This is a genomic window from Vibrio atlanticus, from assembly GCF_024347315.1.
In the GTDB taxonomy this organism is placed as follows: Bacteria; Pseudomonadota; Gammaproteobacteria; order Enterobacterales; family Vibrionaceae; genus Vibrio; species Vibrio atlanticus.
In genome coordinates this window covers 1,845,490-2,076,175 of record NZ_AP025460.1, presented here as the reverse complement: position 1 = coordinate 2,076,175, position 230,686 = coordinate 1,845,490, and the positions used below count along the sequence as shown (strand labels likewise).

The 230,686-nt window shown below is 43.1% G+C and carries 201 protein-coding genes, 1 tRNA gene and 2 pseudogenes (1 of these 204 cut by a window edge); 117 read left to right on the top strand and 87 right to left on the bottom strand.

The genetic code is table 11. The features are described from left to right. A protein-coding gene (locus OCV30_RS09225; protein WP_017096721.1) for an HDOD domain-containing protein crosses the window boundary here: on the bottom strand, window positions 1-692 show its 5' portion. It extends 229 nt beyond the left edge of the window; only the first 692 of its 921 coding nucleotides appear in the window; the start codon lies at window positions 690-692; its stop codon lies off the left edge, out of view. A 354-nt stretch (window positions 693-1,046) separates the two neighbouring features. On the opposite strand from OCV30_RS09225, the gene OCV30_RS09220 reads away from it, so the two are divergent. Further along, window positions 1,047-1,628, top strand: a complete 582-nt coding sequence (locus OCV30_RS09220; protein ID WP_065680228.1) for a TfoX/Sxy family DNA transformation protein — start codon at window positions 1,047-1,049, stop codon at window positions 1,626-1,628. A 126-nt stretch (window positions 1,629-1,754) separates the two neighbouring features. On the opposite strand, the gene OCV30_RS09215 is transcribed toward OCV30_RS09220, so the two are convergent. The 3 genes from OCV30_RS09215 to OCV30_RS09205 form a co-directional block, all read right to left on the bottom strand. After that, entirely contained in the window at window positions 1,755-2,309 is a 555-nt protein-coding gene (locus OCV30_RS09215) for a hypothetical protein (protein ID WP_009847060.1), read from the bottom strand. 357 nt (window positions 2,310-2,666) lie between these two features. After that, window positions 2,667-3,164 (bottom strand): response regulator, encoded by a 498-nt coding sequence (locus OCV30_RS09210; protein WP_065680229.1) that lies wholly within the window; start codon window positions 3,162-3,164, stop codon window positions 2,667-2,669. Continuing rightward, window positions 3,157-5,100 carry an ATP-binding protein gene (locus OCV30_RS09205; RefSeq protein WP_065680230.1) on the bottom strand — a complete coding sequence of 648 codons (1,944 nt, stop codon included), beginning with the start codon at window positions 5,098-5,100 and terminating at the stop codon, window positions 3,157-3,159. The genes OCV30_RS09210 and OCV30_RS09205 overlap by 8 nt, the downstream gene beginning before the upstream one ends. A gap of 183 nt (window positions 5,101-5,283) precedes the next feature. On the opposite strand from OCV30_RS09205, the gene OCV30_RS09200 reads away from it, so the two are divergent. From OCV30_RS09200 to OCV30_RS09185, 4 genes are all read left to right on the top strand, one after another. Further along, entirely contained in the window at window positions 5,284-6,546 is a 1,263-nt protein-coding gene (locus tag OCV30_RS09200; RefSeq protein ID WP_065680231.1) for a DUF945 family protein, read from the top strand. A gap of 163 nt (window positions 6,547-6,709) precedes the next feature. Next, window positions 6,710-7,804, top strand: a complete 1,095-nt coding sequence (gene serC / locus OCV30_RS09195; RefSeq protein ID WP_065680232.1) for a 3-phosphoserine/phosphohydroxythreonine transaminase — start codon at window positions 6,710-6,712, stop codon at window positions 7,802-7,804. Window positions 7,805-7,903: 99 nt separating this feature from the next. Continuing rightward, window positions 7,904-9,097, top strand: coding sequence for an ISL3 family transposase (locus tag OCV30_RS09190; protein WP_083994639.1), 1,194 nt, complete (start codon window positions 7,904-7,906; stop codon window positions 9,095-9,097). Between the two features lie 73 nt (window positions 9,098-9,170). After that, window positions 9,171-9,863 carry an MOSC domain-containing protein gene (locus OCV30_RS09185; RefSeq protein ID WP_065680233.1) on the top strand — a complete coding sequence of 231 codons (693 nt, stop codon included), beginning with the start codon at window positions 9,171-9,173 and terminating at the stop codon, window positions 9,861-9,863. Window positions 9,864-9,991: 128 nt separating this feature from the next. Here the strand turns inward: OCV30_RS09185 and OCV30_RS09180 are convergent, their stop codons facing one another. Continuing rightward, on the bottom strand, window positions 9,992-10,708 hold the full coding sequence (locus OCV30_RS09180; RefSeq protein WP_012604226.1) for a 3'-5' exonuclease: 717 nt from the start codon (window positions 10,706-10,708) through the stop codon (window positions 9,992-9,994). A 5-nt stretch (window positions 10,709-10,713) separates the two neighbouring features. After that, entirely contained in the window at window positions 10,714-12,603 is a 1,890-nt protein-coding gene (locus OCV30_RS09175) for a DUF294 nucleotidyltransferase-like domain-containing protein (RefSeq protein WP_065680234.1), read from the bottom strand. Window positions 12,604-12,753: 150 nt separating this feature from the next. Between OCV30_RS09175 and OCV30_RS09170 the strand changes: the two genes are divergently transcribed. Further along, window positions 12,754-13,395, top strand: a complete 642-nt coding sequence (locus tag OCV30_RS09170) for a TonB-dependent receptor (protein WP_065680235.1) — start codon at window positions 12,754-12,756, stop codon at window positions 13,393-13,395. A 98-nt stretch (window positions 13,396-13,493) separates the two neighbouring features. Here OCV30_RS09170 and OCV30_RS09165 read toward each other — a convergent pair whose 3' ends face one another. Then, complete coding sequence (locus OCV30_RS09165) at window positions 13,494-14,870, bottom strand: IS4 family transposase (RefSeq protein ID WP_261879028.1); 1,377 nt, start codon at window positions 14,868-14,870, stop codon at window positions 13,494-13,496. Between the two features lie 160 nt (window positions 14,871-15,030). Continuing rightward, window positions 15,031-16,221 (bottom strand): amino acid aminotransferase, encoded by a 1,191-nt coding sequence (locus OCV30_RS09160; protein WP_065679291.1) that lies wholly within the window; start codon window positions 16,219-16,221, stop codon window positions 15,031-15,033. A gap of 261 nt (window positions 16,222-16,482) precedes the next feature. On the opposite strand from OCV30_RS09160, the gene OCV30_RS09155 reads away from it, so the two are divergent. Both OCV30_RS09155 and OCV30_RS09150 read left to right on the top strand, forming a co-directional pair. Then, window positions 16,483-19,629 carry an Ig-like domain-containing protein gene (locus tag OCV30_RS09155; RefSeq protein ID WP_065679292.1) on the top strand — a complete coding sequence of 1,049 codons (3,147 nt, stop codon included), beginning with the start codon at window positions 16,483-16,485 and terminating at the stop codon, window positions 19,627-19,629. Window positions 19,630-19,814: 185 nt separating this feature from the next. Then, window positions 19,815-22,967, top strand: coding sequence for an Ig-like domain-containing protein (locus OCV30_RS09150; RefSeq protein WP_065679293.1), 3,153 nt, complete (start codon window positions 19,815-19,817; stop codon window positions 22,965-22,967). 222 nt (window positions 22,968-23,189) lie between these two features. Here OCV30_RS09150 and OCV30_RS09145 read toward each other — a convergent pair whose 3' ends face one another. Both OCV30_RS09145 and OCV30_RS09140 read right to left on the bottom strand, forming a co-directional pair. Further along, complete coding sequence (locus tag OCV30_RS09145; RefSeq protein ID WP_065679294.1) at window positions 23,190-24,716, bottom strand: HD-GYP domain-containing protein; 1,527 nt, start codon at window positions 24,714-24,716, stop codon at window positions 23,190-23,192. A gap of 298 nt (window positions 24,717-25,014) precedes the next feature. Beyond that, window positions 25,015-25,314, bottom strand: a complete 300-nt coding sequence (locus tag OCV30_RS09140; RefSeq protein WP_009847048.1) for a hypothetical protein — start codon at window positions 25,312-25,314, stop codon at window positions 25,015-25,017. Window positions 25,315-25,534: 220 nt separating this feature from the next. Between OCV30_RS09140 and OCV30_RS09135 the strand changes: the two genes are divergently transcribed. Then, window positions 25,535-26,938: an aminotransferase-like domain-containing protein gene (locus OCV30_RS09135; RefSeq protein WP_065679295.1), complete on the top strand. Its 1,404-nt coding sequence runs from the start codon at window positions 25,535-25,537 to the stop codon at window positions 26,936-26,938. A 192-nt stretch (window positions 26,939-27,130) separates the two neighbouring features. Further along, window positions 27,131-27,337 (top strand): hypothetical protein, encoded by a 207-nt coding sequence (locus OCV30_RS09130; protein ID WP_065679296.1) that lies wholly within the window; start codon window positions 27,131-27,133, stop codon window positions 27,335-27,337. An 89-nt stretch (window positions 27,338-27,426) separates the two neighbouring features. Here OCV30_RS09130 and OCV30_RS09125 read toward each other — a convergent pair whose 3' ends face one another. The 3 genes from OCV30_RS09125 to asnS all read right to left on the bottom strand — a co-directional run bounded on the left by OCV30_RS09125 (window position 27,427) and on the right by asnS (window position 31,394). Next, window positions 27,427-28,797 carry a COG3904 family protein gene (locus OCV30_RS09125; RefSeq protein WP_065679297.1) on the bottom strand — a complete coding sequence of 457 codons (1,371 nt, stop codon included), beginning with the start codon at window positions 28,795-28,797 and terminating at the stop codon, window positions 27,427-27,429. Between the two features lie 7 nt (window positions 28,798-28,804). Continuing rightward, entirely contained in the window at window positions 28,805-29,566 is a 762-nt protein-coding gene (locus tag OCV30_RS09120) for an IS5 family transposase (protein WP_102552608.1), read from the bottom strand. 427 nt (window positions 29,567-29,993) lie between these two features. Continuing rightward, window positions 29,994-31,394, bottom strand: a complete 1,401-nt coding sequence (gene asnS, locus OCV30_RS09115) for an asparagine--tRNA ligase (protein ID WP_065678729.1) — start codon at window positions 31,392-31,394, stop codon at window positions 29,994-29,996. A 684-nt stretch (window positions 31,395-32,078) separates the two neighbouring features. Here asnS and OCV30_RS09110 point away from each other — a divergent pair. After that, a complete protein-coding gene (locus tag OCV30_RS09110) occupies window positions 32,079-33,569 on the top strand; it encodes a SulP family inorganic anion transporter (RefSeq protein ID WP_065678728.1) in 1,491 nt (496 codons plus the stop codon). Window positions 33,570-33,723: 154 nt separating this feature from the next. Here OCV30_RS09110 and OCV30_RS09105 read toward each other — a convergent pair whose 3' ends face one another. Then, on the bottom strand, window positions 33,724-35,358 hold the full coding sequence (locus OCV30_RS09105) for a methyl-accepting chemotaxis protein (protein ID WP_065678731.1): 1,635 nt from the start codon (window positions 35,356-35,358) through the stop codon (window positions 33,724-33,726). Window positions 35,359-35,685: 327 nt separating this feature from the next. Between OCV30_RS09105 and queD the strand changes: the two genes are divergently transcribed. The 3 genes from queD to OCV30_RS09090 all read left to right on the top strand — a co-directional run bounded on the left by queD (window position 35,686) and on the right by OCV30_RS09090 (window position 37,912). Continuing rightward, entirely contained in the window at window positions 35,686-36,048 is a 363-nt protein-coding gene (gene queD / locus OCV30_RS09100; protein WP_065678727.1) for a 6-carboxytetrahydropterin synthase QueD, read from the top strand. A gap of 442 nt (window positions 36,049-36,490) precedes the next feature. Next, on the top strand, window positions 36,491-36,688 hold the full coding sequence (locus tag OCV30_RS09095; protein WP_048611631.1) for a hypothetical protein: 198 nt from the start codon (window positions 36,491-36,493) through the stop codon (window positions 36,686-36,688). Between the two features lie 81 nt (window positions 36,689-36,769). Continuing rightward, the gene (locus tag OCV30_RS09090) at window positions 36,770-37,912 is read left to right on the top strand and encodes an amino acid permease (RefSeq protein ID WP_141678280.1); all 1,143 of its coding nucleotides are present in this window, start codon (window positions 36,770-36,772) and stop codon (window positions 37,910-37,912) included. Between the two features lie 133 nt (window positions 37,913-38,045). Here OCV30_RS09090 and OCV30_RS09085 read toward each other — a convergent pair whose 3' ends face one another. From OCV30_RS09085 to OCV30_RS09075, 3 genes are all read right to left on the bottom strand, one after another. Next, window positions 38,046-39,407, bottom strand: a complete 1,362-nt coding sequence (locus OCV30_RS09085) for an L-serine ammonia-lyase (protein ID WP_009847036.1) — start codon at window positions 39,405-39,407, stop codon at window positions 38,046-38,048. A 120-nt stretch (window positions 39,408-39,527) separates the two neighbouring features. Continuing rightward, window positions 39,528-40,781, bottom strand: a complete 1,254-nt coding sequence (locus tag OCV30_RS09080; protein WP_009847035.1) for an aromatic amino acid transport family protein — start codon at window positions 40,779-40,781, stop codon at window positions 39,528-39,530. Window positions 40,782-41,090: 309 nt separating this feature from the next. Further along, window positions 41,091-41,690 (bottom strand): CoA pyrophosphatase, encoded by a 600-nt coding sequence (locus tag OCV30_RS09075; protein ID WP_065678725.1) that lies wholly within the window; start codon window positions 41,688-41,690, stop codon window positions 41,091-41,093. Window positions 41,691-42,013: 323 nt separating this feature from the next. Here OCV30_RS09075 and OCV30_RS09070 point away from each other — a divergent pair, with 323 nt between their 5' ends. The 3 genes from OCV30_RS09070 to OCV30_RS09060 all read left to right on the top strand — a co-directional run bounded on the left by OCV30_RS09070 (window position 42,014) and on the right by OCV30_RS09060 (window position 45,050). Beyond that, window positions 42,014-42,556 carry a heme NO-binding domain-containing protein gene (locus OCV30_RS09070; RefSeq protein ID WP_017096742.1) on the top strand — a complete coding sequence of 181 codons (543 nt, stop codon included), beginning with the start codon at window positions 42,014-42,016 and terminating at the stop codon, window positions 42,554-42,556. A gap of 1 nt (window position 42,557) precedes the next feature. Next, window positions 42,558-44,255 (top strand): ATP-binding protein, encoded by a 1,698-nt coding sequence (locus OCV30_RS09065; RefSeq protein ID WP_065678724.1) that lies wholly within the window; start codon window positions 42,558-42,560, stop codon window positions 44,253-44,255. Between the two features lie 177 nt (window positions 44,256-44,432). Next, window positions 44,433-45,050, top strand: coding sequence for a porin family protein (locus tag OCV30_RS09060; RefSeq protein WP_009847031.1), 618 nt, complete (start codon window positions 44,433-44,435; stop codon window positions 45,048-45,050). Between the two features lie 137 nt (window positions 45,051-45,187). Here OCV30_RS09060 and pabB read toward each other — a convergent pair whose 3' ends face one another. Further along, entirely contained in the window at window positions 45,188-46,576 is a 1,389-nt protein-coding gene (gene pabB / locus OCV30_RS09055; protein ID WP_065678723.1) for an aminodeoxychorismate synthase component I, read from the bottom strand. Between the two features lie 254 nt (window positions 46,577-46,830). On the opposite strand from pabB, the gene OCV30_RS09050 reads away from it, so the two are divergent. From OCV30_RS09050 to OCV30_RS09015, 8 genes are all read left to right on the top strand, one after another. Beyond that, window positions 46,831-48,348, top strand: coding sequence for a fumarate hydratase (locus OCV30_RS09050; protein WP_009847029.1), 1,518 nt, complete (start codon window positions 46,831-46,833; stop codon window positions 48,346-48,348). Window positions 48,349-48,512: 164 nt separating this feature from the next. Continuing rightward, entirely contained in the window at window positions 48,513-48,698 is a 186-nt protein-coding gene (locus OCV30_RS09045; RefSeq protein ID WP_004734731.1) for a hypothetical protein, read from the top strand. A gap of 223 nt (window positions 48,699-48,921) precedes the next feature. Next, window positions 48,922-50,295, top strand: a complete 1,374-nt coding sequence (locus OCV30_RS09040; protein WP_065678722.1) for a YcjX family GTP-binding protein — start codon at window positions 48,922-48,924, stop codon at window positions 50,293-50,295. Between the two features lie 14 nt (window positions 50,296-50,309). Beyond that, window positions 50,310-51,362: a YcjF family protein gene (locus OCV30_RS09035; RefSeq protein ID WP_065678721.1), complete on the top strand. Its 1,053-nt coding sequence runs from the start codon at window positions 50,310-50,312 to the stop codon at window positions 51,360-51,362. A gap of 187 nt (window positions 51,363-51,549) precedes the next feature. Further along, on the top strand, window positions 51,550-53,094 hold the full coding sequence (tyrR, locus tag OCV30_RS09030; RefSeq protein WP_017101490.1) for a transcriptional regulator TyrR: 1,545 nt from the start codon (window positions 51,550-51,552) through the stop codon (window positions 53,092-53,094). Window positions 53,095-53,167: 73 nt separating this feature from the next. After that, the gene (gene rimJ, locus OCV30_RS09025) at window positions 53,168-53,755 is read left to right on the top strand and encodes a ribosomal protein S5-alanine N-acetyltransferase (RefSeq protein ID WP_065678720.1); all 588 of its coding nucleotides are present in this window, start codon (window positions 53,168-53,170) and stop codon (window positions 53,753-53,755) included. A 120-nt stretch (window positions 53,756-53,875) separates the two neighbouring features. Next, entirely contained in the window at window positions 53,876-54,349 is a 474-nt protein-coding gene (locus OCV30_RS09020; protein ID WP_029223788.1) for a DUF2947 domain-containing protein, read from the top strand. Window positions 54,350-54,615: 266 nt separating this feature from the next. Beyond that, complete coding sequence (locus OCV30_RS09015; RefSeq protein WP_012604204.1) at window positions 54,616-54,831, top strand: hypothetical protein; 216 nt, start codon at window positions 54,616-54,618, stop codon at window positions 54,829-54,831. A gap of 172 nt (window positions 54,832-55,003) precedes the next feature. Here the strand turns inward: OCV30_RS09015 and OCV30_RS09010 are convergent, their stop codons facing one another. The 3 genes from OCV30_RS09010 to OCV30_RS09000 form a co-directional block, all read right to left on the bottom strand. After that, on the bottom strand, window positions 55,004-57,844 hold the full coding sequence (locus OCV30_RS09010) for an Hsp70 family protein (RefSeq protein ID WP_065678719.1): 2,841 nt from the start codon (window positions 57,842-57,844) through the stop codon (window positions 55,004-55,006). 138 nt (window positions 57,845-57,982) lie between these two features. Next, complete coding sequence (locus OCV30_RS09005; protein ID WP_065678718.1) at window positions 57,983-59,968, bottom strand: Hsp70 family protein; 1,986 nt, start codon at window positions 59,966-59,968, stop codon at window positions 57,983-57,985. Further along, window positions 59,968-60,600, bottom strand: coding sequence for a DUF2760 domain-containing protein (locus OCV30_RS09000; RefSeq protein WP_065678717.1), 633 nt, complete (start codon window positions 60,598-60,600; stop codon window positions 59,968-59,970). Before OCV30_RS09000 ends, OCV30_RS09005 begins: the two co-directional genes overlap by 1 nt. Before the next feature lie 348 nt (window positions 60,601-60,948). Between OCV30_RS09000 and OCV30_RS08995 the strand changes: the two genes are divergently transcribed. Both OCV30_RS08995 and OCV30_RS08990 read left to right on the top strand, forming a co-directional pair. Next, window positions 60,949-62,487 (top strand): sensor domain-containing diguanylate cyclase, encoded by a 1,539-nt coding sequence (locus OCV30_RS08995; RefSeq protein ID WP_065678716.1) that lies wholly within the window; start codon window positions 60,949-60,951, stop codon window positions 62,485-62,487. A gap of 87 nt (window positions 62,488-62,574) precedes the next feature. Further along, complete coding sequence (locus OCV30_RS08990) at window positions 62,575-63,105, top strand: 3'-5' exonuclease (protein WP_065678715.1); 531 nt, start codon at window positions 62,575-62,577, stop codon at window positions 63,103-63,105. A gap of 178 nt (window positions 63,106-63,283) precedes the next feature. Here OCV30_RS08990 and OCV30_RS08985 read toward each other — a convergent pair whose 3' ends face one another. The 3 genes from OCV30_RS08985 to OCV30_RS08975 form a co-directional block, all read right to left on the bottom strand. After that, the gene (locus OCV30_RS08985; RefSeq protein ID WP_065678714.1) at window positions 63,284-63,733 is read right to left on the bottom strand and encodes a tellurite resistance TerB family protein; all 450 of its coding nucleotides are present in this window, start codon (window positions 63,731-63,733) and stop codon (window positions 63,284-63,286) included. Between the two features lie 113 nt (window positions 63,734-63,846). Continuing rightward, window positions 63,847-65,856 carry a metallophosphoesterase family protein gene (locus OCV30_RS08980; RefSeq protein WP_065678713.1) on the bottom strand — a complete coding sequence of 670 codons (2,010 nt, stop codon included), beginning with the start codon at window positions 65,854-65,856 and terminating at the stop codon, window positions 63,847-63,849. Between the two features lie 24 nt (window positions 65,857-65,880). Continuing rightward, window positions 65,881-66,366, bottom strand: coding sequence for a VC1380 family protein (locus OCV30_RS08975; protein ID WP_083994590.1), 486 nt, complete (start codon window positions 66,364-66,366; stop codon window positions 65,881-65,883). A gap of 81 nt (window positions 66,367-66,447) precedes the next feature. On the opposite strand from OCV30_RS08975, the gene OCV30_RS08970 reads away from it, so the two are divergent. From OCV30_RS08970 to OCV30_RS08960, 3 genes are all read left to right on the top strand, one after another. Continuing rightward, entirely contained in the window at window positions 66,448-67,761 is a 1,314-nt protein-coding gene (locus tag OCV30_RS08970) for a MipA/OmpV family protein (protein ID WP_065678711.1), read from the top strand. 227 nt (window positions 67,762-67,988) lie between these two features. After that, window positions 67,989-72,071: an ATP-dependent RNA helicase HrpA gene (hrpA, locus tag OCV30_RS08965; protein ID WP_065678710.1), complete on the top strand. Its 4,083-nt coding sequence runs from the start codon at window positions 67,989-67,991 to the stop codon at window positions 72,069-72,071. Between the two features lie 143 nt (window positions 72,072-72,214). Beyond that, a complete protein-coding gene (locus OCV30_RS08960) occupies window positions 72,215-72,709 on the top strand; it encodes an outer membrane beta-barrel protein (protein ID WP_009847008.1) in 495 nt (164 codons plus the stop codon). Between the two features lie 327 nt (window positions 72,710-73,036). Here OCV30_RS08960 and OCV30_RS08955 read toward each other — a convergent pair whose 3' ends face one another. After that, window positions 73,037-73,813 carry a hypothetical protein gene (locus OCV30_RS08955; RefSeq protein WP_065678709.1) on the bottom strand — a complete coding sequence of 259 codons (777 nt, stop codon included), beginning with the start codon at window positions 73,811-73,813 and terminating at the stop codon, window positions 73,037-73,039. Then, window positions 73,734-74,531, bottom strand: coding sequence for a hypothetical protein (locus tag OCV30_RS08950; RefSeq protein ID WP_065678708.1), 798 nt, complete (start codon window positions 74,529-74,531; stop codon window positions 73,734-73,736). The genes OCV30_RS08955 and OCV30_RS08950 overlap by 80 nt, the downstream gene beginning before the upstream one ends. A gap of 208 nt (window positions 74,532-74,739) precedes the next feature. Here OCV30_RS08950 and OCV30_RS08945 point away from each other — a divergent pair, with 208 nt between their 5' ends. From OCV30_RS08945 to OCV30_RS08895, 11 genes are all read left to right on the top strand, one after another. Continuing rightward, on the top strand, window positions 74,740-74,958 hold the full coding sequence (locus OCV30_RS08945) for a hypothetical protein (protein ID WP_244499029.1): 219 nt from the start codon (window positions 74,740-74,742) through the stop codon (window positions 74,956-74,958). 222 nt (window positions 74,959-75,180) lie between these two features. Beyond that, complete coding sequence (locus OCV30_RS08940) at window positions 75,181-75,966, top strand: TetR/AcrR family transcriptional regulator (protein WP_017109714.1); 786 nt, start codon at window positions 75,181-75,183, stop codon at window positions 75,964-75,966. Between the two features lie 121 nt (window positions 75,967-76,087). Then, window positions 76,088-78,631 carry an efflux RND transporter permease subunit gene (locus tag OCV30_RS08935; protein ID WP_083994589.1) on the top strand — a complete coding sequence of 848 codons (2,544 nt, stop codon included), beginning with the start codon at window positions 76,088-76,090 and terminating at the stop codon, window positions 78,629-78,631. A 44-nt stretch (window positions 78,632-78,675) separates the two neighbouring features. Further along, window positions 78,676-79,497 carry an outer membrane lipoprotein-sorting protein gene (locus OCV30_RS08930; protein ID WP_065678705.1) on the top strand — a complete coding sequence of 274 codons (822 nt, stop codon included), beginning with the start codon at window positions 78,676-78,678 and terminating at the stop codon, window positions 79,495-79,497. 9 nt (window positions 79,498-79,506) lie between these two features. Further along, window positions 79,507-80,739, top strand: a complete 1,233-nt coding sequence (locus OCV30_RS08925) for a hypothetical protein (RefSeq protein WP_065678704.1) — start codon at window positions 79,507-79,509, stop codon at window positions 80,737-80,739. 236 nt (window positions 80,740-80,975) lie between these two features. Beyond that, entirely contained in the window at window positions 80,976-82,085 is a 1,110-nt protein-coding gene (locus OCV30_RS08920; protein WP_017109718.1) for a GGDEF domain-containing protein, read from the top strand. Window positions 82,086-82,396: 311 nt separating this feature from the next. Further along, complete coding sequence (gene pheS, locus OCV30_RS08915) at window positions 82,397-83,380, top strand: phenylalanine--tRNA ligase subunit alpha (protein WP_004734764.1); 984 nt, start codon at window positions 82,397-82,399, stop codon at window positions 83,378-83,380. 18 nt (window positions 83,381-83,398) lie between these two features. Then, on the top strand, window positions 83,399-85,840 hold the full coding sequence (pheT, locus tag OCV30_RS08910) for a phenylalanine--tRNA ligase subunit beta (RefSeq protein ID WP_065678703.1): 2,442 nt from the start codon (window positions 83,399-83,401) through the stop codon (window positions 85,838-85,840). Window positions 85,841-86,085: 245 nt separating this feature from the next. Further along, window positions 86,086-87,480 carry a 3'-5' exonuclease gene (locus OCV30_RS08905; RefSeq protein ID WP_065678702.1) on the top strand — a complete coding sequence of 465 codons (1,395 nt, stop codon included), beginning with the start codon at window positions 86,086-86,088 and terminating at the stop codon, window positions 87,478-87,480. Next, complete coding sequence (locus OCV30_RS08900) at window positions 87,477-88,118, top strand: DarT ssDNA thymidine ADP-ribosyltransferase family protein (protein WP_083994588.1); 642 nt, start codon at window positions 87,477-87,479, stop codon at window positions 88,116-88,118. Before OCV30_RS08905 ends, OCV30_RS08900 begins: the two co-directional genes overlap by 4 nt. After that, window positions 88,119-89,729, top strand: a complete 1,611-nt coding sequence (locus tag OCV30_RS08895) for an ADP-ribosylglycohydrolase family protein (RefSeq protein ID WP_065678700.1) — start codon at window positions 88,119-88,121, stop codon at window positions 89,727-89,729. Window positions 89,730-89,938: 209 nt separating this feature from the next. Here OCV30_RS08895 and OCV30_RS08890 read toward each other — a convergent pair whose 3' ends face one another. From OCV30_RS08890 to OCV30_RS08880, 3 genes are all read right to left on the bottom strand, one after another. Continuing rightward, on the bottom strand, window positions 89,939-90,838 hold the full coding sequence (locus OCV30_RS08890) for an HNH endonuclease (RefSeq protein ID WP_065678699.1): 900 nt from the start codon (window positions 90,836-90,838) through the stop codon (window positions 89,939-89,941). Window positions 90,839-91,154: 316 nt separating this feature from the next. Next, window positions 91,155-91,277 (bottom strand): hypothetical protein, encoded by a 123-nt coding sequence (locus tag OCV30_RS08885; protein WP_017109721.1) that lies wholly within the window; start codon window positions 91,275-91,277, stop codon window positions 91,155-91,157. Window positions 91,278-91,342: 65 nt separating this feature from the next. Then, window positions 91,343-91,600 carry a hypothetical protein gene (locus tag OCV30_RS08880; RefSeq protein WP_017107803.1) on the bottom strand — a complete coding sequence of 86 codons (258 nt, stop codon included), beginning with the start codon at window positions 91,598-91,600 and terminating at the stop codon, window positions 91,343-91,345. A 71-nt stretch (window positions 91,601-91,671) separates the two neighbouring features. Here OCV30_RS08880 and OCV30_RS22890 point away from each other — a divergent pair. Beyond that, a pseudogene (locus OCV30_RS22890) lies at window positions 91,672-91,808 on the top strand (alpha/beta fold hydrolase); the annotation flags it as partial. A gap of 299 nt (window positions 91,809-92,107) precedes the next feature. Further along, complete coding sequence (locus OCV30_RS08875; RefSeq protein ID WP_065678698.1) at window positions 92,108-93,034, top strand: hypothetical protein; 927 nt, start codon at window positions 92,108-92,110, stop codon at window positions 93,032-93,034. A 115-nt stretch (window positions 93,035-93,149) separates the two neighbouring features. On the opposite strand, the gene OCV30_RS08870 is transcribed toward OCV30_RS08875, so the two are convergent. Beyond that, window positions 93,150-94,658, bottom strand: a complete 1,509-nt coding sequence (locus tag OCV30_RS08870) for a DUF3360 domain-containing protein (protein WP_065678697.1) — start codon at window positions 94,656-94,658, stop codon at window positions 93,150-93,152. A 412-nt stretch (window positions 94,659-95,070) separates the two neighbouring features. Between OCV30_RS08870 and OCV30_RS08865 the strand changes: the two genes are divergently transcribed. The 3 genes from OCV30_RS08865 to OCV30_RS08855 all read left to right on the top strand — a co-directional run bounded on the left by OCV30_RS08865 (window position 95,071) and on the right by OCV30_RS08855 (window position 97,216). Continuing rightward, window positions 95,071-95,625, top strand: coding sequence for a hypothetical protein (locus OCV30_RS08865; RefSeq protein WP_065678696.1), 555 nt, complete (start codon window positions 95,071-95,073; stop codon window positions 95,623-95,625). A 334-nt stretch (window positions 95,626-95,959) separates the two neighbouring features. Next, complete coding sequence (locus tag OCV30_RS08860) at window positions 95,960-96,832, top strand: patatin-like phospholipase family protein (RefSeq protein WP_065678695.1); 873 nt, start codon at window positions 95,960-95,962, stop codon at window positions 96,830-96,832. Between the two features lie 15 nt (window positions 96,833-96,847). Further along, window positions 96,848-97,216 carry a hypothetical protein gene (locus OCV30_RS08855; protein WP_083994587.1) on the top strand — a complete coding sequence of 123 codons (369 nt, stop codon included), beginning with the start codon at window positions 96,848-96,850 and terminating at the stop codon, window positions 97,214-97,216. Between the two features lie 88 nt (window positions 97,217-97,304). On the opposite strand, the gene folM is transcribed toward OCV30_RS08855, so the two are convergent. The 4 genes from folM to folK all read right to left on the bottom strand — a co-directional run bounded on the left by folM (window position 97,305) and on the right by folK (window position 99,669). Next, complete coding sequence (gene folM / locus OCV30_RS08850; RefSeq protein ID WP_065678693.1) at window positions 97,305-98,021, bottom strand: dihydromonapterin reductase; 717 nt, start codon at window positions 98,019-98,021, stop codon at window positions 97,305-97,307. Then, window positions 98,018-98,656 carry a GTP cyclohydrolase I FolE gene (folE, locus tag OCV30_RS08845; RefSeq protein WP_017099742.1) on the bottom strand — a complete coding sequence of 213 codons (639 nt, stop codon included), beginning with the start codon at window positions 98,654-98,656 and terminating at the stop codon, window positions 98,018-98,020. Before folE ends, folM begins: the two co-directional genes overlap by 4 nt. A gap of 10 nt (window positions 98,657-98,666) precedes the next feature. After that, a complete protein-coding gene (gene folX / locus OCV30_RS08840) occupies window positions 98,667-99,044 on the bottom strand; it encodes a dihydroneopterin triphosphate 2'-epimerase (protein ID WP_017102704.1) in 378 nt (125 codons plus the stop codon). Between the two features lie 127 nt (window positions 99,045-99,171). Beyond that, complete coding sequence (folK, locus tag OCV30_RS08835; RefSeq protein WP_065678692.1) at window positions 99,172-99,669, bottom strand: 2-amino-4-hydroxy-6-hydroxymethyldihydropteridine diphosphokinase; 498 nt, start codon at window positions 99,667-99,669, stop codon at window positions 99,172-99,174. Between the two features lie 169 nt (window positions 99,670-99,838). Between folK and OCV30_RS08830 the strand changes: the two genes are divergently transcribed. The 3 genes from OCV30_RS08830 (at window position 99,839) to OCV30_RS08820 (ending at window position 102,643) form a co-directional block, all read left to right on the top strand. Continuing rightward, on the top strand, window positions 99,839-100,177 hold the full coding sequence (locus OCV30_RS08830) for a hypothetical protein (protein ID WP_009846986.1): 339 nt from the start codon (window positions 99,839-99,841) through the stop codon (window positions 100,175-100,177). A 350-nt stretch (window positions 100,178-100,527) separates the two neighbouring features. Then, on the top strand, window positions 100,528-101,127 hold the full coding sequence (locus tag OCV30_RS08825; protein ID WP_065678691.1) for a chromosome partitioning protein ParA: 600 nt from the start codon (window positions 100,528-100,530) through the stop codon (window positions 101,125-101,127). Continuing rightward, window positions 101,120-102,643, top strand: a complete 1,524-nt coding sequence (locus tag OCV30_RS08820; protein WP_209439694.1) for a hypothetical protein — start codon at window positions 101,120-101,122, stop codon at window positions 102,641-102,643. Before OCV30_RS08825 ends, OCV30_RS08820 begins: the two co-directional genes overlap by 8 nt. Before the next feature lie 248 nt (window positions 102,644-102,891). Here OCV30_RS08820 and OCV30_RS08815 read toward each other — a convergent pair whose 3' ends face one another. From OCV30_RS08815 to OCV30_RS08790, 6 genes are all read right to left on the bottom strand, one after another. Next, window positions 102,892-103,551, bottom strand: coding sequence for a GNAT family N-acetyltransferase (locus OCV30_RS08815; RefSeq protein ID WP_065678689.1), 660 nt, complete (start codon window positions 103,549-103,551; stop codon window positions 102,892-102,894). Between the two features lie 69 nt (window positions 103,552-103,620). Beyond that, window positions 103,621-105,036, bottom strand: a complete 1,416-nt coding sequence (locus OCV30_RS08810; RefSeq protein WP_065678688.1) for a flavin monoamine oxidase family protein — start codon at window positions 105,034-105,036, stop codon at window positions 103,621-103,623. An 86-nt stretch (window positions 105,037-105,122) separates the two neighbouring features. After that, window positions 105,123-106,385 (bottom strand): sensor histidine kinase, encoded by a 1,263-nt coding sequence (locus tag OCV30_RS08805; RefSeq protein WP_065678687.1) that lies wholly within the window; start codon window positions 106,383-106,385, stop codon window positions 105,123-105,125. A 1-nt stretch (window position 106,386) separates the two neighbouring features. Next, window positions 106,387-107,052 carry a response regulator transcription factor gene (locus OCV30_RS08800; RefSeq protein ID WP_065678686.1) on the bottom strand — a complete coding sequence of 222 codons (666 nt, stop codon included), beginning with the start codon at window positions 107,050-107,052 and terminating at the stop codon, window positions 106,387-106,389. A gap of 227 nt (window positions 107,053-107,279) precedes the next feature. Then, window positions 107,280-108,287 (bottom strand): tetratricopeptide repeat protein, encoded by a 1,008-nt coding sequence (locus OCV30_RS08795; protein WP_012604167.1) that lies wholly within the window; start codon window positions 108,285-108,287, stop codon window positions 107,280-107,282. 284 nt (window positions 108,288-108,571) lie between these two features. Further along, window positions 108,572-109,027 (bottom strand): Lrp/AsnC family transcriptional regulator, encoded by a 456-nt coding sequence (locus OCV30_RS08790; protein WP_009846980.1) that lies wholly within the window; start codon window positions 109,025-109,027, stop codon window positions 108,572-108,574. Window positions 109,028-109,169: 142 nt separating this feature from the next. Between OCV30_RS08790 and OCV30_RS08785 the strand changes: the two genes are divergently transcribed. After that, the gene (locus OCV30_RS08785) at window positions 109,170-110,981 is read left to right on the top strand and encodes a PLP-dependent transferase (RefSeq protein WP_065678685.1); all 1,812 of its coding nucleotides are present in this window, start codon (window positions 109,170-109,172) and stop codon (window positions 110,979-110,981) included. Window positions 110,982-111,131: 150 nt separating this feature from the next. Here the strand turns inward: OCV30_RS08785 and OCV30_RS08780 are convergent, their stop codons facing one another. Both OCV30_RS08780 and OCV30_RS08775 read right to left on the bottom strand, forming a co-directional pair. Continuing rightward, entirely contained in the window at window positions 111,132-111,635 is a 504-nt protein-coding gene (locus tag OCV30_RS08780) for a YcxB family protein (protein ID WP_065678684.1), read from the bottom strand. Between the two features lie 484 nt (window positions 111,636-112,119). Further along, complete coding sequence (locus OCV30_RS08775) at window positions 112,120-112,617, bottom strand: GlcG/HbpS family heme-binding protein (protein WP_009846975.1); 498 nt, start codon at window positions 112,615-112,617, stop codon at window positions 112,120-112,122. 244 nt (window positions 112,618-112,861) lie between these two features. Here OCV30_RS08775 and OCV30_RS08770 point away from each other — a divergent pair, with 244 nt between their 5' ends. The 4 genes from OCV30_RS08770 to nqrM all read left to right on the top strand — a co-directional run bounded on the left by OCV30_RS08770 (window position 112,862) and on the right by nqrM (window position 115,849). Next, window positions 112,862-113,536, top strand: a complete 675-nt coding sequence (locus OCV30_RS08770; protein ID WP_004734810.1) for a response regulator transcription factor — start codon at window positions 112,862-112,864, stop codon at window positions 113,534-113,536. Further along, window positions 113,520-114,929, top strand: a complete 1,410-nt coding sequence (locus OCV30_RS08765; RefSeq protein ID WP_065678682.1) for a sensor histidine kinase — start codon at window positions 113,520-113,522, stop codon at window positions 114,927-114,929. The genes OCV30_RS08770 and OCV30_RS08765 overlap by 17 nt, the downstream gene beginning before the upstream one ends. Window positions 114,930-115,208: 279 nt before the next feature. Beyond that, window positions 115,209-115,655 carry a NifB/NifX family molybdenum-iron cluster-binding protein gene (locus OCV30_RS08760; RefSeq protein WP_065678681.1) on the top strand — a complete coding sequence of 149 codons (447 nt, stop codon included), beginning with the start codon at window positions 115,209-115,211 and terminating at the stop codon, window positions 115,653-115,655. Next, a complete protein-coding gene (gene nqrM / locus OCV30_RS08755; protein ID WP_009846971.1) occupies window positions 115,652-115,849 on the top strand; it encodes a (Na+)-NQR maturation NqrM in 198 nt (65 codons plus the stop codon). The genes OCV30_RS08760 and nqrM overlap by 4 nt, the downstream gene beginning before the upstream one ends. 76 nt (window positions 115,850-115,925) lie before the next feature. Here the strand turns inward: nqrM and OCV30_RS08750 are convergent, their stop codons facing one another. Beyond that, window positions 115,926-116,204 (bottom strand): DUF134 domain-containing protein, encoded by a 279-nt coding sequence (locus OCV30_RS08750; RefSeq protein WP_065678680.1) that lies wholly within the window; start codon window positions 116,202-116,204, stop codon window positions 115,926-115,928. 44 nt (window positions 116,205-116,248) lie between these two features. Here OCV30_RS08750 and OCV30_RS08745 point away from each other — a divergent pair, with 44 nt between their 5' ends. Beyond that, complete coding sequence (locus OCV30_RS08745) at window positions 116,249-116,740, top strand: PaaI family thioesterase (RefSeq protein ID WP_065678679.1); 492 nt, start codon at window positions 116,249-116,251, stop codon at window positions 116,738-116,740. On the opposite strand, the gene OCV30_RS08740 is transcribed toward OCV30_RS08745, so the two are convergent. The 4 genes from OCV30_RS08740 to OCV30_RS08725 all read right to left on the bottom strand — a co-directional run bounded on the left by OCV30_RS08740 (window position 116,721) and on the right by OCV30_RS08725 (window position 118,779). Then, entirely contained in the window at window positions 116,721-116,924 is a 204-nt protein-coding gene (locus OCV30_RS08740; RefSeq protein WP_012604160.1) for a hypothetical protein, read from the bottom strand. The two genes, OCV30_RS08745 and OCV30_RS08740, sit on opposite strands and share 20 nt — an antisense overlap. A gap of 321 nt (window positions 116,925-117,245) precedes the next feature. Next, on the bottom strand, window positions 117,246-117,389 hold the full coding sequence (locus OCV30_RS08735; RefSeq protein WP_009846967.1) for a hypothetical protein: 144 nt from the start codon (window positions 117,387-117,389) through the stop codon (window positions 117,246-117,248). A 26-nt stretch (window positions 117,390-117,415) separates the two neighbouring features. Then, window positions 117,416-117,691, bottom strand: a complete 276-nt coding sequence (locus OCV30_RS08730; protein ID WP_009846966.1) for an HU family DNA-binding protein — start codon at window positions 117,689-117,691, stop codon at window positions 117,416-117,418. A 392-nt stretch (window positions 117,692-118,083) separates the two neighbouring features. After that, window positions 118,084-118,779 carry a VC0807 family protein gene (locus tag OCV30_RS08725; RefSeq protein WP_017096977.1) on the bottom strand — a complete coding sequence of 232 codons (696 nt, stop codon included), beginning with the start codon at window positions 118,777-118,779 and terminating at the stop codon, window positions 118,084-118,086. Window positions 118,780-119,214: 435 nt separating this feature from the next. Here OCV30_RS08725 and OCV30_RS08720 point away from each other — a divergent pair, with 435 nt between their 5' ends. Next, window positions 119,215-119,931, top strand: coding sequence for a DUF1826 domain-containing protein (locus OCV30_RS08720; protein ID WP_065678678.1), 717 nt, complete (start codon window positions 119,215-119,217; stop codon window positions 119,929-119,931). An 86-nt stretch (window positions 119,932-120,017) separates the two neighbouring features. Here the strand turns inward: OCV30_RS08720 and OCV30_RS08715 are convergent, their stop codons facing one another. Further along, window positions 120,018-120,641: a cytochrome b/b6 domain-containing protein gene (locus OCV30_RS08715; RefSeq protein ID WP_065678677.1), complete on the bottom strand. Its 624-nt coding sequence runs from the start codon at window positions 120,639-120,641 to the stop codon at window positions 120,018-120,020. A gap of 168 nt (window positions 120,642-120,809) precedes the next feature. Here OCV30_RS08715 and OCV30_RS08710 point away from each other — a divergent pair, with 168 nt between their 5' ends. The 3 genes from OCV30_RS08710 to OCV30_RS08700 all read left to right on the top strand — a co-directional run bounded on the left by OCV30_RS08710 (window position 120,810) and on the right by OCV30_RS08700 (window position 123,905). Continuing rightward, a complete protein-coding gene (locus tag OCV30_RS08710; protein WP_083994586.1) occupies window positions 120,810-121,325 on the top strand; it encodes a cytochrome c in 516 nt (171 codons plus the stop codon). 72 nt (window positions 121,326-121,397) lie between these two features. After that, complete coding sequence (locus OCV30_RS08705; protein ID WP_009846961.1) at window positions 121,398-121,541, top strand: hypothetical protein; 144 nt, start codon at window positions 121,398-121,400, stop codon at window positions 121,539-121,541. Window positions 121,542-122,018: 477 nt separating this feature from the next. After that, window positions 122,019-123,905 (top strand): methyl-accepting chemotaxis protein, encoded by a 1,887-nt coding sequence (locus OCV30_RS08700; RefSeq protein WP_029223812.1) that lies wholly within the window; start codon window positions 122,019-122,021, stop codon window positions 123,903-123,905. A gap of 106 nt (window positions 123,906-124,011) precedes the next feature. Here OCV30_RS08700 and OCV30_RS08695 read toward each other — a convergent pair whose 3' ends face one another. Further along, window positions 124,012-124,413: an ACT domain-containing protein gene (locus OCV30_RS08695; protein WP_065678676.1), complete on the bottom strand. Its 402-nt coding sequence runs from the start codon at window positions 124,411-124,413 to the stop codon at window positions 124,012-124,014. A 509-nt stretch (window positions 124,414-124,922) separates the two neighbouring features. Here OCV30_RS08695 and OCV30_RS08690 point away from each other — a divergent pair. Both OCV30_RS08690 and OCV30_RS08685 read left to right on the top strand, forming a co-directional pair. Continuing rightward, window positions 124,923-125,738: a TauD/TfdA dioxygenase family protein gene (locus OCV30_RS08690; RefSeq protein WP_065678675.1), complete on the top strand. Its 816-nt coding sequence runs from the start codon at window positions 124,923-124,925 to the stop codon at window positions 125,736-125,738. Window positions 125,739-126,009: 271 nt separating this feature from the next. Continuing rightward, window positions 126,010-128,058 carry an ATP-binding response regulator gene (locus tag OCV30_RS08685; protein ID WP_065678674.1) on the top strand — a complete coding sequence of 683 codons (2,049 nt, stop codon included), beginning with the start codon at window positions 126,010-126,012 and terminating at the stop codon, window positions 128,056-128,058. A gap of 177 nt (window positions 128,059-128,235) precedes the next feature. Here the strand turns inward: OCV30_RS08685 and cqsA are convergent, their stop codons facing one another. After that, the gene (cqsA, locus tag OCV30_RS08680) at window positions 128,236-129,417 is read right to left on the bottom strand and encodes an alpha-hydroxyketone-type quorum-sensing autoinducer synthase (RefSeq protein WP_065678673.1); all 1,182 of its coding nucleotides are present in this window, start codon (window positions 129,415-129,417) and stop codon (window positions 128,236-128,238) included. Window positions 129,418-129,732: 315 nt separating this feature from the next. Next, window positions 129,733-131,115 carry an aminotransferase-like domain-containing protein gene (locus tag OCV30_RS08675; protein ID WP_065678672.1) on the bottom strand — a complete coding sequence of 461 codons (1,383 nt, stop codon included), beginning with the start codon at window positions 131,113-131,115 and terminating at the stop codon, window positions 129,733-129,735. Window positions 131,116-131,218: 103 nt separating this feature from the next. On the opposite strand from OCV30_RS08675, the gene OCV30_RS08670 reads away from it, so the two are divergent. After that, on the top strand, window positions 131,219-132,112 hold the full coding sequence (locus OCV30_RS08670; protein ID WP_065678671.1) for an EamA family transporter: 894 nt from the start codon (window positions 131,219-131,221) through the stop codon (window positions 132,110-132,112). A gap of 468 nt (window positions 132,113-132,580) precedes the next feature. After that, window positions 132,581-132,877 carry an integration host factor subunit alpha gene (gene ihfA, locus OCV30_RS08665; RefSeq protein WP_004734853.1) on the top strand — a complete coding sequence of 99 codons (297 nt, stop codon included), beginning with the start codon at window positions 132,581-132,583 and terminating at the stop codon, window positions 132,875-132,877. Window positions 132,878-133,163: 286 nt separating this feature from the next. On the opposite strand, the gene OCV30_RS08660 is transcribed toward ihfA, so the two are convergent. Further along, a complete protein-coding gene (locus OCV30_RS08660; RefSeq protein WP_048611816.1) occupies window positions 133,164-133,940 on the bottom strand; it encodes a RelA/SpoT domain-containing protein in 777 nt (258 codons plus the stop codon). A 324-nt stretch (window positions 133,941-134,264) separates the two neighbouring features. Here OCV30_RS08660 and OCV30_RS08655 point away from each other — a divergent pair, with 324 nt between their 5' ends. Next, window positions 134,265-134,918, top strand: coding sequence for a thiopurine S-methyltransferase (locus OCV30_RS08655; protein ID WP_048658502.1), 654 nt, complete (start codon window positions 134,265-134,267; stop codon window positions 134,916-134,918). A 128-nt stretch (window positions 134,919-135,046) separates the two neighbouring features. On the opposite strand, the gene purT is transcribed toward OCV30_RS08655, so the two are convergent. The 7 genes from purT to OCV30_RS08620 form a co-directional block, all read right to left on the bottom strand. After that, the gene (gene purT / locus OCV30_RS08650) at window positions 135,047-136,222 is read right to left on the bottom strand and encodes a formate-dependent phosphoribosylglycinamide formyltransferase (RefSeq protein WP_065678670.1); all 1,176 of its coding nucleotides are present in this window, start codon (window positions 136,220-136,222) and stop codon (window positions 135,047-135,049) included. Between the two features lie 167 nt (window positions 136,223-136,389). Then, on the bottom strand, window positions 136,390-137,277 hold the full coding sequence (gene cdd / locus OCV30_RS08645; RefSeq protein WP_065678669.1) for a cytidine deaminase: 888 nt from the start codon (window positions 137,275-137,277) through the stop codon (window positions 136,390-136,392). Window positions 137,278-137,634: 357 nt separating this feature from the next. Continuing rightward, window positions 137,635-138,312, bottom strand: a complete 678-nt coding sequence (locus OCV30_RS08640; protein ID WP_017099721.1) for an LrgB family protein — start codon at window positions 138,310-138,312, stop codon at window positions 137,635-137,637. A gap of 2 nt (window positions 138,313-138,314) precedes the next feature. Continuing rightward, complete coding sequence (locus OCV30_RS08635; protein WP_065678668.1) at window positions 138,315-138,686, bottom strand: CidA/LrgA family protein; 372 nt, start codon at window positions 138,684-138,686, stop codon at window positions 138,315-138,317. Between the two features lie 25 nt (window positions 138,687-138,711). Then, window positions 138,712-140,136, bottom strand: a complete 1,425-nt coding sequence (sbcB, locus tag OCV30_RS08630) for an exodeoxyribonuclease I (protein WP_017091224.1) — start codon at window positions 140,134-140,136, stop codon at window positions 138,712-138,714. Between the two features lie 206 nt (window positions 140,137-140,342). Continuing rightward, window positions 140,343-141,191 (bottom strand): sterol desaturase family protein, encoded by an 849-nt coding sequence (locus OCV30_RS08625; protein ID WP_065678667.1) that lies wholly within the window; start codon window positions 141,189-141,191, stop codon window positions 140,343-140,345. Window positions 141,192-141,278: 87 nt separating this feature from the next. Beyond that, window positions 141,279-142,292, bottom strand: coding sequence for a DUF2804 domain-containing protein (locus OCV30_RS08620; protein ID WP_065678666.1), 1,014 nt, complete (start codon window positions 142,290-142,292; stop codon window positions 141,279-141,281). Between the two features lie 169 nt (window positions 142,293-142,461). On the opposite strand from OCV30_RS08620, the gene OCV30_RS08615 reads away from it, so the two are divergent. Next, the gene (locus OCV30_RS08615) at window positions 142,462-143,505 is read left to right on the top strand and encodes an AraC family transcriptional regulator (RefSeq protein WP_065678665.1); all 1,044 of its coding nucleotides are present in this window, start codon (window positions 142,462-142,464) and stop codon (window positions 143,503-143,505) included. A gap of 174 nt (window positions 143,506-143,679) precedes the next feature. Then, window positions 143,680-144,201 carry a DUF2058 domain-containing protein gene (locus OCV30_RS08610; protein ID WP_004734880.1) on the top strand — a complete coding sequence of 174 codons (522 nt, stop codon included), beginning with the start codon at window positions 143,680-143,682 and terminating at the stop codon, window positions 144,199-144,201. 148 nt (window positions 144,202-144,349) lie between these two features. On the opposite strand, the gene OCV30_RS08605 is transcribed toward OCV30_RS08610, so the two are convergent. The 3 genes from OCV30_RS08605 to OCV30_RS08595 all read right to left on the bottom strand — a co-directional run bounded on the left by OCV30_RS08605 (window position 144,350) and on the right by OCV30_RS08595 (window position 147,606). Next, a complete protein-coding gene (locus OCV30_RS08605) occupies window positions 144,350-145,111 on the bottom strand; it encodes a YdcF family protein (RefSeq protein ID WP_017102192.1) in 762 nt (253 codons plus the stop codon). A 240-nt stretch (window positions 145,112-145,351) separates the two neighbouring features. Continuing rightward, complete coding sequence (locus tag OCV30_RS08600) at window positions 145,352-146,725, bottom strand: L-cystine transporter (RefSeq protein ID WP_065678664.1); 1,374 nt, start codon at window positions 146,723-146,725, stop codon at window positions 145,352-145,354. A 185-nt stretch (window positions 146,726-146,910) separates the two neighbouring features. Continuing rightward, window positions 146,911-147,606, bottom strand: a complete 696-nt coding sequence (locus OCV30_RS08595; RefSeq protein WP_065678663.1) for an NAD-dependent epimerase/dehydratase family protein — start codon at window positions 147,604-147,606, stop codon at window positions 146,911-146,913. Between the two features lie 640 nt (window positions 147,607-148,246). Between OCV30_RS08595 and OCV30_RS08590 the strand changes: the two genes are divergently transcribed. From OCV30_RS08590 to OCV30_RS08500, 20 genes and pseudogenes are all read left to right on the top strand, one after another. After that, window positions 148,247-148,858: a flavin reductase family protein gene (locus tag OCV30_RS08590; protein WP_065678662.1), complete on the top strand. Its 612-nt coding sequence runs from the start codon at window positions 148,247-148,249 to the stop codon at window positions 148,856-148,858. Between the two features lie 43 nt (window positions 148,859-148,901). Further along, window positions 148,902-149,948: a nicotinate-nucleotide--dimethylbenzimidazole phosphoribosyltransferase gene (cobT, locus tag OCV30_RS08585; RefSeq protein WP_065678661.1), complete on the top strand. Its 1,047-nt coding sequence runs from the start codon at window positions 148,902-148,904 to the stop codon at window positions 149,946-149,948. After that, window positions 149,948-150,754, top strand: a complete 807-nt coding sequence (locus tag OCV30_RS08580) for an adenosylcobinamide-GDP ribazoletransferase (protein ID WP_065678660.1) — start codon at window positions 149,948-149,950, stop codon at window positions 150,752-150,754. Before cobT ends, OCV30_RS08580 begins: the two co-directional genes overlap by 1 nt. A gap of 9 nt (window positions 150,755-150,763) precedes the next feature. Next, window positions 150,764-151,372, top strand: a complete 609-nt coding sequence (gene cobU, locus OCV30_RS08575) for a bifunctional adenosylcobinamide kinase/adenosylcobinamide-phosphate guanylyltransferase (protein ID WP_065678659.1) — start codon at window positions 150,764-150,766, stop codon at window positions 151,370-151,372. A gap of 26 nt (window positions 151,373-151,398) precedes the next feature. Next, window positions 151,399-152,016 (top strand): alpha-ribazole phosphatase family protein, encoded by a 618-nt coding sequence (gene cobC, locus OCV30_RS08570; protein ID WP_065678658.1) that lies wholly within the window; start codon window positions 151,399-151,401, stop codon window positions 152,014-152,016. A gap of 169 nt (window positions 152,017-152,185) precedes the next feature. Beyond that, window positions 152,186-153,982, top strand: a complete 1,797-nt coding sequence (locus OCV30_RS08565; protein WP_065678657.1) for a M3 family oligoendopeptidase — start codon at window positions 152,186-152,188, stop codon at window positions 153,980-153,982. A gap of 268 nt (window positions 153,983-154,250) precedes the next feature. After that, window positions 154,251-155,279, top strand: a complete 1,029-nt coding sequence (locus OCV30_RS08560) for a succinylglutamate desuccinylase (protein WP_019824082.1) — start codon at window positions 154,251-154,253, stop codon at window positions 155,277-155,279. A 133-nt stretch (window positions 155,280-155,412) separates the two neighbouring features. Next, window positions 155,413-156,408 carry a vitamin B12 ABC transporter permease BtuC gene (gene btuC, locus OCV30_RS08555; protein ID WP_065678656.1) on the top strand — a complete coding sequence of 332 codons (996 nt, stop codon included), beginning with the start codon at window positions 155,413-155,415 and terminating at the stop codon, window positions 156,406-156,408. Continuing rightward, the gene (btuD, locus tag OCV30_RS08550; RefSeq protein WP_065678655.1) at window positions 156,395-157,153 is read left to right on the top strand and encodes a vitamin B12 ABC transporter ATP-binding protein BtuD; all 759 of its coding nucleotides are present in this window, start codon (window positions 156,395-156,397) and stop codon (window positions 157,151-157,153) included. Before btuC ends, btuD begins: the two co-directional genes overlap by 14 nt. A 29-nt stretch (window positions 157,154-157,182) precedes the next feature. Next, on the top strand, window positions 157,183-157,542 hold the full coding sequence (locus OCV30_RS08545) for a DUF6559 family protein (protein ID WP_065678654.1): 360 nt from the start codon (window positions 157,183-157,185) through the stop codon (window positions 157,540-157,542). A gap of 440 nt (window positions 157,543-157,982) precedes the next feature. Next, the gene (locus tag OCV30_RS08540; RefSeq protein WP_065678653.1) at window positions 157,983-158,870 is read left to right on the top strand and encodes a tyrosine-type recombinase/integrase; all 888 of its coding nucleotides are present in this window, start codon (window positions 157,983-157,985) and stop codon (window positions 158,868-158,870) included. Then, a complete protein-coding gene (locus OCV30_RS08535) occupies window positions 158,867-159,919 on the top strand; it encodes an IS91 family transposase (protein ID WP_261879027.1) in 1,053 nt (350 codons plus the stop codon). The genes OCV30_RS08540 and OCV30_RS08535 overlap by 4 nt, the downstream gene beginning before the upstream one ends. Before the next feature lie 418 nt (window positions 159,920-160,337). Then, entirely contained in the window at window positions 160,338-161,798 is a 1,461-nt protein-coding gene (locus OCV30_RS08530; RefSeq protein WP_476756269.1) for a lytic polysaccharide monooxygenase, read from the top strand. A 118-nt stretch (window positions 161,799-161,916) separates the two neighbouring features. Next, window positions 161,917-162,678: an IS5 family transposase gene (locus OCV30_RS08525; RefSeq protein WP_102552608.1), complete on the top strand. Its 762-nt coding sequence runs from the start codon at window positions 161,917-161,919 to the stop codon at window positions 162,676-162,678. A 213-nt stretch (window positions 162,679-162,891) separates the two neighbouring features. Next, window positions 162,892-164,310, top strand: coding sequence for an aminotransferase-like domain-containing protein (locus tag OCV30_RS08520; protein WP_065679039.1), 1,419 nt, complete (start codon window positions 162,892-162,894; stop codon window positions 164,308-164,310). A gap of 175 nt (window positions 164,311-164,485) precedes the next feature. Then, complete coding sequence (locus OCV30_RS08515) at window positions 164,486-166,072, top strand: cytochrome ubiquinol oxidase subunit I (protein WP_065679038.1); 1,587 nt, start codon at window positions 164,486-164,488, stop codon at window positions 166,070-166,072. A gap of 12 nt (window positions 166,073-166,084) precedes the next feature. After that, window positions 166,085-167,218: pseudogene (gene cydB, locus OCV30_RS08510) on the top strand (cytochrome d ubiquinol oxidase subunit II); the annotation flags it as partial. Window positions 167,219-167,231: 13 nt separating this feature from the next. Further along, a complete protein-coding gene (gene cydX, locus OCV30_RS22945; protein WP_004734907.1) occupies window positions 167,232-167,333 on the top strand; it encodes a cytochrome bd-I oxidase subunit CydX in 102 nt (33 codons plus the stop codon). A 223-nt stretch (window positions 167,334-167,556) separates the two neighbouring features. Next, entirely contained in the window at window positions 167,557-167,736 is a 180-nt protein-coding gene (locus OCV30_RS08505) for a hypothetical protein (RefSeq protein WP_065679037.1), read from the top strand. A gap of 161 nt (window positions 167,737-167,897) precedes the next feature. Further along, window positions 167,898-168,386, top strand: coding sequence for a GNAT family N-acetyltransferase (locus tag OCV30_RS08500; protein WP_065679036.1), 489 nt, complete (start codon window positions 167,898-167,900; stop codon window positions 168,384-168,386). A 163-nt stretch (window positions 168,387-168,549) separates the two neighbouring features. Here the strand turns inward: OCV30_RS08500 and OCV30_RS08495 are convergent, their stop codons facing one another. Next, window positions 168,550-169,125 carry a nucleoside triphosphate pyrophosphohydrolase family protein gene (locus OCV30_RS08495; RefSeq protein WP_017059167.1) on the bottom strand — a complete coding sequence of 192 codons (576 nt, stop codon included), beginning with the start codon at window positions 169,123-169,125 and terminating at the stop codon, window positions 168,550-168,552. Window positions 169,126-169,312: 187 nt separating this feature from the next. Between OCV30_RS08495 and OCV30_RS08490 the strand changes: the two genes are divergently transcribed. Further along, window positions 169,313-170,383, top strand: coding sequence for a sensor domain-containing diguanylate cyclase (locus tag OCV30_RS08490; RefSeq protein WP_065679035.1), 1,071 nt, complete (start codon window positions 169,313-169,315; stop codon window positions 170,381-170,383). Window positions 170,384-170,411: 28 nt separating this feature from the next. On the opposite strand, the gene OCV30_RS08485 is transcribed toward OCV30_RS08490, so the two are convergent. After that, window positions 170,412-170,978, bottom strand: coding sequence for a DUF1415 domain-containing protein (locus OCV30_RS08485; protein ID WP_009846920.1), 567 nt, complete (start codon window positions 170,976-170,978; stop codon window positions 170,412-170,414). A gap of 85 nt (window positions 170,979-171,063) precedes the next feature. Beyond that, window positions 171,064-172,263 (bottom strand): MFS transporter, encoded by a 1,200-nt coding sequence (locus OCV30_RS08480; protein ID WP_065679034.1) that lies wholly within the window; start codon window positions 172,261-172,263, stop codon window positions 171,064-171,066. Window positions 172,264-172,373: 110 nt separating this feature from the next. Here OCV30_RS08480 and OCV30_RS08475 point away from each other — a divergent pair, with 110 nt between their 5' ends. Further along, window positions 172,374-173,246 carry a LysR family transcriptional regulator gene (locus OCV30_RS08475; protein WP_065679033.1) on the top strand — a complete coding sequence of 291 codons (873 nt, stop codon included), beginning with the start codon at window positions 172,374-172,376 and terminating at the stop codon, window positions 173,244-173,246. An 88-nt stretch (window positions 173,247-173,334) separates the two neighbouring features. On the opposite strand, the gene OCV30_RS08470 is transcribed toward OCV30_RS08475, so the two are convergent. Then, window positions 173,335-173,571 (bottom strand): glutaredoxin family protein, encoded by a 237-nt coding sequence (locus OCV30_RS08470; RefSeq protein ID WP_012604109.1) that lies wholly within the window; start codon window positions 173,569-173,571, stop codon window positions 173,335-173,337. A 153-nt stretch (window positions 173,572-173,724) separates the two neighbouring features. Here OCV30_RS08470 and OCV30_RS08465 point away from each other — a divergent pair, with 153 nt between their 5' ends. Both OCV30_RS08465 and rlmF read left to right on the top strand, forming a co-directional pair. Continuing rightward, the gene (locus OCV30_RS08465; protein ID WP_004734935.1) at window positions 173,725-174,222 is read left to right on the top strand and encodes a YgjP-like metallopeptidase domain-containing protein; all 498 of its coding nucleotides are present in this window, start codon (window positions 173,725-173,727) and stop codon (window positions 174,220-174,222) included. Between the two features lie 4 nt (window positions 174,223-174,226). Further along, window positions 174,227-175,579, top strand: a complete 1,353-nt coding sequence (gene rlmF, locus OCV30_RS08460; protein WP_065679032.1) for a 23S rRNA (adenine(1618)-N(6))-methyltransferase RlmF — start codon at window positions 174,227-174,229, stop codon at window positions 175,577-175,579. Between the two features lie 89 nt (window positions 175,580-175,668). Here the strand turns inward: rlmF and pilW are convergent, their stop codons facing one another. Together pilW and metA are read right to left on the bottom strand one after the other, a co-directional pair. Further along, on the bottom strand, window positions 175,669-176,418 hold the full coding sequence (gene pilW, locus OCV30_RS08455) for a type IV pilus biogenesis/stability protein PilW (RefSeq protein ID WP_065679031.1): 750 nt from the start codon (window positions 176,416-176,418) through the stop codon (window positions 175,669-175,671). A gap of 251 nt (window positions 176,419-176,669) precedes the next feature. Then, window positions 176,670-177,611, bottom strand: coding sequence for a homoserine O-acetyltransferase MetA (gene metA, locus OCV30_RS08450; protein ID WP_012604106.1), 942 nt, complete (start codon window positions 177,609-177,611; stop codon window positions 176,670-176,672). A gap of 275 nt (window positions 177,612-177,886) precedes the next feature. On the opposite strand from metA, the gene OCV30_RS08445 reads away from it, so the two are divergent. After that, window positions 177,887-178,255 carry an ATP-binding protein gene (locus tag OCV30_RS08445; protein ID WP_017096943.1) on the top strand — a complete coding sequence of 123 codons (369 nt, stop codon included), beginning with the start codon at window positions 177,887-177,889 and terminating at the stop codon, window positions 178,253-178,255. A gap of 73 nt (window positions 178,256-178,328) precedes the next feature. Beyond that, window positions 178,329-178,751: a DUF3859 domain-containing protein gene (locus OCV30_RS08440; protein ID WP_012604104.1), complete on the top strand. Its 423-nt coding sequence runs from the start codon at window positions 178,329-178,331 to the stop codon at window positions 178,749-178,751. A gap of 155 nt (window positions 178,752-178,906) precedes the next feature. Here OCV30_RS08440 and OCV30_RS08435 read toward each other — a convergent pair whose 3' ends face one another. After that, on the bottom strand, window positions 178,907-180,013 hold the full coding sequence (locus OCV30_RS08435) for a M20/M25/M40 family metallo-hydrolase (RefSeq protein ID WP_065679030.1): 1,107 nt from the start codon (window positions 180,011-180,013) through the stop codon (window positions 178,907-178,909). A 258-nt stretch (window positions 180,014-180,271) separates the two neighbouring features. On the opposite strand from OCV30_RS08435, the gene OCV30_RS08430 reads away from it, so the two are divergent. Further along, a complete protein-coding gene (locus tag OCV30_RS08430; protein ID WP_012604103.1) occupies window positions 180,272-182,230 on the top strand; it encodes a tetratricopeptide repeat-containing diguanylate cyclase in 1,959 nt (652 codons plus the stop codon). Window positions 182,231-182,455: 225 nt separating this feature from the next. Here OCV30_RS08430 and OCV30_RS08425 read toward each other — a convergent pair whose 3' ends face one another. Then, window positions 182,456-182,641 (bottom strand): hypothetical protein, encoded by a 186-nt coding sequence (locus tag OCV30_RS08425; RefSeq protein ID WP_009846910.1) that lies wholly within the window; start codon window positions 182,639-182,641, stop codon window positions 182,456-182,458. Window positions 182,642-182,927: 286 nt separating this feature from the next. On the opposite strand from OCV30_RS08425, the gene OCV30_RS08420 reads away from it, so the two are divergent. The 4 genes from OCV30_RS08420 (at window position 182,928) to OCV30_RS08405 (ending at window position 185,729) form a co-directional block, all read left to right on the top strand. Next, window positions 182,928-183,596 (top strand): DUF2726 domain-containing protein, encoded by a 669-nt coding sequence (locus OCV30_RS08420; protein ID WP_009846909.1) that lies wholly within the window; start codon window positions 182,928-182,930, stop codon window positions 183,594-183,596. A gap of 265 nt (window positions 183,597-183,861) precedes the next feature. Next, window positions 183,862-183,938, top strand: a tRNA-Val gene (locus tag OCV30_RS08415). Between the two features lie 173 nt (window positions 183,939-184,111). After that, window positions 184,112-185,353, top strand: coding sequence for an integrase domain-containing protein (locus OCV30_RS08410; protein WP_065679029.1), 1,242 nt, complete (start codon window positions 184,112-184,114; stop codon window positions 185,351-185,353). A gap of 175 nt (window positions 185,354-185,528) precedes the next feature. Then, complete coding sequence (locus OCV30_RS08405) at window positions 185,529-185,729, top strand: helix-turn-helix transcriptional regulator (RefSeq protein WP_065103605.1); 201 nt, start codon at window positions 185,529-185,531, stop codon at window positions 185,727-185,729. Window positions 185,730-185,811: 82 nt separating this feature from the next. Here OCV30_RS08405 and OCV30_RS08400 read toward each other — a convergent pair whose 3' ends face one another. Then, window positions 185,812-186,405: a hypothetical protein gene (locus OCV30_RS08400; RefSeq protein WP_065679028.1), complete on the bottom strand. Its 594-nt coding sequence runs from the start codon at window positions 186,403-186,405 to the stop codon at window positions 185,812-185,814. A 124-nt stretch (window positions 186,406-186,529) separates the two neighbouring features. On the opposite strand from OCV30_RS08400, the gene OCV30_RS08395 reads away from it, so the two are divergent. Continuing rightward, a complete protein-coding gene (locus OCV30_RS08395) occupies window positions 186,530-186,865 on the top strand; it encodes a hypothetical protein (RefSeq protein WP_261879026.1) in 336 nt (111 codons plus the stop codon). Here OCV30_RS08395 and OCV30_RS08390 read toward each other — a convergent pair. Next, window positions 186,807-188,341 (bottom strand): IS3 family transposase gene (locus tag OCV30_RS08390; protein ID WP_370736707.1). Its coding sequence is split into 2 segments (ribosomal slippage): window positions 186,807-187,888 and window positions 187,888-188,341, totalling 1,536 coding nucleotides; the frame shifts between segments, so codons are not numbered across the junction. The genes OCV30_RS08395 and OCV30_RS08390 overlap by 59 nt on opposite strands. Window positions 188,342-188,473: 132 nt before the next feature. On the opposite strand from OCV30_RS08390, the gene OCV30_RS08385 reads away from it, so the two are divergent. Both OCV30_RS08385 and OCV30_RS08380 read left to right on the top strand, forming a co-directional pair. Beyond that, a complete protein-coding gene (locus OCV30_RS08385; RefSeq protein WP_065678391.1) occupies window positions 188,474-189,676 on the top strand; it encodes a hypothetical protein in 1,203 nt (400 codons plus the stop codon). A gap of 308 nt (window positions 189,677-189,984) precedes the next feature. Then, window positions 189,985-190,620, top strand: coding sequence for an inovirus Gp2 family protein (locus OCV30_RS08380; protein WP_083994577.1), 636 nt, complete (start codon window positions 189,985-189,987; stop codon window positions 190,618-190,620). 43 nt (window positions 190,621-190,663) lie between these two features. Here OCV30_RS08380 and OCV30_RS08375 read toward each other — a convergent pair whose 3' ends face one another. The 6 genes from OCV30_RS08375 to radC form a co-directional block, all read right to left on the bottom strand. Further along, window positions 190,664-192,010 (bottom strand): hypothetical protein, encoded by a 1,347-nt coding sequence (locus tag OCV30_RS08375; protein WP_065678389.1) that lies wholly within the window; start codon window positions 192,008-192,010, stop codon window positions 190,664-190,666. Continuing rightward, window positions 191,997-192,746 carry a hypothetical protein gene (locus tag OCV30_RS08370; protein ID WP_065678388.1) on the bottom strand — a complete coding sequence of 250 codons (750 nt, stop codon included), beginning with the start codon at window positions 192,744-192,746 and terminating at the stop codon, window positions 191,997-191,999. Before OCV30_RS08370 ends, OCV30_RS08375 begins: the two co-directional genes overlap by 14 nt. 107 nt (window positions 192,747-192,853) lie before the next feature. After that, window positions 192,854-193,189: a hypothetical protein gene (locus tag OCV30_RS08365; RefSeq protein WP_065678387.1), complete on the bottom strand. Its 336-nt coding sequence runs from the start codon at window positions 193,187-193,189 to the stop codon at window positions 192,854-192,856. Window positions 193,190-193,765: 576 nt separating this feature from the next. Further along, window positions 193,766-194,206 carry a DUF2787 domain-containing protein gene (locus tag OCV30_RS08360; protein ID WP_065678385.1) on the bottom strand — a complete coding sequence of 147 codons (441 nt, stop codon included), beginning with the start codon at window positions 194,204-194,206 and terminating at the stop codon, window positions 193,766-193,768. A 49-nt stretch (window positions 194,207-194,255) separates the two neighbouring features. After that, on the bottom strand, window positions 194,256-194,684 hold the full coding sequence (locus tag OCV30_RS08355; protein ID WP_065678384.1) for a DUF2787 domain-containing protein: 429 nt from the start codon (window positions 194,682-194,684) through the stop codon (window positions 194,256-194,258). Then, window positions 194,681-195,151 (bottom strand): RadC family protein, encoded by a 471-nt coding sequence (gene radC, locus OCV30_RS08350; RefSeq protein ID WP_009846898.1) that lies wholly within the window; start codon window positions 195,149-195,151, stop codon window positions 194,681-194,683. The genes OCV30_RS08355 and radC overlap by 4 nt, the downstream gene beginning before the upstream one ends. 148 nt (window positions 195,152-195,299) lie before the next feature. Between radC and OCV30_RS08345 the strand changes: the two genes are divergently transcribed. From OCV30_RS08345 to OCV30_RS08315, 7 genes are all read left to right on the top strand, one after another. Further along, window positions 195,300-195,485, top strand: a complete 186-nt coding sequence (locus OCV30_RS08345; protein ID WP_065103595.1) for an AlpA family transcriptional regulator — start codon at window positions 195,300-195,302, stop codon at window positions 195,483-195,485. Window positions 195,486-195,562: 77 nt separating this feature from the next. Beyond that, the gene (locus OCV30_RS08340) at window positions 195,563-196,003 is read left to right on the top strand and encodes an RNase H family protein (RefSeq protein ID WP_065678383.1); all 441 of its coding nucleotides are present in this window, start codon (window positions 195,563-195,565) and stop codon (window positions 196,001-196,003) included. A 212-nt stretch (window positions 196,004-196,215) separates the two neighbouring features. Beyond that, window positions 196,216-196,356, top strand: a complete 141-nt coding sequence (locus OCV30_RS08335) for a hypothetical protein (RefSeq protein ID WP_082957075.1) — start codon at window positions 196,216-196,218, stop codon at window positions 196,354-196,356. Between the two features lie 243 nt (window positions 196,357-196,599). Further along, window positions 196,600-197,334 carry a hypothetical protein gene (locus OCV30_RS08330; protein ID WP_065678382.1) on the top strand — a complete coding sequence of 245 codons (735 nt, stop codon included), beginning with the start codon at window positions 196,600-196,602 and terminating at the stop codon, window positions 197,332-197,334. Next, entirely contained in the window at window positions 197,331-198,806 is a 1,476-nt protein-coding gene (locus OCV30_RS08325) for an ankyrin repeat domain-containing protein (protein ID WP_065678381.1), read from the top strand. The genes OCV30_RS08330 and OCV30_RS08325 overlap by 4 nt, the downstream gene beginning before the upstream one ends. Window positions 198,807-198,884: 78 nt before the next feature. Further along, on the top strand, window positions 198,885-199,739 hold the full coding sequence (locus OCV30_RS08320; RefSeq protein ID WP_065678380.1) for an HNH endonuclease: 855 nt from the start codon (window positions 198,885-198,887) through the stop codon (window positions 199,737-199,739). 32 nt (window positions 199,740-199,771) lie between these two features. Then, the gene (locus OCV30_RS08315; RefSeq protein ID WP_244499021.1) at window positions 199,772-200,386 is read left to right on the top strand and encodes a hypothetical protein; all 615 of its coding nucleotides are present in this window, start codon (window positions 199,772-199,774) and stop codon (window positions 200,384-200,386) included. 57 nt (window positions 200,387-200,443) lie between these two features. Here the strand turns inward: OCV30_RS08315 and OCV30_RS08310 are convergent, their stop codons facing one another. Continuing rightward, complete coding sequence (locus OCV30_RS08310) at window positions 200,444-201,100, bottom strand: HEPN domain-containing protein (protein ID WP_065678378.1); 657 nt, start codon at window positions 201,098-201,100, stop codon at window positions 200,444-200,446. 188 nt (window positions 201,101-201,288) lie between these two features. On the opposite strand from OCV30_RS08310, the gene OCV30_RS08305 reads away from it, so the two are divergent. Further along, entirely contained in the window at window positions 201,289-203,325 is a 2,037-nt protein-coding gene (locus tag OCV30_RS08305) for a DNA phosphorothioation-associated putative methyltransferase (RefSeq protein WP_065678393.1), read from the top strand. Here the strand turns inward: OCV30_RS08305 and OCV30_RS08300 are convergent. Further along, window positions 203,312-204,307 (bottom strand): cysteine desulfurase family protein, encoded by a 996-nt coding sequence (locus OCV30_RS08300; RefSeq protein ID WP_244499022.1) that lies wholly within the window; start codon window positions 204,305-204,307, stop codon window positions 203,312-203,314. The genes OCV30_RS08305 and OCV30_RS08300 overlap by 14 nt on opposite strands. Before the next feature lie 435 nt (window positions 204,308-204,742). Between OCV30_RS08300 and OCV30_RS08295 the strand changes: the two genes are divergently transcribed. Genes OCV30_RS08295 through OCV30_RS08285 form a run of 3 tightly spaced genes read left to right on the top strand, consistent with a single transcriptional unit; the run spans window position 204,743 to window position 209,974 of the window. Further along, window positions 204,743-205,732, top strand: coding sequence for a DUF4007 family protein (locus OCV30_RS08295; protein WP_083994575.1), 990 nt, complete (start codon window positions 204,743-204,745; stop codon window positions 205,730-205,732). Then, window positions 205,719-209,060: a hypothetical protein gene (locus OCV30_RS08290; protein WP_065678376.1), complete on the top strand. Its 3,342-nt coding sequence runs from the start codon at window positions 205,719-205,721 to the stop codon at window positions 209,058-209,060. The genes OCV30_RS08295 and OCV30_RS08290 overlap by 14 nt, the downstream gene beginning before the upstream one ends. A 14-nt stretch (window positions 209,061-209,074) precedes the next feature. Continuing rightward, window positions 209,075-209,974 carry a phosphoadenosine phosphosulfate reductase domain-containing protein gene (locus tag OCV30_RS08285; RefSeq protein WP_065678375.1) on the top strand — a complete coding sequence of 300 codons (900 nt, stop codon included), beginning with the start codon at window positions 209,075-209,077 and terminating at the stop codon, window positions 209,972-209,974. A gap of 128 nt (window positions 209,975-210,102) precedes the next feature. On the opposite strand, the gene OCV30_RS08280 is transcribed toward OCV30_RS08285, so the two are convergent. From OCV30_RS08280 to OCV30_RS08250, 7 genes are all read right to left on the bottom strand, one after another. Then, window positions 210,103-210,525, bottom strand: a complete 423-nt coding sequence (locus OCV30_RS08280; protein WP_065678374.1) for a hypothetical protein — start codon at window positions 210,523-210,525, stop codon at window positions 210,103-210,105. Then, complete coding sequence (locus OCV30_RS08275) at window positions 210,525-212,654, bottom strand: AAA family ATPase (protein ID WP_065678373.1); 2,130 nt, start codon at window positions 212,652-212,654, stop codon at window positions 210,525-210,527. The genes OCV30_RS08280 and OCV30_RS08275 overlap by 1 nt, the downstream gene beginning before the upstream one ends. Further along, window positions 212,655-212,870, bottom strand: a complete 216-nt coding sequence (locus OCV30_RS08270) for a hypothetical protein (RefSeq protein ID WP_065678372.1) — start codon at window positions 212,868-212,870, stop codon at window positions 212,655-212,657. Window positions 212,871-212,873: 3 nt separating this feature from the next. Then, window positions 212,874-214,961, bottom strand: a complete 2,088-nt coding sequence (locus OCV30_RS08265) for a DEAD/DEAH box helicase family protein (protein WP_065678371.1) — start codon at window positions 214,959-214,961, stop codon at window positions 212,874-212,876. A gap of 106 nt (window positions 214,962-215,067) precedes the next feature. After that, complete coding sequence (locus OCV30_RS08260; protein ID WP_065678370.1) at window positions 215,068-215,994, bottom strand: phospholipase D-like domain-containing protein; 927 nt, start codon at window positions 215,992-215,994, stop codon at window positions 215,068-215,070. Then, a complete protein-coding gene (locus tag OCV30_RS08255) occupies window positions 215,994-217,802 on the bottom strand; it encodes an ATP-binding protein (RefSeq protein WP_065678369.1) in 1,809 nt (602 codons plus the stop codon). The genes OCV30_RS08260 and OCV30_RS08255 overlap by 1 nt, the downstream gene beginning before the upstream one ends. Continuing rightward, window positions 217,795-219,447, bottom strand: a complete 1,653-nt coding sequence (locus OCV30_RS08250; RefSeq protein WP_065678368.1) for a DEAD/DEAH box helicase — start codon at window positions 219,445-219,447, stop codon at window positions 217,795-217,797. Before OCV30_RS08250 ends, OCV30_RS08255 begins: the two co-directional genes overlap by 8 nt. A gap of 272 nt (window positions 219,448-219,719) precedes the next feature. Here OCV30_RS08250 and OCV30_RS08245 point away from each other — a divergent pair. From OCV30_RS08245 to OCV30_RS08220, 6 genes are all read left to right on the top strand, one after another. After that, a protein-coding gene (locus OCV30_RS08245; RefSeq protein WP_370736707.1) for an IS3 family transposase occupies window positions 219,720-221,254 on the top strand; the annotation gives its coding sequence in 2 pieces (ribosomal slippage) (window positions 219,720-220,173 and window positions 220,173-221,254; 1,536 coding nt in all). A gap of 659 nt (window positions 221,255-221,913) precedes the next feature. Beyond that, window positions 221,914-223,644, top strand: coding sequence for a DEAD/DEAH box helicase (locus OCV30_RS08240; RefSeq protein WP_065679646.1), 1,731 nt, complete (start codon window positions 221,914-221,916; stop codon window positions 223,642-223,644). Further along, a complete protein-coding gene (locus OCV30_RS08235; protein WP_065679647.1) occupies window positions 223,644-225,593 on the top strand; it encodes a 3'-5' exonuclease in 1,950 nt (649 codons plus the stop codon). Before OCV30_RS08240 ends, OCV30_RS08235 begins: the two co-directional genes overlap by 1 nt. A 123-nt stretch (window positions 225,594-225,716) precedes the next feature. Beyond that, complete coding sequence (locus OCV30_RS08230) at window positions 225,717-227,363, top strand: type I restriction-modification system subunit M (protein ID WP_065679648.1); 1,647 nt, start codon at window positions 225,717-225,719, stop codon at window positions 227,361-227,363. A gap of 68 nt (window positions 227,364-227,431) precedes the next feature. Further along, window positions 227,432-228,736, top strand: a complete 1,305-nt coding sequence (locus OCV30_RS08225; protein WP_065679649.1) for a restriction endonuclease subunit S — start codon at window positions 227,432-227,434, stop codon at window positions 228,734-228,736. A gap of 169 nt (window positions 228,737-228,905) precedes the next feature. Beyond that, complete coding sequence (locus OCV30_RS08220) at window positions 228,906-230,588, top strand: SWIM zinc finger family protein (protein WP_065679650.1); 1,683 nt, start codon at window positions 228,906-228,908, stop codon at window positions 230,586-230,588. Window positions 230,589-230,686: the final 98 nt, after the last annotated feature.

Genomic DNA, 230,686 nt, shown 5'->3' with positions numbered 1-230,686 from the left:
TCGATAAAGTCGCTGTCGAAACCCCAGCGTCTAAGGACCAACTTACTGGTTGCTGAACATTGGCCTTGGAATATTTGCAGTGCGATGTCGTGATCTAAATAGTTCCCGTTGTCTAGGTAGAGGTGATATTCACTAACCAAACAGAACAAGCCAATGTCTGCAAGTAACCCAACAAGTAGTGACTTTTCATGCTCTAGATAACGGTATTCGGTAGGGGATAGTTCTTTAAATAGGTTAGTGACTAACACCATAGTTGCGGCGAGTTCTTTTGATACAGAAGCGCTCTGAACCAATAGCTCGTTGCACTCTTTACTCAAATTGACGGAATGTTTAAGTTGTTCAATAGCCTGAGCCGTGACAATGTCACGCACTCTCAATATACCAAGACGCGATACGGCCGTCATAACATCGACACAAGTAATATTGCGTCTGTTGAAGACAACTGAGTTAGCAACTCTGATCACGATTGCTGTCAGCCCTGGGTCTTCAAGTAAGCACTCGGCAACTTCGGCGACGCCTGTTGGTTCAAGAGTACATAGCTTTTGAATTTTAAGTACAACCTCAGGAATCGGAGGAAGAGTTATTTTTCCCGCTGAGATGGAATGTCCAACAAGTTGGGCAAACTCGGATTCTAGGCCCTTAAGGAGAAGAGCTTTATTTTGTGGTAGCCAGAAAAATGATAAATGATTCATATTAAGAGTAAGAACATGTATGTCGTACCATTTTACAAGCCGCGATGCTGCGAGGCAATACTCATCGAACCACATAAGCTTTGATAACTTGAACGGGGGTATCACTAAGAATTAAATTCTTGGCGTGATTTGATAGTTTAATGTGATGTAAATCATTAAAAGCAAGGATATTCAACTGATTGATGTGAGCTGCGCCCTGACTTATTTTTCTTTTCGAAGTATCATTTATTTCAAAGGTGACAAACGAAACCATAATATTCACCTAAACATTAAATAGATTTAAAATTTTCGCATAAAAAGCTGCTTGTCTGGCGATCAACCTAATCGGGGTAATTTGATTAAGGATCAACGGATATGACCGAGACAGCATTTATTAATTACGTGAATCAATTTGGTGAACATCAAAAGCGCTCTATGTTTGGAGGTATTGGCCTCTTTCAAAATGACGCTATGTTCGCTTTGTTGAGTGAAGATTGTGTATTCATTCGAGGTGGGAAGTTATTAGATAAAAAGCTGACGGGGCTTGATTGTGAAAAGTATCGTCACGTAAAAAAGCAGACGACAGCAACCGTGAATTACTACGACATCACGGATCTCTTTACGTCTGAGCATCCTGAATTGGATAGTATTATTCGTACTTCAATCGATAATTCAATTCAGCAGCGTAGCTTCAAAAAATCATCTGCGAGCCTTAGATTAAGGGATTTGCCTAACATGCAACTGACGTTAGAACGCATGGTTAAAAAGGCTGGAGTGGATGATGTTTCAATGTTTATGCAGTTGGGTGCATCTGAAGTGTTTAATAAGGTTCGCGAAGCGTACGGAAACGATGTTGACCTAAAATTACTTTGGAAGTTTGCGGGTGCAATTGATGGTATTCACTGGAAACTATTACAAGAGCCACGCAAGCAGCAATTATTAAAGAGCTGCCACTAAAGATATCGCCTGTATATGCATAAGATTACTTTTTATATATAAAAACCGAGGGATTTCCTCGGTTTTTTTGTTTCTATCTAGCCCGTTTTAAAGGCTAAGCCCTTATTAAGAGCTTTCTCGTTTTACTTAAAGCTTGAAACGAGTCGTGAACATTAACTGATCACCGTAGAAATCATTTATACGAACTTCTGCACCTAGAGAGAATAGTTCTGTAGAGTGGAAACGCACGTAAGCAGAACCGATCCAATCATCTTTATCATCGATAGAAACGTAACCGCCTTTGCCGCCAACTTCTAGTTGTGGGCCAAGCCATTGACGAACACCAACGTTGAATTCCATACCAACATCAGGAGAGCTTTTCGCTGCTGGTTGAACTATACGAGCTAGCATTTCACCCGTTAGATCTGCCCAGTTGTTAATTGGAGCGTGGAAACCAAGACCTACAGCAGAGTCGTAATCGCCTTCAAATTCTGAATCGATACGCGCTACTGCGTGAGCATTCGGGTGGATTGACTTACTGAACGCACCACCAAATGTAATTGGGCTCGCACCGATACGAGCGTCAAAGTAATCGTAGCTAAAGTTGCTCATTACTTGTGCTTGTTCATTTGGTTGTCCATCGACAGCTAGTGCTTGGCTAGAAGCCAATAGCATAGCGGTAGTAAGTAAAATTTTGCGCATAACGACCGTAAACCTTTATTAGTGTTGATCCCTTTGGTTTGATAAAAAATAGCCAAACCATAAACATTGAGACAGTTTAATCTAACTCGCGGAAAAATAACCCATAAAAATGCAATTCATTTGTCATTTAGCTAAAAAATAAGCAAGTAAAGCACTGCTCTGTTACAGAGATCTCATGTTTTAGGACTATTTAACAAAATCTAGTATCCATTCACTTGTTATTGATAACTATTAGATACACTTAATTTACTCACTGTTATGCAAAATACACTTCGTGTTAAAACTGCAATAGCGATTAAATCGCTATTCATCATCTAATCACTATTCAGTAAACAATCTATATTTACCAACCTATCGCTATTCACCGAAACTAGTTCGCTTGTCCGACATTGATGTCAGTATTCGCTCAGTATCTAAAATGGAAGTCCAGTTTAACAACTGCTTGTCGTTTGCAATGACATAGTCTGTCAGTTGTTGAGTAATCGTGTCTCTAAGTTGATCGCCTTGCCAAGGTTTTGAAATATAAAAATCAAGCGCCGCGTTGTTAATTGCTGTGACGGTATCTTCTAGCCCAGCTTGCCCGGTGAGCAGCAGCTTGCGTGTTGGCTTTGTAGAATCGTGCTGGTTAAGTTCGATAAGAAAGTCGATCCCCGTTTTGTCAGGCATGATGTGGTCACACAAGATTAAGGCGAGCTTAATACCTTCCTGTCCCATTTCTTGAATGACTTGCTTAGCTTCATCGACCGATTCGGCACCTTCAACAATAAAGTTGTCTTCAAATGGTGCTAAATCTTGAAGGACACTATTGAGAACTTCAGGTTCATCATCGACACATAAAATTAGGTACTTATTCATGAGGTGCTCCTTCTTGTTTGAATGGAAGCCACACTTGCATGTGTGTATGGCTGCCTACCTCAGACTCCACCAAAATAAAACCTTGATGAGCCGAAACGATTTGTTGAGAAATGGATAACCCAATCCCTAAACCGAAGTTGCCTTCTTTTTTGGTCGTGAAGTTTGGGTTGAAAATAGTGTTGATGTCTTCTTTGGCGATACCGTGTCCAGTGTCCGATATTTGCACTACAAGAAACGTGTCGTCACCTTTAGTGTCTTGAGATGTGGTGATAGAGACTTTGCCTCGCTCTGAAAGAGCATCAAGTGCATTAGAGAGAAGGTTGGTCCACACTTGTTGCAGCGAGAGCGACTGGCACAATAGAGGCGGCAAGTCGGTGTCGTAATGCTTCTCTAGTTGGTGGTGTTTGAGCCTGTTTTCAAAGATCACTAAGGTATCTTCAAGTCCTTCGTGAACATCCGCGTAGTGGCGAACCTCTTCATCTTCTCGGGCATAGCTTTTTAGGCTTTTGACCATATCGGCAATACGTTTGCTGCAAACTTGAATTGAGCGGATAGAGTTTCCAACATAGTGATAATGCTCTAAGTCATTAAGTAGCTCTTTGCCTGCGACTGGGGAGCCTTTTAAGGTATCTAGAACCGCAGAGTCTTGGCTCAGGTTCAGTCTTACGGCTTTTTTAGCTAGCGCGCGGTCATCGATAGTAGAGGTGAGGTGTTTTACAAGTTGTCTTTCTTGAGCTGTTGATAGTGGCTTCGCCATTTTTGACTGTGCTAATACATCCGTCCCTTTATTGGATTCTGGGAGTGCCGAGTTCTCGAGTATTTGATCGAGATGTTCAGACAAGGTTTCAATGCTTCGCAAGATCGCTGCAATCGGGTTGTTCAACTCATGTGCAACACCCGCCACGAGTTGGCCGAGCATCGCCATTTTCTCTTTCTCTATCAATTGTTGATGTGCAGATTCCAACGATTCTAGCGTTTGCTGAAGCTGGATCTTATTGTTGATGCTTCTTTGTAATCGTCGGTTAAAGTGACGGAGTAGTAGATTGGTAAACAGCGGCAGCAGAGTGTTGTTTGAATGCATCACCTGAGCAAAGCTATCTTTATCCAGTTTGATGACTTGGGTCTGAGTCAGAGTAATCGCAGTAGAAAACGAAGGCTCACCCGTCACGAATGACATCCCTCCGACAATATTGCCCTTAGAGTGACGCACAACTTCGCGTTGCTGCCCCAGTTCATCTTTTTTATAGAGCGCCGCTTCACCTTCAATAATTAACCAAAGAAAGCGATTATCTTCGCCCTCAACCGTCAGCAGATGCTCTGGTGAATAATCACGAATGGCCTTGGTTTTATCATCTTTTGAAAAGACATCCTGCAGAGCACTGACGACACGCTCAGCAAGGGCATTGTCAGAAAGCTGGTGGTAATCGTGAATGAAACCCGATTGGAAAGAGTGAATCTTTTGTTCAATGTGCGCTCTGAGTAAGCGCTGTTGATCCAATGCATCGCTGTAAGAGAGCAGGTTTTCTGAGTCGTATTGGATGACAAAAGACGTTAGCTCTTTTTGCGCTGATTTGAATAGAACCTGATCTTGAACTGGCTTGGTTAGACAGTGGTTGAGCCTGCCTTCATTTACAGCGGTTAGAATGGATTGAATGTCTGACGAAGCGCTGACTAATATCGTTCTTGCGGTATTACTATGGGGCAGCTGTTCGAGTTCAATCAGAAATTGCACGCCATTAAATTCAGAATGATGATGAGTGATCACCAAGGCTACGGTTTGGTTGTGATCATGAATATCTTCTAATGCGTGATGCGCGTCTTCTATGTTCTCGGCAGTATAAATATCGAATACAGAAGCCAACGGAGCCAACTCCGAACGTATTCTTTCAATGCTAACCGGATTATTGTCCAAACAGATAACAGCGTATTGATTCACAGCTCAACCTTAATAGTAGCGACGTCTCTAGCCTAGCAAGAACCGCCGAATAAGGATGAGAGCTAGCCGTTAATTTATTGAGGCAATCGAAGTATCGAGCAATAGACTGATTTAACTCAATGTTTCTTGTTTGCTACTGATGGGTTAGACTAAAAAAAACAGACACGTGTAGAAAGAGAACTCATGGAACAGTTAAGAAAAATTGGTGCAATTGGCGGCGCAATCTCATTGGCACTTTGTTGGCCACTAGCGGTTGGCCAAATTGGACAAAATGCCATTACCGATGGCGTTGCAAAGCTTAACAATTCAAGCATTCAAGCGGAGATCGTGGAGTACGATAGAGGTTACCTGTCTTCTAACGTAACTACTCGCCTAACTGTGACCGATGAAAACCTGAAAGAACAACTCGCGATTGATGGGCTGCCGAGTGAGTTTGTCATCAATAGTGCGGTTAGCCACGGTTTGGTGAGCCTGAATGCACTGTCGACGTTTGATAATACTGGTATTCTGCCTCTAACTCTGACAACTAGCACTGAGCTAAACGGCAACACTGACTTTAACTTCGAGTTAAGCCAGTTCAATCATCAAGGTTCTGATGAGAATGGTACTTCGGTATCAATCACGAAATCGAATCTGTCTGGCCATGCCACTGTTTTAGGGCAAGTTGATTACGAGCTTTCAATCCCTTCAGTTCAAATTGATTTTGAAACCGGTGAAGAGGTAACACTGTCAAACCTAAAAGGTGTAGGTTCAGGTCAACAAGCGAAAGGCTACTGGTTAGGTTCTCAGAATTTTACTATCGATAGCTTCTTGGTTACAGACTCTGCCATGCAGCCTTTCATGACCATTGAAAACTCTAAGTACGATTTTGAATCACATCTAGATGAAGCGACTAAGCGTCTGCGCAGCAACCTTAAGCTGGATATCGCAAACATCGAGACCAGTGAAGGCCAGTTGAACAACCTAAACGTCGATTTCGAAATGTCGAAATTGGATAGCGAATCGTTTGAGAAAATCTTTGAGATTTACCAATCTAATCCAGTAATGACGCAAGAAGACGTTGCCGAGATCATTCCATTTATCGATATCCTGTTTGCTAAAGGCTTCGACCTTTCAATGAACAATATGTCGTTAGATCTAGGTAAGGGTCAATTCGAATCTAAGTGGTTAGTGAGCGTACCGGAAGGAACCGAAAACATCAGCAGTAATCCTTCGATGATTGTACCTGCATTAAAGGGTAACGTTCACTCTAGCTTCTCAAATGAGCTTGTTGAAGAGTACCCATTCATCCGTGAAGGTATTGATGAATTGCTTGTGATGGAAATGATCAAGGAAACAGAAAGTGGTTATGAAATCAGCGCTGACTTAGAAAATGGAAACCTAGTGTTCGAAAATGGACAAGAAATTCCATTAATCGCTCTACTTATGCCGGTTTTTGTTCAATAAACAGAACAGGCTTGAATACTGATAGGGTGATTTAGCAGGTTCAGCTTAAACATTTTATACGGTACAAAACAAAAGAGGTCTTAAGACCTCTTTTGTTGTTTTTATGTTGGGTAAAACATGGTATTACTTGCATAGTTATTATTTAGCAGGAGCAATCATCCCCATGGAACTTACATTAGATAACGTATTCAACTTCAGTGCTGGCCCAGCTGCACTGCCTAAACCGGTAATGAAACAAGCGCAGGCGGACTTTATTGATTGGAATGGTTTAGGGACTTCCGTGATGGAAATCAGCCATCGCAGCAAGGAATTTATTCAAGTTGCTGACGAGTCCGAACAGGACCTACGTGATCTTCTGAACATCCCAGACAACTACAAAGTTCTTTTCTGTCAGGGGGGCGCTCGTGCTCAATTCGCTGCTGTTCCTCTAAACCTTTTAGGTGACGCGACGAAAGCGACTTACATTGATGCGGGTTACTGGGCAGAAAGTGCAGTGACTGAAGCGAGCAAATATTGCGAAATCGATGTATTCAACGCCAAGGCGTCAATTGATGGCAAAGCAGCGGTTGTTCCAGCTAAAGATTGGAAAATCGACCCGGAAGCGGCGTATGTACATTTCTGTCCAAATGAGACCATCGATGGTATTGAAATCAGTGAGCTTCCTCAAACGGATAAGCCAATCGTAGCGGATATGTCATCTAACATTCTGTCTCGTAAGATCGATGTGTCTCAGTACGGTGTTATCTACGCTGGCGCTCAAAAGAATATAGGCCCTGCTGGTATTTGCATTGCTATCGTGCGTGATGATCTGCTAGAGCTAGCAAACGACGTATTGCCGAGCATTCTTAACTACAAAGTACTTGCTGAAAAAGACTCAATGTTCAACACACCGCCAACGTATGCTTGGTACCTATCAGGCCTCGTATTCAAGTGGTTGAAAGCTCAAGGTGGTGTTGAAGCGATGGAATTAGTGAACAAAGAGAAAGCTGCGCTGCTTTATAATGCGATTGATAGCTCAGCTTTCTACAGAAACGATGTTCATACAGTAAACCGTTCAAGAATGAACGTGCCATTCCAATTAGCGAAACCAGAGCTAGATGCTAAGTTTTTAGAGTTGGCTGATGCTGCTGGTCTGAAATCACTAAAAGGCCACAGAGCGGTAGGTGGGATGCGAGCATCACTTTACAACGCGATGTCTCTGGAAGGCGTGCAAGTATTAGTCAGCTTCATGAAAGACTTTGAAGAGAAATACGCTTAATTAAGGTTCATCGCGGATTAGCGGGAACTTAAAACAAAAACGGTAGTAAGTGATATGGTTTAGTCGCCAAACAAAAATCATACACAAACTACCGTTTCCATGCCGAATCATACTTTCCTATCTTCATTCTGGGAAGGCTTTCAAATAGTAAAGTCTCACCAGACAGCAACACTTATTACCCTGACTCTTAAACCTAACTCTGAAGCTAAATGCCTCTGTGGTCTTGAAGCCGAAGCTATCCATGAGTATCAATGGCGTCATGTAAAGGATGCCATGTTACTCGGTGTTCCAGTTGAACTTTCCGTTCAAACTCGAAGGATTAAGTGTCGCGACTGCGGCATAAAAACAGAGTCTCTATCTTGGTTAGAGCCTTATGCTCGCATAACGAAGCGCCTAAAAAGCTATATAGAACAACTATTACCTCTTCTCCCCATTAAGCATATCTCCCAGTTAACGAGCGTTCATTGGCACACTATTAAAGAGATAGATAAACGCCGGCTTAGACAAGTTGTACCGTCAATAAAATGGGAAGACCTAAGGCAACTCGTCATGGACGAGTTCGCCATCTTTAAAGGACATCGATATGCCACGGTCATCGCTGACGCTAAGACTCACCAAGTCATTTGGATAGGATTAGGTCGTAGCCGCAAAGACATACGACCGTTCTTCGAGCAACTAGGCGAGCATGGGATAAATATCGAAGCTGTCGCGATGGACATGAATACGGCTTTCGATCTTGAAGTTCAAGCGCATTGCCCGAACGCAAAAATCGTTTACGACTTATTCCATGTTGTCGCTAAGTTCGGTCGCGAGGTGATGGATAGAGTTAGAATCGACCAAGCCAACAAACTTAAGCAAGACAAAAAAGCGAGGCAATGGGTGAAGCGTTCACGTTGGGTACTGCTGAAAAATAGAGGCAACTTAAATACACGCCAAGATAGCTATCTTACTGAAATATTGAATATCAATAAGGACTTAATGACCACTTATATACTCGGAGCACAACTCAAAGAGCTTTGGTATTGTGAATCAGAAGGGCACGCAAAGGGGCTCTGGGACGCGTGGTGGGAACAAGTGCAAGAGAGTGGGATTAAGCCATTAAAAGAGTTCGCACGAAAACTCAGACCATATCTTCACGGGGTTATCGCATCGGCAAGTTACCCGTTAAATACCTGCACGCTTGAAGGGATAAACAACAAGATAAAGTTAATCAAGCGAATGGGATATGGTTATCGAGATACAGACTACTTCTTCTTGAAGATAAAAGCGGCTTTCCCCGGAAAGCCGCGATGAACCTTAATTAAGGCGTATTTCACAATAAGAGGAGCGAAAGCTCCTCTTTTTTTACTTGCTGAAAAGGAAGGGTATGAAGAAGTTAGGTACAGTAAACAGTGTTTTGGGCGGTAAGGTTGTTGCTTTTGCTCACGGTACACAGAGTGCTATCAATAAGCAGGTTTTATCTGAGCGCCAATACACCACTGAGCTTGGATTTATTAACGATGAGCAAGGCGACCCTCGCTTTCATGGTGGTATTCAGAAAGCCCTTCATATCTACCCAAGCGAGCACTACTTAATTTGGCAGGAGGAGTTGGGCGACAAAGCAATCTTCCAATCTGAAGGTGCATTTGGTGAGAACATAAGTTCAAGTGGGGTGACTGAAGCTTCCATTTGTTTAAAAGATAAGATTCGAATTGGTTCAACCTTGCTGGAAGTTTCACAAGGTCGTATGCCTTGTTGGAAGCTCAATGTACGATTCGATCAAAATGATATGGCGAAAAGGCTACAAGACACCCTTCGAACTGGCTGGTACTTCCGTGTTTTGGAAGAGGGTGATATCGGCTCCGGCGACGAGATTATCCTGTGTGAAAGACCTTACCCAGAATGGCCGTTAAGCCGGGTTATGGGTGCGGTGTTCACGGGTTGTTTGGATAAACAAGAGCTTAGAGAATTGGCGGAGCTGCCTCTAGTGGAATCTTGGGGCACGCTCGTAGAACGTCGACTTGAAACTGGCGAAGTTGAAGATTGGGAAATGAGATTGGTTGGCCCGACAGCCGAGTAGACTTTCTATTCATGCTTAAAAGACAATCATGCGCAAAACAAAACGCTCACTATCTAGAAGATGTGAGCGTTTTTAGTTCTGAGGTGAGCACTTATTAGTCAGTAACTAACAGCGACTAGTTTATCTAGCTATAACCAGAAATCTTTAACAGGCATATCAGGGCTAAAATGGTGCGCAATCTGTGCTTGTAGAAGCTCCGCTGTCGCAATCGCATCAGTTAACGCATGATGCGGAGTATAGTCAGGCAAGTGGTATCTACGACGGCTCTGACCAAGCCTTACTGACGCAGGCTTCTTACCTTTTAGCTTATTCCATAGACCGCCGGCCAGTTTGTTTTGGATTTGAGATTCAATCTCGAGCGTGTCGAGGACTGGAAACTCAATTCCTTCACCTAATCTGACCTTCAACGCGTTATCCAAGAAATCACGCTCGATGCGGCGATAATGAACGACTGGGATATGGCCGCCCATTGATTCTAAGATCTCATCTAATACTTCACTTAAGTCTGGCGCATCAATGATGTCGTTGTGAGTGATGCCATGGATAACAACCGAGTCTTCTTCCAATTTCTGCTTTGGTCTCAGGGTCCAGTGCTTGGCTTGTCTTAGGTAGATTCGATTTAGCGTAAACGGAACTAGACCAATGGTAATGATGCCATCTTTGTTTGGGTTTAAACCCGTTGTCTCAAAGTCGACAGCTAAGAAAGTCACTTCTGATAATGGCGTATCAGGTGCAGGAAGAGGCTGGCTATAAAATTGCTTCAAGCGTTCATCTCTCGCTCGTTCGAGCTTCTGAGCAAACTTAAATGGCCAATCAACCGCTGGGGATCTGAATAGTTTGTTCATAGCGCCTACTTAAACTTATTGCTGGCTTGATAACGGAACTTAAGAAAGTTCTGTGCATTGCTTAATATTTGGAATGCATCCTTTAGATTACGTCGCTCGAAGTCAGAAAGGTTCTCTGGTTCGATGTTGTTATCCGGTTCGATGTTGTTGTCGACATCGTGTGCTTGGTGGCGAATACGAACTAAAGAGATAAATTCCATCGCATCTTTCAAGTCTTGAGCTCGACCTTTTGGCAAAATACCTGCGTCGATAATGTCATCTAAACGTTCGAATGAGTTCTTAGAGCGAGATGCGACTGCTAAAGAGTGAACACGGATTAGATCGGCAAGTGGTGCGGTACCACGACGTTTAAGATTGATCGAGTTGTTATGACGACCATCTTTCTCCATTACGAAATCTTTAAAGAAACCCAGAGGCGGTGTTCGGTTGAGTGCGTTACGAGCAAGACACGCCAAGAAACGGTTGTTCTTACGCGCACGTCTTACAATAAAACTATTTAACTGTTCTGCCCATTTTAAGCGGCCATAAACACCATCTAAATCAAAGAAGATAGAGGCGTTCAGTAGTGCTTTCGGGTTTGGATCATCAATCCAATCAGCGAAGCATTCTTCCCATTGTCGACGTGTCATACGCCAAGTTGGGTTAGTGGCCATGATGTCACCGGTACAGTACACATAGCCACATTGGTCTAAGCCATCACAAATGAAGGTCGATAGTTCTTCAAAGTACTTACCGTGCTTTTTCTCGTCGTAGGTATCATCAAGAATAATTGCGTTATCTTGGTCAGTAACGAGCAGCTGCTCATCACGCCCCATCGAGCCGAGCGCTAGGAAGCAATAAGGGATCGGCGCTTTACCGAGTTTATCTTCAGCTAGTTCAATAATTCGTTGTTTAAAGCTACGGCCAATTACCGACATTGCGGTACCCACCATGTGGGCGTTGGCGTCTTCGTTAACCAAGCGCACAAAGCTGTCTTTTACTTGCTCAGAAAGGACTTTTAGGTCTTCGATACTTTGTTGCTGGAAGATGCTGCTTACCAATAACAGCGAGTTTTGAGACTCGTAACGTACAATATCGGTCGCTTCAATAATACCAATAGGCTTCTTGTCTTTTAGTACTGGTAGGTGATGCACGTTGTAGCGAAGCATGGTCATCATGGCTTCGTAGACATAGGCATTATGATCGAGCGAGATAACCTCTGCTGTCATTACACTTGATACTTCATCCGATGGATCGAGTCCTTCTGCTAAAACTCGGGTACACAGATCACGGTCGGTAATGATACCAATAACGGGCGTCGAATCGTCTTCATCATCTTCGACAATATCCGGGTCGATGATCAGCAAAGATGAAACATTATCTTGTGCCATCATGGTAGCAGCTTGTTGGATGGTTCGTGTTTTTTCGATCATTGGCGCTTCGCTAGTCAGCAGCGTCTTTACCTTTGACGTGGTTAGATCGTTAGCGTCGTTGCTGTCTGAGTTAGCCTGACGCAGTCGCGCATTATCTTCTACTTCGACAAAGTCAGCGAATGAATCATAGTTGTCGTAGAGTTCTTGGAAAATAGGTTCAGGGATACAGTAGAGTAGGGTGTCTTCTGTTGCTTTTACCGGGAAGCGAACTTTATTGTTGGTGAGTAGCCCCATTTGGCCAAATAAGTGTCCCTCATCCAGCCGGTTATAGAGCTCACCTTTACGACGATAGACTTCTACTTCGCCGCTTCGAACAATGTAAAGGTCGTTAATCTGATCACCAAAGTGAATGATAGGGGTATCTTGGCGGTAATAAGAAATTTCGACGCTACTGGTCACTTTCACCAACATCTCCTCTGGGAGTTCTGTGAAAGGGGGGTATTGTGCCAGAAAGTTTTGAATCTCTAATAACTCAGCATCCATAATGATCATCCATTGGTTTGTATGATTTCATGGTACAACATTTGATAATATTTTGCCGTCACAAATCAATCTGTGAGCTAAAACCTTTTTAAAGTCTAAGGGATAGACTAATCTTTCAAATAATAGGGTGATAGTTAAAGGATGATAGGAATGCCGAAGTGGAAACTTAGTTTAGTGTCTGCAATTTTTATGTTTTCTTCAAGTTCGTGGGCCGAAACTCACCGTGTGGATATTCTGGATTATGACCATATATACGCCACCGCTCATTCGGGAAGTTTGAATGAAGATGCAGGCAGCAATAACAATGCATCATCCTATGGATTAGGTATTAGCTATGCGATAACGGATGATTGGCTATTGTTGGGTGACTACAGTGCTCGTTTCATTCACCCAGATGAATCAACAACTCGAATGGATACCCTTATGCCGGGCATTGGGTACCGTTACAGTATTAAGCGAGATCTAGATATAGTGGCTTACTACCTGCTTGGTATTACTAAGGGGGAAGTCGAAGATAATGGAACTAACATTACTCGCTCGTCTGACACGGAGTTTATCCAAGGAATAAAAGCGGAACTCAACTATGGCTTTGCGAAACGTTGGATAGCGAACGGCAGTGTACAAGTGAATCGCAGTGACTTGTTTGACGAGGAAGTCTACCACCTAGGTTTACGCTATTTAATGACCAACAAATTTGCGATTGGTGGCTCTTACCAACACAGAAATGGCGAAGGTAAGATTCGTAGTGAACGCACTAACGAGCTAGGTGTAGAGTTCTTCCTAGAGTATTAGTTCGCGATATATAGACTAAGCGTCTTAAAAACTGACATATAAAGGAGACAGACACAAAAAAGCCAGCTTAATAGCCTGTCTCTTGATCACAAGTCTGGTTAATCAAGAGACTTAGCGAGTTCATACCCTTCAAGGATGGTTTGTAACCTAAGCCATCCTTGCCATAACGTCTTTATAGAAGCGCGACCTGTTCGCTTGGTATTCTTCCAACCACCTAACCGAGCAATACCGTTGTAAGCCCATGATATATTAGGCGCTTCTTTCGGTAGTTTTTTGCTCTCCAACTTGAGCCACATTAACTTCCACGCTTTGCCTTTTAATACCTGCTCACAACTGGTCTTAGATAACTCGTCTGATTCATTCATAAACCTCAATTGGAGTAACCGAGTCGCGATAAAAGCCAAAACGACGCTGAGCCTTTCTAAGTTATCCTTACTTTGCATTCTCAGTTGCTCAACTTCAGTCCCTTCACTTTTCCAGACTTTATGAAAATCTTCTATTAGCCAGCGCCGCTCATAATAACTGACGATTTTGAGTGCCTCTTCCTTGCTCGTTATCGGCTCTGAAGTCAGTAAGTGCCATGCGAGCTTATTACCACTCTCTCCTTGTTCTATACATCCCACGTAGTAAAGCGGAATGTTATCGAACTCTTTCTTGTTAGCAGGAGACTTGAGTGTCACGGGGGCATATTTGATATCTAAATGAGCCTTGCGAGCTTTACGACCGCCTTTTTGCGGTATTTCGAGCACTTTCTCTCCGGCTGATAACAGGGTAGAGGCATAGCTATAAAGACGATTATCATGCTCTTCAATACAGCGGCTTTGCATTGAGCGAACGAGGAACCTTTGTTGTTGCTCTCGCTTGTAAGTGAGGTATTCAAATAGGTCGGCTTCTCTATCGCACACAGAAATGACATCCGAAATTTTATCGCCAAGTCGCTCAGCGACATGGCGAGAGGCTTGTTCCCACTTATAACTTTCTTTCTCTTTGTATGGTCGAGTCGCATGCTGGTGCCTTTGACCTCGCTTTTCTATATCACGAGTCCAGCGCTGTTGTTCAATTAAACCAATAACAGATTGAGTGTCGGGAGCAAAAAGTAAGGTTGAGTGTACGAACATGGCGCGATGTCGATTACCTTGATTGGAGTGCCCGAGTTCATCTCGAATGCTGCGATGGGAGTAACTGAGAGAAGTGGTGTCTTCTAAGGCAAGAAGTGTCTGTTGCTCTAATGCTTCTTGTGCAGTGACATAAAAACCCGCTTCTGCGATATCTTCTGCTTTGATTTGCTCATTACGGATGAAGCGATAAGCCCCTTCCATTTCAGCAGGGGAGATAATGAGTTTCGAGACGGGTACGCCAGGTTGCTCGGCCAGTGAGGCTGCGAGAGCAACGAGTCTTTGAGTGCGTCTAGGGTCATTAAGGTGGGCTTGACCGAACTGTTTTTGTGCCCAAAGGGTTGGCTCTATATAGGTCATGATAATCATCCTTGTCATTGCTTAGATGATCAGATCATGAAACCTAAAAATAGTTCAAAAAAAATCCCCAAGCGTGGCTTAGGGATTTGTGTATAAGAGACAGGCTTAATAGCTGGCTTTTGCATATCTATTGGTCTGCAAGTGCAGGTTTCTTTTTCGATTAAAGAACCGCAGCGATACCTTTACATAGAGGACCCATATTTGACTTCGTCATGCCCGCTACGCTGATACGGCCAGAACCGACAATGTAGATAGCGAATTCGTCTTTCAGGCGAGTTACTTGCTCTTTGTTTAAACCAGAGAAAGAGAACATGCCGTTTTGGCGCTCGATGAATGTGAAGTCTCCATCAACACCTTCAGATTTCAGTGTCGTTACGAATAGCTCGCGCATCTCTTGGATACGGTCACGCATTTCTGCTACTTCTGCTTCCCATTCAGCACGTAGATCAGCATCACCAAGGATGTGAGTAACGACAGCACTGCCGTGCGCTGGTGGGTTAGAGTAGATAGAGCGGATGATGCTCTTAACTTGAGAGAACGCTGTTGTTGCTACGTCTGCAGATTCTGCAACCAGAGTGAATGCACCCACACGCTCGTTGTACAAGCCGAAGTTCTTAGAGAACGAGCTAGCAACAAGAATCTCTTTGTTGTATTGAGCAAAAATGCGCAGGCCAGCTGCATCTTCTTCAACACCTTTAGCAAAACCTTGGTAGGCAAAATCGAATAGAGGAAGCAGTTTCTTCTCAGCAACTAGCTTAGCAAGTACTTCCCACTCTTCAGTTGTTGGGTCGATGCCTGTTGGGTTATGACAGCAGCCGTGAAGAAGAACGATGTCGCCTTCAGAAGCTTTCTCTAGGTCAGCAACCATGCCTGCGAAGTCTTTGTCTTTGGTTTCAGCGTTGTAGTAGCTGTATTGAGCTGTTTCGATACCGGCAGCAGCGAAAACGCCGTTGTGGTTAGCCCAAGTTGGGTTACTGATCCAGATTTTCACGTCACCCAGTTGGCGCTTGATGAATTCACCCGCTACGCGAAGTGCACCTGTACCACCTGGAGCTTGTGCTGTTTTAGCGCGTTGAGACGTTACGATCTCTGCATCTGAACCGAAAAGCAGTTTCTGAACCGCTAGACCGTATTCAGCGGTACCTTCAATCGTTAGGTAAGATTTGGTTTTTTCGTTTTCAAGAAGTGCAGCTTCTGCTTTCTTTACTGTTTTAAGTACTGGCGTTTGACCTTCTTCATTTTTGTAGATGCCAACACCAAGGTTAATTTTCTCTGCACGAGAGTCTTTTTTAAATTCTTCAGTAAGGCCGAGAATAGGATCTGCGGGAGCTGCTAACACTTTTTCAAACATAATCTTCATCCATGTCAATTGAGAGGGAGGTAATAATAACTCCGGTATTTATACCTTTCATATAAGGTTGATACAACTCAAAATCTAGAATTTATTAAAACGATTTTTCACTAGCAGCGTTGAAAATTAAATTTAAGGAATTTTTCGGCATTTCAATGTCAAATAACTGTCCGCAGATAGCATTTTGTTTAACGCAATTTATTGCCAATCATGTTGTTTTTCTTCATGTTAAGAGAAGTTAACATGAGGAAGCTCTTTAGAATGAAGAAAACAATAGGTCTATTTTTCATGGCTCTGGCAGTCGTCACTGTTGGAGGTTGTAAAGATAGCAAAAACGAAGGCCATAAACCTATGGTCTACAAGCCAACGAAAGCCACACCGTCAGAGCTTTCTGTTGAGATTATGGTTAATGGAAAAAAGCGTACGCTAGAGCTGAACCGCTACTCTGTTCGTGAGCCCGATATGAAGGTTTATCTGTGGGATCAGCGTATTAACTCTAAAGCCCCTTCAAGTACGATAACTACGCCTGGGATTCGCGTTTACCGAGGCGTTGATACGAGTGATGAGAATACCCAAGTTATTGCAGCACTAACCACTAACAATAAACTATATGTGACTGCTTTTCGTGGTAGCCACCGAGTTTGGTCTATCAAGGATGCGGCGGTAACTGGTGGTAAATCAGCGGGTACTATCCAACCGCTGAAGTCTAGCTTTTCTTCTGTGTCTCGACAAAACAGTATATTAGATGCGGTTCAGAAGTCGATTAAGCCAATAGATAAAAGTCCGGACAACCCAGTTTCGGGTCTAGACAATATATTACCCACAAATATGTCAGACATTAAACTGAGTAAGATAAATGCATTTGTTCAAATTAGTTACCAGACTTTTAAAGAGCAAGCTGGCGGTAATTTTGATGATGCTATGGTTTTAGCGGATTACTACATAAACTTAGTCGATTATGTGTATAGTCGTGACGCGTTAATTCGATTCTCTATTCAAGATGTTCTAATTGAAACATGGGGCCATTTAAGGAGTCACTACAATAACTGTATAAAGAGTAGTAGCCACGATAGCTGTAAAGACTGGGGTTACCAAAATGAGAATACCCCAATTAAAGACGCAACACGACGTTGGGTGGATGAGCAAAGAAAAACGCGCCATTGGGATGTTCGTCATCGCATGATTGATTTGGTAGGCAGTGGAGTTGTTGGTGTGAACTGGGGCTCTTATGTTCGTTCCATGGGCCAACTGATTCAAGCTGATGGTGTTGTTCTACACGAAACGTCTCACTATTTAGGTACGGGGCACCATACTGGTGGTGAGGAAGAAACCTCACAAGGTGGTGAAGCGCACGTGGGAGATATTGGTTTTGTCGGTTACAGAAACCGTGTCGCTAGACGAGCGATTGTAGGCCCTGCAGATTACCCGCTACCACCGTCGGCTAAAATTGATCACTTTGGTGTATTGCGTGATACAGCGAAAACATTAGATGTGTTGAAAAATGACTTTGATGCAAATGGCGATGCGATATCGATAAATAAAGTGGACTCGCTTACCGTTCAAGGTGGTCAAGTCAAGATCGTCGGAGATAAGCTGGTCTATACCCCACCGAAAGGGTTTGTGGGTGAAGATTCGTTCTTCTATCAAATCACTGACTCAACTAAGCATCATGGAAAACAGTTGTATGATCGTGAAGAGGTTCACTTAAAAGTTACTAGCCCGGGTTTGTACGCTAGGTTCGGATTTGAAAGCGCGATTGAAGATTTTTGGATTCCTAATGAACAGACCGGACTAGCAAGTCAGCTTCATGTTAGTCGTGATTGGCGTTCAGGGAAGGATGTTTGGGTTGATTACTCAAAATCAGTCGTTAACGATTCTTACGGCAAAACTCTGACCCTAGGGGCACATGAAGCCGTTAAGTCAATCAGAAGTAAATATGATGTGCCAGAGTCATTTAAATACCATACCCACTATGGTCATGCATTTGATTTGGGTGATGATAGCTTTACGGTTTCATTAAAAGTTAAAGTTGGGACAAGACTTCCTCACGACATTAATTTGGTTAACCGAGGAATGGAGAGAGAAGGCTACCACTTACGACTACTTAAAGATGGAAAACTAAAGTGGTACATGAAGTCTCGTCAATACGCTATGTATAAAGGCGGTACTGATTTCCGTATTGTAACAATGACAACGGAGTCACCTTTACCTGCAGATAGCGCATGGCATGCAATAGCTGTACGTGTTGATCGTTCAACTAACAAAGCGAGCTTATGGGTTGATGGCGTTAAGCAGCCGCTTGTTGATAAGGCGTTAAATGATGTGGAACTGCCCAAGGGCTATGCAGGGCTCTGGGGAGGCGGTAGCCGAAGAGCATCAAGTGTTAGTGAAGGTTTAACTATCGGGCAAGCTTGGTGGGATACGGACGAGCTGCACAAACAGGAGTTACAAAAAAGCCAGAGCCGTTATTTACGCATTGATGACGTAGAACTAAGGTCATTTGCACTTACTGATAACCAGATTTCAACATTGGCCAACAACAGTTATGTGTACTCTTATGCACCGCGCCCATATAATGGTGAAGGTATTCCTTTCTCTGGAACTAAAACACTGACCTGGAAACTGTCTAAGTCGTCAGCGTATCAATTGATGCTAAGTAGTGACGGTAAATCTTGGTCTGCTGCGAAGAGTGGTAATGGTACATCTGGTTCACATACTGTAACGCTCAATGCCTCCGATGAGGCGCTTTACTGGCGTGTTGACGCTAATGGTTCAGCTGGTGAAGTGTGGTCAGTTCGAAACAATCTAATCAATGGTCGTCAAGAAGTTGCATTCAGTCACTCCGAAATTAATAACGGTGCAGCGATACCTGACTGTGAAGTCAAATCAGGTGTAACCTGCTTATTTGGTTGGCCATCAACGCAAAATAGCTATGACGACCCACATGGTAATACTTGGACAATTGACAACGGTGGTTTTACTAACTGGGAAGGTCATATATACCTCGGTGGTAAACAAAAAACGTTGAGCTTGCAAGTGGATATTCCTTCAGGCCAGTGGTCTGCTGTACGTTTCCGAGCTGCAGCTGCAGGCAAAGGTTGGACTGGCGCGGATGATTACCCACCAGGTACTCTAAAGTTATACGCTAACGGGAAAGAAGTTTGGAAGGCTCATAATATCGGTGACGAAGTATGGACTAAAGCCGGTATAGAGTGGGCGTCACTGCCTTCTATTGGTACTAATAGGGTAAGCGTACCTCGCAATCTAAAAACGGCTTTGTATGGCATTCACTTTATAAAGCTTCCCGCAAACGTCACACAGCTCAAGTGGCAATATGAAAGCTCACGCTTGGACAGCAAAGGTATGACTCCGGGGGCCGTGATAGGCGGCGTACAACTAATAAGGTAACACTGTCATTATTTAATTTGAATAGCCCGGCGCATTAGTACGCCGGGTTTTTTATGCCATCAACCTTACTCGTATCCCCCTTTTGAATGACTGTACATAGCTGTTGTTTTGTTCAACGTAAATCATTGCTATCAATATGGTTTTTATGCCAGTTTAGACTCGTCGACATAAAGGAACTATCTAGAATGAAGAAATTACTGAGTCTATTTTTTATAGTACTAGCGGTAGTGACAACCGGTGGGTGTAAAGATAGCAAAAACGAAGGCCATAAGCCCATGGTCTATAACCCTACCAAAGCATCCCCGCCCGATCTTTCTGTAGCCATTACTGTTAATGGTAAAAAGCGTACTTTAGAGCTCCGTCGATATTCGATCCGAGAGCCTGATATGAAAGTATATCTATGGGATCACCGTATCAATGGGAACGCTCCATCAAGCACTATTAATACTCCGGACATTCGTGTTTATCGTGGTGTTGATACCAGTGATGAGAATACACAAGTTATTGCTGCACTAACCACAAAGAATAAACTCTATGTCACGGCGTTCCGTGGTAGTCAAAGAGTGTGGACGATCGAGAAGGCAGACATCATAAGTGGTTTATCGGCTAACAAGTTGACCGCCACAGCTCAAGACTTACGTTCGGTTACTCCTCAATCTGTAATTTTAGATAATGTTCAAAAAGCAATTAAAACCATCGATGAAAGTCCGAGTGCGCCAACGTCAGGTTTAGATAATTTAATTGCTAAAGACAAAAGTAAAGTTCAGCTGCATAAAGTAAAAGTGGCGGTTCATGTCGCTTACCAAGCCTTTGTTCAGGAGGCGGATAGCAACTTAGATGACGCAATGGTCCTTGTCGATTACTACATCAATTTAGTTGACTATGTATTGAGTCGAGATGCTTTGTTGCGCTTCACTGTCAACGATGTACTGATCGAAACTTGGGGATATTTAGATGACCACTACCAAACGTGTTTGAAAAGCGCTTCTCATGACGCGTGTAAGAATTGGGGATATCAACATGAGAATGAACCCGTTCGTGTCGCCGCTATCAAATGGTGGGATCAGCAAAGAAAAATCCGAGGTTGGGATCTTAAACACAGAATGCTGTGGCTGAAAGGTAACTGGATCCTTGGCGTGAACTTCGGAAGCATTGTTCGCTCACCGGGTAACATGATAGGTGCAGATGGTGTGGTATTACATGAAACCGCACACTACTTAGGTACTGGTCATAGTACTTCAGCAGAAGGTCATGGTATTCAAGGTGGTGAAGCTCATGTTGACGATATCAATTTCAATATTTATAAAAATAACCGTTTAAGAAGAAGCTTGGTTGGCCCAGCCGATTACCCTTTACCGCCTTCGGCTAAGATAGACCACTTCAGCGTAAAGCGAGACAGTACGACGAGTCTAGATGTACTTAAAAATGATTTCGATGCCAACGGTGATTCGATTTCGCTCAGTAAAGTGGATGAATATTCAGCACAAGGTGGTGAACTTACTATCACGAGTGGCAAAATTACCTATAAAGCGCCGAAAGGTTTTATCGGTGAAGACGAATTCCATTATGTCATTACAGATGGAAAAAAACTGTTCGACCGTGACGTCGTTCATGTGAAAGTAACATCGCCTGATCTATATGCTCGTTTCGATTTTGAAGAGACTCCTGTTGATGACTTATGGATCGTGAATGCTCAAACGGGCTTACCTTCGCAGATTGCAGCCGTAAAGCAATCGACCAAACAGTCTATTTCTGAAGTTTGGGTTAACCAAGGCTACGCGAATTCGAAGACATTGAAACTCGGGGCCTTTGAATCTGTCAAATCCAACTTATTAGAGAATGACGTTCAAGAGTCTTTAAAATACAAATTTCATTATGGGCATGATTTCGACTTTGCGGAAGATGATTTTACGCTATCACTGAAAGTGAAGCCGAATGTAAAGCTAGAGTACCCAATTGACCTGGTTAGCAAAGGGATTTGGAGTGACGGTTTCCACCTTAAATTGACTAAAGAGGGGACTTTAGAGTGGTTCATGATTTCTCGTCAGTTAGCAACTTATGCGGGTGGAAATGATTTAAGAAAGGTATCAGTGACAACCAAAGAGGCACTTAACCTCAGTCAGTGGAATACCGTTGCTGTGCGTGTTGATCGTACTACTCAGAAAGTGTCTATTTGGTTGAATGGTAAGCAAGCGACGCTGGTCGACCATTATAATAGCGATGCAGAAGTCGATGACATCAAGCTGACTACGGGTTATGCCGGTGTTTGGGGAGCAGGGAGTCGTTTGTCTGCAGGGACAAGCCAAGGGTTGATTATTGCAAAGCCTTGGATGGACGCAGGTAAAGATGCAACGGCTAACCTAAAGTCTGAGCAAATGGCGGGTAACATCTTAGTTGATAATATTGAGATGCGTTCGTTTGCTTTGTCTGATGGTGATATGGCAGAACTTGCGAATGATAATCTGAAGTATGCGCACACACCGCGACCATATAATGGGCAGTCAATCCCCTTCAAAGGTATTCACAAGTTCACTTGGAAGTTTTCTAAATCAAGTGCATACAAAGTGTATACCAGCACTGACAATAGCACTTGGCAAGAAATTCAGTCGGGTACGGGTTCCGCGGGTTCAGGTTGGCAAGATGTTAATCTAAACTCTGCAAGTGATGTTTTATACTGGCGTATTGATGTTGATGGCAAAACTGGAAAAGTATGGTCTGTTCGTAACTCACTCAAAACGGGTATTCAGACTGTTTCTTTTAGCTACGCTGAAGTAAACGCTGGCGCTAAGTATCCACAATGTACGGTCAGCAAGAATGGCGACTGTTTATTTGGTTGGGGCGATGGAAATCAAACTGACCCATTTGCGCATACTTGGACTCAAACCCCATCTACCTATAATTGGGAAGGTCACCTTTATCTTGGTGGCGATGAGAAAAAATCAGAGGTTTCGGTTACAGCTGAAAGTGGTCAAAGTTGGAAAGTTATTCGTTTTAGAACGGCCGTTATCGGAAAAGGTTGGACGGGAGCTCAAGAAGTTCCAAAAGGTACCCTTAAGCTATTTGCTAATGGTTCTGAAATCTGGAAGGCTTACAGTGTCGGAGACAATATAGTTGATGGTGCATTAGCGAAGTCTGGTAACAACTGGTCTAGCTTGCCTTCCATCGGTTCTTCTTCAGTCAGTGTGCCTAGAGGTACTAAAGTCGGGCGCTACGGTATTCACCGCGTTGATTTACCAGATGATACCACGACCCTAAAATGGGTATATGAAGTAGAAAATCTGGATAGCAAAGGGAAGAACCCAGGTGTAGCTCTTGGTGGTGTACAACTACTAAGATAGTGTTTCTTCTAAACCAAAAAAAACCAGCATATATATGCTGGTTTTTTATAGAATCTTACTCAGTCACTATTCCTGTTTCGCTTAACTTAACATTCGAATGAAGCTGACTCAGAAAATCACTCTGCGATCTAACCTATATAACTATTGTAGCCTGTATAACACCCCATAACTTACTGTAACCTGTATAGTCGGAGCCTGTATAGTTAGTGGTTTTCGAAAAGACTAAGCAGGTTGAGCAACAAAGCTTTCTCGTTCAAGTTCACTTTGCATGTTTTTTCCATCCTTGTAGGTCGCGGCAATTGAAACGAATTCTTGTTCGACGGCCAGAAAAGCTTGGACAACTTGCGGGTCAAAATGGGTCCCATTACCTTCCAAGATAATCTGTTTCGCTTGCTCATGAGTAAAGGCTGGCTTGTAGACTCGCTTCGATATTAATGCGTCATAAACATCGGCCAATGCCATTAAGCGGCCGGACAGAGGAATATCTTCCCCAGACAGCTGGTTGGGATAACCGCTGCCGTTCCATTTCTCGTGGTGAGTGAGAGAAATCTCTTTCGCGACTCTTAAGAAAGAACTGCTTCCCAATTGCTTTTCTGCAATAGATAACGCTTCGGCGCCAATAGCAGGGTGACCTTTCATTATCTCAAACTCTTCATCCGTCAGTTTGCCCGGTTTTAGCAGCACACTGTCAGGTACTCCAACCTTACCTACATCATGCAGTGGGGCAGATTTATAAAGCAGCTCGATATAGTTGGGTGTTAATAAGATCGCGTGAGCTTCAGATTTGCTGAGCTCCAGTGCGAGTACCTTTACGTATTCTTGAGTTCGTAAAATATGGGCGCCAGTTTCATTGTCTCGAGATTCAGCTAGTGCAGATAAGCTAACAATCGCGACGTCACGTGTGGTTTTTACTTCGTCTTGAGCGTTTTCGAGGCTATCAAGCATGGTATTGGTCATAGATGCTATTGACCCAAGCTCGTTGTAGCTGAATATAGGTAAGCGAACGCCTGGCTCACCATTAGTTACTTTACTTAATGCGTGCTCTTGGCTTAGAAGAATACGTCTAATCAGCTGGCTCCATAGAGTCATGATGGTTATCGCGTATCCACCTAGTACAACCGCCAAATAAATGAACTCTTTGATCACGCTGATCTTGCCCGTACCATCTAGCAAACGGCCGGGGTTGTGTTCTAGCCAGAAGATGTCTTTGACGGCCACCATAGTCAGCATGGTGGTCAGTGTTACCAGAAGCACGATGACCAAACCAATCATTTGTTTAACCAGTGAACTTCTTTCACCTATCAGGTGGAAGTCAAATTGCCCAGTCATCTCCATTTCATCTATTTGGCTAAGCTTCGCTTTCAGTTGAATAATGGTACCGGTAAAGAAACCAAATAGGCTCATGCCGAACAGCACTTTCAAGTTACTGTCTATCGTGAAGTCGTAGCTTAGGTTGTAGTAGAGCGCGAAAGGAATACTCGCGGCAAAGAACAACATAGTATCGAGTTGTGCAAATCGACCTTGTTTGACTAAGGTGTGTTGCGATAGCAAATAATGACGCGCTAGCCACAATAAGATAAAGACACTACTGACTTGGGTGAAAATTTCTAACGTCGTTAAGCTTTCGAGCATCGGGCATACCCGACTGCCGTAGGTGCCAAATAGCACGCCAGCGATGACGTATAATTGAGTCGTTAGCGATTGATTGTAATTTGAAGTATCCATCGATAAGCCTTTGTTCATTTTCATCTTAAGGTCTCGCAACTATTCCTAAGTTTACGAATACGTATTTTGTGTATTAATTCACGAGGTTGGTAGGTATGTATGGCTAGTATAGCGAGTGTGAATAAGGTCGGGGATTCTATCGATAGCTTTTGTTGAATGATACAAAAAATTGGTTTGTGTTAGATAATTGTTAGCTAGATGGGTGTTATTACGGCAGTTTTTATGAAGACACTTGAATAGTCCCGGTTGAAATACGAGACTATTCAGTCGATATATTTGAGTGAAGTCGAGAGTGATTGACGACTACTTACCTCTAATCAAATTACTTTTTCAGATTGATTTCAGATTCAATTGAGTTGGTTTCAATGTCTGGGTGAGATGCTAGTTTGTCTGATGCCCATTGGTTTAGGTGTTTCAGAATAGCAGACACCGCGTGTTTCTCAGTTGGTGCTTGGTCTTGATCGACATCGATCTCCTGCTTTGGATGTGAGCCTGTTGCATCTTCAGCGATATGGAGCCAGTCTGGGTGCCAGTAATATGGCTGGCCACTCGGTGTTGTCCAACTATGAACACCGTTTGACTCTCCTTTATAACTTAACTGGTCTGCTTCTATTTTTTTCATTTTTATCTCGCATGTTTTTTGGATTACATCAAATTATAGAGGCGTAGAACGAACTTGGCTCTCGCCTTGGTTACAAACTTAGCAAAGCATACAAAGTTATCTGTGAACCAATTCACACTATTATAGAAATTAGGCTCAATCATATGGATAGCAGCAATAGTTGTTAACGTTAGTGATAAAATCTCATGCTTATTAGAATTTCTCTAGGTAGTACAATTAGATGGCGCGTTATGAAGAGCTTGCAAAGGATATTCGAACTCAGATAGCGAACAACACGTGGCGTTCAGGAGAAAAGATCCCTTCCGTCCGCATGAGTTGTCGCAATTACAGCGTCAGCAATAGTACTGTCTTACAAGCCTACCAATTGTTAGAAAGCGAAGGGTGGATCATCGCTAAGCCTCAGTCGGGCTACTTTGTTGCACCACGTGTGGACGGCGTTGATTATGAACTGCCGTTAGTACACAAAAAGAAAGCCATTAATGATCGCTTATTCGACTTTTTGAAATCGAGTTCGGCAGAGGGGGTTATTCCTTTTGGATCAGCATTCCCAGATCCTGACCTTTTCCCTTTGCCTACCTTGACTCGAAACCTCGCCAGTGCGGGAAGGAAGATGACAGGTGCTAGTGTGATCAATAATCTGCCACCGGGCAGTGAGTCCCTAAGAAGACAAATCGCTCAACGTTACCTGCAGCAAGGTATTACCGTCAACCATCAAGATATCGTGATTACTTCTGGTGCGATGGAAGCGCTTAACTTGAGCCTTCAAACTGTAACCAAGCCCGGTGACTACGTTGTGATTGAATCTCCTGCTTTCTATGGTGCTCTGCAAGCTGTCGAGAGGTTAGGACTCAACCCTATCGAAGTGGATGTTTGTCCAATCAATGGATTGAATATTGAGCAGTTTGAAAGCGCACTACAAAACCAGGATGTGAAAGCGTGTTGGCTGATGACGACGTTTCAAAACCCGACAGGGACAAGTTTGTCTGAAGATGCGAAGCGCCGAGTGGTTGAGGTTGCTGAACAACATGAAACCTACATTATTGAAGATGACGTGTATGGTGACCTGTATTATGAAGGGCATAAGCCGAAGCCACTAAAGGCTTTCGACAAGACAGACTCTGTATTGTTGTGTGGATCTTACTCCAAAAGCCTATGTCCGGGCTATCGAGTAGGTTGGGTTGTGAACACGCGTTTTAACGATGCGATCCAAAAGTTGCAGCTTCTTTCTACGCTGTCGAGTAGTGCTCCTGTGCAGCTTGGGGTCGCACACTTCCTCACTCATGAAAGCTATGATAATCACCTTCGCAAACTGCGTAAAAATCTCTTGGTCAGAAAAGAGCGGTTTATTAGCGCTATCAAGCAATACTTCCCCCAATCTATCGAGATTGAAGACCCTGCTGGTGGTTACTTCGTGTGGGTACGGTTCTCTCCTCATTTCGATAGCCAACAATTCCATCAACTCGCGATTGCTCAAGGTATTAGTGTCGCATCTGGCGATTTGTTTAGTGAGCAGGGCAGAGTAGACAACGCGATTCGGTTAAATTTTTCTTATGAACTCACAGCAGAGAAAGAGCAAGCGCTGATTCTACTTGGCAAACTCGCACATCAATTGATGCATTCTTAAAACAGATTCTCTAACGGCTTATCTCGTTTAACTGTTGAGAGAGCAAAAGTCTAAGTTGTTCACAAAACCTTAAGTCACTCATAAAAAAGACAATTATTTCAACTGTACGGGTTGTTTGTGGCGTAACTGTACGCCTAATTGATCAGAGAGTTGTGATTCAATAACGATAGACCAAATATTGGAGATACCGTTATGTTGAAAATGACTATGGGAAATGAAGTTAAGCTAATTATTGTCGCGATTGTGTGTGCACTTCTGTTAGTCCTCGGCCACGTACTGCTGGCAAAAGCATTCGCAAATATGCCATGGGCAGAATACACCACGGCGGCTATCCCGTTCGTTATGATGGCAATTTGCGGTCTCGCAATAAAGTACGCTAGCGACCAGGATGTTGATTAAGTTTCTCAGTACACGAAAATGATCTTCTGAAGCCCACCAAATTTGGTGGGCTTCTTTTTTACAATTCTCTCGTCCTGAAATGTGTAAAATTACTTAGTGACTAGCGTACTTTGCTTAGCATTGAATTCAAAATTTGAGCTTTTAACGGTAGCGTCGCTAATTGTTGGTGTACCGCCTGAGAGTGGGGTTTTAGATGTACGTTGGAAATGTACAAATTGCACATCACCACCCTTAAGTCGACTTTCTACACAGTTTGATATTTGCACCAGTACCAAAGATTTAATGGATGAGGTTTTTATCTTACACTCGGTTATTTGAGTGTTTGTCGGGCTTTTAACAAATGAGACTTTGTCATTTTCGATTGTTGCGTTGATCTTATTTTTTGCTAGTTCAATAACAACATCAGAAGTATGTACTTTGAGAATGTAATCCAAAATACCCATGTTCGTTTCAATTAAAGGCTTCGCTGGAATGCTATGTTTATCACTTGAGGAGTATGATGCACGTACCAAATCAAATGCTGCATAATACACCGTTTTGGGCTTATCTGATGTCGCTTTAAAGGTGTATGATTTAGCAGATGGATCTAACTTGCCATTGAGTTTTAAATAAGTAATTAGTTCATCTCGATTCGAGACATTAAATTGTTTAAACAGCAATGCAGTTATGTAATCGAGTGTGTAGGTGTTACTACGCGCATGGTTTTCAACTGATACAGCTTTTAAATTATCACTGATTACGTCTAATAGATCATTGTTCAAAATACTCTGTTTAGGGGTGTAATTCGCGCGGAGGTCTTTGCTGTAACTGGTGGTTACTGTGGCTAAACCATATTTAGCTACTTCACCTGGGGTCATATAATGCATACCGTTAGCTGGTGCTGCTTTTAGTGTAAACCAGTAGAAGCCACTCGGATCTGGTAGCCCCATCTTTTTATAATAATCAATGTAGGGTTTATGTTGGCTATGGCCGACAGGCAGCGAAGCCCCTTGCAAAGACCCTTGCGCCCATGAGTGAACGCCTAATAGGGCACCCGTTTCAATGGTTCTTTTCACACCCGCAGCGAAAAGGTCAGTGCCCCCTGATGCTACATGTCCCACAGAACTGATGTAAGTGTTTAATTTTTTTGCTCTTACTTGGTACGCCAGTTTGATGTTAGCGTCATCATTCATAGAGCCACCCATATCGATGAAGTTCAGCGTTTTTGTATTCGGATGAGCTTTCATCATGTCGTCAAATGCTTTCGGGCTACCACTACACGCGATACCTTCGACATTGGCTACCGTTTTAATTACTGTGAAAGTTAAGGCTTTATCACCACCTAACGGCTGCGAACATTTAGAGGTAAATACAGTCGGCTTTTGTGCTGGTTTTACTGCTGGCTTTTTAGCGGGAGTCGATGAGCCTCCACCGCCACACCCGGCCAAAGTGATTAGGGCGTGTTGATCTTTGCTGTACATTTTGTGTTCAACAATACATCGGTAGCCACATTAACATGAATGCCAGCGATAACATGCTGGCATAATTCCTTTCTAGCTTGTCATATCTACTTGAAATAGCTCGATAATGCTTAATTCTCCCAAAGGCATTTTCGACCAAGTGACGATACTTGTATAGACACCAATCCATACTGTCTTTGTCTATATCTTGTCCGTAATTGCGTTTAGCAATTACCGTTTCTCCGCCACGTTCCTTAACAAAAGTACGGAAAGGTTCGCTGTCATATCCTTTATCACAAACGATAGTATTAACTTCATCGAGTTGTTCAACTAAGCTTTCGGCATGCACTATATCGTGGCGTTGTCCTTCTGATAAATCAAAGCAAATCGGCAGACCACCACTATCTACGGCTAAGTGAATTTTGGTTGAGTTGCCCCCGCGACTTTTTCCTATTTGCTCTGAGCTTTCAGTAGCTGCACCTGTACTATGCTGATGCGCTCGAACTATAGAGCCATCAAGAAAGACCCATTCAAAATCAGCCATGCTAGATAAGCTTTTGAAAAGTTTATCTAAAATCCCTTTCTTTGACCAAAGATTAAATCGTCTGTAAACGGTACTCCACTCTCCGAACTCAGAGGGTAGATCTCGCCAAGGAATACCTGTTCTCATTCGATAAAGTATTCCTTCAAATGTCATTCGATGTTCAGTTTTATCGTAAATACGACCTGTACTTTTCATAACTTGGAGTAGCAGTTCCCAGCGAATATCAGTTAGCATTGTTCTTGGCATGGTATTGGTTATGGTTTTACTTTTGGCGAAGCAAATTATAACTCTTTACCATGCTGTTCAAAAAACACTCACGAAAGATCAACACGCCCTAGTAGAGCTGTAGATATAAAGGTCTTTTTCATAGGTGTCCCTTAAGGTTTCACATTCATAAATCAGTTGAGCCAAAGCTTAATGCATACGAATGATGAATGCTGTATGTCTTTGTCCTGTATCCAAATACATAAACTTACAATGATTAACTCTATGATTTATTGTTTTTTATCTTTGCGTCTAACTGATTTTGAATCGAGAATACACAGGAAAATTAGTGGATGGGACAGGGAGGCTGTGGGTAACGGAAATAATCTCGGGGAATAAAAAACCTCCGTATATACGGAGGTTTTAATTTATCTGATACTGACTTCTTTAAAGAAGAAGCAAGCCGATATTAGAAGTTAGCAGAGCGTGGTGTACGTGGGAACGGGATAACGTCACGAACGTTGCCCATACCTGTTACGTAAGATACTAGACGCTCGAAACCAAGACCGAAGCCAGCGTGCGGCACTGTGCCGTATTTACGTAGGTCGCGGTACCAGCTCATGTGCTCAGGGTCGATACCCATACCAATCATGCGCTCGTCTAGAATGTCTAGACGCTCTTCACGTTGTGCACCACCGATGATTTCACCGATGCCTGGTGCAAGTACGTCCATTGCTGCAACTGTCTTGCCGTCGTCGTTTAAGCGCATGTAGAAAGCTTTGATGTCTTTCGGGTAGTTCTTAACGATAACAGGTGCTTTGAAGTGCTCTTCAGCTAGGTAACGCTCATGCTCAGAAGACATGTCGATGCCCCACTCAACGTCGAATTCAAATTTCTTACCAGAGTCTAGTAGGATTTGGATTGCATCAGTGTAATCAACTTGTGCGAAATCAGCGTCTACGAATTGCTCTAGACGAGTGATTGCTTGCTTGTCGATGCGAGAAGCGAAGAACTCAAGGTCATCGCGGCGCTCTTCAAGAACAGCAGCGAAAACGTACTTAAGCATGTCTTCAGCCAGTTTCGCTACATCGTCAAGGTCTGCAAACGCAACTTCAGGCTCAACCATCCAGAACTCAGCTAGGTGACGGCTTGTGTTTGAGTTTTCAGCACGGAACGTAGGACCGAACGTGTAAACCTTGCTTAGTGCACAAGCGTAAGCTTCAGCATTAAGTTGGCCAGATACTGTAAGGAAAGTTTCTTTACCGAAGAAATCTTCGTTGAAGTCAACTTTGCCTTCGTCAGTGCGAGGTAGGTTTTCCATGTCTAGCGTAGATACGCGGAACATTTCACCAGCGCCTTCTGCATCAGATGCAGTGATAAGCGGAGCTGAAGTCCAGAAGAAACCTTGCTCGTGGTAGAAACGGTGAATCGCTTGAGATAGACAGTTACGTACACGTGCTACTGCGCCGATCACGTTTGTACGTGGGCGTAGATGAGCAACTTCACGAAGGTATTCGATAGAGTGACGTGTCTTAGCCATTGGGTAAGTGTCAGCATCTTCAACCCAGCCTACAACTTTAACGTCAGTTGCTGCTAGTTCGAAGTCTTGACCTTTCGCTGGAGACTCAACAATCTTACCTGTTACTTCAACAGAGCAGCCAGTTGTTAGCTTTAATACTTCGTCTTCGTAATTATTAAGATTATTAGGAACCACGGCCTGAATCGGGTCGAAACAAGAGCCGTCATAAATGGCAAGGAAAGAGATTCCAGCTTTGGAATCACGACGTGAACGGATCCAGCCGCGAACAGTTACTTCACTGTCTACCGCTAGCTTGCCGCCAAGTACGTCTGTTACAGGCGCGTAAGTCATGTTGATTTCATTCTCCATTGAGGGACAAATTCAACTCAAAGTCTCTGGCATTGCTGCAAATAAAATACATTTGCACAATAATTAGCCGAAACATTAAGTTGTATAAACTTTTTAAATTGATTGAACATATTACCTGTCATACCGACAGCTTCAACCTTTATTCTTGCTTGGTGAAAGAAATATTGTGTGTACTGACAATAAATGTGTTTGAGGGTGTGTTTTTTGTTCGATTTTTCCTTGTGCTTGGTGGCTTTAGAGATCAAGGGGAGTGGACTAGTGCGAATAGTTAAGGATTTTCATTACTTGTTGAGCTGCTGTAATTAGAGTAGTTCAAACCACGGGGCTGAAGGGCATAAGCAGTTTTGGTTTGTTTAGAAAGCGTCAATATATGAAACCTTTGTTTGCAAGATTGCTCGTGTGATTAAAGTGGTACTCACTCTATATTGTCAGCCATTCTGACCTGTGTAAGACAAACGCCACAAAAACAAAGCACAGGTGTTGACTTCGTTCTACTAAACAATCACCCACTAGAGGAGTTTAATGTTCACGTGTTAATTACGCCGCCTTAACCCCTGAATTCTCTCTACACCCGCACTTTTCGAGCGCTCGCTCATTCAAGAAAAACAGTTGATCAAATTATGTCTGAACAAGGCAGGACTGGCTGTATAAGTAAAAGAGAATTACATGCTTAATTATTTTAAAAAACATTGGTTATCAAACGTTAAAGGAGATTCATTATCTGGGATTGTCGTTGCTCTCGCATTAATCCCTGAAGCCATCGCATTTTCAATTATCGCAGGCGTCGACCCTAAAGTAGGGCTCTATGCCTCGTTCTGTATTTGTGTCGTCACGGCTTTGGTTGGCAGTCGTCCGGGGATGATCTCTGGGGCAACGGGCGCAATGGCACTGTTGATGGTCACCTTAGTGAGAGAGCACGGACTAGAATATCTGCTCGCTGCTTCATTTCTTGCAGGTGTTATTCAAATCGCAGCTGGGTATCTCAAGCTTGGTAATCTGATGAATTTTGTTTCCAAATCGGTGATTACTGGATTTGTTAACGCGCTCGCCATCCTTATTTTCATGGCCCAGATCCCTGAATTGATCAACGTCCCTTCGAGCGTTTACGTATTAGTCGCTTTGGGCTTGGCGATCATCTACTTGCTTCCATATTTTCCCAAGTTTGGTCGTGCAATACCTTCTCCATTGGTCGCTATTGTTGCCCTGACAATCATTAGTTTGTTATTTGGTTTAGATGTCAGAACGATTGGCGATATGGGCAAGCTTCCCGATTCACTGCCGGTATTCTTGATTCCTAATATCCCATTCACGTTCGATACGCTTGCAACCATCCTGCCATACTCTATCGCTCTATCTCTGGTTGGCTTACTGGAATCTTTGATGACAGCGACCATAGTCGATGATCTGACCGATACTGAAAGCAATAAAAACAATGAGTGTAAAGGGCAGGGAGTAGCGAACATCGTTGCCTCACTATTTGGTGGTATGGCGGGGTGTGCGATGATCGGTCAGTCGATCATTAACATCAAATCAGGTGGCTTAACCCGATTATCCAGTATGATCGCTGGGGTTGTTTTGTTGCTAATGGTGGTGTTTGTTTCTGATTGGTTGAAGCTGATACCGATGGCGGCTTTAGTATCTGTGATGATCATGGTTTCAATCGGCACGTTTTCATGGCGTTCTGTTGTTGAACTTAAAGATCACACGCTCCCTACTAATGTGACCATGCTAGCGACTGTAGCGGTGGTGGTGTTTACGCACAATCTCGCGATAGGTGTTGCAGTTGGCGTGGTGTTGTCAGCTTTGTTTTATGCGCATGCCAGCAAGTCGATGGTCTTTATATCTGATGAAGTGGTGACTAACCAACTGCACACCACCCATCGAGTAAAAGGCCATGTCTTTTTTGCTTCTTCAGATGCGTTTGTCGATCTATTTGACTATGACAAGGCCACGTCTTTAGTGACGATCGATATATCGGATGCATCGTTCCTAGATAACACGTCGGTTGAGGCGCTTGATAAGGTCGTGTTTAAGTTCCGAAAAAAGGGTGCTTATGTAGAGGTCGCAGGAATGGATACCGTGAGTGCGAATCTGATATTCAAGCACGCGATGTACCACAAGCATAAAGATTTAACCGCGGTTTCCATTACGCACTAATCGTGGTTTAAGGTGCTCTTAAAATCTTAAAATCTTAAAATCTTAAAATCTTAAAATCTTAAAATCTTAAAGCCCGAACTAGACATTGTTATGAAGATAAAGCGCTCATCTTTGAGCGCTTTTTTGTTGATGTCGCTAGGGGAGTTCTAACGGCCTATGACTGACCTTTATCGTTGGTATTTGAGTTCGATAAGGTGAATTGGTTGATAAGAGATTCAAGGTGATCCGACAGCTCTTCTAAATCATTACTGATTCCACGAGTTTCAGCTGCAGACTGCGATGTGTTGTCGGCGTGAGCAGTGATGGTTTCAACCTTTTGTTGAACATCTTGAGTCGCGTGTGTGGTGGATTGCGTCTGTTGCTGAATATTTTGTGCATGAGCCAACACTTGTTTCATTTCTTCAACGACACCGTTCATTTCAACGGACAGTGCGTCGATATCTGTCGAGCTTTGATGTGCTTGTTCGCAAACGCGGTCAGCAGAATTCAGCGATTCTTCACTGCCTTGTTGGAACTGATGAATGATAGACTCAATACTGCCAGTAGCCTCTGCCGTTCGTGATGCAAGATTACGAACTTCATCTGCCACTACCGCAAAGCCGCGACCTTGTTCTCCCGCTCGAGCCGCTTCAATCGCTGCATTCAAGGCTAGAAGGTTGGTTTGGTCGGCAATGCCACGAATCACACTCAATATTGAAGAGACTTCTCCAGTTTGCTCATTAAGTGTTTGTATCTTTTGTTTCACTTCTTCGATACTGCTCACTAGATTCTTAATCTCACTACTTGCATCATGTGCTTGGTTAGCACTCTTACAAGCCACATCTGAGGTGTGATTGATGAGTTCTGACGCGGTTAAAGTGGCTTGTTCTACATTGACCTGTTGTGCTTGTATTCCTTCGACATTGTTTTGCACTTCTGTGGTTTCGTTTTGTTGATCGCTGGCGGCTTGCTCGGTAATTTGAGCAACGCTAGTCAGTTGATTGGCTGACGCATTCAGTTTGTGCGAAGTATCTTGTACCTTTTCTAAGCTGTTAGAAACGGTTCCCATGAACGAGTTGATGGCGTTAGCCAGCGTGCCAATCTCATCTTTACTTTGTTCGGGCAAACGAGTGGACAGGTTTTTATCGCTGCTTACTTGGGTCATAAACCGAGAGGTTTGTTGAAGAGGGCGAACGATAATCTTACGAATCAATCCCATAGTAAGAACGAATCCGGCAAAGGAGATCACTGCCATGATACCGATCGCTGTCATCGTTTGAGTATTGATCAGCGAGTTGACATGGCTAAGGTTATATTCAAGTCGAATTGCACCTAATACTTCACCTTCTGGTGCCATATGACATGCCACACAATTGGTGCCGCGATAGTTCTCGCTCGACTTCATTGGCAGAGCAATAACCAAGCCTTTACCCCAATCGGCAGAAAAGGGTTCGATAACAGTTTCGCCTGCTAGCGCTCGTTTATCGATATCATCAATAGGTGTTTGGTTGTCATTGCCAGGTCCGTACAATTTGCTCACTGCATCGGCGCGCAGTACACGAACATTTTCAATGCCTTCTTGCGCTAACGCTTTCTGACGAAGGGTCTCTTTCTGTGCCATGGTTCCTGTTAGCATCATCATATTGAGGCTATCGAAATAGTTACTTGCCTTATCGTGAAGCTGCTCACTTAACACAGAGTTTACAAGTTGCTTTTGCTGCGAATATTGAAAGTAAGTCGATATTGCAAGCAAGAAAGTGAACACAACGGCGAGGGCTACTAGGATTTTAAAGGTGATTGTTGAGCGCATAAGGTGTTTGTTTTTATTAATTATAATGACACGCATACTTTACGTGTAAGCGGCCCTACCACCTATGGGGTATGATAAATTGTGTGACCACACTCCGGTTGTGGTTATGTTTCTGTGATGTAGCGGGTTTGTTTCTCGTTAGGTGGGAAGGTTAAGCGTATGGTGATTTTCAAGCCATCTTTATATGTGTTTTATTGTGACTCAAGTGAGTGGCTAGCAACAAGCTCCCCCCTTGCCGCTAATAAGGCCGTACAGTGGTGATAGAACTTGTAGTGTGTATTGGTTTTACGTAATATTGCGTGTCATTTTTTTAGCCTGAGAAACACAATGAGAACTGAGTTATACAAAGAGTTTATGTTTGAAGCAGCCCACCATCTTCCACACGTGCCAGAAGGGCATAAGTGCGGTCGTTTGCATGGTCACTCTTTTCTTGTTCGTTTGTACGTAGAAGGCGAAGTTGACCCGCATACAGGTTGGGTAATCGACTTTTCTGAAATTAAAGCTGTATTCAAACCAATTTACGACCGTTTAGACCACTACTACCTAAACGACATTGAAGGTTTAGAAAACCCGACAAGTGAAGTATTGGCTAAATGGATCTGGAATGAACTTAAACCAAGCTTGTCACTTTTGAGCAAGGTTGAGATTAAAGAAACATGCACAGCGGGTTGTATCTACCGCGGTGAATAAGGTTTCGATGCTGTAGTTTGTGATGCTAAAGTCTTCGATGCTGTAGATTTCAAAGATACAGTTATCAGGGCAACAGTCTTCAATACTATAGCTTTCAAGGTATAGTCTTAAAAGCTATAATCGAACGAAAGGCGCTTACAAGAGCGCCTTTTTTGTAGCTGTCATATATGTTTGGGTGCTCTTTATACAAGCTTTGTTGTTAATGGGGTGGGGGGGTATAGTTCCGCTTTTTATTAATAATGATTATTGTTTTACGCGGTTTGGTGGTCGATTTGTATCCAAATGGCTATTTTGTTCAATTTAATAGCAAAAAATGTGGTTATAGCGTTGTGTTTCAAAGCTCATTCGATAAGATGAAAATACCTCTAATGACAGAGGTAGGGCAGCAATGGATACGCTGCTTCAAATACTATGGAATGTGACTTAATTATTGGACACATACATGAAATTCAAGATTACATCGCCGATTATTGAACCTACGGAAGGTTCACCACATCAGTTAATGCTAACTCACGCTTCTCGTTTTACCTCTTTTAAGACAAGCTCCCCTTTGAACGCCCTGTTCGACAACGTCTCTGCACGCTTCTTTACCGCTTATCGCTCCTATTGTTATTCGTTTTATAACTTTATTTCTATCTGAACTCCTTTGTCATCCGCTCGATGAACGAAGACTCACATCTATAAAAACTAAACAAATAAGTTAAAAACAATGAATATTAAAATGATGGGTAGCTCCCTAATTATCGCTGGTACCGCTCTCGGTGCTGGTATGCTTGCGATCCCAATGGTATTAGCTCAATTCGGATTGCTTTACGGCACACTGCTGATGGTACTGATCTGCTTCGGTACGACTTATGCAGCATTACTACTTCTAGAAGCGACCATCAAAGCGGGTGGCGGTCTAGGATTAAACTCTATTGCCCGAAAAACCTTGGGCAAACAAGGGCAGTTGATTACCAACGGCCTACTTTACGCGTTATTGATTTGCCTATTGATGGCCTACATTCTGGGTGCGGGTGATTTGCTGAGTAAGTTACTGTCTAACTTAGGTGTAGACATTAGCGCAACGACGAGCCAAATCACGTTTACTTTACTTGCTGGTGCTGTAGTCGCAAGTGGCACCGGAGTGATTGATAAGCTCAACCGCGCATTGTTCTTTGTGATGCTAGCAAGCTTGTTTGCAACCATGGTGTTTTTGGCACCAAGTATGACGCAAGAAAACTTGATTCAGGTAACCAGCCACGACCACGTCGATCTAATCAAAACCAGTGCCATCCTGTTTACGAGCTTTGGCTTTATGGTTGTGATTCCAACCTTGGTTTCTTACAACCACGAAGCGACAGACAAACAGCTGCGCAACATGGTGATCGTCGGTTCTCTGATCCCATTAGTGTGTTACTTATGTTGGTTGTTTGCGGTAGTGGGTAACTTGAGCGAAGAGCAATTTAGAAGCTTCAAGAACGTATCAGATTTGATGGCGGCTTTTGAGGCTCAGTCTCCTTGGGTGGGTAACGTTCTGTCTACCTTCACCGGCTTGGCGTTGTTGACCTCTTTCTTTGGTGTAGCGATGTCTTTGTTCAACCAGAACAGAGACATGTTTAACCAAAACACAGCGGTCACTTACTGCATTAGTTTCATCTTGCCACTGGCGGGTTCACTGCTTGCTGCAGATAAGTTCCTACAAGTGTTGAACTATGCAGGCATCATCTTAGTGTTCTTGGCTGTTTTTGTTCCTCTGGTGATGGTTCATAAGCAACGCTTTATGAAAGTAGCGGAAGATAGATACAGCGTTGAAGGTGGCCGACCAATGATGCTTTTCTCATTGTTGTTTGGTTGCTTCTTGCTTATCTCGCAAGTGATTTAATCTGGCTATTTGGCGAGCTGAGTAAATACCTCGCCAAATTTCAGATACAAAAAAGGAACGCCTCGGCGTTCCTTTTTATTATCTGCTCATTAAAAGCAAATTGATTCGAAAACTATTAACAAACTAATGCTAATTAACAAACCACCTTAACTGCCAAACCACCTTGAGAAGTCTCACGGTATTTAGCGTTCATGTCTTTACCGGTTTCTAGCATTGTTTCGATAACTTTATCTAGAGAAACAGTAGGGGCAGAAGAGCGACGAAGTGCCATACGAGTTGAGTTGATTGCTTTAACTGCAGCAATACCGTTACGCTCAATACATGGAACTTGTACTTGGCCAGCAACTGGGTCACACGTTAGACCTAGGTTGTGCTCCATGCCGATTTCTGCAGCCATACATACTTGCTCTGGGCTACCACCCATAAGCTCAGCAAGACCAGCAGCAGCCATAGAACATGCCACGCCAACTTCACCCTGACAGCCAACTTCAGCACCAGAGATAGAAGCGTTACGCTTGTAAAGACCACCGATCGCGCCAGAAGCTGCGAAGTAACGGATGTAGTCTTTCTCTGTCACTGTTTGAATGAACTTATCGTAGTAAGCCAATACAGCAGGGATGATGCCACATGCGCCGTTTGTTGGTGCCGTTACTACACGACCGCCAGCTGCGTTCTCTTCGTTTACTGCGAAAGCAAACATGTTCACCCAGTCAACAACCGTCATTGGATCGTTAGTTGTTTTTTCTGACGTGATCAGTTGTTGGCGAAGTGCTGCTGCACGACGAGGTACACGCAGTGGACCAGGCAGGATACCTTCAGTATTCATACCGCGATCCATACACTCACGCATCGTTTTCCAGATGTTAGCGAAGTAAGTGCGAGACTCTTCGTCTGAGTGGAAAGCCGCTTGGTTTTTCATAACCAGTGTACTGATAGAAAGACCACTTTCTTTACACTGATTAACCAGCTCTTCCGCTGTTGTGAATTCGTAAGGTGCTTTAATTGGGTTTTCTTCTTCTTTGCCGAAGTTCTCTTCGTCAACGATGAAACCACCACCAATTGAGTAATACGTTTTTGAATATGCGACTTCGTCATCAACCCAAGCATGAATGCTCATGCCATTCTCGTGTAGAGAAAGGTTGCTAGTGTGGAAGTTCATTCCGCCGTCGCGAGGGAACGAAACAGTATGACAGTGCATACCGACAGGTAGACGTTCAGTTTCTTCTACTCGAGCAATGAAGCCTGCAATAGAATCGATATCAACACGCTCAGGAGTATTGCCAGCAAGACCCATGATGATTGCGATATCTGTGTGGTGACCTTTCCCTGTCAGTGATAGTGATCCATATACGTCCACGGTGATTTTAGTGATGTCGCGCAATTTTCCCATTGAACGTAGGTCATCAATAAATTCTTTACCCGCTTTCATTGGTCCAACTGTATGTGAGCTCGATGGACCAACACCGATTTTATAGATATCAAATACACTAATCATAGCGATTACCTCAAAAAGAGAGCCTCCCAAGGGGAGTAGGGAGGCTCATTTATTATCATTATATTTTTTGTCTAACCTCGCCATATAAGATGAATGTCATCTTATAAAAAGGGCTTGAGATTAAAGAGCGCCGTAGATTACAGAACTAATAGCCGCTAGACCACATAAAGCTGTAAAGATTTGCACAGGTGCTGAAGTTTTGTACTTAGCCATAGCTGGTACTTTGTTCATTGCGAATACAGGCATTAGGAACAGGATAGCTGCAATCATTGGAGCACCCATTGTTTCAATCATGCCTAGGATGCTTGGGTTAACTACCGCAACAATCCAAGTTGTAACAACGATGAACGCTAGAGAAGCTTTCTCAATCGTGCTGATTGAAGAACCAGAGCGAGACTTGATTAGACCAACAAGACCTTCATGAGCACCTAGGAAGTGACCGAAGTAGCTAGAAGTGATTGCTGCGAACGCTACTAGAGGACCCATGTAAGAGATAAGTGGAGACTCGTGAACGTTAGCTAGGTAAGAAAGTACAGAGATGTTTTGAGATTGCGCTGTTGCTAGTTGCTCTGGAGATAGAGAAAGTACTACAGAGAAAACGAAGAACATTACAAAACCCATCAGCATCATTGCTGCGCCACCAGTGATCGCGTCAGTTTTCTTAACCGCGTCTTCACCGTATACACGACGTTGCTCTTTAGAGAACTGTGAAATGATTGGGCTGTGGTTGAAAGAGAACACGATGATTGGAATCGCAAGCCAGATAATAGAAGGCATTGCTGACCATTCTGGGCTTGTTTCCATCATTGAAGTGTTCCAATCAGGAACTAGGTAGAAAGACAATGCTAGTAGGATGAATACTAGTGGGTAAACCATTGCTGAAGTTGCTTTAAGCATCAGCTCTTTACCGAATACAACACCTGCTGTCATAGCAAGGATAAGTGCACCAGAAAGAAGAGGACGAGGAATAGATTCCATGCCCATTTGGTTTACTAGGAAAGAGTCAACCGTGTTTGTGATACCAACACCGTAGATAAGAACGATTGGGTAGATAGCGAAAAAGTAAGCGAAAGTAATAAGGTTCGCGCCAGTCTTACCGAAGTGTTCTTCAACTGTGTCTGTAATATCTGCTTCAGGGTTCTTAGAAGACAGTACGAAACGAGCTAGAGATTTGTGTGCGAACCAAGTCATTGGTGCCGCGATTAAAGCTAGGATAACTAGTGGCCAAAAACCACCCGCACCAGCTTTGATTGGAAGGAATAGTACACCAGCGCCAACTGCTGTACCGAATAGTGATAGACACCAGGTAAAATCTTTATAGTTAAACTTGCTTGTATCTGTAACGGCATTTGCCGAAGAAGTTGTTGTGTTCATGTTAAATTACTCATTTTTTGGGAACAGGAAATAAGTCGGGGCTAATTCTGCAGAATTTTCTTCTACAAAAAATAGATCTAAATCATGTAATGAAACGGCGTGTCACATGATATGCGAAAAACGGATTTTTGATCACGAAAATAGCGTGCCACAGGTGATTTATGCTCATGCTTGCTATTAGTTTATCTTATGCGAAAGGCGGGGTTGTACAGAATTATACCAGGGAAACGTTTGCGTAAAATTGGATTAATAAATCTGTTCCATGGAAAAGGCTGTGTTTGTTAACAAGGATTAAACAAAACGTAGTTTCTATGTAATTTGTTGCACTACGTGTTGCTGCATTGATTGGATGATTTGAGCCGTAACGCCCCAAATTAGGTGCTCTTGGAAGGGCATGGCAAAAACACGATGCTTGATTTTTTTTAAGTTAACAGTGTGGCTGTGTAACTTGGCTTGGTCTAAAACATAGGTGGCGGGCACCTCAAAAATCGAAGCAACTTCGTTTTCATCGATGATGGGTTTATAGTCCGAATCGACCACTACAACAATCGGTGTAACTAAAAATTTACTAATGGTACTCAAAGTAGGCAATTGCCCAACAATTTTAACCTGATCCGATCGAATTCCGACCTCTTCGTGAAGTTCTCTAAGTGCGGTGAATTGCATAGAAGGATCGGAGAGTTCGTGTTTCCCTCCAGGAAAGCTGATTTGACCAGGGTGATGTTTTAAATGAGCGGCTCTTTTCGTAAAAATAACATGTAAACCATCCTCTCGTTCCACTAAGCCGACTACCACTGCTGCTTTACGCAATTGATCGTCATTGATATGTGAAACGCGCTCAACGGATTCTGGGTGATAGCCAACGGTAGAATTGAGCTGGAATTGTTGAAGGAAGTTATCTTTGTTCATATAAAGCCAATATATTGATTATTATGATTTTAAGTATAGTCATAACCGTGTGTTGATTACCAATTTCGAATTTGCCTTCACTTTCCTCCGTTAGTACAGGCAATAACTGGAAATAGAAGGGGCTGGGTAGCGGCGTTTTTCAAGGTAAATGTCCCCAATCTTCTAAGAGTGACGGATTTTGCTATATTTGAATGTGTGTACTTCTACTAGTAAGCGTTATCCATGTCATAAATTGGGTGATGAAACGTACATTTTCTGTTTAAGAATTTGATAACAATGACTTAGTGGACCATTCTAAAAAGAAATAGAAGAAAAGGTATGAAATGAAAGGAATCATATTCACCGAATTTTTAGAGCTTGTTGAAGACAAGTTTGGGTTAGAGCTTTTGGAAGAAGTTCTAGAGATGTCAGAAGATGAAGGGATCTACACATCAGTCGGAAGTTACGACCACAAAGATCTTGTTCGATTGATTATAAACTTAAGTAAGAAAACCGATATTGATGCAGCGAGCCTGCAACGTGTTTTTGGACAATCGGTTTTTAAGAACTTACTGGCCTCATTACCGAATAAAGCGAGCCTCGCTCATAGCAACACCACTTTTCAATTTATTCAGCACGTAGAGCGTTACATTCACGTAGAAGTGAAGAAGCTCTACCCAGATGCTGAGCCTCCACAATTTAGCTTTATCACCACGACCGAAGCGCAACTTGTTTTTGACTATAAAAGCGCACGATGCATGTCTCACGTTTGTTTGGGATTAATCGAGGGGTGTGCTGACTATCATGGTGAAACCATCGTGGTAGAAATGACACCTCAGAATGATGACCAAAGTGTGGTTAGGTTTAATCTCAAAGTAGAAAAGTGATATGGATCTGGCATCTGCCCAAGAGAAAAAACTTAAACGTCAAATAGCAGCACGGAAAGCGGCTGAAGCCTTGTTGGAGCAAAAGAGTCTCGAACTGTTTGAGGCCAATCAACAGCTTGAACTTGCGTTGCGCCAATTAGAAAAGCGTTCAAATGCGAATATTCGACGGATCGAATTCCAAGAACAAATCGACAACCTGTTGATTGATTTCGGACGCGCGTTTCTGAGGAGTGATCTCGATGACGTGATGTTGTCCCAATTGACGGCGAGTGTAACTAACAGTTATCTAATTGAAGCCAGTCGCTTGGTGTTACCCCCCAATCTAATCCCTCAGTTACAAACCCATGACTATGGTGATGAAACAGTCGAGGTAATAGAGAAAGACATTCAAGAACCTCATTGGCAAGGTTGCTTGCTTACCGTGCCATTAGAGGTCGAAAAAGTGATTGTGGGCGCGTTAATCGTTCAGGTCAGGTTGTTAGATCAAGACTACGAATTCATCCAAAGCCAACTGTTGTTGGTGACCGACCTCATCTGCAGTGCGTTAACTCATCAACTTGCGATTAACCGAAATATAGAATCACGTAAACGAGCGGAAGAGTCCGAAAGGGCAACGCGTGACTTTGTCGCCATGATTAACCATGAATTGAGAACCCCACTCAATGGTCTTCTTGGTAGTGCGGAGTTGATAAGCGACACCGAACTGAGCAGTTCTCAACGTGAGATCGTGAATAACTTGAGCCAATCCGGTGAGTTTCTTAGAACCATCATTAATGACCTTCTCGATTACAGTAAAATCAATGCGGGTATGCTGGAATTAATTCCCAAAACATTTGCACTCCAAGATTTGAAAAATACCATTGATAGTATTTTTACCAATCGAGCGATTGAAAAGCAGATCCAGTTTGATGTCAATGTAACCGATGGGGTACCCAGTCACTTCTACGGTGACTTAGAGCGTATTACTCAATTGTTCGTGAACTTAATCGGCAATGCAATTAAATTCACCGATCAAGGCCATGTGAGCGTAGAGATAAAATGGCTTAACGACCAATTTATTTTTTCTGTTGAGGATAGTGGCGTTGGTATTGCTCAATCTGCTATTAAGACACTGTTTGAACCTTTTACACAGGCCGATAACTCAAGTAGCCGAAATTACGAAGGGACAGGGCTTGGTTTAGCGATTTGTCGCAAGCTAGTTGCGTTAATGAGGGGAGACATTGAGGTGAGCAGTATTGTTGGTTCGGGTACGACATTTACCATTTCACTCCCTCTTCAAGTTGTCGATACACTGGCTGAGCGCGATAGTGTCGCCAAAGGTTTTGAGTCTGAGGTTGAATTGACATTGCTTAAAGTGCTGGTGGTTGATGATATTAAGATGAACCAGATCATCATCCAACAAATGCTACGCAAATACGAAATAGAGCCAGCGATTGCCGGTAATGGTATAGAAGGTTTGGAATTAGCGTCGAATAATGAGTATGACATTGTGTTTATGGATTGTCGGATGCCAGTCATGGATGGTTTTGAAGCGACGAAGAAACTGCGAAGTTCAGGGTATAGCCAACCAATTATTGCATTGACCGCTGGTACGACAAAAGAAGAGCGAGAGTTGTGTATTGAATCTGGTATGGACGATATATTGAGTAAACCCTATACCGCTAACGACTTAGTGATAATGCTGAATAAGTGGGGCTAATAAATATCATTGCCTTTGTAGTGAGTGAATATGCAACGTTATTGATTTGTCTCTAATGTCTTGAGTATATTGTCAATGTAACAAGTGAGCTGACAATGCTATACGTTCACTTACTTTATTGGTCGCTTTTATTAATTATATTAAGGAGGTTTGAAAAACTATAAAAATGGATTCGATATGAAAAAAATGATAGTGACGCTTGCTCTAATTGCACCTTTATCTGCAGTGGCTGCACAAAAAGACCCAAATGGTTTCTATATCGGAGTAGGAGCTGGTTCAACTGAACTTGATGATGGTGGTTTTGGTAAGGCCATAACTCGCAAAACCACAACAACTGAAACTGAATCACCTTCTTATAAACTCATTGCCGGTTATCAGATCAACCGTATTATTGGTATCGAAGGCCAATATACTAAATATGGAACGTCTACAACAAAAGTAGGCAGTTCAAAAGCATTCACAACAGATTTTAGTTCAATTAGCGTTGCTGCGAATGTTGGTTATACGTTCGATATTGGTCTTCGACCTTATGCACTTTTAGGTTATAGCTTTTTAAATTCAGAAATTGAAAACAGTGGTAATAATAAATACTTTGCGACTAAGTCATCAACCGTATCTGGTATAAAAATGGGGGTGGGCGTAGAGTACGCAATTCCTGCTGCACCAGCTCTAGCATTACGTGCAGGTATTGATTGGGAAGCGGCTGATATCAAAGTGAAAGATGAAAAGAACAAAGAGTTATCTAATGTTCATACACTAGGCTCATTCTATTTAGCGACGACATACACATTCTAAGCTAGTGTAAAAGAAGAAGCTGAGTGGGTTATAACTCACTTAGCTAATTAAAGCATATAGAATTAACGTCACCGTAATTCTATATGCTATTTCGATAACGCGATATCGTAGCTATATTGCCCGCAGCAAAGATTAAACTATTTAGTGGCTAATACCGGTAGGATACGGCTTAACTTATCCAGAGTCTCTTGATATTCAGATACGCAATCACTATCAAATACCACACCTCCTCCAGCCCAAGCATAAAGCGTATTGTTTTCTGCCACTAGGGTACGAATCGTAATGCTGGTGTCCATTCTGCCATTACGGCTGATATAACCGATACTGCCGCAATACGCCGAGCGACGATGAGGCTCTAGCTCCTCAATGATCTGCATCGCGCGAACTTTTGGAGCGCCGGTAATCGACCCCCCGGGAAAGCAAGCCCTTAATAGGTCATGTGCTGAATATTGGACATCAAGCTCTGCCCTTATCGTGCTCACTAAGTGGTGCACAGCAGGGAAACTCTCTATATCGAAGAGCTTGGGTACATGAACCGATCCCGGCTTAGCGACTCGACCTATGTCATTGCGCAGGAGGTCGACAATCATCAGGTTTTCTGCCTGATCTTTCTCAGCAGTTAACAGGTCTTGAGCATTAGCGTCATCAATCATGGAATCTTCAGAACGAGGACGTGTCCCTTTGATCGGCTTGGTTTCAATGGTGCCACTATTGAGCTCTAAAAAACGCTCAGGGGAGACACTGAGAATGGTGCAGCCTGCTAAACGGATAAAACCAGAGAATGGAGCTGAGTTGTACTGCTCTAACTTTTCATAAGCGAGCCATTCACTGCCTTGGTATTGGGCATTGAAGCGCTGAGCAAGGTTTATCTGATAACAGTCACCCGATAACAAGTACTCTTGAACGCTATCGAACTTATTGGCATAACTTTGTTCAGTCATATTGGATTGCCATGGGGTGGTTAATCCAAACTTCTGATGAGTTCGTTCTGCTTGTTGGCTTGGCGATTGTTGTTGAGTCAACCAATCCCAATGGATATCAATGTTTTGCCCAACAAGGAACGCAGCTTTAAGCTTATGATCAACAATCACAGCCCATTCATACAATCCAACCGCCATGTCTGGCGCAGAAATATCACGCTTAGCAAGAGAGGGCAGAGCTTCTACTCGTCGTCCCAAATCGTAGCTAAAATAGCCTAAAGCGCCACCAATGAAAGGCAGTTCAGGATGCTCACTGGTTGCGGGTAGTAATTGCTGTTGATATTGGTCGAGTAGTTCGAAAGGGTCTGACTCTGAAACCTCGCACGTCTCGTTAACATTAACGGTCGTTTTTAAACCGATCGTCTCAAAGGTGGCGATGGGTTGAGCAACCAAAATGTCGTATCGACTATCAACGTGGCTTTCTGAGGCCGACCGTAATAGCATTGCCCACGGCACGCTTTCAATATGAGAAAACAGCTGTTTAGCTAAAGTTGATTGATATTCAAGCGGCTTGATTTGGATAGAGCGAAATTCGTTGTTATTCATTTGTTTAATTTGTGACAAAGAGTTCGATCACTGCATGGCGTGTGAGAGGAAGCAAGAGTATCATAAATTGAAAATAAAATGGGTTCTTGATTAGAACGGAGTAATCCAAGTGGTTTAGTTTACAGCTATGCAAGCGATTGCTAAAGCAACTAAATACAGCTCAACACAATAAAAAGCTAAACCATCTAATCCGATTCGGCACACATAGCCAAACGATGAACCCACATGGAACCAGAACAATAAAGAGGCATGCAATGACGGTTATTCGTAAGCAAGATGTGATCAGCAGTGTCGCTGACGCACTTCAGTACATTTCTTATTATCACCCTTTAGACTTTGTCCAAGCCCTAGAAAAAGCGTACGAGAAAGAAGAGAGCCAAGCAGCAAAAGATGCAATCGCTCAGATTCTTATCAACTCGCGTATGTCTGCGGAAGGCCATCGTCCAATTTGTCAGGATACGGGTATTGTTACTTGTTTCGTGAACATCGGTATGGATGTTAGGTGGGAAACGGATCAAACAGTACAACAGATGGTTGATGAAGGCGTTCGTCAAGCTTACAACAACCCAGATAACCCATTGCGTGCATCTGTCCTAATGGACCCTGCAGGTAAGCGTATTAATACCAAAGACAACACACCAGCGGTTGTTCACATTAATATGGTTCCAGGCAACAAAGTTGAAATTCAAATCGCAGCAAAAGGCGGCGGTTCTGAGAACAAAACCAAGATGGTTATGCTGAACCCTTCTGATGATATTGCTGAGTGGGTAGAGAAGACGCTACCAACAATGGGTGCGGGCTGGTGTCCACCGGGCATGCTAGGCATAGGTATTGGCGGCACGGCAGAGAAAGCCGCGGTACTCGCTAAAGAATCTCTGATGGAACACATCGATATTCAAGAGTTGATCGACAAAGGCCCAGAGAACGCAGAAGAAGAGCTTCGTTTAGATATCTTCAACCGTGTAAACAAACTAGGCATTGGCGCACAAGGTCTTGGCGGTCTAACGACTGTGGTTGACGTGAAAATCAAAACAGCACCAACGCACGCAGCCTCTAAGCCTGTTTGCTTGATCCCGAACTGTGCAGCGACACGTCACGTACATTTCACATTAGACGGCAGCGGCCCAGCAGAGCTAACACCACCTAAGTTAGAAGAGTGGCCAGATATTACTTGGGAAGCAGGCGCGAATACACGCCGTGTTAACCTTGATGAAATTACTAAAGAAGATGTTCAAGAGTGGAAGACCGGCGAAACGGTTCTTCTATCAGGCAAGATCTTAACGGGTCGTGATGCAGCGCATAAGCGTATTCAAGGCATGCTTGAAAGTGGTGAAGGTTTACCAGAAGGCGTCGACCTGAAAGGTAAGTTCATTTACTACGTTGGCCCTGTTGATGCTGTGGGTGATGAAGCGGTAGGTCCTGCTGGCCCGACAACGTCTACTCGTATGGATAAGTTCACCGACATGATGCTAGAAGAAACTGGCATTATGGGCATGATTGGTAAAGCAGAACGTGGCCCTGCGACCGTTGAATCAATCAAACAACATAAGTCAGTTTACCTGATGGCGGTTGGCGGCGCCGCTTATCTTGTTGCAAAAGCAATTAAGAAAGCACGTGTGGTTGCGTTTGAAGATCTCGGTATGGAAGCGATCTACGAGTTTGAAGTTGAAGATATGCCGGTAACGGTTGCGGTTGACTCTAATGGCGTGAACGCGCACCAGATCGGCCCTGACACGTGGAAAGTGAAGATTGCTGAAGCTGAGAAAGCGTAATTAACCGACGCCAAAAAATCGTAATTGTCGCTAACTTCAGCGTTTGAATTGCAATTTTTGACAGAAAGTTAAAGACAAAAGTGCAGCATTCTCTGCACTTTTGTCTTATTATCAATGATATAGTGATAAACACATAGTTTGATATAAGAACATAGGAGAGAGGAATGCCTCGTTTTATTCAGATCCTACAGATTATCTTAGCAGTGGTGATTGGTGCTTTTGTTGGCTACGACCTGATCTTGAAAGGGATCAGTATCTTTGATAATAAATACGTGACGATTACATGTGCGCTTTGGCTAATTGCAGAGATTGCACTGTTTGTTATCTACAAGTTGATTGAAGACGATTAAACGTCGGATATCGTGCAAAAATTCTAAAGCCCCTGATTATGAATGTAGTCAGGGGCTTTTATTCATCTAGCATTAAGAATGGGTATTGCATACTCACCACTATTAGTAAAAGAACAAGCAAAAGAAAAAGAAAAAGCATACAAACAACCCTAATAGGGAAAGAACATAGGCTAGCCTATCTATTATCATAACCGGCTGGCCTAATTATCACGGAGTCGTTCAAATGAAACACCTAACTCAAGAAATGAGTGACTTTATAAGCAGAGGAACGGATTCTCACATTCGAGTAGCGGTCACGGGGCTTTCTCGTGCGGGTAAGACAGCATTCATTACTTCGCTGGTTAATCAGCTTCTTCATACGTCTACCCACAAAAATCTGCCTCTACTTGCATCGGCGAGAGATGGCAGAATTATTGGCGCAAAGCGCATCCCGCAACAAAACATGATGATCCCACGTTTCTCTTATGATGAAGCGATGGAGTCGTTGAATGCACAACCACCAGAATGGCCAGTGCCAACGCGAGATGTTAGTGAGATTCGTCTAGCAATTAAATATAAGCCAGCTAAAGGCGCAAAGAAGCTGCTGAGCAAAAACAGCACCCTTTATCTCGATATTGTTGATTATCCGGGCGAATGGCTGCTTGATTTACCTTTGTTGGACATGGATTTTGATACTTGGAGTCAATCTCAATTTGCCGCGTTGAAAGGCGATAGAGAAACCTATTCGCAACAGTGGAACACAATACGTGGCGACATTGACTTGCTAGCCGAAGCAGAAGAAAAGAAACTGGTCGCGATTGCCGATAGCTATACTCAGTACCTTCATACTTGTAAGGATAACGGATTGCACTGGGTACAACCGGGTCGATTCGTATTGCCGGGTGAGCTTGAAGGCGCGCCTGTGCTGCAATTTTTTCCGTGCGCTGCTCCCGAGGGTAAGTTCTCAAAAACCAGCAACTATGCGGTTTTAAAAGCGCGTTATGAAGAGTATCAACAGAAGGTCGTCAAAGCGTTCTACAAGAATCACTTTGCCACGTTCGACAGACAAATCGTGTTGGTGGATTGCTTACAACCACTTAACGCAGGCTATGACTCTTTCATGGACATGCGTGGTGCGTTAGAACAGTTATTGAAGAGCTTTAAGTACGGGCGAAGCAATATGCTAAGACGCTTGTTTGCGCCGAAGATTGACAAGATCTTGTTTGCTGCCACTAAGGCTGACCATGTGACACCGGATCAACATCCGAACTTGGTATCGCTGTTACAGCAGATGGTACACCCTGCTTGGCAACAGGCGGCGTTTGAACACATCGACATGAGTTGCATGAGCATTGCGTCTATTCAAGCGACCAGCGCGGGTTATATCTCGTCAGGCTCAGACAATGTTCCGGCGTTGCAAGGTGTGACTTTAGATAATGTCCCTCAAACCATGTATCCGGGAGAGGTGCCGCGTAAACTGCCAAACAAACAGTATTGGGAAACCAACCAGTTTGATTTTACGAGCTTTAGGCCGATGGAGCAGCACTCTGACGAGCCTTGTCAGCATCTAAGAATCGACAAGGTTTTAGAGTATCTCATTGGCGACAAGTTGAAGTAATTGAGGCAATTGAAATGAGTGAATTAAAAACGAAACAGGTCTTTGATGAACCGTTGAAGACCTCGTTCGATGAGCCGGATAAGAATGAAGTTACCCCAGATTTGGGTGCTCAAAAGCTATTCACGGAACAAGAGAAGTTTGTGCCCGTTGCACCACAAGTGGAAACCGACCTTGATGGTGACGCAGAGCAGCAACTGGAACAAGTGATTCGACCGAGTAAAAAGAAGAAGTGGTTTGGAACGGGCTTACTTGTCGCTTTCTCTGGCCTAGTCGGATGGCAGGCGATTGACTCTGTCATTACTGCTATTCAAACCGCTGACTGGCTAGCTTTAGGTTGGGCAGGTTTCATCGCTGCCATTGCTTCATTAGGTTTAGGCGCAATAGGCAAAGAGTTGTGGAGGCTGCGTTCGCTGAAAGATCATTTCAGTGTACAAGAGCAGAGTGAAGAGCTGTTACAAAGCCAGAGTGTTGGTAAAGGTAAAGCATTCTGTGAAAACATTGCCAAGCAGGGCGGTATTATCGCTGAATCACCCGCTTATGATAAGTGGCGAAACAGCATTAATCCTGCGCACAGCGATGCTGAAGTGTTGGATATGTACGATGCGTTGGTTGTTGCTCAGCAAGATAAAGTGGCGACTCAAATCGTCACTAAGTTCTCGACCGAATCGGCGGCCTTGGTTGCAGTGAGTCCATTGGCTGCTGCTGATATGTTGCTGGTGGCATGGCGTAATTTCACCATGATAGACAAGCTTGCCGACGTCTATGGTATTGAGCTTGGCTATTGGTCTCGCATTAAGTTGTTCAAGTTGGTGTTAATCAACATGGCCGCTGCAGGAGCCAGTGAACTCGCGATTGATGCGAGTATGGACTTAGTCTCGATGGATCTTGCGGGTAAAGTCTCAGCTCGTGCAGGGCAGGGGCTCGGTGTCGGCATCCTCACTGCGAGACTGGGCTTAAAAGCCATGACATTGCTGCGTCCTATGCCTTGGCATAATGAGCGAAAAGTAAAACTATCCGACCTTCGCAAAGCCGTCCTTTATGAAATAAAGCGCATTACCTTAAAGTAAAGCGAAGTGCTTAAAATTGAAATGTAGGAAATAAAGCGAATTACCTTCCTATAAAGTCTATATACACAAGGAAGTTGAGTGATTTGCGAGCGAAGAGTAAACATATGTTTACTCTTCTTCTTGACTGAACTTAGAGCTTAATTCACACTACTGTCAACTTATCCTGACACCTATAATAGGACTATTTGTGCGTCTTGAAGTATTGTGTGAAGACAGACTCGGCTTAACGCGTGAGTTGCTCGATATCTTGGCCTCAAAAAGCATTGATTTACGAGGAATCGAAATTGATGTTAAAGGTATTATTTACCTAAATTGCCCGGATATTAATTTTGATGCTTTTAGTGAACTTATGGCTGAAATTCGCCGAATTTCAGGTGTGAAGGATGTACGTAAAATCCAGTTTATGCCAAGCGAAAGGCATAACACAGAACTGATTGCCCTGCTGGCAAACCTACCTGATCCTGTGATTGCGATTGACCTTAAAGGCTCAGTCGACATGGCAAACCACGCTGCATTGAACCTCTTCAACAAACAAGAAGAAGAAGTGATCGGTGAGCCACTAGCGACGTTCGTTCCTAGCTTTAACTTCGCTCGTTGGATTGAAGGCGATGTAACGCGTCATCGTGAAGTCGTGGTACTAGATGGCCTAGATTTCTCTATTGAAATTCTGCCTATTTATCTAGGTGGTGATGTCAACGAAGCGGTACTGGCGAGTGCAGTAATGACGATTCGTTCTTGTAACCAAGAAATGAACGCGCCAGACGCCATCCCTGAACAGAATAACCTAGGTTTTGAACACTTTGTTGGTGTCTCTAATCGCCATAAAGCCTTGATCAGTCAAGCTAAGAAGCTGGCTATGCTAGATCAACCTCTGCTTATTGAAGGGGATACAGGTACGGGTAAAGAGATGCTGGCGAAATCGTGTCATAACCGTTCAAATCGATCTTCTTTTCCATTTTTGATTCTAAGTTGTGCATCAATGCCTGATGACGTAGCAGAAACGGAATTGTTTGGACATGCACCGGGCTCATTCAACCATGAACAAGGTCATAAAGGCATCTTCGAACAAGCGAATGGCGGTACGGTATTTTTAGATGAAATCGGCGAAATGAGCCCGCATCTACAAATCAAACTGCTGCGTTTCCTACAAGATGGTTCATTCCGTCGTGTTGGTGAAGAAGAAGAGATGCACGCGGATGTTCGTATTATCGCATCAACGCGCCATCGCCTTTCTGAATTAGCCGACTCGGGCTCGTTTCGTGAAGATCTGTTCTACCGCTTGAACGTACTGACTTTATCGATTCCTGCTTTGCGTGAACGTTCAAACGATGTTGCGCCATTACTGGAGCTATTCGTTGCAAAGTACGCACAGCAGTTAGGGATGTTGAAACCAAAGTTGACTCAAGAACTAGTCGACCAATTAGGTAACTACCAATGGCCAGGCAATATTCGTCAGTTAGACAACATGGTTCTACGTGCACTAACAGAGTTGGATTCAGATACGTTAACGGTTGAGCAATTCCACCTGCCACAGCTTGACACTATGACTGCTGGAATGGCGAATTTAAGCTTAGACGGCTCGCTAGACGAGATCATGAAAGACTATGAATCTCAGATTTTAGAGAAGCTTTATCAGTCATTCCCATCAAGCCGTAAGCTTGCTAAACGTTTGAATGTATCTCACACCTCAATTGCGAATAAGCTTCGTGATTACGGTATCAGAAAGAGCTGATGATATTAGACTGCTAAATTCGGTAAGAGTGAGGCGGTAACGAAAAAAGAGACAAAAGAATAAGAACAAGACTATGGAAGATTCGAGTACGCAGCAACGTATTGATAAACGTGATGGCAACCTAATTTTACGAACGGCTGAGATCTATGATGCGAGCATGATCAGTGAGTACTTTCAGGTGAACAGAGAGTACCTTAAGCCTTGGGAACCGACCCGAGAGGGTGCGTTCTTTGACAGAGCGGATTGGGCTCAACGGCTGATTAAGTTAAACGAACTCCATAAATTGGGGCTAGGCTATTATTGCTTGTTGATTAATGCCGATTCAAATGAAATGTTAGGTACCATATCGTTCAGTAATTTGTCTCGTTTCCCGTTCTACGCTTGTAATGTCGGTTACTCATTGGCGCAAAGTGCACAGGGCCACGGTTACATGCGCAGAGGCTTGAGCATGGCTAAAGACTACATGTTTGATGTGCAGAACATGCACCGCTTAATGGCGGGCTACATGCCTCACAACGAACGAAGTGCGGGTGTATTAGAGCATCTTGGTTTTGTTCGAGAAGGTTTTGCCAAAGATTACCTACAGATTAACGGTAAATGGGAAGATCACGTGTTGACGGCACTGGTAAACCCAAACTGGCAAGATAAACGCTCCGTGTGAGTGTCAAACATTGAATTTAGATACAGCGGAGAACATAAATAAAATGAAGTCATCGCTGTATCGAAAGAACATATAGGCATGGTAAGCCCATAAGCCTGAGAAGATATTTGAGGAATTTTGATGTCATATACAACTTTGGAAGAATACCAAAGAAAATGGATTTTCACTCACCAGTCAATGCCACTACCCGCTGAAGATTTGGAAAAGATAAAACCAATGACACAGGCAAGGGCATCTCAGTTTTGGAAAGAAAACGTGAGCCCTCAAAGCCCGGATGCAGAAAGACTAAGTTCGCAAGATTGGCCGAGCAAGGCATCTAACTGGAACGAAGAGATCAGCTGGATGGCAAATTGGGAAGCCGATGAGCCTGAAATGCCAGAAGAAATCCTTAACTTCATTGATTGGCAAGATGACGTAACTGTTTATTTTTGCTACGAAAAATACAATGTTCTTGAAACCAAATGGTCGGTTTTCAAGAAGCATTGGAAAAACTTTTTGTTCTACGATGATGGCCCGATCTTACTAGGTCGCCGTCGTTCAGAAGCACTTTGGTTTGCTACAAATGGTACGGTTAAAATTGGTAACCGTGCTTAAGTTGGTTTGATTTAGTCGTGCGAGTGTTGGCGATCCGATCAACAGATAGACAGACAAGAAGCGAGCATTAAGCTCGCTTTTTTTATACCTGATGATCTTTGAAGATCATGGGGAATACCCACTGTCTGAGCTCAATTGAAAATGAGCGCTTCCACTTTTTTAAAGTGGGCAAATTACGAAATTGAGATCGCTATCTCATTGGGTTAGTTGAAGTTTTGTGTGTTTGAGCTATCTTAATATTACTGCCTTAGTGGAGGTGAAGTATTATGATTTGGGATACTCTCGAACGTGTAAATAAACTTCGCAAGGAAGCAATGGAAGATCCAGAGTTTTTGGATTCAGCAAAGATGCATGAGGAATGGCTTTTAAGCGAAACTCATAATCAATCGAACAAAGGAGCCAAAGAGAAAAAACCGAAAAAGTTATCTGATATTTATGAAAATACGGATTTTCCTATCAATCCAACTGGAACGAAACATTAACAATGATGAACTGCAACACGGCTGAGGCTCTTAACCAAAAAGCGATAAGTCGACTAAACATACCAGCCTTAAGCCACCAATAAAAAAGCCACTTTCAACGAACCGAAAGTGGCTTTTTCTTTTCTCGTTAGCTTCTTTACTCATTAACAGCTAAAGCTAATCGTTTTTAAAGCTAGCTATTAATTAGGCTCAAGCCGCTTGGTAATGCATCACCAAACACGCGCTTAGACTCGCTCTCAGAAAGCTCAGTAACTTCACTTACTAGCGTTAGCCAAGACTCTGGCACCTTGCTTTGCTTTAACTTTTCAAGAACTTGAGCACGGTAGTCATCAGAGATATCGAACTGACGGTCACCCGTCTTACGACAAATCATCACAGCCGCGAAGGCAATCATCTGCTCTTTCTGCCAATTCTGGTCAAGCAGCTTTGGTAACCACTGTTCTGCTTGCTCTCTTGGAATGACGTTGTGTTGGCTTCCGTATAACGGTGTGCGAGACGCTAAGCGACCCAGAGCCCACCAGTGAGCCTGTTCGAACTGATTATGGTTAATCGCTTTGCTTAAGAACCAAGTCGCTAATAGAACCTTGTCTTCCACTTCAAGTTGCTCAAGTGATGCTGCTAATCTCACCATGGCTTCATAACCATTGTCTTGTGCATCTTTAGCCGTTTTAGGGTTCTTCATTGCACCTGGGTGAAGGTACTTCGCGATATCAGCCAAGATGGTCTCTTGCTGCTCTTGATTCAGGCCACCCGCAACTCGACGCCAGAATACCCACCAGTCCGTCCAACCTTGGTGGTTCTGGAACTGAATGTTTTGTTGGTAAAGGCCCCAAATTTGTTCGATACGCCATGAGTCAGTCGGATCGCCAAAGCCTGGACGCAGCGAGTAACCCGCCAAACGCAGCCAGTTCTTCTCGTGTGCTTCTGAACGACGACGGCGTTTACGACCTAATGAAAAGGTATCAAACAGATGGCGAAGGGTCGTGAAGTCCCATTCATCACGCTTACCGAGTCGTTTCTCAAGATCTTTCGATAGTGTTTTGATCTCTTTCGATTCAGCACTCTTCTTGTTGCCGCTGTACAGACGAGAAATCAATTCCTTACATTCATCCAGCCTTGGGTGAAGTTTAGCGGTATCAGACTCATCGCCTTGCTTGTTTCTGACTTCAAACTCGAGCAACCAACGTTTAGAGTCATCTTCTGTACTCACACACTCCATTTTCAGTGTGCCGACTTCTGTTAATTGACACGCGAGCAATACTTCGACGCGTTCTTTTTGGTTGGCTTGGAGCTCTGCAGTACCTGAACCTTCCAGTGTTGAAATATACGGTGGAAGAGGGGAGAACAAGTCAGCGTCGACATTGACCATCACACCATTTTGAATAGCGGTGTCATGAGCAATTTGATCGTGGGTTGAAGTCAGTAGATTAAATCGTACTGGCTCACCTAAAGTCAGCGAGAAACGACGGCTGTTTAAGCGTATTTCTTGGCCTTCTTCAGTACCTTTGGCAAGCAGACAAAGCGCTTTGCCCATCTTGTTCTTCTCTTGTAGATGCAAGAAGTAAGAACGAGCGGCACCGCCACCGATTTTCAGTTGTGCACCACGGCGTGCTTTACCAAAAGCTACAGCACCAAGGGCTACAGACCAGTCAGGGTGAGGGTTATCTAAGACGGTGATTGGTGCACCGTTCCAATTGCCCAGTAGTTGAGTAATACGTTCGGTGACAAGCTCACTGTTGAACACACCACCGTTGAGTAGTACACCAACAGGAATTGCAGGTTTGGTATCATCAAACTCAACAGAGTCTGACTTTTCCAATGCGGCTTTAGATACTTGTTGATGTGTCGCTAGGAATTCGGCAACGTGCTTACTTACCGCAGGATCTGCTGCGTAGGGCAGGCCGAACTCAACCACCGCGCTGCGGCGTTTGTCTGGCACTTCAGTGAATTCAGAAAGTGGGAAGAAACCTTCCAGAGCAATCTGATGAACTTCTTGTTTGGTTAAACCAATACTCTTCGTACCACCAAGCAGTTTTGAACCACTGCCCAGCATGGTGATCTTCACATCGTCTGGCGCATCAGCAGAAAGCAGGCTCTCTTTTGCGGCGCGAGTCTGTTGAATAAGCTTGGTTAGGCTAGACGCATTCAGCTTTTTGTTTTGATTGAAGCGTTGCTCTGCAAGGTGAGCAAGGGCTAAATCGAGGTTATCACCCCCTAGCATCAAGTGCTCACCAACGCCGATACGGTCGAGTGCGAGTTCTTGGTCATCGCCATTGCTTGAGTTGAAGCTTGCTTCGATCAAACTTAAATCGGTAGTACCGCCACCAACATCACACACTAGAATCAGCGGGATCTGTTGAAGTTCATCTGCAGCGGTTTGTTGGTGACGGGCATACCAGTCATAACAAACGGCTTGCGGCTCTTCGAGTAACAGAATCTTACCTAAGCCCGCCAGTTCTGCCGCTTCGAGTGTCAGCTTACGTGCTGTCTCATCGAATGAAGCGGGAACAGTTACCACAACGTCTTGGTCTTCAAGCTTGTTGCTTGGGTTACGGTAGTTCCATGCTTGGCGGATGTGGTTTAGGTAGCTTGCGCTTGCGACAACAGGAGACACCTTATCGACGTCAGTTGCGCCTGCCCACGGCAGAATGTCGGAGTTACGATCAACCGCTTGGTGAGATAACCAGCTTTTAGCACTCGATACTTGGCGACCTTCAACCTTAGCACCTAATTCTCGTGCCCATTCGCCTACGATGACATTTTGAATATCGCCTTCAACTAAGCTCGGTTCCCAAGGCATGGTGAGATCGGAAGGGGAGATCTGACCTTGTGCGGGATGATAACGAAATGATGGAAGTAGGGGCTTGCGAACCACTTCACCGGGGCCGATGAGTTGGTCAATATCGAAAAGAGAAACGGGAGCATGTTGTAGGTCGTCGTTGATTTCACAGTAAGCGACAACAGTATTCGTTGTGCCTAAGTCAATGCCGACTAAAAAACGAGGAGATGCCATACAAAACCTTATTCTGCCAAAGTGATGACCAGTTAATGGATAATCTTGGTCTTATTATTGTCTTTGGAATGCTTTTAATACAGGGCTAGGGAATCGCATTGATAAAGTAACGGCACCCGTTAAGGTGCCGTTGATTCATTATGCTTGTTCGTTTGAGTCGCTATTCGTATCTTCACGAACGTCGAACTCAACGTGCCATTTCTGACCATTGTCAGTGGCAATCGCTTCTAGGTATAACGTGCCTAATTCAGTAACACGAGACGCTAAAGTCACCGGAACCACTTCACCTTCGCGACGACCTTCAGAAACAGGCAGTGTCACTTGGATTTCAGGAAGCTCATCAAGATCTTCTGGAGCCCAGTGGTCAAGGTGCGTGCCCGCTTCATCTTCACGACGTGTTGTTGAACCGAAGAATTGGAAGTGTACTGGCTGACCAATCACTAGACCGAACTCTTGGCTAGGCACTTGAACGCTTGAACCTTCTTCCATGCCAAATGGTGCAACACACAGTGCTTCCATCGGAGGAGCCATACCTGGGATTGCTGGCATCGCGCTTTCAATTCCTACGTAGTATGAAGAAGCGATACCACCGCGGATACGAACGCCTTGGCCACGACGAACTGCGCCGTAGTAAGAAGCGCCACTTGCAACCGCTAGGTCTAAGTCTAAGCCTGAAAGCTGTTTAGCGAATTCTGAGTCTGCATTAATTAGCCATTCATTGATCGTGTCTGAAAGACGATCAGCAAGTAGGTTAGATTTTAGAACACCACCATTGAACAGTACCGCTGTTGGTTTGATGAAGTCTGCTGCTGGCGCTTCTGACCCTTGCGCTTCTGTACCGGGCATGTTTGCAAATGGGTTGAAATCTTGTTGAGCGGCTTCACTATTTCCAGAAAGCGCATTGGCTTGCTTAGAAAGGAATGCAGCAATGTGACGAGTAATACCCGCATCTTGAGCGTAAGGCAGACCCATTTGAGTCAGTGCACCACGAGTTTTCTGTACCGGGTGATCCGTGACAGCGACTTGTGGGAAGAAGCCGTCAACCAATGTTTGTTGTACTTCTTGCTGAGTCAGTTCTGTTTTCAGTGTTGCGCCAAGTAGCTTAGAGCCGCGGCTTGGAACAACGATCGGCACAGATTGGAGTTCAGCATCGTTTAGCAGTGCTTCTTTCGCATCACGACATGCATGAGTCATCGCTTGAACCTGCCAAGGAGCCAGTTCTTTGCCTTCTTGAGCCAGTTTCATTTTCAGACGGTAAGCTAACGCTAAGTCCATGTTGTCGCCGCCAAGTAGGATGTGTTCACCTACTGCGATACGGTTCAGACTTAGGTTGCCTTCATCTTGTGTTACTTCAACTAACGAAAGGTCAGTTGTACCACCACCGATATCGACAACAAGAACGATGTCGCCAACATTCACTTCATCACGCCATGTGTCGTTGCTGTTATCAATCCAGCTGTAAAGAGCCGCTTGTGGCTCTTCAAGAAGCGTTAGGTGAGTGAAACCAACATTACGTGCAGCTTCAGCTGTTAGGTCACGCGCCGCAGGATCAAACGAAGCTGGAACGGTGATCGTTACATCTTGGTCTGCCAGTTTGTGTTCTGGGTTAGCGTGGTTCCAAGCATCTTTCAGGTGCTCTAGGTACAACTCAGTTGTCTTAAGCGGAGATACTTTTTCAACTTCTTCAGGGCTGCCTGCAGGAAGGAAAGCATCACGACGGTTCACACCACCGTGGCAGAGCCAAGATTTAGCACTTGCTACCAAACGGATAGGGGTTTTTGAACCTAGGTTACGAGCAATCGCACCCACCAGTGCTTTCGGCTCAGAAGACCAAGGCAGAACGCGAGATCCCGCATTCATTTCATGTTCGTGCGGCTGGTATAGGAACGAGCCAAGTTGGCTGCGAGTTTCTACTGTACCTGGAGCCGTCAATTGAGGGATTGGCATCACCTCAACGCGAGCGTCTTCATTTGTTGTGTCGATGAAAGACAAAACACAGTGTGTAGTACCTAAATCGATACCGACACTGAACTTAGGCGCCTGATGTTGCTCTTGAGAAGATAGCTCTTGTGAATGCGTTTGTGCAGATGACTCGTGCGATGATGGCTGAGTTTGGTGTTCCATTATAGCTCCACCTCTGCCGGTGCAATCACAGATGCATCGTAGTTCTCAGCAAGTTTAGGCAGATTCATGTCAGTTGCTTTCCAGCCTTTGTGAACTAGCGTGCCATTGAACGGTGCATTGCCCGTTACATTGCCTGTTAGGCGGATTTCTTGTGGGTTGAAACCTTCAGCGATAGTGATGCGCGTTTCTTCATCTTCAGTACGGATGTGAGAAAGCGTCACGTAATCTGCTAACACTTTTTTACCGCCAGTGTGAATAACACGTGCTGCTGCGCCAACTTCTTCGTCAGAGAATGAAGCTAGGTCTTCTTTTAGGAAGTCGATTAAACGCGCTTCTTGCTGCATGATAGACAGTAGTTGCATTGCAGAGTCAGTCGGAGCTGTTGCAAGCTTAGATTCAACTTCAACGATTTTTTCGATGACTTTTTCAACTTCTACAACTTTCTCAACTTCAACAATCTTTTCAACTTTTTTCTCAACTTCAACGATCTTTTCTACTGGTTTTTCTACGACTTTCTCAACCACTTGGGTTTTACGAGAAACGGCAATAAGCAGTAGTAAAACGCTTGATGCAGTTAGGCCTGCGTGAAGCATATCAAACGTTTGTGGGATTAGGTTCAAATCAACGATCATAGTGATTTCTCTTTAAAATTGATTTAACGGTATATTCGTCGGTTTAAAGGAATATACAGATTGGAAAGAAACTCGGTAGCACGAGGCTGAAACGGTCGCTTTCAAGCTATAAATATGGGTGGATACTAGCATATTCAAGGCTTAAGAGGTGTATTTAATGTTTTCAAACAAGTGGTTTTTTGGTGTGTTAGCTTGAAATTTAGTCGAGACTTGTCTGGTTATTGGTCATGGGTATCAGTAAGATTTACAAAATGCCCGTTTAATGTGACATTTAGGACTAAACATGAATGGAGCATTATTTCCGTCCGTTATATACTTTCTGCTCACTTTATCCCATTTGGAACCCTTATGCCTGACACTACTGACCCACTAATAGGGATGAAGAGAAAAATACTCCCATTGGTCGTATTCTCGGTCGGTTTTTTGATAACTGTGTTGTGTTTTGTGTTTGTCGCGCTTAATCAGCAACGTGCGCTGATAACGAATTTGAATAGCTTTGCTACGCACCAGACACTAAGTCTTGAAGCGTTTATCAATAATGATGTGGCTTACATCGGTTCCGGCGCTAATTTTTTCTATTCTAACGATCAAGATAATTGGGGTAATTTCGACCGTTTTGCAAAGCAAACCATCGCCCATTCAAAAAGTCTAATTGCCTTGCAGTGGATGCAAAAAGTATCGGTTGATGAAATCACAGCATATACAAAAGAAATGGAAGAGGAATACCCATTTTTTAAGTTGTTTACCATCCCAAAACACCAAGAAAAAACGTATGGCTATGTCTTAGATGGCGAGTCTGCTTTTATTGCAACTGACGTTTACCCAAACACAGAGGCAAATAATAAAGTATTAGGTTTTTATTCATCTAGAGAGCGTTTTAAATTAGTTATAGACAACATTAAACAAACTCGCGAAGCCAATGTTTCTGACAAGGTACGCTTAATACAAGATGGCTTAGACAAAGAAATACCAAAGAGTGGCATGTTGGTTTATCACCCTGTGTTTGATGGTGAAAGTGACAACTTACTCGGTGTTGTGATTGGTGTAGTCCGCACAACTTATTACTTTGAAAATCTATTAGCTTCGGCTGTAGGGGATATGAATGTCTATATTCGTGTCACTGACACTGGTTTTGAAGCGGAAGATTCACCTATTTTGTTTGAGACTAAAGGTTATGATTCAGTCTTTGGTCACGAGATAACAAAGACTTTGGCTCTGACTAATCGCGACTGGAAGATCGACTACAAGATCGATTCATGCATATCATTTTATGGTTATATGGTATTAGCAGGTATTGCATTAGTGGGAACGACTATCTCACTGTTGCTTGCATATATTGTTAATATGCAAATCAGAGAAAAAGATCGTCTGTCTAGAATGCTTGACAAAAGAACTAAAGAACTTCGCTTTCTCGCCAACCATGATAGCCTCACAGAGATATACAACCGACGCGCTTTCAACAAAATCCTCGACAAGACAATTCAGCGTAGTGAGTCTTTCACTCTCATCGGATTCGATATCGATAAATTCAAAGGTATCAACGATAAATTTGGCCACCCTGCGGGTGATGCCTTGCTTGTGCATGTGATTAAACAGATTTCATTGAACTTAAAAGAAGGGGACAACTTGTTCCGTGTCGGTGGTGATGAGTTTTGTATTATATCAAGCATTTCCGATCGTGAAGCTTTGAAGTTTTACCTTGAATGTATTTTACACAGCGTAAGTGATTCTTGCTGCGAGCACAAAGGTCAACTTTTGAGTTGTACTCTAAGTATCGGTGCTACCATCCGCAGTAAAGAAGATATTGAAGAACTCCTTCAAAAAACCGACAGCATGTTGTATCAAAGCAAGTCAGATGGCCGAAATCGAGTCACAATTGCAGGCTAAATGAGCACTTGATGCAACTAGGGTCGAGTTCTGTATTAGGCTCATGTACAATTTGACAAAATTTTTGATGAGAGAATTAGGCGACGTATGAATCACAATCGAGTGGTATGTTTCGATTTGGAAATGTGCTGTTGGAGCGAAGACGGTGTGGGAACAACAGGGGAGATCATTGAAGTTGGTCTTGCTGAGATTGACCTAACATCTGGTACTATCGTCAAGCGAGCACAATACTACGTTAAGCCAGAGAAAGACGAAGTATCTCTGTTCTGTGCCGAGTTAACCGGTATTACACCTCGTAAAATCGAAAAGCAGGGGCGCCCATTAGAGTCGGTCATCAAGTCGATGATTAAAAACTTCGGTGGTCCGAAAAAAATCTATGCAGCGTGGGGGCGTGATGACCTTATCTTACACAAAGAGTGTATAGAGAAAGGCATTGAGCCACCATTTAGCGAGTTTTTAAACATCGCAACGCTTTATCGTATTCAAAATAGATTGAAAGAAAAACGCATTGGCCACCGTGCGGCTCAAGAAGCGAAAAATATCGAGTGGGAAGGCCGTCAGCACTCCGGCTATGTCGATGCTTATAATCTTGCGAAGCTGACATTAACAATGTTGTAACGAAATTGTTGTAGCTGAATTTTTAAAACCTCTCAGTTTTATTCTTCTAGCTTTCAGTGCTATCCATTCAAAAAAAGCGACGGGTTTCTTAGCCCGTCGCTTTTTATTCATTTATGGTTTTGACTAATCATTCATGCTCAAACTAACCATTTCAGAATCTAATTAACCATTTCAGGCTCTAATCTTCGCCTAAAACGCTCAACTTACTTTTGATGAAGTCTTTGTGGTCAACATAAAGAAGTTCTGCGGTTTTGCGGATCACTGAATCTTCAAGTGGGTCAATCTCTCCATCCGCATGCGCGACTTCCCACATAGCTTTGATTAAGTCTATGCGAACCGGCTGCGAAAGCTCTCGCAGTTGAGAAGTGAAATCGTACAGAGAAACAGATTGTTCAACTTGAGGCTCAGCTTGTGTTAATAAAGCTTTTGATTCTTCTTCGGTTATGTTCAGTAAACGCTGAAGTAAGTGCAGTTTGGCTTGTTGCTCTGATTCGTTGATCGCGTGGTCTGCACCAGCGACTTCGCATAACAAGCTGGCGATGGCTAAGTTAGGTGAGGCAGTGGGCGTTTTGCCTAAATCAGAGCCGTCAACTAATTGTTTAAATAACGAGGTAAGTGAGTTAAACATAAAAGCATTCCAGTTATGGTGAATATTATTACTATTGGGCCTACGGAGTGTGATCGCAAGCGTCTTTACTTAAAACTGACATTACGAAGAGGTCAGCAATAAGGAACACTTGTTTAGTAAGGTTCAGGAAAGCGTGTCACTTTTCCATCACCACTTAACGTCGTAATCGCTTGCGGTTTACCGTCGCTATCTAATCTTAATTCACCAATCGCACTGCGGTTTGAAAGGCGATAGAAGGTTTGATTGTCTGGGCTTCGTTTCTCAATCTTTAAGCGCTTTCGCTTGGTGAAATAGTTCAGAATCGAGCGCGGGCTATACAATAGTCTGTCCCACACATCGCAGAATTTAAGCAGCGGAGCTGGGAACTGATTTTTGATACCACTACAGGTGATTTGATAAATGTTTGGGCTATTTCGGCGGTACCTAAGCTTGATATCGTAAGCAAAGGAGTAGTGAACATCACCAGAAAGTACCACGAAATTGGTCGGTGTTTTGGTATGGGTAAAGATACTGATCAGCGTATTAGCACTGCCCGGATGCGCCATCCAGTTTTCAGCGTCAATCACTAATGGTTTGCCAATTGTGGTCGCCATCTTTTGCAGAGTTTCAATAAACTTCACGCCAAACATAGGCGCAGCTGAAACGATGACGACTTTATCTTGATGCATCAATTGATGTTGAAATTCAATCAAGGCCTCCCAGTCCATCAAACCTGAAGGTTTATTCATACGAGATTCCGAACGCCAGCGACGTGTTCGGGTATCCAACACAATGACTTTGGGTGAAGTATCTATTGTGTAATGCCATTCCTCAAAGCGACTCAGCATCTCAATGAAGGCGCGATGCTTGTTTGGCTCGATATTGCTAACAGGGTGATTAGTATTGGCATCGACAGTTTCATTATGCATTTCTGTAGTGGCACGTACTTGACCAGCAAAAAGCTGTTTTGCTTGCTCGATGAACCTTTCGTCGAAGCTCTCCGGTTTGTTACCCCAGCCCTGACACATCCAGTAGGCCGCGAGGCCGTTACCAATGACTTGAGTTGCAAAGTGGTTTTGGTCTACGGCATGTTCCCAACCCACGGTAAGGTTCCAATCATCGGTTACATCGTGATCGTCAAAGATCATGTATGTAGGGATATGTGCGAACAGACGCTGTACTTGCGGTAAGCCAGCAATGAAATCATCTATGATGACGCTTTCATCACGCCATTGTTGCTGCTCGATCGGTGTTAATTTGCGTCCACCTTGAGTGAAGTTATTCTCAATTAAACGCTCTCGATTGACGCATTGCCATAGTGTCGGAGACCAAACTAACAGGTACATCGCGATAAACTCAGACAGCGTGACCAAGTGGTTTTCACAATCGGTAGAACTAAAAATCGGTACGCCACGATTCGGGAAGAACTTATCGAGCATGGATTCTGAAGTGGTGTGGTGTGGCAAGTACTGATCACGTTGATATAAGTGATATTCGCTCTCAAATAAGGCGTCACTGCTGTTGATTCGGTTAACTTGCGAGTCAGTCGGTAAGCTCTCTCCCACTAGGCCAAGCAATTGAATCACTTGCTGAATAGCATCCAGTGTTGGGCCTGCCACATGGTCAGCGTAGATCTGATCGCCGCTCATCATCAGCATATCGGGTCTTTCAGCGACGGTTTGATCGGCTATCTTGTTATCGGCCGCGACTAGGCTGTCTTTGCTTGGATGATGTGGATTACGGCAAGAGCCATGAAGAATGTAATCAGCCGAGGTCGAGATCTTAAACTCAACGCGAGATTTACCGTTGTAAACAAGGTGAGGTGCGAGCTCTTTTAATGAGCCTGACTCTGTGCGAACGTCATACTCTAGAAGTGTATTAGTCGGGAACTCACCTTGTAAGCGGATGAGCGTTACCCACGCATGTGTACCGATTTGAATCGAATCATGATCTTCAAGCGGTGAGGTATAAAACGGTTGGTCTTGTGCTGCTTCAGAATCGTCTATTTCTTGAGTATGAAGTTCGGCTCTGCCTGTCAGAGGCGAGCTGGTGGCTAACCAAAGTACGACTTCAGTTGCAGTCGTTTTTCTTAAAATGGGTCCGGCGAGTAACAGGGGAAGAGATGATGTCGTAGAGGGTTTCAATACGGTACCTAAAATCGTTGGTGGCTAGTCGTTGTGATGTGGTTTTGTTTCGAGCTTGTTCGTTTCAGGCTCTGTTATGTCAGGCGCGATCATTTCAGACTCAGGTGTTTCAGAACCATCTGCTTCAAGGAGTTCGATAACTTCCGAGCTAGAAAGTTCATGACCCATTAGAAATATTGCCAATAGGGCATCGGCTTTGGTCTTGGTATCGGATGTGTCGTCTAACACTTGCTCCAGTTTTTCACGAATCATAGCAATTTCGTGTTCAACAAAACCACGGCCTTCTTCATCCCCTTGATTGTCTTCAGGGGCATTATCGAACTCAAGAAATAGCATGTCGCCGTCTAGGTTGGTATTCACCAAACGCTCGGGCAACCATGCCTCACCAATAACAATATCCGGATCGGAATCTTTGGGTAAGTGATCTATAATGTTTTGTAATTCGGAGACTTTCACAATGCTTTCATTTAACCGAGAATATTCTACATTGTAACGGTCAATGCCGCTCAAACCTAAAATTAGTTAGCCGTTATGGTTAATAAATGTCTATTCAGTAACACAAAATTTATTACAAAGAGTAATTACATAAGAATGAAGCTCAAATATTTACCGCCTCTCGCTTCGTCGGGCGTTGTTTTCGTCAGTAGCGTTTTCCTAAGTGCGAATGCGTGGGCTGCGAAAGAGCAAGAGTGGGGGATTGCCGCGATGTTTCGTACGGCAAGTATTCCTTACGACACGTCAGGTGGTGACCAATCGGTTAGCTCTTTTGTTCCAATGCTATTTTTCAAGAACGATTATGTGTTCATTGATGGGACTGAGATGGGTGCTTACCTTTACCAACCCGACGACGAGAAATGGTCCCTTAATGCTATCTCCCGAATGCGATTTATTGATATCCCTGCTTCTGAGCAGAATAAAATTGAAGGGGATACGGCGGACTTTGGTGCTCAACTGACTTACCAACTTGATGGGCCTTGGTCTGTCGAAACGGAGTTAATGAGCGACAGTGAATTTAACTTCCACGGTAATTTACGAGCGAAAGCCAAGTATGAAACCGGAGACTGGGAGTTCACTCCGCGTGCGACACTGCGCTATAAAAGTGCGGATTTCAACAGCGAGTATTACTCAGCAGCCAATGAAACCATCGGCGCAGGTGTGGACCTGAATGTCGGTGTAGAAGCGCGTTACCATGTGGTTTCGAACTTATACTTATTGGGTTCAACCAGTGTGACTCGACTGGATGACAACGCTTACGATTCGTCGATTGTCGAAGACCGTTATCAAGGCGAACTTTACCTTGGTTTTGGCTTTTTCAATGATAAAACCAAAGCGCCAAAACCTAAGCTGAGCAATGCGCCGTATTTACGTGTTGCACACGGCTGGGCGACGCCATCGAATATTGGCGACATCATGAAGTTCAACAGGGAGAAAGACGAATACAACAACCAGTTGACCTCCTTCTTCTATGGCCACCCGTTAACCGATGAGATCTTCGGTTTCCCATTGGACATCTACTTAACACCGGGTATCGCGCATCACTGGAATTCAGATGTTCAGTCAAGCAGCACTGAATACATTGTCGCTATCAAAGCGTATTACACTTTCGACTGGCCGACACAATGGCGTGTTGGTGTGGCAGAAGGTATGTCTTACATCGATTCGCTGACTTACATCGAAGCGAAAGAGATGAAAGAGAAAGGTTATAACGGGAGCCATTTGCTTAATTACCTCGACTTTTCGGTCGATGTAAACGTAGGTGACTTAATGAGTAAGAATGACCTGAACAACTTATGGTTCGGCTATTCGTTGCATCACCGTTCTGCTATTTTTGAAAACGCCTCTCAGTTTGGTCGAATCAAAGGCGGCAGTAACTACAATACGGTTTATCTACAGTACGAGTTTTAAGCGCGGTTTTTAGCAGGCAGTTTATAACAGGCGTTTTTAGCGTTTAGTTTTTAACTGTGATTTTTGAAACATTCGGTTTGCGTTCGTCACGCTTCCATCGCTTTTACTAACGTGAGAGTGACTAATCAGCCTGATAGCAAAAGGTTTTCCCTTTGTTGTCAGGCTTTTTTGTTTGAGACTTGTGATATAATCGCGCGAGTTTAATAAGTACAAGAATAGGACACGCTTTGACTTCGTCTCCGGAAAAAGCAGATAACAACAAGAATGCAGCACAGCCAAGTTCTCCACAGAACGAAGCGAAATCAAATAAGCCTGCATCGAACCGACCTGCTAAACAATTAAATGCTGAACAAGCAAATGCCAAGAAAGCTGAACAGTCAGCGACAAAGACAAAATCATCTCAGAATAGCCCAGTATCTCTTCGTAAAGCGCTCCACGAATGTATGATGCGTGATCGCTTCCGTTTGAGTAAGCGAATTACTGGCGCGAGTAAAATCAAGAACGAACAATCTAAGCACGCTGTCTTCGATGAGATTGCGTTAGATATTGCCAAGTCAATGATGACGGCAACTCAGCGTGCTGCGCAGAAACCAACCATCGAATACCCAGAGATTCTCCCAGTAAGCCAAAAGCGCGATGATATTGCGAAAGCCATTGCTGAAAACCAAGTAGTTATCGTGGCGGGTGAAACGGGGTCGGGTAAAACTACTCAGTTACCCAAGATCTGTTCTGAGCTTGGCCGAGGTCGTTTTGGCCTAATTGGTCATACTCAGCCTCGTCGTCTTGCGGCGCGTTCGGTTGCAAACCGTATTGCGGAAGAGATGGAAACGCAGTTGGGTGAGTTCGTTGGTTACAAGGTTCGATTCAACGACCAAATTTCTGAAAACACCCAAATCAAATTGATGACCGACGGTATTCTACTGGCGGAAATTCAACACGACCGTTTCTTAAGCCAGTACGACACCATCATTATCGATGAAGCGCACGAACGTAGCCTGAACATCGACTTCATCATGGGTTACTTGAGAGAGCTTCTACCAAAGCGTCCTGACTTGAAAGTGATTATCACGTCGGCGACTATCGATCCTGAGCGTTTCTCGAAGCACTTTAACAACGCGCCGATCATTGAAGTGTCAGGCCGAACTTACCCAGTAGATACGCGTTACCGCCCATTAGGTGGTGATGAAAGCGATTCAGACCGTGACCAAATCGAAGGTATCTTTGAAGCCGTTGATGAGCTGTGTGATGAAGGCCAAGGCGATATCTTGATCTTCATGAACGGTGAGCGTGAGATTCGCGATACTGCCGACTCTTTAAGTAAACGTAACTTGCGTGATACCGAAATTGTTCCGCTTTATGCACGTCTTTCTGCGGGTGAACAGAACCGCATCTTCCAGTCTCATACTGGTCGACGCATCGTTCTGGCAACCAACGTGGCAGAAACCTCTCTAACCGTTCCGGGCATTAAGTATGTCATCGACCCGGGTACGGCGCGTATTAGCCGTTACAGCTACCGTACTAAAGTACAACGCCTACCGATTGAGCCAGTGTCTCAAGCGAGTGCGAACCAGCGTAAAGGTCGTTGTGGTCGTGTTGCTGAAGGTATCTGTATTCGCCTGTACTCTGAGGAAGATTTTGAATCACGCCCAGAGTTTACTGATCCTGAGATTCTTCGTACTAACCTAGCATCGGTTATCCTTCAGATGACAGCGTTAGGCCTAGGCGACATTCAAGCATTCCCATTTGTTGAAGCGCCAGATAAGCGCAATATTCAAGATGGTGTAAGGCTGCTTGAAGAGCTAGGTGCGATCGCGACAGTCGAACCGTCTGCGAATAAAAATAAGAACCATGGCGATGACAAGAAGAAGCTAACCGCGATTGGTCGTAAGCTCGCTAAGCTGCCGATTGATCCACGTTTAGCGCGTATGGTGATTGAAGCGCCAAGCAACCGCTGTTTGCACGAAGTAATGGTTATCGCGTCTGCGTTGTCGATTCAAGATCCGCGTGAGCGTCCATCAGACAAGCAACAATCATCTGACGATAAGCACAAGCGCTTCTTCGATAAAGAGTCGGATTTCATCACGTTTGTGAACCTTTGGGATTACGTTAAGCAGCAACAAAAAGAGCTGTCGAGTAACCAGTTCCGCAAACAGTGTAAGCAAGATTACCTGAACTATTTACGTATCCGTGAATGGCAAGATGTGTATTTCCAAATTCACCAAGCGATGCGTGAATTAGATACCAAGCTGAATACAGAGCCGGGCAGCTACGATGGCATTCACATGTCACTGCTATCAGGTTTGCTTTCGCACATCGGTATGAAAGACCAAGAAAAGAATGAATATCAAGGTGCTCGTAACGCACGCTTCCATATCTTCCCTGCGTCAGGCCTATTTAAGAAACAGCCTAAGTGGATCATGTCTGCTGAGCTGGTGGAAACCTCAAAACTTTGGGGCCGTGTTATCGCCAAAATTCAGCCTGAATGGATTGAACCATTAGCGAAACACTTGATTAAGCGTAGCTACAGCGAACCACATTGGTCGAAGAAGCAAGCGGCAGTAATGGCTCACGAAAAAGTGATGCTTTACGGAATCCCAATCATCCCGAAACGTTTAGTGAACTATGGTGCGATTGACGCAACCGTCAGCCGTGAGCTGTTTGTACGTAGCGCACTTGTTGAAGGTGAGTGGGAAACCAAACACGCCTTCTTCAAGCAGAACCGTAAGCTACTGCAAGAAGTCGAAGAGCTAGAACATAAATCGCGTCGTCGTGACATCTTGATCGACGATGATGAACTGTTCGACTTCTATGACCAGCGTGTGGGTGAAGAGGCAGTTTCAGGCCGTCACTTCGACACATGGTGGAAGAAGACCAGCCAGAAAACACCAGAGCTGCTTAACTTTGAAAAGTCGATGCTGTTCCGAGGCGATGCTAGCCACGTTACTGATTTGGATTACCCGAACTTCTGGCACCAAAACGGTATCAAGCTGAAGCTGAGCTACCAATTTGAGCCGGGCGATGACAACGATGGTGTAACGGTACACATTCCGCTGCCTATCTTGAACCAAATAGACCAGAACGGTTTTGATTGGCAGATCCCAGGCCTACGTCAGGAACTGGTGATTAGCCTAATTAAGTCGTTACCAAAAACGCTACGCCGTAACTTTGTGCCTGCGCCAAACTATGCAGATGCGTTCTTGGCTCGTGTGACACCACTTGAAGCACCGTTGTTGGATTCGCTTGAGAAAGAGCTACGCCGCATGACAGGTGTAGAAGTGGTACGTGATGACTGGAAGTTAGACCAGATTCCAGAGCACTTAAAGGTAACATTCCGTGCAGTGGATCATCGTAAGCGCAAACTGAAAGAGCAGAAAGACCTGCATGAGTTGAAAGAGAGCCTGAAAGACAAGGTTCAAGAAACACTTTCTAAAGTGGCAGACGATGACATCGAGCAGCAAAACCTGCATACGTGGAGCTTTGGTGAGTTACCAAAAGTCTACCAGCAGAAACGTGGTGGCTATGATGTTAAAGCCTTCCCAGCACTGGTGGATTCTAAAGACAGCGTAGAGATCAAATTGTTCGAAACCGAGCAAGAGCAGATCACTGCAATGAAATCGGGTCAGCGTCGTTTAATTCTGTTGAACGTACCATCGCCGATCAAATACTTGCACTCGAATTTACCGAACAAATCTAAGCTCGGTTTGTACTTCAACCCATACGGACAAGTGCTCGATCTTATCGATGACTGTATCGCTTGTGGTATTGATAAGCTGATTGAGCAGAAGGGCGGCATAGTTTGGGAGCCAGAGCAGTTTGAAGCTCTAAAAGAACACGTACGTGCAGAGTTAGATGACACAGTTGTTGAGATTGCTCAACAGGTTGAAACCATCTTAACCACGGCATTCGCCATCAGTAAGAAGCTGAAAGGGCGTGTCGATCTTTCAATGGCATTTGCGCTTTCAGACATTAAAGCTCAAATAGAAGGTTTGATTTTTAAGGGGTTTGCCACAGAATGCGGCTGGAAACGCTTGCCGGATATTCTACGCTATATGAAAGCGATAGAGCGCCGAATGGAAAAACTGCCGATTGACCCGAATAAAGATCGCCTTCATATGATCAAAGTGGACTCTGTAATGAATGATTACAAAGAGCTGCTGAATAAAATTCCAAAAGGGATCGCGGTTCCAGAAAATGTAAAAGAGGTGCGTTGGATGATAGAAGAGCTTCGTGTAAGCTTCTTCGCACAGCAACTCGGTACACCTTACCCAGTATCAGATAAGCGTGTTAAAAACGCGATTGATGCTTGCTAAACGAATAAAGCTAGACGCAATGGCAAGGTTTGGGTATAAATCTTGCTTATTGCATTACTAATTGAATAGTTATTACATACAGGGCGACTTGGTGGCAATTCATTACCACGCAAGGCCTGCCAACAGGACGAAAAAGGTCGAATATGAAAAAAACGTTATTGGCTCTAGCACTGCTAGGTGCATCTTCAACAGCGATGGCTGATTCTTGGTTGTACGGCGGCGCAATGGGTGGTCAAAACTCATTAGGTAATCAAGAAGAGACAGCGATGGGTATCCACGTGGGTACGGGCATCCTTCCATTTATTGGTGTTGAAGCGGGTTACTGGGATCTAGGTTCTTTCGACAGTGTTAAATACGGCAACCAAACACTGACTAAACTAGACGCAAGCACAACTTACCTAGCAATCAAACCAAGCATCGACTTTGGTCCTCTTCACGTATACGCGAAGGGTGGTCTTCACTCTTATGAGCTTAAAGCGAACGGCTTCAAGCAAGACGAAGTTGATATCATGTACGGTGTAGGCGCAGAATACTTCATCTTTGGCCCACTATCTGTAGGCGCTAGCTACCAAAACTTCAACATGAAAGATGACGACTCAGGCGTTTTCTCTCTAAACGCAACTATCCACCTACTGTAATTAATCAGTAAGGCGATCGTAAATAGCGGTCGGATAATTGTTTGATGGGTTTATAATACCAATCGTAGTAAATAACTGTTCATCCTAGCTAGTTAAAACGCTCGATAACTTCGTTAGAAATTTTGATTGTAGAATAACTACTTATCAAAAATTGCTGCCTTGTTCTCAAGCCTTTTTCCGGCGCTATTTATGATCATTTACTTACTGTGATTGGTATAAAAACTCATAAAAAATGCCAGCTTGATAGCTGGCATTTTTGTATCTATTGACCGGGTAATCTTGACGGTATTTTCTGACCGTAGACCGTAGACCGTAGACCGTAGAAGGCTACTTTTTACTGTTTAGAATTTTCTGAATTCTTGGGTTAATCGCTTTGCCGTGTTGGCTTTCGTACTCTTCACGTTTTAAATCGTTCAGGTTCTTTACGGAGTTAGCAGCAAGAAGGAACTGCGGTAATTCAGTTTCTAGTATGCCTTTCTCATCTAAACGTTTTGCTTCCAAATAGTACTTCTTAAACAGACCATCAAGCTTGTTTTCAGCGGTGCGTTTCAAGTCGTATAGCTTGTTTTGGATAAGCCATTTTTCAATGTTGTTAACAGCTGTGCGTGACAACACGCGAATGCGGCTATCAAGCAGCTCTTCTTCTGTTAATGAATCCTTTAGAATCCAAAGCTCACCCATTTGCGGCGGCCAACTGTTGCCTAGTTGAATGCGCTCATGACAATGCATTAGCACGCGATTAAGGCCGTCTGAGTCTACAGAGTGTGCAAACTCAAGAAACTTACCGCTTGGTTCACTACCGTATTGGTATTCCCACTGAGTTTCGTACACGCTCAAGAAAGAACCGAAAACATGGATACACCAATCTGTCAGCTCCAACTCAGCGGGATCTTGGTCAACAACAGGCACTTGTTGAGACGAACCCGTGCTAGTAGCATTGGGTGTCGCTACTTCAGTGCTCTGTGCTTCAATAACTTCAGGTACTACTGAGCCTTTAGAGTCAGGAACAACAGGTGAAGCGGGCTCAGAAGGTTGGCTTTTTGCCTTTTTGAATGAGCTGCTGCCTGAAGCGTTCAGATGGGCTAAGCTTTTGTCTATACCCATTTCCTTGAGCTTGTCCTGCATTTCCTGAATATTGAGAGGTCTTCTGCTGTTGTTGTCTTTCATTTTGCTTCTCGTTAACTAGCCAGTACTGCAGCTTGGATTCAATCCGAGATAGTGGCATTAATTCATTGGCTTTGGCTTTATACCAGAGGACAAATTTCTTCCATACTAAACTATGGTCACCGGTCAGACCGGAGAATTTAAACGCACGTTCTGCCCATGATGGTATCTCTTCTTCGTTGAGATCATGAGTAGATACGGTGTTGCTGTTCATTGAGCCTCGGCCTTGTGGGCGAGGGGCATGCTGCATGTGTTGCATCGGTGCCGGAGCAGGCTGAAACTTGGGTGCAGGTGCAGGTGCAGGTGCAGGTGCAGGTGCAGGTGCAGGTGCAGTAGAGTAGACCGGAATACTGTTGGTCGGTTGAACCTCAACGTGAGCCGCAGCTTGCTCTTGCTCAATGAGCATTTTGAAAACGTGAATCTCTTTTTGATCTCGATAATCTACTTTTATCTTATCGAGAAAACCTTGGTCGACTAGACACTTAAGGCAGTCGGCTAAACCAAACGTAGAGAGAGCACAAAGTTGACCTGCTGTCTGTAGGCACACATTGGTGTAGCCGAACTCGTCAGCACCGTCTGCAAGCATCAATAAAACGAGCTTTTCTGCTGGGCTAGAAGTATTCACTTGCCAAGCTAAATAAGAATATTTGGCGCTCAATATCGTGTTCTCAAAAAAGGTAAGTCGTTGTCACTATTGTAAGTCACCCCTTACTGAATTTATAGCAACTTAGTAGAAAACGGCATTAGTAAGCCAAATATTAACCATAAGCAGAGGTCTGCACCAAAAAGGTGAACCTGAACTCACTCATTCTCGTGGTTTACGTACCCCTCCGTTCGGCTCGAATAGCTGACTGTCCTAAACCATCATGCTCTATTTAGATGAAGAGAGCGTAATGGGCTTGTATTGGTTTCGCCAAACTAAGGCGCTTCTTGCTGCGTTGGTTAGTGATGTTGCGTTGGTTAGTGATGTTGCGTTGGTTAGTGATGCCGCGTTGGTTAGTGATGCTGTGTCGGTTATTGATCTTATGTTGGTTACTGATGCTATGCCAGTTAATGACGGCAGGCTGGTGAGTAACGCGATGTGATTATTGATGGTTTTTTCATCTATTCATAAAGTGAATTTAATTTATAAAACGCCTTGATATGATCAATATTTGCGCTATTATGACGATAAGTCAGAAATGACGAAGCGTCACAAAATGGTTAACTACATGAATTTACCATTCGTGTTAATATATTGGATAGGAGCGTTTTAAATACTGGCGAAGCTTAGGTAACGGCTAAGCTCATATACGGACTGAAAAATTATGTTTGGCTTTAGTTGTAAAGGCGATAAACAAGGTATCTTTGGTTGCAAAGGCGTGTTGTCTAAAAAGCAGCAGTCTATCGCAGACCGAGAAGTAGAATTGATGTTGTTAGCAAAAGATCTGGTTCGAGAACAAGGGTTCGGAAACCTCACGATGGATAAACTGACGGCTGCGAGCTGCTATTCTAAAGGTACGATATACAATCACTTTTGCAGCAAAGAAGATGTGGTTTTAGCTTTGTGTATTCATTCTTTAAAGGCCGAGGCATTGATGTTTGCTCGCTCTGGAGAGTTTGAAGGCAACACACGCGAAAAGATCGTCGCACTGCACGTTGCTTACCGAATCTATGCTCGCATGGAACCGGTACTATCAACTTGTGCGATCATGGCGAAAAGCCCGTGGGTACTAGAGAAAGCGTCTAGTGCACGTGTAACCGAGATGAACGAACTGGAAGAATTGGTGATTGAACAAGCCGATTCTATGGTTAACCAAGCAGTAGAAGCGGGTGACCTAAAGTTCTCTTCTGGTGTGGGTTCAGATGCCATCGTGTTTGCAAACTGGTCAATCGCATTTGGTTCAAATGCCTTGTCGCAGAACGCATCAAACAGTCATTGTATCAAGCGGTTACAAGACCCGTATTCAGTATTACATAACGCGAACATGCTTCTAGACGGCCTAAATTGGCAACCCCTTTCTAGCGATTGGGATTACCGAAAAACTTGGCGTCGTGTAGAACAAGAACTGTTCAGTGAAGAAATCACCTACTTAGAATCAGTAGGTCGATAAGCTTCCATTAAGCCCACTCATGTGGGTTTATTAATAACCATTTGTGACGATTCGTCATAAACTTAAGTTTAGCCTAACGTGGTTTTGGTTTTCTTGAGTGTATGACTAAGAATTGTGTCTTTTGTCAGCTTCGGCTGGCTTTTTAAGACACAACTATGACGAATCGTCACAAATGGAGACTGTGATGGAACATGACAGCCAGAAGCCCAATTTAGCTAATAGCTCTGATTTAATGAGTAACCCTGATTCAACTAGTCAATCGTTCAACTCAGGTCAACAGGCTCATAATCTGGATAACAGTTGGCACTCAATACCGACCAAGCGTTCGTTTATCGTTTTGCTGGTGGTTTTTTCAATCATCATGCTTTCTGCTTTTGGTGCGAAGAACCTCTACTTTAGAGGGGACTACAACATCTTCTTCGAAGGCACCAACAAACAGTTGATGGCGTTTGACGAAATCCAAACCACCTTTGCGAAAACCGACAACCTCGCGATTGTTGTTGCACCTGAAGATGGCAATGTCTTCACCCCAGAAACTCTTACCTTGCTTCAAAACCTCACGGTCGATGCGTGGCAGATCCCGTACTCAAGCCGTGTCGATTCGCTGGCCAATTATCAGCATACTGAAGCCGTTGAAGACGACCTCTTGGTCGAAGATCTGCTGTATGAAGAATACGAGCACACGCCCGAGCGAATTGCCAAAGTTAAACAGATCGCCCTCAACGAGCCACTGCTTAAAAACGCACTAGTGTCAGCCTCTGGTGACGTGACGATTGTCAACGTCACCGTGCAATTGCCTGAAGTGGATAAAACTGCCGAAGTGCAAGAAGTGATCGCGGCTATCAATACTATGCTCGCCAAGTACCAAGCCGATTACCCGAATGTCGAATTCCATAAAGCGGGCATCATTGCCATGAACAACGCGTTTATGATGTCGGCTCAAGAAGACAGCTCAACGCTCGTGCCGTTAATGCTGTTGGTGGTATTGGTGTTCCTGACCTTTATGTTGCGCTCGTTCTTTAGCGTGGTGGCTACCTTAGTTGTGATTATCTCGTCGATTGTCGCGACCATGGGTTTGTCTGGCTGGGCAGGGATGTTCCTCAGCACCGCGACGGTTAACGTTCCAACCTTGGTATTAACCCTTGCCGTTGCCGATTGTGTTCACGTGATTGTGACCATGAGACAAGCGATGCAGCGCGGGATGGAGAAAGCACAAGCCATTCAATACAGTATCAAGCTTAATGCGATGCCGATCTTAATTACTTCGGTCACCACCGCGATTGGCTTCTTGATGATGAATATGTCGGACTCTCCAGTATTGCGAGACTTCGGTAACTTGTCGGCATTGGGCGTGATCATCGCGTGTTTCCTATCCGTGACCATGCTTCCTGCGCTGTTAAAGCTCTTGCCAGTGAAGACTCTGCCAGCCAATGAAGCAGCGGAAAGCAAAGTCACTTTCATGGATAAGCTGGGTGATTTTGTCGTAGCGAACCGCAAAGCACTGCTGCCTATTTCTACGCTAGTGATCGTTGGCGCAGCCGCGTTAATTCCATTGAACAAAGTGAATGATGAATCGGTGAAGTATTTCGATACCTCAAGTGAATTCAGACAAGCAGCAGACTTCATGGAACAGACCGTAAGTGGCATGACGACCATCAGTATTGCGGTGAAAACCAATGAGTCTCAAGCGATAGCTGATCCTGTGTTTTTGCAAGCGATTGGTGACTTTACCAATTGGCTGCGCGTACAACCAGAAACCGACCATGTGGCCACACTTTCCGATGTTTACATGCGTTTGAATAAGAACATGCATGGCGATGACGATAGCTACTACCAATTGCCACTTAACCGTGAACTCGCCGCACAATACTTACTGCTTTACGAGATGTCTCTGCCGTATGGCTTGGACTTGAACAACCAGATCAACGTCGATAAATCATCGATCAAAATGGTACTCACGGTCGACAACCTAGGCAGTGTGGAATTGGTGGAACTCGAAGAGCGCATCTACTCATGGTTTGCCGCTAATGCGCCGCAGTATGAAGTAGTCGCATCCAGTCCATCTCTGATGTTTGCTCACATTGGCGAAACCAACATGGCGAGCATGCTATCAACTCTGCCTATCACCTTAGTGCTTATCTCAGGCTTGATGATCTTCGCATTGCGCTCGGTTCGCTTGGGTGTGATCAGCCTAGTGCCAAACATTGCCCCGGCAATTATTGGCTTTGGTTTATGGGCGCTGATCTCCGGTGAAATCAACTTGGGTTTGTCGGTCGTAGTCACGCTTACATTGGGTATCGTGGTCGATGATGCGGTGCATTTCTTGAGTAAATACCAACGAGCACGACTAGAAGGGAAATCAGCAGAAGAAGCCGTTCGTTACGCCTTCCACACCGTAGGTCGCGCACTGTGGATCACCACGGTCGTGTTAGTAGCTGGTTTCTCTGTACTGGCGATGTCGAGCTTCAGACTCAACTCCGACATGGGCTTACTCAGCGCAATTGTGATTTTCATTGCGCTGGTGGTCGACTTCATCTTGTTACCAAGCTTGCTGATGATCTTCGACAAACAGACTCACTATGCAGTTAAAACTCAGCACGGATCAAAGCCAGACACCAAGCCACAGCCTAGCTCAACAGCCGAACTAACTACATCGACCAAATAAGGAATCGTCAGCCTGCTGCGGTGGGCTGACTCAAGGAGAAATTTATGAAAAGCGTTAAACAAACATTCGTTACTACATTACTTACTGTCAGCTCATTAAGCGTCGGCACCTTAACAATAGGCACATTCGCCGCTTTCCCTGCATTAGCCGACCCTGCGAAAGGCCTAGAGATTGCCGAGCAACGTAAAGCCGTTGATATGGGTTGGGGCGATTCTGTCGCGACCATGGAAATGCTACTTCGCAACAAACAAGGAGAAAGCAGCACACGCCTAATGCGATTGAAATCGTTAGAAGTGGATGACGATGGTGATAAAGGGCTGACTATTTTTGATGAGCCACGCGACGTAAAAGGCACGGCTTTCCTAAACCATTCACACATCACTAAATCGGATGATCAATGGTTGTATTTGCCTGCATTGAAGCGTGTAAAACGTATCTCTTCACGCAACAAATCGGGCCCGTTTATGGGCAGTGAATTTGCTTACGAAGACTTGAGCTCGTTCGAGTTAGGAAAGTACACCTTCAACTACATTGAAGACGCCAAAATTGAAGGCGTGGATACCTTTGTATTGGAGCAAGTACCGACCGATAAAAACTCTGGCTACACCATGCAAAAGGTATGGCTAGACCAACAATATTACCGCCCAGTTCAAGTGGAGTTTTACGACCGTAAAGGCGCATTGCTCAAAACCCTGTCGTTCCAAGACTACAAACAATACCTAAACCAATACTGGCGCGCACACACTATGTCGATGCAAAACCACCAAACAGGCAAAAGTACGGTATTAACCACGACAGATTTAGCCTTCCAGACCGGTCTTAAGGACAAGGATTTTCAAAAAAATACACTTAAACGTGCAAAGTAAGGCAAGAATATGAAAAGGATTGTGTTAACAGGAACGCAGTTATCTTTAACCTTGGCAGCGACAGTTGGGCTAATGCAGGTGTCGTTGCCATGTGTGGCGGCTGGTTTTAGCTCTGAGTTCGTAGAACAAGTCACTCCAGAACTCGCAGGGCAGATTAACCTCGAACACAGGCAGTTCTTTAGTGACGGTTTGCAAGGGCAAGATAAAGGACAAAGCTCATTGGTGTTGCAACCAGAGTTTTACTGGGAGCAAGAGGAGGGCAACGGCAGCTTTACCTTCACCCTGTTTTACCGCCTAGACAGCGAAGATGATGAGCGAACCCATGGCGACGTTCGTGAAGCTCTGTATCTCAATTATTGGGACGATTACGAACTGCGAGCCGGTGTTGGTAAGGTGTTCTGGGGCGTAACCGAATCGGCGCACTTGGTGGATGTGGTAAACCAAACCGATGCTATTGAATCGGTCGATGGTGAATCTAAGTTAGGTCAGCCTATGGTGCACTTCACCTCGATCAAAGACTGGGGAACCATAGATGCCATGCTACTGCCGTATTTTCGTGAGCGTACCTTCGCTGGGGAAGAAGGTCGCTTAAGGCCGACAGTGCCTGTTGCGGATGATGCACTTTACGAATCTTCGAGAGAAGAAAAGCACGTCGATGTAGCACTGCGCTATAGCCAAATGTACGGCGATTGGGATGTCGGTTTAAGCTACTTAGGCGGCACAAATCGCGACCCTTATTATCGTGTAGAAGGCAATGAACTCAAGCCGTATTACGCGCAAATGCAGCACTTCGGACTAGATGTGCAAGGCATTATTGGCGACTGGTTATGGAAGCTTGAAAGTATTTATCGCGACAGCTACGACAACCACACTGGCGTCGCGACAGGCTTTGAATACACATGGGTTGGGGCGCTTGAATCGTATTGGGACATCGGTTTCATTGCTGAATACCTGTATGACAGCCGAGGCAATAACGCCCAAACCATCGGCCAAAACGATGTGTTCCTTGGCGCGCGTTTCGCCTTGAACGATGAAGACGGAACTGAGGTATTAACGGGCATTACTCAAGACTTAGATAACAGCGATGTCTACAGTGCCAAGTTGGAAGCATCAAGCCGTATCAACAACAACCTCAAGTGGCGATTGAACGCTTGGTTGTTTGAGAACGAAACCCCAGAAGACTTGTTGTTCTTTGCGCGTAAGGACGACTTTGTTGAGATGGCGTTGGAATACTACTTTTAGTCTTTACAAAAAGTGAGCATTTCCAAAAAGTTAATATTAGCGTCGTGAGGCGTTCTTCTTAAGGGGAACGTCTCAAATTTAAGATGAGCCATATTTAGAATGTTCAACGTCGTCTTTTTATAAAGTGGATCAAACAATCGAATAGCCCTATAGGTAAGATGGTTATATTTTTCGAACCTCTATAACCTCCGAATATGCATGTAAGTTGTGCTGGTGGTATCGGCCCTAAGGGATTTATGAATTCATTTAATTGGGATAAAAACTTTGAAACAGGCATTGGTGTCGTAGACGAACAACATCAATACCTTGTTGGTTTTATCAATCACTACGGAAACCTGTTGTCAGAGAATACGATCTCCATAGACGACATGAGCGTCGCTTTGCTCGATCTCACTCGCTATGCCGAATTTCACTTTAAAGAAGAAGAATCTTTGATGAGAGATTGCGGACTCTATGACTTACACATTGAAGAGCACATCAAAGTGCATCGTGTGTTTATGCAAGATATCTACAGCATGCAAGCTTTCATCTTGGAAGAAGATCAGGCGTCAGCACGTCATCTACTGGACTTCCTCATTCATTGGCTTGCTTATCACATCCTTGGCATCGACCAAAACATGGCGCGACAAGTGGCCGCGATAGAAGAGGGCGCAACACCCCTCCAAGCCTTTGAAGCAGAAGAAAAGCAGCAAGACTCGTCAACCATCCCTTTACTAGCCGCGCTTAAAGGCTTATTTGAGCAGGTCTCTGAACGCAACAAACAGTTGTTACGCTTCAACCAGTTACTCGAAGACAAAGTTGAGGAGCGTACGGCAGAATTAAAACAAGCGAATAAGAAACTTGAAGAACTGTCCTTAACAGACTCACTCACTAATTTGCCTAACCGCCGCTGTGCTTTTAAACAGTTGGCTGTACATTGGCAAGACTCCAAAGAACTTGGCGTGCCTTTGGTGTGCATTATGATTGATGCCGACCACTTCAAGCGCATTAATGATACCAGTGGCCATGATGCAGGTGATTTGGTGCTAAAAACCCTCTCGCGCGAACTGAAAAACACATTCCGTAATGATGATATTGTGTGCCGATTAGGGGGCGATGAATTCTTGGTGATTTGCCCTGATACCGATCTTAAAGGGGGCATGCACATCGCAGAAACGACTCGCCAGAAAGTGTCTGAATTAGAGGTCGAGACCGGCAACCAAGCTTGGATTGGCAGCATTAGTGTCGGTGTGGCTGAAATGACCCAGGAATTCGAAACCATGAATGAATTGATTAAAGCGGCTGATGAGTCCGTTTATTTAGCGAAAAACGCGGGGAAGAATAGCGTTTGTTCGATTCAGATTTAGATCTCGATTTACTTAAGATTTAGAACCATAGCTCTCGTCAGTTTTAGCGCTCAGTTCACTTTAAACCTAAAACCTAGCTCGCTTTATTTTTTGAGCGCTATTTGCTTCCAAATTAAGGAGTGGTACCAGTAATTGTTCCACTTCTTCCTACTCCTCATTAATATCCTGTTAAATTTGCCGTGTTTTTAGTCAATAACTTGCTCTTTTAGCGATTCAATTTGGCATTGGTAGCGTGTTTGATTACTATGTGTAGCTATCTAAAAAAACTAATCATCCGATACGGACACTACCAACTGGTAGATGAGGAAATGATGCAACATCTAGAAGAGATCATTGCTAATGCAACGACTGCTATTGATACAGCAGATTCGTTAGTCGCACTTGATGAAGTGCGAGTTCAGTATTTAGGTAAGAAGGGTGAATTAACTCTTCAACTACAAAGCCTAGGTAAACTTCCACCTGAAGAGCGTCGCACTGCTGGTCAAGAGATCAACAAAGCGAAAGGTGCTGTTCAACAAGCGATCGCAGCTCGCAAAGACGCACTACAACGTGCAGAGCTTGAAGCGAAACTAGCTGAAGAAACTATCGATGTGAGCCTACCAGGTCGTCGCATTGAGAACGGTGGTCTTCACCCAGTTACACGCACAGTTGAGCGTATCGAACAGTTCTTTGGTGAGCTTGGCTTTAGCACTGAGTCTGGCCCTGAGATCGAAGATGCATTCCACAACTTTGATGCACTAAACATCGCAGACGATCACCCAGCTCGTACTGATCACGATACTTTCTTCTTCAACCCTGATCTAATGCTACGTACGCACACTTCTGGTGTTCAAATCCGTACGATGGAAAACGGCAAACCGCCTTTCCGCTTCATAGCTCCGGGTCGTGTTTACCGTAACGACTACGATCAAACTCACACGCCAATGTTCCACCAAGTGGAAGGTATGTTAGTTGATGAGAACGTAAACTTCGCACAACTTAAAGGCATTCTTAACGATTTCCTTTGTAACTTCTTTGAAGAAGAAGTTGAAGTGCGTTTCCGTCCTTCATTCTTCCCGTTCACAGAGCCTTCAGCTGAAGTTGACGTGAAACGTAAAGATGGCAAATGGCTAGAAGTTCTAGGCTGTGGCATGGTTCACCCTAACGTACTTCGCTCTGTTGGCATCGACCCTGAGAAATACTCTGGTTTTGCATTCGGTATGGGTGTAGAGCGTCTAACGATGCTTCGTTACGGCGTAAATGACCTTCGTGCGTTCTTCGAGAACGACCTTCGTTTCCTTAAACAATTCAAGTAATCCGGGGCAGTCAAAACTATGAAATTCAGTGAATCTTGGCTACGCGAGTGGGTTAAACCTGCAATTAACAGCGAAGAGCTAGCTCACCAAATCACTATGGCTGGTTTGGAAGTTGACGATGTAGAACCTGTTGCTGGTGAATTCACCGGCGTTAAAGTAGGTAAAGTGGTTGAGTGCGGTCAGCACCCAGACGCAGACAAACTACAAGTTACAAAAATCGATATCGGCGCGGTTGATGTAGACGGTAATAAAGAGCTTTTAGACATCGTATGTGGTGCATCTAACTGTCGTCTTGGCCTAACTGTAGCAGTAGCAACAGTTGGCGCAGTACTTCCTGGTGACTTCAAAATCAAGAAAGCAAAACTACGTGGCGTTCCATCGCACGGCATGCTTTGTTCTTTCTCTGAGCTAGGTATCGACGTAGAGTCTGACGGCATCCTAGAGCTGCCTGAAGGCACAACGCTAGGTATGGACGTACGTGAGCTTCTTGAGCTTAACGACGTAACTATCGACGTAGACCTAACAGCAAACCGCGCAGACTGCTTCAGCATCCGTGGCCTTGCTCGTGAAGTTGGCGTACTAAACCGCGCAGACGTTACAGAGCCAACAGTTGAAGCTGTTGCAACAAGCATTGAAGACACAGTATCTGTTGAAATCAAAGCAACTGATGCTTGTCCACGTTACCTTGGCCGTGTGGTTAAGAACGTAAACGTGAAAGCGGAATCTCCAATCTGGATGCAAGAAAAACTGCGCCGTTGTGGTATCCGTTCAATCGACCCAGTTGTAGACATCACAAACTACGTGATGCTAGAGCAAGGCCAACCAATGCACGCATTTGATCTCGCTAAGATCGAAGGCGGTATCGTGGTTCGTCTAGCAGAGCAGGGCGAAAAGCTAACACTTCTAGATGGCAACGAAGCTGAACTAAACAGCAACACGCTTGTTATCGCAGACCACAACAAAGCACTAGCAATTGCTGGTATCTTTGGCGGTCAAGATTCAGGTGTTACTACTGAAACAACAGACGTACTTCTTGAAGCAGCATTCTTCGCACCGGATCACATCCGTGGTCGTGCACGTGCTTACGGTCTTCACACAGATTCTTCTCTACGTTTTGAACGTGGTGTTGATTCAACACTTCAAGCAGCAGCAATGGAGCGTGCAACACAGCTTCTAGTTGAAATCTGTGGTGGTGAAGTTGCGCCAGTAAACGGCAGCGAATCTGAAGCTGATCTTCCTAAAGCAAACGTAGTTGCTCTACGTCGCGCTAAGCTAGACAGCCTACTAGGTCACGAAATCCCATCTACAGACGTAGTGGAAATTCTTACTCGCCTAGGTTGTACTGTTTCTGTTGTAGAAGATACGGAAACGACAGAAGCTGGCTGGACGGCAACGTCTCCATCTTGGCGTTTTGATATCGCAATCGAGCAAGACCTAATTGAAGAAGTAGGTCGTATCTACGGTTACGATAACATTCCAAACCAAGCGCCTAAAGCGGCACTTAAAATGAATGACCACAAAGAAGCTAACCAACCGCTTAAGCGCGTTCGTGACCTTCTTGTAGACCGTGGCTACCACGAAGCAATCACATACAGCTTCGTAGAACCAGAGCAGCAAAAACTTGTTGTACCTGGTGTTGAGCCGCTAATCCTGCCATTCCCAATCTCTGCGGACATGTCAGCAATGCGTCTTGGCCTAATCCAAGGTCTACTAAACACAGTTGTTCACAACCAGAAGCGTCAACAGTCTCGCGTTCGTCTATTCGAATCAGGCCTACGTTTCATCCCTGAAGCAGCGGCTGAAAACGGCATGCGCCAAGAAATGATGCTTGCGGGCGTTATCTCTGGTACTCGTGGCGAAGAGCACTGGGACATTGCAACTAACACTGTAGATTTCTTCGATCTTAAAGGTGACCTAGAAGCCGTTCTTGAGCTTTCTGCAAACGAAATCGCATACAGCTTCAAAGCTCTTTCTTCTGAAGCAAAAGAGCGCAACCCAGCACTTCACCCAGGTCAATCGGCTACGATTATGGCTAACGGCAAAGAAGTGGGTATCATTGGTACTGTTCACCCAGAACTAGAGCGTAAGTTTGGTCTTAACGGCCGTACTATCGTATTCGAAATCGAATGGGCAGCTATCAACACTCGCGTGCTTCCAGAAGCAGTAGCCGTATCTAAGTTCCCTGCAAACCGTCGTGATATCGCAGTAGTTGTTGACGAAGCAGTTGCTTCTGGCGACATCGTTGAAGCGTGTATTGCTGCTGGTGGCGAATTCCTAACAGGCGCTAAACTGTTCGACGTATACGTTGGTCAAGGCGTTGAAGAAGGTAAGAAGAGCCTAGCAATCGCACTTAGCCTACAGTCTGTAGAGCGAACACTTGAAGATGCAGACATCGCTGGTTCAGTAGATGCTATCGTAGCTTCAATCTCAGAGAAATTTGGCGCAGCACTTCGCGACTAATTTCTTCTGATAGATAGAAAAACAAAGGCCTCGCATTGCGAGGCCTTTTTGTTTGTTAGGGTACAGATCAAATTAGTCAATAAGCGTTGACCTAGTCGTTTGCGAGTTACGTCTCCCTGATTTTCGTATATTTGATGGCTGCTCTATAGTTAGTACCCATATTATTCATCAGGTTGTTGTGTGGTTCTTAATTTCATGGTATTCAATTACTTGCTAATAAATCTAATGTATAAGGAAAGGTTGAATTGAAACCTCTTGGTAAAATAGAACCAACTCACGAGCAAAGACAGCTCTTTGCGACTCCTCACCCAATGAATAGAGTCATAAGAGGGGCGGCTGGAAGTGGTAAAACGACAGTAGCTCTGCTGATGCTTAGGCTCGCTATCGCTTTCCATAAAAGTAACCGCTTACGAAATAGGCAAGAGAGCAGGCCTATAAAGGCAATGGTTTTTACTTTTAATACAACTTTGAGCTCATATGTTAGGCAACTGGCACAAGATATAGGTAAGGACATCGATATTGAGGTGCAAACTCTAGCTAAGTATTGTAGAAACCGTTATCCGCATATCGAAAAAATGACATTAGTCCACAATATAGAGGATTCCAACTTCTCAATACCAGATACCTACGGCTTAGACTTGACCTATTTATATTCAGAGGTCGATTATATATTAGGTAGATTTCCTGAAGACGAATTAAGCCTTTATTTAGATGCCGTCCGTGTTGGACGCGGTGCTGCACCTCGAGTTGAGAGATCTTTGCGAGAGAAAATTTTAAATGATGTTGTACGTCCATACCAAGCTTACAAAAAAGCAAATAACTTAGTCGATTGGAATGATATTAATCAATATCCAGCAGGTCATTTAGAAGACAAATACGACATAATTATTGCGGATGAAACTCAAGATTTCTCTGCGAATGAGCTAAGAACGGTGGTTTCAATGTTGCATTCGGAATCTCACGGGACGTTTGTTATAGATACAGTTCAAAAAATATATAATAGAGGGTTCACATGGAGAGAAGTTGGTTTAGAGATAAGACCCCAAAATTCCTTTAGGCTTGAAAAAAACTATAGGAATACCTTTGAAATAGCGCGATTGGGTTATCAGCTTCTTAAAGGAATTGGTATTGATGCAGACGGTACGGTGCCGAATTATGATAGCTGTACTGTTTCAGGAGATTTGCCGAAGTTGGTTTCTGGCTTATATAACCAACAAGTAGATTTCGCTATTGAATTTATAAAAACAAAAGTTGATTTAAGTAATGAAACCGTGTGTTTTTTAGCCAAGTCTCAGAAAACTCAGGGTTACTTGAAAGCTAGGCTGAGAAATAGTGGTATTATTTTCGCGAACTTAACGAAGTCATCTGAGTGGCCTGAGATTAATACAAATGTAGTTTTGTCTACTATGCACTCAGCCAAAGGCTTGGAGTTTGATCATGTGATTTTGTTGGGGTTGAGTGACGAGTTTCTTCGATACGATGAAGATATTGAATCTGATTCATACCTTAACATCTGTAAATTATTAACAGTGTCAATCACACGAGCTAAACGTTCTGTGCTTTTAGGATATAAAAGTGGGGACAAGCCAAAAGTTTTGAGTCTCATTGATAGAGATGCATATGAGTATTTGGAGTTATGATGACTGTTGATAAAGTTGTATCTGAACGGGGAATCACAGAGGTTCTGCACTTCACTACCAACTATGGCTTAGTGGGTATATTCTCGTTAAATAAACTAGTTTCAAGAGATCAGCTACATAAAGAACAGATTCTCGAGCATATCACTAAGTATAATTCCAAGTATCGCTCTGATCCTCAGTGGACTTCATATGTGAATCTTTCGATATCTAGGATAAATTCAAGCTTCTTTGATTACAGTCAGAGTTGGCATAGAGAAGAATATGACTTCTGGGTTATATTGGCATTTGATAGTGAAATACTTACTCATGAAAAAGTTGTTTTTACAACAACAAACAATATTTATCGGAATGAATGTGTGCGCGGGCAAGGTATTGTAGGTTTAAATAAGCTTTTTGACACTCAAGTCGTCGGAAAGCGTGGTAGGACAAAAGGAAGGGAAGCTAGTTTACCCAAGAGTTGGACTACTTGTGAAGAAGCCGAAGTCTTATATCCTAATGATATCGCTTTAAAGTATTTAACTAAGTTATATGTTCGTGATGAAAATACTTTTGCTCTGGTAAATGCAGCTTTGTCATTTGATGAAAGTCTAAAAGACGTTAAAATAGAAGTTAATGATAATAAATTCAAAGGTTTATAGATGAGCAACTTTAGAAGAGAAGCTACCATTAATTCTGCACTTTGGGCTGCTTATGCTGATGCTTTGGGGTTTATTACTGAGCTAGCAAACTCAAAAAACACCATAAAAACACGTGTAGGCTCTGAAGTTATTCTTGATACTGTCTCATGGAGAAGGAAATTAGATGGGATTTATGGTACCCAAGTTCAGCTTCCGCAGGGTACATATTCAGATGATACTCAACTTCGTCTTAGTACTTCGCGTGCCATAAATGGAGCTGGTTATTTTGATGTAGAGGCTTTTGCTAAATGTGAGTTGCCAGTTTGGTTAAGTTACGCTTTGGGGGCAGGTAGAGGAACGAAGGTAGCGACGAATAACCTAATAAAAAAATCGGTGAATTGGTATTCAAACTTCTATGCGAATAAAAGTGGAAAATATGTTAACGGTGGAGGAAATGGGGCTGCAATGCGAGTTCAACCTCATGTATGGTCTGCGCCAGATTTAAGTGACCTAGAAACGTATATCATCGATGTTATAAAAAACTCTATTGTCACTCATGGTCACCCAAGAGCCATCGCTGGTGCGATTTTACACTCGTTATCGCTAGCTAGGGTCCTTCGTCAAGAAAAAGTTTCTTTAGATACACTCAAAGATGATGCTCTAATTTGTAGTCGAGCGTCATTCTTCATTAAGCAAGATGATATGTTAGAAACGTTTTGGTCTCATCAGTGGGAGGCTGAAACTGGTCAAACTTTGGATGAGGCTTTTTCTGCTGTTACTGATGAGTTACTCGCTGATTTGGAAGTAGCTTCTAAATGGATGTTAGTTGAAAAATTGGATTATAGACTTCTATCAGATATGTTAGGGCTAAAAGATGAAGCGCAGAGAGGATCCGGCTCTAAGACTGCTCTCGCGGCATCATTACTACTCGTTAAGAGTTATAGATTGAACGACCCGAAAGCTATATTAGTCGACATAGTTAATGAGCTTCATACAGATACTGATACTATTGCTACTATGTTTGGCGCTCTTTATGGAGTGTACTTAAACAAGCCGCCTGTTGGACACATACAAGACTCGGGTTACATCATTAGAGAAGCTGAAAGGATGTATGAACTAAGTGCACGAAGAGAAGTCAGTTCTTTTGTGTATCCTGATGCTTTAACGTGGTTTCCAACCCGTTCATCATTGGATAATAGTGAAATCGTGAATAATAAGTTGGCGATTGCTTTGTTTGGTGAGTTAACACCATTATCCGATGCGTTTGAAGATAAGAAAAAAGAACACCTGTATAAGTGGTACTCAACTCAACAGGGCTTCTCTATTTTACTTAAAAGGCGGCTTTTTCCTAGCTTTCCGGATAATCAATTAGCCTCCTTTCCAGATACTAAATCACACTTGTTATCTAGTGATTCTGATTATCAATCTTCAGTAACTGAGAGTAACGAATACAATAAACAAAATCATACCGTCCATGATATGAAGTCGCTCATTAAAGAAGCAAGAGAGTGTAATTATGATGATGAGATTATTGGGAAACACATAAAAATTTTAGCTAATAAGAAAAACTACTCTATCGAAAGTGTAATAGCGTATAGCTCTATCATTGCTAATGAATTGGGTGAAAACTAGTTTTCATCAAACAGGTTTGGTCACCGATTGTTTGGTTATGACTCTGGCTACTTCTCAGTGCTCGAGCAACCATCGTAGTCCAACCCAACGTTGATGAAAGCGAACAAGTAATGAAGTAGTGCTACAGTACCAATTAGATATAGAAAACTAAGGCCTCGTGAATGCGAGGCCTTTTTTCTGCGGGAAGTTATCGTTGAGTCGATGTTAGTTTAATTTATTTGTGAGACTTTGACGTTGAACTCATTATTATGCGCGTCTAAATATCTTTCAAAGCGTTCACGCTCAATTTCGCTAAGTTGTTCAGCGCAAAGTTCTTCTCCGCTTTGAATACCTAAACCTTTCAGTAAGGAAATATTTAGTTTGGGTGATAATTGGGATATGTACTTTGAACCTTTTTTAATGAAGGTCAACAAGTGGGCGTCAAAAAGTTTATCGATATGAGCACAAAGCAGTATGCCATTTGCGCCATCAAGTCTCTGTTCATCACTTTCACATTTGGACCAAGGCACTATGTGAGATGCAATTAAAATCTCGCGTACGCTTGTAAGCGTTAGCGCACAGCACTCACCATTCCCCCATGAGCTGATAACGTTTTGTCTAAATCGCCCCTGCCCAATACGCGAGAGAACTAGACTTTCACGTTCTGTCTTATTGATGGTAGTACCGAATATTATGTTGACGTCTTGTGCTACGTTGGGTGAAGGCATTTTTGAATACTTTACGTTATGCTTTCCAATCGCATAGTAATTGCTGCTAATTACCTCAAGGGACATCTCAGAGACTTCTTCTATGTACTCTTTTATCTTGGCACTGCCTGTGTCTAAATAACTGTCGTTATCTTCATCCCAGATTATTGGAAATGTTCTTAATGAATATCCTTCGTTTTCAACCAACTTGATGTACTCGAGAGCTTCGCCAAACGCATTAACTCTACGTCCGTCGTTGTTGAACTCCCAGTCCATAGAAAAAATCAACGATCTTTCTCGGTTTGTATTGACGTCCCACGCACCAAAATAAACTTCTTTTTTTTCGTGATTAACAAAAGCCCACCCATACCGTGCATTTCGGTTCGTTGCACCGTAGGATTCCATAAATTTTTTGCGTGACATTTTTTGCCTTACTTCTTAATTAGCGTTTCTGCATTTTAACTTAGGAGTTGTTTATAATCCTGAACAGCCGTCAAATCAGGATGAGATTGTTCGATATAAAAATACATCTAAGATTACAGCATTTACTACATTGCAAATAAGGCCACTTCCCAATGCTAGAGCAATCACAGCTGTTCAACGCAACCTTGATGGAAGCGGTGAAATCAGTGAAGTAAGGCGGTTGTAATCATTCTATAGATAAAACTAAGGCCTCGAGATTGCGGGGCCTTAGTTTTTTAAGTTAAATCGATGGAGCCTGTCAATCTGATAGAGTCCATTACTTTTTGTCTTGAGAGTCTTTATATTTCTTTGCAATCCACTCATGCAAATGAAGTCCCGTTTGGCGCTTTAGGAATACACTGATACCAGCCAAAATTAACAGTCCAATTATTGTGCCCATAATTATCTCCAAAATTAGTTATCGTTCGTCATTCAAAAGTGAATCAATACATGTCGGTATTATGATTAATCCATTGATTTCATTATTTTATCTATATTAAGCCCACCAAGTTCCTCGAGATTATTCTTAATCGCTTCATCGATTGATAGCTGGCGTTCCACTTTCTTTATTTCCTTCTCAAGAAACTTTTCAACTTCTTGAGATACATTGAACATTAGCCCTTGTTCACGCGCTGCTTTTCTCGCTAGTTTAAGGCGAGCATCCAAGTCTGAAGAGATTTTAATGTTCAGTGATACTTTAGGTTGCTTCTTCTGTAATGACATATCGATTCTCAACTTCATCTAAAAAATACTATAAACTTTTCTACCTTTTTAGCAAGAAAAATTTAACGTTAACTGTAACAGAAGCAAACAAGAAGCATATCAAGGACTACCGCCTTTACTACATCGAAGATTCAGCCACTTCCCAATACTAGATCAACCAGAACCGCTCAATACAACGTTGATGAAAGCGGTTAAGTCAGTAAGGTAGGGCGCTATAGCTGTCAAAGGATAGTGGTAACCCTTAGAAGATATAACAAAGGCCTTGCGTGTACAGGACCTTTTGTTAATTGGAGGTTTTGCTAGCTACATTCATTCCTAATTTGCGAGTAATGATCGTATTTTTCACTCGTTTATGGTCCTTAAACTTGTGCCTCATAGTTATATAAATGATCTATCAACCACCTCTAGATACGTCATTAACGCTGCTGTTCTTAGTAAGGGTTGACCGAATCTGGTAGGTACTTTCTACTGATAATCACTTTAACTATGTGTTTAGGACGTGCTGCTATGGCTAAGAAAATAATATTCATTCATGGTCGCGCTCAAAAGCCCGATAAAGCTCCCCTTCAAGCACTTTGGTACGAGGCTATAGAACATGGCTTACAGCGAGATTGTGAAGACTCAGGTTCATTACAAGCTTTTAAAGATGTCGATAAACGGTTTGTCTATTACGGAGAACTATCAAACACATTGTTAGAGAAACCAACGGAAGACCCTGCAAGTCGACAACAAGCGCTGTCTGAACTCAAAAAGTACAAGACAAGCCAATTCAATAAAACAACGTATAACAAGGTATCTAAAATTGGTTTTCTAAAAGAGGCGCTAGCAGATACCTTTTCATCGCTATTTGGAAAGCTGGGTGTGGCTGAGACACTTATAACCAAGGTCGCGCCAGATATGGCACATTATTGGTATGAAGATACCTATTTCGGCAGCGATGTTAGGCAAAGGATAATGGTTGAACTGAAGGAAGCGCTCGATAATCAAGATGATGTGATGATTGTGTCGCACAGTCTCGGGTCGATGATCAGTTATGACGTGTTGTGGAAGCTGTCTCATTACGGAGAGTATAGACACGACTATGGTGCGGACAAGAAGGTCAACTTATTGCTGACGCTCGGGTCGCCGTTAGGAGATGAAAACGTAAAAGATAGGCTAAAAGGGAGTCGCTTGAAAGATGAGAAGAAGTACCCTTTAAACATTCAGCAATGGATAAACATATCGGCAGAAGATGATTTTATCTCTCATGACAGCAAAATTAGAAATGACTTTAAAGATATGCTCAAACTGGATCTGATACCCGGCGGAATGAAAGACATCTACCCAGTTTATAACCTCAATATTCGAAACGGAAAAAGCAATCCGCACGCTTCCATCGGTTATCTCATCAACCCTAAATTCATCAAAGTACTGGATGAATGGCTCTCTAGTTGATTTGGTTTACCATCGTAAATTTCTTCGCTGTTCGCTCGTTGATACTTAGATAAAACAAGGCCTCGCGTGTGCGAGGCCTTTTTGTGTTCCGACTAAAACTCAATATTAATCGAGCTTAACGAAAACTCGGGATAATCGCCGGAATCCCCGGTAGAAGGCCAACCAACGCCATCACACCAGTTAGCACAATAAACATCGTTCCAGGCAACACCCAACGGCTCATTTTACTAAGCTCACTACTACGTTCTTTACAACCGACTAAGCCTAAGTTATCTAACAGCATGGTGAGAGCCCAACCAAATGCAGGGTTAACCAGTGCTGAAGAAAACACAACAATCGCGGCCGACTGGGTGGTTTTCCCTTCACGCGTCATTTCCATTCCAGCTTCTAGCAATGGCACAAATACTCCAACAATCAGCGCGACACACAGTACCGGTTGCCAGATAGCTAAATCCATCGGGTAACCCCAAACTGCGGCGATGATACAGAACAGAGCTGTAAGCAATGCACCAGCAGGAATAGGGCGTTTAGCAATCGCCGCCGGTACGATATAAGTACCCCATGAAGACGTAAAGTTAGTACCACCGAGCAGAGAACCGAACGTTTGGCGAATTGAAGCTGTGGTCATGGTATCGTCAATGTTCATGTGTACTTTTTCGGTACGTTCTGGGTAGCTGATCTTCTGGAATACTTGATGCCCTAAGAAATCTGGTGACCACATCGCTACGGCTAAAATCGCAAACGGCAATACCACCATGAAGTGTTCAATCGTCGGTAGACCTAACATCCAACCTGTATCTTCTCCCCACCAATACATAGGGTTCATGTTGGGTAAACCTGGCTCGGTTTGAAAAGAAAACGGCGCGCCCATGGCAAACGCTAACGTACCACCCAGCAAGCAGCTAAGAGGGACGGCTAACCAACGCTTACGGAAATGTTCCAATAACGCGTACAAAATGATGGTGCAGAAGATCACGACAAAAGCGATATGGCTCATGCCAATTCCGTCAGCCCAAGCGAACAGCTTCTTAACTTGAGAGGCGGTGCCAACAAAGCCGAGGTAGAGCAGTAAACCGCCACACACGCCTTTACTGGTAAGGTTGGCCAACATGCTGCCACCTTTACTGATGGCTAAGAGTAAACCAAAAGCGCCAATTAACAGGCCAAACGCCATAGGGTGTCCGCCAGCTGCAACCACAATCGGAATTAATGGAATGAGTGGGCCGTGTGTACCTGCAAGGTTCGCGGTCGGCAATAGAAAGCCAGAGAAAAGAATGATGAAAACAGAGGCGATGAGCAGTTCATAACGAACGTTTTCTAAAATAAAGCCTTCATTTAGCCCTAGCGCCCCGGCAAAGGTGGCTGCAATGGCACCCACCATAACAATCTTGCCAATGGTCGCCGCCATCGCTGGGATGGTGTCTTCTATTTCAAATCGATAATCTTTAAACGGCAAATTGGGACGCCAACGTTTAGGCGCCATGATTTGTAACTCGTGCTCTAAATACTGTTCTCGGGAATCAAATTCCGAGCTTGGTTTGTGTTGTTGTTCATAGGTGAGTTCATCCTCATGGACTTGAGGCTTCTCTGTTTGTATATGTGCGGACTCTAAAGTAGTGCTCATTTTGATTCCTTTCGTTCACACTCTGAGGTGTGTTATTCCAACAAACGTTGTTGACTCACGGCATGAAGTGAAAACAATGCGTCAACTTATCATTAAAAATTCATTAACATTTAGTTGTTAGTACCTTATACCAAACCAAAAAAAACAAATAGACTCAGTCGGTTAGACATTAGTCGTAGAGTCGGACGACTAGTATTAGACCCTGTAGATAGTATGTGTCTGTTTATTTGTAGGCGATGAGCTTTATTGGTAATAAATGAATATCTAACAAGAAATGCTTGGCGTTAAAGCATCAGATAGCATCCATCGATGAGTGGTTTCTGGGGTAACGTTTTTGGTTAAAAACTATTGATAATAATTCTCATTACGTTACCTTGTGGGCTCAAACACACTCATTGTTGCGGAGACCAACATGGAACACTCGGATATTACTCAACTGCTTATTCCAAAGAGCGATTGGGCATCGCCTGATCTCTTTCTCTATGAAGGGGAAGACAAACTTCATCTGAGCTTAGAAGGCGCAATTCAATACAGTGGATTGAACAGCATTGGTGGCGTGGTTCTGGGCTTTAGGATGATCCAACATGCGGTGCAACTCGCGGCGGGTGAGCAGTCTTTGCAACGTGATGGCATCAGTGTTTATACCGCGTTCCCTGGACGTGGTGCTCAAGATGCTTTTGAGTACACATGCCGCGCACTGCGTGATAGGCGCTATTGCTGTGATACCACATTGCATCACCCAGCAGCGCAAACCGGACAACGTGGTCAGTTCTTGTTTACGCTTCGCTTGAATGAACAGTCTATGGTGATGACGCCAGCAGACGGGCTTCCAAGAAAAAGCTATTTTGAGGCCGACCGACACTCACAAGAAGGTCGAGAGGCAGCATTGAGATGGCGCGATGAGAAGATCAACTTCGCCAATACGCTCTTGAGCTTGTCGCCAGAAGAGTGCTTACGCGTGTTGTAATTCTTTGTTCTCACTTACAGAATGAGCTCAAAAACACAATGAACAACAAGAGGTCGCTCGCTTTCAAGTGGGCGACTTTTTTGTATCAAGCGCTAACGGAAAGCAGATTCCTAGTCGCGCTTAGGCTTGCTGGAATGACTCACTTTTAGTTTAGTTCGGTAGTCTAAAGTCTATGAGTTTCAGCAATCAACTTAAGCTGCCCGATCTCAATCCGAGACACATTTAGGCACGCAGGTGGTGCAGTTTTCAAAGCATTACACAGCTTACACTGACACGAAGTGATATAATTTTTGCCCAAAGCTTTGAAGAGCTAATGAATTAAAGGATGAGTACGATGGAAAAAACGGTCTCATTGGTACTTGGCAGTGGTGGCGCAAGAGGCTTGGTTCACGTTGGAATAATCCGTTGGTTAATTGAGCATGGCTATCAGATAAAATCTATCTCTGGTTGTTCAATTGGCGCACTTATCGGTGGTGTCTATGCGGCGGGTAAGTTGGATGAATTTGAAGAGTGGGTCACCAGTATCGACCAATCGGATATGGCGATGATGTTGGATTTTTCATGGCAATCGAGTGGTATCTTCAAAGGGGACAAGATCATCGACACACTGCGTGGATTGATCGGTGAGATTTCAATTGAAGATCTGCCTATCCCTTATACCGCGGTTGCCGCTAACGTCGCCGATGAAAAAGAGGTTTGGCTGCAATCCGGTTCTCTGTTTGACGCCATTCGCGCCTCTATCTCTTTACCACTGTTCTTCACGCCTCATGTGATTAATGGCGAAGTGCTGATTGATGGCGGAGTGCTCAATCCCGTACCGATTGCGCCTACCTTTAGTGATAAGACAGACTTTACTCTGGCTGTGAACTTAGGTGGTGAACCTGAGATGCTTCAACAGGAAGTGATACCGGTTTCCCTACCTACCAAAGAGAGCAATTTGCATGAGAAGGTTGTTCACTTTATCGATAATCTCGGTAGCAGTGTAAAAAGTAAAATGAGCTTTAACTTTGCAGCCTACGACATTGCCAACCAAGCGTTTGATGCGATGCAATCGACCATTGCTCGCCAAAAATTGGCCGCTTATCCCGCCGATATTACGCTTGAGATCCCACGCAATGCTTGTGGCACCTTAGAGTTTGATCGTTCACAAGAGATGATAGACAGAGGCTACCATTTGGCACAGGCTAAACTGGGCAATCGACTTTAATGTATTTGCTGCTGAATGAGAGTATTTATGGAAACTGAACTAAAAGAGCTTGAACTCCACGAGCTTATGGCAACAAAAGATGTCATCGTGCTTACCAGCTCAGAAGTGGCTGCCGTATCTTGGCTGATAGAGTGCTATCAAGAGAACGCTGTTATTAAGATTATCGAGAACGCACACCAGCTAGATACTGAAGCGATTGTGGTGCAATGCCGAGACTGCCTGAGTGAAAATAAAAAGGTCATCCTCACCGCGCAGTTTCGTAGCCAGCTCCCTATCATCAATCTCGCTTCACTGTGTAATGAGAAGCGCAAGTCATTGATCAATATTGAGTTGTTAGGCTGGGATGAAGAGACTCGCCTTCCTCAGTATTATACTAGTTTCTAGGTCATAGCAGTTTCTAGCTTATAACGGTTTCTAGTTAACCGCATTCGCTATATAGCAGCAGTTTTAGGTAGCAGACAATGTAAGCGCATTACTTCAAATGTCTGCCGCCATCAAGGTGCAAAGTTCTTCCTGTCATGTAGTGACTGGCCAACACAAACTTGATGCCATCTATTATTTCCTCAAAGCCCGCTTCTGTGGGAATCAGAGCTTTCTGCAGCGCTTTGGTCTTGTATGCCTCATCGTCATGCTCATTAAACTTAATCATGGCTGGAGAGAGGGTATTTACTTTGACCTTGGGAGCCAGCATCGCTGAAAACGATAGCGTTAGGTTGTTGAGCGCCGCTTTACTGGCCGCGTAAGCGATGTGTTTTTTACTGCCTTTTTCTGCAACGTAGTCACTGATGTGGATGATGTCTGAGGTTTTATCGCCAGACATCAATTGGTCTTTGAGTGTTAAGTTGAACAGATAAGGCACGGTAGCGTGAATCGTCATCATCTGGTGCATGATGTGTGACGCATTGTCACTAGGATTGTTTTTGTTCTCAGGTTTCCAGTCGGAAGCGTTATGTATGATGGCTCGGAGTGTCTTATATTCTTGACCAACATAGTGAAGAAAACTCTCTAGACTACTTTGCTGATAAAAGTCTACATGCTGCAAGTCGGCTCCACTGTCGCGCAACAGTTGCAATTGAGGATAGTCGTTGCGATAAGTGCCAACCACTTTGAATCCATCCGCTAAAAGTTGCTGCGCCAGTGCGAAGCCGAGTCGCTTTCCCACGCCGGTTATTAATATCGTTTCACTCATCGTAAAAACTCAGCTCTGGTTTGAGGGTTAGTTTTGAAAATACCACCGAGAGCGGTTGTTGAGGTTTCAGAGTTTGCATCCATGACGCCTCTGGATTTAACGCAATAGTGCGTGGCTTTAATCGTCACGGCCACGTTTTCTGTCTCTACTAGAGTCTGTATCGCGACTAGGATTTGCTGAGTAAGGCGTTCTTGTACCTGAGGACGCTGAGCAAAGAATCGAACGATACGGTTTATTTTAGACAGCCCAAGAATCTTGTTTTCAGGTATATAAGCCACTTCCGCTAAACCATCGATGGTAATGAAGTGGTGTTCGCACGTCGACGTTAAATCGATATCCGATACCTTGACCATTTCATCAACCGACATTTTGTTTTCTATAACACTGATTTTCGGGAAGTTATCGTAATCGAGCCCTGAAAATATCTCATGGACGTACATCTTTGCAATGCGATGAGGTGTTTCAGCAAGGCTGTCATCGGTTAAATCCAGTCCAAGCGTACTGACCACTTCCGTCAACAGTCCTTTGATGCGGTTGTACTTCTGGTTGGGATTCATTTCGCTCGGTGTCATTGGAGTTTCAAGTCCTCTTGCGAGCAAAGCTTCTCTTACTTTTTCGGCTTCTGTGTTCAGCATGACGCACTCCTTATGAATTATTGTCGTTGTCTGCTTCATAGCTCAGAGTGAGCGAAACAGAGTCAGCAAAACGTAGCGCATGAGGCTTGTCGATTCTCACTTGAGCGTATTTCACCCATGGATGGTCGATACAAATGCCGAGAACGTCACTGGTTAGCTTTTCCAAAAGCAGAAACCTTCCGGATTCGACATGTTGAATGATCTTCTTGCAGATGTTTTTGTAGTTAAGCGCGTTGTCCACATCATCAGAGAGGCAAAGGTTGTTAGCGGGGTAGTGGATTTCTGCGTTGATAACAATGTCTTGCTGCTTGGACTTTTCTTCTTCGTTGAAGCCGATGAAGGTTCTTAGTCTGAGGTTTGTAATGGTGATAATGGCGTTGTGATTCATAACAGTGTCCAATCCTTAGAAAGTGAAGTCAGTTACGTGCTTGTTTTAAGAAAAGATCAGTAAATCTCAGGTTATTAAAAGTTCAGTTGTTCCTATTGCAGCCGTTCTTTTTTCAGTCATGGAAAGGCTAAGTGAAACTGAGCTCGAACGGGATGGGTTCGGTTTTCTGACTTAACTGATCGAAGCTTTCCCAGAGCTGTTGATATGAGATGTCTAGAGTGGGGTGACGTTCTTGCGCGGCAACATCGACTAACGGTCTTAGTACAAAAGCGTACTCGGTGATTTCACCTCTAGGCAGTTCTACGCCATCGATAACGCCCACTTGATTACCATAAAGAAGGATGTCGATATCCATCGTGCGTGAAGCATAGGCTTTGGTCTGACGCTTGCGATCATTCTCTGCTTCGATTTGATGTAGAACCTGAACCAACTCTGCGACAGGGAGGTTACATTGAAACCCAACGACAAGGTTTAGGAAGTTATCCCCTTCGAAACCGACAGGCTCGCAATCGTAGAAATTAGAAATGTGCAGCGGTGCAAAGCGGTCATTCAATGCTTTGAGAGATTCTGTGACGTGGTGTTCGCGGTTAATGTTGCTTCCGATGCTGACGTAGACGTAGGCCATAGTTATCCTTCCTTTTAAGGAGCCTATACGTCCAATTCGCGATGAAGATCAGCCATGCATCCTATTAAAAACAGGAAGATAAAAGAAAATAGGGTTCTGCCGCAAATCGCCTCTGATAGTGATAGAATCCCCGCATCAGAATTATCGAGAATCTAGGTATTTATAAACAATGTTTATCCATCACGTTAACGGCATCGACTGGCTGGTGATTACAGCTTTTGAAGAACTGAAAACTATGTTTATCGAAGATGCAGGTCCAATCCCATCTTACTTCTCGACCGCCAGTGAATTGAGCCTGATTGATCAAGCCAAGCGCAGCTATGGATTTTTACCTAAACTCCGCGGTGTGATCACCGATACCGGCACGTATCAAAGTGAAAATCTTGACGAAGATTTGAACCCACAGCTTGCGTGTATCGTTGAAGGGCGAGGTCGAGTGTTTATTTATCACGGCGACTATGTGGCTTTTGTCGATGACGAACAAACCTTCATTACCCGAATGGACTGAATATTATTCAGTGGGTTTGGAGCGGTTGATTGGTTAATTGAATAATTGGTTGCGAATAAGCTGCTCTGTAGATAAAACTAAGGCCTCGCGTGTGCGAGGCCTTTTTTATGTGTTGTTTAGCGAGCGAAATAACTTGGCCAGAAGCTCGTGATAATATACTGCCAACCCCCGTTCAAATCTCCCCCTTCATTGATATTTTCCGCCTTTTTTGAAACACAGAAAAGGCGGAGGGTAACAACATCTAACTTTCTATTTTTGTTTGTTATGTCCCTATGCAAACTCTTTATTATTCAGTGAGTTAATTTGTCCGTATTCTCTGGTAACTATTTGAAATACTAGGGGATACAGAAATGAAAAATGGGTTAGTCTGCGCATTAGCCGTGATGATAATCGTGGGGTGCAAAGAATCGAATGAGCCAAACGCTGCTGTAGTGGAACAACCGAGTGTCATCTCTCACATAGAGAAAACACCTGAGCTAGTCGCGGAATTAAAGGCACAAGAAACAATTGATGATCAACTTAGGCTTCTATATGAGCGTTTTGAACCCATGCTTGACCGCAGCGACTCTCTTACTGGTACGGATGCAAACAATGATGGTATCCGCGATGACATTGAGGCGTTTATTGATGCGCTAGAAGTGACCGAGCCAGTCCGAAAAGCCTTAAAACAAAACGCCCGTTACACACAAGAAAATCTCTATCACGATTTTTCACAGAAGACCCATGCTAACATCAAAAAAGCCCTCGAAATTTCATACAAGTACGACGAAGTCCTCGCCTGTGAAGAGTTTGTAGGAATTGATATTGATGACGGCATAAACACCTCCAACACAATCACATCTCTCACCTACAACACCAAAGCTCGTACTATGGCGTACTTAGCTTATAATCATTTACAAGATGGATCTGTAAGTACACTCCTTCCTGCTGAGGAAAAATATTGTGAATAGGCAAACAATATTACTCATATTAGTGGTTTTACTGCCATTCAATGCAATCGCTAACTCATGCAAAATAGAAGGTTACACTATCGCCTTTTTTAATGGGGTAGCAACAACCAAAGAACAAGCTAAAAGGGGACAAAAGAAGATCAAAGCCACTCTAGGTATCAGCCAATACAAAAGTGAGTCTGTCGAATACCAGCTTTTCTATAACGATTCTTATATTGAAGGAAGTGGCCTTAACGTACTGGCTGATTTTGCTGAAACCTTTGACCAAAGAACTTCCGAGTTAGAGCAGAAACAATTCGACCGGTGGGAGGCCTTTGGGGACATCGTAAGCGGTAGGCAAAACAGCGCTATCATCCAAAAAATCAGCGCTACTTTTGTTTGGTTTGCTGGGTTTGTTCTCGACTTCACAAACCAAACCATCAATGCAACTATCACGACATTTTTAAAAGAATTAGCTTCACTTGTTGATGCCCCCGAAACTAGCCAGACTAGAATGCAGCATCATCTTTTAAATGACTCTCTTACGTGGAAAGGAAAAAAGCTCATTTACATCGCTCATTCACAAGGGAACTTATGGGTAAACGAATCATATAAGCATGTTACGTCCCAATACGGTTACAGTGCCGATAACATTCACGTTGTTCACATCGCTCCCGCTTCCCCAACCCTTAGCCCAGACAGTGATTATATTTTATCGGCCTCAGACCTTGTGATTAATTTGCTTAACTTTACAGGGATAGGCAGTGTTCCGCCTCCCAACACCACGATAGCACCGAGTAAATTAGACATTACTGGACACGGACTCATTCCTATTTACCTCACTCACCCCAAATCCATTGAGAAAATCAAAGCGTCGGTCGATAAAGCTTTCACGTCTCTTACTAAACCCGAGATGGAAGATTTTTTGTTTAAAATTGAGTTCGATTATAGTGCGAGCTATGACTCACTTCATGATAATCCTGTTTATGAAATTGTTGACGCAAGTAAAACTGACGAATTTGGGTCTTACCTAAAGTCTCCTTCTTTCTATCTCAGCCCAGAGGGTGATTCTTGGTTCAAAAGGAACGTGGATTCTTATATACAAGATGAAGATAGATTGCCATTTAGAGTTGAGAACAATGCTGTGGTTTTGTTTGATACTTGTAAAAGCCCGAACGAGGCAATGAATGACATTCCATCGATTCCCTCGCAAGACACTTATATGTTCGTACAATGGCGAAATTTAAAACGCTTTGAGCTAGGTACATTTAAAGATATTTGGAGGTCAAGAAAGATGACCGATAGATATGGATTGGTAGATGAAACCCCAATAGCATTTCGAGATATGGACGACGACTATTTCATTTGTGCTGGGGATGGAGATGCTATTGAACTAGAAGCAACACAACACTTTTATAATGAGGAGCAACGTCAGTATTTAGTCACTCAGCATTTGTCTGGACGCTATGATGTGTCGGCACGTTATGCAGTACCTTTTCAAAGTTTTCATCCTACTAATCTCTGTCAAGGCCATTGATTACTAGCTACGTTGAAGGTTCAGGCTATGTCCATATGCTAGAGCAACCAAAGCAGTTTAATGAAAAGTTGATGAAAGCGGCTAAGTTGGTGGAGTCGGGGGACAACCTTTCGATAGATAAAACTAAGGCCTCGTGTGTGCGAGGCCTTTTGCTTTTCGGGCAATTAAGTAATGGGGCAGCAACTTGGAATAGTACGACATTTAGAAGAAGCTTAGACCGAAGTTGCGTTACTTTTTTCCTGTGTTTGTCATTGCTGAACTTTGAGAGAAAACACCATCCCGTTTTCGGTTGGGCTTTTTAATCCGGAACGAGTATAGGTTTTAAAACGCTTGTGAAGCGAGAACCCATAACGAGAATAAAAGGCGTGATTACAATCTTCATCAGTCCATAGGAACACGCTTCTTAACTTGTTGCTTCGACAAAAGTTTAGGTAGCGATCCATTAACTGTTTACCTAACCCTTGCCCCTGATAAGCTTGGCTAACAATAAACAAGTTGACCTCACCATCAAAGCGGCTTGCATCTTTTTCCCCTAGAACATCGTTCATCGCGAATCGTGCTAGCTCTCTGTTCGCCACTTCTTTATTACCGAAGTGTCCATTCTGAATCTTCTTATTTTTCCATTTGTTATTGAGCCTGTCTTTTCTGGAAAATTTGAGCTCTTCGATAAACGAAGTATCCTCTTTGCTCCCAAATAGAATGCCGATCACTTGTTCGTGTTCATCAACAATGACGTCCAAATGATGATTCCAATTGAGGCAGGTTTTTAAGTAATACTCGTAGATAATTCTGTTGCAAGGAACGTCCATAAAGTTTGAGTGGAAGTTCCAAGTTGACATGACAAGGTCTACACAGCCAAAGAAGTGTTTTTCTTCATAAGGTACAAATCGATATGTTTTCGCAGACATACACTCTCCCGTGCGTCTTATTCTATAGTGCGCTAGTACAGCGCACTACATAGATAGTATGAAGAGTTATTACTCGCCTTCAGCTTGTATTACGGCTTCAAAACCAGATTCAAATGCGGCATCAAATGTTGGGTAAGACATGTAATCTCCCGCTAAATAAACACCAGAGAAACTTGATTTTAATTGATGTAAACGGGTGAAGTAGCCTTTGTTGAACACTGGGTATGCGTGGTAAAAGCGTTTAATATCATACCCGCTGACTTTGTCTTTGATACCCGGAACGGCGGCGTTTAGCTCTGTGAAGATGATGTCCATTATCTCGGCGTCACTGTTCTTCAAAAGTGATTTATCAGCGACACCTTGAGGCGCTAAATACACACTGGCGATATATTCTTTGACATCGCTAAGCTCGGGGTTGTGATGTCTTTCTACCCATGTGGCATCATAAAGGTCGGTGATCACTTTCCCATCTAAAATGGCGAGGTCAAAGGCCTTGTTGAATATGGGAGTCTCAGAAAAAAGAGCTACAGTGGCATACTGCGCATAGTTAACTTGCTCCAGTATGCGAATCTGCTCGGCCGTCAGAACATCATTCGCAATATAAGCCGCAACCGGAGCGGGTGTTGCGACAATGACTTTCTCAGTAGTTAGCGTATGTACTTTACCGTCGGCGTTAAATTCTATCTGATAACCGGCCTTTATCTTGGCTATGTGCTTAACACTAGACTGGTAACGAATATGTTCATCAAGGTTTTTAGCAATGCTCGTTGCTATAGTGGCGATGCCGGTTTGCGTTGTCCAAGATTCTGAGTGGCCGTTTGTATCTGGCTCCATTAAATCTGACACCTCTTCGACGTCGACATAATCAAAGATAGCTTCGGGAATGAAGCTTAAAGCGGATATATCAGTTAAATTGGCGCCAAATAACCCTCGAGACATAACCTTGTATCGTTGCTGTATAAAGGGAGGGATTTGATTGTCATCAAGCCATTGTTTAGCCGTAATATTGTCGAGTTTACGTAACTCCCTAAATTTCAGATCTTTAACACCATTCAACAGATCGATAAACTTCTGAAACTCTTGCTCTCCGGCTTGTTCAATGGTTAAGCGGGCCAACTCTTTGTCGCCGATATACATCTCTCCTTGAAAGAAACTGGCATCCATAGGTAGCGGTATCTCAACCATCGGAATCTTTAGATCCTGAATGACATCCGCTAAGTATCCTTCAGGTTCTCCAAGATACTCTGTCCCTTTGGCGTAATGAAAACGTCCTCGGACTCCATTCTCTGCAATGCCCCCAGGGCGTGTGTTTCTCTCTAGAACAATAAACTCTTTATCCAAGCTCTGTAATTTATAAGCGGCTGATAGGCCAGCAGAGCCAGCGCCAATAACGACATACTCATATTGGGGTTCGTCTGCAAATACGTTACTTGTGAATAACGTCGTGGCTAATGCAATCGTTGTTGATAGTTGGATAAGCTTCATAGATACCTGCTGCTTGAATCATTTAAATGTGAACTTAGATTTTCGACACAAACAAGTATAAACGAGGAACGGTTATCAATCGGTTATCAGCATTTTAAGCGTAAGGTAGCGACGACACTTTCAGGTTGATAGTCAATGGAAAAACGATACCCTCTAGCAACGCATATTTTTTCTACCAGATACAAGCCATAACCATATGACTCTATATCATTAGCTTGTTCAAAATCCTTTTCATACGGGTTTTCAATAGTCATAACACCACCTTTAAGAACAACCAAAATTTGCCCGTCGGCACTGTACTGAAGCGCATTACGGATGAGGTTGACGATAGCCAGGTGCACAGCACCATAGTTGTCCTGTATTTCGTATTCTGGCTCAATGTTGCATGCTATTGAGAGCTCTGTGTCTCTTCCCTCAAGCAGATACTCATTATCCTTAATCACTTGATAAATGAGCTCGGACAAATCCACTATCTCGGTACTGAGTGGCTGATTGTTTTTTCGGGAAAGCCACAACAACGTTTTTGCTAGATAATTCATGTTGGAAATGGCGTAGGATATTCGGTTGTTAATTCTAGACACTTTTTCCTCAACACCTAATCTATCTAATAGCTCGACACTTGAAGAAATTATGGCAATTGGTGTTCTCAACTCATGGCTCATCGTACTGAGAAATAGCTCCTCTTTCTTTATTATTTCTTTCTGCTTTTCTAAATTATTTTCGTAGCTTTGAACGATAGCAAGCAGCTCTTGGTATTTGATTCTGTTATGGGGGATTGGTTGCGTCGGATCTGAGAGCCATAAAGACAGTGAACGTATAGGTTTTATTAAGATGTAATAAAACAATAGGAAAATTAAAACAATACTGATGAGCAGCAGTGAACCTGCCACGAGTAACTTGAGTGTATTCTCATACCAAATCGATTGCTCATATTGCATCTGGTTTTCTAACGTCTCAAGATACTCGGAGATAATGAATACATCGCCTCGTTGATCTTTTAAGCGATACTTTAGGGCGTAGGCATACACATTTTCATTATCTAAATTCGTTAACTCTTTTTCGTATAAAGACTCAGAGCCCATGCTTTGCCATGGGAAGGCTTCTCGGATATAAGATGGAAGCTGATTAACATCGTGGTAAGCCGCTATTAACCCTCCTCGTTGAAGGTTCGCTAAATCTTGTTCTAGGGCGTTTTCTTCAATGAATAATCCATAATAGACCATCATATTTTTGGTATCGGTATTAATACTGGCCTTTTGAATCACGTACCCTAATACACAGAGAAAGATTAAAATGGTCACAAGAGATAGTGCTAAAAAGGTATAAATTCTTTTACGAAGGCTCGGCATATTATGATTCTCTCAGGGCGAAACCGACTTTGGGAACACTGTGGACAAGCGACGAAGAAAAAGGCTTATCGATAGCCTGCCGTAGCTTGTGAATCTGAACTTTCAGATTATTGTCGCTGGTTTCCTCGCCCCAAACCTCACGCTCTAACGTTTCCTTAGCCACCACATTTGGGCTGTGCTTTACAAGAGACTTAAGCAACTTCCAACTAAGCGGTGACAAACTTAATTCTATAGAGCCACGGTGTGCCGTATGTGAAGCCATATCCACGCTCAGATCACCAATATGAATGACTTTCGATACTCTTCCTGTACTTCGATTCGCAAGGGCTTTTAGCCTTGCACTTAGTTCAGCCATGGCAAAAGGCTTCGTCACATAATCATCAGTACCTACCTGAAAACCTTCAAGCTTGTCATCTAATGAGTCTTTGGCGGTCATCATTAATATAGGAGTCTCAACGCCTTTATCTCTCAATGATTGGCAGATTGAGAATCCACTCAACTTGGGAAGCATGACATCTAGAATGATGATGTCGTATTGGTTCTCCGTCGCTAAACTAAGGCCAGTAATACCATTGTATGCAAAATCACATTCAATGTTATCAAGCTCTAGGTAATCGCTTAACGCAGACGCTAGCACTTTGTCGTCTTCAACCAATAAAACAAGCATGGTGGAGCTTCCTAATCATTCTTATATTGATCTTTCTATTATATCACGCAAATAGTTATTAAAAGGTTAACGGGGGGCCGTTACGCCTAGTAGAGCAAACACTTTCAATATGTATGTTATCGATGAAAGAGAGGGGCGTTTATTGATGGATAAAATTAAGGCCTCGCGTGTGCGAGGCCTTTTGATTTTCGAGTAATAACAATAATCTAATCTGTAATAAATTATTGTTACCAGATATCTTCGATTAAAGAGTCTTTAAGCTGCGCAGCTGCGGCAATGTTTTCTTTCGACATGTACTGTTTCACGTCGATTATCTCTTTCTCTGCATCCGAGTTTCCGTATTCCTGCGCGACTTCAAACCATGCTAGCGCTTTAACAAAATCGCTCCATGTACCGTGACCATTACGGTAGGCGTAACCAACGGAATATTGACCATAATCGTTGCCCTGCATTGCGGCGTGAGTGTAATACTCTAATGCTTTTTTTGCGTCTGTAGTTTTGAAACCACACGGTTTTTTGTATCGCGTAGAAGAGTAAATATCACCCATCTTCACATAAGAAAGTGTATGTTCATCTTCTTCAATGGCTTTGCTAAATAATTGCATCGCTTTAGAGCAACTCTTTTCAACGCCTTGTCCATTTAGGTAAGAAATACCCAAATTGTACATAGCACTTGCATCGCCTAAGTTAGCCGATTGCTCAAACCAATACGCAGATTTGGAGAAGTCTTGAGTGACGCCTTGACCTTCATCGTATGAAAATGCGAGTTGATACATAGCGTCAGAATACCCCGCTTTTGCAGAAGCTAGGTAATAATCGTTGCCTTTCTTTAGGTCGATAGGTGTACCTTCACCATCAAAATACATTACGCCTAATGAGTAGAGCACATAAGGGTCTTTGCTGGTTTCAGCTTTGTGGTACCAAGCCAGTGCTTTTTCGTATTGCTCTTCGTAGTAATAATTATCTGCCAAGGTAATCATCGCTTTTACCTCACCAGACTCCGCTACTTGATTCATGTACTCATATCCGCGTTGTAAGTTCTCTTCATACATTGAATCTTCAATTAAAAGGTTAGCAGCTTGCATTAGCAATTCGTTATCGCTAGACGTTTCTGCGTTCTTTAAAAGTGCGAGTTCTTCGCCTTCAAAAGCTTCTATCTCAAGATCGTATGCAAAAGTGCTAGCGGATAGCAGCAGCGACAGTGACGTTAAAAAAGTACAACTTTGTTTTATCATTTAAGCCATTTCTTATATTAGTAATGTTTCACATGAATATAACAAAACAGCTTTGAAAATAAAGGAAATTTCGGGCTATCGAAAACCGAATTCACGACAATGAGACCTAGGGCATCTCACAATGCTGGCGCAACCAAGACAGGTAAATAAACGTTGAACCAAGCGCTTAACTCAATGGCGTAGGCGCGAAAACTGGGTGGCACTGGCTCAGTAGCAATGGACAGGACTCGATCAGTGCCGATAATGATCTAGAGGTCTTTAAACCCAAGTTATCGTGACACTCATTACCTGACTGGCAGCTTGGTCTTTGTTTTTACCTGACCGAAGGCGAAGCTGGATTCAATAGAAGCGATATTGGGCAGGCGAGTTAGTTGTTTACGGATAAACTGCTCGTAGCTCTTGAGCGACTCGCTCACCACATGCAGTAGGTAGTCGTGATTGCCCGTCATCAGAAAACACTCTAACACCTCGTCAATCACTTCGATGTGCTGTTCAAAGTCTCGCATATTCTCTTCAGTTGGCTTTTCAAGCTTCACCAACACAAACACATTGACTGGCAGGCCACACGCTTCTTGGTCAACACTGGCGTGATAGCCGCGAATAATCCCTTGTTTCTCTAATGCTCGAATTCGGCGTAAGCAAGGAGAGGGCGACAGCGCTACTCGGTCGGCCAACTCTTGATTAGTCAGTCTAGCGTTGCTTTGCAGTTCAGCCAGTATTTTCTTATCGATCTCGTCCATTGGCATATTCCATCAATATTGATTTTAATTTGGCAATATTATTGCTCAAAGTGTATGTCTTACTTCGCAAATAGCAATTTTTAACATCCGCGCAAAACTAAAATTAAAGGAGGAACAACCAGCATGGAATGACTTAGGAATTATGAATACTTCAACTCAACTTAGCCCGCTGCGTAAAACTACCAAACTCGAACAAGCAGAAGCCCTTGCCATTGAGCAAGCCAAGCATTTTGGTATCGACCCAAACAGTGATTACGGCGTCACGCTTATCGAACTGGCGACGACACTGTACAAAGCCAATACCAAGACACACGATCTTTGGGCATTGACGGTTGATGGCCTTTCAGAGCTCGATAAGAGCGACCGAATCGCTTGGTTTAACGCCAAACGTTTTTTGTCATTCCAGATCGCTAAGATCCTCGACAATCTGCAAAACCCAATGCGCGCCACTTACCAGTCTATTGCCACCAATAATGGTAATTTTGCATCCAAAGGTGCGTATCCTATCTTCGATAATGTCGCTGCTATTTTCTCTGCGAGCCCTGTGATTACACGTACCGCGACCTATTTGTTTGCGTGTACAGAATGGATTGAAGATGCGTTTAATGGTAAGGAGCCGCTGCACGATATTTACTCTCGACTGCTTAACCCAACATCGATTTCACTGGCTAACCACATGGTTGATATTGAGGCAGGCTCTAGAGCCAATGAGTACCTCGCATGGAACTTTAACTCGGGGATGGCCGCTATTGATGGGTTGTTGAGCCATCTACTTGGGTATGAAGACATTGTCTTAGCTTCACGCAATATCTACGGCGGTTCTTACCAACTGTTGGAAGATTGGTTTGGCAAGCCTTCGAACCTGAATGTCGCGGTAGAGTGGGTGGATGGTTACTCCGGGGATGAGTTTGCGACGCGACTTGATGAGGTTGCCGATAAATACGCAGATCGCATCGCTGCGGGTAAGAAAATCTACGTCTACCTAGAGTCACCGTGTAACCCGCATGGATACGTGTTAGATGTTGCTAGCATCAGTAAAGCAGGTCACGTTCGTGGTTGGGATGTGATTGTTGACTCGACAGTGGGGACTCCATTGCTGCATCCAGTACTGAAGCGCGACGATATGGCGGAAAGACCCGATTATGTCATTCACTCTTACACCAAAGAACTGGCGGGTTCTGGCACCACAACAGCTGGAGTTGTGATTGGCCGCAACGAGACCATGTTTATTCCAAAAGGAGAGGAGGTCACTTTCACCAAGTCCAACGGCGATGAGGTCACCATTCCATGGAACGAAACGCTGTTTTGGAATGTGTATTACATCAAAGGCGCATTCTTAGATGCAGACAAAGCGTTTGAAGTGCTCAATGGCATGAAAACCTATGAGATGCGTGTGGTGCAGAAAACCATCAACACTCTGACGCTCGCGAAGATCTTCGACGCTCACCCAGACATCAATGTGTCGTGTCCAGCTTTGCCAGACAGTGATAACTATGAGCACTGCCAGAACAACATGTACTTGGGTTTGCCAGCCGCGCTTTTCACTATCGATATGGAAGGCAACGGCGACCGTGCACCAATCAATCGAGATGGGTTTAAACAGTTCTTCGACATGCTTGAGCCAGCAATCGGCATGCAAGTGAGCTTAGGGCAAACCAACACTGTGGCCTTGTGCCCAGCACTGACCACGCACTCAGAGCTCAGCGATGAAGCGTTAAATGAAGCAGGCATCAAGCCAACCACAATGCGTATCTCTATCGGCTTGGAAGATCCGCGAATGTTCATCGCTCACATTATCGAGGCCGCTAAATTGTCGATTGACCGCAAACACGCAGACTTCTCATCGAGTTTCCCGAGTGGTGAGAGTATCGATGAAATCTATATGCAAACCTATATGGATGTACACCAGAGGTTTGTGAAGAGCTTGCCGAAGTTTGAGCAACTTACTCAGTAAGCTGAGTTATTAAGGAAAGGTGACAATCACTTATTTGGTATACGGTGGCCACTGTTGTAGTCCAGTCATGACACTTAGGGTGATGTAAAAATGCCCACCAAGTTGGCAGGCATTAATTGATGCTTAGAAAGCATAGAAAGCATAGAAAGCTTAGGAATCTTTGGATGTTTTAGATGCTTCGTGTTGTGCAATCATGAAGGCAATGGCTTCATCGTTTAGACAAGATTTACTGACGTATTGGCGCTGTTTTCCAATATGAAGGATAAAACCTAAATCGGTTTGTTCAAGTTGGTCGATGTCACGCCAAGCGATAGTATTGGTGGCTTTACGGTTTTTATAACTCACACCATCAGTATCCCCTGAAAAGACCACTTTGCTGCCAGCGCCTGAGCTGATTTTTTGTCGCCATAACCACCAGGTTCTCTTGCAATATACACTGAACGCTTCAATCACACTCAAAACGATAAAAAACCAGCCTACGTAGCCACTAGGTAACAGTTCAAACTCCAATAGAACCCAACCAAAAATAAGAAACAAAAATGCCTTTAAATAGGCTTTTGGAAACTGAGTCGGAAGGCTAGTTTGAACATAACACTCTGCGAAAAACGTTTTGTCGAGGGTGTATTCTGTGGTGAAACCGGGATCTTTAGGCATGTGTGGCTACTTTGTAGTTCTTTGTTGAGGCGCATTATATCGCTTCACGCTGGTTTGTCTTAGCGGTTTCAATCCTCTTTTGTAAATCAATAATACTGAATGCGTTTACTCGCATGATAGCTAAATTGTTACGCTGTAGCTAAGTGGTCGCCCCGCGACAAGCTGTCATGTCTCATAGCTATTTTAAGTAACCTTGTTGCTCCATTCATTGTATTGCGCTTTAGATACCGACTTCATGCGACACCAACTTGGCGACCCCAGTCTTCCTATACTCACGGCTTTTCTTTTTTCGTTGTTGTAATTTTAACCCAAGGTAACAGCTGTTCTATACGTTTCTATATTAAATGAATGATGTTAGACCGCTTACTGTTCTATCAGATGAAATGTTGTTCTTATAACAAATTACCCCGCAAGTGCGAGGTATTTAGAGGCTAGCGTATAATCAAATAGGGCTAGCTAATTAGTTTTCTGTTAATGGGTTTTCTTAGAAAAACTTCTTAATCGCTTTTTCAGCACAAGCGACATCTAAGTGGCCACCCGGAGCGCCACCCACACCAATCGCGCCTATCATGGCATTGTTCAGTTGTACCGGAACACCACCCGCCAGGAATAACAAGTTGTCGTCCATATTCTGCAAGGGTTGCATGATAGGTTTGTCGGCGATGAGTTTCATCAGGTTACCTGACGGCTGCTTCATGCTTGCCACTGTGAACGCTTTTTTGCGTGAGCTATCAAGAGTGTGGATGCCTGCGCCGTCAGAACGTAGTTGAGCAATCACATTACCCGACAAGTCGACAACAGTCGCAGAAACCTTGTAGCCATCGGCTTCACATTGATTAACGGCTTCATGGGCAAGCTTGAAGGCCGCTTCTGATGATATTTGAGTGAAAGAGACCGTTTGTGTTTCTGCTGCCATTGCATTGTGAGAAAGGCTAAGGAAACCAAGGGTTGCTGCTAGTACTGTTAGTTTTGTCGTTTTCATGTTTACTCCGTTAAAGCATCTGTTTTCAAAAAGAATCTGTTTTCAAAAAATATTCGTTTTTCAAATTCCGAATTCTATTTTTTGTTTGTTTAGAAAGGGTGTTTTTAATCAACAGGTTCATACTAACGAATGCATGATTACGACTGGCTTTCTTGAACATTACAAAGTTGCAATGTTGGTTATATTCGAGAAAGGATATTGATAGAGTGTATTAAGACCACGGCAAATATATAAACGGACGTTAATGAAAATACTATTGATTGAAGATGACATTCATATCGCGAGATTTTTGGTGAATGGTTTTCAGCAAGAAGGGATAACGGTGACGCACGCAACAGATGGTGTTGATGGATTACACGAGGCCGTAACCGAAGAGTATGACGTGATCATTCTCGATATCATGTTGCCAAAGAAAGATGGGTTTGAAGTGTTGGCTGAACTCAGAGGGCAAGGCTACGCGACGCCCGTCATCATATTAAGTGCCAAACACTCAGTAGAAGAACGAGTGCAAGGGCTACAGTCAGGTGCTGATGATTATTTGGTAAAACCTTTTGCGTTTCCTGAGTTATTGGCTCGTTGCCAAACCTTGGTGCGTCGAGGCAAGCAACCGACACCTCAGCCATTAGAATTGCATTACGGCCCGCTTAGCCTAGACCTACTTAAACACACTCTACAAAGAGATCAACAAACGATCACCATTAATCAGCGCGAGTTTATGTTGATGAAATTACTGCTCGAAAACCGAGAGGCTGTGATGTCGAAAACCGCGATTCTTGAGCATGTTTGGGGGCATCAGTTTGATCCGCAAACCAACGTGGTCGATGTTTTGGTTTGTAGGCTTCGCAGCAAAGTTGATAAGGGTTTTTCTAAGCCGTTAATTCACACACTTCGAGGTGTTGGCTATGTCCTCAAGTCGTAGTATTGAACAGGCGCTTGCTAAAACGCAGAGACATTTGTTGGTTCGCTTTATGTCGACTTTACTGCTCTGCTTGCTGCTGGTGGAACTGATTGTTGGGGCGATCTTCTTTTTCGACCTTTACCAAACGGAAAAGAAGATCCTTACGTCTATGTCGACCGAGTATCAGCGTATTTTGACTTACGATTCGGGTGAGCGATTGATTCATGTTTTAGAGGCGAATCCTCATCGGCTACTCGAAAACAACATTGCGGCGTATAAGCTTGAGAAGGGCGCTTCATCTGATGCCGTGTTTATCGCTGGTGTTCAACATTTATCGACAGAACAGTCTTTTTCTAGCTATCAAATTGATGAGAATCGTTCATGGTTAGAGAGCTTTATCTTTAGTCCCTATATGTCGTTATCTATTGAAGGGGAGCAGTATGATTTCTGGTTGGTTTTGGATAACCGATCAAGAGACTTTATCGCATACAATCAATGGCTAATGACCTTATATGCGTTGCTTGCTCTCGTGGCCGTGACCGCAGTCTTTACTCGTAACATCATTCAGAGTGCAATGTCTCCGTTAGTGACCTTTGGCGACTTGCTCGATAAGCTGAAAAAAGGGCAGTTAGAATTTCCTAGCACTAGCACTAGCACTAAAAATGAAGCCGAATCTGATTTACCGCAAGGGCTCAACGTGATCAGTTATAGTGTCCATACTGCGGTTGCCAAGTTACAGCACGTGACGACAAGCTTGAATACGACCGTCGATGCGATCGCTCATGATATTCGAACTCCTTTGTCGCGTATTACGTTAGCCTCTCAAACTGCTTTACTTAACAACGCCGACCAACAAGCGATGAAAGATGCATTGGCGGACTGCTCTGAGCACGCTATGCAGGCCAGTAATATGTTAACCGCCTTGATGAAACTGAATGATGAGCTAACTGGTAAACGCATACCGCAGAAAGTATCGACTCAGGTCTCTGACGTGATCAGCAATGTGGTGAGCTGGTATGAAGATGTTGCAGAGGACAAACGAATCGAGCTGGTGGTTGAGAGCGCTGATGGTCTTGTGATTCAGTCAGACCCTGATAAGTTGACTCAGGTGTTGGTTAATCTTGTTGATAACGCGATTAAGTACACCGAGCCCGAAGGAAGAGTGACGGTCAAAGCGGAGCAAAGCACCGAAGGTAAGGTCGAGATAAGTATCCAGGACACCGGTGTGGGCATTGAACAGAAATATCAGGACTTGATTTTTGACCGACTTTACCGAGTCGACAGCAGCCGCAGCAATATCGAGGGGTATGGTCTTGGGTTATCTTTAGCGCTTGCCATGGTCGAGAATCTAGAAGGAACGTTAGTCGTTGAATCTGAATTGGGTGTGGGAAGTACTTTTACTCTTTCGTTGTAACAACGATTTATATCGTCACTTCGTCTTTGAAATTTCAACTCTTACGCACAAAGAATGCCCCGCACTAGTGGGGCATTCTTGTTTTTGGGAAGGGAGGTACTCCATGAACAGGTTCGGGAGGTAGAGTAACCTGCGCCAACCCTATTGGCTGCTTGTAGCTTGTAGCTTTTGATCTTAGCCATCGATCCAGTAAATCTTATTTTTCACATGATAGTTGTTGGCATATGCCAATAACGGGGCGTATGCTGAACTTCTGATCATCAATAACAGGAAGTTACTATGTTATACGCAATACCTTGTCGTGACCTTCATGTCGGCAACCATTTTGCCCGTTCTCCACAGATCGCGATTGTCGATGAGCAACAACAAATAAAGCATCTTATTCCTTTGGTTGAGTCAGACAGCCCGTGCAATAAGAAGAAGCAATGGATGTCCGTCGTTAAATCTTATGATGTGAAAGCTGTTGTGGTTCGTCACATCGGGAAGAAAATGCTGTCGCACTTGTTCAATCATGATGTTCGCGTTTTTGCATCTAAAGCAAAGGCGGAAGTTACCACTCTGGATTTCAGCAATCTACAAGAAGTAACCGACCTCGATTATGGTCGCGAGTCCCGAAATAGCGGGTGTAGCAATAAAACTTGCGGCGAGAAAGGGCACAAAAAACAAGCTTCGATTTTAATGGCACAGCCTAATCAGCTAGGCGCTATTCGAGGGTTCCGTAAATGACCTTTTTGTTGACGCTATTGGGGTTTGTCGGAGTCGTTACACTGATGGCGATAGGCGTGATTTTTTCGCGCAAGCCAATCAAAGGCAGTTGTGGAGGACTCGCACAGTTAGACATTGAGCGCGAATGCAATTGCAAGGATGTGTGTGAAGGGCAAAGCCGAAAGTTGTATCAGATTACTGAGCCATCAAGCTAAGTATCAAGTTAAGTATCAAGTTAAGTATCAAGAGTTCTCGCTCGCTGAGTTAAATAACTTCTGGCTAACACGTGACTTAACTGCCTTGAATCACCAACGCATGGCCGTTGACGATGCACTTGGCTACTTTGGTACGTGCTCGCTTAATGATGTTGCCGAACGTTTGGCGAGACACCTGCATCTGCTCGGCGGCTTCAAGCTGGCTCAATCCTTCTTGATCAGCTAAGCGTAAGGCTTCCAACTCTTCTAATAGCAGTTCTTCTTTATGAAGCTCGCCCATAGGAACGCCATTAGGCTTAAAACATGAGTAAGCCGCACGGGTACATAATTGACGATGTTTTTTTGGTCGAGCCATATCTATCTCTAGGAATCTAAGGGTACACAGGAATAAGGGTAAGTATGAAGGTTTTCATTCCTCACAACCATCGGCGTTGCCAAGTGTGCAGCCAAGGTTTTTTCACAGACAGTCCCATTTGTTTTGTAGCTATTGGCGAAGGTGAGACTTTGGCTCAGTACGAAACGCTAGCTAAGCATGAAACGCCAGTTAAGCATGAAAATTTAGCTAAGTATGAAGCTATGGCCAAGATTGTACCAACAGATAAAGCTGAGGGCTACGACGGTATTATGCAGGGGGGCATTGTTACCGCATTACACGACAGCGCGATGCTGTATTGCTTGTTCCATAACAATATCAATGCGATGACGGTGAGTTTAACTTCTCGCTTTCACCATCCAATTGCCATTGGTCAGGAACTCGAAATTCGCGCTCAATGGGTGAATAGCAGACGTAATCTTTATTTCCTCGAAAGCCAAATTACGCAGTGCGGGAAGTTATGTTCGTCGGCACAGAGTCAGTTCATGTCTGCCCCGCCTAGATTTGATCTGAACTAGAAGCTTTGTTCTTTTTGAAGTATTTGAACGCTGTCCAGACGGCATAAGCCGAAACACCTACGATCAACGCTGAGCGAAGTAGAATAGGTGCATCATGCTCAAGTTGACTAACATGCGGCACAATACTAGCGAACAATCGACTGGTAAAAAGCAGCCCCATTACTAACATAACAATTTTATTCATGTGACCTGCTGTTCAATAGGGTACGTTGCACAGAAACAATTATGGGGTGGGCTACACGGCCAAAAAACTATTCTGCTCGAAATAAAATCATGCGCTTCTCAAGCTTGGTCGTCAACGCGATATCAGCTTAAAGCCAGTAAGCTAAAGTTTCGTTTTTGAAAGCGAGGGGGATTAAAAGTGAAGAGGGGATTGAAAGGGGGAAGAAGAGTGATGCGCTAGGGCTTGTTCTACAAACTAAAATGCCACTACAAATCTGAAGTGGCATTAGAACGACAACAAACTATCACTTTGCTTAAACTTAAACTTTAGTTCTTACATAAACTATAGTTCTAACAGTTTGGCCAATTCACGCTCTTCGAGAAGCTCTTCAATGCGTTGACGAGCCTTAGGCCCTTCAGCTTGTGCTTTGGTTGACTTGCCGGCTTTTTTACTGCGGCTCGTTTTTGTTTTTTCCTTAGTTGTCATCGGTAACCTTCCTTGTATTTTCTATCTTACAGGTTGCATGTCTCTTTTAGTGCTTTACCTGCTTTAAATGCTGGTGTTTTTGACGCTGAGATTTGAATCTCTTCTCCAGTTCTTGGATTGCGACCAGTGCGAGCAGCGCGGCTATTCACTTTAAAGCTACCAAATCCAAGGATAGATACATCGTCGCCATTAGCAAGCGTAGTCGAGATGCCTTCAACGAGTGCATTGAGTGCTGTGCCTGCTTGCTCTTTTGAGATGTCAGCAGAAGTTGCGATGTGTTCAACTAATTGAGATTTGTTCATGTTTTAAATTCCTTGTCGAGTTCGTCTGGCGTTTGGTTTTTGCAAACTATTGGTTAAATATGACCAATATGAACTGAAGTTATGTCATTGCTAGGATTGAACTTTGTAAAGTAACAAACGAAGTTGATTATAAAAACATATCACGCCTCATTCAATGCAAATCATTGACTATTACTTGTTTTCGGCCAGTTATGGACAGTGAGTCATGAAAATGAACATCGTTTTGTTTAAATTAATTCATGATATCAATTGAAAGTTAATATTTTTCTGTATGTAGAACAGACAAAAAAGCCCAGCGTGTGTGCTGGGCTCATGCTTTTTTGAAGCAATCTGTTTTTTAAAGCAATCGAGTATTTGAAGCGGTTTTGTACTCGGAGCTAACGCAACGAAAATTATTTAGTAATAAAGATCTGTTCCGTTTTTAGCGAAGTCATCGAGCGAACTTGGCGCCAAATGTAGTAGAAGATACCTAACATCATCAACATACTTGGTATAGCGATGGCCGGGTAGCTGTAAAGTGTCAACTTACCCAATTCTTCATTAAAAGCTGCAGTACCTGCTGGGCTAGTCACAATCCAAGTCGCAAGAAAGTAGTTCATCGCAGAAGAAAATGCGAAGGTACTAGCGAATAGGTAGTTTGACTTCATTAGGCAACGATTAAACTCTGCTTGGTTACCAAACTCTCTTAAACGCTCTTCGATTAGAGATATGTTTAACAGTGCAGGCGTGAAGATAACTTTTTGGATAAACGGGTAGCGAGTGAAGGTTGAGCCAAGAACCGCTAAACCAATTAGGCCGGGTATTAATGCTTCTTTTAATGCTAACCAACGAGTATCAAGTTCGAAGAAGCCGATACCGCCGGTTAATAATACGCTGACAAAGCCAAGTGCCGCGATGAAGTTAAACTTCTTGTTGCGGACTAACTCCATACCACCGTAAGCAATAGGGAAGGCAAGCGCGACAAGTAGTGCTAAGCCAGTTCCTAGGTGCTCCTCTCCACTGAACTTCATTAAGATGAATGAAGGAAGAAAGACGTTAAATACGACTTCGAAAAGAGGACTCGATTTTTTGTTTTCTGTGCTGCTCATAATTTCTAAATACATTATGTTATGGATTTATTCTCAGGGATTGTTGTTTACCTCGCTCAAGATGTAAAGCCTTAAGACGTCATGCTGTGTAACGACATGTGACATCAACGACATCTCTGAACTTATAGAACGCGTAATTCAACACTTTCGTGTCTGAGTTCTCGACCAACTTGGGGCTTATGATGTGAAAGCAGTTGTTTGGTGAGTCAATTTATATGAACGCCATAGCTAAGCTTTCGCGTTTTTCTGCAGTGATCCACATTCATCAAGTTACCTAAGGCTGCAAAGGCATATCCATATAATTGGAAACATGTACGGCAAGTTGCTTGTGATATTTTAGTTATGTTATAACATAACTAAAATATCACTCTTACTGAGAATAACGTTCGTATCGGTAAGAGGAAAACATCAAGCATGTATCAAGGAGATGACGTAATGGATGCCGTGTTAACGAAACCTGTGACAACCAATAATAACCAGCCACCTAACATTGGTTCTGCTGCGAGTATCAAGGAGCAGGCGAATTATGCTCCATGCTTTAGCGCTTCTGAGCAGCCAACGGTGCTGGCAGACATCTATCAAAGCGATGTCAATATTGCTATTTGGCAGCGTACATTTGATGAAGATTTAACAATGGCAATCAGTGAATTTATCGTCTTGAATCCAAGCTTCAGTAAATCTATGAGCCTGTCTCCAGACAACGCCTATGAGAAATTGGAGTTTGCTACCGACGAAACCGCATCTAAAGCACTACTAGAAAACATGGTAGAGCTGGTGGATATGTTCTGTTGTTTGTTTGATCTTGAAGAAGTAGGGCTCCGTTTAGCGGTTCTGAATAAAGCGATGTGTCCACGCTTCCATGTTGACCAAGTCCCTTGCCGTTTAGTGACTACCTATCATGGTGTTGCCACTCAATGGCTGCCAAACGACTTGGTCGACCGTACGAAACTAGGAAGAGGGAGTAACGGAAAGCCAGATTCAGAGTCAGGCTTGTACAGTCATGAGTCGGATATCGAGCAACTTTCGAGTGGTGATGTGGCATTGCTTAAAGGGGAGCGATGGAGTGGCAACGAAAACGCGGGTCTGGTGCATTGCTCACCCGTAACTTCATCTAACGAGACGCGATTGTTGCTGACGTTAGATTTTGGTTAGTCGCGCTCTATTCGCGAGACGATTTTTAGAAGTCGTCGGCTTACCCCTTTTGTACATCCGGTTTTATACTCGTCAAACCTATTAATTTACGCCAACACTGTCAGCATAATGATGAGCAGCGCCGCTAAAGCTAGTACGCCTAACGCACGCCATTGAGAAACAAACGTAACACTGCCATTAAGTTCGATTTTTGTTTGGAAGCCAGTGACCATTGTCCAAGTTAATGGTTTTGAACGTAATTTGTAGAACAAAACAGCAAGGACGTGTAACGCAACCAGAGTTGGAAGTACTTTTACCATAGTGAGGTGAATGTTTTCCAATAATGAAAACACGGAGTCATTCAACCAGATATTTGCATAGGGTAAGTGATCAAGAAGCCCAGCTAAGGCTAAACCAGAAACACACTGAATAGTTAAAGCTGATAACAGTGTAATAACCATCCAACCGCCAGCAGGATTATGGCCTGGCTTTTCTTTTTCTTTTCCTAATAAATAACGAACTACTGATTTAGGTGGTCGTAAAAACTGTCTGAATCGGCTCGTTTCGCTACCCACCCAACCCCAGACCAATCGCCAAACGATTAATGTCATAAGTGCTAGCCCAAGTTGAACGTGGGGTCCATTACCTGAAATGCCCGATGCCATTAACCCCATGAAAAGCGCCGCTTGCGTCCAATGGTATAGGCGAGTTGATAGATCCCAAATCTTCATAGTTTCACTCTCTCTTTTGTTTATTTAATCTCTGTTCGCTTTACAGTAATTTACACAGCAATAGTTGCAATTGCAACTATTGCCGTGTAAATTGACTTTATCAAGGAAACACAGGCATCAAAGAAACACAGACATCAGAGCAAAACGGAACATCGAAACGAATCATCGATGTCTGTATCGAAACCAGACAACAAAAGCTATATGAAGCGAGGAGAGATCAGTATGAACAAGAGAATGACGCACAAGAGATTGGTGAGCCTACTGTGTACTACAACCGTTTTACTTAGTACCCACGCTTTGGCATCACAAGATCATGCGAACCAAATTGAAGAGCGCCAATACGCATTTACACAAGTTGAAACCTTGATTGAGCAAGCCAAAGACTTATTAGATGGCAACGATACGAGTTGGCAGGTATTAGAAGAAACAAGTTTAGAGCTAACAGCTCATAGCGAGTTGTTACTGACGTCATTTCCGGTGGGCAGCCAAGAGGGAAGTAAAGCTAAAGAGAGTGTGTGGAGTGAGCCTGAAAAATTCGAACGACTACTAAGTCAAATGAATCAAGGGTTCCAAGAACTCTATCAAGGTAGCCAACAAGGTGATGTATCACTGGCGGAATCAGGATTAGAAGCAGCGCAGGCGACTTGCAAAAGTTGCCATCGTTCATATCGCTCACGTTGGTAATAACATTCAGTCCGTTCAATTAACTAACTCCATTTAACCAGTTAAAATTATTTAGCCAAAAAGGAACAAAATATGAAAATGAGTATGTTTATAACACTAGCCGTTTCAATCATGTTTTCTGCTTTAACAAACGCAGCAGACTATGCCGTTGCTCTAGGCTACGCTGATGTGAATGTTCAACATTTGGGCTACAAACTTTCTGTGACGAACAACTAGTAGTCGTTGGTTGTTGAGTTAGTATTGGGTAAGTGAAAATACAATAACTGACAAAACTAATAGTTAGTAAAGTAATTAAAGCGATTATTAACTAACCCCAACTTCGGTGAAATCTAAGTAATCGAATATAAATATTGATCTGATGGAAATAAGAATGCCGTTGGGTTTAAATGACGAGAAATAAAGGGCTGAACGTTATGTGTTGGGTCCTTTTCTATTTTTCGTCTAGTTAACAACGCTATGTTGAGCGTATTTAACTTAATTATCCTCCAACAGGCCGTTCTGTATAATTTCTCATGCAATCAATAATTTACTTGGTGAATGTCTCGCTATGCGTGCCCCTACTCACATATATTGCTGATATTAACCTTGGATGGTTTATTAATTTATTTTAAAGCGTAAAATAAATGGTGCTTGCAAACTGTGTTGGTGACAAATTTGTCACCGCGGTTTTTACTTCCAAATTATAGGTTTCCTATGTTCAAGAAACTCTCGCTTAAAAATAAGCTGGCGATCTCTGCTAGCATGGCCATTATCCTGGGGGGGATTTTGGTCGAGGTATTGTCTTTTCGTGCTTCATTGCAACGGTTGGATATTGAAGTTGAACAGCGCTTAGAAGGTGCGTCAGCTTCTTACAATCAATATGTATCGGATTGGATCTTATCCAAAGAGCGTGCGCTTACTTCACTTTCGAAGGAGTCACAACAAGAAAGCTTGGTCACTCACCTGAAGCAGGTTCGTGATTCAGGCTCGTTTGATAATGTGTTCTTAGCGTTCCCTGATGGCTCGCAAAAAAATGCGAATGGCGTAGTGTTGCCACCGGGCAATGATGATCCACGCGTATGGGGTTGGTACACCAATGCGGTTGCGAACCCAAGTAAGGTGTTCATGGATAACCCAACGGTTGCCGCGGCAACTGGGGCGAACGTTGTGTCGTTGGGTACTGCAATGCAACTGCATGGCCAGCAGGTCGTTTTAGGTGCTGATGTAGAAATTACCGACATTCTAAACAGCCTTGAAAAAGTGATTCTTCCAGGCGAAGGCTACATGTTTATCGCGACCAACAAAGGCACGGTTTACACGCACGCTGATACAAAGTTGCTGAATGAGAACATTAGCTCGCTAGGGCTAGATTTTTCTGATGTACAGAAGGCACTGACTAGCGGTAAAGACACGGCTATCGAGTTAAATGGCAGCGACTATGTTTTGTACGCACGTGCGATTGATGGTACAAGCCTGATTACTATCAGTGTTGTTAATCATGACTCTTTGGTTGCACCGTTATTTGATGCGGTGATCGGTCAAGTGTTGGTGACACTGTTGGTTGTGATTGTATGTACCATATTGTTTAACCTGCTGTGTACTATTCTGTTCCGTCCGTTGAACCATGTGTCTCAAGCACTGGCGCAGATCGCTAATGGTAGTGGTGATTTAACTCAGCGTATTCATGTTGAGAACCAAGATGAAGTAGGAGAACTAGCACAGAACTTCAACACTTTTGTAGGAAGTTTACAGCAGTTGATTGGTCATATTCGTGGGCAATCAGAGCAGCTTAACAGCCAGTCAGAGAAAAGTACTCAGCGAGCGAATCGTTCGGTGGATGAGCTTAATCATCAACAGCAAGAGATCACCATGGTGGCGACGGCTGTAACGGAAATGGCGAGTGCAACGCAAGAGATTGCATCGCATGCTGAGCAAACAGCAAAAGCGGCACAAGACTCTGCGACAAGCACTAATAGCGGTCACGCCCTGGTTGTCGATACCAAAGGTTCTATCAATAACCTTGCCAATGAAGTGAATGAAGCAGGTAATGTGATCAGTGAGCTAAACAAGCATGCTCAAGAGATTTCGACGGTACTTGCTACGATTCAAGGTATTGCAGAGCAAACTAACTTGCTTGCTTTGAATGCTGCGATTGAAGCGGCGCGTGCTGGTGAACAAGGTCGTGGTTTTGCTGTAGTTGCAGATGAAGTACGTGTGCTTTCTCAACGAACTCACTCTTCAACAGAAGAGATAAAGTCAACGATTGATGTTTTACAACGCACAACGGCTCAAGCGGTTGATCTTATGGAGAGCAGCTCGAAACTGGCAATACATTCCGTCGAAGATGCCGACCGAGCTTCACATGCGCTAGAAGAGATCAACACAGCGGTGGCTTTGATTAGTGATATGGCGACTCAAATTGCTACCGCAGCAGAAGAGCAAACGCACGTGACGGGTGAAATTACTCAGAACATTACGACCATTAAAGATGTTACGGACCACTTAGTTGTGGGCGCACAGGACAGCTTAACTGAGTCGAACGAACTTAAGAGCCAAGCCGCTGGTTTAAGTGACAAAGTGGCGACTTTTAAGCTTGCTTAACTGTGTCACTCACTGATGCCTGATCAGTGAGTGATTGTTAAGCAATAAGTCAAAGCGACGTAGATTACGTCGCTTTTTTTGTATTTGTGAGTAATCAAATTATTTATTAATCAGTTTCTGAAAACTCTTTCAGCGCACTCATTGCAGTTTCTGCTTTCTCTTTCTGAACGAAGATATGGTCATGGTAATAACCAGCAATTACGTTTGCGCTAATGCCGTATGAACCTAGCTTGGTGGCAAAAGCCGCTGTTAATCCAACCGCTTCAAGACTCGAGTGGACCGATAAAGTTATCAGGCTAAATACACCGTCGAAGTCTAACTGAGCTTTGGTCGCAACGCCTTCTTCAAGAACCAGTGTTAAACTTTCCTTTTCACGAAAGGTCGCGATTGGTTCGAGTTGAACATAATCTCCCAATCCCCCGTCTACAGTACAAAAAACATAATCACCTTCAATGAGCTCTGGTGACATGGACTTTAGCAGAATGTCTAAATCGGTAATGGCGGTCATCGTCTTTTTCCCTGCGTAATTGCGTTTGTTTATGGTGTTGTATAATGCAGCCAAGATAGAATGTAGTTTTGCATAAGTAAAATTAATAATACTTATTCCACATCAGTATCGTTAATGTCGAGATTCCTTCCATCTTGATGACATCGAACAAGTGCTGAGTGGTGAGATGGAGTGGGACTAAACTCATTATCTCTGTTGTGTTTTAGAAAAGCCTGGAGATTGTGTTACATTTAAGTTGATACACAACTGGAGATATCGATGATCTGGCTTTCAGTGAAAGTACTACAGATTGGACTTGTCTATGGATACAGGAAGTATCAAAAAACGAAAAGAGCTCCTATGTAGGGGCTCTTTTTTTAGATGGCCTTGTTCTTATTAAAGTGAGACTTTCTTTTGGAACGTACAGTGTTGAAAGAAATGTTGTATTTGTCCGGTTTAATAACAGGCTATTCCTCTCAGTCTCAGTCTCAGTCTCCAACTCAACTTAGAGAAAACCAAAAAGAAAAAGTATGGCGAAAATAGAACAAGTTACCCCTCATATCGGTGCGCGAATCCATGGAGTCGATCTCGCCACATGCAGTGTGACTGAGCTCGATGAGGTTTATCAGGCGCTGATTACCCATAAAGTAATCTTCCTAGGTGATCAAGTACTCTCACCAGAACAACACTTGATGATTGCAGAGCGATTTGGACAGCTCGAGCCTGCGCATCCCTTCTTTCCTCGCGTCGAAAGCGCACCTCAGGTGAGTGTCATCGAAACAACCTGTGGTAATGCACCCATGGAAAGCTATTGGCATACGGATCTAACCTGGCGCAAAGTGCCATCGAAAGCTTCTTTGTTGCATGCTCAACATATTCCAAGCACCGGTGGGGATACGATTTGGTGTTCGATGACGGCGGTTTTCGAGTCATTAGATGAAGACATGAAAGCAAAGCTGAGAGGGTTGTCTGCGACTCATTCGCTGGTGGCTTTCGAGGGAGTTGAGTCAGATCAGATAGAGCTTGATTGGCACAAATCACTACTTAAAACCGCGCAGAAAAATCCACCTGTAATCCATCCTGTTGTTCAGAGCCATCCGGAAACCGGTAAAGAAACACTTTATATCAATGAACAGTTTACTCGTTATATCAACGAGCTCGACCGACAAGATAGTGATGTTTTACTTTACCAACTGTTTGAAATTGCACGACGCCCTGAGTTTCAAGTCCGTTTCAAATGGGACAAGGGATCAATGGCTATTTGGGACAATAGGGTAACGCAACATTACGCGGTGATTGATTACGGCGATACTCCAAGAAAGATGCATCGCGTTACAGTGACATAATGCAAACGAAGAGGCGCAGCACTTGCTAAGGCGCGTTATTGGTGTAGGCGTGAGCGTATAAATCTGAATCACTTAGGGATGTTGTCTGAGTTAAAGTATGAAACCGAGACTTTATTCATCTAAGTCATAATAAAATCAAAAGCGTTGATACATATTTGATTGAAAGCTCACTGCTCTGAGGTGATGTGTAATATACTCAGCGGAAAACATAAGAACCAACATCAAATTTTAGACTTTGTAAACGTTAGGGCTTAGTAAATAAAGTATTTGTATGAACGCGATTCGTAAAGTTTATCAGTACGCAGAACCTAACCTAACCCTTGTGGGTTGGATGGGCTTTGTCGGTTTCCCTGCTTACTACATTGTATGGGAATTCTTGTTTCCGCAACCCTATGAAAATTTAGCCGTGCGTCTGTTTTGCTCGGTATTGTTCCTTGGGATTGTTGTTCGTAATCGTATTCCATTTGATTGGCGAAAGTACCTTCCGGCTTATTATCAAGTCGCTATTACCCTCTGCTTACCGTGTTTTTTCTTTTACATGCTGCTGATGAATAACTGGTCCAACGTATGGGTTATGTCTTTCATGTCGGCTATTTTCCTCCATATTCTATTAGTTCACGTCACTCGAGTGATGTTTGCACAAACCTTCGCCGGGATAGGGATTGCTACCTTGTGTGCATGGGTGGCACAAGGCTTCTACTTAGAGCTCACAATGGATTGGAAGCATGTGCCAATCTTCTTATTTATCTATTTGTTCGGTAACTTATTTTACTTCCGTAATCAGGTGGAACATGAGAATAAGGTGTCATTGGCGAAATCTTTTGGAGCCGGTATCGCGCATGAGATGAGAAACCCACTAAGTGGTTTACTGACTTCTATTGATGTTATGCAGTCCATATTGCCGAATCCGAAAAGTGGTGGCCACCAAGGGCAATACGCTTTGAGCAATGAAGAAGTTATACAGTTACGTGAAGTGGGTGATGAAGCGATGGAGATTATTCACTCAGGTAACGAGACGATTGATCTTCTATTGACTTCAATTGATGAAAACCGAGTATCTCGTTCTACGTTCAAGAAACATTCAGCTCAAGCGGTGGTTGAAGGGGCGATAGATAGCTTTAACTATAAGCGCTCAGCTGATAAATCAGCGATCTCTTTAGATGTACAAAGCAACTTTGATTTCTTGGGCAGTGATACCTTGTTGAAGTACGTGATGTATAACTTGTTCAAGAACGCATTCCATCATCGCAGCCCTGAAGATTTTCATATTCATGTCACCATGTGCAGTGATGACGTGACCAATCAAATTATGGTTACCGATAACGGAGCTGGTATTTCAAACGATATCATTCGACGTATTTTCCAGGATTTTTACACCACCGGACAATCAGGTAACTACGGCTTAGGTTTGCCATTTTGTCAGAAAGTAATGCGGTCGTTTGGTGGAGAGATTAAGTGTAAGTCTGAGGTGGAACAGTGGACGCAGTTCACGATGACTTTTCCATCTTTGACTTCTCACTCTGTGAATGAAATTAAGAGTGAGCTCACTAAACTAAAGACAGTGTTGATGGTGAGTGACCAGAAAGTACTCTTTGACAAAATTACTGAGACGTCACATTTTATGGGGTTTGACCTCACCGTATTAGACGTTGTATCAGCACTTAAAAATAAGGAATATCAATTTGAGTTCGACTTGATTTTCGTTGATATGGAGAGCTTAGATTTAAGAGCCAATTACCTCGATAGAATTGAATCTTTACTATCGTTCACTGAAGCGAGAATCATCTATTTGTATGAGCATCACCCCATTAAGCGTGTTCGTAACGTTGCTTTTGAACCGATTTGGGTGGAAACACAAGTTTGGCTACTGAATACCAAAGCCACCATCGAGCGCTTACTTTTCGATTCCAATTACGTGTTGCCGTCGGTTGCTGTGAAACCACTAGAGGCGACTAATAAACGTACGATAATGGTGGTGGATGACAACGAATCTTTGCGCCGTTTTACCGCAATGTTATTGGAAAAACAGGGCTTTGACGTTGTACAGAAAGAAGATGGCCAACAAGCGTTAGATGCTTTGGATACCGAGGATGTTGATTTGATTCTGATGGATATCGAGATGCCAATTATGGATGGTATTGAAGCTTCTCGTCGAATCCGCAGTGCAGCCAAAGAATACTCTACAGTGCCGATTATTGCTCACACAGGCGACAGTTCCCCAGTGACATTGGAAAAAATGGAATCGTCAGGCATGTCAGATTTTATTGTGAAGCCAGCAGATAAAACCCGACTGTTCGATAAAATTGCACACTGGATTTGATTTGTTGTACCGTCCGGTTATCCAGCTGAACTAGATGAATAGATGAATAGATGAATAGATGAATAGATGAACACAAGAAAGAGCTCAGCAATTCGCTGGGCTCTTTTTGTATCGCGACATGATAGCGTCTATTCAGTCCTGCCGTTTGTGTTAGTTATAGAATTGGTGTGTACAGAGTTATACGAACTCTAACTCTGGGTGATGGTACGCTTCGTGACAAACGGTGAGCACATGGTCAATGTCTCGTGGTGTCATATCGGCATTCACTGAAAATCGGATGATGTTCTTGTTCTTGCCCGTAGCGGGGCGGCAGAACACCGCACCGAACACATTCCGTTCTTCGAGGAAATCGCGAACACGTTCAGTGTTTCTTTCACTACCACATTCTAATGCCACAATTTGAGACTCGCTGCGGATATTAAAGCCAATTCGTTTTAGACCCGTAGTCAACGATTTAGCACGCTGGAACAGAGCCTGTCGTTTATCATCTGCACCTTTGATTACCTCTAATGTTTTCTCTAAACGGACCACCTCTTGTGGTAACACGGTCGAGCTGAAAATCGCGGGATAAGCAACAAACGGTAAGGTTTCTGAAAGTAGTTTTGGTCCAAGGATCGCGCCTGCACGATAAGCAAAGGTTTTAGCCAAACTTACGGTGATGAAGTCGACTTGCTTTGTAAGGCCCAATGCGTGAACTATGCCGGCACCATTTTCCCCATGCGTGCCCAATGAATGCGATTCATCAACGACGACGGCACAATCAAACTCCTGCGCCATTTCGTAGATGTCGCGTAGTGGGGCGATGGTCCCAATGGTACTGTAAACCGAATCGACCACAATAACGCCTGAGCCGTGGCGCTCTAACTGTTTACGCAGGTGATTCATATTGTTATGCATAAACGGGTGGGCGATGCCGCCAGCGGCACGAATGCCTTCCCATAGCGACATATGGGCAAAAAAGTCGATATACACCGATGTGTCCGGCGGGCAGATGGTTTGTAATAGTCCAATATTGGCCGCCCAACCTGACTGAGAAAGCAAACAGCTCTCCATTCCGACATAGTTCGCGAGCTCGGTTTCAAACGCAGGTTTAGACTCTTCATCTTGTAAAAAAATTGCAGACATCACTACGTTGTCATCGTGTTCGATAATCGCCGCTTGATGGGCGTCTTGAATCGGTTTGTTGTGTGACAGTGCTAAGTAATCATTGCTCTGCATCACGACGGCGTTGCGCTGAGGTCGTTTACCCAATACCAAGTGCTTTTGGCTTTGGTTCTGGGTAATGAGGTCTTGAATATAGAAGTTCAAGCGTTCTTCGATAAAGGAAGGTAGTGGTTTGTTTTTTGTTGTATCACTCATAATTATTCTCTTCAAATACGGGAAAACGCCAGCGCCGGCGGTTGTATATTGAAGTTAAAAAGTGATGTGTCATTAGCCAGTTTGCATAATTTTGTATGTGCTAGCAAACTCAGTATTTAAAGGTATCGAAGAGAGTCATTTTCCTTACGGTGCGGGGCTTTAACCTAGATCAGATTGGAATGATAGCCTTCTTTTTTATGATAAAAGGCTATTAAAATTTCGGTGTTCTAATGACCCTGAAAAAAGTCGATTCTGAAAAGCTTTGATGTCCTAGCTGCGTATTATGAACTGGCACGTATTAAGAACTGGAACGTATTAGCTATGAACGTGAATCAGTTCGATTAAGTCGTTCAATTCCTGCTTGGCTTTTCCCTCTAACGAGTAACCAATATTGATGCGTAAGCAATTGCTGTAAAGGTCATGAGTGCTAAACAGGTGCCCAAGCCTGATATCAATGTTGTGGTCGGCAACTGCCTGAGCAAAGCTTGATTGGTTCAAATTTGGTATTTGTAGCCAAAGTACCATGCCACCTTGTGGGTTACTTATCTTTACTCCTTGAGGAAGGTGCTGAGCCAAATAACTTAGGTATTGCTGGCGCAAAGAGAGAAGCTGAGTACACCTTCTTCTAACGTGTTTTGCGTATTGACCAGATTCGATAAAGTCAGCAACTGCAAGCTGAGTGGGTAGGGCGACGCCATAGCTTGCAGCAGAAAACTGAGCCTTGTATTCGTTAATGAACCTCCCTGGTAAGCACCATCCTAATCGGTAACTCGGTGACAAGCTTTTCGATATTGAACCACACCATAGTACATAGCCGCCTTTGTCGTAGTATTTCGCGGGGAGTGGAGTGTGTGAGGAATAAGAAAGTTCCAGATACACATCATCTTCAATGATCGGTACTTGATAGTGATTCGCTAATTCAGCAAGCTTTTGTTTTTGACTAGCCGACATGTTGATCCCTTGAGGGTTCATATGAGAGGTACAAAAAATCGCGGCATCCACTCGTTTATTCTTCAAATGTGCTTCTAATTGTTGCAAGTCGATACCGTCATCTAGAGATGGGATCTCGATGATTTGTCGCGACATCTTTCCGAGCAACTCCAGAATGCCGTTGAAACAAGGTGAACTAATCGCGATGGTGTCGCCTTCTTTGGTGCACGATTCAAGTGCAGCCTTAATCGCAGACATACAGCCTGCCGTAATCACCATCTCTTCAGGTGAAAAGTGTACATCGAGCTTGGCAAAGTGAGTGGATAATGCCAGACGTAACATTGGCTCACCTTGTGTATCTGGGTAATGGTTTAGCCTGCTGCTCATACGCCGAATAGCGCGGCGAAAACTGCGTTCCAGTTCAACAATCGACTGTTCATCATTGGCGGTGCTAGACACCCCTAAAGGTCCATTAATTGAGTTGTGAGTCGATGAGGTTAGCTTGACGCTCGACACTTTACTTTCAAACTGTGCCCACTCTGGGGTTGAACGAGCAGGTTTATGAGGAGAAACAAAATACCCTGCTTGCGGTCGAGAGTGTATCCAGCCTTGTGATTCCAGTTCTTGGTAGCAGCTCACCACGGTCGACATGCTGATGGCTTGTTGTTTAGCTAATTGACGCAGCGAAGGCATGCGTCCACCTTCGGGTCTTTTCCCCGTTTCAATCTCATCAATAAACTGATTGGCTAGCTTTCTGTAGATGCTCATGGTCACGACCGTTGTTAACTGTACTGGTTTTTATTGTAAAAATTGTATCTGTACTGGTTTTATTGATCAAGGGATACTCATTCAAAACAAAGGAGGGGTCAGTATGAAAAGAAATGATTTGTTGCTAGCGGTGTTCGTGATGGCAATTTGGGGATTCAATTTCTCGATGATCAAAATGGGTGTAACCAATGTTCATCCTTTGTTGGCAACCGCCGCGCGTTTCTCGCTAGCGGTGATTCCGGTGATATTTTTTGTAGCAAGACCGAATGTCGCGTGGCGTTATTTAGTGAGTTATGGCTTTGTGTTTGGTGTGGGCATCTGGGGCATGGCTTCATGGTCAATCACCGCTGGGCTCTCATCGGGGCTTTCGTCGGTGTTGCTTTCAACCAATGTGCTAATTGGTATGGCGGTTGGCGTGTGGGTTTTCAAAGAAAGTGCGTCGGTTCGCAAGTTAATGGGTGCGATGTTAGCCATGTGCGCGTTGGCGGTGCTGGTTTCCGCAGCAACGGGCAATGTCACTGTTAATGGCGTGATTCTTATTATGATCGCAGCGTGTAGTTGGACGTTAATGGGCGTGATTGTTAAAGCGTCTCAAACCACTCAGGCTTTTGCGTTTAACGTGTGGGGCATGTTATTTGCGCCAGTTCCATTAGTGTTGTTTGCCGTGATGTTGCACGGTGACCAAATTATTTGGCTGGGGATAGAGCAATGGGATTGGAACACAACGATTGCTGTGTTGTTTCAGGCTTACCCAACCACGCTATTCGGTTACTGGGTGTGGAATAAACTGTTAATTCAATATCCGTTAAGCACGACAGCGCCGTTAACCTTGCTAGTGCCTATATTCGCATTGATCAGTGGTTACTTTATGTATGACGAGGTGCTATCAGTCGCTCAAGTTGTGGCATCTGTACTGTTTCTAGTCGGTATAGGTTTGATAGTGAAGCCTGCTAAGACAACCGTAAGACCTCTTAGGGAAATAAAGACGATTGATTGAGCGTTTTCTAAAAACACAGCAGAATAGCATTGTCGAAAGGATTGACTAATTCGAATTAAATTCTGAAATGATACAAATATCATATTTAATAATGGTTGCTTAGTAACCTCTGTTGAGTTTGATATCAAATCAAGTGGCTGATTTTATTGGGTATAGGATAGAGGTCTCAAAAATTATCTTTTAGAACACTAAAGTTTTAAATTCTTATTATGTTAGATTTTGCGGGATATAATATCACATCGTACCTGTTGGTTAGGTGTTTTTTAGCTATATATGTGACTTTACAAGGGAGTTATCTTCCTGATTTGAAAGAATAATTAAATTGATGAGATAAAAAAGTTGGCGAAAATCAGAAGCTTGGCATACACTTTCCTTGTAAATGACCTTATCTCATTGATTGAATAGGGTAAATGCTTTGGCGCTACTGAAGATGGTAGCAATGTATAACATAGCTTTGAGGAAAGTTTTATGGCACTCACTAAAGCCGATTTGGCTGAGAACCTGTTTGAAACACTCGGATACAGCAAGCGGGATGCCAAGGAAACGGTTGAAGTGTTTTTCGAAGAAGTTCGTAAGGCACTTGAAAATGGCGAACAGGTAAAACTGTCTGGTTTTGGTAACTTTGATCTTCGTGAGAAAAACGAGCGACCTGGTCGTAACCCGAAAACTGGTGAAGACATTCCAATTTCTGCTCGACGTGTTGTTACTTTTAGACCGGGACAAAAACTAAAGGCCCGAGTCGAAAATATTAAAATCGAGAAGTAGCCAAGCAATAGACCACGCCTAGCGTGGTCTTTTTGTATCTACGTCTTATGCATCATTTGCTGACTGTCTTGTCACTAGTTTCTCTTAGTGGTATCACCTGACTCTCTTTTCTTAGCTACCCTTCTCGTTAACCACTAATAGTGACATCCCCTATATTTTGCTTTCTGATACTAATGAACTAATGAACTAATGAACTAATGAACTAATGAAAGCAACGCGAGAGCACTAATAAAAAGAAAGGGCTGCGATTATGCAGCCCTTTGTTGTTCTTGTTTATGGTAAGCGTTTATGCCGCTTTAATGTGCGTGGTAATGTAAGGTTGCCATGCTTGTTGGTAAAGCTCTAAAGATTGGCGTCTTAGGCTATTGATTTGTGCCGCTTCGATATCGTTGATTGGGCGATGTTCTGCAATTGCGTGACGCTCAATGCCTTGGATGATTTCGTAGAGTTCGTGCTCAGGGCCACTTTTCACATCAGCAATCGCTTTTAAGTGAAGTTGAACTTCTGCAATGATGTTGGTCTTTGGCAAACGAACCAACAAGTTAAGGTCACGGTAGCCAGAGTCAGCTGGTGATTTAAACTTGTTTTTCAGCTTAACAACGTCTGCTTCACGGCTTAGCGCTTCGTACACTTCAACCAAGCTCTCGACATCATTCGCGATGATAGTTGCACGGGCTAAGTCGGTAATTTTTGTCACATCACCATCAAGCTCAAGGGCGATTTTTTCTTCTGCACGAGCTTGAGATTTAACGCCAGCAAATAGCGCTTCAGAATTGGTGAGTAGGGCAGTACTTTTACAGATAGTTTCAAGTTCAGCTTGGCCTTGATGCGCTTTGCTGTACAGAATATCGAAGTCGGTGTAAGGCTGAGTCGGGCGTGAGTCGAAGGCTTTGATGCCGTAAAGGCCGCTCAAACTATGACGGAATACGTTTGAAGATATTTGGTTTTGCGCAGGAGTGCGCGTTTGATCTGTTGAACTTGTTGAAACAGGTGCTGCTGCGAATGCAGGCGCTCGGCTCAATACCAAAAGCATTAGGGCCGTCGTACGGAGAAATACACTCATTCAAACTCCAAAATACAAGGTTACAAAAAACGGGTAGTCAAAAGGGGTAACCAGTAACGCACAAGAGTAAAAACAGCTTAACTAAACTTACTACATATTAAATTGGGCTAGCTAAGACAGAAACCAACTCTAACGTTTAATATTGCTTTAAAATGTGAAGATATAGACAAATAATCCAAGCGTTAGTTCCGCAATTATCAGAACTTTGAACTTAGCCAGTTTCTGATTTTATCGAAAGCAATTTGGTACTTTAAACCAAGCTAAGGTTGCTCTTACCTCTCTATACTGTACCCTTGCATTATGACTGTTTAACATGAACGAAAGATGAATAATCCTGAATTTTGGCACAATAAATGGGCAGCCAACCAAATTGGTTTCCACCTCGAAGATGTTAACCCACTTCTGATTAAATTTTGGGAAAAGACTGAGCCTAGCTACGAGAAGAGTGTGTTTGTTCCACTTTGTGGTAAAAGTGAAGATCTGATTTGGCTAGCTTCAAAGCATGAAGATGTTCAAGGTGTCGAGTTAAGCCAGATTGCGGTTCGCGCATTTTTTGCAGAGCACCTTTACACCCCGACTGTGACTCAAATCAGTGGTCAGCACGAGCTGTATCAATTCGATGAACTGAACATCTACACGGGCGATTACTTCACGGCGCCAATCCAGCCTGTCGATACCATTTATGATCGCGCGTCTTTAGTCGCATTGCCTGAAGAGATGCGAGTGCAGTATGTAGAGCGTTTGAAACAACTGTTGAAACCGGGCGGTAAGATCCTTCTGGTGACGCTGGATTATGATCAAAGCGAGATGGCGGGGCCTCCGTTTAGCGTACCTAAACTAGAGATCGATCAGTTGTTCGCTGGATACAAAATCACATTGTTGAATCAAGATATAGCGGACGATGAACATCCGAAGATTGCTAAGAAAGGCTTGTCTCGATTCAGCGAAGAAGTGTATTTGATTGAGTCAGACGCTTAAGTCAGTGAGCTTTCAAGCGAAAAGACCGCTTCAATAAAATGATAACATCAACAAAAAGACGGGCTCGATAGCCCGTCTTTTTTATTGTTCAGATTTGAAATCGTGATTGTTCAGAATTGAATAGCAGGTTAGTAAATCACTTTTACTTTTGACGCGCTCTCAATTGCATCTTCAATCGCTGCCTCAGTACTGTTACGACGAGTAAGCGCCACACCTAGACGACGGCGGCCATCGATATCAGGCTTACCAAACAAGCGAACCTGCGTTTGTGGTGCGTCTAGCGCCTCTGTAAGACCTTCAAAACGAATGTTGGTTGAAGTGCCTTGGCCAAGGATAACCGCTGATGCACACGGACCGTATTGCGTGATTGATTTGATCGGCATACCCGTAAAGGCACGTACGTGCAGTGCGAATTCAGATGAGTCTTGAGACATCAATGTCACTAAGCCAGTATCGTGTGGGCGAGGGGATACTTCGTTGAAGATAACGTGATCGCCTTTAACAAACAGCTCTACGCCGAAGATACCGTGACCACCTAGTGCATTAACCACTTGTTTAGCGGTGTATTGCGCGGCTTTAAGTGCGTTGTCTGACATGACTTGTGGTTGCCATGACTCACGGTAATCACCATCTTCTTGGCGGTGGCCGATTGGTGCACAGAAATGAACGCCGTCGACTGCGCGAACGGTAAGTAGCGTAATTTCGTAATCAAAGTCGATGAAGCCTTCAACGATTACGCGACCCGCGCCAGTACGACCGCCTTCTTGTGCGTAGTCCCAAGACTTCTGAATATCTTCTTCTGTTTTGATAACGCTTTGGCCTTTACCTGAAGAGCTCATTACTGGCTTAACAACGCAAGGCATGCCCACGAATTCAACAGCGGCTGAGAAATCTTCAAAGGTGTCTGCAAAGCGGTAAGGAGAAGTGCTCAGTTTTAGTTCTTCTGCCGCTAGACGACGGATACCTTCGCGGTTCATCGTTAGCTTGGTCGCATTCGCAGTTGGAACGACATTTAAGCCTTGTGCTTCTAGCTCTACCAACTTGCTGGTGGCAATAGCTTCAATTTCAGGAACCACATAATCTGGCTTTTCTAGTTCAATGATCGCTTGAAGTGCATCGCCGTCTAACATGTCTAATACATGGTTACGATGCGCAACTTGCATTGCTGGTGCGTCTGCATAACGATCACAAGCAATAACTTCCAAACCTAAACGTTGGCACTCGATAGCAACTTCTTTGCCGAGTTCACCTGAACCTAATAGAAGTACACGAGTAGCATTTTCACGAGTAGCAGTACCAAACATAGAAATTCCTTCCGATCTTTTGAACGATTGATTGAAAACGGGGTGATCATACTTATTTCAATGACAAAAGCAAACGTTTGCGCAAGTTGTTGCGTTAATTACAGGCATAAAAAAAGCAGCCCTGTTAAATAGGGCTGCTTATTTAAATTTTTGTTAATCAGATGTACTTAGATTGCTAAGTAAGTCACTGGAATGTCGGGGTTAATCGCTTCTAATGTAGATTGCGTATCCGCTAGGTGACTGATGCTACCTTCCGCGATTTCTACCAAAGCAGCACTTTCAATTTGTTCGAAATCTAAGCCAGCCAGTTTAAGTTGAATTAACGCGACTTGCAGAGGAGGTAGGCTCGGGTTAAACGCTGCGTTTTCAGCGTAAGCACCCGTAAAAATTTCACCTGACGTCAGTTGTAGCGAAACACCACTTAAGTTTTTGGTGTAAGGAGCATGGCTGCGGTTTAGTGCTGCTAGCGCTTCTACAACAATAGGCGTTGTTTCTTCGGTCGTGTACTTATGATCAAGCTTTGTCATTAGGCCTGTTGTCACACCTAAATCAGCAGGGCCGAACGAGTCTGGCAGGTACTCTTGCAGAGACATTTCATCACGTTGTGGCAGCTGAACTTTAAGTTCTTTTGCTGTTGTCAGTTCGTTCATGAATTGACGACAGTGACCACAAGGACTGAAGTTGATGGTGATATCTGAGATACCTAGTTCGCCTTTCATCCAAGCGTGGCTGATTGCAGATTGCTCAGCGTGAACGGTTTGACCAAGTTGAGCACCAGCGATTTCAAGGTTTGCACCAAAATACAGAGTACCAGACAAACCACGCACGATTGCACCAACATAAAAGTCAGATAACGGAGCGTAAGAATACGCTGCGGCAAAAGGAAGTAGCGCAATACGTAGTTCGTCATCCGCTAGACCACTTGCTTGCAGTAGGCTAGCAAATTGTTCTGGAGACAATGTCGCGTCAAAGTTGTCTGCTAATACGATGTCACTCAAAAGCGCTTTCATTGATGATGGAGCACTTTCCAGCGCCAGGGTAATACGACTGTTCATGTTGAATCCTTAATTGACCTTAGGCTTTAATTCTATGCAATGCTCAGGAATTTTCTGTGGCCTTGATCACCACTGCGCTGTTGTTGTTACATTGGTTTGCATAATTAGAGTGAGGTCACAGATGAAATCGATTGCAAGAGTAAAAACTACCATTGATATCCCACTTATTGCTTGAAATTGAGTTTGGTTTGTCACGTATTGATGAATAAATGAGAGAAAAAAGCCCAAGCTACCACTGAAATAATCAGGTTATGCTTGGGCTTATTGATATCTGTAACGCTTAAAAGTCGCGAACCAGTGAGTTTAGCTATTTACCAACTCATCTATTAGAGCGCGTATAAACTGTAATCAAAGTGGTTAAGAATAGAACCAAACCACGAGCGAAAATATACTCGGCGCAATGATTGAGGTGATAACCCCACAAAGAACCAATGCCAACGAACTGAATGCAGCATCTTCCTGATTCTTTTCAGCACATGTCGCAGTACCTAAAGCGTGAGACACGGTACCCATGGTTAAACCACGCGCGATAGGGCTCTTAATACCAATGAGATTGTAGATTGGGTAAGCAAAAATTGCCCCAAATAGACCAACAATCAATACCAGTATTGCCGCAATCGCTGCTTCACCACCTAAATGGCTCGATACTTCCATCGCAATTGGTGTGGTGACTGATTTACCTAATAAACTCGCAATCAAACTCAAGTCCGCTTTAAAAGCCACTGCGATTAATGCTGTCGTTGTCATCGACATCACACTGCCTAGCGTGCAAGCAAAGGTAATAATGCGCCAGTTGGCTCTGATTTGAGGGAGCTGTTCATAAAGCGGGTAAGCAAGGGCAACAACCGCAGGCTGAAGCATGTAGGTAATCCAGGTGTTGTCGGCATAGTAAGTCTCAAACGGTACTCTAAAGAACGTGAGTATCGGAATGATGATACCAATGCTGATAAGCAGGGGATTACAAAGCGGCGAGTTTACTTTTTGACTTACCCAGCGAGCAAACAGGAATACCACGATGGTGAGTAGAATCCACATGATCAGTTACCTCTCGAAAGCAAGCGGTCTAAAAACCATGATAAGGACACCAACACCAGCAACGTGCCACCAACGGCGCTCGCCATAATTGGCAATGCGTTCGCGATGAGCATGTCGAAGTGATCCATCAACCCAACACTGATCGGAACAAACAGTAAGATCATTAGCCGGATAATCAAGCTTGCACCGGGTTGTACCCAGTGCGAAGGAATAATACCAATCACCATGGCGGCAAACAGAATCAACATGCCAAAAATACTGCCTGGGATTGAGGTATCCAAAAAGTGCTGTAACGCGTTACCTGCTGTAAGTGCACCTATGATTAAGGTGAAGGAGATTAAGCAGTAAACCAGTTGGATCAATCTTTCTTTCAAAGTGTTACGTCTCTTGATAATGGAATTAGCTAGCTAACTTTTCTACGTATTGATAAACCGCCTTCAAGATAGCCATTTTCTTCTCGTCGCTTTCATGTTCATGCGCGAGGTTTTCAAGGTTGAGCATGTACTCTTCTAAACGGCTTTCATAAAACTCACGACAATGGTTCGCCCATTTCAATTGCTCAGCTTCGTCGAGCGTCCATGGAAAATGACGAGCACGGTAACGGAACAGTAACGGTTTAATACGTTCATCACCGAAGGTGATATCTAAAGCTGCCAAGTTATTTGGGTCAGTTTCGCGAATGATGTTCATCGCTGTTTTATCAGCAGGTGAGAAGAAACCGTCATAAAGGTGTGTATCAACATCATCACTCTTTTCGTACTCTCGCTCTTGTGAGTACAGGCCGATCAGTTTTTCGCGGATCTCTGGGTGTTCGCGCAGCAGTGCCAAGTTCTTCAAGCATTGTTGGCGATCAATACCGATGGTTTCGGCATTTTCAGCCGTCAGCGTTTTAGCTGGAGCAAGAATAGGGCACTTGTTCAGTTGAACCAATTTGATTGGTACGGGTAGCTCGTCTTCACCCAGTTCACTGCGTTTGGTGTAGAGTCTGTCTCTGAGTTCATCAGCGTCCAGTTCTAACAGTGGGCTTGGATCTTTGGCTAAATCAACCACGATAACGGCATTTTGATTGGTTGGGTGCCAAGCCATAGGCACAATCCAACTTGTGTAGTTGCAGTCACGGCCAAACATGCCCGAAACGTGCATCAATGGTGTCATGTTTACAATATCAACCAGGTCATTCAGCTTACGCTTATGACGCATGTTGTAGAGGTAATCAAACATCTTAGGTTGTGCGGCCTTTAACTTCTTAGCCAGTTCGATGGTCGCAATAACATCTGCCATCGCATCGTGCGCGTTCTCGTGTTCAATGCCGTTTGCCACAGATAGGTGTTCCAGTTTGAAACTTGGATAACCTTCTTCGTTCTCTGGCCAAACAATGCCTTCAGGGCGCAGTGCGTGAACAGCGCGCATTACATCTAATAGATCCCAACGTGAGTTGCCGTTCTGCCAGCTCCACGCATATGGGTCAATGAAATTTCGGTAACAGGTGTAACGCGTTACTTCATCATCGAATCGGATACTGTTGTAGCCAAGGCTTGTGGTGTTTGGTTTGGCTAACTCAGCATGGATCTTAGCGATAAACTCCGGCTCAGGAAGACCTTGTGAAGCTGCTTTTTGTGGTGTGATACGGGTGATCAGTGCAGCTTCAGGCGCAGGAAGGTAATCAGCAGGAGGTTGGCAATAGATAACCAGAGGCTCTCCAATAACATTGAAATCTTGGTCGGTACGAACACCCGCAAACTGACTCGGACGGTCTTTTGCTGGGCTAACGCCCCACGTTTCGTAATCGAAAAAGAAGTAGGTCGGCTGATTATCTGAACTCATTGAAATTCCTGAACAGCAAGCGCAGAACGTTTACTGTGGCTGAAGGTTAGTTTTGTTCAGTATCTGATAGTATGCGGTACGCGTGCAACCCAGATCACAAATAAATTGTCGGAAAACGGTGCTTTACTATTCAATCGAGTCGGTAGGGATGTCTTTGAATCCAGTTGAGGCGGTATCTTAGTTAATACAATCTGTCTATCGTCCGTTTAATCCGATGGGGGTGAGAGTATCAACTGGACTTTCTGTTTAATGGTTAGCTCTCGGTTTCTCAAATCTTTGAATATAGCCTTCCATTCTTGAAAGGTGACGATTATAGGGTTAAAACTGTTTACTGGTTTAGTGACGCCGTAACGTACGGTTTCAACTTCCGGTTCGAACGTACCAAACAATTTATCCCAAATGATCAAAACACCGACGTAGTTCTTATCTATGTATTGCGGGTTTTTGCCGTGATGTACTCGATGATGCGAAGGGGTGTTAAAGATGTATTCAAGTGGCCCCAAGCTTCGTATCCATTGTGTATGGACGAAGAACTGCAAACCTAGGTTCAGAAGCACTACAAAGATGACCCATTTGGGGTCGAAACCTATGATGACGAGCGGTACCCAAAATAGCCACATGCCTGCGAATGGGTACATCAAACTCTGACGGAAAGCCGTACTGAAGTTCATCTGTTCTGAACTGTGGTGCGCGACGTGCGCGGCCCACATCCAGCGAATACGATGGCTTGCTCTATGGAACCAGTAATAGAAAAAGTCTTGCAACACCATCAACACGACAAAACTCAGAACACCCATTTCAACGTCCATTAAACGCCAACCAAACATCCAGAGATACAACTGAACGACCAATAACCCGGTGAGTAAATCGGAGAGTTGATGCATTCCCGCCAGCGTGAAGTTACACATCACTTCTGAAAGTTTATAGCTGGAGTTTTCCGGCAGTCGACCTTGCTTCTGACCAATAAAATATTCAGCCAACATGCACACCACGAACAAGGGCGCTAATACCAACAGTAGCCATTCTGGGTGATTGATTAATGCGTCAATATTCATGTTTTATCCTTGTTGAGACGCCATACGCGTTCTTGGTATCAAGTTTACTTAGACTTAAGCGTTGGAGATTCGGTCTGCAGCATTTCGCTACCAGCGAGCAAAGTGATCTTCAGTTAGGCCAAGAACACCATCAAGTTGATGTGTCACTCCATTGTTGTCTTCAATCGAGCCAGAAAAGTGACCAATGAACTGACGAAAGTTACTCTTTAACAGCCATAAATTGAGCTTTTCGCTGCGGTTATTTAAGGGCGTAAAGGTCAGGTTTATACGTCCATCTTGTGATGTTATCTGCCAAGGTAAATTCGTGTCTTGGCGACTGAACGTAAACTGTACCGGGTTAAGTAAGTGTCTGGTTCCATTGACCCATAACACGTTTTCGCAGCCTCCGGTTTCATTCACGCCCGCCGCGAGGTTTAAGCCAATATCTGTGCCATTGGATTGCGTGTTGATACTTGCCCAGCGCCAACTGGTTTCACGTCTCATGTAACCCGCTGAAAAGTCATAACCAGCACGAGCTTGTTCGAGAACGAGTGATTCTCCCTTGATTTGGATGCCACCGCTGATGCGCAAAGCATTGTGCTTTTGGGTGTAAGTCCAACCTGAATAACCCGTTGGGCTGCACATCGCCAAGGGCAAGCTGTCTGCTTTAGGCTCTAAAGCGATATCGGCCTTGATGAGTTTGGTATTCAATCTAACTTGCCATTGCCCGCCTTCAATATTAAAGGTGATACTTTGGCCTGCAATGTTTGTCGTGCCGTCAAATGGTGAAGGCGTTACTTGTTTATCAAACCCCAGTGGTCGTAACCATGAACACTCTTCAAGTTTGTTGCTCTCTATATCGTACACATAACAAAATGCCGAGCCTAAGTAGCGAATATCCGCGATCGCGACGCCGATAATGTGTGTGTCGGTGACGATGCTGACAAACTGAAATTGCTTGTAGTGGAAGTGCTTCTGCCAAGGGGCTGCTTTTGAATCCATCGAGTTTCGGTAGTCAAAGTTCTCGATGTTCAGGTGTTTTGGGATGCCATCGAAATGTCCAATGATCGGCTGACCATTAGAATCAATCAAACTGTATGGGGCTGGGTTCGTTTTTATCATTGCGATGGTTCACATAAATTTAACAACTAAAGCCATTGTGCGATGAGTAGCGTAGAATTGGGAGGTCATATTCGGACAAGAGCGCGTGAGCAATCACGATTTTGCTAGCAGTGTTGTTGAAGCTGAGTCGTCATGTTTATGGGAATGGGTTAGATATAAGGAGATTCGATTGGATATTATCGCGGAGTATAAGCCGACCGGACATCGGCATCAATTGGGTACATTAGATATCGCGCTGCTGTTGAATACGTTAGAGCAACGAGGTCTCGATATTGAAAGGCTACTCAATGATGTGGGTTTGCCGAACATGGATTGGCGAGACCCGAATGGAAAGCTGACTTACGCTGACAAACTTTCGTTATTTAGCGCGGCGAATCAGAGTTTTCCTCACGATGGTCTAGGGCTTTGGTTGGGAAAACACGCTAGCTTGAGCCACTTTGGTGTGTTGGGTTATGCGCTATCGACCAGTCAAAATGTCGGGGAGGCCATCAAGTCGGGCTTCAAATATTTGCGCCTGAATGGGCCGATCTTCTCGGTTAAATTGTTTCTAGATTCCGAGCAAGCAGTGATTCAGATAGAGAACACCTTGGAAGTGGGCGATCTGCTCCCTTTCTGCAGTGAGTATTTCTTGAGTTCAATTGTCTCTTTGTTCAAAGAACTGACTGGTCATGAGTTGGATATTCACACTTTGGCTTTGCCTTATGCTCGCACTAATTACGCCAAACTTTATTACGATCGTTTCCAGTGCCCTGTAGTTTTTGAGCAGAGGCATTGTGAATTGCGTTTTGATGCCTCGGTTTTGTCGCAAACCTTATTGACTCATGATGCCGCGACACTGAAGCGCTATCTTGCGTCTTGCCAGTCGATAGTGGAAACGTTGGACTCTGAGCATCTGCTGACTAACCAGATCAAAACGATCTTTTATCAAACCGCAGGCAGTTTCCCGACTATAGAACAACTGGCGGATGAGTTTGGTTGTAGCTCTCGTACACTCAGGAGAGAGCTATTGACCTATGATTCCAGTTATCAAATATTGCTTACCGAAGTTCGAGTGGAACTGGCCAAAGAGCTATTACTCGGCACAACCATGAGCATTGATGACATCGGTGAAAGGCTCGGTTATAGCGACCCTGCAAATTTCAGAAGGGCGTTTAAAGGGTGGCTCAATAAAACGCCCGCGCAGTTTCGTGGCAGATTGAGTGCTTCTGGGTAATTGGCTCGATGTGCGTATAAACGGTATTTCGTGGAAAAGTGGAGGTTGTGAGCAACAAGAAGGGAATATGGACACAGCTTAGATCTATCAGCGCAAATTTTGCGATTGTTCAGTAAACAGAAACCCTAAAAACAGGTATGATAGTGCCGTTTTTAATCCTGAACTGGGAAAGTCATGGCAAAGTTAACACTCCAAGAGCAAATGCTTAAAGCTGGCTTGGTAAATGAGAAAAAATTAAAGAAGGCGAAGAAGGGCTCTAAAAAGTCTCGCGTTCAGTCTCGTGAAGCAAAAGCGGCAGCAGAAGAAACTAAACTGGCGCAGCAAGCGAAAGACAAAGAGTTAAACCAACAGTTGAAAGAACAACAGTTGAGCAAAGAAATTAAAGCTCAAGTGAAGCAACTGATTGAGATGAACAAGATCGAACAGAAGAATGGTGAGATCAAATACAACTTCACCGATGGTACGCTAGTTAAATATCTTTACGTAGAAGATCTGACTCAAAAGCAACTAAGTAAAGGTATTCTAAGTATCGCGCGTCAAGGCGAAAGCTATGTTGTTATCCCTACTGCGGTAGCGAACAAGATCGCGATGCGTGACGAAGAATCTATCGTTGATACTCAAGCTTCAAGCTCAGATGAAGTAGACGAAGATGACCCGTACAAAGACTTCGTGATCCCAGATGATCTAATGTGGTAATTGCCCGTTAGTACTGAGTAGAAGCACGAATTAAAAATGCAGCTGACAATCCTTCGATTGTGGCTGCATTTTTTGTTTATGAGCTGTGAATCTTTTAGGTACTAAACGACCACTAGCTAACTAATTAGTTAGATCTCGGTTGAAGCGATCAGGCGTCACCGGGCTTCTCACGTTTGCTGTTCCAACCCATAAAGTTGTAAAGGTTGTAACGAGCAAACCCCAATTGTTCATGCAATGCAAAGTCTGTAACTGCGAAGTTGTACCATAATGGTAACCATGAAATTTGAGCAGCCATGTAGTCGGCTCGTACTGGGACGACGTTTAATCCAAAATGATTAAAGTAGAGTTCACTACGACGAATATGTAGGCCTGATGAAACAAGAACAATGTTGTCGAACTGGTGATGCTTCATTAAGTCACTGGTGAGCTGCGCGTTTTTCCAAGTGTTGACGCTATTCGATTCTTGAATGATATCGGCTAGTGGAACGCCGAGTCTAAGCAACTGCTGTTGATAAACTTCCGCTTCGGTTACACCATTATTTTGTGCATCTCCACCACTAACAATCACTTTGCATATGGTTTGAGCCTTCGCACAGTTTTTATATTGGCTTGCCGTTTCATTGATGCGACCGAACGAGAAAAAGGTCGGCTCAAATTCTTGTGTACTTGCGATGAGTTGAGTACCAGCACCAAGCAAGACAATGGCATTGTGAGAGGTCCACTGAATGTCAGGTTTGCGCTCATAATTGGCTTGCAGGTCGTTTAGTAGATAGCGAGGGATTAAACCCGAACCAATCAATATAAATAAAGAGAGAAGAAGAAGTTTGATAAAACTAGAGGTTTTTCGCCACTGAAATAAACGTGTAACGCCAACGAAGACTAGAAGAAGTAATAATATAATAAAGCTCATGAGGATCCTGTTATCGAACGGGTGCCAGAATGATGTGACATATTGAAGCGGTGCATCATATATCAGTTTGGCTGATGTTTCATGGCTAACTTATTGTACTATTGAACAAATATAGAGTTTTGCGTTATAGAATGTGGATGGTCGTAAAGTAATAAACAAAACTAATAAGCAATAAAAAACCGACGCATGTGCATCGGTTTTTGTTTAACGAGACTCAAGTTATTGGATCAATCGAACCCATTAAGCGTTCGCTTGTTCCAAATCTTGCTGCTTGTCCTTTTTAGCCAATAGGCGGCTTGTGATTGTACCAGCTGTCATTGCACCAGATACGTTAAGCGCTGTACGTGCCATATCGATAAGTGGCTCGATAGAGATAAGCAGTGCTGCGATAGTTACAGGAAGCCCCATCGCTGGCAGTACGATAAGCGCCGCGAATGTTGCACCGCCACCCACACCAGCAATACCGAAAGAGCTCACTGTGATAATAGCAATCAGAGACAGAATGAAGTTGATGTCCATTGGGTCAATACCAACCGTAGGTGCAACCATAACTGCAAGCATTGCAGGGTAGATACCCGCACAACCGTTTTGACCAATCGTTGCACCGAAAGAGGCAGACAGGTTAGCAATCGCTGGTGGTACGTTAAGCTTAGTGATTTGAGCTTCAACGTTCAGTGGAATCGTTGCTGCAGAACTACGAGACGTGAAAGCGAACGTCAGTACTGGCCAGATCTTTTGGAAGTACTCTTTCGGGTTCACACCAACAAAAGAAACCAACACACCGTGTACAACGAACATCAGTAGAATCGCTACGTAAGACGCTACGATGAAACCTAGTAGGCTTAAGATGTCAGAAGCGCTTGATGTTGCCACTACTTTCGCCATTAACGCTGCGATGCCATATGGTGTTAGTGCCATGATCATCTTAACTAAGCGCATCACGATAGATTGAGCCGCTTCAACGAAGGTACGGATTGGAGATTCTAGTTCTTCTTTCTCTGCCATCACTTTACGAGCAGCGATACCCGTTAGCACACCAAAGATAACCACTGCGATAATAGACGTAGAGCGAGCGCCCGTTAGGTCTGCAAATGGGTTAGTCGGAATAAAGCTAATCAGCATCTGCGGAATTGTTAGGTCTGAAACGCTGCCAATGCGGCTTTCTAGTGTTGCGATACGTGCTGTTTCGCGAGCGCCTTCTGTTAAGCCTTCAGCAGATAAGCCGAATGTTTGCGTAACAACAATACCAACAATCGCAGAGATTGCTGTGGTTGCTAGCAGGACAGAAATGGTGATGCCAGAAATCTTGCCCAGTGAACCGCCTTTCTCAAGCTTAACTACCGCCGCAATCATTGAAACTAGTACTAATGGCATGATGACCATTTTCAGTAAGCCAACGTAACCACGACCAACAATGTTTACCCAGTCTAGCGTTTCGTTAATAACAGGATTGCCTTCACCAAATAGCAGCTGAAGACCAAGGCCGAAAGCACTACCAAAAACTAAACCTAATAGAACTAAGCGCGATAACGTGTTTTCTTTTTTCTGCTGTCCGTAGAGAAAGAAGAGGATACCAGTGAATACCGCTAAGGCAGCGATAGCTGAAAATGACATTTGTTTTCCTTATGAATTTCTTTAAATCGATAGGGCGCTTAGATATATGGGCGCAAATACTGTTAGCTACAGTAGCGACCTGTAACAAAACGTAAAATAAGGAAAAGTAATTTAATAGAACGATTAGTAATATCCACTCAATAGGATGGGTGGATATTCAACATTGTGATGAATAGGTGAGCTTTTTAGCGATATTTTGCCAATAAATTGAGCATGTCACTTGACGAGTAAATTTCGATATTTTGGAAATTATTTTCGAATAATCGGAACAACATTGCTTTAGCTACGTCTTCCGACTGAATAGGGCGTAGGTTTTTGAACTTACCAAACATAAATGGAGACAGCAGAGGAAAGACACTTTGCAGGAGTTTTTCATCAGCTCTTGGTTCATCACGCTCACCAACCAGCGGTCCGGGGCGTGCGATGAAAAGTTGCTTGAAGCCAATACGTTTTAAGTTTTGCTCCATTTGCCCCTTGCAACGAAGGTAGTGCGAATAGGAATCTGGTGAAGCGCCATAGCTAGAAACGACCGCGACGCGTTGAACCCCAAGAAATTTCATCGACTGAGCGACTTGGCTAACCAGCTCCACATCGATTTTGCGCAGTGCTTCTTTTGATCCTGCCTTTTTCTTAGTCGTACCTAAGCAGATAACGCCAAGATTTGGCGTGGCTTGGGTATCGTCCCAACTGGTGACTTGCAGGTCGCTGTGAATAAGCGTGTGGAGCTTGTTGGAGTCAAACTGTGAATTTAGTGCTCTTCGAGATAGGGCATAGATATGCTCGACGGCAGGTTCGTCGGTGAGCAGTTTCATCACATGTTGGCCAATTAGCCCAGTAGCACCAGCCACTACGACCGATGTTTTGTCTCCAGAAATGCTCATCCTAACTCCTTACTCGCTTCACAAGTGCTTGTTTAATATAAACAGTGTTTGAATTTTAAGCGAATAAAAGTTTGATAAATGAGGGGCGAATGCTGAGTGGCTAATGACGTATTTAATATAGTAGGGATCTGAATCCGGTGTTGGTTGAGTCTCAAACATAACAAAGCCCGCTGGGCGACGGGCTTTGTTACTTGCTTTGCTGCTTACTAGGTGAAGGACAGTGGGATTTTCCTTACCTTTTTGCTGGTTTTCTTATTTGGCTTTCTTTTACTTGAGTTCGGAATCATTACACCTCCTAAATCGCTGTTCTGTTGAGTATTTCTATCGCTTGTGTTTCTTTGTGTAGCGTCAGTGTTGTGGGAATTCACTGTATGGGTACTTATCAATGGAGAGATTAACAAGTGTTTTAGATAAAGCATAAACGATGCCAAAATGTAAGTTATTGATAAATCTATTATCAGAATTGTTGGTGTTATAGGGTTCGTCAATTTGATTGTCAATTTGATTGTCAATTTGAGAAAAAACTAACGTGATCTGTCTAAATTAAGAACACTCTCTGCGGTTTCTGTTGATTAGGCATAGATACAGCATTGCTTAACACGTAAACTGAACCGTAATTCACATAGACCAAGGACGTGCTATGAACTTCAAGCTTGATACTCTTGCTCCCACTCAGATTTATCACCTGATGACACAAACCGTTGTTCCTCGCCCTATTGCGTGGGCATTGACGGAATCTTCTGATCAAGAGTACAACCTAGCGCCTTTCTCTTATTTCACACCCGTTTCCAGCAATCCACCGCTACTGATGTTGTCGGTCGGGAAGAAGCCAACGGGCGAAATCAAAGATACCACTCGTAACGCCCTTGAAACGGGTAAGCTGGTGATCCATATCGCGTCTTCAAGTTCTGCAGAAATAATGACGGCAACAGCTGCCACTCTCGATCATGGTGATTCTGAAGTAACCGCGAATAATATTGAGCTGGTTGAATTTGAGGGCTTTTCTTTACCGAGAGTGAAAGAGTGCGCCGTGGCTTTTGGCTGCACATTGTATGAAGTTAAAGAAGTCGGTGAAGTACCGCAAAGCCTTATCTTTGCTCAAGTTGAACAGGTGTATATCTCTGAAGGTGTGATCGATAAAGAGAGAGATCGCTTGAAGATTGATGCACTAGCACTTGATCCTTTATCTCGACTGGGCGGCGGTGAATACGCGACGCTTTCTAATGTGTTCTCTGTAGCACGCCCTAAATAGCTTTCCTAACTAAACCGTACCCAGAATAAGCGTTTTTAAAACTATGTTAGATACCCAATACTCGCAGTACATCCAACACCGTATTGACCAAAAAACCAAGCCACATGGCGCGCTTGGCTTACTAGAAAAAGTCGCGCATCAACTGGCATTGATTCAGAGCCAAGGCAAACAAGCTGCGGTTGAACACATCGAATTGAATACGCCAAGTATCATTATATTTGCTGGCGACCATGGCATAGCTGATGAAGGTGTGAGTATTGCTCCAAGCGCGGTAACACAGCAGATGGTGTTGAACTTCCTAAATGGAGGTGCAGCGATTAATTGCTTCTGTGCGGTGAATAATATCGATATCACGGTAGTCGACACGGGGATATTGTTGCCTGTGGAATCTGATAGTGGCATGTTGATTTCTCAGCGCTTGGGTACGCGAACCAAAAACTTTGCCAACGAAGCGGCAATGAATTTAGAAACGGTGGAACGTGGGATTGAACTGGGCGCAGAGCTTGTATCTAGAACCATTTCGAATGGCACTAATATCATCATGTTTGGTGAAATGGGCATCGGCAATACCAGCAGCGCGTCAGCGATTTTAAGTGCGTTAGCGAATCGTTCTGCAGATGAATGTGTTGGCCTCGGAACTGGCATCAACAATGAACAGCTTACACGTAAAGTGACTGTGGTTGAGCAAGGTGTTGCACGTTGCAAAGGTTTAGATGCGACTGAAGTTAAAGATATTAAAGAGGTACTAGCACAAGTCGGCGGTTATGAAATCGTTCAAATGGTCGGTGGTTTCCTTGGTGCTTACCAAAACAGAACACCAGTATTAGTCGATGGCTTTATCGTGTCGGTTGCGGCGTATGTCGCGACTCTAATTGAACCGAGTTGCCGTGATTACATGATCTTTGCTCATCGCTCTGAAGAGTCGGGGCACAAGATTCTATTTGAGCTGCTAGACGCTGAGCCACTGCTCGATCTTGGATTGAGATTGGGCGAGGGCACAGGTGCTGCGCTAGCTATGCCAATAATTCGTGCGGCGGCAGAGTTCTATAACAACATGGCGAGTTTTGCGAGTGCTGGAGTCACGGTTTAATGAGTGATGCACCAAAAAGATCGTTGAAAGATAGCATCACATACCAATGGGAACTTTTTTCGTTGGCGATGGGTTTCTTTTCTCGTTTGCCGATGCCGAAGAATACGCCTTATTCAGAAGAGCGCATGAATCGTTCGGGTCGCTACTTTTCAACGGTTGGTTTGTTACTTGGTGTTCTGTGTGGCGGTGTGTTCTTGCTACTCGATGTCATATTGCCAAGCACAGTGGCCATCTTTTCAATGATGAGCTTTAGCTTGATGCTAACCGGTGCTTTCCATGAAGATGGTTTAACCGATATGGCCGATGGTATTGGCGGCGGCATGACCTTAGAACGCCGCTTGACCATTATGAAAGACAGTCGAATTGGTACTTATGGCGCGTCTGCACTGGTTATGACTCTGCTTGGCAAGTGGGTATTATTGAATGAACTGGTGAACATGACCGGTTTGTTTATGGTTATCGTGACCAGTTATACCTTTAGCCGCGCAATTGCCGCATCGCTTATTTATGACATGCCTTATGTCAGTGATTTAGAGACCAGTAAAAGTAAGCCATTGGCGAACAAGCAAACTAAAGGTGAACTTGTCTTTTTATTGCTTGTGGGCGTTCTTCCTAGCTTGTGGTTTGGTCTTGAGCTTGCTTTGGTTTTATCTGTCGTCGCCTACCTGTTTAGATTAGGTTTCAAAAAATGGTTAACGGCTCGAATTGGTGGCTTTACTGGCGACTGTTTGGGTGCGGCTCAACAGTTGATGGAGTTGCTGACTTACCTTGTGTTCATTACTGCTTTTTACAATGGTTTTCCATAACAGGTTCCTATGACAAACACGAATCAAATTAATCAAGTAAGTCAGCGAAATAGCCATTTGGTATTGGGTGGGGCTCGTTCTGGTAAGTCGAGTTTTGCAGAACAACAGGCATTATGTTCGCTTGCAGCATGTTCAAATGGACGTCTCAACTATATTGCGACGGCCACTTATTTGGACGACGAAATGCGTGAGAGAATTGCGCATCATCAGCAACGTCGTGGCGAGCTGTGGATTGAGCATGAAGCCCCTGTTGAATTAGCCGAAAAACTGCAGTCTTTTGATCAAAACGATGTAGTGTTGATTGACTGCCTAACTTTGTGGTTGAACAACATTATTTTTGAGTTGGGTGATGATGCGACCAATGAACAGGTTGAGGCCGTGGTTGAAGTTTTAGTGAAAAGCGTAGAGCAAAGCCCAGCGCAAATTATCATGGTTTCTAACGAAGTCGGTTTAGGTGTGGTGCCGCTGGGGAAAGTGTCGCGCCTATTTGTCGACAATGCGGGTCGCATGAACCAAGCGCTAGCTCGCGTCGTTGAACGCGTTACGCTGGTTGCAGCAGGATTACCACTGAGCTTAAAACCGTCGAGCCATTCGACTCAAAACTCGACTCATAATTAGATTGGTATCAAAGGTTAGTTGAACAAATGGAAAATGGAACAACCAAAAACATCTATCTATTAAGACATGGCAAAGTCGAAGGCGAAGCGGCACTTAATGGTTTATCCGATGTGTTGGTTAATCCTGATCTTCAAGATCGGATATGTGGGGCATTAGCAAAACAAGATATTGCCTTTGATTGCCTGGTTACCTCGCCATTAAGGCGATGCAGCGATCTCGCAAACAGATACGCACAGCGTATGTCTGTGCCTTTATCTGTAGCACCAGACTTTCAGGAAATGAACTTCGGTGACGTTGATGGTGTCCCATTTGATGAGCTTGAAGACAAGTGGGGAATGCTAGAAACCTTTTGGCAAGATCCTGCTAATCATCAACTGACTGGTGCAGAAAGTTTACAGAGCTTCCACGACAGAGTAACTCAAGCTTGGTCGCAACTTTTGAATGATCCAAGTGACAATATATTGTTGGTTACCCATGGTGGTGTGATTCGCATACTGCTAGCGCATTGTCTTGATATTGATTGGAAAAATCCGAGTTTGTACTCGAAGCTATCGATAGAAAACGCGTCGATAACTCATATTCAAATCACTCAGTTTGCGCAGAGCTTTACCAGTGTCAAATCGATAGGGCTACCTGTTCTCTGAGTGTTCAAAAAACACAGTTTAAGAGTTAACAATCTATTGGACCTGTAAATTGAAACAGAAACAGAAACAGAAATAGAAATAGAAATAGAACCAGAAATAGAAGTATAAAGCGGCGTTTACAGCCGCTATACCAGATTGGTATTACTACCTACGTGAAAGGAATTTAGTCATGACAACACCGAGTTGGGATCTAAGCATTGCTTATCGTGATCTTGATGATGCAAAAATCGAGCAGGACATTGAACTCATCCAGCAGTGCATTGAGCTGTTGTACCTACACGTTGAAAAGCGTCATATTATCCTAGCGATGCAAAACGCCATTCAAACTTCTGAAGCGGCAGGCACGTTACTGAGTACAATCAACACCTTCGCTAACTGCCACGCATCGGTAGACGCGACACACACAGAAGCCAAAGCACTGCTTGGTCGAGTTGCGAAACTGAATTCTGAAATGTCTCAAGCGTTCAGCCCTTATGAAGACACGCTAATCCACGCAGAACCAGAGTTTATTGATGCAGTTTTAGAGCATGACAGCGCAGATGTAGCAGGACAACGCTTTGCGATTGAAAGCTCGCGTAAGTTATCAAGCAGCCGCCTTAGTGTTGCTGAAGAGCAGTTATTAGCCGCGATGAAGGTTGATGGCCGTGATGGATGGGGTCGTTTGTACGATAACTTAACCGGTTCTTTAAAACTGTCGCTAAAGCTGAACGGTGAAGACGAAGCGCTAGGTTTTTCACAAGCTGCGAGCTTGTTGTACGGCAGCGAATTCGACAAACAAGAACCGGCATGGCGCGCAGTCCAAGGCGCAATGAAAACGCATCAAGAGTCGTTTGCTTCGATTCTAAATGCATTGGCGGGTTGGCGACTAACGGAAAACAAAAAGCGCTCGAAAATTAGCGATGTGCATTTCCTTGCTCCAAGCCTACACGGTAGCCGCATTGTGCCAGAAACGTTAGACACCATGATGTCGGTAGCAAAAGCTAATCGAACGGTTGGCCAGAAAGCGGGTTTGTTGATGGCAAGAGTTCACGGGCTCGATGAAATGAAGCCTTGGAATCATTTAGCAGCAATGCCACCACTTGGTGACGCTGAATCTAAGATCTACCCATTTGATGAAGCGATCGAAGTGATCAAAACTGCGTTCGCTGAAGTGAATCCAGAGATGGCTGATTTTGTCGCTTTGATGGTTGAGAACGGTTGGATTGATGCAGCTCCAGCTGCGAACAAACGTCTAGGTGCGTACTGCACCAAGTTTGCTGCGACACGTACCCCGCTTGTGTTCATGACATGGAGTGGTAGTCGCTCAGACTTAATGACATTGGCGCATGAGCTAGGCCATGCGTTCCATAACTGGGTGATGAAGGACATGCCTTTGTGTCAGACACGCTACCCAATGACTCTAGCAGAAACCGCTTCGATCTTTGCTGAAAACATCGTCCGTGACCACTTGTTAAAACAAGCACAAACACGCAATGAGAAACTTGAAATGTTGTGGGAAGAGCTTTCTTCTTCTTTGGCATTAATGGTGAATATTCCCGTTCGTTTTGAGTTTGAGAAAGCCTTCTATGAGCAGCGTGAAAAAGGTGAGCTAACGGCTCAGCAGCTGTGTGACTTGATGGAAACCACTTGGAAGGAGTGGTATGGCGATGCAATGACAGAAGCCGACCCTTACTTCTGGGCAAGCAAACTGCACTTCAGCATCTCTCAAGTGAGCTTCTACAACTACCCATACCTGTTCGGTTACCTGTTCAGTAAAGGTGTTTACGCTCAGCGCGATGCGAAAGGTGAGCAATTCTACGGCGATTACGTTTCGTTGCTTCGTGATACGGGCAGCATGATGGCGGAAGAAGTCGTTCAAAAGCACTTAGGAATGGACCTGACTCAAGCTGACTTTTGGCAACAAAGCATCGACATGGTCAAAGTTCAAATCGATGAATTTGAAAGATTGCTCGATCAGGAAGATTAATTGATCTCAATCTGTTCATGGTAGGTAAGAGCTGTGTTAGCTTACGTGGCTCTTATCTTGCTGATATAAACAGAGATAACCAAAAGTTGTTCTAAATAGGTAAAATTATTTGGAACAGATGTCGGTTAGTAAAGTCAGCAGGTAATACAAAAATATATGGGTAGTATTTGTGAGTGATAACGGAGTTTCTATTGATAAGTGCGATCCTAGCAACACAATTTCTATGTACAATTTATTAACATACGGCCGTGCAATTAAGGAGTAGCGCATGACGAAGACCCTCTTTCGCCAATCATTTCTTTTTGACAGCCTAGATCTTGAGCAAGAAGTGGTTGCAGGACAGACCGTACTGAGTAACGGTGTTCAAATTAAGCTTCATCAACGCGGTGTATTGGAAGTGATTCCCGCAGAGTATAATTCTGAGACCAAGAACATCATCTTTTCAACAGGTGTTCATGGCGACGAAACTTCACCAATGGAGCTGATTGATAAGCTCATTGAGGATATTGAAACCGGCTTCCAAGTCGTGACAGCAAGATGTTTGTTCATCATTGCTCACCCAGAAGCGACCAATGCGCATACGCGTTTTCTTGATGTGAATATGAACCGTCTGTTTGATGAAAAACAGCACGAGAGTAATCGAGAAGTGGACATCGCGAAGAACCTTAAGTACTTGGTTACTGAGTTTTACAAGGAAACGGTGCCTGCCACTCGTTGGCACTTAGATCTGCACTGTGCGATCCGTTTGTCTAAGCATTACTCTTTCGCCGTAAGCCCTAAGGTTCGCCACGAAGTTCGCAGTAAAGCCTTGTTCGATTTCATTAACAGTGCTCACGTTGAAGCGGTGTTGTTATCCAATGCGCCAACGAGTACTTTCAGTTGGTACAGCGCTGAAAACTTTGAAGCGCAAGCACTGACAATGGAGCTAGGGCAGGTAGCAAGAATTGGTGAGAACCAGCTTGATAAGTTAACTGCTTTCGATTTGGCAATGCGCAATTTGATTGCTGAAATAGAACCAGAGCATTTACCAAAGAAAACCATTACTTATCGCGTAAGCCGAACCATTGTTCGTTTGCATGATGATTTTGATTTCATGTTCTCTGATGCCGTTGAAAACTTTACGGCGTTCAAGCACGGTGAAGTGTTTGGTCATGATGGTGATAAGCCATTGATGGCGAAGAATGAAAACGAAGCAGTAGTGTTCCCAAATCGCAACGTTGCTATCGGTCAACGAGCGGCCTTAATGGTGTGCGAAGTTGAAACACGATTCGACCACGGTCAGCTTGTGTACGATTAATACCTAGTCGAACTAGAACGACCAAAACAACCGCTCAACTGGTTGAAATATCAAGGTTCACATTACGGTGCGAGCCTTGAGTTTATTGAGGGATACAGGTAAGGTTACGCGAACAATTTCAAAGTAGCTTGATATGGATTTCCAACAACTTCTTCACCAAAAACAGCGCAAATGGACCCGAGCCATTTATCTGATGGCAGCACTGCTTGTCGCGCTGAGTGCGATTTACCTAATGGTTGGCGATCTTTTCATTTCCCCTCTGGGCACTTTGTCCACGTTAGAACAAAAATTACTGATTGATTTACGCTTACCTCGATTATTAGCAGCGATTGCTATCGGGGCAGGGTTAGCTGTATCTGGCGCAAGCCTACAAGTCTTATTGGGTAATGTATTAGCAGAGCCAGGTGTGCTCGGCATTTCTGGTGGCGCAAGCTTGGCGATGGTTATCGTACTGTTCTTCTTGCCGTTTGCTCCTACACCAGAACTGTTCATGATTGCCGCCGTTTTAGGTTCACTTTGTTTTACCGTGATTCTAGTGAGCATGGTAAAAACCATGCGACTCACCACGGCTAAATTACTGCTAGTCGGTGTCGCGTTGGGCATTCTTTCTGGTGCGATGGTGACATGGGCGTTCTACTTTAGTGACGACCTCAGCCTCCGCTTATTGATGTATTGGCTGATGGGCAGCTTGGGTGGCGTGACTTGGTATCAACACTCGCTCACGTTAGTGATGATCCCCGTGATTATTTGGTTGTGTTTGCAAGGCAGTAAGCTAGACAAACTGATGATTGGCGAGATTCATGCTGCACAGTTAGGCGTGAACGTTCCGAGATTACGTTGGCGTCTAATCTTTGCTGTGTCTATTCTAGTCGGCTGCGCGGTTGCCTTAGGCGGCGTGATCAGCTTTGTTGGCTTGGTTGTGCCACACTTGCTGCGTTTAGCGATTGGTACTGACAACCGATACCTTCTTCCCTTGTCTGCCGTGGCTGGTGCAGCATTGCTGGTATTTGCTGATATCTGTGCAAGAACTTTACTAGATTCAGCAGAACTACCCTTGGGTGTGATGACCACCAGTATCGGCGCGCCTATCTTCATTTGGATGTTAATTAAAAATCATGATTCAAATTAAGAGCCTGAGCGTCGGCGCTCGTCTATTACCACTATCATTTGAGCTCAAGAAAGGGCAGGTGACTCATGTCATCGGTCCTAATGGCAGTGGTAAAAGTACCTTACTAGAAGCGATATCTGGCGTTGGTGATGGCTACAAAGGGGATATAAAGCTCGACGGACAAGATTTGTCACTGTTATCACTACAAGACTTGTCATTGCATCGTGCTTATCTTTGTCAAAGTGCAAGACCGGCCTTCAACTTGGAAGTGTTCCAATACCTTGCGTTATCACTGCCAAGTTCATCGCACGGCCTTGATACTGAAATCAACACGGCTTTGGAAGAGATAAGCCAGATGTTGGACATCACAGACAAACTTCATCGTTCAATTCAGACACTGTCTGGCGGTGAATGGCAACGCGTTCGTTTGGCGGGAATGTGCCTGCAAATTTGGCCGACGCTTAATCCTTACGCAAAGCTCCTGATCCTCGACGAACCTGCAGCGCCGTTAGATATTGCTCAAGAAGCGTTGCTGTATAAGCTTATCGAACGAGTGGCTGAGAAGGGCATTGCGGTTATTATGGCTAACCACGACCTGAACCGAACCTTGAGGCATGCCGACCAAGTACTGCTGCTCGAAAAGGGCGTTTTACAAGCTTCTGGTTCTGCGGCACAAGTTCTGACTCCAGAACAACTTGAGTCTGTGTTTAACACACAAGTGAAAAGCATCTCGGTCGACAATCAAACTTACCTATTGTTTGGTTAATTTAGGCTCATCAATACAAGGCAATCTATATGTTTAGATATATTCAACGACGACGAATCAAGAAAGTAATCAAATCACTTTCTGCAAAGTTGGTGAAAGCGTACGGAAGCAGTGACTTTTTCTCTATTGGGCAAGTAGAAACGAGTTCATGTGAATTGAGTAAGCGCCAACAACTGGTTGCCTTAGCATTGTTTGCTGATCCACAAAACCTTGCTGCTGAAATTGCTCCAGCCATTCAACTGCTGCGTAATGATGTGTCTAATGACTTCTTCGGTGGTGAGGAATATAACGCGCGTGATGTACTTAATTTGTTGGGCGGTGGCGGTTGGAAGGGCGGTCGTATGGACGATGATATGTCGAATCGATTTGGCATGAATAGCCGCTATTAGTTTAGCTCGTTCAAATTAACGTTTAATGATTTATCCATTTATAAACGTATACGCTCAATAGCTTAATAGCTTAATAGCTTAGTCACTTAGCGACTTTGCGACTTTACAGCAGTCTCAACAACGTAATAATAATGATGATAAAAAGCACTCAATATCATTATTTATGCGAGCGTTTCACTCCAATTAATTCAATGAAAAAATACCTTCCTAGCGATCTATTTTCTTAGGGAATGCGTAATTTTTGTCGGTAAAAATTGATAATTCGAACCAATATCATCTATCTCTAACGCATTTCTTTGAGTTGTGTGATTCTGATTCCTTTCAAAATAAATCCCACTTTTATTGATAGTTGAACGAAGCCGCTACGCGGCAGAGTAAAACGAGTGCGAACCATACTCTTGTAACACCATCACCCTGATGGTCGTTGACAGGAGTAACTTATGAATCCCACCGACTTAAAACGCTACAACACCCTTTATGAACAACACCTTACCAACCTAAAGCTGCAAGGTAAACGACCTGCGACGATCGATGCCTATTCCCGTGCAGTTCGTCGGATCACCGCTCATTTCGATCGCGTCCCTGACACATTAACCACGGCCGACCTCAAACAGTTCTTCGCGTCTCTTATTCAAACCCACTCGTGGAGCACCATTAAACTCGATCGTAATGGCTTGCAGTTTTTCTATCGCTACACACTGGGTAAACAGTGGGAGTGGCTCAATATCGTCAAGCCGCCACAAGTAAAACGACTGCCCGACATACTCACACCGCAACAAGTCAGCTCACTGATTAACCACACGCGACAAGCCCGTTATCAAGTCTTCTTCTTAACTCTTTACAGCATGGGATTACGCCTTGGTGAAGGGCTCAATCTCACGGTTCACGATATCGACAGCCAAACGATGCGGGTTCACATACGCGAAGGAAAAGGCGGCAAAGACCGAATGGTGCCGCTTCCTCTGCGAACGCTTAAGGCACTCCGCACACACTGGCTCAGCCATAAGCACCCTCGCTTACTGTTTCCCGGGCTTGGAAAAGGTGACGACGCACCGATGGACAGAGGCGGTATTCAAAAAACCATGAAGCTTGTGCTCAAAGAGTGTGACATCCAAAAACACGCCAGCCCCCACTCTCTCAGACACTGCTTTGCAACGCACTTGCTTGAGCAAGGGCTTGACCTGCGTTCACTGCAAACGCTGCTGGGTCACGCAAGCCTTAATACCACAGCCCGTTACACCCGAATGACTGCGCTAAAACAACGCGATGCGGCGATGGCCATCAACCATTTAACTGACGCTCTAGACTTAACGGGGAGCATTACATGAGTACCTTTATTGAACTGCTTCGCCAACACCACTCTACGCTTAAGCGTCACTATCATGCGCAGCTCAATGGCGATATGCATCGGGCCATTGCGGCGATGCTCCGTTGCAAAACAGAGCAACAAGGTCGGTCACAGTGGTTTTGCAGCCACTGCCATCACGACGACCGATTACCGCTTTCTTGTGGTCATCGACACTGCCCTCAGTGCCAACAACGCACCACCGCTGATTGGCTTCAACGTCAGCAGCAAAAGCGGTTACCTGTTCACTATTTCATGGTGACCTTCACTTTGCCGTATCAACTAAGGGTTTTAGCAAGACATCAACCTAAAGCGATATATAACGGTATGTTTAAGGTGGCATCAGGGGTATTAAAGGATTTTGCCAACCGGCAACGCCAAGGTGAACTTGGTTTTACCGCCGTGTTGCATACTCACAGCCGACAACGAAACTTGCACCCACATCTGCACATTATCGTGGCGGCAGGCCAATACGACCCATCAAGACAAACCTGGCACAAAGGCAACAAGCATTACCTTTTTAACGTGTTTGCTTTGGCCAAAGTCTGGCGAGCAAGAATGCTAGAGGCCATTAATCAACACCCAACGTTGTGGTTGCCGAGTGGCATACCCAAACAATGGGTGGTCGATTGCAGACAAGTGGGATACGGTCAGGCTGCGTTGAGCTATTTGGCTCGCTATCTCTATCGTGGTGTGCTGCCTGATGAAGACATCATCAGTATTACAGATGATACTGTCACCTTCCGCTATAAAGAGAGCCAGACCAATGCATGGCGAACGCGCACCTTGCCCACTCTGAAGTTCTTACTGCTCATTTTGCAGCACGCGCTGCCCAAAGGGTTGCAGCGAGTACGAGATTACGGTTTTTTACGTGGTCAAGCACACGCCTTAAGAGCCCGCATTCAACTGCTGTTATTGAACTTGGTCTATATGATGCCGCCGCTAACGGCAACGATAAGGAGCAAAGCGATAAGAATCTGCCCTTGCTGTGAGCATGAGATGGCGTGTGTTGGAGTGAGCCGACCCATGTAGCCGAAAGGCATTGATAACAAGGAGAATGGCATTGACGAAAACAGAGGAGATGTGACGACGAAAGAAATAGAAAACAGCTAACTGATTGATAAGATTGCTATCGCAACCTTATCTTAGCTTCGCTCGCTTTGAGAAAAGCCTCAAAGCGATGTGCCCTTCAAGTTCAATCGTACAATTTACTTAATAAAGTGGCTTCGGGCTTGTTCAACACTCGGGATTTAGTGTTGGCTGCGCAACACCTTAATCCTTATTTGTTATGACGTATATATTTTCCGTGTTCTTTAAGTCAGAAACTATAAACCCTCGAACTGCAATATTGATTAGTAAATGTCCAATCAATATTTCATACGGGGGTAAAATAATAGAGAGTGGGAAAGTGAAAACAGCAAATAATAATATTCTAAAAATAGCAGTGGGGATGGCTATGCTATCCAGCGTACCATCAGTAGCAAACGCTCATGGCTGGTCTGAATTTCCAAGTGCACGTCAGAATACGTGCTATGAACAAGGCGGGGTTTGGTCGGGTACGCCACCAAATGCAGCATGTGCTCAAGCAAAAGAGATTTCAGGGTCATATCCGTTCGTTCAACGCAACGAGTATGCGAAAAACATTCAAGACTTCAACAACATCAATGCAGTGAAAGCGGCGATTCCAGACGGCACGTTATGTTACGCCAATGATTCGCAAAAACGTGGTATGGGCGCACCTCATACTGGTTGGACTCGCACCGAGTTAAGCACTGGTACATTTGAATATGTATTCAACGCGACTGCACCACACAACCCGTCATTCTGGGAGTTCTATCTAACAAAACCAAACGCCGACCTGAGCAAAGGCCTAGCGTGGGGTGATTTAGATCTTATCCAAGAAGTTGGGAATGTTCCTGTAAGTGGTGGCAAATACCGTATCAACGTAACGATTCCTTCAGACCGATCTGGCGACGCAATCTTATACGTTCGTTGGCAACGTGACGATGCCGCCGGTGAAGGTTTCTACAACTGTTCAGACATCACTATCGCGGGGGGAACAACTCCTCCACCAGAGCCGGGTCCTCAACCTGATCTAGTCCGTGGCGACCTGTTTGTTTCTGACCAGTTTGGTACGCCAGGAATTGGTGATACGGTTAAATATGACATCATCAACAAGTACGGTGAAGTAGCGCGTAGCTTCGACATCGTTATCGATGCTTCAAACGTTAACGATTGGGCTCGCTTGTTGGCTTCAGAGATTAACGGCTGGCATGAAGAGTTTAAAGATGGCGCGATCTTCATTGGTGACTGGCACGCTGAAATGCAGCACTACATGTATTTCCAAAACGATCCTTCACGTAACTTCTTCAACTCAAAAGATAGCCGTGCTTCTGGTCAGTTAACGCTGATTGATGGTGGCGACGGTGGTGTTGAACCATTGAAAGGCGACATCTACGAGCTAGTGAAGAGTGACAACGTAGTGAATGCTGGCGACAAAGTTGTGATTGCAACAAGTGAAGCGGCGACATTAACTCAAACTCAAGGTTCTGCTGTAAGCATCCAAAATAACGGCACTGCGTCAGTTGTCGTAGATACGACTGGTATTGTAGCTAATGAAACCTTGTCATTCATGGCTAGTTCTATTGAAAGTGACAGTGTTGAAACCTTCACTTTTGAAGTAATTGCCGATGACGGTGGTGTAACACCAGACCCAGATCCAACGCCGGATCCTGATCCGACTCCTGACCCAGACAATGGCACTTGGGACTCTTCAGCGACTTACCTAGGCGGTGAAGTAGTAACGTACTCGAACCAGTCTTGGAAAGCACAGTGGTGGATTCAAGGTGGTACAAACCCTAAAGCGACCTACGAAAATGATCAGTGGGGCGTTTGGCGTCCAGCTAACTAGTCAGTTAGTTAATCTAAACTAAGTAACTAGGGCGTGTTGATCTTTCGTGAGTGTTTTTTGAACAGCATGGTAAAGAGTTATAATTTGCTTCGCCAAAAGTAAAACCATAACCAATACCATGCCAAGAACAATGCTAACTGATATTCGCTGGGAACTGCTACTCCAAGTTATGAAAAGTACAGGTCGTATTTACGATAAAACTGAACATCGAATGACATTTGAAGGAATACTTTATCGAATGAGAACAGGTATTCCTTGGCGAGATCTACCCTCTGAGTTCGGAGAGTGGAGTACCGTTTACAGACGATTTAATCTTTGGTCAAAGAAAGGGATTTTAGATAAACTTTTCAAAAGCTTATCTAGCATGGCTGATTTTGAATGGGTCTTTCTTGATGGCTCTATAGTTCGAGCGCATCAGCATAGTACAGGTGCAGCTACTGAAAGCTCAGAGCAAATAGGAAAAAGTCGCGGGGGCAACTCAACCAAAATTCACTTAGCCGTAGATAGTGGTGGTCTGCCGATTTGCTTTGATTTATCAGAAGGACAACGCCACGATATAGTGCATGCCGAAAGCTTAGTTGAACAACTCGATGAAGTTAATACTATCGTTTGTGATAAAGGATATGACAGCGAACCTTTCCGTACTTTTGTTAAGGAACGTGGCGGAGAAACGGTAATTGCTAAACGCAATTACGGACAAGATATAGACAAAGACAGTATGGATTGGTGTCTATACAAGTATCGTCACTTGGTCGAAAATGCCTTTGGGAGAATTAAGCATTATCGAGCTATTTCAAGTAGATATGACAAGCTAGAAAGGAATTATGCCAGCATGTTATCGCTGGCATTCATGTTAATGTGGCTACCGATGTATTGTTGAACACAAAATGTACAGCAAAGATCAACACGCCCTAGTAACTAAGGCACTACACTCGCTTGATGAGTGTGGTGTCTTTTCTTGTGGGAGAGATAAACAAGTCGACCGTGAAGGTAATTGGGTTTAGGGTAGGGCTTTGTTATACCTGAATGTCCGAGTGCTTCGAATATCCACGGTTTAGTAATCTTTTACACATTAGATAGAAAAGACTTTTTGATGAAAAAATCTCAGATACTCGCCAATACAATCAAGAATCAGATAGAACAAAACATCTGGCTGAGTGGTGAGAAGATCCCATCAATTAGAGACACATGTAAGCGCTATAAACTCAGTATCGAGACGGTACTTCAGGCCTATCAACAGCTTGAAGACCAAGGCTATGTGCGCTCAAAGCCTAAATCTGGCTATTTCGTGTTACCGCGCAGAAATGTGTTCACCTCAGAACTCGTACAACAAAAAGCCATCAAGCCGTATCCCGTTAAGATCAGCGACCTGCTTTACGATGTACTTCAACGAGCCAAAGACCCTAGCATCATTCCACTTAGCTCGGCATTCCCTGACCCTGCTTTGTTTCCGCATCAAGCATTGTCGCGCAGTTTAGCCAATGCCAGCCGCCAAATGCCCGATAACAGCATGCTTACTAATCTGCCACCGGGCAGTGAAACATTACGCAGGCAAATCGCTCAGCGCTATCAAGCTGGTGGGCTAGATGTATTGCCCGACGATATTGTGATCACGTCAGGGGCAATGGAAGCACTTAACTTATGCCTGCAATCCTGTACCGAGCCGGGTGACTTAGTCGCGATAGAGTACCCTGCGTTTTACGGTGTGTTACAGACTATTGAAAGGCTTAATCTTACCGCTGTTGAGATCCCGACCGACTCTGAAACCGGTATCGATTTAGATGTGTTGGAATCGGTGTTTTCTTCAATGAACATCAAAGCGTGCTGGTTCATGACAGAATCGCAAAACCCAGTGGGTTATTCGATGAGTGATAACAACAAGCAGCGACTCGCCGAGTTAGTGAATGACCATAAGATCCCAATGATTGAAGGCGATGTGTATCGTGAACTTCACGTTGGAAACCAAAGCTCATTGCCAGCTAAAGCCTATGACACTGGCGAACAAATCATGTTGTGTGGTTCGTTTTCCAAATCACTGTCGCCCGGCTTTCGAATTGGTTGGGTGGTTGCAAGGAAACAAGCGTTAAAGATTCAGAGATTGCAGCACCTTTCGACGCTCTCAAGCAGTATTCCTATCCAACTTGGACTGTCTCATTACCTGACGTTTTATAGTTATGACAACCATCTTAAAAAACTTCGCAAGCTTTTGAATGAAAGGAAGAAGGCACATATTGCATTGTTAGAATCTAGCTTACCTTCAAGTGCGATGGTGCATAAAAGCCAAGGTGGTTACTTCCTTTGGATAGAGTTGCCTCATTCTGTTTGTGTTGAGAAGCTTTATGAGCAAGCACTTGAACACAACATCTCTGTCGCGCCAGGGATCATATTCAGTAGTGACAAAAAGTTCTCCCATCACATTCGACTTAATTGCTCGTATGCTTGCGACGACAAAATCGCAGACGCCATTCGTACGCTAGGTGGTTTGATTCAGACCATGGAATCACAAGCCTAAGTCGTTAGTCAATCCTCGACTATGTTTACTTGAAATTTAGCTTGTCACTCGTCAGATGATTCAATCTGTTCTGTTTTTTAATAACTAATCTGTTCTAGTTTGGTTTGTTCGAACTGTGCTGAAATACGCTCCAATTCTTAATATGAAAGCCATCATTATGATGTTTGGAGCTTAAATGTTTGATGTAGTTGAATTGTCGCGTTTACAGTTTGCGCTAACCGCTATGTTTCACTTTCTCTTCGTCCCGTTAACTATTGGTATGTCTTGCTTACTGGCGATCATGGAGTCGATCTATGTGCTTACCGGTAAGCAAATCTATCAGGACATGACTCGCTTTTGGGGCAAACTTTTTGGTATTAACTTCGCATTAGGTGTCACGACCGGATTAACCATGGAGTTCCAGTTCGGCACCAACTGGTCTTATTATTCTCACTATGTCGGCGACATCTTTGGTGCGCCTTTAGCCATCGAAGCGCTTGTCGCATTCTTCCTAGAATCCACCTTTGTTGGACTGTTCTTCTTCGGTTGGGAAAGGCTATCCAAACGCCAACACCTTGTCGTGACTTGGTTGGTGGCGTTGGGCTCTAGCTTCTCTGCGTTATGGATTCTGGTTGCTAACGGTTGGATGCAAAATCCGATTGGATCGGAGTTTAATTACCAAACCATGCGTATGGAAATGACTAGCTTCGCCGAAGTGGTGCTCAACCCAGTTGCTCAGGTTAAGTTCTTGCACACAGTCGCTTCAGCTTATACCTGCGGTGCGATGTTGATCCTTGGCGTGAGTTCTTACTACTTGCTTAAAGGTCGTGACGTTGCCTTTGCCAAGCGTTCTTTCGCTGTAGCGGCATCTTTTGGTATCGCATCGATTATCTCCGTAATCGTACTTGGCGATGAATCTGGTTATGAACTGGGTGACGTCCAAAAAGTGAAACTTGCGGCGATTGAAGCTGAATGGCACACCGAACCGGCACCTGCGGCGTTTACTTTGTTTGGATTACCAAATCAAGAAGAAGGCAAAACCGACTTTGCTGTGAAAATTCCCTATGTGATGGGGATTATTGCAACGCGATCTTTGGATGAGCAAGTGACAGGGCTTCATGACTTGCGTGACCAACATTTAGTGCGTATTCGAAACGGTATTATTGCTTATGAATTGCTAGAGCGTTTGCGATCTGGCGATACCTCACATGAGACAGAGCAAGCTTTCGATCAAACCAAGCACGATCTCGGCTATGGCTTATTACTTAAGCGTTACACCGATACAGTGACTGACGCGACTGAACAACAAATCCAACAAGCAGCCGATGATTCAATCCCAACTGTGTGGCCTCTGTTCTGGTCATTCAGAATCCTGGTGGGTTGTGGCTTCATTATGTTGTTTGTGTTTGGTGCGGCCTTCCTGCAAACCTACCGTAAAAACATTACGCAAAAGCCTTGGTTATTGAAGGCGGCACTTTGGTCAATTCCGTTGCCTTGGGTGGCAATCGAAGCAGGTTGGTTTGTTGCGGAGTATGGTCGTCAGCCATGGGCGGTCGGTGAAATTCTCCCTGTTGCGGTCGCGGCTTCTTCGCAAACCGTTGGAAATTTACTTACGTCTCTCGCGCTAATTATTGGCCTCTATACGGTCTTCATCATTGTTGAAAGTTACTTGATGATTACCGTCGCTAAAAAAGGCCCAAGCAGTTTGAAAACGGGGCGTTATCACTATGAACAGACAACAACATCGCTTGAAGCCAAATTGGTACAACAAGTTCAACAATAAGGTGACTGACTCATGTTTGAATATGACACATTGCGTTTAATTTGGTGGGTGCTAATCGGTGTGTTGCTGATTGGTTTTATGATCACCGATGGCTTCGATATGGGAGTAGGAGCGTTGTTACCGTTTATCGGTAAAACCAACTCTGAAAGACGAGTGATGATTAACTCCATTGCACCCCATTGGGACGGCAACCAGGTGTGGTTAATTACCGCAGGTGGCGCTTTGTTTGCGGCTTGGCCGTTAGTGTATGCGACATCGTTTTCAAGCTTATATGTTGCGATGTACTTGGTTCTTATCTCATTGTGGCTGCGTCCTCTTGCACTTGAGTACCGAGCCAAGATAGATAACGACCAATGGCGAAAAGTGTGTGATTTAGCGATTTCGTTTTCAGGCTTTTTTCCGCCGATTTTATTTGGTGTCGCGTTTGGCAACTTGATGCAAGGGCTTCCATTCTCGCTCAATAGTTTACTCATGGTTGAGTACCACGGATCGTTTGTTGATTTGCTTAATCCGTTTGCTCTGTTGTGTGGCTTCGTTGGGTTATTGATGGCGTTGTTGCAAGGCAGTGCTTGGCTGATGATGAAAACGACAGATGCGCTATACAACAAGGTAAGATTGGTTGCTCAGGTGAGTGCGATACTTGTGGTGAGTCTCATGGTGCTAGGTGGTTTAACAATAAGCTACATTGATGGTTATCTGATTGCCAGTGAGTTGAACCATAGCGCTGTTTCGAATCCGTTAAACAAACACGCGATAGCAGAAACTGGTGCTTGGTTATCTAACTTCGAGATTTACCCTTGGATGTGGTTTGCACCAATTGGCAGTGTGTTTATTCCACTACTGGCTTTAATTGGGGCAAGGTTGAAATTGGATGCGATTACTTTTATTAGTTCCAGCCTGACTAACGCTTGCATCATCTTAACGACTGGTTTCTCGATGTTCCCGTTCATTATCCCGTCTAGCGTTAAACCGAGTCATAGCCTAACATTGTGGGATTCAACCTCTAGCGAACTGACCTTGAACATCATGACAGGTGTCGCGTTTGTGATGGTGCCTATCATTCTTTGTTATACCGCGTTCAGCTACCGAACCATGTTTGGACGACTCGATAACGAGTATGTCGAACGCAACGGCAATTCACTGTATTATGGAGTTTCTCATGTGGTATTTTGTTTGGATATTAGGCTTATTTCTAGCCTCTGCATTTGCAGTTTTGAATGTCATCAGCCTAGAGAAAAGTGACTCAGAAACTGAGTTCTGATTGACCTTTGATTCATAAAGAGACCAGAAGCATGATGCTCTGGTCTTTTTTATACCTTTAAATCATGGCTATGCTGCTTTATTAGTTAGTGGCACAAAATGGTAAGACTCGATTCGAGTGAATGACTAGAATTATCTCAAACGAAACAAGTGAGCTAAGACTCAGTTTAGTCACTTTATCTTATTCGAATGGATGCTTTCAAAACTCGAAAGAGGATTAACTTATGTACGAACTAACACTGATTCTAAGTCTAATGATGGGTGGTGCAGACAGCACAGCAGAAATGGAAGTTAACACTCAATTTACGACTCTTGAGCAATGGAATGAAGAAGGTGCAGCGTTAGCTAAGAAGCTCAATGCTACGGCCCTTAAAGTCATGCAAGTTCAATGTGAGCGTGATTAACTAGATCAAGATGAATTAGTTCATGATTAACCAGAACAGAATTAGTTAGATCATGATGAACCAAAGCTAACCTATTGTTAAATATTTAGTATTTGATAGTGTGTCTAGGTGCACATTAAGGATGTGTTTCATATTTAGCGATGAAAATAGTAGGAGTTGCGATGAGTATTATAGTGAGACGGTCTGAACCGTCAGATGCAAAGGGAATAAAAGAAGTCTACGAATGCACTAATGCTTATACCGGTACGCTGCAACTCCCAAATCCATCTCTGGAAAGCTGGCAGAAACGAATCTCAAATATGCCTGACAACGTGTACTCGTATGTCGCGATGATCGATGATGAGATTGTTGGTAATTTGGGAATGGAAGTGTGTGTAAACCCGAGAAGGCGTCATGTTGCTTCATTCGGTATGGGTGTTAAAGACAATGTTTTAGGCAAAGGTGTCGGTAGCCAACTGCTCGCGACCGCAATCGACTTGTGTGATAACTGGATTAACATCAAACGACTTGAACTAACGGTCTATACCGATAACGAAAGAGCGATCAGCTTGTATAAGAAGTTTGGTTTTGTGATTGAAGGGGAGTCCGCAGGATTCGCTTTCAGAAATGGCGAATATGTGGCGGCTTATCACATGGCACGACTGGTATAGTATTTAGCTACAATTAACACCCAGCTGCAACTGACACTCGGCTGCTTTAGCACACAGCTACAATTTACACACAGTTTGAAATCACTAACAGATAATAAAACGCCACGTTATTTAAACGTGGCGTTTGCTATTTTGGCGTGCTGATCGGTTTAGACAACCAGTCTTAAGCCGTTAGAGGCTCAAGGTTCGCAGGGCGGTAGTGTACTGATTTTAGTACTTTACCTTGGCGAACTGTCTTGCCTTCCGATACGAAATCTTCCGCACACTTAGCGATGATGTATTCGCCTTTTTGAACAGCCATCAGTTTGATGTTCTGCTCAGCATAGAAAGCTTCAGTTTCTGCGTATTCTGTTTCGTTACGGCACACTTTACTCATGTTGCTTGAGTGTACTTCGTCCCAACAAGGCAGAAAGTCGATTGAGCGGTTTTTAGAAACATTCAACAGTAGGTCGATCAGGTAGCTGATTGCTAGGTTGTCTTCTACCTTAGCTTGGCCAAGGTGAACTAAACGTCCCATCAAAACATAAACGCTGTCTACAATAGCGTCCGCTTGTTCGATTTTAGAGTCAGCTTCTGCAAGTTCTGTTAGTTCTTCGATCGCTAGAGATGTGTGTAGCGTATCGCCTTTTTCGTCCATTGTTTCAGGAGCAGCAACAGGCAGATCAAAAGTACTGCGGAACTCTTCAATGTCGCGGTAAAGGTGATCGTAGATTTCTTGGCTTAGTTGAGAAAGGTTCATTTTCCTATCCATTCTGTTTCGTTAGTGGGGTATTTTACCAAAGCTGGGAATAGGGTGCTAACGCAAAGTCGACTTTTATTCATTGGTTTAATGAGGTATCTTGCATAAAAACTAATTGATTAATATATAATTTACAGTAGGCTATACGTAATATTGCCAATCAGTTCTCCGTCGTAGGATCACAGTTATGCACCAAGCTAATGAAAGTGAAGTTGTTATACGTCGTTTGTATCAAATCACCAATGATTATCGAAAAGGGTTCGATATTCAGATCGCTCAGCTGCTTATCATGGGGCTTGAACGCTTCAACCTTGATATTGGTATCTTATCGAAAGTCGATGGTAATTCTTATTTAGTTGAGCACTGCGTTACACCTGAAGGGGTAGAACTCAATAGCGGTGACACCTTCGATTATCCTTCGACTTATTGCGAAATTACTTGTAAATCGATTGGTCCTATCTGCATTGAGCATTGTGGTAAACACGATAAGTATGCGACTCATCCTGCCTATCAGTCTTTTGGTTTGGAGTCATACATTGGTATTCCCATTTTCGTTAATGATGAGCTTTATGGCACCTTAAACTTTTCAAGCCCAGAGCCTTATCATCGTGAGTTTAAAGAGTTCGATATCGACGTCATGCGGTTAATGGCGTCATGGATCGAAGTGGAACTGGTGAGAAGACAGCAAGAACGTAAACTGACAGAGTTAAATGAAAAACTTGAATATCAAGCTTTGTACGATCCTCTTACACACTTGCCGAATCGACGTTGTTTGTTCAAAACGCTGAATGCGGAAGTCGAGCAGTTAAAAGGATCTTTAGGAAAGGGAACCTTAGCGGTTGTCGACATCGACTTTTTCAAACAGGTCAATGACACTTATGGTCATCAAATGGGTGATGTGGTTTTAAAGAAAGTGGCAAACGTTCTGCGCAATAATATTCAAGATGGAGAGTTTGTAGCTCGCTTTGGTGGTGAAGAGTTCATTCTTTGGTATCCAAATAGTACACCAAGTGGTGTTGAAGATAAGTTCATGACTCTTTTACAAGAAATGAAGAAAATCACACTAGATAGTAAGCCTATCACCATATCAATTGGTGCGTGTCATTTTGAGTTGAGCACTGGAGATAGCAAAGGGGAGAGAATGTCGGCATTAGACTCGCTAATCAAAGTTGCCGATGAATGCCTGTACATTGCTAAACAAAATGGACGAGATCAGTTCATTTCTCGCCCATATCATCAAGAGCGCTCAGGAATATGAGCCAGCATTTTAGCGATTAACTGAACGATTAACTGAACAGATAAGGGAACAGTTGACGACGTTCTTCCGGCGTTAAGGATTCAACTCTCGCGATGTTGGTATCAGGAATCGCTTCAGGGTTAGGGTAGTGCTTCAACACTTTTTCCATACTCGCTTCACGAATCAAATGGTAAACCGGATACGGAGAGCGGTTAGTTAGGTTTTCATCGTCTTCTGGATCGGCACCACCAAAGCAATAGTCTGGGTGGAAGGTTGCTACTTGGTAAACGCCTTCCCAATCTTCTTGCTTGATTAACGCTTCAATCCAATCAATGAACATGTTGTAGTCGAAGAAGTCTTGCAGCATGTTAGGCACAACCACCAAAGTCGTCTCTAATTCCGCGACTGGCGTGTTATCTAACTCTACGAAATGCGTCATGATGTCTTCCAACAACGCTTCTTCCGTATTCGCTTCACTCACAAAGATCTTAATCTGCTTATTACGTTGTGGCTTGGCTGCGAATGGACACAGGTTTAGGCCAATAACGACATCGTCTAACCACTGCTTTACTTGGTCGTGGATGGTTTGAAGATCTGTGCTTTGAGTGTTCGACATAACAGGTTCCGAAATGAAATTTTGCGTAGGATATCAGAACGGACGTCAATCAAAAGCAATAATTGAGTTACAACCTCAGTCGTACTTATGCTTGTGCGAGTTTAGAGGCCGATACTTGAAGTTGTTTTAATTGGTAGACCCAAGCAAATATCGCAACATAGAAGATTGAACCGCCCGCAATCACGCCATTCCAACCGAACAGTTGCCAGCAATACAAGAGTAAGAAACCACCTAAGCTCCCGCCAATATAATAGTGAACCAAGTAAAGTGCGGTTGCTGTCGCCTTAGCGCTCGGCGCTTTTTGACTTACCCAAGAGTAGGCAAGGGTATGGGCGAAGAACGCGCCGCCACTAATCAATAACAAGCCTGCTAGCATGAACGGGACTTTGTCGACGGCAGAAATTAGCATTCCGATTAAGCTAATGCACACGCCCATCAATATTCCGTTTAACGGATCAAAGCGAAGTGTCCATTTGTTGGAGAGCTTAGAGCTTACCGTACCGGCCAAGTAACATAGGAATATCAGTGAAGCTAAGCCCACTGGCACTGAGTGAGGCGCAGATACTAGCCTAAAGCCCATTACTGAATACAGGTTAACGAATAGCGCGAAGTTAGCGCCACCAATCAACATCGCGAGCCACAAGGTACGGTTTCTTAAGTGCATCACAACCGAGCGGTTATGATGAAAGAACAACCCTTTCTGAGGTTTGAAGTTTTGTTGGTCAGGCAGACTATACGCAATATAGAGTGCGCCGATTAAGGATCCGACCACGAAAAACAACACCGTAGCGTGCCAGTCGAAATAATCCGTAATTAAGCCACCCAATACACGCCCGAAGATGCCACCTAATGAGTTAGCCGCAATATAACCTCCAATCGCGACTGCGAATGCTTTGGGTGATAACTCTTCGACCATATAGGCAACCGCTACGCCAGCAAAAGCAGCAACGGCGATTCCCATGACTGCTCTGGCAATAACAAGTTGCAGTAGAGTGGTTGTGAACACCATGCTCAATCCAATCAAAGGAATAGCGAACAGACTGAATAGGATAATAGGTTTTCGACCAAAGGTTTCAGAAGCGATTGCCCAAGGCACCAAGCTGATGGAAAGCCCAAGTGTTGTCGCGGCAAACAGCCAGTTGATTTGAGTTTCAGATACTTGGAAGTGCTCGGCCATGTGCGGCAAGATTGGCTGAAAGAGATAAAGGTTACAGAAAATGATAAACGAGCCAATCGCCAATGATTGGGTGATACCTTTGTATTGAGGACTGCCTTTATCAAACATTTACGTTGTGCCTGCGCGAGTTAGTAAGCTATTTGTGAACAAGTTATCAGCACAATGGCGATTAAAGAAATATATTAAAAATATAACCTCAATATAATTAATATATCGACATGCTTGAATCAAAACCACTTCGACATTTTCTGGCTGTTGCTCAGTTTGGTAACTTCACTCAAGCCGCCAAAGCGCTGCATATCGCACAGCCTGCTTTGAGTATCTCTATAAAAAAACTAGAACAGACGCTTGAGTTGATTCTGTTTCGTCGCGGAGATAAATCAGTCACCTTAACGGAAGAGGGTAAAGTGTTATTTGAGCATGCGAAGCGAATCGCCCAACAGTTTAATGATGCTCAACTCGCAATGAATGAGCTAAAGGGACTAGAAAAGGGAGAAGTGCGATTAGGCGCTCCAAGCATGATGGGCAGTTACTTTTTCCCCCAAGTCGTGATGGCGTTTAAAAGCCAATACCCAAACCTAAAATTGACTTTAATTGATGCCGGCACCGCATCGATTCGTGAAATGTTATTAAACGGCGAACTGGATATTGGGGTTATCAATCATGAAAATGTCCCAGATGATCTCGAAACCGATCACTTGTTGAGTTCTGAGATGCTAGCTGTTGTTGGTAAAGAACACCCATTGGCAACGCAAGCATCCATCACCTTTGAAGAGTTTTTCGCTCAAGAACTGATTATGTTCAAGTCGGGTTATTTCCACCGTGATTTTATTGATGCGACCTGTAAAAAGTACAATCTCGATATGACCATCGCCTTCGAAACCAACTTATTGCCAATGATTCTTTCTATAGTAAAACGAGAGTTTGCCATTACTGCGCTGCTGAGTTTGGTCACAGAATACGAAGAAGACGTCGTGGGGGTGCCATTTAAAGATCCTGTAAAACTCAATCTATCTTTGGCTTGGAGAAAGGAAGGGTACCTGTCGAAGGCAGACCGAACCTTTATTGATTTCGTTAAGCGCTACGTGTGATTTAGAATGGTATAGAACAACAAAGCCCGAGCATCCTAGATTGGACATTCGGGCTTTATTTTATAGAAGTATTACTGGCTTAGAGCACTTAGGTACTCTTTGAGTTATACATCTTATCGAAGTTCTTCTGATTCCAGCCGACCATCACCTGGTCGCCGATTTTAAGTACGGGGATAGAGCGAGCTCCCATCGCTTGCAACTCTTTACGACCACGCTGCATCTTTGCATTCGTTAGGCGGTAAACAATTTTCTTTGAATCCAAATAGCGCTGTGCATCTTTACAGTGCGGGCATTTGTCTGCGACGTACAATACAACACGTTTCATTTTTATAATCTCTTTTTGAGTCTAGCTCTTGGTGAATCTCGCTAAAGTGTAACGAATCCTAGGTGATTAGAAAAGTGTGATCAGTTACACTATGCGGCTCAATTTTCAAGACCACAACGTATTGTCGTGGTGTAACTTGTACGGTCTTTCAGCATGCATCCTTCTTTACGCTATATCCAAGGCTACCCGAAGCACATTCTCGACCCGGTAACTCAACTAGTTGAATCGGGAAAGTTGGTGCCGTGGTTCGAAGCTCGCTACCCAAAGAATCATGAAATAAAAAGCGAGAAAGCCCTGTTTGACTATGCGATTGAGATTAAAAATCGTTATATGAAAAAAACACCACCGATCAGTAAAGTGATTTATGACGGCAAGATACACCTAATCAATAATGCATTAGGTCTGCACTCTTACGTCGCGAAAAATCACGGTGGAAAGATCAAATCGAAGAATGAGATCCGTATCGCCAGTGTTTTTAAAAATGCGCCAGAACCTTTGCTGAGAATGTTGGTGGTACACGAACTGGCGCACATCAAAGAGAAAGAGCACGACAAAGCCTTTTACCAACTATGCTGTCACATGGAACCGGAATATCATCAACTTGAGTTAGATGCCCGTTTATTCATGATGTATTTAGATTTAAAGAAGTAGCCCAATGAGCCAATCACAAAATAGAACGACGCTAAGCCTGTCGAAAAACAGTACCTCCGCAGCAAAAACAAAAGATAACCAAGCTAACGAAGGTAACAGTACGCAAGGTAACCGTAAGCAAGGTGATGTTAAGCCAAGTGCAGGTAAACCAAGCAGCGACAAGCGTATTTCTTCAAAGAACACATCGGATAAAAACCGAAAGAGTACAGTTTCAAAAGGCGCTAGTAACAACAAAGCAAAGCGACCTTTTGCAAAAGATAGCAAAGGTAAGCCGGGCGCTAATAAAGGGCCATCGAATAAGGCGTCTTTCAATAAAACTGTATTTAACAAGAATGCAGCACAGAAAAGACGTTCGGCAGAGAAGCCTCAAGGTGGATTACACCCAAGAAACCAACACACAGGTCGCTACGACTTTGAGTTATTGGTTGCAGCGTTACCTGAGCTAAAAGAACATCTGATCAAGAACCCGGTGGGCGAAGACACCGTTAATTTCTCTGATCCATTGGCTGTTAAGCTACTTAACAAGGCTTTACTGGCGCATCACTATGGCGTTAAGCATTGGGATATTCCTGCTGGTTACTTGTGCCCACCAATTCCTGGCCGTGCAGATTATATCCACAGAGTGGCAGACATCCTAAACAGCGATGGACAAGGTGAGCCTTATAATCACGCCTCTGTGAAAGCATTAGATATCGGTGTTGGTGCAAACTGTATTTACCCAATCATTGGCGCGACAGAGTATAAGTGGCGCTGTACGGGTACGGATGTCGATTCAGTCTCCATCAAAACAGCGAACTTCATTGCTGAAAGTAACCCTAATCTAAAAGGTAAGATCCGAGCTCGTCTACAAGCGGACTCTGAATCTATCTTTAAGGGCGTGATTAAGGATAATGAACGTTACGATGTCACTATTTGTAACCCTCCATTCCATAGTTCTCTAGAAGAGGCGGAAAAGGGGTCACAACGTAAACTGGATAACTTAGCGGCAAACCGAGCTAAGAAAGCGGGCAAGTCATTCAAGCCCGAGATGAATAAGAAGCCAGCCAAATCGATTAAGCAAGAGAAACCAACCTTAAACTTTGGTGGCCAAAAATCTGAACTTTGGTGTCCGGGTGGCGAAGCTGCTTTCATTATGAAAATGGCGAGAGAGAGCCAACTTTTTGCTACTCAAGTATTGTGGTTTACGACATTGATTTCTAAGAAAGATAACGTCGATATGGTTCGTTCAGAGCTGGGTAAGCTAAGAGCTAAACAAGTAAAAGTGGTTGAGATGTCGCAAGGCCAGAAGGTGAGTCGCTTTATCGCATGGACCTTTATGGACGACGAGCAAAGACAAGAGTGGATCACGCTAAAATAGCGGCTGCGCTAAGTTAAGACATTAAGTTGAAATTACGTACGGGCTTGTTGTTAACGCAACAAGCCCGTTTTTTGTGTTTTTCATATGCACTATGCAGAAAGTAACTCATCTAACTTACTCTGATATTTCTTCTCTAGAGCACTGTTACCTGCTTTGTTTTCGAGATCGACCAAGATTTTAAGCGATGGAATTTGGTAGCCATAACGTTGGTGGAATTTGAACAAACGAAGCCTAGCGTCGTTGTAATCGGCGTCACTCACTTCAATTTTTGATAGTTGTAGTATCGATTTTACGCGATTTGGATCGTGGTCAATCGCTCGTGTGAAGTAGTATTTTGCTTGGTCGGTATTACCAGCCTTAAACGCGCAGAATGCCGCATTCTCATAACTTGCAGAGACAAGGTAGTAGTAGGGTTGGTCAATTGCGCGATTGAAATATTTATCAGCTTGCTCGTATTCGCCTTGTTTACACAAGAACGTACCGTAGTTATTCAATACATTGCCGTTTCTTGAATCTAGACTGAGTGCTTTGCGGTAAGTGGTTCTTGCTTCATCTACTTCGCCAACTTGCTCGTAATAATGTGCCATCGAAAGTTGGGCGCGGTAATAGCTAGGAGCGTGTTTGATAGCGAGCTCTAGGTTTTCACGTGCCTTGACCATATTACCTTGTCCCATGTAGCCCAAACCCAATTCAATACGTGATTGAGACATCGCAATTGGGTCACTTGCCATTTTTGGTGGCCCTTCGGTTACAGAAACACAACCTACCAAAGAGAGAGAGGCGAGTAGCGTGATATGAGATATCAGGGTGGATTTTGGTAATAGCGACTTGTTAGGCATGTGCAGCTCCTTTTGAACACAAACCTATGATATGAAATCGAACATATTTAAGTGTTAGATAGATTATGGAATGCGACCCAAACACCATAAAAAAAACCGTGTCCCATTTGGTGTTTTATCAACAACCTATGGAACACAGCTTAATTGTTCTTTATCTGGATAGCCAACTGTCTAAATAGCTTGTTAGCTTGTTAGCTTGTTAGCATATAGGCAAAATGCCTAGTTGGCTTTTTAGTTAGATGACTTATCGTTTAGTCGTCTTTGGTGAAGTTGTCTTCGCTGAAGTGATCCAGATCGTAAGGTGTTTGTTGGTAAACGCAGTAGTTAAGCCAGTTTGAAAACAATAAGTGTCCATGACTACGCCAACTTGCTACAGGCTTGTTGTCTGGATTGTTGTTCGGGTAGTAGTTAATTGGAATAACAGGCTCCATGCCTTCACCCAAATCACGAATGTATTCATTGTGAAGTGTATGAGCATCATATTCAGGGTGACCGGTTACAAACACGTTTCGCTTATCTTTGGTTGCCGCTAGGTATACGCCCGCCACATCAGAAGTCGCAAGAACATCAAGGTCAGTATGTTCGGCTAAGTATTCCTGAGAGAAATCAGCATAGCGAGAGTGTGGTGCCAAGAAGGTATCGTCGAAGCCTCGTAAAATTGGGTGGTACGGGTTATGTATCTCGTGGTTGTAAACCCCAGAAAGCTTATCTTTACGAGTTCGCTTTGGTAAATCATACAAGAGCTTTAAGCCAGCTTGAGCAGCCCAACACACATACAAGGTTGAGGTCACATGCTTGTTTGCCCATTCCATGATGGTTTTTAGATGATCCCAGTAGATAACGTCTTCAAATTGAACCAGGCCAAGTGGCGCACCAGTGATGATCAATCCATCAAAGTTTCTCCCTTTGACCATTTCAAATTGACGGTAGAAGTTATCAAGGTGTTCTGTCGGCGTGTTTTTACTTGGTCGGTCATCAATACGCAACAGCTCTACATCGACTTGCAGTGGGCTGTTGGATAGTAGGCGTAAGAATTGAGTTTCAGTTTCAATCTTCTTTGGCATTAGGTTGAGGATCAAGACTCGAAGTGGACGAATTTCCTGTGTCGATGCTCTTGATAGCGGCATAATAAAGATGTTTTCTTCACGAAGAACATCAGATGCTGGCAATTGGTCTGGAATGCGAATAGGCAAAGCTTTCTCCCTAAGCTAGATATGTAGACGTCTATACATCTAAATCTATAGTAGTTTGATACGCTTGTCGATATACAAAATGGATAGTTGTAAATTATTTGTGTTTGCTTTCAGAAGTCATTCACCGACGTCGAGGGGATTCTCATTGTATTCAGTGATTATCTGAGTCGAGTATAAGGACTCGGTTTTCGGATGTTGAGCAACGGCAGTTATCAGAGAAACTCGTCACTATTTAAGATAAACTCATGTTTTAAAATTAGCCTGTAAAGTGACAGATGAAGTTAATACTCATTCGAGGGTTGCCCGGTTCCGGCAAGTCAACAAAAGCAAAAACCTACGATGCATTGCATGTCGAAGCGGATATGTATTACGTGAATGAGCAAGGCGACTATAATTTTGACCCAAGGCAGTTGCAGCAAGCGCATGAGTGGTGTCAGAACACTGCAGAAGACGGCTTGAAGCAAGGGTTAGACGTTGTGGTGTCGAATACTTTTATTAAGCAGTGGGAAATGAAAGCCTACCGCCAACTCGCACTCAAATATAAAGCGGATTTAGTTATAGAAGTGTGCCGAGAGCAATATGGCAGCATTCACGACATTGAACCGTCGGTGATTAAGCGCATGGCAAAAGATTGGCAAGAATAGCCTCGTGCTTATCCAGCTTGGGTGAGTGGCAAATAGAATTAATTAATAGAACAACTCCAAGGTAACGATTGAAATGGCAAAGCGCTCTGTTGTGGTCGACATGACATCTTACGGCATCTATACAACGTGGGATTCCAAATCTAAAGATCTTCCAAAAATCCAAGAGTTCACCACTACCGTTGATGCTGAAATCGACGTGGAATTTGGCTATATCTTGAATATCAAAAAAGCCAAAGGTGAAAAAATCCGTTACTGCATCTATCACCCGAACATCACCACCGACACGGGTGAAGTGCTCGAACCGTTCGATGGTGAAGAGCATGTCGGCAACAATGACTGGGATTTTTACTTAGGCGATACTATCTGGGCGCCTGTCTCCAACAAACTCGGTAAATGGCGCATGACCGTCGAGCTAAAAGGCAACATCATTGCTGATAAGACATTCGACCTTGTTGCGAAAGACGAAGGGCAGTTTTGGAAGCGTAGGGGTTTTTAGATTAGAACTTCTGTCTAAATTAAGACAACAAAAAAGCCGAGTCACACGCTACATGTGAACTCGGCTTTTTGACGTTAACTAGATGGCATTTTCTATTTCGTCAACGAATAAGACAGGCTTGTTAACAAATAAGGCCGGCTAGTTAACCAGTAAGACTATTGAGTCACGTAAGCCACAACAAACTCAGTGATTGCGACCATGTCTTTCACTGCAATGTACTCTTCAGTGGTGTGAACTTTCGCCATACCAGTAGAAAGGTTAACTGTTGTTAGGCCTTTCGCGTTGAAGTTGTTTGCATCGCTACCGCCGCCAGTGCGTTTAGTGTTCGCTGTTACGCCAAGCTTCTCGAATGCGGATTTGATAGAAAGAATGTGTGGGTGATCGTCTGCGATAACGAATGCATCGTAAGCACGAGTCGACTCGATTTCTACTTCAGCACCGAACTGTTTTGCACTCTCTTGGAATGTAGAGATCATGTGCTCAACTTGAGCTGTTAGCTTTTCTCCGTTTAGAGAGCGAGCTTCAGCCACGACTTTAAGTTCTGGCATTACGATGTTAGTCGCTTGACCGCCTTCAACAATACCGACGTTTGCTGTTGTTTCTTCATCGATACGAAGCAGATTCATCTTAGTGATCGCGTCTGCTGCAACTTGAATGGCACTGATGCCTTCTTCTGGCGCTAAACCCGCGTGAGCAGGGCGCCCTTTGAACTTCGCAACGATTTTCTGTTGGCCAGGTGCTGCATTTACGATAGTGCCGATCGGGCCGCCTGTATCAAGTACGATAGCGTGCTCAGACTGAATGTAAGACATATCGAAGTTTAAAGAACCGAACAGACCGCCTTCTTCGAATACTGTAAATGCGATCTCGATAGTTTTGTGCTCTTGGCCTTCAGATTTGATGCAACGAACTGCTTCCATGATAGCTGCGATACCAGACTTGTCGTCGCCACCTAGAATTGTGTTGCCTTTTGAACGGATGATACCGTCTTCGATGATTGGCTCAATGCCGATACCTGGCGTTACTGTGTCCATGTGGCAGCTGAATACTGTGCTACCTGGAAGAGTGCCATCTAGACGAGCGTAGATGTTGAAACCGTTAGACACTTCTTCAGGAACCGCCAGTTTGTGAACTTCAAAACCCAGCTCACCGAGTTGCTCAGCCAAAGCTTCAGCAATCGCTTTTTCGTTACGAGATTCACTATCAATTTTCACTAGATCGCAGAAATGTTCTACGAGACGTTGTTCATTAATTTGGGTCATTGTTAATTCTCATTTTGCTCCGTTGTTTCTAAAAAAGTCACGGAGGCTGGAACAGGAAAATAACTATAACGCCTTTTTACAGAATCATTGCCTGAGTTAAATCAAGAAAATTATCTGATTATTCTAATTTATGAGAAAAATACTACGCGGATCGACCCATGTGCAGGATTTAAATCTCCATATGTGTCGGGTACAATGTGAAACCGCTTAAGGTAACCGTCGATTAAATTGGTATGCAATCAGTAATGGCACTTATAAATGAATAACAACAGAGTGTTAGGCTCATTTTTTCTCGTCGTACTGATCAGTGTTGTACTAGGATTGTATTTACTCTATCCAACTTATGACGACGATTTACAGACTATTCGACCAGAAACCCCAGGCGCGTACAGTCCCGAAAAAGAGTTATCAGCGACTCAATATGGCGCTGAACTCATTGAAATCCTTAATGTGTCTCGCGGTGATCCCAAACTTGCCTCCCAAAAGCTTGAAACCTTAAAAGCAACGAGCCCTACGCAACATAAAGCCATCTATCGTGGTTATGAACTAATGATTTTATCGAATCTCGCACAGCATGATCTCGATAAACAGGCTGTGTCTGAATACACACGACAGATCAAGGCATTAGCACAGCGTGAAGATATGGGGTGGTTAAAGGCGCAATCTTTAGTTGAACTAGCGATTGAGCAGATGAGTCAAGGTGAATTAGTAGAGGCTGAATCTCAAGTTAAAGCAGCAATAAGTATCGCTGAATCAATCCAGTATGAAGAACTGTTGATAAAAGCCTACAACACTGTGGGGTCGATCAAAAACATCCAAAATGATTTTTCCGAAGCTCAGTATTTTTTTCATAAGGGCTTAAATCTTGGCAAGAAATACCCACGGCATATCTATAACAGTAAGTTGATGTCGAATATGGCATTGCTTTATATCTATCTGGAAGATTGGCCGAAAGCACTCAAACTTATCGAACAGGCCAAAAAGCTCTATATCAAAAGTGGATTACGCGATGGTTCAACCATCGGTGTGTTATATGTTAATGAATCATTTGCTTATCTACGCAGTGGCGACTTAGTAAAAGGTCGAGAGGCTTATAAAAGTGCCACTAAATTTAATGATGATAGCGTAAGTGAAAGGTACAAAATCCTTCTTCTAAAAGCTCAGAGTGAAGTACTGCTAGCAGAAAAGAACTTTGAGTTAGCAAGGAAAGTAACAAACCAATGTATTGGTTACCCGGGTGTTGCAAAGTACACACTCCAACTGGGTCAGTGTTACTTAAACAGAGCTTTAGCAAATATCGGTTTGAACCAAGATAACTTTGTTTTCTTTGATCTAAAACGTTCGTCTACGATGTTTGATATTGTTGGCAGCCGTAGTTGGAAGGTGCTTGGTTTCAAAGCGCTTGCAGAATACTATGAATCTAAAGGCAACAGTGAAATTGGACTTCGGTATTTCAAGCTTTATTACAAGGGCAACAAAGCGCTGTTATTTGAAAAGCGTCAGAGTGATATCTTTTTATTAGAACAAGACTTTGCTACGGCTTCATTAGCGAAAGAGAATGAACTGCTTAATGCAGAAAAAGAGCTCGCAGAGATGACGCTAGATAAACAGAGCTTAAAAGACCGCATTGTTGTCGTACTCGGTGTTATGGTCATCATAAGCTTTGCTGTACTTCTGGTAAGGTTATGCACTATGCATAAGACCAACAAAGAGTTGGTTAAGCAATCGACGAGATGTGAGTTGACAGGTTTATTCAATAGACGCTACCTGGAACAATTGTTAACTCAGCCAATGCCATACCGTTTGTCGCCGTTCGGGTATACGCTTGCTATTTTGGACTTAGATCAATTTAAACGAGTCAATGATACATACGGACATGATATTGGGGACCAAGTTTTGGTAGAGGTTGCTAAGCGTATAGAGCGAGCGCTATCAACAAACGATGTGTTGGCTCGATGGGGTGGGGAAGAATTCGTTTTACTGCTTGCTGGCACTCAAGACCCAGACGAACAGTTGGAAATGATAAGGCAAACAATCGCTGATCAAACGATAGAAACGTATTCCGGTCCGTTAGCGTTAACTACATCAATTGGTGCGACCATTCATTTAACGTATCAAGAATTAAATAGCAGTACCTACAAACAGCATTTGAAATCAGCAGATGACGCTTTATATCAAGCAAAACAATCAGGGCGCAACCAGGTGGTCATTGCTTAGCGAAAAATACAGCTTAGTGCGAAAATACAGCTTAAATGAACCTGTAATTTAAATACTTGGCAGCCTAATCAGAATCATTCCCCTTAGGCAGAAGTGTTTAAATTTAATCAAGTAAAAGAACCTAAAGCAACCATTCAAATAAGCAAATAAGCAAATAAGAAACTAAGCGAACAAGAGTGTTATCAACTCCTATTCGCTTAGTTTTTATATTATCTATTAAGAGTATTACTTAGCGATACTTTCTAACATTTCAACTAGCTCACTCTCTGTTGCTGGTTCTCGAGCGAGTTCAATGACTGCTGAAGCGCCACCTTTTAGCATATAAGCTTGAGTGCCACAGTGGTCATAATGGAACCACTTACCATCGACACACACATCGGTATAACATCTTGGGTCTTGTTTGAGTTCCATAGCAATTTCCTTGTTAACATTTGTCTAACGTTTTTTATGCTAATTGGTCACAACTTGGTGCGGTTTGATCTGAATCAATTTAATATGTAATTGATGATTTGATTATTAAATAGGAGATGTGCGTCTTGAACTGTCGAAGCCGATAAAGAGACCGCCTCTGACGATTAAAGCGTTCAAAGGTCATGATTCCAATTCGCAGCTCTGCTTCTTTTGCTTGCCACGTGACGCTTTTCTACATACGCTAACCACTCTCTTAATCCCTATACAAATGTGATTGTGTTGGAAAATGACTAATATTTTTATCGTTGTAATTGTTCTGGTTGTGTTCTTTTACTTTATTCAAAACTATCTAGTAAAAAATGATGACACCAAAGATCATGCTTATCAAAAGAAAGGCTCGTTAATGTCGGCGCAACAAGCGACCTTCTATAACGCACTCAAATCCGCAGTGGGTAACCATGGGGAAGTATTTGCTAAAGTGAGCATGTCTAACATTGTTGTCCCCGCAAAGGCGCACAATAAAAAGAATTGGTTTATTGCGAACAACAAAATCTCACGCAGTTATTTTGACTTTGTAGTGTGCGACCCGCGAACGTTAGAGCCACGTGTAATCATCGAATTGGATAATGGGAAGGAGCTTAATAAAGGAAAGGTTGATCGCGAGAAGCTATTGATGCACGTTTGTAAATCGGCTGGCCTTCCACTTATTGGCGCTTCAATTAAGCACAGTTATCAAGTGAGCCGTTTGAAGAGGTTACTGGCAGCACACATCGATTTGATTGAGCCATCTAAAGAAGTTCGATTCTGTAAGAAATGTAGCAGCCCTATGATCATCAAACTCGCAAGCCATGGCGATTATAAAGGCCGACGTTTCTTTACTTGTAGTCGTCAACCTAACTGTACTTATACCGAGAACTACAACGTCGTGTTCGACATGGACGAAGATTCTAACTAATACCTTGCGCCGAAGTGCTCAGTAAAGGGAGAAAAGACGCGAAGCATGCTGATGTAGGTAATCATCGAAGTTGAACTTAAATGTGATCTACTTCAAGCCATTGATCTGCTTTGTGTTTAAAATTTATTCTGATTGTTGTTTTTAAAAGCAAACGATCAGTTTTGTGCAAATTTATCCTTGCACGCTACCCATTCACTCGTTATTATCCATCTCGTTCTGAAGCGTTAGCCACTTAATAAAGCGGTTAGATAAGTTTCACAGCATTGCCCGCTTAGCTCAGTTGGTTAGAGTACTTGCATGACATGCAAGGTGTCACTGGTTCGAGTCCAGTAGCGGGCACCACATTATACGAAAGAGCCCACCTAGTGTGGGCTTTTTTGTGCCTGTAATTCCTTGCTTTATCAGGCTCTTAGCCATTTCTTGGTCCCAAGAGATTTCATGATGTGTTGTAAAATCCACCGTTTAAAGTAACACTGTTAGTAACACTACAGGAAATACGGATTGGTGATGTTACTATGGCTAGGAAAACAACCCCATTAACAGCGACTCAGATCTTACAAGCAAAACCAAAAGAAAAGGAATATAGCCTGCTCGATGGTGATGGTCTTGCATTGAGAATAAAGCCCAACGGTTCCAAATTGTGGCTCTTTAACTATTACCGTCCAATTACTCGTAAACGAGCAAACCTCAGTATTGGTAAATACCCATCTGTATCGCTTGCTAAAGCTCGAACTAAAGCGATTGAGGCAAGAGAACTACTCGCTGATGGTATTGACCCTAAAGAGCACCGTGATACGACACTCAGAGAAAAACAGTTAGAATTGTCGAATACGTTACAGTCGGTGTTTGATGACTGGATTGAAGTGAAGAAAACAAGCGTCAAAGAGCAAACGGCTAAGAAGCTAAAGCAACGAATTGAGAAGTACCTCTTACCTGATCTTGGTAAGTTTCCTCTTGGTGATATTACGGCCCCTCAAGCGATCAAAACAATTAAACCCATTGCGAATCAAGGTAAATTAGAAACAGTAGGGCGTTTGTGTCGTAACCTCAATGAGATAATGACCTTTGCAGTCAACACGGGTGTGATTGAACACAACAAGCTTGCTGGCATTGGTAAAGCATTTGAGACTGCTAAGGTAACCAACCAAGCTTCGTTAGCCCCAGATGAGCTTCCAGAGCTTCTCAAAACCATCAACTACGCATCCATTAAACCCATCACTCGCTGCTTGCTAGAATGGCAACTTCATACCATGACAAGACCAGCTGAAACGGCTGGGGCACGTTGGGATGAAATTGACAGAGAAAAGATGCTTTGGGTCATTCCTGCTGAACGAATGAAAAAGGGAAGAGTGCATACTGTTCCTTTAACAAAACAAACTCTAGATCTATTGAAAACCATTGATTTCATCACGGGTGATAGTGAATACCTTTTCCCAGCAGACAAAAGTAACAAAAATCACATCAACAAAGAGACAGCAAATAAAGCATTGGTACGAATGGGCATGAAGGGTAGGCAAACTTCTCACGGTTTGCGCGCATTAGCTAGTACCACCTTAAATGAGCACAACTTCGATCCAGATATTATAGAAGCCGCACTTTCTCATGTGGATAGAGATAAGGTAAGAAGCGCATACAATCGCACAGATTACCTTGAACGTCGTAAAGTTCTCATGGTGTGGTGGAGTGACCACATTGAAGAAGCTGCAAAGGGGAGCTTGTCGATGAGCGGTAAAAAGAGTCTTAAGGTTGTGGGTTAGTAGGATGTATGTAATTTGATCTCAGTAAATTTATGTTACGGCGTCACAAGGGGGCTTTGCTGAATTTAAAGGCTGGGCATTGGCATAGAGAACGGTTTTTCTATGGCGCATATAACCTAAATAATTTCAGACATATGTCATTTAAGTGAAATCCACTCACTTGTAAGGTGTCAATATGCCAAACGTAACCACTCGCTTAATTCGTCTCAATGAAGTACTAGTAATGACTGGCTTATCAAGGTCGGGAATGTATCGCTCTATAGAAAAACAGCAGTTTCCATCACAGGTGCCAATTGGAGATAGGGCCGTCGCATGGGTAGAAAGTGAGGTTCAAATGTGGATAGCTGAAAAAATAGAAGATCGTTACCTATCTTGATATGACAAAGGAGAGCTATGTGCTCTCCAAATTTATACACTTCACATAAAACGATCGAATGGTGGCCAAATTCACTATGGAACTACACTTTGCTACTTGGCTTACAACCCCCCAGCTTAGCTAGTTCTAGCTTTAACAGCCTATTTTCTGATTTTAAGTTATTAACCTCTTCCGTAAGACTACTGTGATTAAGTATCTCACTTAAAAAGTCAAACTTCTTATTGAACTCATTTGCATTGGGTTGACGTCTTAGTATCTTCTTCAAAGATTTCTGCATATTGAACAGTTCATGGGCGTTTATTAATAGTTCCTTCACTACTTCTGTTTTGGTAATGCCATTAATTTCAGATAAAAAGGTTAACGATTTTTTTGCCTCAGAGCTTAATGATAGGGTTACTTTGCTTTTCGAATTTTTGTGACTAGACCAAGCACTTCTTAGGAGGTTTATTCTATGTTTATCTTTACTGGTAATGCTTCCTTTACTTGCCCAATTCTTCAAAAACTTTTCACAAAATATAGCGCTACTGCTACTGATTAGGCCAATGTTTTGCTCTTCTTTATATACATATTTACAGATCCATTCTCGACTATCTGCATAAGCTCTGAACCAATCTGCTAAATGTTCATCATCAGGGTTAAGCCATTTCATTCTCTCTTCAATAGTTTTTTCACTCATGAGTTTATGTCCAAATGTGACTATGACATTTGACTGTATCAATTTAAAACCGTATTTTAAAGTTGTTTTATTATTGTTTGTTTTATAGGATTTTGATTTTTAAATAGGGTATGTGTAGTGAATTATGAAGTTGATTAGTGAGTTATTGAGCCAAGATCTTGAACTTTCACCTGAGTGTCGATTTCTATCTCTTGCTTTACATTTAGATTTAATAAGAACACCAAATTTAGTGGTGGATATATCTGCCTCTCGTTTGAAAAATGACTTTGGTGTTTCTCATAAAACAACGCAAACGGTCATTGAGCTTTTTAAAGAAAAAGGTCGGGGGAGTGTTGGTTCATCTATTAAGAGAGAAAGGCAGTCGGCGTTTTTCAAGGTAGTTGTCATCATTCGCTTGTTTACTAAGCAGCTTCTCTTTCTGGATTTAGGTGAATGTCACCAACAGGTTCACAGTTTCTGATATCACCTGGCCAGCGTTCAGGGTTTAGCTCTTTTGCTGCGAGTAATACCTTTGCTCGGCGCTTCAAGATCTCTTTATCTTTTCCATTGTGACGCTCTGAAGGCGTGACGTAATTTAGCTTACTGTGCTTATGCTCGGTGTTGTACCAGCGTACGAAGGCTTCAACCCAACTTCGACTACTGTTGATACTTTCAAAGCCCTTTGTTGGCCAGCTTGGCATGTACTTTACCGTGCGGAACAATGATTCGACATACGGGTTATCATCGCTGACTCTTGGGCGGCTATACGATGAGGTAATACCTAACTCTTCCATTTTTGCTTTAAACGTCAGCGACTTCATCGGTGCACCATTATCTGAGTGAAGAACCAGCGCTTGATTGAAGCATTGCTCTCGCATCAACGTTCGTTGCAGAAGTTGTGACGCCAGCTCACCGCATTCACGCTCATACACTTCATAACCAACGATTTTTCGACTGTAGATGTCCTCGATGACATACAGGTAATAGTGTTGGCCTCGAACTTTTGAAGGTAAGTAAGTGATATCCCATGTATAGACTTGGTTCGAATCTGTCGCTGTGTAACTTGATGGCTTCGCTTGCTTCTGCCTACTTCTTTGACGACCTCGTCTGTGGAGTTGTCCCTGTGCACTCAGCACCCGATAGTAACTCGATTCAGAGGCGATATACTCACCTCGGTCAAGCAGTGTCGGGACGATTTGAGTCGGAGGTAAGCTTGCGAACTCAGAGCGGTTACACACCTCGATAATCGCATCACGCTCTTGCTGAGAGAGCTTGTTAGCAGGCTCTGGCCTGATGCATATCGGCCTTTTGTCAGCTTGAACTTCACCTTGCTGATACCAGCGACGATACGTTCTCAAGTCGATTTGAACTTCATGGCAAGCTGGCTCTAAACGGCATCCGCATTGCTTCGCTTCAAGGATAAGAGTCACTATGGTCTGCCTTTCATCGGTTGAGGTTAATCGTCCTCTGGCTCTTCCCCGTAAAAGGCTCTCAGCTTTTTTCTTAGTACCAAGAGGGCGGCCGTTTCAGCGAGTGCTTTTTCTTTGAGTCGTAAATCTTTCTTCAACTCTTTGATTTCAAGTTTGTCAGCTTTAGCCTGCTTCTTTGCTTCAGCTTCCTGCTCTTTACTCGACTTAAACCCTTGCATACATTCGCTGCGCCAACTTTGGATTTGTTCAGGGAAAAGACCTTTTTCACGACAATATTGGCTGAGTTCACTTTCGGTCATCGAGTAAGACTCGGCAACAATGGCGAGTTTAGTTTGAGCAGACCACTGCTCTGATGAAGTGTTGCTATTTGGCACGGCGGCTCCTGAACGTCTGAGTTGCTGGCGCCAATGATACAGGGTCGCAGTGCTAATTCCTTCCTCTTCCGACACTTCTTTAACTGACATCGAATAGGGAGGCAACAGCTTCTTCAATATAGCTTCTTTTCTTTCTACTGAGATACGAGACACAATTACTCTTTATCGCCCAAACTGGTTAAATTTTAACAGTGACAACTATCCTGCCAGAGGGGGCAGTTCACATTCAAGCTGGATTATCTTGAAAGGTTTTCGGTAGATAATACATGCTTTAGGAATAAAATAATGAATGAGCTGTTTTCCTTAGATACACGACTGAAAATCGAAAAATTTAAAGACTCAGAAGGAGGTTTTAAGCTGAGAAACTCCAATTTGCTCTTGATAGTCATTTTTGTAATGCATTCTAATGAAGTCGGTTTTGTTAGAAACCTGACAAATAAAAGAATTAGGGAGTTGATGGGGGGGATTTCTGAGAGTCGCTTAAAGTCACAGTTAGAGGCCTTGTTTAAAGTTGGTTTTATAAAGGCAATTGGAAGAGGCGGATCTTTTCGTTCTTACTTTGGTAAAATGAGCAATAGATACTTTATCGAGTTACATAATCTACCTTTTGGTCGTACACACAATCCTTTGAGCAAAGACGCGACTTTAATAAATAACGTAGAGTCTCTTACCTATGAGATACCTGAAAAATTCTTAACGTTTAAGTTTGAAAGTGAATTAGAGTTACTCGAAATCGATTTTGATTTTGAGTTTCCTTTTAAAATGGCTTTTTTGTTTGGTGCGTTAAAATTATCTCAAAGGAATGAAAAGCGTATTCTTGATTTCTCGGTAGCTCAATTGGACCCAAAAGCATTCAACGGTGTTTCACAGTTTCATTTGCCGATCATGGGGCAATTAGAGCGTGTAGTGGTTTTCATTATGGAAAACTATTGGAATCAAGTTCAGGAACTTAATCATGAGACTTTTGATAAAACGTCATTGGAAGCGGTATCGAAGGCCATTTGGGATGATGGGTGTTTTCAAAAGAACATTGATAATGGAACAATGTTTTCCGAGAAGTATCTAAGCGAGAAAGAAGATAAATTAGAAGAGTTAGAATCTGAAAGAGTGTTTTTAGGACGAGTGATTTTATATCTATCCTTAAATTTATCGTTTTCATTACAGAAGGTATTGCGTAAAAAATGCTTGGTTACAAATGGACTTAGAAATATCAATGTGATTTTGCATGACTTGAAGTCATATCATTCTGATAAACTTGGTCTCTACTTTCCGTCTTTCGGGTTGTCATGCGGTTTTTATTTTGATTCTAAATTTTTCTTTGTACATTTGAAGCCCGAAACTAAGACAAAGGCCCAATATTTGTCAGAGCTTGATGCTCAAGTAAAGTCTGGCGAAAGTACTGATTACCATTCGTTAAAAAAAGAAATAGTCTTCCCAAAGACAGTAAAATATGATCTTAGAGTTCAGTCTTACCCATTATCTAAGTAGCAATCCTAGAGAGGTGGGGATGTAGCCGCTACGTAACTTAATTTCAGAGTAACTTCAAATGCTGGAATTTCGAGTTTATTACCTAAAATTGATTGAGCTGTCACGCTGACATCATCTGTTTTGGGGTAAAACCAGAATGGAATGATTCGTCCGGAGTATGTTCAGATATCGTTATTGCGGTATGGTAATATTACGTATATACCATTCATCAACTTACCCTTACCAAACACAATTCAATAAAGATACTCACCTCATTAAATAACCACTCCCAATCATCCTATACCAGAGACATTCACCCCAAAGGTATAATGATGAGAAAACTTAAAACAACGACCAATGATACATTCAATGGATTGCCAATCTTAAAGCTAAAAGGTGGTTTAGTTCTTAGCTACCTTGATAAGCTGTATGACACGATTGATAAAGCCGTCACACAACACCCTCGTACGACAGCCATTAGAGTAGACTTACGTTTAGCTAAATCTTTATTGTTCGATGACACTGGAGTCATCAAGAACTTTATTGCTTCGCTGGATGCTCAGATTCAAGCTGATCTCAGTCGAAAAAAAAAGAGAGGTCAAACTGTTCGTAGTTGTAAGGTTCGATATGCTTGGTGTAAAGAAAGAAGCACGTCATTGAGTCACCATTACCACCTTGTCTTGTTATTGAACAAAGACGTGTACCATTCTCTTGGAAGGTTTGATCAAAAAGGCAATTTATCAGACATGATAAAGAAGGCGTGGTGTCGAGCGTTGGATATCAAAGCCAATGAAGGTGATACCTTAGTCCACTTCCCAGACAACCCCACCTATTGGTTAGAGCAAAACTCAGATAAATTTGACCAACAGGTGGGTAGCCTGTTTAAACGAGTCAGCTATTTAGCTAAGGTTGAGACCAAGCACTACGGCGATAGAACACGAAGTTTTGGGTGCTCTCGAACCTAAAAAAAGAGGGCAGAACATCGCCCTCATTAATCCTTCTAAATAATTAGTTTTGAGTGACGGTTTGCATCTTAATAGCCGTTATTGAACTCACTTCTTTTTCCACTGTAGTACCAGCGTCAAAGTTGATGTAGTACTCAGTAAAGGTTCCACTTGGATATTGATAGAACATCAGCTCGTTGTCGCTGACAACGGCCATTCGTTCATTGGCATCGAGTTTAGTACCACTAGAAGCATCGATTGTCGTTGTAGCGGCTTGGTTAAGCTCAGCCTTACTAATATCAAAACGCATGAAGCTAGGCCATGCACTATTATCATCTGCACTTGAGTACATGCAGTACAGTGAGGTTTGGCCTGCATTGGCTACGTGGCCACTATACGCTTTCGGTGGTTCGAGTTGTGTGATGGTTTTGGTTATGTCATCGAACTGATACACAGAGCAATCTGAATGCATTTTATAATCACCACGGACCACACTCATGGAGGACGGCCTGTATCCATTGGTGGTCCATAGAGCATCGGTTTGGTCTAAGGTAGCGCCATTCAATGTAAGCTCGATCAGTGCATCATCGGAATCTCGAATTGCATAAAGTTTATCTGCGTATAGAAATGGGACAGACAGCTGTGACGTATCGTAACTAAAGTTGTGCTCGGTACCGTCTGACTCTAGCCACGTTAAGCTATCACCACTCCAAGGAACGGTGACAATATCACCTGTTGATAGAATGACGTTGTTTCTGAAGTAATCATCAAAGACTTTAGAAATGACAAACGTACCATCAATAAGCTCTGCTTTATGCAGGCTGAGTTCATCACTGTGCCTTAAGTAAATACGCGTGCTATCTCCATTGTGGGAAAAGCGTGTATCGGTAATCCAAGCCTCATGTTCAGCTTCCACCTTCTTATAGATAGGAACGCCGCTCTCGATCAATGGATAAAGATCACCGGTATTCTTGTCCTGTATGAGGGTGTAATTGCCTTCATACACCACGTCATCCACGGTGACGGTGACGTTACTCATGTTGATTGCGGAGTAGGTGGTATTTAGGTCGACGATCATATCGATAGTCGGAGTCGCAACACTCTCATTATCATCGCCTTCAAAGCTAATCGAGCTGACTTCACCATTTTCTGGGTTCTCATAAACGTAAGCACTTTGCCCGTCATCTAAAGGCATATTGAACGCGGCTGCTCTAGAGTATGCTCGATAACCAGTTAGATCGTGAGCGCGAGGCTTAAAGGTCTGAAAACCATCATTAACAACACTCATGCTTGATATTGAGCGTGTTTGGTCGCTAGGTGGTGTACTGCTATTGGATCCCCCTCCGCAAGCTGTCAGAGCTAAAGCGATAGAGCTGACGAGAGTTGTTCTGAGTAAGTTAGTATTTTTCATGATCATTCCTTGTGTGGTTGTTTGAACATTTGGCTATAAGTGTTGGTTCTCGTTTAGGTGTAATGACCTCAGATAGTGAAAATCCCTTTGGATAGGTAAACCCGAATGTACTGATGTAGATGTCTTGAATTTGATTGAGAGGGATGGCGCAAACATGGCTTTCGAATTGGTAGATCAATTGAAGGGCTTCACTCTCTAACACAAGCCCAAGTGGACAGACATACTGGAGAGTTTGTTCGCTGTTGAGATGGAGGCGAATTTCACGCTGGTAATAGATTGCTAGACAAAGCTTGTCAAAAAGAGCTTCGTCATAATTTTCTTTCTGATTTATTAACGTGTATCGAATATCAATACGTGGACCTTGGTTGTGGTCCATTAGCAAAAAGGGTGCAAATGCGCCTTGCATACTTGGTAGATAACTTTCAGGAAGTGCTGCTTTTAAACTCTCAAAAGCAAACTCAAGAAGTACAGATTCTTTAGGGCCCATGAATACACCGGGTTGGGGTCTTCGATGATAGCTATAGGGCAGGGTTCTATCGTCTTTTTCAATATCTAGGTAATCCGTCAGAATATTCAAGCAGCGTTGTACGGTACGTTTCGAACGCTTAATCCCAGTACTCGCTAATCGTTCATGAATTTCACTAACTGTGATCTTTCGTTGAGTTGGGATGAGAGAGTAAACTTCAAACACCAACTCAATATGTTCGATGCGTTGCTTGTTCGGTTTAGAGGGCATGGGACCACCAAAATTTAAACGTGATCAATCGCCTCATCACTAAAAAGTGATGAGCTAAAGATTCAACTTGATTAGGGATCGGCTGGTGGCCACACAGCCTGATGCGATTACTTTTTGTAGTTAATGACTAGTTTCTTAGCTAGAGGGTACTTAGCTATTTCATAATCTGGGTTTCTGGTTGCTAAGTTATGCGCCGATATTGCGGCAGCTGAAGCTAATCCAAAAATGACAGCAGGGCCTGAAGCAAAAGTTGCTGCCATCGTGGTTGAACGACCTGCTGTGTATATTCGACAAGATAGCCTTTGCTCCTCTATGAGCCGCTCAATCTTTTTCACTGCTTGAGAGAAGTTTTTTACCCGAGTTATGGTGAACGACTCTTTTCGTTGGATTAAAGCGATGAGCTCTTCATCATTGGTATGATGCAGTACATTACTTGTGGTCATTGTGAATCCTTAGTTGGGTGTCTATGAACCATCACTGATGGCATTAGGATAAGGATGGGTGAGACAAATAACGTCTCACTCAAATGGCGGATAATGATTATGTGAAATGGGCTGTATATTTGAATTTAAATGACCTCGGGAAAGGCCATTATTTATCCTTTCCAGCTTCTAGAATTTCACTCAGTAGATAACCTCTGTTCATCAACTCAATAGTGGCTAAGAGCCGTTTCAGATGGGTGGAAGAAAGGCGTTGAACGAATTCAAACAGTTCGTGATCTGAACTTTGCTCTACCTCCTTTTTAAAGTGCTGATACTGTTCATTAAGGTAATGACAACTCGCGAGAGCGACTCTGATGAGCGCTTTTGTGAGCTGCTCTTTTAATGGGGAGATATTGGGCATGATTGGTATCACTTATCGGTAATGTAGTGATAAGTCGAGGGGAGGGAGTCAATGATGAAAAGTCATTCAGGCCTTACTACATATAGGGTTAGCTCTCTCCGAAGCACGACTTTTGATGGCTGTAGTGGTCCGGTGCCTTTGTATCGTGACATAGACCCGGACGGGTTGTTCTCTCATTACGAAGTGATAGATATAGAGTCAAACGCTTCCATATCGATGTAGTTTAAGAAGTTATCCTGCCAAAGCTCGAACATCTCTACAGCGGAATAGTTGCCCTTGATTGGGCTCCATCCCCCGAATTCTGTAAAGAACGCTTGGTCTCGAAAATCAAAGTCTAGACATCGCGCCAATTCTGGATACACATTCCCAACGTAAGCGAAATCAGTGATGTATTCGACATTCCATAGACCACTGGAGATCTGTGTCATCGCGATTTCAACAGGGTGAAACCCACCAGCTTCTGAGCTGTATGAACTATCTCGAAAGTTGAACGTCAGGTAAGTACTTTGGGCTATTGACTCACTCTGGGTTAATTGTTGTTGAAAATGGTTGTTTAACAGTGCGTGAAGTTTGTCTGACACAGGTAAGCTTGATGGATGAAAGAGCAGAGTAGACATAATGATGCCTCCTTGAATTTAGGTGAACGAGTCGGGTGATGGATTAGCCTTAGCGGACTTGAGTGAGCTGTATGTCATCGAAGACATGCTGAGTTAAATGCTCATGGAAAGCGCACATCCAGGCTTGAAACACTTTTGTTGTGACAGGGTGGCTCAGGCTCGCTGCCCCTGCATCTGGTTGATAGCACCAGTGATTCAGTAGGTGGAAATAAAGATACACATCGAGCGAGTCGGTGGCTTTGTCCTGATAAGTAAAATTGGCCACGAAAACCAAATTCCAATCAGAGCGTGAATTCTCCCGCTTTAACTGAATCTCTACAGGGGCGACCCCTTCTTTTGTTTTGTAGTAGCTTGTGTTTCGGCAGTTGAGTGCAATGCGTGTCGTGTCTTTAGGGATCGAGTAGCGAGCGATAGTTTGCTCTAACTGCTGGTGGAGTTTGCTATTGAGGGTGATGTCACCATAGTGTTTCTCAATCATAACCAGCCCCTCTCTGCAAACGATGTGCATTGTTCCCCGACAACAATATGATCCAAAACTCGAACATCAATGAGCGCTAAAGCATCTTGCAATCTCGTCGTGATGCGCTTGTCTGCTTGGGACGGCTCAGGATCGCCTGATGGATGGTTATGAGCAAAGATAACCGCCGCTGCATTAGCCTTCAGAGCAGTCTTTACAACCTCCCTTGGATAGACGCTTGCCGCATCAATCGTCCCTTGAAACAACTCCTCAAACTCAATTAATCGGTGTTGGTTATCTAGCAACATGACGGCGAACACTTCGCGTTCACTGCCGCCTATCTTAAATCGCAAATAGTCTCGGGTAGCTTGTGGATTGGTAAATACATCTCCTCGTACATAACGATCTTCTAATATCTCTGCTGCCTTTTCTAGAACGCGATGTTCATGCTCTTGCTGTGAGAGTAGTGGTGGTGAAAGTGTTCTCATTTTGGTTCTCCTTTAATCAGGCTTTAGGTCATTCACTTTAATGACATATACCTCAAAAAGGTTTGAATCAGAGTCAGCCGAACCAGCCTCATTTTTTTTAACACTATCTCCTTATCCCATGAGGACTACAGGCATAGGAGAACGTCCCATGAGATTTTTAAAGCTAAAAGAAGTGATTGAGAAAACTGCATTAAGTCGCTCGGCGATCTACAGAAAAATGGACGAGGGTGATTTTCCTGTATCGGTAAGCCTGGGAGATAGGGCTGTCGCTTGGGTAGAAGAAGAGGTGAATAACTGGATGGAAATGCGCTTGGCTCAAAGACCAAGCCATTAAGACTGAATCAACGCTACGACAAAAAATTAAGGCTTTGCCAAAATGGTGGGCCAAAACTTAAAAAGAGGAACAAAATTATGAATGAAGAAAACTGTGCAATCTACATTGCTATCGCGACTTCGAAAGACAATACATCAAACCTACAAGGTGGGATTGGTATCAGTGTTTATAACTACGATGGGCAGTTAGTTGACGAAAATAATCTATTAGTCGGTGAGATTGCCGATAGTGCTGAGTTAGAGCTTATCGCATTGATAGAAGCTATAGCTTATGCCAGAGATGGAGACTGCCTGTATTCGAGTAGTGAATATTGTGTGAAAGGGTTCAATGAATGGTTAGATAACTGGAAAGCAAAAGGGTGGCGCAAATCAGATAAGAAACCAGTAGCTAACCGTCATTTATGGCAACAAGTTGATACGTTGAGATCCAGTAAGTTTGTTGAAGTAAGGCGTGCGCATAAGGTCGGGGATTTTGAACAGATGGGAAGAGCGGGGGATATGGCTAGGGAGGTGCTCTAAGTACATATTGTTGATTAGATAAAGGTATTGTCTAGGTCCGTAGTGTAGGTATGGCGATGTCTGAGTGTCTTTCAGACCGTTAGTCTGCTTTTTGATTTTAAATGATCTAGACACGTCATATGCTTTTAAATATTTTCTCTCCAATCTCCTCGCCGATTTTTATAGTTCTGATTACTAAGATGTAACTGTCTTAATCAACCAGGAGCTATACCATGACGGAATCTAAGAAACCTTTAACTCAAACTGATGTTCGCCGTATACAGTCAGCCACGGCAAAAGCGAACGGAGGAAAAATCCCAAAAGGCAGCTTTGCGGCCAAAGCTCAAAGTGTCGTAGATAAGCGTTCTAAGTAAATCAACTAGCATAGGGCCGGTTCACGGCCCTATGAAGGAGTTTTGTGCGAAGAATGAGCAAAGATAAGGATATCAATAAGTTTGTGCGCTCATTAGTGAAACTTAGCTGCTGGACCGCTGTCCGTGGTACCAAACATGTTGCGTTGTTATCACCTTTAGGTAAACGTATAACCATACCTTCCACTCCCAGTGAACGGTGGGCTTACATTAACTTCAAGAAAGACATTCTAAGGATAATCAGCAATGAAGCTGCTTCACAAAAAACGAGCTAAGCAGTATCCCACTATTCAGTGCTTACTGCGAGAAGTCGCTATTGCATTTGATGTAAAAACAGCTAGTGACGAAGATGACAGCTGCAAAGTAGAAGAATTGAGTATCGACAAGTATCACGCGATATTGTCGTTGAACATTCTGAATCCAATAAGACAAAACTTTGATGACGAGATTTCAGCGAGAGTTGAAAACTTTTTGTCTAACTTACTCAAACGTTACGCTCATTGGATGAAAAACTATCCATTGGATTCTCTTTCTGTTGAGCAGGCGAATGAACTGTTTGAGCGCACGCAGTTTTTTGAAAATCTTGTACTTAGTTGCTTTTTGAATGAAGAGGAAGCTGGACTAACTCTCAGTCTGCCAAATGACATGGAACTCACCTTATTCAATCCGGACATGCTTCCATTACTTCAAAGCTGTTTTGATGATAAGGACATGAAAGACCGGCTACGAACGTGGTGGAATGGAACTGAACTTCCTTCTTTTCGTTTTGTGATGAGTATGGATAGCGCAGCTGATCACGCCTTATCGGACGAATCATGGAGAATGGTCAAGTGGGGTATCATTACCTCACGTTTTGTTCGTTATATACAATCAAGTTCGACGTTTACGAACGTATCATTTTCACATGCAAAAGCCTTTCTGGACGCTAACAGGAATCGTAGAAAAATTATCATGAGTTCTGCGAACAGATCCGTTCATTGAAACAGTGGTACGAGGCAGTCAGTCATACTTCAAAGTCTGTGGCCCACAAGAACGAGTTTGAAAAGCGGTTAACAAACTTGGAACTGGTGATTGAGGGGCTTCCTAGCAAGATAGAAGCGTATCATCATCTGCTTTGGTACAAAGCTAGGCATTCGATTTGGTCTGGGGGGCTAACCAAAGCAAACGAGTACTGTCAGCAAGCGTTTACAGCGGCTTTGTATCGGGATCATTCAAATGCAGCGCTAGGAGAGATCATCAAGGAGTCGTTGTTGGTTGCCGCTCATCAAACTAGGCCAGATTTAGTTTTTCTCAAAAGATTAAAAACTGCACAGGTCTACTTTTTTAATGAACTGTTGCCAGCAAAGTACCAAACAGAAGGTTCAGGAAAATACCAGGTACTAGCTAACAACGAAGCGGAGGCTTATCGCACGGAATTTAAGCGTTACTACCCTGATGAACTATGTTATCCAGGAATTAAATGGTCGGTATACAAGCAAAAAGTTGGTCATGTTCTAGAAGATATCGACTCTTCCGAGCACACTGACTCTAAGCGAAAGAAAATTGAAATTGGTCTGGATGGGGGAGCGAAGCGAAAGACAACACCACTTATCTATGCTTGTCTAAACAACGACGTTGAGAAAGTTGAAAAACTGCTTAAATTGGGTGCAAGTGTTAATGCTCTTTCGGAAGTGGGCGAGTCCCCGCTATTGATTGCTCTAGCGAATCTTGATTTTAGTGAACCGACGTCGCCACTAGACGACTCAATTTTCAATCTTATCTCAGTGCATGTGCACAGCGAGAAAACTCTAAATTCAATCTCTACGCGAAAAATGAATTTTCCTTTGTTTGCTGCGGTTGAGAGTGGTCGTCCAGAGATCGTGAAAGAGGTGTTATCGATGAGCAAGGATATCACGATCGATCTGAAGGGAAGTATTGAATATCAAACGCCGCTGTATGCGTGTTTGGGTAAGCTTGCAATGATCAATAATCCGAGCAAGTTCAAGGAAAGTCTTATGTCGATGCCAAGTGAAGAGGCAGTGAACCAGCTTAAGCCCCTATTCGCAGGGACGAGCTCACCATTCAATGCAGAGTTGAGCACTCATTTGAGTGCTCAACAACAGGACCAAAGGCTCCTCGCGATGATGGACGCTCTCTTTGAATATGTGACGGAACGCTTCCCCAAACCTTCTTCTATGCGCCAGATTGCTCGAATCCTTTTAAATGCTGGTGCCAATCCAAATATTGAAGTGGTAAAAAATGGCATGCGTTATACACCGCTGATGCTGGCTGCAGAGCTTAACGAGCCGCAATTGTTCAAGAAAATGATCGAACTGGGTGGAGACTGGAAGAAAACGTATACAGTACCGGTTGGTAGACCTTTTCCTAAACGAGCCATTGATTGTTTAGATATCGCGGAACACTTCGAATCCCATGATGTTATGCGTTATATACAAAAGTATCTAACCGATTAAGCTAAATCACGTTCTCCTGTTTCATAGCTAGTGCATATACTTACTAGTATCGTCAGTTTAGGAATAAGTGAACCAGCTATGAAAATTGGAAAGTTAGTACAGACACTTCTGCCCAAGATATTGGAATATTGCGAGCAAAAAAGTCAGAACGAATTTGAGTGCCTTTGCGATGCAGATTACTCCAAACGTAACTTTAACCTTAACTTTCCTTTTTTGGTTCCAATCAGCAGTCTTTCTTCGGATTTATCTAAACGATATTGGACCAAAGCTTACTTGGTGCGTGGGCAAACTGTTCGTGCATGTAGCCAGTGGTTTGAAAAAGACGAGGTTTACTTTACTAAATACTTAGAACGGATCGGTATCGACTATGATCATTCTCAGGTGGAGAGTGAGTTACTTGAATCAAGAACAATATCTTCGTGCAGACCATCAGTAATAACGCTAAGAACCAAGAGCCGTTACCGAGGTAATGCTATAGCCAATGCTCAAAATCTATTAGTGCGAAATATTCTTAGTAACCTCGGAACAGAACAGTTCTTAGAAGAAGACTGGCAGGAAACCAAAGCCTACTTCAACCATCGTTGTGTTTATTGTGGTGAGTCAAAGGAACTGATTATTGAGCATGCAATCCCCATTAATAAGGTTTACCTAGGAGAGCATCGACTCGGGAATCTGGTACCGAGTTGTAAAGAATGTAACAGCGCAAAGGCAAGCAAAGATTTTCGTGAGTTCCTAGAAGGGTGTGATGATCAGATTGCGGTAATTGAAGCTTATATGGCGGAGAAAAACTACACACCTCTCGAGAACAGTGAACAGGTGTCAATGATCCTCGAGATGGCATACCTAGAAGGCGGTATCGTAGCTGAGCGTTATATCTCTATTATCAATGAGCTATTTGTACCGGTAGACGATAAGCAGCATCGAAATACCTAACGATTTAAACCAATTCAGACTCAAGGAGTTCGATGATGCCATTACAAAATAGAGTAAGCCCAAGTGGTGAACTACTTATTGACACCGCTCGAGGTTCTTGGCTTGGCAATAGAGGCATTCTGCATAATGAAAAGAAGGAAATTATACGTCCTTGGAAGCACAAAAACTGGGTGCTTTGTGAGTTAAATTTCAAAGAACGTAAACGTGAGGTTTTTAGTCAAAATAGTTACTCCGAACTGTTTTTTCTTGATGAGGCCACCGCATTGTCGGCAGGACATAGACCTTGCGCTTCGTGCAGAAGGCAAAGGTTTGATGAGTTTAAACAAGCATGGGATGCGGCTCAGCTAAGCGAATTGAAAGTCGATGAAATAGATAAAGTTCTTCATCAAGATAGAGCGATAAGAGGTGGTAAAAAGGTTATCTATAACGAGAAGCTTGAGAATTTACCCAATGGGGTGTTTGTAGAGCTAGAAGGTAAGCCTTGGCTCATATGGATAAATGAACTACATGAGTGGCATCCAGATGGATATAGAGATCGAGCAGATATATACGGTGATTTGAATGTTACGGTTCTAACGCCAAGATGTATGGTTGAAATAATCAAAGTAGGGTTTATCCCACAGGTTAATGAGTCCGCTACGAGTTAGTCTCTTTCATCACGATGTAACGGTGATGATTAATGAAGTTTTTGACTGCCCACAGAGCTAGTCCTGGCTGATAAGCGGATAAACAGCTTCTCCCCAAACCTTGTCTGCTGAGTCCATCATGATTTCAATAATACTCGGGACCAGTTTTTCTAAAATACCGCAGCAGTCTTTGAGCTGCTGTCTATTTGCCGAGCTTAAGTAAGTAGCACCGCCATGGATAAGCTGGTTACGCAGAGTGTATAGGCGAGAAAACAATATCGATAGAACTTTAGCTGTATCGTTTTGACTCAGCGCTTTGTTAGCGGCAGCTTTAGCTTTGCTTCGTTCATTTTTCCAGCTATCTTCGGTAATTCGGCTGGCTTGATAATCCCAATATGCCTGGAGGATGAATTCGTTATCCAAGATCACTCGAATCGTGTTGGAATACTCGTCCCAAACTAAATTGTGTAATTGCTCTCGCTGATCACAAGTGATGAGCTTTTTCAAAAACTTGCCATAAAGACCTTGCTCGCCGAATTGTTGTCGTTGTTCAAACTCTTGAGCATAAGCGGAGTTGAAAGCAATCCATAAAAAAATGAACTTGGAGTCATCGTCATCACAAAGCTCTGACTTATTCAGCCAGCTCAAGGCTCGGTGCACACGTAAGCTAAGGTTCTGAGGGTAGCGAGCACGCTCAGATCTTTGACGTTGTTTTAAGTCATTATAATTATGCATTGTGAATCCAAATGTGGTTGCTAATTTACAGTTGAGTATATAAGCAATTTAATGCGTAAATATTGATCTGTCATACAAGATTAGTTTAGCGACTTACTTGAATGCGATTCACAAATGATTACAGATAGTGACAGAGTTATCGTTCCTTTAGTAGGATATAGCTAGTGGATGAAGAGGAACGAGAACTTATGGACTGTAAGCTTTTTAAGCAACTGGTTAAGAACATTGAAGTAGGTAAAAAGTTACCAGATGCTATTTACATCCACAAAGATGCTATGGAGGCTATACCTAATCAGTTACAAAAGTTTGTTATTGCTGTTGCCAAAGCTGTGAGTTTACCTGACGAGCAATGGAATTTGATAAAACTGTTCAAAAATGAGTTTCGCCTTTCTTTACTTAGTTACCCTGAATTTTATTCCGATTCATATCCAGTTCTCGAACAAAGTCTTAATGTCGATTTAAACAAGCTTAGCCACAAAGTTACCTGTTATAGAAATTCAGATAATCCGCCAATCCTTCATCGTAAAGAAACCATGGTGTTGCCGAGTAGTGACTACTTTGAACATTTTGTTTCATTGACGAAAGAGGGCGAAAGTGCGGGTTTATATGAGAATAGAAGAACGATAGGTTTTAGGCGTTCTTGGCAGAACATTATTGATAAAAAAGGGTATGAGTTAATAGATGGACGTCTATTTAAAGCTACTCCCATACCTGATATAAATAAAAACGATGATGACTTACAAGTTGGAATAGATAGATATAAAACAGCTATCGTACGTCACGATCTTTCTGGACCGATGAAGTCGTTAGCTAAGCAAGGCTATTTAGATGCTAGATATTCCATTTTTGATTATGGTTGTGGGCGAGGGGATGACTTAAGAGAACTAGAGGCTCATGGGATAGATGTGCTTGGCTGGGACCCCGTATTTAGCCCAGATGGCGACAAGGTTAATTCAGATATCGTGAATCTTGGTTTTGTACTGAACGTAATAGAAAACCAAGACGAGAGACTTGATGCGCTTCTAGGGGCATGGGAGCTTGTAGATAAGCTACTTGTTGTGTCGGTTATGCTGGCAAATGATAGCTACATTGCACAGTTTAAGCCGTTTAACGATGGCGTTATCACCTCACGTAACACATTTCAGAAGTATTACGGGCAATCGGAAATTAAGGGATACTTAGAACGTTCACTTCAGGAAGACGCCATTGCCGTTTCCCCTGGAATATTTTTTGTTTTTAAAGATAAATTGGAAGAGCAGTTATACCTGCAAAGCAAATATCAACGGCACCATACTTGGCAGCAACTAACGTCGCCGCAACCGATCGATAGTAAAGATCAAGCAAAATTAGTGATCACTCAAAACCAAGTAATCTTCGATGCTTTTTGGAATAGATGCTTAACGCTAGGCCGCATCCCGGCCAATGATGAGTTTGAGCAATCAGAATGTATTCGTGAGTTGGTAGGCTCGCATAAAAAAGTTTTTGGTTTACTGCAAGAGATGTTTGATACACATGAATTTTCCGCTGCTCAAACTGCTAGGAAAGAAGATCTATTACTCTACTTTGCAATGGGGCTATTTGAGAAAAGAAAGCCTTATGCACAGCAACCTGACTCTCTAAAACGTGATATTAAGGCATTGTTTGATGACTACAGTACAGCCGTAAATTTGGCGACAGAACTACTCTTTGCCATTGCAGATACTTCGCTGATTGCTTCCCAGTGTGAAAAAGCTCATCAAAACTTGCCTGCAAGCTTGTTAAACAAAGGGCATTCCCTTATCTGTCACAAACAGTTTGTAGAGGAATTGCCACTAGCCCTTCGGGTTTATGTTGGAGCTGGATTGCAGATGTATGGAGACCTGAATGACTCCGTTGACTTGATTAAGGTTCATATGACGTCGGGTAAGTTAACCTTGATGCATTATGATGAGTTTGAACAATCGGTACCGTTTTTAGTCGAGCGAACAAAAATTAGAATGGCAGATCAAGATATCGACTTCTTTGACTATGTTGATGTAAAGCGACGTCCACCACTGTTAAATAAACACGAATTATTGAGCGTTAGCGACAAGAACTATGAAAAGCAAAAAAGCTTTGATAAGCGTTTATCAAAGATTTTGGGTGTAGAAAGCACTGGAGAAGTTATTCTTCATCGGCAGCAATACGACGAACTGCTTTTATCTGCGGGAAAAACAGTAAATGGCTACCGGCTTACTCGCCGTTAATTCGGTGTGGTGGTAGGCTAATGCGATAGGTTCGTCTTGCCAGCTCTTCATCGAGTCCTATCGCAGTCAGTACATGTGACGCGACGTTTGATAAGGCATTACATGCTGACCCCTGAGATATTAGCCAAGGGTGTTCTTGAGTAAACCGCTTCACTTCGTCGTCGGACTCAAAGGTAAGACTCCACGTTGTTGAGACAACTTGCTCACCACCGTTTCTAATCCATTTGAAATCTTGAATAACAGTTAGAAAGTGGTGCTCTTGCTCACTCACACTCTTAGGAAAATGCTCGACCGCAGCGGCCAGTCCAATCATGAGTGGGGTGGGAGAGGTGCCTCCTCTTAGGCCTCCTTCCTGTCCGCCACCATGAATAAGTGGCACAAGGTCGGCGTCTCTAGCATTTCTCACATACAGCGCGCCAATGCCCTTAGGGCCATAAATCTTATGTCCTGACAGCGACAGCATGTCGATATCCATATCATCGACATCAATATCACACTTACAAAAGCTTTGTGCTGCATCGGTGTGAAAGGGGATATCATTTTCAAATGCGATTGCGCCAAATGCTTCAATGGGCTGAATCGTACCTAGCTCATTATTAACGTGATGGATTGAGATTAAGATCGTATCGTTACGAAGTGCTTCGCGTAGAGATTCTGTTAAAATTGTACCTGTTTTGTTGGGCTCTAAGTACGTCACTTCAAATCCAAGAGATTCTAAAAAAGCACATGTATTGAGGATACACTTATGCTCTATTGACGAAGTTATAATGTGCCCTTTATGTTCAAGGTGTTTAAACGCAATCCCTTTTAGAGCAAGATTATTTGCTTCACTTGCCCCACTAGTAAAGATGATCTCGCTAGGCAACGCCCCTATTTTATTGGCAATTATTTCTCTTGATTGCTGTATAGCTTGACAACTAGATCTACCGGCTTGATGAGCCGATGAGGCGTTAGAAAAGTTCTCCACTTCCCATGGCTTCATTACGTCGAGAGCGAGTGGAGATATAGGAGTAGAAGCGGCGTAATCGTAATAGTTATTCATCACAGTTATGTCTATGTTGTAAGTTGACTTATATCAGTCTTGGAGATCGTAACAAGCTCATTGTAGTAATGAGTTTAATACTAGAATACTCATTACTCGACAAATAGTCCTTTGCAAAGTTATAGAGACGTTACCATCTTTTAAAATACAATGCAGTACAAGTAGAGTGTAAATTGGGATAAACGTATATATATCATTCGATATTCAACTGCTGTATGTATGCACAGATTTCTCTGCGTAAGTAATTGTATTTTAATGTATTTGTTTATTTATTCTGTGTTTGATTGATAGTTTTTGCATTAGAGCTAGATCTGCTATAGATATGCTGTAGAATTGCTGTTTGGACAAAATCTCCAATTCAGTAAGGTAAGTACATTGAGCATCGAAACTAGTAGCCTAAAATTTTCTGGTCATCAGACATTCCCTATCCGATATGGTTGGATTTATAAGATAATTCAAGAGGTTATGAAAGGAGAGTCTCTTTCAAGTAAAGATAATGTTGAAAAACAGATGAGAACGATGGGTATGGGTAAGAATATGGTTCTTTCTGTACGGCATTGGATTCGCACTCTCAATTTAGTTACTTGTATTGATAAAAAGGATCAGAGCTATAAATTGACTCCTTTAGCTAATCTGTTGTTTGTAGGTAAGTCATCCGACGTAAAACCTTATGATGAATTCATGGATAAGGTTGGTACTGTTTGGTTACTACATTGGTTAATGCAATCAGTCGATAGTCAAAATGCAGAGCTTAATGCCGCACGGTGGTTTTTTAATTACTACAACGGTGTCCGCACGAACAAAGAGCATATTCTAAGTGAGATTAGGCTTTCGCTTAAGCAACATGAGAAAGAATTAACGGAAGCAACACTCAAAAAAGATATTGACTGCTTACTTCAAATGTATGCGGTTAAAAAAACGTCAGTGCATAAAATCAATGAAGATAGCTTTACCTCTCCCTTTACTGAACTAGGATTAATCTCTCAAGAAAGTGCAAAAGATTATAGAGCTGAACTTTCAAAGCAAGCATCACTTCCTATAGAGGTTTTTTCCTATGCAGTTATCGATTTTATGCAGAGAAAACAAAAAGATACTGATGGTAATGTAATTCATAAACAGCGAACAGTGTCATTCGATTCATTACTGAATGATGTAGGCTCTCCAGGTAGAGTTTTCCGATTGTCGAGTACAGGTTTAAGTGAAAAACTAGATCAATTGGAAGTACTAACTATAGGGCAGTTAGCTTGGACTGATACTCAGGGCCTACGTCAGCTTCAACATGCTTACTCAGACTTACAACTAGAATTACCAGAACAATACCTGGTTAGCTACTACCAGGAAGGGAAACAACGTGACGTTAAGTAATAATTACTCTATTGCAACTAGACACCAGCGCTCGACTCGTATCGACAGCGACTTAAGTAAAGATTTTTTCCCAGGTCTCGTTTATCACGGTACAGCTCAAACCGCTTTAGAAACTTTGCTCAGGCAGTATGCTCAAACGGGTCAGCGATCTTACACTTTAACCGGGCCATATGGGTCTGGTAAGTCGACGATTGCTCTTTTACTCACCGGGTTATTACATCACGAAGCTTCGTTGAGAAATGCTGCGTTAGATGTCATTAATAGCCAATCAAAAAAATTACTTAAAGACAGCATTGTATATGATAAAGGCTGGCTACAAATTCGTTCCGTTGGAGGATTAAGTAGCCCCGTAAAGACGTTTTGGAACGCTACACTAGCGGCATTAAAAGAGCATCATAAAACAAATACGCTGTATGAAAAATATTGTACATTATCAATTCATACTGAATCCGAGTTGGTCAATATATGGGAGGCTCTATTTGAAGAGGCTCATGAGTTAGTTGATGGTGTTCTACTTCTAGCGGATGAAATGGGTAAGAGTCTTGAATACATCAATAAAAGCCGCGGCGAACTCCACTTATTCCAAGATATCGCTGAAGTATTAGGTCGTACTAAAACTCCCGTCATTTTTATGGGCTTGCTGCATCAATCATTTTCTGAGTATGCAAAAGAACGTGGTAGTAAACTTCAAGAAGAGTGGAACAAAATACAGGGTCGTTATAACGACATTATTTATAACGTTTCCACTGATGAAACGGTCGCATTAATTGGTCAATCAATACAAAATGAATCTGGTGAAAGATGTACTGATGATCATTATGTTAATGCTGTTTTGGAGGCTATGAACGATAAGCAAGAGCGTAAAAAACTATTAAAAGAACGGCTCGATCGTTGTATACCATTACACCCGACTTCTGCCTTATTACTTGGGCCAATTTCTAAGCGTCGATTTAGCCAGAATGAGCGCTCAACGTTTAGTTTTTTGAACTCACATGAACAAAATAGCTTTCAACTTTTCTTGAAAACAGCAGTAGAAAAAAGTGATCGATATAACTTAGTCGATCTTTGGGACTATCTTGAGGTTAACCTTGAACATGCAATTATAAGTTCGCCTGATGGCCATGCGTGGGCGACAGCGACAGAAGCGATCAGACAGGCGAGACAAAAAGGTCTACCGGATATAGCCACAGAGATATTAAAAACAATCGCACTCATCACTTTATTTGGTAAACCTGCCAACCTAACTGCAACGGAAGAATTACTTCTTGCTAGTACAGATGTAGATACACGAGAAAGCTTGACCGAGTACCTTAATATGCTTAAGGATAAGTCTTGCATCATCTATAGAAAACATCTGTCGTCATGGATGGTGTTTGAAGGCTCAGATCTTGACATTCCTAGTTTAATTGAAGAGAAAGTAGAGCAAATCAAGGATGTTCAAGAAGCAATTACGCATGCTAAGTTTCAAAGTCAGGTTATCGCAAAAGGTCATTACCATACCACTGGGACATTGCGTTGGGCAGAGCAGAACCTTGTTACTAATCTAGAGGAGCTAGAAAAATGGCCTTCGAGTTCTTCGTCAGAAGGTGCCTTTATTTCGTTTTACCTAGTATTAGATGATAGCGAGCAACTGAAAAAGGCAAGTCAAAAAAATGACCGGATTGTTCTTGCTCGTGCGAATGATGCTGAGGAAATTATCGCTTTGGCTAAAGAGTGTTATGCCCTAGATCTAATTAAATCAGATGAGAAAATAGGTCGGATTTTAACTCATGACAAGGTTGCTCAAAAAGAATACGAAGGTAGGCTCATCAATGCTGAGCTGGCATTGAATAATGCCATTTTGTACTCATTTGAAAGTAGTACTTGGTGCTATAGAGGGGAAGAGTATAGCCATGAGTCATTAAGCCATGTTACTACTCTAGCAGCTGACCACATATTTGATCATTCTCCAGAAATAAAAAATGAATTAGTAAATAGGAATAAGCTCTCAGGAACAGCTGTCTCTGCGCTAAAAAAACTTCTAGAAGCAATGCTAAAGTTTGAAGAGAAAGAAGACTTAGGTATTAACGGCTTTCCACCAGAAAAGTCGATGTATATTAGTTGCTTAAAAAATACAAGTATCCACGATGCCAAAGCGAAGGATAAGCGTTATTGGCATACAGAAAACCTGGACCCTAAGTTAAGCGAGCTATTTATCAAGAGCCTAGAGCTTTTGGAGGATTCTTCCGGCAAAGAAGTAAAGCTTTCTGAAATAGCAGAATTATGGGCAGCTCAACCGTATGGTTTGACTAAGGGCGTTATACCCATATTTTTGCTCGCATTTTTGAAATCTCAGGGGAGTAATATTGCTTACTATGAGAAAGATATGTCAGGAAGCTTCGCGTTCATTGCCCAGCCAGATCTTGACTATGTACATAAGTTAATCAAAAACCAAGATGAGTTAGCGGTAAAGTATATAGTGCTAGAAAAAAGTGAACGCGAATGGCTTCAACACTTAGCTGTCTTTGCTTCAAATGAAACTAATAAACAGATAACAACCGATATTTTGTCTGTCGCTACTCCGCTGGTTACGACCATTCATAACCTTCCTCAGTGGGTGAAGAATGCACATGAACTAGTCCCTGAGGATGCTACAAAGAACAAAATTTACTTGCGTATTCGAGATCTTTTCTTACAAGCAAATGACCCACATACTCTACTAATCAAAGACTTACATTCAGAGTTAAATCTTGAAGGTGTTTCTACATTGACTCAACAAATAGATATTTTGTCTGACTGTTTTTCCGTGTTGAGACAAAAGCATGAACGAATGCTTGGTGGTATTAAAGATAAAGTGAAAGTTATCTTTCCGGAGGCGGGAGAAGAGCTTGTTGACATGTGCAGGTTTGTTGAAGAAAACGCCGGTGATCTACGTTTAAAAGCCTTTGCGCGTGAGTTAGCTAAAAGCAACACGGGATTATTGCAATGGTTAGAAAGTATGATTCAAATTGTTGTCGGTCGTGGTAAACAAAATTGGAATGAAGGGATACTACGAACTGCTGATAACAAAATAAGTGATTATGCACAAGACTTTTTAAGTGTAGTAAAATCTCAACGATTACAGAACAATGAAAACTCAGAAGTAACCAAGACTAAGCTCGTTTCTTTGGTCCTGGAAGGTGAAGACGGAAAATTAACTTCATACAAAAAAGAAGTGCGAGTTGCAGAAGTGGAAAAAATTCAGCCTGTACTAAATGCCATTGAAGCGAAACTCAATGACTTAAATGAGTTTGAAAAAGTACATGTTCTACAGAAATTACTTAAAAAAACATTAGAAGCTCAAGTTTAAAAGAAGTATTGCTCATGACTGAAACACGAAAAGTAAAACATGTCCTTGGATTGTCCGGGGGTAAGGATAGTGCGGCTTTGGCTGTATATATGGCTAGGAACTATCCTGAGCTTGATATTGAATATTTCTTTACTGATACCGGAAAAGAGCTACCTGAGGTCTATGAGTATTTAGAACAGCTTGAGATTGTATTGGGTAAACCAATTTCACACATCAATGATAAGAAAGGCTTTGACTACTGGTTAGAGCAGCACAATAACTTTTTGCCAGCGGGCCAGCAACGATGGTGTACAATTCGAATGAAGCTTGAACCATTTGAAAAATGGATTAAGCCTTATCTCGAAGATGGTTATGAAGTCATTTCGTATGTAGGAATTCGTGCAGACGAACCGTGGCGTGATGGCTATAGACCTAATGAGAACCAGAAATACCTGACAATTAAAATGCCTTTCGCTGAAGATGGTATTAAGAAGCAGGGTGTTTTAGATATGCTTGATAGTGCGGGGTTAGGCTTACCTAAATATTATGAATGGAGGTCTCGTTCAGGTTGCACTTTTTGCTTCTTCCAGCGGAAAATTGAATGGGTTCGTTTGCGTGAGGAACACCCAGAAGCTTTTGAAGAAGCTAAATCTTATGAAAAACGTGCTGAAACAAGTGCCAATGGTGAAACCTTTTTCTGGATGGGGCCAAATGAGCCATTGGAAACGCTGGAGGACCCTGAACGTATTAAACAAATAAAGGAAAACCACGAAAAGGTAAAAGCTCGTTTTGAGAAGAAGAAGGAGCGTGAACGTAAACGTCGTTTAGGTATGCACTCTATGGTTGATGAAAGTATGCTGATAGACACTTTAGATATGGACGCCATGTACGACCTAGAAGAAGGTGGTGGGGCATGCATTACTTGTTATAAGTAATATGATATAAATTAAGAGTAGGGCTTGAAAACCTAGGTATTTCCAAGCTCTACTTACATCCCTATAATGTTAGCTATTAGCATCATTACAGGGATGTTAAAGTTGAATTATTTATAGGTTCTAGTAACTTAATCTTCTAAATAATCAAAAATATTCCAAATTGGCTTTTGGTCAGGGTCGTCGAGCAACTCTAGTAAGTATGGAATTCCAGCATTGGCATATTCACAACAAATATCAAAAATGGCCTTAGAATTGGTTAGTATCTCTTGGTCCTTAGTGTCAGATAATGCAATTAAATACATTAAGTGAACCCTATATGAGTCATTACTTAATATGGCTGCTGTGGTTGCATTATAAGTATCATTGACTTTTTCTCTAAGTAAACCTTCTTTAAATGAAATACATAGCGCAATGAACCAAAAATCCACTTGCCTTTTAAATGGTGCGTTAAAAGTGTCAATACCAGAGCCACCTGTACTGCAATACTTTTTAATTTTCTCTTGGTACTTTGTTGGAATGGCTATCTGATAATTTGCAAAGTTATTTTCCATTATGCTGTATCCCCAATTTTTCTTTCACATAATTTACATGTATCTCGGTGACTGCAAGAACATCTAAGCACTACTGCTTCTTCTATATGGGGCTTATTTACCAACTGCATAGGGTAGTGTCCCGGGTTAGTTAAAGTATAAATTTCTCCAGCATAGTCATCAATAATATCTTCAACGCCAGAAATTTCAGAATGAGTTAAAAATAAAATGACCTGTTTACTTTCATTTACTAGGTTCTTTAATACTGAACGCTTTACGTAACCAGACATCATTCCTAAAGGGGTGTCAATGATGTTGGCCGCATCTACTTTACTAACTTTGGTGAGGGCTAATATAAATGCTAGAGTAATTGCTCTTCTCGAGGCTCCGTTCAAGTCTTCGTCTGGGTCAAGTTCATGGCCATTTACACCAAAGACTTTTATATCGAACTTTTCTGTTAGAACAGCTTTATGAATCATCGTATTTGGATTAGCCACTGGGTCAGAACCAATCATACTGAGAAAAATTTCGTTCATTTTATTACTAACTTTTTCTAGTTCTTTAGTCTTGATAACTTGAAAAACGTTGGAAAATATTTTGTTTAAATCATCTGTCAGTTTATATTTACCAGCAGAGTTATCTTTTTTGTCCAACTTTTTCTTAAGGCTATCAATTTCTGAATTTATGGTGGCTAGTTGGCTATTCTTAAACTTACACTCATACTCTCGCCCTGAGATATCACTAGTGAGACTTTCTATTTGCCTTGATAAAAGCCTTTGCTGGCTCTTTAAGTTTTGAAGAAAATCATCTTTTATTTTTGATACATCTTCCTCCAAACCTTCAATAGTTCGTTGAGTTTCTTGCAGCTGCTTAGCTATGTTAGCTTCATCACCCATACAGGCTTCATAGTCTTTAAGCCAATGCTTAGAAGTTCCTTTCTTAATGGGGTCTCCTTGCAAAGCATAATATAAATCTGTAGCTATTGCGTTCAGCTTGTCAGATGCTTCGCTGTGCTTTATTTTGGTCTCAATAAACTCTCTTTTTGCTTGTCCTTCTTTTGTTTCTGGTGAAAGATCAGAACCGCAAAAACAACTGTCAACCTCTAGTAATTCAGCTAATACAGGTATACTTTGCTTTGGTAACTGCTTGTTGTTTTTTAGCTTTTGTAAGATTTCAATGGCAGGTAATGCTTTGCTCTCAATCAAAAATGATGCAACCTGATTCTTGCTGAGAATTTTGGATAATCTAAGTTTGGCATTTTGATGTAGGCTGTCTAATCTTTTTTTCTCATTTTCTTGTTTTTTAATATCTTTTAGTAACTTCGATCTATCGCCTAATTTAAGAGTTTCTTCTATTTGTTTATCAACTTTTTTTAATGATAACTTCAGGTCACTTCTATTTTGGCTAAGTTCATCGATTTCTTCTGACTCACCTTCTAAAAATGCTTCTAAATCATCTCTTTTCTCATTTAGTTTAGATAGCTCTGCTCCTAAATTACCTTTTTCAATGCTTCGTCCATAAGATGCTCTGACTTTTTCTAATTTTGAAATGAGATCTTTAACAGTGTCCATAGATAATAAAGACTCAATTGCAGCCTGAACTCTCTTCCGCTTTACTCTTTGATCAGCTGATGCCTCGATAAAAGACATAGCACTATCGCCATCTGTGAAATAAATGTCTTTCAAGTTTTTAGGCATTGATTTTTCAATAATACTATCAACTTCGGAGTCAATAATTCTATCATCACCTGTAGGCTTAACTAGGAATAAACTTTTGTTCTCTCTAACTCTCTGAAAGTTGGTGTCTTTAACTATTTCGGTACACCGTCGTATCAGGCGGTAATGCTTCAGTTCAAGGTTTGCTTTCCCTTTTTTATCTACGACTTCTTCTGTTGAAAACTCGACTTCGACTTCGATGTCAACTTCTCCCACTCCGTTATCATTAAGAGCTGTAGCGCTATGTAGCCCATTTTTCTTATTTACAGCTTTGCTGCCATATAAAGCCCATATGAGTGCTGTAAGTGTAGTTGTTTTTCCGGTTTCATTTGCAGCTCTTATAACTGTTAGACTCTTAGTTTCATCCGTAGAAAAGTTCAGCTCTACATCCTTCATTAATCTAAAGTTAGAGAATTTTGCTCTAATAAGCTTCATCTATAATTCCTTTTTTACTAGGTCATAAACATGGTCAATTTTATTTTTAATTTCGTTTTGACTGGCAAGTGCGACAGAATCTGATGATGAAGCAATCAAATAAACTTGAGAGCATAAGCTCTTTAATTTGTCTAAGTCATATGAGGATGCGTATATTTCGTTTTCTTTTATTTCAGCTTCAATTAGTTGAAGCATGTGTCTAAAGCCAATACTCATTTATTACTCCAATAAGTCCGTTAGTTCTTGAATTATTTTCAAACTACCATTGTCACCGCTTCCATTCTTTGATAGTTCACTGAAACGAATAACTCGTTTCAGTTCATTATTAATCAGGGTTCTTAGTGACTTATCTTGCTCAATATTAGGAGGGATAACTATAAAGTCATGGATAATTGCTTCGGTTTTCCCTGTTTGTTCACTTTTACGTAATACTCTGCCTAACCTTTGTAACCACTGCCTCTCTACACCATTACTAGATACTATGTAAGCAGTTTGAATTGGCGGAATATTGAAGCCTTCATCTAACACTCTTTTTGATGTCAGAACTTGTAGCTCTTTATTAGAGAAGTCATCAATAATCTGGCTCGTTAATTTTTTGTCACAAGTCTCAGCGGAAGTCACTTGTCTATATCGGACATTTTCGCTTCTCAGGACTTGATTTATAGATATTAATTGATCTTTGTCTTTATCTGTACAAAAGACCAGAGTATATTCTTTTTGTTTTTGCACTTTAAATAGGTTGTGGAAACTAGATATTTTTTCTGAAGCATTCTCTGAAATAGCTCTTCTTCTTATTGCTAGTAGATCTGCCTTTTCTTCAGAATTTGAATCACCAAATCCATATAATCGTCGAATTTTTTGAGATAACTCAATCCACTTCTCTACTTCGTCGTTGTCCAAATATACCTTGTGTACAAAATACTTAAAGGGTACTAAGCACTTTCCAATTGCTTTTTCAACGGGAAAATCATAAACGACCTCCCCAAAGAAATTCTTTAATTCTAATGTACCAGCTTCGTCGTATTGCCTCTCAATTGTTGCGGAAAGAGCAAGTCTTAGATCAAAAAAAGTGGGTAAATTTGATAAAAAACCAGATGACCCCAAATTATGTGCTTCATCAGCTATCAACATCTTTAAGCATTGAAACTTTCCAAGCTCTTGCGAAATATCAGCATTTTTTAAAGCGCTATGTGTAAGAATAACTACTTTATGTTCGTCTGAATATCTGAGTTCTCTTTTGATACTTTTGATTTCTTTAATTATTGATCTACTAGATAATCCAGTTGTTTCTAAAGGAATTAGACCAAAACCTGTTACATCTTTAGCCCACTGGCTTATTAATGGTTTGGTGGGAACTGTAATTACTATTAATGCCTTACCTTCTTTGGACAGTGCTAAGGAAGCAGCTGCTAGAGACGTTAACGTTTTTCCTCCTCCTGTAGCAATAGATAATATACCTTCATTATTATTAGCCAACCAAGCATCAATAGCTTCGCCTTGATGCTTATACTCTCCAGTTCTGTAGTTTAGCCACTTTGGTATTGTCAGCTTTTTCATGTTATATTCACCCTCTATATGTGCTTTCAGATCATCTAGAAGTTTATTGAAATTATCATTTGACGTGTCAGATATTTTTGTTGAATGAAACATTTTGGAAACAGTTTTGTCATTCAACTTTAAGGTGTATGAATCGTTACGTCTGTCATCCCAAAAATCCAAAAATCTCAATTGATAGGAGTCAATAATTATATTGTTACTATTAGAGTCCCACGCTCTACTAAAAATAAGTTGCTCAAAATTAGTCATTAAACCTGATTTTGTCGCATTTCCCGACCCATGAATTGCAACTTTCCCACAACTTGTATTAAAAAGCCAGATTTTGGCATGCATCATCCCTTTTTTCATAAGTACAATACGAATATCTAACCTTTTTTTAGAGATCAAATACTTCATAACCTCTAGCGTATGTTTTGAGATAGCGTCTTTATCTAAGTTGTTTTCATCTACCAAGTAATGAAGTATTGATTCATCACAAGAATAAGCTTCCAATAGTGCATTTTTATCTTCTTCACTTAGGTTCGGGCTTATAATGAATCTTCCATAAGTACTCGGTTTTTCAAATAGATAGGCTAGTGGCTCCGCTAGTTCAGATAAGGCTTTAGATGAGAAGTATCCTGAGAGGCAATCAAAGCTAAAAGATGTTTTGGCGACAGGAAGAAATAGGTCATCTACAATGTTTGTTTCATTTGGAAAGTAAACAGGGGGTAGGTGGTCTAATAACTCACTAGATTTAGGAACTTTTGTCACTAGTTATCTCCATTTTCTCTTCTATTATTAAATAGTCACTTTCTGATTATTTATTACCCAAGTTTAGAAAAATAAATATAGATAGTAACAGCTTCAACATTTCCAACTAATTATAATCTTTTAAAATTAAAACTTCACTCCTTCTTCCTGGGGTTTTTATTGCCATTTCATCAAATGAATATATTTCAACGTATCTGTACAAGTTACTTTGCAAGTTTTTTACATCTTGACGATATGGTGCAGGATCATCGGAAAGCGCGTCGTGGAGCAAACGTGATACTTGACCAAAGCCCAAGTCACGCCCACTTTTATTTTCTTTAACTTGAGCTTTTAACCATCGATAGGCTTTACTTTGCTTGAAAATAATAGATGCTATCTCAACGTTATCCTTAGAATGTTCAATTTGAGCAAATGGAAGAGATGGGTTTAGAGTGTATTCATTTACACTTGCCCCAGGCTTTCCTAATGGGAAATCGGAGACGAATAACTCTGTCGCGAGAGAAAGTATCTCTTCTGGCCAAATAGCGGGTGAGTCACCGGTATCTTCATCCCGGAATTGTTTAAGGTATTCTTCCATTTTATCAAGCGTAGGAAGAGTTATCTCTATTGCGGATGTAGCAATCTTATTTATAAAAGTCCTGGACTCAGGACTAGGCGTGACTTGGCTACATGATTCTAGATTACTATCATTGACTAGTGCTAAACCTTTGCCAGTTAAGTTTGCACTCCCATTAAAAATGGTGTCTTCGTCAATTTGATAAATTTTAGCATGTAGGTTTACTAGAGCCTTAACCTGGTAACCATTTTTGATACAATCACGTAGCGCGTTTAAATCGCTTGAGCCCTTAACGAAGTCATTAGGTGTGAAACGACCGACTAGCTGAACAATAGGTTTATTTTCTGCGATTAAAAGACTCAGCCAGCGGGTAGCTGGCTGAGTCATGAATGCAGAAATGATAGTTAATTTTTTACAACTTGGAAGTATTACTTCTAATTGTTTAGTTAGTTCTGTGTTTGAAATTAAACCCGACATTAAAACTCATCCAAGTCATCGACTGATGGTTCTTCTAAAAACTCGCTGATGACCAGTCCCCACTCGCGACGAATCGTGTTTAAATATGCCAAGCGTCTTTCATCAGTAGTTTCGTTCATTACTCGAGCGAAGCCTGCAATTGTGGTTTGCATTATTTCAAGTTCATCAGGACCAAGTTTGCTGATGAGTTTTTGATAGAAGACGTGGTTAGTATTGAATAAAACAAGTGTTAAACCTTTGCTAGTAGACACGTCAAAAAATGCTTCTGAATCTCTCGCCACATCTTCAATTAGAAATCGATTACCGGTAAGAATTAAGCGTTCAGCTTTTTCTTCAGCTTCTTGCTCACTCATACCACCCACTGTTTTGAGGTGGTCTATAACGTCTTTCTTTTTTAATTCTTTAGGTGGAGCATCTTTTGTTTTATGACCATGTGTTTCTCTATGTGCAGAGCCTTGGGTTGCTTTAGAAGCGGCACCTTCAGAAGTAGTCTTCGGTTCGTCACCTTTAACAGCCTTGCCTTCAACATTTATAGTCTCTAGGCTTTTAGTTAATGCAGTAACTTGTTTCTTAATCACAGCAACGACTTTTAATACTTGTAGTAATGAATCTGAGTTTTCTTCTAGGTCTCGTAAATATTCTTGCTCAGAATCAAAACCAGCCTGTGTAAAAATGCTTTTCATCTCATAAGGTATTAACCTTATTGCATCTTGTTTATTGTTTGTGACGCCAAACACTGCATCAAGAGTGGGAGGGAAAGAAACTTCAATACCTACAAATCGGCCTTTACTCTCTCTTAACGCTGATGTTAAGAATGAATCTCTCAAGACTAGCTCTCTATTAGCTCGAACTATCGATACGCCCACGTTTTTGCTGCAGTGCTTCCCCCAAGAAGTACCACCTAATTTCCCTGTGGTTTCTTTTAGAATTCGATTGGATATATTTTTCTTAACCATGGATGTCGTGACTGTTACATCATCTCGTTTTGGTTCACCTTTTTCGTCGATATATTCTACCGAGATAACCTCTTCATCCATTTTTTCAAAGAACGCTTCACCCTTGTAATTGCCAGGTAGTTCAGGTAAAGATGTTTGCTTTTTAAGGTACATCGGATCGTTTGCTTTGAATGTCTCTTTGTCGTAGACATCAAGTCTATCGTCACCTGATTTACGGTAGGTGATGCTTTCAATTTTAATATTGTCATCACTGATGAAGTTGCGATACATTCGGCCTACCAAATGTTCACAATGGCGATATATCGATTTGCCAGTTTTCCAGCTAAGGCGGTCAAGTTTAGACCAAATAATTAATGTGCCAGATTCCGGCCTTTTGGTGAAAAAGGCTTTTTCATATTTCGCTGGGATAGGCTTAGCCTGTGGCACTGGGACATCTTCAAGCTGACCAGTTTTCATCTCATCGACGTCTAAATAAGTGAAGTGAGGCTCGCTACCATTTTTCCAACTCCATACTTCAACACGCTTACATTGTGAGATAGATGAATTAGGTAGCCCCATACCGAATTTACCCATACCTCCAGTATCTTTTTTATGAGTACCACCACCGAATTGCATAGCTACACGAAGAGTATCGATATCCATACCAATACCGTTATCCCAAAGTGAAATCTCCGAGACAGTATAATTTTTCCTAGCAGCAAGCTGCTCTTCAATGAAGCCAACTTCGACGCGAGTTGCAGTAGCTTGTAAACTATTATCAATTAGCTCAGCGAGCGCATAAGCAGTATTGTTGTAACCGTTATCTCTTAATGACTCAATGACAGTTTCTGCGCTTAAAAATCTATTACTCATTAATTTTTTCCTTTTCCACCCACATGTCATTCCAATGACTAAATGCTAGGCTGATACTTTGAAATTCGGGTATGTTGTCCATAACTGTATAAATGCTGCATTCTCGGTTGCCACCACTTTTATGACCGCGCATAGCGCGACCTGCCATTTGCAAATATTGCACTAACGAGTTCATTGGTTTAGCAATAACTGTGACATTTGTCTTTGGTGCATCAAATCCAGCAGTCAAAACATTAAAGTTCACGAGGACTTGTAGTTCCCCATTTTTATATTGAGCAATCTTAGCTCGCCTGCTTTCAGGAGAGTCGTTTTTACTATCAATAGAGGCTGCATTAATACCTTGGTATGCAAGAGCTGTTGCTAAGTTAATACTGTGCTCAACGGTACAGGCAAATACGATGATTTGAGAATTTAGGTTACATTCACTAATTATAGTTTTGATTATATTTTTATTGCGTTCTAAGTTGTTCGCTAATGTTGTCATTGTTTCCACACCGCCAGCATCTCGAAGTTCATAAGCCGCAATGTTTGAGTGATCGTAGTTAAGGGACTTAAAGTTAGCTTTTGCTAAGTAACCTTTTTCAACAAGGTAATCTATCGGAGATAGATATCCCGATATTTGCATAGATACTTTATTGTTATTGAAAAAAATAGCTAAGCGTTTATCTTCTTCAGACAGACCGTCTTCAGAGTAGCTTCGGCCTGGTGTAGCCGTTAAACCGATTAGGTCAGCGTGAAAGGCTTTATCACTAATGAAATCTTGCACTACTTCTTGGAATTTTGGAGCAATAGCTTTGTGTGCTTCATCAAAAATGACTAAGGTAACTTTTTCAGCGAGCTCTTTATATAGAAGCTGTAGCTGTTTTGAGTTGGTTTTTCTTAAGCTTAAAAACTTATGAAGGCCTGCAACAACAAAACCAGAATCAATACCACTTAGACTTTCTGTAGAACTTGAGTAGAAACCATATAAAGAGGTAGGGCGGTTCCCAAGAGAGTGCCATGCTTTAGAGAACTCTTCATAAGCTTGTGAACACAGCTCCTCTCGGTCTGCTAACCAAAGCACAAGATTATTGTCCGATTCTCTTAAATGTTCTGAGGCAATATTCATCGCAGTGCGTGTTTTGCCCGAGCCAGTTGGTAAATGAATCAAAACTCTCTTTTTATTGGTACGAAGATTGCTAAACACTTGCTGACTGATATCTTGCTGGTAAGGATAAAGGCCATAGGCAGGTTCGATACGAGCAATACTTTCAAGCTTCGTGTCTTGACCTAGTTGGTTGTTATAAAGTGTTGAAAGACCTAACGTTGACGCAAACAGGTTGGGATTCTCTTCTGACCAGCTGATAACAGCATCATAATGTTGTGGTGTTACTTGGTTTGGTTGAAGTTTAAAGCTTGGGAATAGCTCGGCTAATTGCTGTGGACTTAGTCGCTCAATGAGCTTGTCACGTAATGGTTTTTCAAATAAAAACTCAACTCGTTTTACACTAGCAACAATCCCTGCCAGTTTGGCTTTATTGAAAGAAGTGTCTTCTTTTGCCTGATCGTTATCAGTCTCAAGATCTAGTGCAAAGTTGATGGAGCTTTTGGGTAAAAAATCCAATAATTCATCTTCAGAAAAGTTTGAAAGAATTTCTACAAGCATTTTTAGCCTTTAAAAGTTGAACTCAGTAATTCGTAGTTAAACACTCAGAAAAAGCGAGTGTTTTCTTTTAATATTGCTCAATCATTTGATGTGCATTCAATAGATTACCTTAATACCCTATTAGCGACAATGTTATTAATGCTTAGTCGCATATAAGGGTTACAAAATGAGATGTTGTCATTGAAACATTAGTTGTAACGCGACGGATACCCCCTCTGGCAGGATAGTTGTCACTGTTAAAATTTAACCAGTTTGGGCGATAAAGAGTAATTGTGTCTCGTATCTCAGTAGAAAGAAAAGAAGCTATATTGAAGAAGCTGTTGCCTCCCTATTCGATGTCAGTTAAAGAAGTGTCGGAAGAGGAAGGAATTAGCACTGCGACCCTGTATCATTGGCGCCAGCAACTCAGACGTTCAGGAGCCGCCGTGCCAAATAGCAACACTTCATCAGAGCAGTGGTCTGCTCAAACTAAACTCGCCATTGTTGCCGAGTCTTACTCGATGACCGAAAGTGAACTCAGCCAATATTGTCGTGAAAAAGGTCTTTTCCCTGAACAAATCCAAAGTTGGCGCAGCGAATGTATGCAAGGGTTTAAGTCGAGTAAAGAGCAGGAAGCTGAAGCAAAGAAGCAGGCTAAAGCTGACAAACTTGAAATCAAAGAGTTGAAGAAAGATTTACGACTCAAAGAAAAAGCACTCGCTGAAACGGCCGCCCTCTTGGTACTAAGAAAAAAGCTGAGAGCCTTTTACGGGGAAGAGCCAGAGGACGATTAACCTCAACCGATGAAAGGCAGACCATAGTGACTCTTATCCTTGAAGCGAAGCAATGCGGATGCCGTTTAGAGCCAGCTTGCCATGAAGTTCAAATCGACTTGAGAACGTATCGTCGCTGGTATCAGCAAGGTGAAGTTCAAGCTGACAAAAGGCCGATATGCATCAGGCCAGAGCCTGCTAACAAGCTCTCTCAGCAAGAGCGTGATGCGATTATCGAGGTGTGTAACCGCTCTGAGTTCGCAAGCTTACCTCCGACTCAAATCGTCCCGACACTGCTTGACCGAGGTGAGTATATCGCCTCTGAATCGAGTTACTATCGGGTGCTGAGTGCACAGGGACAACTCCACAGACGAGGTCGTCAAAGAAGTAGGCAGAAGCAAGCGAAGCCATCAAGTTACACAGCGACAGATTCGAACCAAGTCTATACATGGGATATCACTTACTTACCTTCAAAAGTTCGAGGCCAACACTATTACCTGTATGTCATCGAGGACATCTACAGTCGAAAAATCGTTGGTTATGAAGTGTATGAGCGTGAATGCGGTGAGCTGGCGTCACAACTTCTGCAACGAACGTTGATGCGAGAGCAATGCTTCAATCAAGCGCTGGTTCTTCACTCAGATAATGGTGCACCGATGAAGTCGCTGACGTTTAAAGCAAAAATGGAAGAGTTAGGTATTACCTCATCGTATAGCCGCCCAAGAGTCAGCGATGATAACCCGTATGTCGAATCATTGTTCCGCACGGTAAAGTACATGCCAAGCTGGCCAACAAAGGGCTTTGAAAGTATCAACAGTAGTCGAAGTTGGGTTGAAGCCTTCGTACGCTGGTACAACACCGAGCATAAGCACAGTAAGCTAAATTACGTCACGCCTTCAGAGCGTCACAATGGAAAAGATAAAGAGATCTTGAAGCGCCGAGCAAAGGTATTACTCGCAGCAAAAGAGCTAAACCCTGAACGCTGGCCAGGTGATATCAGAAACTGTGAACCTGTTGGTGACATTCACCTAAATCCAGAAAGAGAAGCTGCTTAGTAAACAAGCGAATGATGACAACTACCTTGAAAAACGCCGGATAGGTATCAGAATTAACGGTTTGATAAGAGCTATAGCTCTCCCTAGTCTCTGATGTTTTGTATACAGTTTACGAGGTGTTACTGTCGATGTAAGCCATAAATCTGCTCATATCGCTTTACGGTTTGACAGTGGTCATGAAGCACCACGACTCCATCACACAGTGGAAGTCTATGAAATCATTGTTGTCGAGTTTTAGCTTGAGCAAGCGTAGAAGGGTAAATTGTGTCTTAAGTAACACCAGAGGTAACATCTTAAAACTCTATTGTTTTAATTATTATTATAATCAAAAGGATAGGTTTGATAGTAGAGTCCAGTAGCGGCACCACATTATACGAAAGAGCCCACCTAGCGTGGGCTTTTTTGTGTCTGAAATTCCTTTTTTTATCAGACTCTTAACCATTTCTTGGTCCCAAGAGATCCCATAGCACGTTGTAAAATCCACCATTATCCAATGACATATAGTTAATCTAAGCGGTGATCTACGTCTAGTAAGAGATGTAATTAACAGTTTCGTGAATGTGTAGTTGACGTGATGACCGTTCAAAAAATAAGGTTGGGTTATTCGTATTGATGAATATTCTCATTTTTGAGTACAAATTCACATTGGTAAGCTAGGTATGGAACTCACTTCGGTATTAAAAGAACTACAAGCTTTTGTGTATGCAGAACATGAAGCTAGCATGGAAAAACTTCTAGAAACTTGGAAGAAACCTTTAGAAGAAAAACTATTAAAAGGCGAAACTCAACGAATAGAGTCAGTAAGATGTTCCGGGTCTAATCACCTGGAAGTCGTATTAGGTGATAACGAATCACGCTTTAGAGAAGGCGATATGATTTGCTTGCATCTTGGCGACCCAAGTAACCATAAAGTATTTGGTCAAGTAGCTATTGAAGCTGAAAACGATGGAGAATGGCTGCTCAAAGTCAAAGTCGATCAAAGCTTACTTCCACAATTAAGTGAAGGCTGTTATGCCGACCCCGCAGGCATGGACTTAAAACCGTTTTATGATAAAGCTTTGGCTGATGTAGCAACATCGAAAGTCGGCAGAGACGTATTGCTACCCATGCTTTCCGGACATTTAAATACGGAAACGATTTATGACGAAGACTTTGATGAGGCTGCGGATTATGCCGAATCTCGAGGATTAAATGAAAAACAGAGTGAAGCTGTTGGTATTGGTGTCGCATCTAAATACTTAGCGTGTATTCAAGGTCCTCCCGGAACGGGTAAAACAAAAGTTATTAGTATTATCGCCAAGCTTCTTGTAGAGGCAGGGCAAAGAGTTTTCATGACTTCTCATACCCACATGGCGATCAATAATGCGCTCAACAAAATTGTAGAGGAAGGGGTTCCTGTTGCAAAAGTTTGCGCGAGTGGCGGTAAGAAATCACTGAGTGACAAGGTTCAGCATTTTGAATACGCATCAAAATGGCAAGATATACCGGACACTGGGTATGTGATTGGTGCGACACCTTTTGCTACCTGTAGTGAGCGACTTGAAAGCTTTACATTTGATACCATCATTTTTGACGAAGCTAGCCAAATTACCGTTCCATTGGCGTTAATGGCAATGAGGAAAGGGTGTCGATTTGTATTCGTTGGGGATCATAAGCAGCTTCCTCCTGTGATACTTTCTCAATCCGTTCTTGAGGACAGTTCGGCTTTCTCTAAGATGATTCTTGGCAATGAAAAGGTTTCGGTATTGTTAAGCCAAACTTATCGGATGTCTCCAGCCTTAACTGAATGGCCTAGTAACTGTTATTACAAGGGCGAATTAGAATCGAAAAGACCACCAACGCTGTCATCATTTTCTCTACCTAAAAAACCTCACAAGTATTCCGACGTCCTCTCTAGCGATCGACCTTCTGTATTTATCAAAACTCCAGGGGTCAATGCCCGAAGTGTAGATAGAAAAGAAGCGGCGTTAGTGGCCGATTTGATAACCGCGGCTGTTGAAGCGGGTCTATCTGCTGAAGAGATAGGTGTCGTTACACCGTTTCGGGGTCATGGCAAAGCTTTAAAGTCTTGCCTTCAGGATAAGTTGGGGATATTTGGATCAAAATTAGTGGTAACGGATACCGTGGAAAGGATGCAAGGCCAAGAGCGGGAAATGATTATAGTTTCATTCTGCTCCTCAGATCCGCAATACATTAGCGCTATCGCTGAATTCTTTTTCCAAGCGGAACGTCTCAATGTCGCCATTACTAGACCCCAGACTAAGTTGGTTATTATCGGCCCCGAAATCCCAGAAGGCATGCTGCAACAGGTGGATGATCCTAAGGTGCGACAAAACATTGAAGATTATAAATCTCTGGTTCGTCACTGTTATAAGGTGGAAGTAGATTAATGGCACATATAGATACGATTACAGGCTTAGACCGCAAGCATCGACGTCATTTCAAAAAGGTATTTGCTCGATTGGGCGATGATTTTTTTATTCGTGAGCCTCTAGACGATGCCTTAAAAGTGGCCCCCTGTATTGTTGAAGGACCTTGTAATAGCTGGGTTTTTGTTGGGTCTCATTCAGAAGTGCCAAGCCGAGCGGATATTCAGGTGTTGAGTCGATTCAATGACTTATTGGTGAAACGAAATTGTGCGGAAGTCAGATATCTCGCAGTGGTAGAAAACCTAGATTCGAACCATTCTCATTTACCTGATTATGTTCAAGTTATTAGTCAAATAGATTTCTATGCTAATGGTGAGCGAATCATCATCGACAAGTTGATAGAACTTTCGGCTGAACATTTTACCAGTATAAAAAAGAAGCTCTTCCCGGAGTCCGCTATCCCGACACAGTGCAGTACTCGTAGACAGCATCTAGTGAGTGATAACTCGGCTAGGTTATTGCCTTTTTTCCTGGATTATGACCAAGAATTAGCGACTCGGCTAGATATTCTGGAGTCGGTAGATCAGGATGAAGAGCAGCAGGATGAGTTCTCGGTTCGTTTGATCAATGGAGTCGCCGGAAGTGGCAAAACGCTCATTTTAATAAATCGAGCAATTCTCTATTGTAAGAAATTCCCTGAGAAAAAGGTACGGCTGATTATACATAACAACCCGGTGGTTGAAGATATTAAGCTCAAGTTTAAAACATGGTTAGGCGGAAAACCTGAAAACCTTGAAATACAAACATTTCACTCCTTTGCGTGGCAGCAATACAAAGCAACATTTAATTATGTAAGCGCACTGTTTAAAGAGAAAGATGTTGAAGCCGCAAAGAAAAAAATTCTTAATAATGCCCATGCTTGCTATACAGAATTGTCGCTTAAAGACAGTCAAATTTGGGATGAACTTGAGTATATCAACGACTACTTAATTAAAGATAAAGATGAGTATCTAGAATATGACCGACAGGGGCGAGGTTTTGCATTACAGAAAAGTCAAAGGGAACATGTTTGGCAACTGTATGAGATTTTAATTGAAAAACTCTCAGATCCTAAAGGTTATCTTCCCCATATTTATATTAAAGAACTCGCGTTATCTGCTAGTTCGTTACAGAGCTTCGATCATTTTATGATTGATGAAGCACAATTTTTTGCGCCGTCTTGGCTTGAGGTGGTTAAAAGGTCTCTAGTACCCGGAGGAAGCATTTTCATGTGTGCCGATCCTAATCAAGGTTTTCTAAAAAGACGGTTAAGTTGGAAAAGTGTCGGATTGAATGTTCGCGGTAGAACTAAACGTTTAAACCATTCATACCGAACAACCTATGAAATCATGACCGCGTCAAATTCACTTTTAGACGAGTTAGATAGCAGCCCCGAAGATTACGTTAAGCCTGACTTTGACCAAATGGCGCGGGGAAGTAAGCCTCATATTATCTACTCAAGAAGCCACCAAGATGAGAATGCTCGTTTCTTAAATGAGATTGAAGCTCTAGTTAAGTCTCAAAAAGTACCACTGCATCACATTATGGTGGTTTACAGCCGTCAATATAAGCCGTGGAATTTAAAAAGAGAGATTGAGGCCAGAACGGGTCATAACACCGTTGTGAATTATAACGATAAGGACGATCTTAAAACCGTTGTGGGCAGCAGAATCAAAATTATGTCGGTGAATAGCTGTACGGGCATGGAAGCACCCACAACATTCGTATTGGGTGCTGGGCATATCATTAACCAAGCTAAGCATCTTGATTTCACAGAATCAGAACGAGAGGAAGCGTTGCAAGAATCGTTGCGTAAACTCTACGTAGCCATGACGAGGGCGGGTCAAAACTTGGTGGTATTTAGTACCGAAGCATTTCCGGATTCGGTTATACCTCACGTGGAACGCTCTGGCGACCATTCAATGGCGTAAATTAATCGGCTAAACCGACGCTCTATTAAATGCAAAAAGTCGCATTTACGATACAATACTACGCAATAAATCTTGGCTCTGCTGTTCAGAGCCAAGTCCTACATTATTCGAGTAATTAAGAACATGGCAAAAGCACCCGCTAACAAGAAACCCGCCTCAAAAGCTAAGCCCGCGTCAAAAGCTAAAAAAGCGACCAAAGGCTTTGAAGAGACCCTTTGGGATACCGCTAATCAGTTGCGTGGCAGTGTTGAGTCATCTGAATACAAACACGTGGTATTAAGTCTTGTGTTCTTAAAGTTCATCAGCGACAAGTTTGAAGCACGCCGTCAGAAGATGATAGACGATGGGCAAGAAGCTTTTGTTGAGATGAAAGAGTTCTACCAACAAGACAACATCTTCTTTTTGCCAGAAGATGCGCGTTGGTCATTTGTTAAAGCGCGCGCTAAGCAAGACGATATCGCTATCATCATTGATACCGCTTTATCGACTATCGAAAAAAACAACCCAAGCTTAAAAGACGCTCTGCCAGACAACTACTTCTCGCGCCAAGGTCTGGAAGTGAAAAAGCTGGCGTCACTTATCGACAGCATTGAAAACATTGATACGCTGGCGAACGAATGTGACATGAGCGAAGAAGACTTAATCGGTCGGGTTTACGAATACTTTCTAGGTAAGTTTGCAGCAACCGAAGGCAAAGGTGGTGGCGAGTTCTACACGCCTAAGTCAGTGGTAACACTGTTAGCTGAAATGCTAGAACCTTTCCAAGGCAAAATCTACGATCCGGCTTGTGGCTCGGGCGGTATGTTTGTTCAGTCGTTAAAGTTCATTAAAGAGCACGAAGGGCGTACTAAAGACATCGCAATCTATGGTCAAGAGCTGACCTCCACTACTTATAAACTGGCGAAGATGAACTTAGCCATTCGCGGTTTATCGGGCAACTTAGGTGAGCGTGCAGCTGATACCTTCTTTGCTGACCAGCATAAAGACTTAAAAGCCGATTACATCATGGCGAATCCACCGTTTAACCTTAAAGGTTGGCGTAATGAAGCAGAGCTAACCGATGATGCGCGCTTTGCCGGCTATCGTACTCCACCAACAGGCAACGCCAACTACGGTTGGATTTTGCACATGCTCTCGAAGCTAAGTGAAACAGGCACGGCGGGTTTTGTATTAGCGAACGGCTCAATGAGTTCAAACACGTCCGGTGAAGGGGAAATCCGCGAGCAGCTTATCGAGAACGATCGCGTTGAATGTATGATTGCTCTGCCGGGGCAGCTGTTCTTTACTACGCAGATCCCTGTGTGCATTTGGTTTATCACTAAAGACAAAACCGAGAACACCACCAAAGGTTTCCGTAACCGCCAAAAAGAGACGCTGTTTATTGATGCCCGTGAAATGGGCACCATGATTAGCCGCACCAATAAAGAGCTCACTAAAGACGACATCGCGCTGATTGCCGACACATACCATGCTTGGCGTTGTGATGACGCAGAACTCAAAGCGCGTATTGAGCGTGGTGACGGTAAAGTAGAGAAGTATCAAGACCAAGCTGGTTTTAGCAAGTCAGCGACGATTGCTGATATCAAGGCTAATGATTTTGTACTGACGCCGGGGCGTTACGTAGGCGCTGCGGAAGTTGAAGATGACGGCATTCCGTTTGAAACCAAGATGAGTGAGCTTTCACAAACCCTATACAGCCAAATGAATCAATCTCAAGAGTTGGATAAAGCGATTCGCCAAAACTTGGAGGCGTTGGGTTATGGGGAGTGATTGGAAAACACATTCATTGGGCGACCTTATTGATGTGAAACATGGTTTTGCTTTTAAGGGGGAATAACATGCGAGAAGGTATTGATAATGGCCCCATTGTCGTTGCAATCGGCAATTTCGATTATAGTGGTGGGTTTCGATTTTCGGAGACGAAACTAAAGCGGTATACATCGGAGTTTCCTACCGATTATATTTTGACTCCCGGGGATATATTGCTTGCGATGACCTGTCAAACATCAGGTGGCGAAATCTTGGGAATACCAGGCATGATTCCAGATGATGGGGAAATATACTTACATAATCAACGACTAGGAAAAGTAATTATAAAAGAACCTAGTTTAGTATGCCCTGAATACCTGTACTGGCTGTTTTTAAGTCAACCTTTCAACAACTTTGTTTTCCAACGCGCCACCGGGACAAAAATATTACATACTTCACCCAAGAAAATTATGGAGTATGAGACTAAATTTCCAACACTCTCTGAGCAGCTCAATCTCAGCGAAGTATTATGTCAAGTAAGTAATAAAATCATACTCAACAACCAAATTAACCAAACCCTAGAGCAAATGGCACAAACGTTGTTCAAGTCTTGGTTTGTCGATTTTGACCCAGTAAAAGCCAAAATGAATGGCGAACAGCCAAAAGGGATGGATGCGCCTTTTCTTTCAAAAGAAGTTGCCTCGCTTTTCCCAGAAAAGCTCGTTGAGTCTGAGTTGGGCTTGATACCCGAAGGTTGGGACGTTGGAACACTAGATAGTCATACATCGATGATTATCGACCATCGCGGAAAAACACCTAAAAAACTCGGTAGTGATTGGGTTGAAGAAGGTTATCCAGCAATTTCGGCAAAAAACATTAAATCTAAGAAGATTGTTCGACCAGATACAATCCGCTTTCTTGATGAAACTACATATAGAAAATGGATGAAAGAGCCTCTTGTCAAAGGCGATATCATCATGACATCTGAAGCCCCGATGGGTGAACTGTACTTCTTTGATGGGTCACAAGACTTTTGCTTAAGCCAAAGATTATATGGGCTTAGAGCAAACTCTGATGTTTGCAATCCAGTATTTTTATTTGACTGGCTACAAACAACCCAAGCAAAGGCGGATATGGAAGGTCGAGCTTCAGGTTCTACAGTCTTAGGCATCAAGCAGGCAGAATTACGCAAGGTTAAAATCTTAACACCACCTAAAGACATTCTAGATAAATATAGCTCTATTGTGAGCAACCTAGTTGATATGACAGCAAAGAATAATGCACAAAATATCAGTCTAGAAAAGTTGCGCGACACCTTGCTCCCTAAATTGCTTTCCGGCGAAATCGACTTAGAAAACCTGCAAGTAGAACAAGCTATAGCAATTGCAGAGTAACCTTTCGTCATTCCAGAAAGTGAGGGACGAACTTATCAGGAATCTCGTTTTTGGCGGTGGTGAAAAGCGAGATCTCAGATACCTCGTTCCTCGGTTCTGAGATGACGAAGGTGGGAATTAGATGAATCCGAAATAGAACAAAGCAAAGCGTAGGTGGAACCATAATATAATGAACGCAACTAATACTCGTGAAATCGACATTTCTGAATTGACGACACTGTGTGAAACAAGCACTTTGCAAAAAGGCATCTTGCTTTCACGCAGTGGTGCAGTACGCAAGCTTAACCTTGTTGGCAACACCGCGACCGCACAGGTCAAAGGCAGCCTCAATTATCAAGTGAGCCTCGATTTCACTGGCGATCTGGTTGGCACTTGTACTTGCCCTGCGGCGCAATATCAAATGTTGTGCAAGCACGGCGTGGCGGTTGCCCTTTGCCTACAAGACCAAGAACAAGCTTTAAACCAAAGTAGTGAACGAGATACCATAAAAAATCACCTGCAAAGCCTTGGTGAAGAGGCCATGGTAGAGATGCTACTCGAATACCTAGAAGAAGATGAGTACACATGGAATGCACTGCTGACAAAAATTGAAATACGCGGAAAGCCAGCCGTATATGGCGAGCTGAAAAAGTTGGTTACCCAAGCCTTACCGCGAGAACAGCTCTGGGATTGGCGAGAAAGCCATGATTATTTCAACTCAGCAGAAATTCAATTGAACATGATCATTGAATCAATGCAAAGCCTTAACGCCGATCATCAATGGAAATTAATCAACTACCTTGTTGAACGGTTGAATAAGGTGCTAGAGCAAATTGATGACTCCAATGGCGATCGTTATGGCATTGAAAGCATGATTAACGAACACATGCCAAAGACGCTGGCAAAGCTTAATTGGAGTGAGCAAGAGAAAGCGCAGTGGATGTTTGAGCGTTTGACCCATTACGAATTTGACGTATTTCCTTCGATTGAAGAGAGTTTTGGAGCGATTTGGCAATCTAACACCCACTTTCTAACCTTATGCCGCCAAGCGATAGATCAAGCATCGCAAGATGAGAGTAGCTGGAACTTACGCTCATGGGCAGTTCCGTTAATGAAACACAGCTCCGATTGGCGTGAAGTGGCGGAAATTAAACAAAAAATAGCACGAACGTGTCGAGATTATCTTGAAGTTGTTGATATGTTCATTGATGAGCAAGAGCCGTTAGAAGCTGAGTTTTGGTTAGCTAAGGCGAAAAAAATGGCGAGTGATTATGAACTTCGTGCGTGCGAACAAGCTCAATTCCGTCTTTATGTTGAACTAGGTGAAATCCATTCTGCATGGGTATTAGCTAACCGTTTGTTAGAACAATCACCAAGCTTTCAATATTATCAACAGTTAGCGAAGTTTAAAGCCAATTACCAAATTGATGATGTTGAATTTTTCTCCCGCACTGAACTGCTACTTGCCAATGCCTATCAACAACCAGACCGCTATAATCAAGCTTCTGATCGTACGGATGCCTTGGTTCTGTTCTATATCGATAACCAGCAATTAGACAAAGCGTGCGAATGGGTTGCCGAACATAAAATATCAATACAAGGACTTATTTCGCTTGCCGATCATATTGTGGATGATAAACCTGAAAATACGCTGGATTATTATCTGCGAGCAGTCTCATCTTATATCGAACAGACCAATAATACGGCTTACGATCAAGCTTTAGAGTTACTTCGACGTTTAGAGAATATGCTGAAATCGCATCCTACTCAATTGGCGACATTTTATAGTCAGGTGGCGCAACTCGCTACCACGTACAAGCGTAAGCGTAATATGTTCGCTTTAATTCAGAAATATTATTCAAAATATATCTGATTCTGCGGAGGTGACAAGATCTGCGGTGTTGAGAAAATGGAACAAAGCCCGAAACCGAGTTACTACAAAACAAATTTAAATAACTCAATTTAGAAAAC

Excerpts from the sequence above, each read along its gene's own strand:
- OCV30_RS09220 (WP_065680228.1), top strand. The coding sequence starts at position 1,047 with ATGACCGAGACAGCATTTATTAATTACGTGAATCAATTTGGTGAACAT.
- OCV30_RS09215 (WP_009847060.1), bottom strand. The coding sequence starts at position 2,309 with ATGCGCAAAATTTTACTTACTACCGCTATGCTATTGGCTTCTAGCCAA.
- OCV30_RS09210 (WP_065680229.1), bottom strand. The coding sequence starts at position 3,164 with ATGAATAAGTACCTAATTTTATGTGTCGATGATGAACCTGAAGTTCTC.
- OCV30_RS09200 (WP_065680231.1), top strand. The coding sequence starts at position 5,284 with ATGGAACAGTTAAGAAAAATTGGTGCAATTGGCGGCGCAATCTCATTG.
- serC (WP_065680232.1), top strand. The coding sequence starts at position 6,710 with ATGGAACTTACATTAGATAACGTATTCAACTTCAGTGCTGGCCCAGCT.
- OCV30_RS09190 (WP_083994639.1), top strand. The coding sequence starts at position 7,904 with ATGCCGAATCATACTTTCCTATCTTCATTCTGGGAAGGCTTTCAAATA.
- OCV30_RS09185 (WP_065680233.1), top strand. The coding sequence starts at position 9,171 with ATGAAGAAGTTAGGTACAGTAAACAGTGTTTTGGGCGGTAAGGTTGTT.
- OCV30_RS09180 (WP_012604226.1), bottom strand. The coding sequence starts at position 10,708 with ATGAACAAACTATTCAGATCCCCAGCGGTTGATTGGCCATTTAAGTTT.
- OCV30_RS09175 (WP_065680234.1), bottom strand. The coding sequence starts at position 12,603 with ATGGATGCTGAGTTATTAGAGATTCAAAACTTTCTGGCACAATACCCC.
- OCV30_RS09170 (WP_065680235.1), top strand. The coding sequence starts at position 12,754 with ATGCCGAAGTGGAAACTTAGTTTAGTGTCTGCAATTTTTATGTTTTCT.
- OCV30_RS09165 (WP_261879028.1), bottom strand. The coding sequence starts at position 14,870 with ATGACCTATATAGAGCCAACCCTTTGGGCACAAAAACAGTTCGGTCAA.
- OCV30_RS09160 (WP_065679291.1), bottom strand. The coding sequence starts at position 16,221 with ATGTTTGAAAAAGTGTTAGCAGCTCCCGCAGATCCTATTCTCGGCCTT.
- OCV30_RS09155 (WP_065679292.1), top strand. The coding sequence starts at position 16,483 with ATGAAGAAAACAATAGGTCTATTTTTCATGGCTCTGGCAGTCGTCACT.
- OCV30_RS09150 (WP_065679293.1), top strand. The coding sequence starts at position 19,815 with ATGAAGAAATTACTGAGTCTATTTTTTATAGTACTAGCGGTAGTGACA.
- OCV30_RS09145 (WP_065679294.1), bottom strand. The coding sequence starts at position 24,716 with ATGAAAATGAACAAAGGCTTATCGATGGATACTTCAAATTACAATCAA.
- OCV30_RS09140 (WP_009847048.1), bottom strand. The coding sequence starts at position 25,314 with ATGAAAAAAATAGAAGCAGACCAGTTAAGTTATAAAGGAGAGTCAAAC.
- OCV30_RS09135 (WP_065679295.1), top strand. The coding sequence starts at position 25,535 with ATGGCGCGTTATGAAGAGCTTGCAAAGGATATTCGAACTCAGATAGCG.
- OCV30_RS09130 (WP_065679296.1), top strand. The coding sequence starts at position 27,131 with ATGTTGAAAATGACTATGGGAAATGAAGTTAAGCTAATTATTGTCGCG.
- OCV30_RS09125 (WP_065679297.1), bottom strand. The coding sequence starts at position 28,797 with ATGTACAGCAAAGATCAACACGCCCTAATCACTTTGGCCGGGTGTGGC.
- OCV30_RS09120 (WP_102552608.1), bottom strand. The coding sequence starts at position 29,566 with ATGCCAAGAACAATGCTAACTGATATTCGCTGGGAACTGCTACTCCAA.
- asnS (WP_065678729.1), bottom strand. The coding sequence starts at position 31,394 with ATGACTTACGCGCCTGTAACAGACGTACTTGGCGGCAAGCTAGCGGTA.
- OCV30_RS09110 (WP_065678728.1), top strand. The coding sequence starts at position 32,079 with ATGCTTAATTATTTTAAAAAACATTGGTTATCAAACGTTAAAGGAGAT.
- OCV30_RS09105 (WP_065678731.1), bottom strand. The coding sequence starts at position 35,358 with ATGCGCTCAACAATCACCTTTAAAATCCTAGTAGCCCTCGCCGTTGTG.
- queD (WP_065678727.1), top strand. The coding sequence starts at position 35,686 with ATGAGAACTGAGTTATACAAAGAGTTTATGTTTGAAGCAGCCCACCAT.
- OCV30_RS09095 (WP_048611631.1), top strand. The coding sequence starts at position 36,491 with ATGAAATTCAAGATTACATCGCCGATTATTGAACCTACGGAAGGTTCA.
- OCV30_RS09090 (WP_141678280.1), top strand. The coding sequence starts at position 36,770 with ATGATGGGTAGCTCCCTAATTATCGCTGGTACCGCTCTCGGTGCTGGT.
- OCV30_RS09085 (WP_009847036.1), bottom strand. The coding sequence starts at position 39,407 with ATGATTAGTGTATTTGATATCTATAAAATCGGTGTTGGTCCATCGAGC.
- OCV30_RS09080 (WP_009847035.1), bottom strand. The coding sequence starts at position 40,781 with ATGAACACAACAACTTCTTCGGCAAATGCCGTTACAGATACAAGCAAG.
- OCV30_RS09075 (WP_065678725.1), bottom strand. The coding sequence starts at position 41,690 with ATGAACAAAGATAACTTCCTTCAACAATTCCAGCTCAATTCTACCGTT.
- OCV30_RS09070 (WP_017096742.1), top strand. The coding sequence starts at position 42,014 with ATGAAAGGAATCATATTCACCGAATTTTTAGAGCTTGTTGAAGACAAG.
- OCV30_RS09065 (WP_065678724.1), top strand. The coding sequence starts at position 42,558 with ATGGATCTGGCATCTGCCCAAGAGAAAAAACTTAAACGTCAAATAGCA.
- OCV30_RS09060 (WP_009847031.1), top strand. The coding sequence starts at position 44,433 with ATGAAAAAAATGATAGTGACGCTTGCTCTAATTGCACCTTTATCTGCA.
- pabB (WP_065678723.1), bottom strand. The coding sequence starts at position 46,576 with ATGAATAACAACGAATTTCGCTCTATCCAAATCAAGCCGCTTGAATAT.
- OCV30_RS09050 (WP_009847029.1), top strand. The coding sequence starts at position 46,831 with ATGACGGTTATTCGTAAGCAAGATGTGATCAGCAGTGTCGCTGACGCA.
- OCV30_RS09045 (WP_004734731.1), top strand. The coding sequence starts at position 48,513 with ATGCCTCGTTTTATTCAGATCCTACAGATTATCTTAGCAGTGGTGATT.
- OCV30_RS09040 (WP_065678722.1), top strand. The coding sequence starts at position 48,922 with ATGAAACACCTAACTCAAGAAATGAGTGACTTTATAAGCAGAGGAACG.
- OCV30_RS09035 (WP_065678721.1), top strand. The coding sequence starts at position 50,310 with ATGAGTGAATTAAAAACGAAACAGGTCTTTGATGAACCGTTGAAGACC.
- rimJ (WP_065678720.1), top strand. The coding sequence starts at position 53,168 with ATGGAAGATTCGAGTACGCAGCAACGTATTGATAAACGTGATGGCAAC.
- OCV30_RS09020 (WP_029223788.1), top strand. The coding sequence starts at position 53,876 with ATGTCATATACAACTTTGGAAGAATACCAAAGAAAATGGATTTTCACT.
- OCV30_RS09015 (WP_012604204.1), top strand. The coding sequence starts at position 54,616 with ATGATTTGGGATACTCTCGAACGTGTAAATAAACTTCGCAAGGAAGCA.
- OCV30_RS09010 (WP_065678719.1), bottom strand. The coding sequence starts at position 57,844 with ATGGCATCTCCTCGTTTTTTAGTCGGCATTGACTTAGGCACAACGAAT.
- OCV30_RS09005 (WP_065678718.1), bottom strand. The coding sequence starts at position 59,968 with ATGGAACACCAAACTCAGCCATCATCGCACGAGTCATCTGCACAAACG.
- OCV30_RS09000 (WP_065678717.1), bottom strand. The coding sequence starts at position 60,600 with ATGATCGTTGATTTGAACCTAATCCCACAAACGTTTGATATGCTTCAC.
- OCV30_RS08995 (WP_065678716.1), top strand. The coding sequence starts at position 60,949 with ATGCCTGACACTACTGACCCACTAATAGGGATGAAGAGAAAAATACTC.
- OCV30_RS08990 (WP_065678715.1), top strand. The coding sequence starts at position 62,575 with ATGAATCACAATCGAGTGGTATGTTTCGATTTGGAAATGTGCTGTTGG.
- OCV30_RS08985 (WP_065678714.1), bottom strand. The coding sequence starts at position 63,733 with ATGTTTAACTCACTTACCTCGTTATTTAAACAATTAGTTGACGGCTCT.
- OCV30_RS08970 (WP_065678711.1), top strand. The coding sequence starts at position 66,448 with ATGAAGCTCAAATATTTACCGCCTCTCGCTTCGTCGGGCGTTGTTTTC.
- OCV30_RS08960 (WP_009847008.1), top strand. The coding sequence starts at position 72,215 with ATGAAAAAAACGTTATTGGCTCTAGCACTGCTAGGTGCATCTTCAACA.
- OCV30_RS08955 (WP_065678709.1), bottom strand. The coding sequence starts at position 73,813 with ATGGGTATAGACAAAAGCTTAGCCCATCTGAACGCTTCAGGCAGCAGC.
- OCV30_RS08945 (WP_244499029.1), top strand. The coding sequence starts at position 74,740 with ATGCTCTATTTAGATGAAGAGAGCGTAATGGGCTTGTATTGGTTTCGC.
- OCV30_RS08940 (WP_017109714.1), top strand. The coding sequence starts at position 75,181 with ATGTTTGGCTTTAGTTGTAAAGGCGATAAACAAGGTATCTTTGGTTGC.
- OCV30_RS08930 (WP_065678705.1), top strand. The coding sequence starts at position 78,676 with ATGAAAAGCGTTAAACAAACATTCGTTACTACATTACTTACTGTCAGC.
- OCV30_RS08925 (WP_065678704.1), top strand. The coding sequence starts at position 79,507 with ATGAAAAGGATTGTGTTAACAGGAACGCAGTTATCTTTAACCTTGGCA.
- OCV30_RS08920 (WP_017109718.1), top strand. The coding sequence starts at position 80,976 with ATGAATTCATTTAATTGGGATAAAAACTTTGAAACAGGCATTGGTGTC.
- pheS (WP_004734764.1), top strand. The coding sequence starts at position 82,397 with ATGCAACATCTAGAAGAGATCATTGCTAATGCAACGACTGCTATTGAT.
- pheT (WP_065678703.1), top strand. The coding sequence starts at position 83,399 with ATGAAATTCAGTGAATCTTGGCTACGCGAGTGGGTTAAACCTGCAATT.
- OCV30_RS08900 (WP_083994588.1), top strand. The coding sequence starts at position 87,477 with ATGATGACTGTTGATAAAGTTGTATCTGAACGGGGAATCACAGAGGTT.
- OCV30_RS08895 (WP_065678700.1), top strand. The coding sequence starts at position 88,119 with ATGAGCAACTTTAGAAGAGAAGCTACCATTAATTCTGCACTTTGGGCT.
- OCV30_RS08890 (WP_065678699.1), bottom strand. The coding sequence starts at position 90,838 with ATGTCACGCAAAAAATTTATGGAATCCTACGGTGCAACGAACCGAAAT.
- OCV30_RS08885 (WP_017109721.1), bottom strand. The coding sequence starts at position 91,277 with ATGGGCACAATAATTGGACTGTTAATTTTGGCTGGTATCAGTGTATTC.
- OCV30_RS08880 (WP_017107803.1), bottom strand. The coding sequence starts at position 91,600 with ATGTCATTACAGAAGAAGCAACCTAAAGTATCACTGAACATTAAAATC.
- OCV30_RS08875 (WP_065678698.1), top strand. The coding sequence starts at position 92,108 with ATGGCTAAGAAAATAATATTCATTCATGGTCGCGCTCAAAAGCCCGAT.
- OCV30_RS08870 (WP_065678697.1), bottom strand. The coding sequence starts at position 94,658 with ATGAGCACTACTTTAGAGTCCGCACATATACAAACAGAGAAGCCTCAA.
- OCV30_RS08865 (WP_065678696.1), top strand. The coding sequence starts at position 95,071 with ATGGAACACTCGGATATTACTCAACTGCTTATTCCAAAGAGCGATTGG.
- OCV30_RS08860 (WP_065678695.1), top strand. The coding sequence starts at position 95,960 with ATGGAAAAAACGGTCTCATTGGTACTTGGCAGTGGTGGCGCAAGAGGC.
- OCV30_RS08855 (WP_083994587.1), top strand. The coding sequence starts at position 96,848 with ATGAGAGTATTTATGGAAACTGAACTAAAAGAGCTTGAACTCCACGAG.
- folM (WP_065678693.1), bottom strand. The coding sequence starts at position 98,021 with ATGAGTGAAACGATATTAATAACCGGCGTGGGAAAGCGACTCGGCTTC.
- folE (WP_017099742.1), bottom strand. The coding sequence starts at position 98,656 with ATGCTGAACACAGAAGCCGAAAAAGTAAGAGAAGCTTTGCTCGCAAGA.
- folX (WP_017102704.1), bottom strand. The coding sequence starts at position 99,044 with ATGAATCACAACGCCATTATCACCATTACAAACCTCAGACTAAGAACC.
- folK (WP_065678692.1), bottom strand. The coding sequence starts at position 99,669 with ATGGCCTACGTCTACGTCAGCATCGGAAGCAACATTAACCGCGAACAC.
- OCV30_RS08830 (WP_009846986.1), top strand. The coding sequence starts at position 99,839 with ATGTTTATCCATCACGTTAACGGCATCGACTGGCTGGTGATTACAGCT.
- OCV30_RS08825 (WP_065678691.1), top strand. The coding sequence starts at position 100,528 with ATGAAAAATGGGTTAGTCTGCGCATTAGCCGTGATGATAATCGTGGGG.
- OCV30_RS08815 (WP_065678689.1), bottom strand. The coding sequence starts at position 103,551 with ATGTCTGCGAAAACATATCGATTTGTACCTTATGAAGAAAAACACTTC.
- OCV30_RS08810 (WP_065678688.1), bottom strand. The coding sequence starts at position 105,036 with ATGAAGCTTATCCAACTATCAACAACGATTGCATTAGCCACGACGTTA.
- OCV30_RS08805 (WP_065678687.1), bottom strand. The coding sequence starts at position 106,385 with ATGCCGAGCCTTCGTAAAAGAATTTATACCTTTTTAGCACTATCTCTT.
- OCV30_RS08800 (WP_065678686.1), bottom strand. The coding sequence starts at position 107,052 with ATGCTTGTTTTATTGGTTGAAGACGACAAAGTGCTAGCGTCTGCGTTA.
- OCV30_RS08795 (WP_012604167.1), bottom strand. The coding sequence starts at position 108,287 with ATGATAAAACAAAGTTGTACTTTTTTAACGTCACTGTCGCTGCTGCTA.
- OCV30_RS08790 (WP_009846980.1), bottom strand. The coding sequence starts at position 109,027 with ATGGACGAGATCGATAAGAAAATACTGGCTGAACTGCAAAGCAACGCT.
- OCV30_RS08785 (WP_065678685.1), top strand. The coding sequence starts at position 109,170 with ATGAATACTTCAACTCAACTTAGCCCGCTGCGTAAAACTACCAAACTC.
- OCV30_RS08780 (WP_065678684.1), bottom strand. The coding sequence starts at position 111,635 with ATGCCTAAAGATCCCGGTTTCACCACAGAATACACCCTCGACAAAACG.
- OCV30_RS08775 (WP_009846975.1), bottom strand. The coding sequence starts at position 112,617 with ATGAAAACGACAAAACTAACAGTACTAGCAGCAACCCTTGGTTTCCTT.
- OCV30_RS08770 (WP_004734810.1), top strand. The coding sequence starts at position 112,862 with ATGAAAATACTATTGATTGAAGATGACATTCATATCGCGAGATTTTTG.
- OCV30_RS08765 (WP_065678682.1), top strand. The coding sequence starts at position 113,520 with ATGTCCTCAAGTCGTAGTATTGAACAGGCGCTTGCTAAAACGCAGAGA.
- OCV30_RS08760 (WP_065678681.1), top strand. The coding sequence starts at position 115,209 with ATGTTATACGCAATACCTTGTCGTGACCTTCATGTCGGCAACCATTTT.
- nqrM (WP_009846971.1), top strand. The coding sequence starts at position 115,652 with ATGACCTTTTTGTTGACGCTATTGGGGTTTGTCGGAGTCGTTACACTG.
- OCV30_RS08750 (WP_065678680.1), bottom strand. The coding sequence starts at position 116,204 with ATGGCTCGACCAAAAAAACATCGTCAATTATGTACCCGTGCGGCTTAC.
- OCV30_RS08745 (WP_065678679.1), top strand. The coding sequence starts at position 116,249 with ATGAAGGTTTTCATTCCTCACAACCATCGGCGTTGCCAAGTGTGCAGC.
- OCV30_RS08740 (WP_012604160.1), bottom strand. The coding sequence starts at position 116,924 with ATGAATAAAATTGTTATGTTAGTAATGGGGCTGCTTTTTACCAGTCGA.
- OCV30_RS08735 (WP_009846967.1), bottom strand. The coding sequence starts at position 117,389 with ATGACAACTAAGGAAAAAACAAAAACGAGCCGCAGTAAAAAAGCCGGC.
- OCV30_RS08730 (WP_009846966.1), bottom strand. The coding sequence starts at position 117,691 with ATGAACAAATCTCAATTAGTTGAACACATCGCAACTTCTGCTGACATC.
- OCV30_RS08725 (WP_017096977.1), bottom strand. The coding sequence starts at position 118,779 with ATGAGCAGCACAGAAAACAAAAAATCGAGTCCTCTTTTCGAAGTCGTA.
- OCV30_RS08720 (WP_065678678.1), top strand. The coding sequence starts at position 119,215 with ATGGATGCCGTGTTAACGAAACCTGTGACAACCAATAATAACCAGCCA.
- OCV30_RS08715 (WP_065678677.1), bottom strand. The coding sequence starts at position 120,641 with ATGAAGATTTGGGATCTATCAACTCGCCTATACCATTGGACGCAAGCG.
- OCV30_RS08710 (WP_083994586.1), top strand. The coding sequence starts at position 120,810 with ATGTCTGTATCGAAACCAGACAACAAAAGCTATATGAAGCGAGGAGAG.
- OCV30_RS08705 (WP_009846961.1), top strand. The coding sequence starts at position 121,398 with ATGAAAATGAGTATGTTTATAACACTAGCCGTTTCAATCATGTTTTCT.
- OCV30_RS08700 (WP_029223812.1), top strand. The coding sequence starts at position 122,019 with ATGTTCAAGAAACTCTCGCTTAAAAATAAGCTGGCGATCTCTGCTAGC.
- OCV30_RS08695 (WP_065678676.1), bottom strand. The coding sequence starts at position 124,413 with ATGACCGCCATTACCGATTTAGACATTCTGCTAAAGTCCATGTCACCA.
- OCV30_RS08690 (WP_065678675.1), top strand. The coding sequence starts at position 124,923 with ATGGCGAAAATAGAACAAGTTACCCCTCATATCGGTGCGCGAATCCAT.
- OCV30_RS08685 (WP_065678674.1), top strand. The coding sequence starts at position 126,010 with ATGAACGCGATTCGTAAAGTTTATCAGTACGCAGAACCTAACCTAACC.
- cqsA (WP_065678673.1), bottom strand. The coding sequence starts at position 129,417 with ATGAGTGATACAACAAAAAACAAACCACTACCTTCCTTTATCGAAGAA.
- OCV30_RS08675 (WP_065678672.1), bottom strand. The coding sequence starts at position 131,115 with ATGAGCATCTACAGAAAGCTAGCCAATCAGTTTATTGATGAGATTGAA.
- OCV30_RS08670 (WP_065678671.1), top strand. The coding sequence starts at position 131,219 with ATGAAAAGAAATGATTTGTTGCTAGCGGTGTTCGTGATGGCAATTTGG.
- ihfA (WP_004734853.1), top strand. The coding sequence starts at position 132,581 with ATGGCACTCACTAAAGCCGATTTGGCTGAGAACCTGTTTGAAACACTC.
- OCV30_RS08660 (WP_048611816.1), bottom strand. The coding sequence starts at position 133,940 with ATGAGTGTATTTCTCCGTACGACGGCCCTAATGCTTTTGGTATTGAGC.
- OCV30_RS08655 (WP_048658502.1), top strand. The coding sequence starts at position 134,265 with ATGAATAATCCTGAATTTTGGCACAATAAATGGGCAGCCAACCAAATT.
- purT (WP_065678670.1), bottom strand. The coding sequence starts at position 136,222 with ATGTTTGGTACTGCTACTCGTGAAAATGCTACTCGTGTACTTCTATTA.
- cdd (WP_065678669.1), bottom strand. The coding sequence starts at position 137,277 with ATGAACAGTCGTATTACCCTGGCGCTGGAAAGTGCTCCATCATCAATG.
- OCV30_RS08640 (WP_017099721.1), bottom strand. The coding sequence starts at position 138,312 with ATGTGGATTCTACTCACCATCGTGGTATTCCTGTTTGCTCGCTGGGTA.
- sbcB (WP_017091224.1), bottom strand. The coding sequence starts at position 140,136 with ATGAGTTCAGATAATCAGCCGACCTACTTCTTTTTCGATTACGAAACG.
- OCV30_RS08625 (WP_065678667.1), bottom strand. The coding sequence starts at position 141,191 with ATGAATATTGACGCATTAATCAATCACCCAGAATGGCTACTGTTGGTA.
- OCV30_RS08620 (WP_065678666.1), bottom strand. The coding sequence starts at position 142,292 with ATGATAAAAACGAACCCAGCCCCATACAGTTTGATTGATTCTAATGGT.
- OCV30_RS08610 (WP_004734880.1), top strand. The coding sequence starts at position 143,680 with ATGGCAAAGTTAACACTCCAAGAGCAAATGCTTAAAGCTGGCTTGGTA.
- OCV30_RS08605 (WP_017102192.1), bottom strand. The coding sequence starts at position 145,111 with ATGAGCTTTATTATATTATTACTTCTTCTAGTCTTCGTTGGCGTTACA.
- OCV30_RS08600 (WP_065678664.1), bottom strand. The coding sequence starts at position 146,725 with ATGTCATTTTCAGCTATCGCTGCCTTAGCGGTATTCACTGGTATCCTC.
- OCV30_RS08595 (WP_065678663.1), bottom strand. The coding sequence starts at position 147,606 with ATGAGCATTTCTGGAGACAAAACATCGGTCGTAGTGGCTGGTGCTACT.
- OCV30_RS08590 (WP_065678662.1), top strand. The coding sequence starts at position 148,247 with ATGAACTTCAAGCTTGATACTCTTGCTCCCACTCAGATTTATCACCTG.
- cobT (WP_065678661.1), top strand. The coding sequence starts at position 148,902 with ATGTTAGATACCCAATACTCGCAGTACATCCAACACCGTATTGACCAA.
- OCV30_RS08580 (WP_065678660.1), top strand. The coding sequence starts at position 149,948 with ATGAGTGATGCACCAAAAAGATCGTTGAAAGATAGCATCACATACCAA.
- cobU (WP_065678659.1), top strand. The coding sequence starts at position 150,764 with ATGACAAACACGAATCAAATTAATCAAGTAAGTCAGCGAAATAGCCAT.
- cobC (WP_065678658.1), top strand. The coding sequence starts at position 151,399 with ATGGAAAATGGAACAACCAAAAACATCTATCTATTAAGACATGGCAAA.
- OCV30_RS08565 (WP_065678657.1), top strand. The coding sequence starts at position 152,186 with ATGACAACACCGAGTTGGGATCTAAGCATTGCTTATCGTGATCTTGAT.
- OCV30_RS08560 (WP_019824082.1), top strand. The coding sequence starts at position 154,251 with ATGACGAAGACCCTCTTTCGCCAATCATTTCTTTTTGACAGCCTAGAT.
- btuC (WP_065678656.1), top strand. The coding sequence starts at position 155,413 with ATGGATTTCCAACAACTTCTTCACCAAAAACAGCGCAAATGGACCCGA.
- btuD (WP_065678655.1), top strand. The coding sequence starts at position 156,395 with ATGATTCAAATTAAGAGCCTGAGCGTCGGCGCTCGTCTATTACCACTA.
- OCV30_RS08545 (WP_065678654.1), top strand. The coding sequence starts at position 157,183 with ATGTTTAGATATATTCAACGACGACGAATCAAGAAAGTAATCAAATCA.
- OCV30_RS08540 (WP_065678653.1), top strand. The coding sequence starts at position 157,983 with ATGAATCCCACCGACTTAAAACGCTACAACACCCTTTATGAACAACAC.
- OCV30_RS08535 (WP_261879027.1), top strand. The coding sequence starts at position 158,867 with ATGAGTACCTTTATTGAACTGCTTCGCCAACACCACTCTACGCTTAAG.
- OCV30_RS08530 (WP_476756269.1), top strand. The coding sequence starts at position 160,338 with ATGGCTATGCTATCCAGCGTACCATCAGTAGCAAACGCTCATGGCTGG.
- OCV30_RS08525 (WP_102552608.1), top strand. The coding sequence starts at position 161,917 with ATGCCAAGAACAATGCTAACTGATATTCGCTGGGAACTGCTACTCCAA.
- OCV30_RS08520 (WP_065679039.1), top strand. The coding sequence starts at position 162,892 with ATGAAAAAATCTCAGATACTCGCCAATACAATCAAGAATCAGATAGAA.
- OCV30_RS08515 (WP_065679038.1), top strand. The coding sequence starts at position 164,486 with ATGTTTGATGTAGTTGAATTGTCGCGTTTACAGTTTGCGCTAACCGCT.
- cydX (WP_004734907.1), top strand. The coding sequence starts at position 167,232 with ATGTGGTATTTTGTTTGGATATTAGGCTTATTTCTAGCCTCTGCATTT.
- OCV30_RS08505 (WP_065679037.1), top strand. The coding sequence starts at position 167,557 with ATGTACGAACTAACACTGATTCTAAGTCTAATGATGGGTGGTGCAGAC.
- OCV30_RS08500 (WP_065679036.1), top strand. The coding sequence starts at position 167,898 with ATGAGTATTATAGTGAGACGGTCTGAACCGTCAGATGCAAAGGGAATA.
- OCV30_RS08495 (WP_017059167.1), bottom strand. The coding sequence starts at position 169,125 with ATGAACCTTTCTCAACTAAGCCAAGAAATCTACGATCACCTTTACCGC.
- OCV30_RS08490 (WP_065679035.1), top strand. The coding sequence starts at position 169,313 with ATGCACCAAGCTAATGAAAGTGAAGTTGTTATACGTCGTTTGTATCAA.
- OCV30_RS08485 (WP_009846920.1), bottom strand. The coding sequence starts at position 170,978 with ATGTCGAACACTCAAAGCACAGATCTTCAAACCATCCACGACCAAGTA.
- OCV30_RS08480 (WP_065679034.1), bottom strand. The coding sequence starts at position 172,263 with ATGTTTGATAAAGGCAGTCCTCAATACAAAGGTATCACCCAATCATTG.
- OCV30_RS08475 (WP_065679033.1), top strand. The coding sequence starts at position 172,374 with ATGCTTGAATCAAAACCACTTCGACATTTTCTGGCTGTTGCTCAGTTT.
- OCV30_RS08470 (WP_012604109.1), bottom strand. The coding sequence starts at position 173,571 with ATGAAACGTGTTGTATTGTACGTCGCAGACAAATGCCCGCACTGTAAA.
- OCV30_RS08465 (WP_004734935.1), top strand. The coding sequence starts at position 173,725 with ATGCATCCTTCTTTACGCTATATCCAAGGCTACCCGAAGCACATTCTC.
- rlmF (WP_065679032.1), top strand. The coding sequence starts at position 174,227 with ATGAGCCAATCACAAAATAGAACGACGCTAAGCCTGTCGAAAAACAGT.
- pilW (WP_065679031.1), bottom strand. The coding sequence starts at position 176,418 with ATGCCTAACAAGTCGCTATTACCAAAATCCACCCTGATATCTCATATC.
- OCV30_RS08445 (WP_017096943.1), top strand. The coding sequence starts at position 177,887 with ATGAAGTTAATACTCATTCGAGGGTTGCCCGGTTCCGGCAAGTCAACA.
- OCV30_RS08440 (WP_012604104.1), top strand. The coding sequence starts at position 178,329 with ATGGCAAAGCGCTCTGTTGTGGTCGACATGACATCTTACGGCATCTAT.
- OCV30_RS08435 (WP_065679030.1), bottom strand. The coding sequence starts at position 180,013 with ATGACCCAAATTAATGAACAACGTCTCGTAGAACATTTCTGCGATCTA.
- OCV30_RS08430 (WP_012604103.1), top strand. The coding sequence starts at position 180,272 with ATGAATAACAACAGAGTGTTAGGCTCATTTTTTCTCGTCGTACTGATC.
- OCV30_RS08425 (WP_009846910.1), bottom strand. The coding sequence starts at position 182,641 with ATGGAACTCAAACAAGACCCAAGATGTTATACCGATGTGTGTGTCGAT.
- OCV30_RS08420 (WP_009846909.1), top strand. The coding sequence starts at position 182,928 with ATGACTAATATTTTTATCGTTGTAATTGTTCTGGTTGTGTTCTTTTAC.
- OCV30_RS08410 (WP_065679029.1), top strand. The coding sequence starts at position 184,112 with ATGGCTAGGAAAACAACCCCATTAACAGCGACTCAGATCTTACAAGCA.
- OCV30_RS08405 (WP_065103605.1), top strand. The coding sequence starts at position 185,529 with ATGCCAAACGTAACCACTCGCTTAATTCGTCTCAATGAAGTACTAGTA.
- OCV30_RS08400 (WP_065679028.1), bottom strand. The coding sequence starts at position 186,405 with ATGAGTGAAAAAACTATTGAAGAGAGAATGAAATGGCTTAACCCTGAT.
- OCV30_RS08395 (WP_261879026.1), top strand. The coding sequence starts at position 186,530 with ATGAAGTTGATTAGTGAGTTATTGAGCCAAGATCTTGAACTTTCACCT.
- OCV30_RS08385 (WP_065678391.1), top strand. The coding sequence starts at position 188,474 with ATGAATGAGCTGTTTTCCTTAGATACACGACTGAAAATCGAAAAATTT.
- OCV30_RS08380 (WP_083994577.1), top strand. The coding sequence starts at position 189,985 with ATGATGAGAAAACTTAAAACAACGACCAATGATACATTCAATGGATTG.
- OCV30_RS08375 (WP_065678389.1), bottom strand. The coding sequence starts at position 192,010 with ATGAAAAATACTAACTTACTCAGAACAACTCTCGTCAGCTCTATCGCT.
- OCV30_RS08370 (WP_065678388.1), bottom strand. The coding sequence starts at position 192,746 with ATGCCCTCTAAACCGAACAAGCAACGCATCGAACATATTGAGTTGGTG.
- OCV30_RS08365 (WP_065678387.1), bottom strand. The coding sequence starts at position 193,189 with ATGACCACAAGTAATGTACTGCATCATACCAATGATGAAGAGCTCATC.
- OCV30_RS08360 (WP_065678385.1), bottom strand. The coding sequence starts at position 194,206 with ATGTCTACTCTGCTCTTTCATCCATCAAGCTTACCTGTGTCAGACAAA.
- OCV30_RS08355 (WP_065678384.1), bottom strand. The coding sequence starts at position 194,684 with ATGATTGAGAAACACTATGGTGACATCACCCTCAATAGCAAACTCCAC.
- radC (WP_009846898.1), bottom strand. The coding sequence starts at position 195,151 with ATGAGAACACTTTCACCACCACTACTCTCACAGCAAGAGCATGAACAT.
- OCV30_RS08345 (WP_065103595.1), top strand. The coding sequence starts at position 195,300 with ATGAGATTTTTAAAGCTAAAAGAAGTGATTGAGAAAACTGCATTAAGT.
- OCV30_RS08340 (WP_065678383.1), top strand. The coding sequence starts at position 195,563 with ATGAATGAAGAAAACTGTGCAATCTACATTGCTATCGCGACTTCGAAA.
- OCV30_RS08335 (WP_082957075.1), top strand. The coding sequence starts at position 196,216 with ATGACGGAATCTAAGAAACCTTTAACTCAAACTGATGTTCGCCGTATA.
- OCV30_RS08330 (WP_065678382.1), top strand. The coding sequence starts at position 196,600 with ATGAAGCTGCTTCACAAAAAACGAGCTAAGCAGTATCCCACTATTCAG.
- OCV30_RS08320 (WP_065678380.1), top strand. The coding sequence starts at position 198,885 with ATGAAAATTGGAAAGTTAGTACAGACACTTCTGCCCAAGATATTGGAA.
- OCV30_RS08315 (WP_244499021.1), top strand. The coding sequence starts at position 199,772 with ATGATGCCATTACAAAATAGAGTAAGCCCAAGTGGTGAACTACTTATT.
- OCV30_RS08310 (WP_065678378.1), bottom strand. The coding sequence starts at position 201,100 with ATGCATAATTATAATGACTTAAAACAACGTCAAAGATCTGAGCGTGCT.
- OCV30_RS08305 (WP_065678393.1), top strand. The coding sequence starts at position 201,289 with ATGGACTGTAAGCTTTTTAAGCAACTGGTTAAGAACATTGAAGTAGGT.
- OCV30_RS08300 (WP_244499022.1), bottom strand. The coding sequence starts at position 204,307 with ATGAAGCCATGGGAAGTGGAGAACTTTTCTAACGCCTCATCGGCTCAT.
- OCV30_RS08285 (WP_065678375.1), top strand. The coding sequence starts at position 209,075 with ATGACTGAAACACGAAAAGTAAAACATGTCCTTGGATTGTCCGGGGGT.
- OCV30_RS08280 (WP_065678374.1), bottom strand. The coding sequence starts at position 210,525 with ATGGAAAATAACTTTGCAAATTATCAGATAGCCATTCCAACAAAGTAC.
- OCV30_RS08275 (WP_065678373.1), bottom strand. The coding sequence starts at position 212,654 with ATGAAGCTTATTAGAGCAAAATTCTCTAACTTTAGATTAATGAAGGAT.
- OCV30_RS08270 (WP_065678372.1), bottom strand. The coding sequence starts at position 212,870 with ATGAGTATTGGCTTTAGACACATGCTTCAACTAATTGAAGCTGAAATA.
- OCV30_RS08260 (WP_065678370.1), bottom strand. The coding sequence starts at position 215,994 with ATGTCGGGTTTAATTTCAAACACAGAACTAACTAAACAATTAGAAGTA.
- OCV30_RS08255 (WP_065678369.1), bottom strand. The coding sequence starts at position 217,802 with ATGAGTAATAGATTTTTAAGCGCAGAAACTGTCATTGAGTCATTAAGA.
- OCV30_RS08250 (WP_065678368.1), bottom strand. The coding sequence starts at position 219,447 with ATGCTTGTAGAAATTCTTTCAAACTTTTCTGAAGATGAATTATTGGAT.
- OCV30_RS08240 (WP_065679646.1), top strand. The coding sequence starts at position 221,914 with ATGGAACTCACTTCGGTATTAAAAGAACTACAAGCTTTTGTGTATGCA.
- OCV30_RS08235 (WP_065679647.1), top strand. The coding sequence starts at position 223,644 with ATGGCACATATAGATACGATTACAGGCTTAGACCGCAAGCATCGACGT.
- OCV30_RS08230 (WP_065679648.1), top strand. The coding sequence starts at position 225,717 with ATGGCAAAAGCACCCGCTAACAAGAAACCCGCCTCAAAAGCTAAGCCC.
- OCV30_RS08225 (WP_065679649.1), top strand. The coding sequence starts at position 227,432 with ATGCGAGAAGGTATTGATAATGGCCCCATTGTCGTTGCAATCGGCAAT.
- OCV30_RS08220 (WP_065679650.1), top strand. The coding sequence starts at position 228,906 with ATGAACGCAACTAATACTCGTGAAATCGACATTTCTGAATTGACGACA.